The sequence below is a fragment of the Neorhizobium sp. DAR64862/K0K3 genome, assembly GCF_050500185.1.
Lineage (GTDB): Bacteria > Pseudomonadota > Alphaproteobacteria > Rhizobiales > Rhizobiaceae > Neorhizobium > Neorhizobium soli.
Window position 1 is genome coordinate 3,247,501 of sequence record NZ_CP191449.1, and the last position, 230,686, is coordinate 3,478,186.

Genomic DNA, 230,686 nt, shown 5'->3' on the forward strand with positions numbered 1-230,686 from the left:
TTTAAAGAAAGCGTAACAGCTCACTGGTCTAAATAAGGGTCTTTGCGCCGAAAATGTAACGGGGCTAAAGCCATGCACCGAAGCTGAGGATATGCACGCAAGTGTATGTGGTAGCGGAGCGTTCCGTAAGTCTGTGAAGGAGGACCCGTGAGGGCCTCTGGAGATATCGGAAGTGCGAATGTTGACATGAGTAACGATAAAGGGGGTGAGAGACCCCCTCGCCGAAAGACCAAGGGTTCCTGCTTAAAGTTAATCTGAGCAGGGTTAGCCGGCCCCTAAGGCGAGGCAGAAATGCGTAGTCGATGGGAACCACGTTAATATTCGTGGGCCTGGTGGTAGTGACGGATCGCGTAAGTTGTACCTCCTTATTGGATTGGATGTGCAGCGGGGCGGTTCCAGGAAATAGCTCCACCGTATAGACCGTACCCGAAACCGACACAGGTGGTCAGGTAGAGCATACCAAGGCGCTTGAGAGAACTATGTTGAAGGAACTCGGCAAATTGCACGCGTAACTTCGGAAGAAGCGTGACCCCTTTTTACGCAAGTGGAAAGGGGTGGCACAGACCAGGGGGTAGCGACTGTTTATCAAAAACACAGGGCTCTGCGAAGTCGAAAGACGACGTATAGGGCCTGACGCCTGCCCGGTGCTGGAAGGTTAAAGGGAGAGGTGCAAGCTTTGAACTGAAGCCCCAGTAAACGGCGGCCGTAACTATAACGGTCCTAAGGTAGCGAAATTCCTTGTCGGGTAAGTTCCGACCTGCACGAATGGCGTAACGACTTCCCCGCTGTCTCCAACATAGACTCAGTGAAATTGAATTCCCCGTGAAGATGCGGGGTTCCTGCGGTTAGACGGAAAGACCCCGTGCACCTTTACTATAGCTTTACACTGGCATTCGTGTCGGCATGTGTAGGATAGGTGGTAGGCTTTGAAGCGGGGACGCCAGTTCTCGTGGAGCCATCCTTGAAATACCACCCTTATCGTCATGGATGTCTAACCGCGGTCCGTTATCCGGATCCGGGACAGTGTATGGTGGGTAGTTTGACTGGGGCGGTCGCCTCCGAAAGAGTAACGGAGGCGCGCGATGGTGGGCTCAGACCGGTCGGAAATCGGTCGTCGAGTGCAATGGCATAAGCCCGCCTGACTGCGAGACTGACAAGTCGAGCAGAGACGAAAGTCGGTCATAGTGATCCGGTGGTCCCGCGTGGAAGGGCCATCGCTCAACGGATAAAAGGTACGCCGGGGATAACAGGCTGATGACCCCCAAGAGTCCATATCGACGGGGTTGTTTGGCACCTCGATGTCGGCTCATCGCATCCTGGGGCTGGAGCAGGTCCCAAGGGTTTGGCTGTTCGCCAATTAAAGCGGTACGTGAGCTGGGTTCAGAACGTCGTGAGACAGTTCGGTCCCTATCTGCCGTGGGTGTAGGAATATTGACAGGATCTGTCCCTAGTACGAGAGGACCGGGATGGACATATCTCTGGTGGACCTGTTGTCGTGCCAACGGCATAGCAGGGTAGCTATATATGGAAGGGATAACCGCTGAAGGCATCTAAGCGGGAAACCCACCTGAAAACGAGTATTCCCTATCAGGGCCGTGGAAGACGACCACGTTGATAGGAGGCGTGTGGACGTGCAGTAATGCATGAAGCTTAGCCTTACTAATAGCCCGATTGGCTTCATCGTTCTCATTGACTATGCTCATCAAGGTGCTGCGCACCTCGATGATGACATCTGTTTTGTCCTGACGCGTGAAAAACGCTCCGGACGGGCCGTGACACTGGTCACGACGGCCTCTGGCCTTGCGGAGCTGCGCTCCGACAAACCAGACGGCAAACAAGACGTGTTCAACTAAGACAAATGGGGGTTCGCCTCCGCCAGCTTCTCGACATAACGTTGCAATGGTCGCCCATTGCCACGCATACATTGCCCTTAATCGACCTGGTGGTCATTGCGGGGTGGCTGCACCCGTTCCCTTTCCGAACACGGCCGTGAAACACCCCTGCGCCAATGGTACTCCGTCTTAAGACGCGGGAGAGTAGGTCGCTGCCAGGTCTATTAAAGGCAATGCCATCCATAAGGATGGAACAAACAATCTTCTCATACACGAAAACAACCGGCCCCTGGCCAAACCAAGGGCCGCTCCCAAAGCGGCCTTTTGTCGTTGATGGGGTTGAAAACAATTACGGGATGTTCGGCTGAAGCCGTTGCGTCCCTTACAGGAGACAAATCCTAAGGGATTTGCTCCGGCACTACGCATCACAGCGTTGCTGTGACGCACCGCGAAATTTGGCAAAGCCAAATTCGCTTGGCGCGGGGTGGAGCAGCCCGGTAGCTCGTCAGGCTCATAACCTGAAGGCCGCAGGTTCAAATCCTGCCCCCGCAACCAAATCATCATTATCGAAAAACACCCGTAGCGAAAGCTGCGGGTGTTTTGCGTTTGTAGCCTGACCGAAGCGCATCGACGGCCGATACGCCGTGTCTGCCAAAGACGGGTGACGCCGGATGGGATCGGTTTTGCACTGCATCCGGCAGTCTCTACTGATACGTTGCAAGACAGGGGCACGGTGTGGCCGCCAGTCCCGCCCCTTAGACCGTATTGCCGGCACGTGTATCGCGTGTCTTCACCAAGCTCCAGATAACGCCCGAGGCGATGATGGCGAAGGTGATACCGAGCGAGAGTGAAGCGGGAAACTTTTCGAGACCCAGGAGGTCAGCGATGAAGATTTTCGAGCCGATGAAGATCAGCACGATTGCGAGCGCCGGCTTCAGATATCGAAAGCGATGGATCATCGCGGCGAGTGCGAAATACAGTGCGCGCAGACCGAGGATCGCGAAAACATTCGACGTGTAGACGATGAACGGATCGGTCGTGATCGCAAAGATCGCAGGGACGGAGTCGACCGCGAAGATCACGTCGGCGATTTCGACCATGACGAGCGCCATGAACAGCGGCGTCATGAACCAGACCAGTTTGCCGGTCGTGGGATGGGGCTTCTTGACGAAGAAATCCTGACCGTGATGCTCTTCCGTGACGTTAAACCTGCGCCGCATGAAGCCGACAATGGGATTGTTGCCGATCTCGGGTTCCTTGTCGCCGATCAACATCATCTTGATGCCGGTGATGACGAGGAAGGCGGCAAAGAGATAGAGGACCCATGAAAAGTTCGAAACCAGCGTCGCGCCAAGTCCGATCATGATGGCGCGCAGAACGATCACACCCAGCACGCCCCAAAAGAGGACGCGGTGCTGGTATTTGCGCGGCACTGCGAAGAAAGAGAAGATGAGCGCGATGACGAAGACGTTGTCCAGCGCCAGCGTTTTCTCGACCACGAAGCCCGTCAGGTAGTTCATCCCCTGCTCGTCGCCGAGCTGCCACCAGATCCAGCCGCCGAACGCAAGACCGAGCGCGATATACATCGAAGACAGGATCAGGCTCTCGCGGACACCAATCTCGCGGTTGTCGCGGTGAAGAACGCCGAGGTCCAAGGCCAAAAGGGAAACCACGATCGAAAGGAAACCGAGCCACATCCAGACGGGCTTTCCGAGCCAGTCTGCGAAGAAGAATGCAAAGTCCATGTGAACACTCCAGCCGGTCGTTCACGGTGGATGCGGCGTCCGACATCGCGAGAGGACCGGCAGCTCTCGCCAGAGGGGCCCGGACAGGGGCACAAGGAGTAAACCGCGGGCGCAGGACCCGCGGTAGCGGATGGAACTGCATTGTGATCAAGAGGGCTTGCGCGTTTCAGTCGGAGCGCCGCGATGGCCTTTCGAGGTCGAAGCCAGTTCCTTCTTCGACCTCCTCTTTGATCAAAGACTGAACTGGCGATCCCATCATCATTGCGCCAATTGATTGTTGAAATCGTCTCGATAGTGATCGACTATTGAGCATGCCGTTTCGCCCCAGTCTTCGCCAACTCGAATACGTCGTCGCGCTTGCTGAATGCGGTCATTTCGGAAAGGCCGCGAAGCAATGCCATGTCTCGCAACCAACACTCTCCGTCCAAGTGGGGATCGTGGAAGAAAATCTGGGCGTCCAGCTGTTCGAGCGGACGTCGACGACGGTTCTCCTCACGCCGGTCGGGGAACGTTTTGTGCATGGTGCCCGCGTGGCGCTTGCCGCAGTGGGCGATCTGCTCGAGACCGTCGCACAGCACAGCGCAGCGCTTGGCGGCGTCATCAGGCTGGGCACGCCGCCGACTTTCGGGCCGTATTTCCTGCCCAGGTTCCTACCGTCCCTGCATAAACAATACCCCGATCTGAAGATCTACATCGTCGAAGATCGTCCTGCGGCGATCGAAACCGCTGTTGCGGAAGGAACGCTCGACTGTGGCCTCGGCCCCTTGTTCGGCGAGCGGTCCCTGATGTTCGTGCCGATCGGCAGGGAGCGGCTGCTGCTGGGCGTTCCCGCTGATCATCGGCTTGCAAAACGTCGGGCTGTCTCCGTTCAAGAGCTGAAAGGCGAGCGTCTGCTGGCGCTTGGAAGCGGACACCAGTTGCTCGAGAGCGTTCAGCGACTGGCGAAGGCGTCCGGCGCGACTGTCATTGACGACTATGCCGGTACCAGCCTGGACGCGATCAGACAAATGGTGTCGATCGGCATGGGCTGCTCGCTGTTTCCCGAACTCTACGCACAGGCGGAGTTCCGCAACGCAGAGGACGTTCATCTCCTGGAAATCGAGGGCTGGAGTGAGACCCGTCAGGTCGGCATCTGTTTCAGGTCAACCAGCGGCCGGGTGGCGCATTTTCAGGAACTTGCCAGAAGGGCGACAGACGCCGCATTGGAGCTCGGGATCGGCTGACGTGCCGGCGGTCCTTTCTGCTCAGCAAGTCATTCCATTGGCCGCGAACCTTGCCGCAGGCCAGTCTGAGCTCAGGCGGAACTGCGGGCGACCAGTCGGCACTCCACCTTCAGCTGGTCGTGATTGCTGGTCAGCCCGCCAGCCATATCGGAAAGCAGCTCGACGGCCATCACGCCCATCTCGAACATCGGAAGATGGAAGGTTGTCAGCGGCGGCATCGTGAACTGGGCAATGTCTCTGTTGTCGAAGCCGACGACGGAGACATCCTCCGGGACAGACTTGCCGAGTTCGTTCAGCGCTTCGATACAGCCGAGCGCCATGAGGTCGTTCGCGCAGAATATCCCGTCCGGGGGATCCTTCAGCTTCATCAGCGCATGCGTCTTTTCGTATCCGGACGGCGGTTCCCAGTTGCCATAGTGCACGAGGTCGGGGTCGTAGGAGAGATCGTTGCTGGCAAGAGCCTGCTTGTATCCGCGCAAGCGGTCGCGCGGATTGTCGAGACCTTCCTGGCCGTTGATCAGGGCTATCCGCTTGCGCCCGGCGCTGATCAGCCGTTCCGTCGCCGCCCGGCCGCCGGCGACGTCTCCCGGCAGGATGGACGGAAGCCGACGCTCTTGATCGTAGCAGTTGACCAGCACAGAGGGGACCTTCAGAAGCGGTTCCGGCGGATCGATCTTGCGGGTCAAAATAGTGCCGAAAATGTAGCCGATAAGTGCCTGGCCGTCACAGATCGAAAAGATGCCGCCATCCGGGTCCTCGCCTTTGCGGAAGACGCCAAGTGTGACGATAATCCCGAGTTCGAGTGCCTTTTCGCGGGCACCTTCGTAGGCAAGGGCCATCCATGGATCGGTGGTCAGTTCGTCGACGGCAAAAACGATTACCTTGTTGGCGGGCGCACTGCCGGGTCCGGAACTGGCTGATGACTTGTTCGCGAGACGATAGCCCAACTGATCCGCCGCGTCGAAGACCCGCTTGCGGGTGGCTTCGGTGAACCGGGCGCCGGAACTGCCATTGAGAATGAGGGAAACGGTCGCCTGAGATACGCCTGCCAGCGCGGCCACGTCCATCATCGTCGGTTTCAAGGCATTCTCCATGTCGGACACCGTGGTTTCCGGGGTATGGTGCCGTGTCAGGATCGAAAGTGCCGGACACGGTCGAAGGCTACGGCAACCACAATGAAGGTACCTATGAACATTCCTTGCCAGAATGTCGAGATGCCGAGCAGGATCAGAGAGTTGCGAATAACTTCTATCAACAGTGCTCCAACGACCGCACCGAGCGCATTGCCTTCGCCACCGGCCAGATTGGCACCACCGATGACGGCCGCGGCAATCACCGTCAGCTCCATGCCTTGGCCGAGATTGGTGGTCACGCTGCCGAGCCATCCAGCCATCAGAACGCCGGCGAGCCCGGCGGTGAGAGCCGACACGCCATAGATACTCACCTTCATGCGCCGCACGGGGATGCCGGTCAGGATGGCGGCGTTCTCATTGCTGCCGATCGCAAGCAGATGCTGCCCCCATCGGGTCCACCTGAAGACCAGCGACATTACAAGGGCTAGTGCAGCGAGGACGTAAAGAGGGTGGGGTATGCCCAGCGTCGAGCCGCCGCCGACCCAGATCAACAGGTCGTGGTCGGGGCCGAAATTCCAGATCATCTTGTTGTCCGACAGGACCATGGCCAGGGACCGAGCGGCCGAAAGAGTGCCCAAGGTGACGACGAAGGGTGGCATTCCGGCATAGGCGACAAGCACGCCGTTCAGTACGCCCACAAGGAGGGCTGAAAGCAGCGCAAGAGGAAAGGCGAGGAGGAAGGGCATGCCACCTTCCATGGTGACGCTGATCACCATGGCACTCAACACGACGGTTGAGCCCACCGACAGATCGATGCCGCCCGAGGCGATTACGGTCGTCATTCCGATCGCGATGATGCCGACGAAGGCGAAGTTGCGCGCAACATTGAAGAGATTGCGCTCCGTTGCAAAGCTGTCCGTTAGAATGCTGAGCGCGAGGCAGGCAAGGACCGCAGCGATAAAGACCCAGAACAGCTGCCGGCTCGATACGCGTGAGATCCAGCTTCGATGCTCGCTGCGGGCAATCACGTCATCCAATGTGGTCATGGCGATCTCCTTTCAAGCGGCTTCGATGGCGCCGGTGATCAATCCTGTCACTTCTTCGGGCGACGACTGATCGGCACGTTTGCTGGCGACGAGTTCGCCGCGCCGCAAAACCGCAATCTTGTCCGAAACACCGAAGACGTCGGGCATGCGGTGGCTGATGAGAATGACACTGATGCCGTGATCACGCAGCCTGCGAATGACATCGAGAACCTCGGCCACCTGGCGGACGGAGATTGCGGCGGTCGGCTCGTCCATGATGACGATCTTGGGTTCGGACAGCAGCGTGCGGGCGATCGCAACCGCCTGGCGCTGGCCACCGGACATGCGGCGCACCAAATCGCGTGGTCTCGTTTCCGATTTCAGTTGCCGGAACAGCTCCGCTGCGACGCGGTTCATCTTGGCATAGTCGATGTAGCGCAGCGGCCCGAGGCTGCGCATGGTCTCTCGCCCCAGGAAGACATTGGAGGCAGCCGAGAGATTGTCGCACAGCGCAAGGTCCTGATAGACGACCTCGATGCCGTGTCGCTGTGCGTCGCGTGGGTTGTGAAAGGTCACCGGTTGGTCATCGACGCGGATCTCTCCTGTCGATGGTGGGAAGTTGCCGGCGATAATTTTGACAAGCGTCGTCTTGCCGGCGCCGTTGTCCCCCATCAGTCCCAGAACCTCCCCTGGTTCGACGGTGACACTGACACGCGACAGCGCGTGTATTGCGCCGTAACTCTTTGAAATTGAATGCAATGAAAGCCGTGACACGCTCCGCCCTCCCTCGGCTGATCCCACGATGGCATTCTGTTGGCACCATAGCCTGCAGGTTGCCGGCTCGTAAACCGGTATCAATAATGCTTGACTTAATATTATAACCAAATATTAATTATTCAACCTGAAAGCGAAAAGGGGGCGGTGATGCGGTTGCTCGTGACGGGCGCCACCGGAAAGGTGGGCCAAGCCTTCCTTCCCGCCTTCCTTTCCAATCCGCGCTTTGCGAAATGGAATGTCGTCGCGCTCTGCAACAACCGGGCTCTGGAACCCGGTCCCCGTGTCTCCGTCGTGAAGGGGTCCATGGCAGATCCGCAGATTGTCGGGAAGGCGCTCGAAGGTGTGACGCATGTGCTGCACCTGGCTGCCGTGAAAGAGACGCCCGATCAGGCCATCGATGTTGCTCTCAAGGGGCTCTACCTCCTGCTGGAGGGTTTCAGCCGTTCGGCTGCGAAACAGCAATTTATGCTGCTGAGCGGTGATTGTGTCGTTGGGCACATTTTTCATGGTTACAGCTCACCGATCACGGAGCAGTCGCCGAGGCGAGCCTATCGCGGTGTCTATGCCCTGACCAAGGTGCTGGAAGAGACCATGGTGGAACAGTTCGGGATCCAAGAGGGTCTCAACTGGACCACGCTTCGCGCTCCGTGGATCATGGAAAAGGACGACTTCCGCTACGCAATGGAGGTCGGTCCTGATCAGTTCGGCGGGCCGCCGTGGTCGGCTATGATGGGAGCGGATGATCTCGACGAGATTAGGAAGAGCCGGGCCGTACCTGCCATGCGGGATGGTCGCGGCGCCTATCTCAAGCGCAGCTTTCTTCATGTCGATGATCTCGTCAACGCGATGATCGCCGCGCTGGACAATCCGGCCGCGTATGGAGAGCTGTTCAACGTCGCCATGGACCAGCCGGTCGACTACGGCGCGCTGGCCGATATCCTGGAGGCTTCCGGCGATCGGCAGCGCCGCGACATCCCGACACCGTTTCACAGCAACTGGCTCGACAATTCAAAGGCCCGGATGGTTCTCGGCTGGCAACCGGAAATCGATGTTGAAGGACTTGTCGAGCGTGCCTGGAGCTACAGGCGTGCAGGAAATGATCTGCGCATCATTTGGTATCCCGGCTGAGCAGGAGGGTTTCGCCGGCGATTTAGAGGAGGAGAAAGGCAATGAAAACAAGATATTTGGCATTCACTGCAATACCTATTCTCATGTTGCTGGCCGGCGAGAGCGCTGCGGAGAGCAAAAAGACACTCGCCATCGTCGTCAAAGGGCTCGACAATCCGTTCTTCGAACAGATCAATCTGGGCTGCAAGAAGTGGCTGTCGGAAAATCCGAAGAGCGAATACGAGTGCCTCTACACCGGGCCGGCCTCTTCGGCCGACGAAGCGGGTGAGGTCCAGATTGTCGACGATCTGCTGACGCGCGGTGTTGCAGCGATTGCAATCTCGCCGTCGAACGCGCCGGCCATGGCGAACCGCGTGCGCCAGATCGCGCCGCAAATTCCCGTCATGACCGTCGATGCGGACTTCCTCGAGAAAGACCATGATCTGCGCAAGACCTATCTCGGCACCGACAATTATCTGATGGGTGTGAAGATGGCCGAGCAGACGAAGAAGCTGAAGGCGAAGGGTGGCACGGTGTGTCTGCAACTCGGCAATGTTGGTGCCGCCAACATCAATGCGCGTGCCCAGGGTTTCCGTGACACGATTGCGGGAGCCAAGGACGTGAAGCGGCTGAGCGGACAGAACGGCTGGACTGAAATCGAGGGATGCCCCGTCTATACCAACGACCAGGCGGACCTAGCCAATCAGCAGATGTCGGATGTCTTTACAGCCCATCCCAAGCTCGATGCCTTCATCCTGATCGGCGGGTGGGCACAGTTCGCGCCACAAGCCTATACCCAGGTCACCGACCAGGTCATGAGCAAGCTGAAGTCGAAGGAACTGGTGATCGTGGCGGGGGATACGCTGCCACCGCAGACCCAGGCTTTCCGCGAGGGCCGCAGCCATGCGCAGGTCGGTCAGCGGCCCTTCGAGATGGGCTACAAGGCACCCGACGTGATGATCAAGCTGATCAAAGGCGAGAAGGTGGATGATCCGCTGTTTACCGGCCTCGACATCTGCAACGCCGAAGATCCCGGTTTCTGCAAGACCAACTGACGGCGCCGTGGCGCCCTTGGCGCAGCCGCTGAAACGGACCCGATAACCGGGCTAAGGCTTTGCATTGCTCGGTTGTCGCCCTTCAACCTGGAGCAGCCCTGGTGGAGTGGGTTGCGGGAGGACAAGATGAAAAGGTTTACGATCACGGCCCTCGTGGCCATGGCGACCATGGTGGCTATGCCAGCGGTCGCCGCAGAGAAAAAGGCACTCGCCTTCGTCGTCAATGCCGCTTCCGATTTCTGGAAGCTGGCCGAGGCAGGGGTCAAGGCGGCGCAGACGGAGCTTCCGGATTTCGAGTTGCAGTTCCGTTATCCCACGCAGGGCACGGCTGCACTGCAGAACGCCCTGATGGATGACCTCGTGGCTGCGGGGACCGACGCAATCATGATCTCGTCGGCTGACCCGAAGAATTCCGTCGATGCCTTCAACCGCATCGCAGCGCAGGTTCCGCTCTTCACGACGGACAGCGATGCGCCGCAGTCGAAGCGCATCGCCTATCTGGGTTCGTCCAATACCCAAGCCGGCATCCAGGCGGGGGAAATCGCGGTCAAGGCGTTGCCCAAGGGTGGTAAATGTATGGGTTTTGTCGGCTTCCTTGGCGCTGATAACGCCAGGGAGCGGATCGACGGTTTTCGCCAGGCCGTGAAGGGCAAGTCGATCGAACTCGTCGATGTGCGGGGCGATGACGTCGATTTCGCCCGCGCGCGGTCCAATGTCGACGATGTCCTCGCGGCAAATCCGGACATCACCTGCATGGTGGGCTTTTATTCCTACAATCCACCGAAGATCTATGAAGCGTTGAAAGCGGCCGGAAAGCTCGGGAACATCACGGTCATCGCTTTCGATGAAGATCCGATCACGCTCGGAGCCGTGCGGCAAGGCCAGTTTGCAGGCACGGTCGTTCAGGACCCCTATCAATGGGGCTACCAGGGGATGAAGCTGATGGCGGCGTACCTGAAGGGCGACAAGTCGAAAGTGCCGGCAGATGGATTGATCATCGTGCCGACCAAAGTCATCGACAAGGCGAATGTCGATGCGTTCGAGAAGCAGCTCAAGGCGCGGATGGGCGGGTAATACGCGCCTTGACGCGGCCAGCGCGGATCTTTCGGGCTGCGCGCTGGCCCTCAACGCATTCGAGGTTCACGCCAGATGACAGCTGCCGTCCGCATATCTCTTGATCTCATCGGCATCACCAAGGTCTATCCAAGCGCTGTGGCGCTCAATCAGGTGTCGCTCGGCATCCGGGGCGGTGAAGTTGTCGGGTTGATCGGCGAAAACGGTGCTGGAAAATCCACGCTCATGAAGGTGCTTGGGGGCACGATCGTGCCCGATGAAGGTGAGATCGTTATCGATGGGAAGACGGCGTCCCATCTGACACCCGCCGAGGCCTTGGCCCGTGGCATCGCGTTCGTGCACCAGGAGCTGAACCCATTTTTCAATCTCGATGTCGCTGGCAACGTTCTCCTGGGCCGTGAGCCGCGCAGCCGCCGCTTCGGTTTTATCGACCATGCGGCCATGGCCGAGCGGGTGAAACCACTGCTCGACATGCTGGGCGCTCGCTTTCAGCCATCCACCCAGGCTTCGGAACTTTCGCTGGCGGACCAGCAACTGATGGAAATCGCCAAGGCGCTCTCGACCAATGTCCGCCTTCTGATCCTCGACGAACCGACATCGAGCCTCACTCTTGCGGAAACCCAACGGTTGCTCGACGTCGTGCGCCGGTTGCGGGCAGATGGAGTGGCCATCCTGTTTATTACCCATCGCCTCGCTGAAGTCGAAGCCGTCGCAGACCGGGTGGTCGGGCTCAGGGACGGTCGAAATGCCGGGGAGCTCCGAAGCGGCAGCATCAATCGAGATGCCATGGTGCGATTGATGATCGGCCGCGATGTGACGCAATTCTACACGCCCCCGCAGGTAAGGCAGGGGCCGGTGGTGCTCCGGACACGAAATCTCAGAACCGAGGCCTATCCGCAGGCCCCGGTCGATCTCGAGGTTCGAGGCGGGGAAATCCTCGGGCTTGCCGGTCTGGTGGGCGCCGGTCGGACGGAACTTGCGCGTGCGATCTTTGGCATCGATCCCGTCCAGGGCGGCCGTGTCGAGATGAACGACAAGCCGGTCGCATCCGGATCGGTGCCTGCAGCAATCGCCGCCGGCATCTGTTTGGTGCCGGAAGACCGCAAGGGTGAGGGACTGTTCCTCGACTTCTCTCTTTCTGAAAACGTGGTAATGCCGAACCTTTCGGCGATCGCGACCGCTGGCTTCGTCGATCGCGGGGCCGAAATGGAGATCGCTGATCGGTCCCGCAGCCGGCTATCGATCCGTGCGCCGCGGCTCGACCGTGCGGTCAGCGAGTTGTCGGGCGGCAACCAGCAGAAGGTCGTTCTGGCAAAGTGGCTCGGTCTCGATCCCAGGCTCATCATTCTCGACGAGCCGACGAGAGGCATCGATGTCGGAGCGAAGGCTGAGGTTTACCGCCTCATGCGCGATCTCGCGGAGGGCGGAGCCGCGGTGCTGATGATCTCGTCCGATATGGAGGAAGTCATCGGTGTCTCGACGCGCGTGGCGGTGATGCGGCGCGGGGCCATTGCCGGCATCCTGTCGCGGGCGGATCTGTCCGAAGAAGCGATCCTCAGTCTGGCGGTCGGATAGGAGATTGGCATGCACAAGAAAGACATCGGCCTTGCCGTCCTCGTTCTGACCGTGGGCGCCATCGTGACACTGGTCAATCCGCGTTTCATTTCACCGGTCAATCTTGCCAACACAGCCAATCTGATTGGACTGTTCGGGCTGTTTTCGATTGCCGAGGCCTTCGTCATCGTCACCGCAGGGATCGAGCTTTCGATCGGCTCCGTCATCGCCCTTCTCGGCGTCATCTTCATCGACCTGATCGCCTCGCATGGCGTTCCCTGGCCTGTCGCCTTTGCGATCGTGCTTGTCCTGTCGGTTGTAATCGGATTGTTGCATGGCTGGCTCATTACACGGCTCAAGCTGCAGCCCTTCGTCGTCACACTGTGCGGTCTGCTGATCTACCGAGGCATAGCGCGCTTCTATACGAGGGACGGGACGGCCGGCTTTACCTTCGGGACGGATCTTCCCATGCTCGAATATCTGTTCGTCGGACGAACAGCGGGCGTTCCCCATTCCGTCATGGCTTTTGCCGTGTTTGCGGTGCTTGCATGGTTTCTCCTGCATCGAACCGTTTTCGGACGTCATCTTCTGGCCGTCGGAAAGAACGAGGAGGCGGCTCGTTATTGCGGGATCAATACAAAGCGCGTGATCGTCACGGCTTATGTTCTCTGTTCCTTTCTGACGGGCGTCTCGGCCATTTTCTTCGCCATGTACACCAAGTCCGTCCAGCCCTCGTCGCATGGGAATTTCTACGAGCTCTATGCAATCGCGGCTGCGGTCCTCGGCGGATTTTCCCTGCGGGGTGGGGAAGGCTCGATCGTCGGGGTAGTGCTCGGGGTCGTGTTGCTTCAGGTCCTCCAGAACCTCGTCAACCTGCTCGGCATTCCCTCTTCGCTCAATTTCGCGGTCATGGGTGCGGTCATTCTGGTGGGTGTTATTGCCGATACGCAGTTCCATGCCTATCGGCAAAGGCGACATCATCAGGCGACCCGCTCTGCCTTGGCCGAGGTTTCCCGCATCCCGTCGGCAAACGGATGACGGATAGGTCGTCGACGATCGACACAGAGCTGGTCCCGGATGCTGGAAATGATCAGGATGGCAGGAGCCTGAAGTCCGCGCCTTCCGGCAGGAGCTGCCCGCCATCGACGACGATGGTGGTGCCGGTCACATAGCTCGCATCGTCGGAGGCGAGAAACAGGAAGGCATTGGCAACGTCGCGCGGCGAGCCGAGGCGGGCGAGCGGAATTGCGTCCTCCATGTTCTTGATGAAGGCGGCGCTACGATGCAGCTGGATCGCTTCCGTCAATATGTTGCCGGGCTCGACGCCATTGACATTGATGCCGTAGGACGAGAACTCCAGCGCCGCTGAGCGAATGAAGCCGTTGATGCCAGCCTTGCTCGCCGCGTAGTGGCCGTGGCCCGGGCTTGTAACATGCGGGCCGGTGATGGATGACGTAAACAGGATACGCCCCGAGCCCTGCTTTTTCATCGGCGTCAGCGCGGCGCGTGCGGCGTTGAAGCATCCGCGCAGATTGACCCCCATCACGCTGTCCCAGTCTTCCGGAGACGTATTCTCGATGAGCTGCCACGGATAGATGCCGGCGTTCTGGACGATGATGTCGAGCCGCCCGTGACGTTCGAGTGTGAACTCGACCGCGGCAACGGCGTCTTCCATCTTCGAGATGTCGGTGCGGACGAAGTCGATGCCGAGATCATCGGCTGCCGCCTTGCCGTCGTCGGCCTCGGAATCAGCCAGCACCAGCTTTGCGCCTTCCTCCTGGAAGCGGACGGCGATTGCCTTGCCGATGCCGCGCGATGCGCCGATGACCAGCGCCACCTTGTCTTTCAATCTGTCTGTCATGCGAGCCTCTGGCGGAGCCTTTGTTTGAACGTATCGAGTAGAACCGCTGCAAGCACCAGGAAGCCGTGGATGACCTGGGTATAGTTTGCCGGCAGACCCATCAGGTTGATGGCGGTGTTGATGGACGAGAGGAGCAGCACTCCGGCGTAGACGCCGGGCAGCGCACCGACACCGCCCTTGAGGCTGACACCACCGATGACGACTGCCGCAAAGGCGTTGAACAGCAGCCCAACGCCGAGGTTTGCCGTGGCGCCTGATGTGCGTATGGCAAGCAGCCATCCAGCCAGGCCGGCAATGGCGCCTGCCAGTACAAAGGCGATGATCAAGTTGCGGGTGACGCGAATGCCGGCGCGGTAAGCGGCGGTCTCGTTCCCGCCGATCATTACCAGGTGCCGGCCGAATGGCGTCTTGGCCATCAGCACCGAAAAGACCACGAAACAGGCAATCGCAATCCAGGCTGACAGCGGAATGCCAGCCACGCGCTCGATGGCGAACCAGCGGATGGCCGGATCCAGATCCTGGGCGGAGCGCCCGCCGGAAACCGCCAGCACGATGCCGCGCACCCAAATGAAGGAGGCAAGCGTGATGATGAAGGCGCTCATCTTCAGTTTCACGACAAGGAAGCCGTTGAAGAGACCGATCAACGCGCCGATCCCGCAGGCAACGAGCAGTGACGCTGGGATCATCAGCCATTGCGGTGAGAGCTTGATCCCCATGCCGATCCCTGCCGAGCAGAAAAGGATGCCGACCGCCATGGCCGCCAAAGCGGCAACGGATTCCACCGAAAGGTCCATATGGCCGGCGATGATCACCAGAGCCAGGCCGATCGACATCACGCCAAGCACGCTCGACGCTTCGATGATGTTTGTGAAAATGCCGATCTGGAAATAGTTCGGGATCAGGGCCGAGAACAGGGCAAGCACAACGATGAGCATGAACCAGACGAGGTTATCGAGTACAGATTCTAGACTTTTGCGCGTACGGGGCGTCATGCGGCAAATCCGGACTTGAGGGGAGGAGTCCGGGGTCTTTCGACCCCGGATGAAGGGTTGTTATTCGACGGATTTGATCGAGGCTGTCGGCGCTTTCATGTTGCCCCAGAAGGCCGGGTTGTCGACATTCTCCTTGGTGATCGCCGCACCCGGGATCTTGATGTTCGGCCCCCAGGCTTCCTTCGTCACGACCCCTTTCAGGCCAAGCACGTCATAGTCGCCGGCCTTGATTTCCTGCTTGCCGACGATCTTGTCCATGAACATGGCAATGGCTGCCGCCTGGGCATAAAGCGGTTGCTCGACTTCGGTATTGAGCCAGCCCTTGCGGATCAGATCGAGGCCGACGGGAGCGCCGTTCGAGCTCATCATCATGACATCACCTGGCTTCTTGCCGGCTGATTCCAAAGAGGCGACGGCTGCAACCGAAAGATGGGCTGCATGCAGGAAGATCAGGTTGATATCGGGATTGGCCAGCATCTGATCGGAGACGATCGTCCCTGCATTGCTGGCTTCCCACTGCATGGCGGGCACAGAGATGATGGTCACCTTCGGGAAGGCCTTCATCTTCTCTTCGAAGCCCTTCTGGATATCGAGCGTGTAGGGATCGCCAGGGTCGCCCAGAACCTGCAGGATCTTGCCCTTCACGTCGCCATTCTTGGCCTTGAGCATCGCTTCAGCCTGTTGCGCGGCAACATGGCCGATCTCGATCGTCCCGGCGACCGAGGTGAAGTCTGACACGGTCGAGGTGACCTGACGGTCGAACTCGACGACCGGAATACCGGCCGCACGGGCTGCCTCGATGGATGGTTTCAATGCGTTGAAGTCGACAGCGGCGAGGATGATCGCCGCCGGCTTCAAGGCGATGACATCGTTCATCTGCGACTGCTGTGCGTCTGTCTTGTTGTCGGCGTTAAGGGTTTTCATCTCGTAGCCGGTCTGCTTCAGAAACATTTCCAAGGCGCTGACCGAGCCTGTCTGGAATTCGTCGAGCAGTGTCGGCACAAGATAATAGACCGTACCCTTGGACTGTGCGGCTGCCGTTGTGAGCATTGAAAGGCCGAGCACCAAAACGCTCAGCAAGCTTAGCATTATTCGTCTCATGATCGTTCTCTCCAGTTTTACGCCGGACCCCTTGTCATTGTTTGCCCACCGGTCCGGCGCCGGTGAGGGTTTGCCCTGTGATCATTTCGATCACTGCATCCGGGCTTGTCTTGGTTCTGTCGACATCGCCGGCGACGACGCCGTGGCGGATGACGACGATGCGGTCTGCGACCTGAAAGGCCTGCTGCATGATGTGGGTGATGATGACGACACCGATGCCCTGGCTGGCGACATGGCGGATCATGTCCAATCCCCGCCGCGTCTGTTCGACCCCGAGCGCGGCGAACGGCTCGTCAAGCAAGAGGAGCTTGCCACCCCAATGGGCAAAACGGTTGAGCTCGATCGCCTGCCGCTGGCCGCCGGACAGATGCTCGACCTTGGTTCGCATGGAGGGAATGCGGGTGCCGGCACTGGTCAGTGCCTTTGTCGTGATTTCCTCCATCGCACGCTCATCGAGGAAGGGGATGCCCGCGATCTTGCGGGTGATCTCGCGGCCCATGAAGAAATTGGCGACGACGTCCACATTGGTGCAGAGAGACAGGTCTTGGTAGACCGTCTCGATGCCGGCTGCCTTGGCCTCGGCAGGCGTCTTTGCCTCGAACTCTTCGCCTTCGAAGAGCATCTGACCTGACGTGGGTTGCAGACCACCCGAGATGATCTTCACAAGCGTGGACTTGCCTGCGCCGTTGTCGCCAAGAAGGGCGACCACTTCGCCCTTTCCGATCGAGAAACTGATGCCCTTGAGCGCTTCGATCGCGCCGAAATTCTTGCGGATATCATTCAGGACAAGCAGTTTTTCGGTCATTCGACAGTCCCCTTCTCTGAAGTCTCGAACATCTGGCCGAAGCGCGGCGACAGGACGCCGAAAACGGCTAGCGCGGCTGCACCTCGGAGTGCCGAATGCTGGCAGTCACTGGCGACGACGACACGTGGATGCGGGCGGTTGGTGCGGGCGGAAACCGAATTGCTCAGGCCGTCGGCCAGTGCGGCAAGCCGCTCGATCAAAGACTGCGGCGCCAGGCCACCGAGCACGACAGTCTCTGGATCGAAAAGGTTTTCGATCGTGCGGATGGCATTGCGAAAGATCGGCGCGATCTCGCGGACCCATTCGGCCTCGGGCAGGCCGCGCCGAGTGAAGGCCTCGAGCGAAAGATAGCGCTCAAGGCAGCCATTGTTGCCGCAGGGGCAGGGCTCGCCATCCGGAACGGCGGGGATATGGCCGATTTCGCCGGCATTGCCCCAGGCGCCGCGCATCACTGTCCCGTCATGCATCATCGCGCCGCCAAGGCCTACGCCGAAGAACAGGTAATAGTAATCCGAAATCTGTTGGCCGAGACCGTAGAGCTGCTCGCCGAGCGCCGCTGCCGCCATGTCGTTTTCCATAAAGGCCGGCAGACCTGTCGCCTCTGTGAGGCGGGAATTGATGTCGACGTCTTTCCAGCCGGTCATCGTTGTCGGGCCAACGAAGCTGATGGATTCCACGTCGAACGGCCCGGGCAAAGCCAGTCCGGCGCCCAGCAGGCGGCCGCGGCATGGGCTTGCCTTGAGTTCGTCCACCATCTCGCCAATCAGAGCGAAGGCTTCGTCCGGCGTCGGGTTGGACGCGCTGCGGTGGCGGCTCTCGACGACATCACCGCGCAGATTGACCAAGGCAACGTCGATGCCAAGCGGCGTCAGGTGAACGCCGACCGCATGCCCACCCTCCGGATTGACGGTCAGCTTCGAGGGCGGAATACCGCGGCCCCGAGGCTTTTCGCGCACCGAGACGATGAGCTCTTGTTCTTCGAGTTCCCGGACAATGGTAGAGACAGTCTGTACGGTGAGGTGAACCCGTTCGGCAATTTCGCCACGCGTCGTCGGACCAGTCAGGCGGATCGCTTCCAAGACGATCCGTCTGTTGTAGGGCCTTCCGGATTCCTGGTTGGTACCGCGCAGCGCCATTTCGAATTTCTCCGAATGACGAAAGTGTGTCAGCGGTCACGTATTTAGTCAAATGGTTTTCAAAAAAGATAAATGCGCGCGCGAAGGGCCTGATCGCGCTGACGTTGCAAAGGCTGATCTGACGGTTCGCGCGCGCTTTCCGCGAAACTCTTAAAGAGTTCGCCTCACCCTCGGAGCCAGGCATCATGACCAGCGCCTGATCAACATGAGCACGAAAGCGTCATCCTCCGCCGGTAGGTCGCGCTATATCACGGGGGTCGTACCCGCAAGGTGGCCGGGTGGGCACGCCAAACGGGAGGCGTTTGGCAAAAGCCTATGCCGTCGCCTCCAACGGTTGAGCGAGGGGCGAGAATATCGCCCGGCTGCGATCGACCATGTATGACGCCGTATGCGAAGGGGCATCCCGGGCGAGTTGGATCACCGCTTCCAGGATGAACCTGACTTTTTCCTCGGAATGGAGAACGCTCAGATTGAGCCGGGTGAAACCCGGTTTCTCGATTTCGTTGCCGTTCCGGATCGATTGCCTGATCTGCTCCGAATGCTCGTCATCGATCGACAGGAGGCGGTGGACATAGGGCCCGGCGCAGGCGCAGCCGCCGCGTGCCTGTATACCGAAGCGATCGGAAAGCATGCGGGTGATCAGCTGCTGATGCACATAGCCACCCTTTCCATCCCTGATGCGAAACGAAAAGATCGGCAGTCTCGACATGCTCATCGAGCCCAACAGCTCGATCTGGGGAATGCCCTGCCAAGCCTCGAATGCGCGCGCGGTGAAATTCTCGTTCAGGCTCGCAATTCTCTCGAGGCCGATTGCGTGCTTGACCAAGAAGGCGAGTAAAGCGCGGATATCGCCGATGACGTTGGGGGTTCCGGCTTCTTCGCGCGCTTCGATATTGTCGCTGTAATCGTGGTCCGTCGGGGAGACGAATTTGACGGTGCCGCCGCCTGGCCAAGAGGGTTTTGTAGTGACGACTGCATCGCGTCTGACCACGAGGATACCGGAGGCACCGGGGCCACCGAGGAATTTATGGGGCGATACGACGATGGCGTCGATCTCGGCGCCTTCAGCCGGTGTCATCGTGATTGGGATATAGGGACCTGCGCCGGCGAAATCCCAGAGGATCTTTGCGCCTGCCGATTTTACGAGCCGGGTGACCGCTTCGATATCCGTCAGGATACCGGTGATGTTCGATGCGGCCGAAAAAGAGCAGATCGTCAGAACGTCCCTGCTGTCCTCAAGAGCCTTTTCCAGGAGGATGAGGTCAGGGCCACCACCGCAACCTTCCTGAATTTCGATGATCTCAGCGCCGCTTTCCCGCCAGGGGAGGATGTTCGAATGATGCTCGTAGGGGCCGATGATGACCCGGGCGGGTTTGCCGGTAGTGACTGCATCCTCGACGCCGAGCAACTTGACCAGGCGGTTGATGCCGGCCGTTGCGCCGGATCCGGCAAAGATCACCGCATGGCGGCTGTCGGCGCCACAGCATTCGGCGATAGTGGCACGCGCTTCACGGCGCATGCGGGTCATCATCGCTCCGCAAAAGGACGCTTCCGTATGGCTGTTGGCATAATAAGGCAGGACCTCTTCAAGAACGAAGGTTTCCACCTGCCGGAGCGCCCGTCCTGACGCCACATAATCGGCATAGACGAGATCCTTCAGGCCGTATGGCCCGTCCACCTTGGCGGACGCGCCAATCATTCCCGAGGTCAGTGCTGCAATCGGATCGGCGCCAGCCAGACTGCGACGAAATCCCTGAAGAGCAGTTTCGGGTTCGGTTCGTGGCATGCAGTCAGCCAGCTGGCGCATTGTCGATCTCCTTGACGAGTTGACTGCGATTATAAACTGAAGCAGGGTCTGAATTCTTCACCGTATTTGCGCTGATTTTGCCAGGAACTGTGTCACATGATCGATAAAGACCTGAATTTCGATGAAATCGATCTACGGATCCTCACAAGCCTGCAACGCAACTCGGCCTTGTCGCAGCGTGATTTGGCAGAGCTTGTCGGGCTTTCGCAAAATGCATGCTGGCGCAGGCTGCAGCGTCTGCAGGCCAGCGGGATCATCGGCAATTCGCGATCCGAGATCGATCTCGACCTGCTGGGGTTCGATCTGACGGTCATTGTGATGATTCGCACACGCCACCATTCCAAGGAATGGGCCGACGATTTTCGCCGTCATGTGGATCGCCTGCCGGAGGTGATCGACTTTTACAGGATCGGGGGAGATTGGGATTATCTGATCAAGGTCGTGACCCGCGGAATATCCGGGTATGACGCATTTTATCAGAAGCTCATCACGAATTTCGATCTTGCGACGGTGACGGGCTTTTTCGCGATGGAGGCGATCATTCGCAACCGTGCACTGGATCTCAGCCGAATGAACCGATGAGACTTGGTTCGGTTTCCAGCCATATTTGGCGGCACAACCGATGGATTAACCCGCAGAATGTGCCTAGCCCACCCTAAAGCAGGCTAGGCGCTTTTTATCGTCGCTTAGAGAACCGAGACGTTTTCAGCCTTCGATTTACCGGTCTTGCGATCCTGTCCGACTTCGAAGCTGACCTTGTCACCTTCGCGAAGCGAGCCGCCGCGCTGCAGAGCAGAAACGTGAACGAACACGTCCTGGCCGCCATTCTCAGGCGTGATGAAGCCGAAGCCCTTGTCGTCGTTGAAGAATTTAACCGTACCTGTCGCCATGAGAAACCTGTTTCCTATGTAATCCGCGAAATTGCGATGGGCAAACTATAGCGCCACCGCTTCACTATCAACCCCAGCACCATGAACACCGTGATGCCCGGCCCGTATCAACGCCAAATTTTCTTGCCACCGACTACGCAAAGTATCTTAAGCATTGATATCTCTGGCGAGCAAGCCTGCCGCGACACCTAACTCCGTTATCTTGATCGGATATTGGTCGCATAGCGGGCAATAAGCCGTATAAACCAGGGGGTTGCCGCCGACCCGACGCTGTAAACGATGCTAGAATTTGAGGAAGCCCATGACCAAAAGCACGACGGTTTTCACCAATGCCAGGCTGGCGGAGGGCGTTCTGCGCGATATTCACGTCGAGTCGGGGCGGATATCTGCGATTGAAGCCGCAGGTGCTGTTACTCCATCCGCCGAGGTCGTCGACATCGCCGGCGAGCTGCTGGTTCGGGGTTTTGTAGAAGGGCACATTCATCTCGATACAAGTTTCTACGGCGACAAATGGATGCCGCATCGCCCTTGCACCAATGGTTTCGACGTGCATGAGCGGGTCGCCTTCCAGGCAGAAAACATGGCGGCCGCTGCTCCGATGGACAAGCGCGCCCGCGACCAGCTCGATCTTTGCATTGCCAATGGGACGCTTTCCATGCGCAGCCACGTGATGGTCGATGGTTCGGTCGGGCTGAAGTCGCTCGAAACCATTTTGGCAGTCCGCGAAGACTACAAGGATGTGATCGATATCCAGCTGGTGGCCTTTCCCCAAAGCGGCATCCTCAAGAGCCCCGGAACGCCGGACTTGCTGGACGAAGCCATCGGGCTTGGTGCCGATCTGGTCGGCGGGCTCGATCCGGCCAGCTTCGACCGGGACGTCAACGGCCATCTCGACGTTGTCTTCGGCGTCGCCGAAAAGCATGGTGTCGATATCGACATTCATCTCCACGATGCGGGCAGCATGGGTGCGTTCACCATCGAGGAGATTTGCGCCCGCACGGTGGCGCTGGGCATGCAGGGCCATGTCGCGATCAGCCATGCCTATGGGCTTGGGGATCTCGGCGCTGACGCGGCGCGCAAAATTGCCGCAACGATTGCGAAAAGCGGCGTTTCGATCATGACCAATGCGCCGGGCAACCACAATTTCCCACCTGTTGCCCTGTTGCGGCGAGAAGGCGTCACCGTGTTCAGCGGCAGCGACAATATTCGCGACAGCTGGTGGCCCTATGGCGATGGCGACATGCTGCACCGGGCGGAAATCATCGGCTATCGCTCGGGCTTTTATACCGACGAAGACCTGAAGGCGGCTTTCGATATCGTCACGTCGGAAAGCGCCAAGGCGCTGCAGATCGAGTCCTATGGTATCGAGGTTGGAGCCAGAGCCGATTTCGTGACGCTGGCTGCCGCCAACATTCCAGAAGCGGTCGTTGCTTTCCCCGGCAACAGGTGTGTCTTCAAGGGTGGACGCCTCGTTGCCCAAGGCGGGAAGCGGGTCTGATCCGCTTCGAGATCGGTGACGGAGGGCGGCTTGAAACCGTAACTCCGCCGATCGGGACGGCGGGCATGGTGTTCTTCGTCCACATCATGATACCGGTCGAACAGCCGGAGTCGGACAGGCCTTTGCTATTACCGGAGGTCCTGGAGCGAATTACCCTGCAGCTCGTTCGATACTGAGAGGAGATATTTCATGACATTCAACGCCGATACCAAGGGCGTCTACGCCATTGCCGCGACACCGTTTCACGAGGATGGTTCGATCGATTTCGATTCCGTCGATCAGCTGACCGATTTCTATCAGGAGAGCGGCTGCACCGGCATTACCATTCTCGGCATTATGGGAGAGGCGCCGAAGCTAGAGGCGGATGAAAGCCGGGCGATCATCAAGCGGGTGGTCTCCCGTGCCAAGGTGCCGATCATCGTCGGCGTGTCGGCGCCCGGTTTCGCCGCCATGCGGTCGCTCGCTCGCTCCTCCATGGACATGGGTGCCGCAGGCGTGATGATCGCGCCGGGGCAGGGCGCCAAGACCGACGACCAGACCATAAATTATTTTGCAGGCGCCGTGGAAGCGGTTGGTGAAGACGTGCCATGGGTGCTGCAGGACTATCCGCTGACGCTCAACACGGTGATCGCAACCAGCGTGGTCGCCAAGATCATCACCAACCATCCCTCCTGCCTGATGCTGAAGCATGAGGACTGGCCGGGTCTTGAAAAGATTTCCAGGCTGCGCGCGATGCAGAAGGCCGGAGAGTTGCGGCCGTTCTCCATTCTCTGCGGCAATGGCGGCATGTTCCTCGATTTCGAGCCGGAGCGCGGCGCCGATGGGGCAATGACCGGCTACGGTTTCCCGGACATGCTGACCGAGCTGGTCGGGCTTTTTGCCGCCGGCAAACGCGACGAGGCGCATGACCTGTTCGACGCGCATCTTCCACTGATCCGCTATGAGCAGCAGCTCGGAATCGGTCTTGCCGTGCGCAAGCACGTGCTCAAGCGCCGCGGCGTGATTGCCTCCGATGCGCAGCGCAAGCCCGCCCAGATGCTGACGCCGGCCGCCAAGTCAGAGGTGGACTATCTGCTTGCACGCCTTGCCCGCCACGACAAGCGCGCAGCACTATGAGATCAGAGGGAGTGGGATACGAGGTCCCACTCCTTTCTCCGCCCATTTTTCGAGGATGAGGCTGGCTGCTGCCTATTGGCCGCATTCCGTGATAGGTCTTGAGCCCCCGAGATTCAATCAGCGACGGAAAAACAGCATGCATTGCAAACTCATCGGCGTTCCCCTTCAGGATGGAGCATCCCAGCTCGGTTGCGAGATGGGGCCGAGTGCGTTGCGCACCGCAGGCCTTGCCGGCGCGCTCGCCGATCTCGGCCATCAGGTCAGCGATCTCGGCAATCTGGCGCTGCCGCCGGTCTCTGATATCACCCATCCCAACCCGGCGGTTCGCCGACTGCCTCAGATCGTCGCCTGGGTCGAACTGCTGACCAAGATCGCCCACCGCGAAAGTGCCGAGGGCATGCCGATCTTTCTCGGCGGCGATCACGCAATGTCGGCCGGCATCGTCGCGGGCCTGGCACGCACGGCGTCCGAAAAGCAGCGACCGCTTTTCGTTCTCTGGGTCGATGCGCATACGGATTTCCACACGCTGGAAACGACCGGCAGCGGCAATCTGCACGGCGTTCCCGTTGCCTATTTCACGGGGCAACCGGGGTTTGAAGGCTATTTCCCGCCGCTGACGCATCCGGTCGATCCGGCCAATGTCTGCATGATCGGCATCCGCAGCGTCGATCCGCAGGAGCGCTCCGCGATCAACAAGAGTGACATCACGGTGCATGATATGCGGGCGATCGACGAACATGGCGTGGGCGCCGTGCTGCGCTCGTTTATCGAAAAGGTCGAGGCCGCGGGCGGTCTGCTGCATGTCAGCCTCGACGTGGATTTCCTCGATCCGTCGGTCGCTCCCGCCGTCGGAACTACGGTGCCGGGCGGCGCTACGTTCCGCGAAGCGCATCTGGTGATGGAAATGCTGCATGACAGCGGTCTCGTCACCAGCCTCGATCTGGTCGAGCTCAACCCGTTCCTCGATGAACGGGGCCGTACCGCCACGCTTCTGGTGGACCTCACCGCCAGCCTGATGGGCCGCACCGTGCTTGACCGCCCGACCCGGCGGTTCTGACCGCTCGTCAGATCAGCATGCTCGCGCCGCGGTCGAGATAGGTATCGAGGAACTGGTCGAGCCGCGGATGGCGGGGTTTGGCAAAAACCTCCGAGGGCGGGCCGGAAAACAGCAGCTTGCCATGGTCGAGGAACGAGATCTGCTGGCCGACGGTCGCGGCAAAACCGATCTCGTGGGTCACGACGACCATGGTCATGCCCTCTTCGGCCAGATCCCGCATCACTTTCAGCACTTCGCCCGTCAGTTCCGGGTCGAGCGCTGATGTCGCTTCGTCGAACAGCATGATCTTCGGCTCGAGTGCGAGGGCCCGGGCGATCGCGACGCGCTGCTGCTGGCCGCCGGACAATTGCGACGGGTAATGCCCGGCGCGGTTTTCCAGGCCGACCTTGCGCAGCTGCGCCATGGCCTTTTCCTCGGCGTCGGCTTTCGAGAGCTTCCGGACGATCTTCAGGGCTTCGCTGACATTGCCGAGCGCCGTCATGTGCGGCCAGAGATTGAACTGCTGGAAGACCATGCCGGTTTGGGCGCGGACAGTGCGGATCTGCGCCGGGGGCAGTCGTTCGCGCTTGCCGTCGGGCTTTTCGAAAAAGCCGAGCGCCTCGCCGTTGATGGTGATCATGCCGCTGGTTGATTCTTCCAGGAACGCCAGGCATCGCAAAAGCGTGCTCTTGCCGGAGCCGGAAGGGCCGATCAGGCAGGAAACCTTCCCCTCGGGTATTTCGAGATTGATATCCTGCAGAACGGTCGTCTCTCCGAACCGCTTGACCAGGTTGCGGATGGTGATGGCGGGTAGGGTCATGCTTTCAAAAACCTCAAACGGGAAAGCCGGTATTCGGCGGCGCGGCCAAGCCGGTCGGTCAGCTCGACAAGTGCCCAGTAGACGACAGCGAGAATGAAGATCGCCTCGAGATAGGCATATTGCTGCGAGCCGATGGCGCTGACGGTGGCCGTCAGTTCCGGCACGGTGATGATCGACAGAACGGCGGATTCCTTCAGCAGAATGACCGAAAGGTTGACCGCCGGCGGCAACACGATCAGCGCCATTTCCGGGATCTGGATGCGGCGGATCGTCTGCAGGCGTGTCATGCCAAGGCAGCCGGCGGCTTCCACATGGCCAACAGGAACGGCGGCAAAGCCGGCGCGGAAGATCTCGCTGTAATAGGCGGCACTATAGACCGTCAGACCGATGAGGCCGCAGGGGATCGGATCCAGCATCAGGCCGACGAACGGACCGCCGTAGTAGAGAAGAAAGATCTGGATCAGGAAGGGCGTGCCGCGCAGCACTTCGACAACGGAGCCCAGGACTGCGTTGGTGGCGAACCCACCGAAGCGGCGGGCGGTTGCCACGAGAAAGCCGATGACGACGCCACCGGCAATGCCGGCGATCCAGAGCAGAAGCGTGACGAACAGCCCGCTGCCGAGTTCGGGCAGCTTTTCGATGATGACCTGAGGATTGAACATCATGCGGAGGTCCTCGCCATGGATCTTTCCGCGTAGCGACCGAGAAGCGCGATCGTCGAGCAGATCACGAAATAGACCAGTCCGGCACTGAGGAAGATTGGGATCGGCTGGTAGGTGCTGGAGGCCAGATCCTGTGCCATCTTTGTCAGCTCGATGATCCCGACGACAGACACAAGCGACGATGCCTTCAGGATCATGATCGATTCGTTGACCAGCGTCGGGAGGGTCAACCGAAGAGCGATTGGGACCTGGATCCGCGCAAAGATCTGAAGCGGATTGAAGCCCGTCACCTCAGCTGCCTCGATCAACCCTTTCGGCACGCTGGAGAAGCCGCCGCGCAGGTTTTCCGCCTGATAGGCCGCGGTGCAGAGCGACAAGCCGATAATCGCCGCGACGATGCTTGGCACGTTGAGGCCGATCGCCGGCAGCAGCGTGTAGATCAACAGCAGTTGGACAAGCAGCGGCACGCCGCGGAAGAAGCTGACGAACAGTCTTGCAGGAGCCGAGTAGATCGTCTTGCCGGACAGGGTCGCGGCCGAAAGCAGGATCGCGATGACGAATCCGATCGCAATCGAGACCAGGCTGATGCCGATGGTCGACACCGCCGCCTGCAGGAGAAGCGTGAATAGTTTGAACGTCATCTGTCGTCACGTCTCGCCCGGGGAATGCGGCGGGCGGATGGAGCAGTGGATTGAAGCGGGCAGGACAGGAGCTGTCCTATCCTGCCCGTTCGCAAGGTGTCTTAGAACGCAGGTTCTTTCACTTCGTCCGGCGTATCGAACGTCGTGCCGAACCACTTTTCCTGCAGCTTGGCCAGGCGCCCGTCCTTCTTCATCTTGATGACTTCGGAATTGACGTATTCGACGAGGCTGGCGCTGTCGGCGTCCTTCTTGCCGATGAAGCCGAAATAGGCTTTCTTGCCGAAGGCGGGCGTGACAACTTCAAAGACGCCGGCGCGCTGCTTTGCGACGAAGGCAATGTTCGGCAGCGAATTTGCGACGGCGACGATACGGCCGGCCGCCAGATCCGCATAGGCGTCGTTGAAGGAAACGTATTCGCGGGCGGTCACCTTGGTCGGCAGCGTCTCGGAATATTGCTGCAGCTGAGCAAGCTGCGCGGTCGCCTTGCCGGCGCCGACGGCCTTGCCGGCAATGTCTTCAGGCTTGGTGATCGATGTATCGCCGGCTTTCTTCAGGATGGCGACGGTTGCCTCTGCAATCGGCGCGGTCATCTTGAAGCGTTCCAGGCGTGCCTTGGTAATGGTGGCAGGGCCCGCGACAAAATCGAACTTGCCGGCTTCCAGTGCCGGGAAGACGCCATCCCAGGGCAGCTCGACCCATTCGATCTTGACGCCGAGATCCTTGCCGAGTTCTGCGAAGAAATCGACGTTGAGGCCCGTATGCGTGCCGGCATCGATAAAGTCGAAAGGAGCAAAGGCGGTTTCCGTGCCGACCTTCATGACGCCGGCCGCCTTGATGCGGGCAAGCGCGTCATCTGCAGCATGGGCGGAAAACGCCGTGGTTACGAGAAGCGCGGCGCCGACGGCGGCCTTCAGCAGATGTCTCTTCAGCATTGGTGATGTCTCCACGTTATCGGCATACGCGTGCCGATTGCTGTTCCCGTTTTTTGGCTCGGCGGGTTGAACCGGCCAAGCATGGAACAAATAGACAGAGCTTCCCAAACAGAGTCAACGCGCTTTCGCACCGCAATATAGAACCTTGGTAAGTGTTCAGATACTTACTGATCAGCCGATCGCGAGCGCGTCTTTCAATCCGAGGCCCTGCTTCTCCTGCAGGTCGAGATCGGCCTCGATATGATCGATATGGTGCAGCATCAGGGCAGCCGCCCGTTCGCCATCGCCGTCCTTGAGGGCGTCGAGAATGGCGAAGTGCTCGCTGTGGCCGCAGCTCGACACGCCGGAGCGTCCGTAAAGCGCGATCACCAGTGAAGAGCGGGCTATCAATTCGTCCATGAAGCGCTGCAGAATGGAATTTCCGGCGACCGAAGCCAGCATCAGGTGGAAATCACCGGAAGCCTTGATCTCGGCGCGTCGTGCGGCCGGACCGCGCTCAGTCATGTAGCGCTCTTCTTCCTGAAGCTGGCGCCGGAATTCTTCGATGTCATCCTGTGTGATCCGCTCGAGCGCAGCGGCGACAATGCCGGGCTCGATAAGCCGGCGCGAAGCAAAGATCTGCCGTGCTTCGTCCGGCGACGGATTGGAGACGAAGGCGCCGCGGTTTCGCTCGGTCTTTACCAGGCCTTCGAAGGTCAGCATCTGCAGCGCGGCGCGGGCGACGGTGCGACTGACGTCGAACAGCGAGCCGACTTCGGCTTCCGAAAGCTTGGTTCCGGGCGCCAGGCGGCGGTCGATGATCGCGTTGCGCAACGCTTCGCGGATCGCCATTGACCGATCTTCCGGAATCGTCTCGCTGAGAATGATCTGCTCGCTGATACTCATCACCACATCCCGTTAATCTCCCTTACTCCAGCCACATCGAGATTGCCAGATCGGATGTCTGCGATCCACGGCAAGGATTGCATACGATTTGCGCATGGGATCGCTATCGATCGCACGATTTTTGCGCATTGCACTCAAAAGGTTCTTTCAGCGCAAACCGATGTTCCAGTGCGGTCAAAGGGTTACCGGAACTGGCACGGCGGATGCATCTCATTTCGCAAGCAGGGAGCACCGCATGAGCAAAGCCGCCGAAATCGATATCGCCTCCGTCACCAAGACCTATGGGACGACGACGGCGGTCCATGCGATCAGTCTCAAGATCCCGGCCGGCACCTATTGCTGCCTGCTCGGTCCGTCCGGCTGCGGCAAGACCTCGACGCTGAGAATGATCGCGGGCCATGAGAGCATCTCCTCGGGCGACGTGCGGCTCGGCAACACGGTGGTGACGGATCTTCCGCCGGCCAAACGCGGCACGGCAATGATGTTCCAGTCCTACGCACTGTTTCCGCATCTCGATCTGGTCGACAACGTCGCGTTTTCGCTCAAGATGAAGGGCGTTGACAAGGATGTCCGCCGTGCCAAGGCGATGGACCTGCTGCGGCTGATGCAGATGGAAGGCTATGCGACGCGCCGTCCGGCCCAGCTTTCCGGCGGTCAGCAGCAGCGCGTGGCGCTGGCGCGTGCGCTGATTACCGATCCGGAAGCACTGCTGCTCGACGAGCCGCTTTCCGCGCTCGATCCGTTCTTGAAGATCCGTATGCGGGCGGAGCTGAAGAAGCTGCAGACCTCGCTCGGCATCACTTTCGTGCATGTGACGCACAGCCAGGAAGAGGCGATGGCGCTTGCCGACATCATCGTCATCATGAATGACGGTCGCATCGAGCAGGCGGCCCATCCGCGCGTCGTGTTCGAAAAGCCGGCGACAGCCTTCGTCGCTAAGTTCATGGGCGACCACAACGTCATTTCCGGTCGCGTCACCAAAAGCGCGGGCCAGGAACTGATGTTGTCGGTGCCGGCCGGTGCCGATTTTCTGGCCGTCGGCGACAATGGCGACCTGACCGATCAGGCCGATATCGCCATCCGTACCGATCACGTCCGGATCGGCCAGCCGTCCGAAACGGGCCTCGGTTTTACCGGCTCGATCACCAATATCGAATATCGCGGTTCCTCGGTGAAGCTGTCGGTCAACGGCGCCGGCATCGAGGATTTTATGGCGATCCTCTCCGACACCGATTTCTTCGCCAATCCGGTCAAGGTCGGAGAGGCGATCCCCCTATGCTGGGGCCGTGAGGACGCGATTGTCCTCGGGCGCCTCAAGCACTGATCCCACTCACAATAATCAACTAGAGGAGAACATGGGAATGACTGAAATTCAAAAGACCGCGAAGGGACTTTCGCGCCGCTCGCTGCTGAAGACCGCATCTGCCGCTGCCGGCCTTGCTGCCGGTTCGGGGGCCATTACCGGCTTCCCGACCATCTGGGCGCAGAACCCGATCACGATCCGCCAGTTCGGTACCGGCGTTTCAAACCTCAATGCGATTGCCGAAAAGTGCAAGGCGGATCTCGGCATCACGCTCGAGATGACCGCAACCGACTCGGATGCCGCTGCCCAGCGCGCCGTCACGCAGCCGAACTCCTACGACATTGCCGACATCGAATACTGGATCCTCAAGAAGGTCTATCCGGCAGGCGTCATCCAGCCGATGGATGTGAAGAAGCTGAAATATTACGACAAAGTCGTGCCGCTGTTCAAGAACGGCAAGCTGAAGCCGGACAGCGTGATCGCCCAGGGCACGGCGCCGCATACGGTCGGCTTCGTCGAAAAGGCGGGCGACAAGAAGTTCGCCAAGGAAGAGACCCAGTGGTTCACCATGATGCCGACGATCTACAATGCCGATACGCTCGGCATTCGTCCGGATCTGGTCGGCCGTGAGATCACGACCTGGGCCGATATCATGGACCCGAAGTTCAAGGGCAAGACGTCGATCCTGAACATTCCGTCGATCGGCATCATGGATGCCGCGATGATCATGGAAGCCATGGGCAACATCAAGTATGCCGACAAGGGCAACATGACCAAGGCCGAGATCGATGCGACCATCGATTTCCTGATCAAGGCCAAGCAGGCGGGCCAGTTCCGCGCCTTCTGGAAGTCGTTCGACGAAAGCGTCAACCTGATGTCGTCGGGCGAAGTCATCATCCAGTCGATGTGGTCGCCAGCCGTTGCCGCCGTCCGCTCCAAGGGCATCGCCTGCAAATATCAGCCGCTCAAGGAAGGCTATCGCTCGTGGGGCGGCGGTCTCGGTCTTGCCGCGCATCTTTCCGGCGCCAAGCTCGATGCGGTCTATGAATATATCAACTGGTACACATCCGGTTGGGTCGGTGCCTACCTCAACCGCCAGGGTTACTATTCCGCTGCCATGGACACCGCCAAGGAACACATGTCGGCCGACGAATGGGGCTACTGGATCGAAGGCAAGGCAGCCCAGGGCGATATCGTCGCGCCCGATGGCAAGGTCATGGAAAAGGCCGGTGCCGTGCGCGATGGCGGCTCCTTCGAGGAACGCATGGGCCATGTCGCCTGCTGGAACTCCGTGATGGACGAGGACCGCTACATGGTTCGCCGCTGGAACGAATTCATCGCGGCCTAACGGCAGGTACGACATGTTCCCTCCCCCTTGTGGGGAGGGTTAGGGAGGGGCCTTTCTTCAAAACCCCTCCCGGCCTGCCGGCCACCCTCCCCACGAGGGGGAGGGGGACTTGCGGAACCGCTCCATCTTTCGACGAAGGCAGGAAACACCGATGGCGACGATCACATCCGCGGACGCGGTGAAACCGGAAATGCCCAAAGCCCGCAGCTTTCGCATCCCGCTCGGCCTCGTCTCCTACCTGCAGGCGACGCCGCTGACGCTGATCCTTGGGTTCTTCCTGGCGCTTCCGATCCTGATGATCGTGATCGTCAGTTTCTGGGATTACGACTTCGCCCAGATGTATCCCGATTTTTTGACCATGAACTATGCGGAAACGCTCGGATCCTGGGTCACCTGGAAGACCTATCTCAACACGCTGAAATTTGCGGCCATCGTCTGGGCGATCACGCTGTTCGTCGGTTTCTGGGTCGCCTATTTCCTCGCTTTCCACATTCGCACCTCGGCGATGCAGATGGTGCTGTTTCTGGTCTGCACGGTGCCGTTCCTGACATCCAACATTATCAGGATGATTTCGTGGATCCCGGTTCTCGGGCGAAACGGGTTGATCAACAGCGCGCTCGTCAGTGCCGGCATCGTGCCGGAGCCGATCCAGTGGCTGCTCTATTCGGATTTCGCCGTCGTGCTTGCCATGGTGCATCTCTACACGCTGTTCATGGTGACGCCGATCTTCAACACGCTGATGCGGATCGACAAGTCGCTGGTCGAAGCGGCGCGTGATGCCGGCGCCACGTCCTTTCAGATCCTCACCAATGTCATCATTCCGCTTGCCAAGCCCGGCATGGCGATCGGCACGATCTTCGTGGTGACGCTGGTGATGGCCGACTTTTCCACCGTGCAGGTCATGTCCGGCGGCCAGAGCGCTTCGGTGGCGCTGATGATGAAGAACCAGATGTCGTTGCTGCAATATCCGGCTGCCGCCGCCAACGCGGTGGTTCTCCTGGTCCTCGTTCTCTTGATGGTCGCGGGCATCCTGCGCATCGTCGATATCCGCAAAGAACTGTGAAGATGGGGGAGCTTTGAGATGCACAGCGACAAGCGCGGCCGCGAATTCTATTTCCTCGCCCTATTCTTCGCCATCTTCGTGCTGTTTCTATACGGGCCGCTGTCGGCGGTGCTGATCCTGTCGTTCCAGGGACCGAATGGCGGCCTGACATTTCCGTTGAACGGCGTCTCCACCCGCTGGTTCGTCAACCTGTTCGAGACCCAGGCGGTCGGCGATTTCGGCGGCTCGTTCCGCCGCTCCACAGCGCTCGGGGTGATGGTGATGATCGTCACCGTCGTCGTGGCACTTCTGGCTGGTCTTGCCTTTCGCCGGAAGTTTGCCGGTGCGACTGCCCTCTTTTATCTGGCGGTCGCAAGTCTCGTCGTTCCGTCGATCATCGTCTCCCTCGGCATTGGCGTCGTTTTCCAGCAGTTCGGGTTCGAACCGTCCTGGTACACGTCGGCCTTCGGCGCGCATCTCACCTGGACCCTGCCGTTCGGCGTGCTGATCATGTTTGCCGTGTTCAACCGCTTTTCGCCGGCCTATGAAGAGGCTGCGCGCGATCTCGGCGCCTCGTCCTGGCAGACGTTTTCCAACGTCGTGCTGCCGATGATCGCGCCCAGCCTGATCGGCGTCGGGCTGTTCGGGTTCACGCTTTCCTATGACGAGTTTGCTCGCACGCTGATGACGGCTGGCACGTACAATACGCTGCCGCTCGAGATCTACGGCATGACCACCAATGTCACGACGCCGGTGCTCTATGCGCTGGGGACGGTGACGACGGTGTTCTCGTTCCTGGTCATTGCCGGGACGCTCGGCTTGATCGTCTATATCAACCGTCGCCGCCTGCGGAGCTGATCCCACACGATGCGCATTCTGATCGTCAATCCCAATACCACCGCCAGCATGACTGCGACCGTGGCTGACAGCGCCGCCCGTGTTGCCAATTCCGATACGCAGATCCACGCCGTCACATCGTCCATGGGGCCGGTGTCGATCGAGGGGTACTACGACGAGGTGTTTGCGGTACCCGGCCTTTTGGTCGAGCTTGCCAAGGGCGAAAAGGCGGGTGCCGACGCGGCGATCATCGCCTGTTTCGATGATACGGGGCTCGATGCAGCCCGGGCTCTCGCAAATATCCCTGTTATCGGCATCTGCGAAGCGGCGGTCTCTGCGACAGCCTTTATCGCGCAACGCTTTACCATCGTGACGACCATGGAGCGCTCACGCCTGCCGCTCGAACATCTCGTCCATCGCTATGGCATGTCTGGCCGCTGCAAGGTGCGGGCCGCCGATATCCCGGTTCTGTCGCTGGAAGATCCGACATCCAACGCGCGCGAGCGCCTTCGCTTAGAAATCGCGCTAGCCTTGAAGGAAGACAAGGCCGAGGCGATCGTGCTCGGTTGCGCCGGCATGGCAGACCTCACCGCAGAGCTGCGGGCCGAATTCGGGGTGCCAGTCGTGGATGGTGTCGCGGCTGCCGTCAAACAGGCGGAAATGCTGGTGGCACTCGGCCTGTCGACAGCTAAAAACGGCGCCTATGCGACGCCGGTCAACAAGCTGTATGCGGGGCTTCTCGAGGGTTTTGCGCCTAGCAGGCTTGCGACGCGATGACAGGCTCAGCCGTCATCCGGACGCTGGCACTTTCGGAGCTTGAATGCCTTCTCGACTGGGCGAGAGCGGAAGGCTGGAACCCCGGGCTTGCCGATGCGGCGGCCTTTCATGCGGCGGATCCCGAGGGGTTCATCGGCTGTTTCGTCAATGGCGTACTAGCAGCGGGCATCTCCGCTGTGCGATACGGCCATGACTTCGGGTTTATCGGCCTCTATATCGCAAATCCCGATTTTCGCGGGCAGGGTATGGGCCGGCGTGTATGGGATGCTGGCATGGCCCATCTGGAGGGACGCACGATCGGTCTCGATGGCGTTGCGGAGCAACAGCAGAATTATCGCAGCATGGGGTTCGAGCCGTTCTACGAGAGTATACGCTGGAGTGGCCGCCTCAAAGGTACCGCCGTTGCCGGCGTGACCGATGTCAACGTTGGTAATTTGCCGGCTATCATCCACTACGATGGCAGCGTCTTCCCGCAAGTCCGCAAGGCGTTTCTTTCCGAGTGGCTGAAGCCGCCGAGGTCGACGAAGGTCCTGATCGATGATGGAGAGATCAGAGGATATGGCGTCTGCCGCAAATGTAGCGACGGGTTCAAGATCGGTCCGCTTTTCGCCGAGGGTGCGACCGAAGCCGTCACGCTACTGCAAAGCCTCGTCGCGGAAACCGGAGGCGAGACCGTGCATATCGATGTGCCGGCGCCGCAGCAGGAATTTTCGGACTATCTTTCAGAAGCCGGATTCCAAAAAGGTTTTACGACAGCCCGAATGTATCGCGGCTTGCCGCCGTCAGCGCAGACATCCGATGTCTTCGGGGTCACGACGTTGGAACTCGGGTAGAATCTGGGAAGCGCAGCTCGGCGGTCTTGTTGCCTGGCACGTTCTCCGCAGCATCCAGCGACGTGCGGATGCGGATTTTGCCGACGTCGATCACATGACGCATCGCCGACATCGCCTTTTGCGGATCGCGGGACGCGATGGCATGGGCGATGCGCAGATGGTTGGAGGCGACTTCGTCGATCATTTCCGGCGACGCGGCCGGTGACGACAGCTGGAAGGAAATCGCCAGTGCCGCCTCGATCAAAGCGCTTGCCGAACGCATGAACGGATTGCCGGACATGCGGGCGATGGCCAGATGGAATTCGAGATCCACGTTGGCGATTGATTCCGGCGTGTGGTTGAGATTGTCGAATTTGGCAGCGATCGCGTAAAGCGAAACGATGTCATCGCTCGTTGCCCTCAAAGCCGCCGCCGCCGCCGCTGCCGGCTCAAGCGCGGTGCGCATTTCGGCCAGATGCTCGATGAACTCGTAGTCGAGGCTCGTCTCGAAACGCCAACTCAAGACATCCGCGTCGAAGAAATTCCAGCTTGAACTGTCGAGGACGCGGGTACCGACCTTCGCCTTGGCTTCGACCAGCCGCTTGGCAGACAGCGTCTTCATCGCCTCGCGCAACACCGTGCGCGATACGCCGAACCGTGCGGAAAGCTCGGTGTCGCCGGGCAGGAGAGAGCCTTCGGGGAACGTGCCGGAAACGATCCCGCGGCCAAGCCCAGCGACCACCGTTGCGTGGTTGCTACGGCGCTTTCGCCCGTTAATCGTCGTTTCCAGCAAACTCAAACTAGATCTCCTTAAGCCGACTCTCGGCCAATCGCCGGTTTGAATACCAGATGATACCGCGCTGCAACACAATGAACACGAAAAGGAGGATGCCGATGACGATCTTCGTCCACCAGGACGACAGGGTTCCGTCGAATACGATGTAGGTCTGGATCAGTCCCTGGATAAGAATGCCGACGAATGTGCCGGCCACAAGTCCGACGCCGCCGGTCAAAAGCGTTCCGCCAATCACGACAGCCGCAATCGCATCGAGTTCGACGCCGACGGTCGCCAGCGAATAACCGGACGAGGTATAAAGCGTGTATGCGATGCCGGCCAAGCCCGACAGGAAGCCGGACAGAGCATAGATGCCGATCGTCGTGGAGCCAACCGGAACCCCCATCAGTTCCGCCGACTGGATATTGCCGCCGATCGCATAGACATTCGCGCCGAACCGCGTCCTTCCGGCAATGAACCCGCCAATGATGAAGACGAGCAGCATCAAGATCGCAAGCGCCGTCAGTCGCCCGCCGCCTGGAAAGCGGAAGTAGAAGCCCTGGATCGCGTCGATCATCTCGTGGCTGATCGGTACCGACGCCGTGGAAATCAGGTAGGCGGCGCCGCGTGCCAGAAACATGCCGGCCAACGTCACGACGAAAGGCGGAATGCCGAGATAGCGGATCATCGCCCCCATCAGACTGCCGAACAGGGTGGAGATGACGAGAACGGCTAAGAAGGCAGTCAGCGGGTGCAGGCCGAGCGAGCCGACGGCCACGGCCACGAACACGCTCGTGAAGGCGATCACCGAGCCGATCGAGAGATCGATGCCGCCTGACAGAATGACGAAGGTCATGCCGACAGCGGCGATGCCGAGAAACGCATTGTCTGTCAGCAGATTGCCGATCACCCTCGTCGACAGCATGTTTGGAAACTGCAGGATGCAGAGCCCGTAGGCTATAACGAAGATGGCAAGCGTCGTGACGAAGGGAAGGTTGCGGGTGTGGATCATCTTGCCGCTCCTTCAACCTTGGAAACCGGGTTCTTGCTGGCTTTCGGCTGCGACCTCAAGAAGCCAAGCATGGTGATGACGGCGGGTGATTGCAGTGTCAGCACGATGATGATGATGCCGGCCTTGATGATGAGGTTGAATTCCGGCGGGAAGCCGGAAACGAGAATGCCGGTGTTGATCGACTGGATGATCAGCGCGCCGATCAGCGACGCGGTGATCGAGAAGCGCCCGCCGTTCAGCGACGTGCCGCCGATCACAACCGCGAGGATTGCGTCGAGTTCGAGCCAGAGGCCGGCATTGTTGGCATCGGCGCCGCGGATATCGGCGGTCACGATCAGCCCGGCGACTGCGGCACACAGGCCCGAGATCGCATAGACGAAGAACAGCAGGAAGCGGGCCTTCACACCGGCAAGCGTTGCGGCACGGCGGTTGATGCCGGTCGCCTCGATCAGGAAGCCGAGCGCCGAGCGGCGGACCAGCAGGCCGACGAGAAGGCCGGTGCCGAGCCAGAGAAAGATCGGGATCGGAATGCCGGCGAAGGAACCGGATCCGAGCGCCGAAAACGTGTCGTCATTGAAGGTGAGGATGACGCCCTCTGTGATCAGCTGGGCAATCCCGCGTCCCGCCACCATCAGGATCAGCGTTGCGATGATCGGCTGGATATCGAGGAGGGCAACAAGAATGCCATTCCAGAGACCGCAGACGAGGCCGATGCCGAGCGATACGACGATGACGACGGGGATCGGATATCCATCGGCGATCAGCGTTGCGGCAACGGCGCCGCAGATGGCGATGACGGCGCCGATCGAAAGGTCGATCCCGCGGGTCGCTATGACGAGCGTCATGCCGATAGTCAGAAGGGCCACCGGTGCGGCGCGCACCAGAATGTCGATCAGGCTGCCGTAGACGCGGCCGTTCTGGACAGAGATCGTCAGGAAGCCGGGCGCGATCGCCGTGATCATGCCGAGGATGATCGCAAGCGCGATCAGCTGCGGCGCAAGTCGCTTGAGGCGACGGGTTATCGGGTTCATCAGGCGGCCTCCGTCCGGTTCGGTGCGGCAATCGCCTGCATGATACTGTCGGCATTGACGTCGCTGCCGGTGAGTTCCGCCACGTGGCGGCGGTCGGAAAGAACAATGACCCGGTGGGCGATCGCCGTCAGTTCCTCCAGTTCGGAGGAAATCACAACAAGCGACATGCCTTCGGCACATAGCCGCTCGATCATTTTCAGGATTTCCGCGTGAGCGCCGATATCGATGCCGCGGGTCGGTTCGTCGAGGATCAGAAGGCGTGGTTCCGTCGCCAGCCAGCGGGCGAGGATCGCCTTCTGCTGGTTGCCGCCGGAGAGGAATTTGATCGGCCGCTGGGCATCCGCGGGGCGAATGTCCAAGGATTTGATAAACCCTTCAGCCAGAGCCTGGCGCTCACGCGACGAAATCGGTTTTGCCCAGCCCTGACGGGCCTGCAGTGCCAAGGCGATGTTGTCGGCCACGGACAGATCGCCGATGATCCCGTCCGTCTTTCGTTCTTCCGGGCAAAAGCCAAACCCGTTGGAGATGGCCGCGACCGGCGAGGAGAGGGCAATCTCATTGCCGTCGATGCTGGCTGTACCGCTGTCGGCACGGTCGATGCCGAAAAGGAGGAAGGCCGTTTCGCTGCGGCCCGACCCAAGCAATCCGGCGATGCCGACGACTTCGCCCGGTCGGATGTCGAGATTGAAGGGGGCGACGCTGCCGCGTTTTCCGTAGCCGGCAAAGCGAATGGGTGCCTCGCCGGTCGGGGCAACGGTTTCTTCGTGGGCCTGATGTTCACGGGTAATGTCCTGCAGCTCACGGCCGAGCATCATCGAGATGAGTTCGAGACGCGGCAGGTCGGCCAGCGCGCGGCTGCCGACCAGTGTGCCATTGCGCAACACGGTGACCCGGTCGGCCACCGCATAGACCTGGTTCAGGAAGTGGGTGATGATGATGATGCCGAGACCCTGTTCGCGCAGCCGGCGCAGCACGACGAACAGCATTTCGACTTCCTGGCTGTCGAGACTTGCTGTCGGTTCGTCGAGAACAAGCACCTTGCCGGAAAGATCGACGGCACGGGCAATCGCGACGATCTGGCGGATCGCGACGGAATAGGAGGAGAGAAGCGCATCGACGTCGATATCGAGGCCGTATCTCGCTAGAAGCGCTTTCGCGCGGCGACGCATCTCGCGGCGGTCGATGAACCCGAAGCGGCTTGGCTGGCGACCGAGGAACAGGTTTTCGGCCACCGTGAGATTTTCGAGAAGATTGACTTCCTGATAGACAGTGCCGATGCCGAGCGCCTGCGCTTCCGCGACGTTGGCCGGAGTCACGTCATGGCCATCCAGCCGCATCTCGCCGCGGTCACGCGTGTAGACACCTGTCAGGATCTTGATCAACGTGGATTTGCCGGCGCCATTTTCACCAAGCAGCGCATGGATCTCGCCCCGCTGCAGCGTGAAGTCCACGCCCTCGAGCGCGGTGACGCCGAGAAAGGATTTGCCGACGCCCCTTGCTTCCATGAGCGGATCATCGAGACGTTCCCGGTTTGTGGCGGAGAACGAATTTTCTGAGGAAGTCTGTATGTCTGTCATGCTCCAGCCCGCATAAGTGGAGGCCGGGACAGCTCTTGAAGAAGCTGCCCCGGTTGAAAACTGCCCGGCTCGGTCGAGAGCTAGATCGGGCGGCGGGAGATCAGTAGCCGAGGCCCTTCTTGGCTTCGTACACCTTCATCGGGTCATCAGAAGCCGTGTACAGCTTCGATTCTGTCTGGATCCACTTTGGTGGTTCCTTCTTGTCCTTCAGGTAGGCTTCGAGTGCGTCGAGCGCGGGGCCTGCCATGTTCGGCGTGAGCTCCACAGTCGCGTTTGCTTCACCCTTCGACATAGCCTGGAAAATATCCGGAACGGCGTCGATCGAGACGACCTTGATGTCGGTGCCCGGCTTCAGCCCGGCTTCCTTGATGGCCTGGATCGCGCCGACGGCCATGTCGTCATTATGAGCGTAAACGGCGCAAATGCCCTTGCCGCCGCCTTCTGCCTTGATGAAGCTTTCCATGACTTCCTTACCCTTGGTGCGGGTAAAGTCACCGGTCTGCGAACGCGCGATCTTGATGTTCGAATGCGAGGCAATAGCCTGTTCGAAACCCTTCTTGCGGTTGATGGCAGGTGAGGAACCGGTGGTTCCCTGCAGTTCCACGACCTTGCAGTCCTTGGAGCCGACATCCTTCACCAGCCAGTCGCCTGCAACCTTGCCTTCAAAGGTCTGGTCAGAGGTGACGGCCGTCAGGTAGAGATCTTTCGGTGCATCGATTTCGCGGTCGAGAAGGATGACAGGGATCTTTTCTTCCTTGGCTTCCTTCAGGACTGCGTCCCAGCCGGTGGCAACGACAGGTGCGATCAGGATCGCATCGACGCCCTGGGCGATAAAGCCGCGGATTGCCTTGATCTGGTTTTCCTGCTTCTGCTGCGCATCGGCAAACTTGAGGGTGATGCCGCGCTTTTCGGCCTGCTGCTTCGTCACTGTCGTTTCGGCAGCGCGCCAGCCGGATTCAGATCCGATCTGCGAGAAGCCGATTGTCAGGGATTTTGCGGAAACGCTCGAAGCCAGGCATGCGGTAACAACGGCGGTAGCCGCCCATAGTGCTCTCTTCATCTTAAATCCTCCCAGAGATGATAAGAAAACTGACGGTCGAAGGTTTGGCATATAATCATACTTTTGCAAGACGCAAAATTGCGAAAAATCACGCTTTCGAAACGCGATTTTGCGAGATCCTCATTTATCTATATGATTCCACTCGCTATTTAGAATTCTCCCTTGTTTACGATGATGGCACTCTGAAGCCATCTCGTTCTTGACAGTACGTCCCGTTATCCAATAGTCGTATTAATGACGCATCGGATCGTGATCTGATGGGAGGGGTTGGCGCGGTTTCGGGAGACACTGCGCTTCAATATTATCAGACTTATCGGATGGCAGGGCATATGTTGCGAATTCTTCAGGTTGCGAGCTTGTCTGGCGATGTTCAGGTTGTCGCCTGGAGCGGAGATACTCCGCGCGTCGTCAATGGCGTTTCCTCAACCTACGAGCTTGCCCAGAAGGCCATTGCAGCAGGCCTGAGTCTGGCGCAGCAGATCGAAGCACTCGGGCTTGGTGATGAAGTCGACCTCGACGTTGCCGCGCAGAGCGGACGTTTTGGTCTGCCGGTCTCGCATCCCGATCCAGCCCATTTCATCGTTGCCGGCACCGGCCTCACGCATCTCGGTTCCGCCGATGGTCGCGACAAGATGCACAAGGCAGCGCAGTCGGAAGAAAAGCCGACCGATTCCATGCGCATGTTCCTGATGGGCGTCGAGGGCGGCAAGCCGAAGGACGGCGAAGTCGGTGCTCAGCCGGAATGGTTCTACAAGGGCAATGGAACGCAGCTGCGCGCAACCGGCGAAGATCTCGTTTCTCCCTCGTTCGCGCTTGATGGCGGCGAGGAGCCGGAACTGGCGGCGATCTATCTGATCGGCCCCGACGGCACGCCGTTCCGCCTCGGCTTCTGTCTCTCCAACGAATTTTCCGATCACGTGACCGAGAAGGGCAACTATCTCTGGCTTGCCCATTCCAAGCTGCGCCAGGCAGCGCTCGGACCGGAACTTCTGGTCGGCGAGCTGCCTGATCATGTCGAAGGCACGTCGCGCATCCGTCGTGGTGACGAGGTGATCTTCGAAAAGCCGTTCCTGTCGGGCGAAGCGAACATGTCGCACTCGATCGCCAACCTCGAATACCACAATTTCAAATACGACCTGTTCCGCCAGCCGGGCGATCTGCATGTCCATTTTTTCGGCACGGCGACGCTGTCGGTCTCGCATGGCATCAAGACCGAAGCCGGCGATGTGTTCGAGATCGATGCGGCGCCGTTCAAGCTTCCGCTCGTGAACCGTCTGGCTGTGGCAGCGGAAACGCCTGTCGCGATCAAGGCGCTCTGAGGTGGCCATGACCCCCATTCGTCTCGCTATCGTCGGACTTGGCAAGATTGCCAGGGACCAGCATCTCGGCGCAATCGAAGCGACCGACGGGATCGATCTCGTCGCAGTCGCCAGCCGCAACGCCTCGCTCGAAAATGTCGCGTGTTTTGCCGATATTCACGAGCTGCTGGCCTCCGGCGTCGAAATCGACGCCGTCTCTCTCTGTACGCCGCCCCAGGGCCGGTTCGAGCAGGCAAAGGCGGCGCTTGAAGCCGGCAAGCATGTAATGCTCGAAAAGCCGCCGGGCGCAACGCTTTCGGAAGTCTTTGCGCTGGAAACGCTGGCGAGGGAAAAAGGCCTCAGCCTGTTTGCAACATGGCATTCCCGCGCTGCCGCGGCTGTCGAGCCTGCACGGGCGCTGATGGCCGAGCGGACGCTGAAAAGCGTTTCGGTCGAGTGGAAGGAAGATGTTCGCCACTGGCATCCGGGTCAGGCGTGGATCTGGGAGCCGGGCGGTCTCGGCGTTTTCGATCCCGGCATCAATGCTCTGTCGATCGTCACGCGGATCATGCCCGAAACGTTTCATCTCGTGCGCTCCGAACTGACCTTCCCGGCCAATCGTGCCGCGCCGATCGCTGCAAGCCTTGCCTTCGAAACGAAAAGCGGCTTGCCTGTGGCGGCCGAATTCGACTGGCGTCAGACGGGGCCGCAGACCTGGGACATCCGGGTCGAGACCGAAGAGGGCACGATCGTCCTCACCCACGGCGGCAGCCGCCTGATCGTCGACGGCGAGGCGCAGATCGTCGAGGAAGATCGCGAATATCGCAATCTGTATCGGGATTTCGTGGCGCTCGTCACCAAGGGTGACAGCGATACGGATTTCTCACCGCTGGTGCATGTGGCGGATGCCTTCATGCTTGGCCGGCGCATTGAAACTGAAGCATTCGAGGACTGAAGATGAGCAATTCGGAAAACGCGCCCTCAAGTGAAATCGCCGAAACCGGAGAGCGCCGCCAGGACGCGCGCAGACTGCGGTCGCGCGCCTGGTTCGACAATCCTGACAATGTCGACATGACCGCGCTCTATCTCGAGCGCTACATGAACTTCGGTCTCAGCCAGGCCGAACTTCAGTCGGACCGGCCGATCATCGGCATCGCCCAGACCGGTTCGGACCTGTCGCCGTGCAACCGCCACCACCTCGAGCTTGCCAACCGTCTGCGCGAAGGTATTCGCGAAGCGGGCGGCATCGCCATCGAATTTCCGGTGCATCCGATCCAGGAAACCGGCAAGCGCCCGACCGCGGGCCTTGACCGCAACCTAGCCTATCTCGGCCTTGTCGAAGTTCTCTACGGTTACCCGCTCGATGGCGTCGTGCTGACGATCGGCTGCGACAAGACCACGCCAGCCTGTCTTATGGCTGCTGCCACCGTCAACATTCCAGCCATCGCCCTGTCGGTCGGCCCGATGCTGAACGGCTGGTTCCGCGGTGAACGCACCGGTTCCGGGACGATCGTCTGGAAGGCACGCGAACTTCTGGCCAAGGGCGAGATCGATTACGCGGGCTTTGTGAAGCTTGTCGCGTCTTCGGCACCATCCACCGGCTATTGCAACACAATGGGCACGGCAACGACGATGAATTCGCTGGCCGAAGCGCTGGGCATGCAGCTGCCGGGTTCGGCCGCCATCCCGGCTCCTTACCGTGACCGCCAGGAAGTCTCGTATCTCACTGGCCTTCGCATCGTCGAAATGGTCAGGGAAGACCTGAAGCCTTCCGACATCCTGACCAAGGACGCTTTCATCAACGCTATCCGCGTCAACTCGGCGATCGGCGGCTCGACCAATGCGCCGATCCACTTGAACGCGCTCGCCCGCCATACCGGCGTGGAACTGACGGTCGACGACTGGCAGACCTATGGCGAGGAAGTGCCTCTCCTGGTCAACCTGCAGCCAGCCGGCGAATATCTCGGTGAAGACTATTACCATGCCGGCGGTGTTCCGGCTGTTGTCAACCAGCTGATGACGCAGGGCCTCATCAACGAAGATGCGATGACGGTGAACGGTAAGACGATCGGCGACAACTGTCGCGGTGCGATCATCGAGGACGACAAGGTCATCAAGCGTTACGACGAACCGCTGAAGGCACGGGCCGGCTTCCGCGTTCTGCGCGGCAACCTGTTCTCCTCGGCCATCATGAAGACCAGCGTTATCTCGCCTGAGTTCCGCGAGCGTTACCTCTCCAATCCGAACGATCCGGAAGCCTTCGAAGGCCGTGCGATCGTGTTCGACGGTCCGGAAGATTATCACCACCGCATCGACGATCCATCGCTCGAGATCGACGAGCATTCGGTTCTCTTCATGCGCGGTGCCGGTCCGATCGGTTATCCGGGCGCTGCCGAAGTCGTCAACATGCGCGCTCCCGATTACCTTCTGAAGCGGGGTATCAGCTCGCTCGCCTGCATCGGTGATGGACGCCAGTCCGGCACGTCGGGCAGCCCGTCGATCCTCAACGCGTCTCCGGAAGCGGCAGCAGGTGGTGGTCTTGCACTTTTGAAGACCGGCGACCGTGTGCGCATCGATCTCGGTCGCGGCGAAGCCAACATCCTGATTTCGGATGATGAGCTTGCACAACGTCGAAGCACTCTGGACGCCGAGGGCGGCTATCGCTATCCGAAGCACCAGACGCCGTGGCAGGAAATCCAGCGCGGCATCGTCGGGCAGATGGAAACCGGCGCGGTTCTCGAACCGGCTGTCAAATACCAGCGCATTGCGCAGACCGAAGGTCTGCCGCGCGACAATCACTGACCTGAAAAAGGTCGTGAGGGGAGGCGGGGAGCCTCTCCCGGATAATACGGCAGCTTAATTGTGAGCTGCTTGAAACGGAGGAGTTACTTATGAAAATTTTGAAACTCATGACCACGGTTGCAATTTTCGCAGGTGTCGCGCTCGCGTCGCCTGTGTTTGCTGCAGACAAGGGTCTCGTCGGCGTCGCGATGCCGACCAAGTCTTCTGCCCGCTGGATCGCCGATGGCGACAACATGGTCAAGGTTCTGAAAGAACGTGGCTATGACGTGGACCTTCAGTACGCTGAAGACGATATCCCGAACCAGCTGTCGCAGATTGAAAACATGGTCACCAAGGGTGCCAAGGTTCTCGTGATTGCATCGATCGACGGCACGACACTGTCCGACGTTCTGCAGCAGGCTGCCGATCAGAAGATCAAGGTCATTGCCTATGACCGCCTGATCCGCGAAACACCGAATGTCGACTATTACGCGACCTTCGACAACTTCCAGGTCGGCGTTCAGCAGGCAACCTCGCTGGTAAAGGGTCTCAAGGCCGATACCGAAAAGGGCCCGTTCAACATCGAACTGTTCGGCGGTTCGCCGGACGACAACAACGCCTTCTTCTTCTATAACGGTGCGATGAGCGTCCTTCAGCCGCTGATCGACAAGGGCACGCTCAAGGTCGGCTCCGGCCAGACCGGCATGGACAAGGTCGCGACCCTTCGTTGGGATCCGGCAACTGCCCAGTCTCGCATGGACGCCATCCTGTCCTCGACCTATTCCGACAAGAAGCTGAACGGCGTTCTGTCTCCCTATGACGGTATCTCGCTCGGCATCATCTCGTCGCTGAAGGGCGTCGGCTACGGTTCCGGCGACATGCCGATGCCGATCGTCTCCGGTCAGGATGCGGAAGTGCCTTCGGTCAAGTCGATCATCGCCGGCGAACAGTATTCGACGATCTACAAGGACACGCGCGAACTCGCGAAGGTCACCGTAGACATGGTCGATGCTGCCATGAACGGCAAGGAACCGGTTGTCACCGACACCAAGACCTATGACAACGGCAAGAAGGTCGTTCCGTCCTACCTGCTCAAGCCAGTTGTCGTCGACAAGACGAACTGGAAGGTCCTCGTCGATACCGGCTACTACCAGGAATCGCAGCTCAAGTAAGTCTCTGGCCGCGCGGCGCAAGCGTCGCGCGGCTTCCTATTCCAGGAGTTCTCATGCTTGATCCTGTATTGTCGGCGGATAAACCGCCTATTTTGGAAATGCGCGGCATTTCAAAAAGTTTTGGCGCCGTTAAGGCGCTTTCGGACGTGAGCTTTACCGTCAAGGAAGGCGAGATTCACGCCCTTGTCGGCGAAAACGGTGCCGGCAAGTCGACGCTGATGAAGGTGCTTTCGGGCGTGTACCCGCATGGTTCCTACGAAGGCTCGATCCTGTTCGACGGCGAGGAACGCCACTTCCGCGACATCAACGATTCCGAAAAGCTCGGTATCATCATCATTCACCAGGAGCTCGCGCTCATCCCGCTGATGTCGATTGCCGAGAACATCTTTCTCGCGAACGCGCCATCCAAGTACGGAGTGATCGACCGCGATGCTCGCTACATCCGCACGAAGGCCCTGCTCGCCAAGGTCGGTCTCGTTGCCGAGGTGCCCGAAACCCTCATCACCAACCTCGGTGTCGGCAAGCAGCAGCTGGTCGAGATCGCCAAGGCACTCTCCAAGGACGTGCGCCTGCTGATCCTCGACGAGCCGACCGCTTCGCTCAACGAAACCGACAGCGCAGCCCTGCTCGAACTCCTCAAGGAATTCCGCCGCAACGGCATTACCTCGATCATGATCAGCCACAAGCTGAACGAGATCTCGGAAGTTGCTGATCGCATCACCGTGCTGCGCGACGGACGCACCGTCGGCACGCTCGACTGTCACGAAGGCCCGGTCGACGAGGACGAGATCGTCCGCCGCATGGTCGATCGCGATCTCGAAAGCCGTTACCCGAAGCGCGAGCCGAAGATCGGCGAGGTGATCTTCGAGGTCGACGACTGGTCCGTCCACCATCCGCAGCATTCGAACCGCAAGGTGGTCAAGAACGTGTCCATGAAGGTCCGGGCCGGCGAAGTCGTCGGCATTTCCGGCCTGATGGGATCCGGCCGCACCGAGTTCGCGATGAGCGTGTTCGGTCGCGCCTATGGCCGCGATATTTCCGGCACCGTGAAGATCCATGGCAAACCTGCGGATACCTCGGACGTGCACCGGGCGATCAAGGCGGGCCTCGCCTATGTCACCGAAGACCGCAAGCATCTCGGGCTGATCCTGTCTGAGGACATCCGCAAGAATGTCTCGCTCGCGCACCTGGGCGGCGTTTCGTCACGCGGCGTGATCGACGACATCCGCGAAATGAAGGTTGCCCAGGAATTCCGCGACCGTATGCGGATCCGCAGCCATAACGTCTACCAGGAAACCGGCAAGCTTTCCGGCGGCAACCAGCAAAAGGTCGTGCTGTCCAAATGGCTGTTCACCAACCCGGACATCCTGATCCTGGACGAACCCACACGCGGCATCGATGTCGGCGCCAAGTACGAAATCTATTCCATCATCAACGAACTTGCGGATGCCGGTAAGGCAGTCATCGTGATCTCGTCCGAAATGCCCGAGCTCATCGGCATCTGCGACAGGATCATGGTCATGCACGAGGGCGAATTTGTCGGCGAAGTCGCCGGCGAAGAGGCAACGCAGGAAAATATCATGCGCGCTATCATGCGCCGCAAGGGGAGATAATTATGAGCACTCCGCAGGAAGCAATTACCGCTCCCAAGGCGGCGACAGGTTTCTGGAAGGAAAATCTTCGTGACTACGGGATGCTGATCTCGCTGGTCGTGATCGTCATCTTCTTCCAGGTCGCAACGGGGGGCGTTCTGCTGAAGCCGCTCAACATCACCAACATTGTTCTCCAGAACAGCTATATCGTCATCATGGCGCTCGGCATGCTGATGGTGATCGTGACCGGCCACATCGACCTTTCGGTCGGTTCGGTCGCCGGTTTCGTCGGCGCGGTCGCGGCGATGCTGATGGTGCAGTACAGCTTCGACTTTGTCACGGCGAGCATCATCTGCCTCGTGCTCGGTGGCGTGATCGGCGCAATGCAGGGCTATTTCGTCGCCTATTTCAGGATTCCGTCCTTCATCGTGACGCTTGCCGGCATGCTGGTCTTCCGCGGGTTCATGATCGCGGTCCTTAGCGGCCGGTCGATCGGTCCCTTCGATCCGACCTTCCAGAAGCTTTCTTCCGGCTTCATCCCGGAACTGATCTCCTCGACGGGCGGCCTTTATCTGACGTCCTTCATCATCGGCCTGGTACTGGCAGCCCTGATGGTCTGGCAGAACTTCAGAAGCCGCGCACGGCGTGTCGAGCATGGCGTCGAATCCGAGCCGATGGCTTTCTTTATCGGCAAGAACATCCTTGTCATGGCTGCCATCGGCTATGTCGCCTACCTGATCTCGTCGCACCGCGGCCTGCCCAACGTGCTGATCATCATGGCCGTGCTGATCGTCGCCTACGGCTTCTTCACCAACCGCACGATCATCGGACGGCAGATCTATGCGGTCGGTGGCAATGCCCGCGCAGCCGAACTGTCGGGCATCAAGACCGTACGTCTGGTGTTCTGGACCTTCGTCAACATGGGTGTGCTGGCAGCGCTTGGCGGCCTCGTCGTTGCCGCTCGCCTCAACAGCGCGACCCCGAAGGCCGGCACGGGCTTCGAGCTCGACGTCATCGCGGCCTGCTTCATCGGCGGCGCCTCGGCTTACGGCGGCGTTGGTAAGGTCACGGGTGCCGTCATCGGCGCCTTCCTGATGGGCGTGATGAACAACGGCATGTCGATCCTCGGAATCGGCATCGACTATCAGCAGGTCATCAAGGGTCTGGTTCTGCTCGGCGCCGTCTGCGTCGACGTTTACAACCAGCGCCGTTGAGCCCTCATCACAGAGAGACAGCGAAAGGCGGGAGCTTCAGCTTCCGCCTTTTTTATTGCGACGCGGATGCGCTAAACCCTTATTGAAAGTAGGCGAGCGCCTACGTAATGAGGGCGGCAACACAGACATATTATTGCCGCGATCGGGTCGCCTTAGCTGCCCGGCTCGTTCGGGGAGAAATCCCCGGCAATGCTTCAACAACCGGCATGACCATTGATGTCCACAGATCAGCAGAAGACCGGCCTCCGCGAGACGTTTGAGAACTATCGCGGCTATCTCGTTCCCTTCATCATCCTCGTGGTCTTCGGCTTCACGACGTTTGCGATCTACGATCTGACTACCGAAGTCAGTTATGACGACGTGCTTGCAGCGCTTGCTGCCACGAAGGCATCGTCCATCCTTCTCGCGATCTTCTTCACCGCGCTGAGTTTCGTTGCGCTGACCGGTTACGACCTCAACGCACTCTCCTATATCGGCAAGAAGCTGCCACCGGTGCCGGTCGCGATGACCGCGTTCAGCGCCTATGCGGTTGGCAACACAGCCGGTTTCGGTGCCTTGAGCGGCGGCGCGATCCGATTCCGCGGTTACTCGCGGCTGGGCCTCAGCCCCGACGACATCGGCCGCGTGATCGCCTTTGTCACGCTCGCCTTCGGGATCGGCCTGCTTGGGGTGACTGCGATCGCATCGCTTGTCACGGCGCCTCGGATCGGCAGCCTGCTCGGCATCGGCGAGGGCTGGGTGCGCGGCATTGCGGTTGCGATCATCGTGGTGCTCTCAGTGCTTGTCGTTGCCGGCTGGAATGGCCGCGAAGTGGCATTGGGCAGGCTGAAGCTGCGGCTTCCCGATACGAAAACCTCGTCGCAACAGTTCCTGATCACGGCGCTCGATATCGCAGCGTCCGCGTCGGTTCTTTACGTGCTTCTGCCGCAGACGGATATCGGCTGGCCGTCGTTCCTGGCGATCTATGCCACGGCTGTCGGTGCCGGCGTTCTCAGCCACGTTCCGGCGGGGCTGGGCGTGTTCGAGACGATCATCGTTGCGGCGCTCGGAAGCACTGTCGATATCGATCAGGTTCTCGGCAGCCTTGTTCTCTACCGGGTTATCTATCACGTGCTGCCGCTTCTGGTCGCGACGCTCTTCGTGATCGGCATGGAGGTGCAGCAGCTTTCCAACCATCCGGTCGCCTCGACGCTGCGCAAACTGGAATTCCGTCTGGCGCCCCTGCTGCTTGCCGCATTCGCGATGATCGCTGGTGCAATGCTGGTGTTTTCGGGCGTTACACCGACGCCGGATTCGGATCTGGATTTCCTCTACAACTATCTGCCGCTGCCGGTCGTTGAAGGCGCGCATTTTCTGTCCAGCATTCTCGGCATCGTTCTTTTTGCTTCGGCCCGCGGTGTGAGCCAGAGGCTCGACGGGGCGTGGTGGACGGCAACGGCCTGCACCGCGCTGGCTTTGCTGCTCGCCTTCGTGCGTGCGGTCGCGGTGTTTGAAGCGATCTTTCTGGTCATTCTGCTCGCCGGCCTGTTGCTCAGCGCCCGGCAGTTCGCGCGGCCCGCGTCGCTCCTCCGGCAGGTGCTGACGCCTGCCTGGGTCGTGGCGATGCTGGTGCTGGTGGCCGCCGCGATCACGGTGCTTCTGTTTGTCTATCGCGAGGTGGAATACAGCCGGGAGCTCTGGTGGCAGTTCGAGTTTTCCGCAGAAGCGCCGCGCGGGCTTCGTGCGATCCTGGGTGTGGCCATCGTTGCCGGCACGATTGCGATTGCCAGCCTGCTTCGGCCGGCTGCGACCCGCACGGCGCAATCCACGCCGGAGGAACTGGAGCGGGCGATCTCGATCGTCCGTCAGCAGGACGTCGCCGATGCGAATGTCGTGCGCATGGCCGACAAGCGGTTGATGTTTTCCACAAACGGCAAGGCCTTCATCATGTACGGCATCCAGGGGCGTTCCTGGATTGCCTTGTTCGATCCGGTCGGCCCGGCGGGGGAAATCCCCGAACTGGTCTGGAGCTTCGTGGAAGAAGCGAGGGCTCAGGGCGGACGGGCCGTGTTCTACCAGATTTCGCCGGCACTTCTGCCTTACTGCGCCGATGCTGGCATGCGGGCCGTCAAGCTCGGAGAACTGGCGATCGTCGATCTGGAGCGCTTCGATCTCAAGGGAAGTCGTCTTGCGGGTCTGCGTCAGGCCGTCAACAAGGGGCTTCGCGAGGGGCTCGAATTCGACGTCATCGAGCAGCCGGATGTGATGAGTTCGATCGAGGATCTGCGCCGGGTGTCCGATACCTGGCTCGCCGCCCACGAGACACGCGAGAAGACGTTTTCGCTCGGTGCCTTCCAGGATGCCTATGTGGCATCCCAGCCGGTGGCGGTGCTGCGCACGCAGGGAAAGATCGTTGCCTTTGCGACGCTGTCGCTGACCGAAACGAAGCAGGAGGCAACCGTCGACCTGATGCGGTTTGCGCCGGATGCGCCCAGAGGCTCGATGGATTTCCTGTTCGTCCGCTGCATGGAATATCTGCAGGCCGCCGGCTACCGGACCTTCAACCTCGGCATGGCGCCGCTTTCCGGCATGGCACAGAGGGAAGCCGCCCCTGTCTGGGACCGGATCGGCAGCGTGATCTTCGAACACGGCGAGCGCTTCTACAATTTCAAAGGCCTGAAGGCATTCAAAACCAAGTTTCACCCGCACTGGGAACCCCGCTATCTGGCGGTGGCAAGCGTCAGTCCTGCCATTGCGATGGTCGATGCGACGCTGCTGATTGGTGGGGGCTTGAGAGGAGTGGTCGGAAAATGATGATGCTGTCCCGAATTCTCGCCGTCGGCATTCTGCTGGCCGGTGCCGGTTTCGCCTCCGCTCAGCAGCCTGCTTCCGAGCAAACCGGTTCGCAGACGGATGACTACAAGACCGGCATGATCGTCTCGCCGCATATCACTCTGCCCGCCGACAAGGATCTGAAGGCGATGGTCTTCCTGATCTCGAAGGGCGCAGGCTGGGGTGCCGAGGAAGAAAGCCAAGCCAAGGCGCTTGTCGATCAGGGGGCGGCGGTGGTCGGTATCGATTATCCCTCCTACATTGCGTCGCTCGCCAAGGATGACGGCGATTGTATCTACATGGTCTCCGATATCGAAGACCTGTCGCAGCAGGTGCAGCGCCGGATCGGCAATGCCAGTTACCGGCATCCGATCATTGCCGGAATCGGGGATGGCGCAGCACTTGCGCTCGGCATGATCGCGCAGAGCCCGTTTGCGACAGTCTCGAAAGCCATCGCAGTCGATCCGACGGCCGGCATTCCGCTCGAAAAGGTTCTCTGCACCCCCGCGACCAAGGAAAAGGCCGGAGACCGGACGATCTACGGCTTTACCGATGGAAAGCTGCCGGCCGACGTGACGATCGGCTTGACCGATGCGGCCGATGCCGCCGGCAAGGACCACGCCACCAGCCTCAAGGCCGGTTGGCCGGATCTTGAGCTCAAGGACGTATCCGGGCCTGCAACTGAAGCGCTCGCAGATCTCCTCGACACGGCGATTGAAGGTGACGGCAATAGCGATCAACTCGATCTGCCAGTAACGGTCCTGGACACGAAACCGACACTCGACACGATGGCGGTTGTCTATTCCGGCGATGGCGGATGGCGTGATATCGACAGCGAGCTCGGCGGTTATCTGCAGGCCCAGGGTGTGCCTGTGGTCGGGGTGGATTCGCTGCGGTATTTCTGGAAGGAACGCACGCCGCAGGAAACGGCGGATGATCTCGTCAAGATCATCGACACGTACCGGCGCCAGTGGAACGTGAAAAACGTGGTGCTGATCGGCTATTCATTCGGAGCCGACATCCTGCCGGCGACCTTCAACGTCCTGCCGGCTGCGACCAAAGCGAGGGTGAAACAGATTTCGCTGCTGGCGCTGTCGAAAGAGGTCGATTTCGAGATTTCCGTTACCGGTTGGCTTGGTGTTGCCGGTGAGGGCAAGAACGGCGACAGCATTTCCGATATCGCCAAGATCGATCCGCATGTCGTGCAGTGCCTTTATGGTACCGACGAAGACGACGATCCTTGCCCGACGCTCAAACCGCAGGGTATCGAGACGGTCGGCATCGAAGGCGGACACCATTTCGATGAAGATTACGAGGGGCTTGGAAAGCTCATTCTTGAGAGCCTCCACAAGCGGCTGACCAAGTAGAAGCCGTTTTCCCGCGAAGAAATCACACTCCCGTGAGCTGGTTCGTGAGTTGGGGCTTGATTTCTGCGGCTCCCAAGATAAATCTCAGCGCACCAGGACCGGGCCCCTCTGGCAGTTCGCAGGAACTGTGATGTCGGACTGGATTGTTCAACTTCAGGTGCCTGGTGTTTGTGGGGGTCGTCACTCGACCTTGACGGCAATCGAATGGATAGCGGTGAATTTCCGTCCGTAATTCGTCGCCCCTTTCCACGACATGGGTGCTCCGTATTGAAAGATCGGGTACCAAATGATGGAATTCTTTACGCCGGAGGCACTGTCCGCCCTCGCGCAAGTAATCATGATCGACCTTGTTCTGGCGGGTGACAACGCAATCGTCATCGGCCTCGCCGCCGCCGGACTGCCCAAGGATCAGCGCGCCAAGGCGATCCTGATCGGTATCATTGCCGCCACCGTGCTGCGTATCGGTTTTGCGCTTGCCACGACCCAGCTTCTGCAGATCGTCGGCCTGCTTCTTGCCGGTGGTGTCCTGCTTCTGTGGGTCTGCTGGAAGATGTGGCGCGAGCTGCGCACCCCGCACAGCCATGAGGACGATGCCGAAAATGTCGTCTCGAAGGCCGTCGAGGAAGGCGAGAACGCGTCCGTCAGCGGTGCGCCACGCAAGACCTTCGCCCAGGCTGCCTGGCAGATCGTCATCGCCGACGTTTCCATGTCGCTCGACAACGTTCTGGCCGTTGCCGGTGCCGCACACGAACATCCCGAAGTGCTGATCTTCGGCCTCATTCTTTCGATCGCCTTGATGGGTATCGCGGCAAGCTTCATCGCCCGCCTGCTCAACAAGCATCGCTGGATTGCCTATGTCGGTCTGGTCGTCATCCTCTACGTTTCGTTGGAGATGATCTACCGCGGCGTTCTGGAAGTCATGCCTTACATCAACGGCTGAGTGCACAAGACCCTGCGGCGGTTTTTCCGCCGCGGGGTCCCTCAGGCAAAGCGGGCGCGCAGTCGCGTCAGGCTGGCCTGAACGGGCTTTGAAAGCCCAATGATCGCCCGTCTCGCGGCAGGCTCAACTGTTCTTGCGATGATCATCGCGACAGCCAACAATCCCCCAATCAACAAAGCCAGAATGGCGAAGCGATTGTCCGACGTGCCGAAATTGGCAAAGGCGGCATAGCCGATATTTTGATGCAGAAGGTAAAGCGGATAGGTCAGCCCGCCGAGCGAGATCGCGAGCCCTCTCTTGATCGGCAGTGTCGGCGCGTAGATCGCGATCGTCACGGCCGCAAGCGCCAGCGGCCCCATCGCGGCCAGGCCCGCGGTATTTCTCCCGAAACCGTACAGGGAAATGAATTCCGGCTCCGTTATGAACGGTGCAGCAATGGCCCAGCCGGCTGCGAGGCTGAGCACTGCAAAGCTTGCCCGGGAGTTTTCCAGTCGCGTCCGAAACAGCGCCAATCCGAAGGCAAAATAGCCTGAATACTGGGAGATCAGCAGTTTCTGCAGCACGACGCTTTGCAGCGCTGCCTCGTTCAGCACCGAAATGGCAAGCCAGACCGTGACGATGAGACGCCAGTGCGACTTCAAGAGGCCTGTCGCGAGAGCCACGACGATCCAGCCGTAGAAGATGATTTCGTAGGCGATCGTCCAGTATGCTCCGTCGAGGAAGGGTTGGCCGAATACGCGCGACAGGATCACGAGATGTGCCAGCCATTGCTGCATCGTCGGGGCACTGAGCGCCGGGACCGGCCAGATCGACAGGACGACGGCGGTGATGGTGGCGCAGACGACGAATGTCGGCCAAAGCCTTGCAAACCGTCCAGCGGCAAAATCAAAGGCCGATCGACCTTCTGCCGACATCATGATGACGTAGCCGGAGATGGCAAAGAAGATCAGCAGGCCGATATCGAACCACTTGGCTATCGGCGCGAGCTCCGGAAAGCCGATCCCGGCGCCTTCGCCAGTGATCTGCATGCGAAAACCGTAGTGGAAGAACAGGACGAGCAGGGCCGAGACCAGCCGGAGCAGATCGAGGTTCAAGAGCCGCACAGGCTTTGCTTCCGTCATCATAGCCTCCCGGCAACCGCAACATCGCTACAGCGTATCGCGGTCGCGTTGGGAAAGCGTGAATGAGGCGGGCTGCTCTTGCCGCTTTACCGGAATGTGGGTCCCAGCCTCTATCGGGAAGTCCGTTCTCGTCTATAACCGATTGATCGCGGTTATCCGGAGCGGGGGGCTCATGACGGTTTTTCTTTGCAATGCCTGTAGCACATCCTATCCCGATCGTGCCGAACCACCCGCATCTTGCCCGATCTGCCTCGACGACCGGCAATATGTCCCGGCTTCCGGCCAGGCGTGGGTTTCCGCTGAAAAGCTTGAGCAGGGGCATGCCAATAGCTGGCTCGAACTCGAGCCTGGCGTCCTTTCCATCCGTACCGTTCCCGCGTTTGCTATCGGCCAGCGGGCGCTTCTGGTGCAGACACCGTCCGGAAACATTCTCTGGGATTGTATCGCGCTCCTCGACGACGCGACGAAGACGCTGGTCAAATCGCTGGGCGGGTTGAGCGCCATCGCGATCTCCCATCCGCACTATTACTCAACCATGCAGGATTGGGCCGAGGCCTTCGATTGCCCGATCTACATCCACGCTTTGGACAGCCAGTGGATCCAGCGTCCGTCCGATCACGTCCGCCTGTGGGACGAGGATGCGCTCGTCCTGTCTTCTTCCGCGACGCTTGTACATGCCGGCGGTCATTTCGCTGGCGGAACCGTGATGCACTGGATAGCGCGGGATGGGACAGGTGTGCTGCTCGCCGGCGATATCGTGCAGGTGACGCCGGGGGCCGACCGGGTTTCCTTCATGTGGAGCTATCCCAACATGATGCCGCTCAGCGCAGCTGAGGTGGCGGATGTCGCGGAACGGCTGGCGGCCTGGCCGTTCGAGCGGATCTACGGAGCCTTCGCCAAACAGGATATCCGCGGCAACGGCCAGGCGATCGTCGCGCGCTCGGCAAAAGACTATATCGCGCGGATTTCAGCCAGCGCAGGTTGACGCTCGTTAATCCATTCCGCGCTGGCTCTGATACCACCCAGCGGGAAGACGTGGATCTGCTCGATCAAGCTTTGCGGGTTGCGGGCCTTGTAGTCGGCGATTTCAGTCAGGAATTCGGTCGGCTCGTAGGGTACCAGGAGTTTGGAGATGTCCATGGCCCGCTTCTGGATGACGCTGATCGACGGGCCGACACCACAGGTGAGGGCGAATTTGATCAGCGTCTGAAGCTTGGTCGGTCCCGCGACGCCGAGATGGATCGGCATGCGGACGCCGGTTGCGGCGATGCGCTCCGCCCACAGGATCACCGGCCGCGAATCGAAGGCGAACTGGGTGACGATGGCAAGCTTCGCATCGGTGCTTTCGGAATAGATCTGCTTGAACTTCAAGGCTTCGTCGACAAGCTTTGTCGTGCCGTCGAGGTCGATATCCCTGTTGCCTTCGGGATGGCCGGCGACATGCAGGCGCTTGAAGTCGTGACGGTCGAAGATGCCGGTCTCGATCAGCTGCAGCGAACTGTTGAGAGCGCCAGCAGGACGCGACAGACCGCCGCCGAGGAGGAGCGCCTGGTCCACACCTGCCTCGTTGTGATATCGGCTTACCCAGTCGTCGAGCATGGCGCGGCTCTCGATGCTGCGGGCCGGAATGTGCGGCATGACCTCGAAGCCATCTTCACGCAGCCGTTTGGCCGTCTTCACCATATCGTCGATCGGTGTGCCATCGATATGGGCGATATAGACCCGGGTGTTTGCGGGAAGCAGCGTCGTGAAGTCGTCGATCTTGGCCGCGGTTCGCGGCATCACCTCGATCGAGTATCCCTCGACCAGGGACTTGAGCAAGGCGGGCTCCGGCGCTTTGTCCTGCTGCCTGCCTCTGAACAAGTTCAACAATGCCATGCCGCTACTCCCACCCTGCCACAATGACGCTCGCCGTTTTCCGGCGAGCTGGCAGAGGTTTCTTCTTGCATGACTTCTGATGCGAGAGATTTCTCTCTGCGTCAACTTCAAGCTCAATTCCGTGATAATGCCGACAGCTGCCGGCATTATCAGTGCATCTTAGGCGTTCAAGCGGCCGAGGCAGCCTTCTTCTTAGCAATACGAGCGCGGATCGATTCGACATCGGCGCGCGGCGTCGCCTTGAACAGGGTCTGGGTGTATTCGTGCTTCGGCGCGGAGAACACCTCTTCGCGGGTGCCGTATTCGACCGCCTCGCCGAAATACATTACCATCACCTCGTCGGCGATGTAGCGCACAACGGAAAGGTCGTGGCTGATAAAGACGTAGGTGAGGTTGAACTCGTCCTGCAGGTCGGCCAGCAGGTTCAGAACCTGTGCCTGAACCGAAAGATCGAGCGCCGAGACGGGTTCGTCGAGAACGAGAAGCTTCGGGTTCATCATCAGCGCACGGGCGATCGCGATGCGCTGGCGCTGGCCGCCGGAGAACATGTGCGGATAGCGGTTGTAGTGTTCAGGACCGAGGCCGACCTTGATCAGCATCTCGGTTGCGCGGTCGCGCCGCTCGGATGCCGGCATCGACGTGTTGATCGCCAGCGGTTCGCCCAGAACGTCGCCTATCTTCTGGCGCGGGTTGAGCGAACCATAGGGGTTCTGGAACACGATCTGCACCTTCTGGCGCATTTCTGATGTCAGGTGGCCCGGACGCGTATCCATCTTCTGGCCGTCGATGATCAGTTCGCCGGCCGTCGGTTCGTCGATGAAGGTGATCATGCGGGCAAGCGTGGACTTGCCGCAGCCGCTTTCGCCGACGATTGCCAGCGTCTTGCCGCGTTCCAGCTTGAAGGAGACGCCCTTGACCGCATGGACGGTCTTTTTCGGCTTCATGAAGCCAGCCGGCAGTTCGTAGTCGCGCTTGATGTCGCGCACTTCCAGCATGATGTCGGTGTTGGTCATATCGGTCATGCATTCACTCCCGAAGGCTGGTCCGGATTGCCGTCGAAAAAGGCGGAGACGGTGGTCAGGCGGTCACCGGTCGCGTTTTCCGGCAGGGCTGCGAGAAGCGCCTTGGTATAGTTGCTCTGCGGGTTCTCAAACAGCGAAAGCACGTCGGCTTCCTCCATCTTGCGGCCCTTGTACTGCACCACGACCCGGTCGGCGGTTTCGGCGACGACGCCCATGTCGTGGGTGATCATGATCAGGCCCATGCCGGTGCGGGTCTGCAGGTCCATGATCAGGTCGAGGATCTGCTTCTGGATGGTGACGTCGAGTGCTGTCGTCGGTTCGTCGGCGATCAGAAGCTTCGGGTCACAGGCGATCGCGATGGCGATCATCACGCGCTGGCACTGGCCGCCCGACATCTGGTGCGGAAAGCTGTTCAGCCGTTCCGCTGGGTCCGGCAAGCCGACCAGCTTGAACAGTTCGATGGCACGGGCGCGGCGGGCTTGTCTGTCGAGGCCGAGATGGATGCGCAGCACTTCCTCGATCTGGAAGCCGACCGTGAAGCAAGGGTTGAGGCTTGCCACCGGCTCCTGGAAGATCATCGCGATATCCTTGCCGATCAGCTTGCGACGATCGGCAGGGCTCAGTTTTTGGAAGTCCTTGCCTTCAAACAGCATGCGGTCGGCGGTGATCTTCGCCGTCCACGGCAGAAGCCCCATGACGGCCAGCATCGAAACGGACTTGCCGGAGCCGCTTTCGCCGACGATGGCGAGAACTTCGCCCTTTTCGACCGTGATCGAAACGCCGTCGACGGCCCGGAACCAGCCGGTCGCGGTTTCGAATTCAACGGTGAGATTGTCGATTTGCAGAAGCGCCATGATCAGGACCTCTTCAGTTTCGGGTCAAGCGCATCGCGCAGGCCGTCGCCCATCAGGTTGATGGCAAGAACGGTGATGAGAATTGCAAGGCCGGGGAAGGTGACAACCCACCAGGCGCGCAGGATGAACTCGCGTGCTTCGGCCAGCATCGTGCCCCATTCAGGCGCCGGCGGCTGTGCGCCCATGCCGAGAAAGCCAAGGGCCGCCGCATCGAGGATCGCGTTCGAGAAGGAGAGCGTCGCCTGGACGATGAGCGGTCCGGTGCAGTTCGGCAGGATGGTGCGAAACATCAGACGGATCGGACCGGCGCCGGCAATGCGGGCAGCGGTGACGTAATCCTTCGTCTTCTCTTCCATGACGGCGGCACGGGTCAGTCGCACGAAATGCGGCTGCAGGGTGAGCGCGATCGCGATCATGCCGTTGGTGAGGCTGGGCCCCAGGATTGCGACCAGAACCAGCGCCAGAAGCAGCGACGGAAACGCCAGGATGATGTCCATTAGGCGCATGATCACCGTATCGATCCAGCCGCGATAGTAGCCCGCGATCAGGCCGACGAGAATGCCGCCGAGCAGCGACAGCGTCGTCACGAACAAGCCGATGAACAGCGAATACTGTGCGCCGTAGATCAGGCGCGAAAGAATGTCGCGACCGACAGGGTCTGTTCCGAGAAGAAAGCTCCAGCTGCCGCCTTCGGCCCATACCGGCGGCCGCAGCACGGCGTCACGATACTGTTCGAACGGTGAATGCGGGGCAATCACCGGAGCGAGGACGGCTACGACGACGAGAGCGATGAAAACGAACAGGCCGATGACGGCACCGCGGTTTTCGGAAAAGTAGAACCAGAACTCCTTGAGCATCTGGCGGCGCATCTGCCCGGTCGTGACGATCTCTGGCGTCTTGGCGGTTATTGCATCTGCCATGGGATTTTTCTCCTTCTTATCTCGGCGGATCAGTGGCGGATACGGGGATTGATGAGGCCGTACATGAGGTCGACGATGAGGTTGACCGTCATGATGATCGCCGCGATCAGAAGCAGGCCACCCTGGATGACCGGGTAGTCGCGACGGAAGACGCTATCGACCATCCACTTGCCGATGCCCGGCCAGGAGAAGATCGTCTCGGTCAGGATCGCGCCCGCAAGCATGACGCCGATCTGCAGGCCGATGGTGGTGATGACCGGGATCATCGCGTTGCGCAGCGCATGCACGCCGACGACGCGGAACGGCGACAGGCCCTTGGCGCGGGCGGTACGCACGTAGTCTTCGGACAGCACTTCCAGCATGGCCGAGCGGGTCTGGCGGGCGATGACGGCAAGCGGGATGGTGGCAAGCACGATCGACGGCAGCGCCAGATGGCTGATGGCCGAGGAGAAGGCACCCTTTTGCCCGGACAGCAGCGAGTCGATCAGCATGAAGCCGGTGACCTGCGGGAAGTAGAACATAAGCGAGATGCGACCCGAAACCGGGAACCACTGCAACGTGCCGGAAAACAGAATGATCAGAAGCAGGCCCCACCAGAAGATCGGCATCGAATAGCCGACCAGCGCGATGCCCATCAGACCCTGGTCAAAGATCGAACCCCGCTTCATGGCGGCGATGACGCCGGCGGGAATGCCGAGCGCAACGGCGATGATCATTGCGCAGATGGACAGCTCGACGGTCGCTGGAAACAGCGCCCAGAACTGGTCGAGGATCGGCTTCTTGGAGACGATCGAGGAGCCGAAGTCACCCGTCAGCACGCCGCCGAGATAATCGAAATACTGGATGACCATCGGGCGGTCCATGCCAAGCTGGGCGCTGATCTGCGCATGCCGCTCGGGCGACATGACGCGCTCGCCGGACAACAGCATGACCGGATCGCCCGGCAGGAGCCGGATGAAGGAAAAGGCGATGATCGAGACCCCGAGGAAGGTCGGGATCAGCACGGCGAGGCGCCGCAGTAGCAAACCAAACATTGTAAGCCTTTGTGGAAGGGGCTCCGGTCGATTTCAAACCGTGTCAAGCCACGAACCGAGCCATTTCGGCGTCGCGCCGCATTTTTGGGCGTCTCATAAGAAAATGCCGCGGGAAACGCAACGCTCCCCGCGGCAAAAAGTTGTGATTAGGCTGGATTACTCAGCGATATCGACGGTCTCGAACGTAAAGTCGCCAAGCGGGCTCTGGGTAAAGCCGGTCACACCCTTTGCCATCGGGACGATAGCAAGCGAGTGATCGAGGGTTGCCCAAGGTGCTTCCTTCTTGAAGACGACCTGCGCCTGCTCATAAAGCTTGGTGCGCTCGGCCATGTCGGACGTGACCTTGGCCTTCTTCACCAGTTCGTCGAACTCCTTGTTGCACCACTGAGCGCGGTTGTTGCCGCCGACGGCGTCACAACCCAGCAGGGTGTCGAGGAAGTTGTCCGGGTCACCGTTGTCGCCGGTCCAGCCGAGCATGGCAGCACCGTCGCGGTCCTTTGCCTTCGAACGCTGCAGGTATTCTGCCCATTCGTAGGAAACGATCTCGACCTTGACGCCGATCTTGGCGAAATCGTCCTGGATGATTTCAGCGGCGCGGCGCGCGTTCAGCATGTAGGGACGCGAAACCGGCATCGCCCAGACCTTCATGGAGAGGTCCTTGACGCCAGCATCGGCCAGCATCTTCTTGGCGGCTTCGAGATCGTATGTGTCGTCCTTGACGGAGTTGTTGTAGGACCACATCGTCGGCGGGATCGGGTTGGTTGCAGGCGTTGCCATGCCCTGGAAGACGGCGTCGACGATCGCGTTCTTGTTGATCGCCTTGTTGAGCGCGATGCGCACTTCCGGCTTGTCGAACGGAGCCTGGGTCGTGTTGTAGGCGAGGTAGGCGATGTTGAGGCCTTCCTGCTCCAGAACCTGAAGGTTCGGGTCCGACTTCATCGACTGGACGTCAGCGGCGTTCGGGAAAGGCATCAGGTGGCATTCGCCGGCCTTGAGCTTCTGGTAACGAACGGCAGCGTCGCTGGTGATCGCGAAGACGAGGTCGTCGATCTTCGGAGCGGTGCCCCAGTAATCGGCGTTCTTCTTGAAGCGGATGATGGCATCCTGCTGGTAGGCGACGAAGGTGAACGGGCCGGTGCCGACCGGGTTCTGGTTGAGCTGTTCCTTCTTGCCGTCCTTGTCGAGGCTGTCTGCGTATTCCTTCGACAGGATCGAAGCGAAAGGCATGGCCAGGTTGGCGAGGAAAGGTGCTTCCGGACGGTTCAGCGTCATCTTCACGGTCAGGTCATCGACCTTTTCGATCGACTTGATCAGCTTCGGGAAGCCCATGCCGTCGGCATATTCCCAGGAAGCGCCGTTGATGTACTTGTTCCAGGCGTTCTTCTCGTCGATCTGACGACCGATGGAGAAGATCACGTCATCGGCATTCAGCGCGCGCGTGGGTGTGAAGAATTCCGTGGTCTGGAACTTCACGTTCGGGCGCAGCTTGAATGTGTAGACGGTGCCGTCGGACGAAATGTCCCAGCTTTCGGCGAGACCGGCTTCCGGCTGCGTCGTGCCAGGCTTGAATTCGAGCAGGCGGTTGTAGATCGGGTGGGCCGAAGCGTCGAACGTCGTGCCGGCGGTGTACATGCCGGGGTCGAAACCTTCCGGCGAACCTTCGGAGCAATACACGAAGGTCTTGGCGTTCGCAGCGCCTGCGAAAATTGTTGCCGACAGCAGGGCTGTGGCAATGGCGAGCTTGTATTTCATATCGGTCTCCCAATGACCTTGAGCCGGCTAACTGCCAGGCTAGGCCGTGTTTTGAATTTGATGATACGCTTACGTGCGCGTCAATCCTGCTTGTGTGTCTCACCTCCTGGTCGCAAATCTTTTGTTTGCTGACCGTATTCTTCAGTCTTCGACGGATCTCCGATACCTTTTCGGCACTCAACCCATGTTTTCTCGAATTGACGACGGATTTCCAAGTATTCGGCTTTCATGAGCATGAACTCACGGCGTCGGCCTTATTTACGCAAAATTGTTATCGTCTTCTGCGGTATCCTTGGTCTTCCTGTGACGTCGGGCGCGAGCATAGCGATTATGATGCACTTGTCGAGATACCAAGTTTCACGCGTTGCGTTGCCGAGCGCGGCATGTTGATTTTTTCAGCCGCGCTTATTTTTTAAGCTGCCGGTCCATTGTCATTGGGCGGGAAACGGTTAGGGTTTGGCGCCTTCAGGACCGAATGCTTGATCGAGGCGCATATTATGACGACCGTAAATTCCAATCTTCCCTACATCTTAACTCTTATCGACCGCAAGACTGAGGTTTTCCGGGAGCTGTCCGACCGCGTCTGGGAGACGCCGGAAACCTGCTACATGGAAACCCTGTCCGCGGCAGCGCATCGGGAAATGCTGGAAACTCAAGGGTTCCGGATCACCGATAACGTGGCCGGCATTCCGACCGCGCTGATCGGCGAGGCTGGGGAAGGTGGACCGGTGATTGCCTTTCTCGGGGAGTTCGACGCTCTTGCCGGGTTGAGCCAGAAGGCGGGCGAAACCGCTTACGATCCGATCACTGCCGGCGCAAACGGCCATGGCTGCGGCCATAATCTTCTCGGTTCCGCCTCGCTTCTTGCCGCAACGGCTCTCAAGGATTGGCTCGAAGCCAACGGAACGCCGGGACGCGTGCGCTATTACGGCTGCCCGGCGGAAGAGGGCGGGGCTGCCAAAGCATTCATGGTGCAGTCCGGCGCGTTTGAAGATGTCGATATCGCCATCAGCTGGCACCCCAGCAATTTCGCAGGCGTCCAGCGCGAGACATCGCTTGCCAACTGCCGTGTCGATTTTACCTTTACCGGGCGTGCGGCGCATGCCGCGGCGGTTCCGGAACTTGGCCGCAGTGCGCTCGATGCCGTCGAGTTGATGAGTGTCGGCGTCAACTATATGCGCGAGCACATGCCATCCGATTGCCGGATCCACTACGCGGTTCTCGACAGCGGCGGCATTTCGCCAAACGTCGTCCAGGCGCATGCCAAGGTTCGCTACGTCATTCGCGCACCCGAATTGCCGGGCCTGCTGCCTCTGATCGAGCGGGTCAAGAAGGTCGCGGAAGGTGCGGCGCTGATGACCGAAACGAAGGTGGAAAGCACGATCCTTGCCGGCGTTTCCAACCTCGTCGTCAACACACCGCTGATGGACGCGATGCAGGATGTCTGGGAAAGCCTCGGCCCGCCGCCTTTTGATGCCGCCGACCAGGAATTTGCGGCCAAGATCCGTGCAACGCTGACGCCGGAGGATATTGCGGCGAGCTGGCGCCAGGAGCGGCTTGACGAACGCGATGTTCCCCTGGCGGATTTCGTGCTTCCGGCGCATGGCGAGCTTCGTCAGATGGGCGGCTCGACCGATGTCGGCGATGTCAGCTGGGTGGTGCCGACCGTTCAGGCCTATGGCGCAACGCTTGCCATCGGAACCCAGCTTCATACCTGGCAGGTCGTCGCGCAAGGCAAGAGCGAGCTTGCCCACAAGGGCATGGTGTCCGTTGCCAAGGCAATGGCCGCCACGGGTCTTGCGGCGCTGGAAAGCGAGCAGCTGCGCGAGGCCGCCTGGGCGGATCTGAGGAAGCGGCTGAAGGGCCAGGCCTATATCAGCCCGATGCCTGCCGGTACCGAGCCGCCGGTCGCCGCAATGACGGTGAAGTGAACATGTAAGCCGTCGTGTCAACTATTTCGAACGGAGAAGTTCTTGGACAGTGTTTTGCGCTGTCCAAGATTGGCGTTTCGCCGTAAGAATGACGCCAAAATCAGTCAGGTGCAGAGGAGGCCCTTCGTGACGGTACAGCCCAATTCCATGGAAGCCCGCGACAAGGCTTATCACATGCACTCCTACACGAACGCCCGCGCTCTGGAGCGCGACGGTGCGCTGGTGATGGAACGCGGCGAAGGCATCTACGTCTACGACAACAACGGCAAGAAATACATCGAAGGCATGTCCGGCCTCTGGAGCGTCGCTGTCGGCTTTGGTGAAAACCGGCTGGTCGAGGCCGCCACGCGGCAGATGAGCAAGCTGCCCTACTACCATACGTTCACATCGCGGGCGAACGGCCCGTCGATCGAGCTTGCCGAAAAGCTGGTGCAGATGGCGCCGGTGCCGATGTCGAAGGCGTTCTTCACGAACTCGGGTTCGGAAGCCAACGATACGGCCATCAAGATGATCTGGTACCGGTCGAACGCCATGGGCAAGCCGGAGAAGAAAAAGATCATCTCCCGGATCAAGGGCTATCACGGCGTGACGGCCGTTTCCGCAAGCCTGACCGGTCTGCCGAACAACCACCGCTCTTTCGATCTTCCGCTGCCCGGCATCTTCCACACATCCTGCCCGCATTACCGCGCCTTCAAGCTCGAGGGCGAGAGCGAGGCTGCCTTCGTCGAACGGTGTGCCAAGGAACTCGAGGACCTGATCCTGCGCGAAGGCCCCGAAACCGTCGCAGCCTTTATCGGCGAGCCGGTGATGGGTGCTGGCGGCGTGATCGTGCCGCCTGCCGGTTATTGGCCGGCCATCCAGGCCATCCTCAAGAAATACGACATCCTGTTCATCGCCGACGAAGTGATTTGCGGCTTTGGCCGCACCGGCAACATGTTCGGGACGCAGACCTTCGATCTGCAGCCGGATTTCATGACGCTGTCGAAGCAGATCTCCTCGTCCTACCAGCCGATCTCGGCGCTTCTCATCAACGAGAACGTCTACGCCCCGATCGCGGACGAATCCGCGAAGATCGGCACGTTCGGACACGGCGTCACCGCCGCCGGCCACCCGGTGGCGGCGGCCGTTGCGCTGGAAAATATCGCGATCATCGAAGAGCGCGATCTGGTCGGAAACGTCCGGGCGCTTGCGCCAAAATTTCAGTCGCGTTTGAAGGAACTCGAAGGTCATCCGCTGGCGATCGAAGCGCGTGGCATCGGTCTCATCGGTGCGCTCGAACTTGCTCCGCGCGAAGGGTTTGCCACCGGTCAGCTCGGCCCGAAACTGTTTTCGATCATGGTCGAGAAGGGGCTGATCAGCCGTGCGATCGGCGACTCGCTGGCGCTTTGCCCACCTCTCATCATCAACGAGTCTCAGCTGGATGTGCTGTTCGACACATTCGAAGCGTCGCTCGACGTGCTGAAAAAGCAGCTCGACGCCTGATGTCATCAGGAGCCGGGCTAACCTTTGTCCGGCTCCGATTGCCCAAAGCGATGGGGCGCATATATTCGCCTCATGCTTGACCTCTTCCATACCTACTGGCCGCACATCCTGTTCGTCTTTTCGCTCGTTGCCGGCACGGCGGCCGCGATCCACGCGGCCATGACGAAGGAAGAGGTGCGCTCGGCGATTGGCTGGGTCGGCATCATCGTCCTGTCGCCCATCATCGGCGCGTCGCTCTATATGCTTGCCGGCGTCAATCGCATCCGCCGAACGGTCATCAGTGACCGCCGCGCGCTGCTGCAGGGCCGCGAGTGGGCGCATTTTGCCTCCTACGACGCGACAGATGCACTGATCATCAAGGATTTTGGTCACCGGTTCCGCGCGATGAAGACGCTGGGAGACCGGGTTACTTCCCATCACCTCACATCCGGAAATTCCATTCTTTCGCTGGATACCGGCGACGCCGCCTATGCCGCCATGCTGGGTGCGATCCGCAAGGCGAAGAAGAGCGTCATTCTGGAAACCTACATCTTCGATCGGGACAGGATCGGACGTCAGTTTGTCGAGGCCCTGACCGCGGCGGTAAAGCGTGGTGTGGAAGTGCGTGTGCTGATCGATGCGGTCGGCGCCCGCTACTCGGTTCCAAGCGTACTCGGCATGCTGCGCGATGGCGGCGTCGGGGTCAGCGTCTTCAACGGCAACGTCATTGTCGGCTTGCGGCTGCCTTACGCAAACCTTCGAACCCACCGCAAGATCCTGGTCGTGGATGGCCGCGTCGCGTTTACCGGCGGCATCAACATTCGCGAAAGTTTCTCGAGCGAATTCAATGGCGATGGGTTTTCGCTCGATACGCATTTCAAGGTTACCGGGCCATTGGTGGCCGACCTTTTTGCCGTTGCCGCCGCCGACTGGCAGTTCACCACGGGCGAGACATTGGAAGATGAGGCATGGGAGCTTGTCGCGCCCGCGGCGGAACCCGGCAAGGCGGTCATTGCCCGGGTCGTTTCGACCGGACCGGACCGTAGCGTCGAGACCAACCACAAGATGCTGATGGGCGCATTTTCCGTCGCCCGGTCATCGATCCGCATCGTGTCGCCCTATTTTCTGCCGGACCGGGAGCTGATTACCGCGCTGGTTACGGCGGCAAGGCGCGGTGTGCGGGTTGATATCGTCGTGCCCGGCGCGAACAACCTGACGCTTGTCGATCGTGCGATGACGGCGCAGTTCGACCAGATGCTGAAGAACTACTGCCGTATCTGGCGGGCAAGCGGCGCCTTCAATCATTCCAAGCTTCTGACCGTCGACAGCCGCTGGTCCTACGTGGGGTCTTCCAATCTCGATCCGCGTTCGCTGCGGCTGAATTTCGAGGTGGATCTGGAAGTGCTGGACGAGGCTTTTGCGCGAACTTTGGAACGAAGGATAGACTTGATGATTTCCTCTTCGACCGAGGTGACGCTTCACAGCCTGAGATCACGGCCGTTTCCCGTTCGCCTGATCGAGAAAGTTCTTTGGTTGGGATCGCCCTATCTTTAAACCGGCAAGACCGAAGCGCGATATCATGCATCAGAAACGTCCCAACCTTCCGGCCAGCATCCTGGCATCGATCAAGGCCCGCAAGAACCGCGGCGAAGGCGTTCATTCCGTGCATGACAGAGACAGCGGCATGCTGATCGCCTCCTACAACGTGCACAAATGCGTCGGCATCGACCGCAAGTTCGATCCGGCCCGTATCGCTCACGTGATCCGCGAAATCGGCGCGGACGTGATTGCTCTCCAGGAAGCCGACAGCCGGTTTGGCGAACGTCGCGGCCTACTCGATCTCGGCTGGATGGAGCGTGAAACGGGGCTGCTTCCGGTGCCGATCTCCGGCGTCGCCAAGGCGCATGGCTGGCACGGCAATGTGATCTTTTTCCGCGAAGGTCTCGTCCGCGACGTGCATCAGGTCAAACTGCCGGGGCTGGAGCCGCGCGGGGCACTAATCACCGAACTCGAGATGAAGGATGGCAGCACACTTCGCGTGATTGCGGCACATCTTGGTCTTCTCAACCGGTCGCGTCAGCAGCAGGCGCGCATGCTGCTCGAGATCATCGGCTCCCGCGACGAGCATCCGACAGTGCTGATGGGCGATCTCAACGAGTGGCGGCTGGGTGACCGCTCGGCGCTCAACACACTCGCTACCGTATTCGGCCTGCCGCCGGCGGTTCCAAGCTTTCCGTCGCGCCTGCCGGTGCTGGCACTCGATCGGATCATGGCGAACCGGCCGGGCCTGATTGAGAGGGTCGTGACCCATGACACGCCGCTTGCGCGGCTCGCGTCCGACCATCTTCCAATCAAGACGGTGGTGAAACTCGGTTCAACGGCTGAAGGATAGCGGCACTTGTCGGCCGTCGGCATCTTTACGCCTGCAGCATCGGCGAATAGGTTCGGGGTCTCGCCTGTTCGTCCCCAAGGATTTCCCGATGACCGATATTGCTATGATCGAAGCCGCGCGCGGCCGTCTTTCCGGCCATGCCCGCCGCACGCCGCTTCTGTCCTCGTCATTTCTGGATGACATCGCCGGGCGGCGCATCTTCGTGAAACCCGAATGCCTGCAGCAGACCGGCTCGTTCAAGTTCCGTGGCGCGTGGTCGGCAATTTCGTATCTTCCGGCGGACGTTCGCGCGAAGGGCGTTATCGCCTTTTCGTCCGGGAACCATGCGCAGGGCGTGGCGCTGGCGGCCAGGATGCATGGCATTCCGGCCGTCATCATCATGCCCGCCGATGCGCCGCGCATCAAAATTGAAAACACGCGGGCCTACGGCGCCGAAGTGGTGCTCTACGATCGCGCCAGCGAGGATCGTGACGAGATCGGCCGGCAGCTTTCGAGCGAAAGAGGCCTGACCCTCATCAAGCCATTCGACGAACCGCTTGTCATCGCCGGGCAGGGGACGGCAGGTCTGGAAATCGCCGAACAGGCTGCGGAAGAGGGGATCACGCAGGCCAGTGTTCTGGTGCCGACCGGCGGGGGCGGCTTCATATCCGGGATTTCGCTGGCGCTCGAAGCACGTGCACCGGGCTTTACCGTGCATCCCTGCGAACCCGAAGGCTTTGACGACGTGACCCGTTCGCTTGCGAGCGGAACGATCCAGAAGAACGCCACACAATCAGGTTCGCTCTGCGACGCGATCGTCACGCCGCAGCCTGGCACGATTACCTTTCCGATCATGTCGCGTCTCTGCGGCCCGGGCATAGTGGTGACGGAAGATGAAGCGCTGCATGCGGTGGCGCTTGCCTTCAACCGTCTGAAGATCGTCGTTGAACCGGGCGGCGCGGTTGCGCTGGCGGCGGCGCTTTTCCATGGCGAGAGCCTTGGCGAGACGGTGATTGCGGTCTGCTCAGGCGGCAATATCGACCCGGACGTGTTCCGCCTGGCGCTCGACAGGTTTGCCGCCTGAGGTCTCGTTTTAGGCCGCAGGCATAATAAACCGTTAACCGGCACGTTGGGGCGTTAAGAAAAAAGTATTTTCCAAGGAACGTGGTGCTCAGGAGAAAGTTATCTCTATCAGCTTGGTAGAGTTAAGCTAAACTACATGGGAAGAGACACAAAACCGGGAGGTTCGCATGCAGCCGATCCAGCATCATACTCGGGCATTCCCTCACCGCGCCCCGGGCGTCGTCAGCAGGTGGCAGTGGGTAGCATATGCAGGCCTTGTGACTGCCGCCTTCGTGTTCATCGGGGCAGTCACGCTCGGTATTCTCGCCTGACACGTATCCGAAATTCAAGGTTTCAATAGCAACGAAGCCTTCCGATCCGCGCCCGGATCGGAAGGCTTACTGTTTCAGCCCTGTGTCGTCGGCAGATAGGCTTCTGCCAGTTCCACCCAGAAATTTGTCCCGATCGGCAAGGCGTCGTCGTTAAAGTCGAATTTCGGATGATGGAGCGGGGGATCGTTCTTGGTTCTTGCGGTGCCTAAGAAGAAATAGGTGCCTGGCCTCTCTGCAAGGAAATAACCGAAGTCCTCGGCGCCCATCATCGGCCGTTCGATTTCGGCAAGGTTTTCCGGGCCGACAACCTTCTTCGCCAGGTCCCTGACAAAGTCCGTCTCCGCTTTGTGGTTGACGGTCGCGTCGTAGCCGCGGGTATATTCGATTGTCGCTGTCATGCCGTAGCTTGCCGCCTGGCCAACTGCTACACCGCGGATCCGTTCCTCCAGCTTGTCTCGCACGGCAGGGTCGAAGGACCGGATGGTGATAACCATTTCTGCCCGCTCCGGAATGACATTGCTGGCGATGCCGGCGTTGAACGCGCCGACCGTGACGACGGCCGGATCGAGTGGATGGATGTTGCGGGAAACGACAGTCTGCAGCGCCATGATGATGCTGGCGCCGGCGACGATCGGGTCTGCGGCATCCTGCGGTTCGGCACCATGACCGCCCCGGCCATTGACGACGATACGGCATTCGTCGACCGCCGCCATGATAGGCCCTTCTTTGACGAAGATCTTGCCGAAGGGCAGGCTCGGGTCATTGTGCAGGCCGAAGACGGCGTCGCAGGGAAAGCGATCGAACAGTCCGTCCTCCATCATCAGCCTGGCGCCGCCGAAATTTTCTTCGGCCGGCTGGAAGATCAGATTGAGTTTGCCGTCGAAGTTTTTGCGCTGTGCGAGTATCTTTGCGGCACCCAGAAGCATGGCGGTATGGCCATCGTGACCGCAGGCATGCATGACGCCCTTGTTGAGGCTTGCATAGTCCGCGCCGGTTTCTTCCTCGATCGGAAGCGCGTCGATATCGGCGCGAATGCCGACCGATCGATCGCTCGATCCGTTCTTCAGGGTCGCAACGATGCCGGTCTTGCCGAGGCCGCGGGTGACGGCGTAACCGAATTCCTCAAGCTTTGCCGCGATATAGTCCGAAGTGGTGAATTCCGAGAGGCCAAGTTCGGGATGCTGATGCAGAAAGCGGCGGGTTGCCACAACTTCGCTCATGTCGTTGGTAAACTTGATCGTCATCGTTCCATCACCCTATCTGCCTGCAAACGCGTCCAAGCTGCTCACTCGTATCGTTCACGTTTAGCAGTGCCATCATCGTTCAGGCAAATGAACAGCCTCGCATTCAGCATTTATTCAGGCTGTTGGCCCTAGAGCCGACAATGTCTTACTGCGTGAGCAGATGCGATAGCGATTGATCCACGATTTGCAATATAAGGATCGCTCTCTATCTCATGCTTCGCATCTTAGTTCGTGAAACGAAATTCATTCAGAAGTTCATCCATGTCCCCTGATATTCAGCCTTCGGCTTCTACCCGCGAAACGGAAAGCAAGCAGATCGATCATAACGATTCGATCCGCGCGACGTATTTTACGGCTGATGATCTTCGGCAATGTGGAGAAACGCTGGGTCGGCAAGGTGCAGCCGATCTGCCGGGCTTCATGAAATTCGAGTTTTTCACGCGCCACGCGGAAAACGAGAAGGAAATTCTCAGGGTCTATCGCGCCGCCGCGCAGGATGTCGATGCGGGTGCTTCAATCACGCCTGCCGCGGAATGGCTGCTCGACAACTATTACATCGTCGAGGAAGCGATCCAGGAAGTCCGCCGCGACTTCCCGAAGAAATTCTTCAAGCAGTTGCCGACCACCAAGATCGGCAGCCAGGAAATCCCGCGCGTTCTCTCGCTGGCATGGCTTTATGTGGCGCACACCCACAGCAGCATCTCGCGCGAAACGCTGGCCGAGATGGTCGAGGGTTACCAGACCGACGAGCCGCTGGAGATCGGCGAACTCTGGGCGCTGCCATCGTTCATCCGCTTCGTTCTCATTGAGAACCTGCGTCGTATCGCCAGCCGCGTTGATCGCTCGCGCAACATGCGCCGCCGCGCCAACGATGCCGCCGACGAGATCATTCGTCTGAACGACGAGACTGCCGGTGCCGAGCTCCTGAAGAGCCTCGAAGGCCTCACCGACGACAACACGTTTACCAGCCAGTTCCTCTATCGCCTGCGCAATGCCTCGCAGAATTCCGGCTTTGCCATCGAATGGCTGGAGAAGCGGCTGGTCGCGTCCGGCAAGGCTGTCGAAACCGTGATGCAGGCGGAACAGAGCCGCTTGTCGTCCGGCAACGTGACGATGGGCAACATCATCAAGAGCCTGCGCCTGATCGACGATACGGAGTGGAGCGTCTGGTTCGAAGAGGTCTCGCAGATCGACAAGATCTTCCGCGAGCACACGGATTACGAAGCGCTCGATTTCGGCTCGCGCAATGCCTTCCGCAGCCGCATCGAAAAGATCGCCCGCGTTTCCAAGCGCAGCGAAGCCGAGGTGACCCAGGCTGCCGTTGATCTTGCGATCGCGGCTAGGGCGCAAAATCCGGACGAGCGCGAAACCAATGTCGGCGCCTTCATCGTCGGGCGCCGCCGCAAGGAGCTGGAGACGGCCGTCGGCTACCAGCCGCCGCTTCTGCAGCGGGCTGTGCGCGCCTACCGCAAGCTCGGCTGGTTCGCCATCGGCGGCCCAGTCATGCTTCTCACCTTTCTGGCGCTCGCCGTTACCGGCTATTTCCTCGTGGCGGCTGCCATTCCGCTGGTGGTCGTCTTCTTCCTGCTTCTGATGTTCGCGCTGCCCGCGTCGGAAGGCGCGACCGGTCTGTTCAATACGGTCGTGACCTATTTCGTCAAACCGGCCCGGCTTGTCGGATACGAATACAAGGAAGGCATTCCCGAGGAGGCGCGCACGCTGGTCGTGGTGCCCTGCCTGATCGCCGACCGGGATACGGTCGATGAACTCGTCCGCAATCTCGAAGTCCATTATCTGGCCAACCCCAAGGGCGAGATCTATTTTGCCCTCCTCAGCGACTGGCGCGATGCCAAGTTCGAGGAACAGGAAGCTGATCTTGAAATCCTCGAATATGCCAAGCGCGAGATTGCAGCGCTGAACACCCGCTACATGGAAGAGGCGGGGACGCGCTTTTACCTCCTGCACCGCCGCCGCCTGTTCAACCCGAACGAAGGCGCCTGGATGGGTTGGGAGCGCAAGCGTGGCAAGCTGCACGAACTCAATCTTCTGCTCCGCGGCGATCGTGACACGACCTATCTCCAGGGCGCCAACATGGTGCCGGAGAATGTCCAGTATGTCATGACGCTCGATGCCGACACCCGCCTGATCCGCGATGCGGTGACCAAGCTGGTCGGCAAAATGCATCACCCGATCAACCGTCCCGTCATCGATCCTGATACGCACCAGGTCGTGCGCGGCTACGGTCTGATGCAGCCGCGCGTGACGCCGTCATTGACGACCGGCAAGGAAGCCTCTGTCTTCCAGCGCGTGTTTTCGGTCGGCCGCGGTCTCGATCCCTATGTCTTTGCGGTCTCCGATGTCTATCAGGACCTGACGGCCGAAGGCTCGTTCACGGGCAAGGGCCTCTATCACGTCGACGCGTTCGAGACGTCCCTCAAGGGCCGTATCGAAGAAAACGCCGTTCTCTCGCACGACCTTCTCGAAGGCTCGTTCTCGCGCTGCGCGCTCATCACCGATGTCGAGCTGGTCGAGGATTTCCCGGTTCGCTACGAGGTCGAGGTCTCGCGCCAGCATCGCTGGGCGCGTGGCGACTGGCAGCTCCTGCCTTACATTCTTGAAGCCAAGCGGGGCGTCAGCGCCCTTGGCCGCTGGAAGATGCTCGATAACCTGCGCCGGTCGCTCACCCCGATCGCATGGTTCTTCGCCTCCATTCTCGGCTGGTACTTCATGGATCCGCTCGGTGCGCTGATCTGGCAGATCCTGCTGATCTTCTCGCTGTTCGTGGCGCCCACCATCTCGCTTCTCACCAACCTTCTGCCGCGCTCCAGCGACAATGTCACGAGCGCCCATTTCTATTCGGTCTGGTCGGATGTGCGCTCCACCAATGCGCAGGTCGCACTGCGCATCGTGTTCATCGCCGATTCTGCCTGCATCATGACTGATGCGATCGCCCGCTCGCTCTACCGCCTGCTCGTCAGCCGCAAGCTGATGCTGGAATGGAAGACAGCCGCCTCGATCCAGTCGGGCGCCCAGGGCAGCCCTACCGATTACTACCGTGCCATGTGGCATGCTCCGGCGATTGCCGTTCTCTCGGTGATCCTCGCGGCCCTTCCGGGCGACAACGCGTTCCTGGTCGGCATTCCGTTCGCCATCCTGTGGATCTTCTCGCCGCTGGTTGCTTGGTATGTCAGCCAGTCCGCTGAAACCGAAGACAAGCTGTTCGTGCCTGAAAACGTCTCGGTCGAGCTGCGCAAGATCGCGCGGCGGACCTGGCGCTATTTCGAAACCTTTGTCACGGCGGAGCAAAACTACCTGCCGCCTGACAACTACCAGGAAAAGCCCAATCCCTCGATCGCCAAGCGGACGTCGCCGACCAATATCGGCGTCTACCTTCTGTCGATCGTCTCGGCGCGGCATTTCGGCTGGATCTCGTTTACCGAAACGATCGAACGGATCGAGCAGACGCTTGCGACCGTCGAGCGCGCGGACAAGTTCCGCGGCCACATGTACAACTGGTATCACACCGATACCCTGAAGCCTCTGATGCCGCGCTATGTGTCGTCGGTCGATAGCGGCAATTTCGCTGGCCACCTGATCGCCATCTCGTCGGCCTGCCGTGTCTGGGCGGAAGCGCCTTCTGCGCATCTGCAGGGCAATCTCGATGGTCTCGGCGATGTCGTCGGCATTCTCGAAGAAACGCTGAAGTCGCTGCCGGACGATCGCAAGACCGTCCGTCCGCTGCGGCGCCGTCTTGAGGAGCGTATCATCGGCTTCTCCAACGCGCTTGCCGCCGTCAAGCGCGAGCACGAGTTCGCCTCGATCCGCATCATCAACCTGTCGGTGCTTGCCCGCGACATCCAGAAGCTGTCGCACAATCTCGATCATGAGGTGCGTTCCGCGCAAAGCGAGGAAGTGACCAAGTGGGCAGCGTCGCTGGTTGCCGTCTGCGAAGCGCATATCGGCGACAGCACATTCGACAATGGCAATATCGAGGAACTGCGCGACCGTCTCGCCGTGTTGCGTGATCGTGCCCGCAAGATCGCCTTCGGGATGGACTTCAAGTTCCTGTTCCGCAAGGACCGCCGCCTTCTGTCGATCGGCTACCGGGTCGAAAGCAACGAGGTCGACGAGGCCTGCTACGACCTTCTCGCGTCCGAAGCGCGTCTCACCAGCCTGTTCGGGATTGCCAAGGGTGATCTGCCCACCGAGCACTGGTACAAGCTTGGCCGTCACGTCGTGCCGATCGGCGCGCGCGGTGCGCTCGTCTCCTGGTCGGGTTCGATGTTCGAATACCTGATGCCGCCGCTCGTCATGCAGGAGCGTCAAGGCGGTATCCTCAACCAGACCAACAATCTGATCGTCAAGGAACAGATGAACCACGGCCGCCGTCTCGGCACGCCATGGGGCATTTCGGAAGCCGCGTTCAACGCGCTCGATCATCAGATGCACTATCAGTACACCAACTTCGGTGTGCCGACGCTGGGTCTGAAGCGCGGTCTCGGCCAGAATGCCGTTATCGCACCCTATGCCTCGATCCTCGCCAGCCAGTACGATCCGATCGCGGCCGTCGAAAACCTCAACGAGTTGCGCAAGCTCGGCGCACTCGGCATCTACGGTTTCCACGATGCGGTCGACTTCACGCCGACCCGCGTGCCGGAAGGCAAGCGTTGCGCGGTCGTCTACAACTACTATGCCCACCACCATGGCATGTCGATCGCAGCCGTTGCCAACGTCGTCATGAACGGTTTGCTGCGCGAACTCTTCCACGCCGATCCTGTGATCGAAGCGGCGGAACTGCTTCTGCAGGAAAAGGCACCGCGCGACATTCCAGTGATGAGCGCCAAGCACGAGGAAAAGCCAGGTACCGGCGGCGGCGAGCTGCTGCGTCCGGAAATCCGCACCGTCACCAACCCGGCCACCAAGGACCGCGAACTGGTTCTGCTCTCCAACGGCCATTACTCGCTGATGCTGACGGCGACCGGTTCCGGCTATTCGCGCTGGAACAACCTTTCGGTTTCCCGCTGGAAGGCGGATCCGACCGAAGACCGCTGGGGCCAGTTCATCTTCCTGCGCGACACGACATCCGGCGAGTGGTGGTCCACCACGGCCGAACCACGCCGCGCCGAAGGCGAGCAGACCAAGACGGTGTTCGGTGACGAAAAGGCCGAATTCCACAAGACGGTCGGCGAGCTGACCAGCACGGTCGAAGTTATTGTCGGCACCGAACACGATGCCGAGGGACGTCGCGTGACGTTGCTCAACATGGGCGACGAGGACCGCTTCATCGAAGTGACCTCCTACATGGAGCCTGTGATTGCCGGCGACGATGGCGACAGTGGCCATCCCGTGTTCTCGCGCATGTTTATCCGCACCGAGATCGGCAAGCGTGGCGACGTCATCCGCGCCTGGCGCAACAAGCGCGACCTCAGCGATCCCGACATGATCGTGGCACACCTTGCCGCCGACAATGCCGGGTCTTCGCGACCGACCGAATACGAGACCGACCGTCGCAAGTTCCTCGGCCGGGGTCGCACGCTGTCGGAAGCAGCCGCTTTCGATCCGGGTGCGTCGCTGTCCAACACCGACGGCTTCACGCTCGATCCGATCCTATCGCTGCGCCGCACGGTTCGTGTGCCCGCGGGCAAGAAGGTCAGCGTTATCTTCTGGACGATCGCCGCGCCACGGCGCGAGGATCTCGACAAGGCGATCGAACATTATCGTCATGCCGAAACCTTCCAGAACGAACTGACCCAGGCCTGGACCCGCACGCAGGTGCAGATGCGCCATCTCGGCGTTACCTCGCAGGATGCCGCGGCCTTCCAGCATCTCGCCCGCTATCTGGTCTATCCGGACATGCAGCTTCGGGCCGATCAGCCGACGCTGAAGGCCGGCATGCAGGCACAGTCGGGGCTGTGGCCGTCGACGGTGTCCGGCGACCTGCCGATCTTCACGCTGCGCATCAATGACGAAAACGACATGCCGGTTGCCAAGGAAGCTATCCTTGCCCAGCAGTACCTGCGCTCGCGCGGCGTTGTGTCTGATCTCGTCATCTTCAACGAGCGGGCAACCGAGGGTGCCCAGGAAGTACAGACGTCGATCGAACACATGTCTGCCCGCATGGGTCAGGAAGGTGGACGCCAGCACGTCTTCACGCTGCGCCGCGACCTGATCGAAGGTGCCGGCGCCGATGGTCTGATTGCCGCGTCCCGCGTCGTGCTTCATGCGCGCAACGGCCGCATCAGCGATCAGTTGAACCGGACCAGCACGATCTTCGCCCCGCCGAAGGATCAGGAGATCGAGGTTGATCGCCGTCCGCTGCTAAATGGCGAGATCTATTCCGCTCCCGTCGAGACCAGCGAAGGTCCGGCCGGAGTTGAGTTCTGGAACGGTTTTGGCGGCTTCTCCGCAGATGGCAGCGAATATGTCGTGCGCCTCAACGGTGGTCAGTCGACGCCGCATCCGTGGATCAACGTCATCTCTAACGACAATTTCGGCTTCCACGTTTCCGCGGAAGGCGCAGGCTTTACCTGGGCGCAGAACTCGCGCGACTACCAGATGACGCCGTGGACCAACGATCTCGTCATCAACCGTCCCGGCGAAGGCTTCTACGTGGCCGATATCGACAAGGGCACCGTGGTCACGCCGTTCGCGGCTCTGTCGCGTCGTCCAGAAACCGTGTTCGAAACCCGTCACGGCCTCGGCTATTCGGTGTTCTCGACCGAGGAAGATGGCGTCAAGCTGTCGCTGACCCAGACGGTGGACCGCAACCGGTCCGCAAAGCTTTCGCATATGAAGCTTCGCAACACCGGTTCGGAAACGAAGAAGCTGCGCATCTACGGCTATGTCGAATGGCTGCTGGGCACCAATCCTGCCAAGACCTCGCCATTCATCCTGTCCAGCCGTGACGAGGCGACGGGCACGCTGTTTGCGACCAACCCGTTCAGCATCAACTTCTCGCGCTTTGCCTTCCTCGGCATGCACGAGACACCGTCGGGCTTTACGGCAAGCCGTCGGGAGTTTGTCGGCAAGTTCGGTTCGGTTCAGTTGCCGGCAGCGGTCGTTTCCGGTTCAAGCCTCAGCGGCTCGCTCGATCTCGACGGCGACCCGTGCGGAGCACTTGCCTACGACGTCGAACTGGCGCCGGGCGAAGAGACCGAGGTCACCTTCTTCCTCGGCGATGCTGCAACGAAGCAGGAGGCGGAAAGCCTTGCACTGGCGCTTCGCGGCGACCGGTTCGAGGATATCCTTTCGGAGAACCGCAGCTTCTGGAGCGGTTTCACCGGCCGCCTGAAGATCTCGACGCCGGACAAGTCGCTCGACAACATGGTTAATCACTGGCTGCCCTATCAGGCACTCGGTTGCCGCATCATGGCCCGTACCGCCTTCTACCAGGCATCGGGTGCCTTCGGCTTCCGCGACCAGTTGCAGGATACGCTCGCGTTCCTGCTGCACGAGCCGTCGCTTGCCCGCAAGCAGATCCTCAATGCGGCGTCGCGGCAGTTCCGCGAAGGCGATGTCATGCACTGGTGGCTTCCCAACACCGGCGCCGGTGTTCGCACGACGATCTCCGACGACGTGGTGTGGCTTGCCTACGCGATCCACCAGTATGTGTCGGTGACCGGCGATCTGTCGATGCTCGATGAGAAGCTGCCGTTCCTCACCGGACCGATGCTGGAAAAAAACAAGCACGACGCCTTTATCCAGCCGGAGATCTCCAACGAGGTAGCCGATCTGTATGAACACGCAGCACGCGCGCTCGATCTCGCTGTTGAGCGGACCGGAGACCTGGATCTTCCGCTCATTCTCGGTGGCGACTGGAACGACGGGATGAACCGTGTCGGCATGGCCGGTCGTGGTCAGAGCGTCTGGCTCGGTTGGTTCCTGGCGGCTGCGCTTCGAAACTTCCTGCCCTATGCGGAAGCCCGCAAGGATCGTTCGCGTGCCGATCGCTGGAGCAAGCATATCGATACGCTGAAGGCTGCGCTGGAATCGGATGGCTGGGACGGGGCGTATTACCGCCGCGGTTATTTCGACGACGGTTCTCCGCTCGGCTCGGCCAAGAGCGACGAATGCCGCATCGATTCGCTCGGCCAGTCCTGGAGTGTGCTGTCTGGCGAAGGCAGGCCGGATCGTTCCGAGCAGGCTATGAACGCGGTCATGGACAAGCTCGTGGACGAGGATGCGGGTATCATCCGCCTCTTCACCCCGCCGTTCCAGGACACGCGCAGGGATCCGGGCTACATCAAGGCCTACCCACCCGGTGTGCGTGAAAACGGTGGCCAGTATACCCATGGTGCAATCTGGGTCGTGCTCGCGCTCGCCCGGCTGAAGCGCGGCGACGATGCCTGGAAGTGCTTCCAGATGCTCAACCCGATCAACCATGCGCTTGACCGGAATGCCGCCGAAACCTACCGCGTCGAACCTTACGTGGTTGCAGCCGACGTCTACGGTGCCGGCGACTATCAGAGCCGCGGCGGCTGGACCTGGTATACGGGTTCCGCCGGCTGGCTCTACCGCGCCGCGGTCGAAGGCATTCTCGGCATTCGTCGTGCCGGCGACACGCTGTATGTCGATCCGGTCCTGCCAAGCGGCTGGGATGGCTTTACCGCCGAACTTACCCTCGATGGCGTCACCCACGAGATTGTGGTCAAGGACGGCAAGGCGTCGATCGGTGGCGTCGCTGTCGATCCGGTCAACGGCTTGAACCTTGCGGCGCCAGCGACCAGCGCATTGCCGGCTCCGCCCGCAGAAAGCTGATCCCACCGGACGTCGAACGTCCTGATGGTATCCCAAACAGAAACCCCGCTTCCAGCAATGGCAGCGGGGTTTTTTGTTGGTTTGTGCCCGGTGAGGAGACGTGTCGGCCGATCCGGGGGAGGGGCGATGTCCTGCTCTGATGTCCACGTATCGTGCCAGCCGATCGGGATGCCGCTCACAATGCGCGGCATGGATCCCGGCAGGAACAGGTCGGGACCCAACCCGCGCGCCGCTCACGCGCTTTGTATGGCAAGCACTTGCAAAGCCGCGTAGGCAGAAGCTCACGCGAAAAAGCGGTGCTCCCGCATTACCTCACAAAAAACCCCCGCCTCCATTTCTGGAGGCGAGGAGTCTGATGTTCGATCGGTATAAGTGGTCGAGAGCTTAGGCGTGCTCGGCGGGTACCGGGAGCTTGTGGCCTTCCTCGTCCTCGTCGATGACGATGCCGCTGGCGGTGAGGAGCGACGTAAAGCGGCCGCCGCTGCGGCTCAGCTGGTCGTAGGTGCCCATTTCGGCAATCCGCCCACCCTCGAGGAAGATGACCTTGTTGGCGTCGCGGATGGTGGAGAGCCGGTGCGCGATGATGAACGTGGTGCGGTTCTGACGCAGCTTGTCGATCGCCGCCTTCACGCGCTGTTCCGTCTCCACATCAAGCGCCGAGGTTGCTTCGTCGAGAACGAGGATCGGTGCGTTTTTGAGGATCGCACGGGCGATGGCGATACGCTGGCGCTCGCCGCCCGACAGGCGGTTGCCACGCTCGCCGACCGTCGTGTCGTAGCCATTGAGACGCGTTTCGATGAATTCAGCCGCGGCTGCGGCTTCTGCCGCCCGGACGATGTCTTCCCGCGTTGCACCTTCTCGTCCCAGCTGGATGTTGTCGCTGATCGAGCGGTTGAGCAGGCCCGCGTCTTGGAACACGGTCGCGATGGAATGGCGCAGTGACTTGCGGGTGATGGTGCCGATATCGACGCCGTCGATCAGAATCTTGCCCTGCTGCGGATCATAGACCCGCTGCAGGAGATTGATCAGCGTCGTCTTGCCGGCACCGGTCGGGCCGACGATCGCAATCGTTTCCCCCGCTTGCGCGATGAACGATACGTCGTGAACGCCCTGGCTCGTGTTGGAGAAGCCGAAGGAGACGTCGCGGAACTCCACTTCGCCCCGGACCGTATCTCCCAGATCGCGTGCATCCGTCGGTTCGGCGCGCTCCTCGACGGAATCTTCCAGAACGAAGAAATCCTCGAGCTTGGCGCGGGCTTCGAAAATCTGGGTTGCGAACTGGCGCAGAAGATCGAGGCGGCCGATCAAAAGGTTGGCGAAGCCGATAAAGGCGACGACGTCACCAACGCGGATCTTGCCCTGTTGCACCAGCATAGTGCCGATCACAAGGATCACGCCCATCGAGACCGTCGACGCCGTGCGGTTGAGGCCGCCGGCCAGCGCCCACCAGTCCAGCACCGGATACTGCGCCTTCAGCAGATCCTTGGTGTAGTTCTTGAGGGCTGAAGTTTCGGCTTCGATGCGGTTGTAGCTGTGAATCACAGAGACGTTGCTGATCGAATCGCTGACATGACTGAAAACCTGGTGGTAATGGGTTTCGACCGCGGCCTGGCCTTCCTTCGTGCGCTTCATCACGGCAACGCCAATGATCCAGTAGAAGATGCTGAGGATCAGAAGCACGATGCTGAGGCGCCAGTCCATCGAGATGGCGGTCGGGATCAGCAGCAGGATTGCAACGGCGGTCGCGAGATGGGTTCGCATAAATTCCAGCCACAGACCGAACAGGCTTTCGGAGGCACGCAGCAGCGTGTGCAGGGCGTTCGACGTGCCGCGCTGGTGGTGCCAGGACAGCGGCATGGAAATGATGCGTCCGAAGGCTTCCGTCAGCAGCGAAGCGCGGCGCCCGTGGGCCAGACGGTCGGCCTCGCGTGCAACGAGCACGAATGCGACGGTATTGAAGACCCCGAAGCCCGCCCACAGAAGCAGAACGTTGGTGACGTCACTCTTGGAGGAGATCGCGTCGATGATTCGACCGAACAGGATCGGTTCGGCAATCGTGATGATGGCCAGAATAATGTTGGCGACGACGACCGCGGCGACCCGCCATCGGTTCTTCGTCAGATATTGCAAAGCTCGGGCGTAAACTTGGAAGAGCGTCAACGGGCGCAACTCCTATTGAAGTGCAGGCATGAAACGATTGGCAGCATAGTTATGGCAAGGACAGGGCGAATCCGAGACGAACCTAGCCGGTGAACTTCTTTTCCGAAAATAATCCAGTGAGAGCAAGGGTTCGCCCGTAGTTAGGTTACCGATGCGGTATGCTGATGCCGATCCTGATCGCTGCGTCAATCACAAGATTTCGGCATGTACGTGGTATAAATGATAACTATGTTAAGCGGGCGGTCGGGTTCTATGCCGGCGTCGGTGTTTTATAAGAATAAAGCCGATCGTCGGGGAGACGGTCTGGGGGCGAATTTGAGCATCCAATTTGTTGTGCAGTTGCTTGTATTGGTTGAAGAGGCACGAACGACGAAGGAAGTGGCGAACAATCTTGCGTCACTCCTCAAAACCTACGGTTTCGAATTCTATGCAATCGTCCTGAGAAAAGGGCAAACGGATCCCGAGGGAATGACCTTGATCTCCCGCTGGCCGGACAGCTGGGTCGAGGTCTATCGCGCGCGCAAATATACCGTCATCGACCCTGTCATGCGGATGCTGAATGCGGCCCATCGCCCGTTCCGCTGGCGCGATTCGATCCTTGCCCTGAAGTCCGATCCGCATCGTTCGCGGATGGACCGGATGATGCAGGAAGCGGGCCGCCATGGTCTCGACGACGGCTACGTGTTTCCGATCCATGGACGCAACGGATTTCTCGGCAACATGATCATCGGCGGCAAACCGATCGATCTATCGCCGACCGAGATCTCACTGTTCGACACGGCCGCCAAGCGCATTTTCTGGAGACTGCTGGAGATCGCCGGCGACGCGACGGCGCTCGAGGCCTCGGCCAGACTGGATACCCAGCTCACCCGTCGCGAGATGGAAGTCATGGCGCTCCTTGCCGACGGCATGACATCGCACGAGATCGCGCGTTCGCTCGACATTTCCAACCACACGGTCGACTGGTATATCAACGGCCTCCAGGAAAAGCTGAAAGCGAAGAACCGACAGCATGTGGTGGCCATGGCATTTCGCCATGGGCTGGTGACCTGAAGCGTAAGTGACGCCGGCTATCGACTAAATAGCCCTTGCCTAATGCGGGAGATGTTGATCTCTTGCGGTGCACCATTCGAGGCACCTGGGGAGGCTTGTCTTGCCGATATCGAAAATTCTCGTCGCCAATCGCTCCGAAATCGCCATCCGCGTCTTTCGTGCTGCCAATGAGCTCGGCATCAAGACGGTGGCGATCTGGGCGGAAGAAGACAAGCTCTCGCTGCACCGGTTCAAGGCGGACGAAAGCTATCAGGTCGGTCGCGGTCCGCATCTCGAAAAAGACCTCGGCCCGATCGAGAGCTACCTGTCGATCCCGGAAGTGATCCGGGTTGCCAAGCTCTCGGGCGCCGATGCGATCCATCCAGGCTACGGCCTTCTGTCGGAAAGCCCTGAATTCGTCGATGCCTGCGACGAGGCCGGCATCATCTTCATCGGCCCGCGTCCAGATACGATGCGCCAGCTCGGCAACAAGGTTGCGGCGCGCAATCTTGCGATTTCGGTCGGCGTGCCGGTGGTACCCGCAACCGAACCACTGCCTGACGACATGGATGTCGTGGCGAAGATGGCCGAGGAGATCGGCTATCCGGTCATGCTCAAGGCATCCTGGGGCGGCGGCGGCCGCGGCATGCGCGCCATCCGCGATCCGAAGGACCTCGCCAAGGAAGTGGTCGAGGCCAAGCGCGAAGCGAAAGCGGCCTTCGGCAAGGACGAGGTCTATCTCGAAAAGCTGGTCGAACGCGCCCGCCATGTGGAAAGCCAGATCCTTGGCGATACTTACGGCAATGTGGTGCATCTGTTCGAGCGCGACTGCTCGATCCAACGGCGCAACCAGAAGGTCGTGGAACGCGCTCCTGCGCCTTATCTTTCCGAGGAGCAGCGGGCCGAACTTGCCGCCTATTCGCTGAAGATCGCGGGCGCCACCAACTATGTCGGCGCCGGCACGGTCGAATATCTGATGGATAGCGACACCGGCAAATTCTACTTCATCGAGGTCAATCCGCGCATCCAGGTGGAGCACACGGTGACCGAAGTCGTCACCGGCATCGATATCGTCAAGGCGCAGATCCACATCCTCGACGGCTTTGCCATCGGCACGCCGGAATCGGGTGTTCCGGCGCAGGAGAACATCCGGCTGAACGGCCATGCGCTGCAGTGCCGCATCACCACTGAGGATCCGGAGCACAATTTCATACCCGATTACGGCCGCATCACCGCCTATCGCTCGGCGTCGGGGTTCGGCATCCGTCTCGATGGCGGAACGTCCTATACGGGCGCGATCATCACCCGCTTCTACGATCCGCTGCTGGTCAAGGTCACGGCCTGGGCGCCGCAGCCGCTGGAAGCGATCGCCCGCATGGACCGGGCGCTGCGCGAGTTCCGCATCCGCGGCGTGGCCACAAACCTCACCTTCCTCGAAGCGATCATCACCCACCCGAAATTCCGCGACAATTCCTATACGACGCGGTTTATCGACACGACGCCCGAACTGTTCGAACAGGTCAAGCGCGCCGACCGCGCCACCAAGCTTCTGACCTATCTGGCCGACGTCACCGTCAACGGCCACCCGGAAACCAAGGGTCGTCCGGCGCCGTCGCAAAAGGCGGCAAAGCCTGTTCTGCCGTATATCAATGGCGATATTCCTGCTGGTACCAAGCAGAAACTGGATGAGCTCGGCCCGAAGAAATTCGCCGAGTGGATGCGGGGCGAAAGCCGGGCGCTGATCACCGACACGACGATGCGCGACGGCCACCAGTCGTTGCTCGCCACGCGCATGCGGACCTACGACATTGCCCGTGTGGCCGGGGTTTATGCACGCGCGCTGCCGAACCTGTTTTCGCTGGAATGCTGGGGCGGTGCGACCTTTGACGTGTCGATGCGGTTCCTGACCGAGGACCCGTGGGAGCGGCTGGCGCTGATCCGCGAGGCGGCGCCGAACATCTTGCTGCAGATGCTGCTGCGCGGCGCAAACGGCGTCGGCTACAAGAACTATCCCGACAATGTCGTGAAATACTTCGTCCAACAGGCGGCGAAGGGCGGCATCGATGTCTTCCGCGTGTTCGACTGCCTGAACTGGGTCGACAACATGCGCGTCTCGATGGATGCGGTGAACGAGGAGAACCGGCTCTGCGAAGCCGCGATCTGCTATACCGGCGATCTCTTGAATTCGGCGCGCCCGAAATACGATCTCAAATATTACGTCGCACTGGCGGAAGAACTCGAAAAGGCCGGCGCTCATATCATCGCGCTGAAGGATATGGCGGGCCTGCTGAAACCCGCGGCTGCCCGCGTCCTTTTCAAGGCACTACGCGAAGCGACCTCGCTGCCGATCCACTTCCACACGCATGACACGTCGGGCATCTCGGCTGCGACCGTGCTTGCGGCTGTCGATGCCGGCGTCGACGTCGTCGATGCGGCGATGGATGCGCTGTCGGGCAACACGTCGCAGCCCTGCCTCGGTTCGATCGTCGAAGCGCTGTCGCGAACAGACCGCGATACCGGGCTTGATCCGGAATGGATCCGCAAGATCTCGTTCTACTGGGAAGCGGTGCGCGGCCAGTATGCGGCGTTCGAGAGCGATCTCAAGGGTCCGGCCTCGGAAGTCTACCTGCATGAAATGCCGGGTGGCCAGTTTACCAACCTCAAGGAACAGGCCCGTTCGCTCGGTCTCGAGAGCAAGTGGCACAAGGTCGCGCAGACCTATGCCGATGTGAACCGGATGTTCGGCGATATCGTCAAGGTCACGCCGTCGTCCAAGGTGGTGGGCGACATGGCGCTGATGATGGTCAGCCAGGATCTGAACGTGGCCGATGTCGAAAACCCGGCCAAGGACATCGCCTTCCCGGATTCGGTCGTGTCGATGCTGAAGGGCGATCTCGGCCAGCCTCCGGGCGGATGGCCGCAGGCGCTCCAGAAAAAAGCGCTGAAGGGCGATCAGCCCTATACGGACGTTCCCGGTTCGCTGCTGGCGCCGGCTGATCTCGATGCCGAGCGCAAGACGATCGAGGACAAGCTGGAGCGCAAGGTCGACGACTTCGAGTTCGCCTCGTATCTGATGTACCCGAAAGTGTTCACCGACTTCGCCCTGGCGTCGGAGACCTACGGTCCGGTCTCCGTGTTGCCGACGCATGCCTATTTCTACGGGATCGCGGATGGCGAAGAGCTGTTTGCCGATATCGAACGCGGCAAGACGCTTGTTATCGTCAACCAGGCGACGAGTGCGCCGGATGCGCAGGGCATGGTCACCGCCTTTTTCGAACTGAACGGCCAGCCGCGCCGCATCAAGGTGCCGGACCGGGCCCATGGCGGAAGCGGTTCGGCTGTGCGGGCCAAAGCGGATATCGCCAATCCCCTGCATTTGGGCGCGCCGATGCCGGGCGTGATTTCCCGCGTCTTCGTGGCGGCGGGTCAGGCGGTCAAGGCCGGCGACGTGCTGGTGTCCATCGAAGCGATGAAGATGGAAACCGCGCTGCACGCCGAAAAAGACGGCACGCTTGCCGAAGTGCTGGTCAAGGCCGGCGACCAGATCGACGCCAAGGATCTGCTCGTCGTCTACGGGGCCTGACGGGTCAAACTGTTGACGGCTCAGGCGCCCGCCGGTCCGTCCGATCCGTCCGCAGGTTGAGCGAGGCGATAGCGCCTCGCCGCCAGCCGCTCGCTGGCGACGATCAGCAGTCCGGCGCAGAAGATCAGTGCGGCACCGGCGGCGACATTGCTTGCGGGAATGTCCTGCCAGATGGCGTAGCCCAGCACGAACGCCCATATCAGCGAGGAATATTCGAACGGGGCAAGCACCGAGACCGGCGCCCGTCGCATCGCCTCGAACAGCGTCGCCTGGGCGGTGCCGCCGAGAATGCCGACGAGCGCCAGAAGCGCACCGCTTTTCAGATCGACCGGCTGCCATGTCAGCACGGCCATGACGAAGGTCATCACCACGAAGAAGAAGTTGGTGAGCGTCATCTGGACAAGGGTCTTCTCGTTCATCGCCGTCTTGCGCAAGAGAACGCTGCCGATGGCCCAGAGGATTGCCGCGAGGAGCGCGAGACCGACCGGGAGCGAAAGTGTCAACCCGGCCGGATTTGCGGCAATCACCACGCCGACGAAGCCGAGGATGATCGCCACCCAGCGGACCGCGGGCACCTTTTCGCGCAGAACCGGAATAGCAAGCAGGGTGGCGACGATCGGATTGGCGTAATAGATCGTCGTCAGTTCGGCCAATTGCAGGGACTTGGCTGCGGTGTAGAAAGAAACCCATGCGGCGAGAAGGATAACGCTGCGCACCATCATCGGCCGCACGATCGGCGAGCGGACAACGCGCGGGATGAAACCGCGTCCCCCGATGACGAGGCAGGCGATCAGAACCGTCAGGCTTCGGAAGAAAATGATCTGCCAGACGCCGACATCGACCACCAGCAGCTTGATCACCGCATCATGAAGCGTGAACACGAAGTAGGAGGTACTGACGAGAAGAATGCCGCTGCCGATGCTGGATTTCAAGAAAGTCACACGCCGGATACCGACGCCTCATATCATTGCATATCCGAATGCTTAAGGCGTTCTGCAGCGATTGCAATCAGCTTCGTCGCGCTCCATCCGTCGTTGCTAAGGGGTGACAAGCGTGAACCGGAGACATAAATCGTGAAACTCATGCTGAGCGCGGAAGATTGCAATCTAAATCGATTTAATTAAATCTCAGCGCCTGGAGGAAGCAATCTGATGAACGATTTGTCTTCGCCGGCGGAAGCCAAGACCCGACGTGCTTTCATCACACCGCAGCGTATCGGCGTATCGCTGCTGTTTCTGATGAACGGCTTCATGATCGGTGCCTGGGCGCCAAAGATCCCGGAATTTGCGGCACGTCTGGAGCTGAGCGAAAAGTCGCTCGGCGTGATGATCCTGATCTTCGGGCTAGGCTCCATCGTGATGATGCCGATCGCCGGCAGCCAGATCGCGAGGTTCGGCTCCAGCATCGTCTCAAAGGTCACCGCAGTCCTTTTGACGCCGACGCTTCTTCTCCTGTCGCTGATCGGCAGCGTCTGGAGCGGAGCGGTTGCGTTGTTTCTGTTCGGCGGCCTGATCGGCGCGATGGATGTGGCAATGAATGCCAATGCCGTTGCGACTGAGAAAGGCATGCGCCGCGCGATCATGTCATCCTGCCACGCGTTCTGGAGCCTCGGCGGCCTGCTCGGCGCCTCGACCGGTGGCTTTCTTCTCGAACGGATCGGCGTTCTTCCGCATGCGCTTTTCGTAACCGTCGTCGCCGCCGTCATGATCGCCGTCGCCTGGAAAATGGTGCTTCAGGATGCGCCGCATCCGGAGGAGAGGGCGGCCGGGGCCGGACGCCGCCTGCCGTCGTCACCGCTTCCCTGGCTGCTCGGAATCATGGCGCTGTTCTGCATGATCCCCGAGGGATCCATTCTTGATTGGGGCGCGCTTTACATGCGCAACGAGCTGTCGGCCTCGCTGACGCTGTCCGGCTTCGCCTTTGCGGCTTTCTCCTTCACGATGGCGGCGATGCGTTTTGCCGGCGATCTCATCCGCGACCGGTTCGGTGCCGTCAATACGCTTAGGGTCTGCGGCGTCATCGCCATGCTGGGCATGCTGACGATCGGTTTTGCGACCAGTTCGACGATGGCCATTGCAGGCTTTGCTATCGCCGGCATCGGCATTTCGAACATCGTGCCGATCCTGTTTTCCGCGACCGGCAATCTGCCGGGCATGGCAGCGGGCGTCAGTTTGTCCGTGGTCACCACGATGGGCTATTCCGGAATTCTCGTTGCACCTTCGGCAATCGGCTTCATCGCTGAGCATACGGGACTTGGCAGCATTTTCGCGGGATTGTCGGTGCTGATCCTGGTGACGCTGCTTCTCTCGAACCTTGCAAGGCATGCGGACGGCGCGCATCACTGACCCAACTATTCATGGCCGCTGGTTGACAAGCCGGCGGTCATACGCCACCTGAAAGACGGTTTATGCCCCCAGTTAGCCCCAGGGCAAAGGCAACGAGACGATCCCATGAACGCACCGATTGACTATAATCCGAAGCCCCGCCGCGCCACGGTTGCCGTCGATGTCGGCGGTGTGATCGTCGGTGGTGGAGCGCCCGTCGTCGTCCAGTCGATGACCAATACAGATACGGCGGATGTGGATGCGACCGTCGCCCAGGTCGCCGCTCTCTACAAGGCAGGCTCCGAGATCGTCCGCATTACCGTCGATCGCGACGAAAGCGCTGCCGCCGTGCCGAAGGTGCGCGAGCGTCTGCTGCGCCTCGGCCTCGACGTGCCGCTGATCGGCGATTTCCACTATATCGGCCACAAGCTTCTGGCCGATCATCCGGCCTGCGCCGAAGCGCTCGCAAAATACCGCATCAACCCGGGCAATGTCGGTTTCAAGGACAAGAAGGACAAGCAGTTCGGCGACATCATCGAGATGGCGATCCGTTACGACAAGCCTGTTCGCATCGGCGTCAACTGGGGTTCGCTCGACCAGGATCTTCTGACGACGCTGATGGACCGCAATTCCGAAGCCGGTTCGCCGCTGTCTGCCCGCCAGGTCATGCATGAGGCGATCGTCCAGTCGGCGCTGATTTCGGCCGAGCTTGCTGAAAGCATCGGCCTGCCGCGCAACCGGATCATTCTGTCCGCAAAAGTCAGCCAGGTGCAGGATCTGATCGCCTGCTATTCGATGCTGGCCGAGCGCTCCAACCATGCGCTGCATCTGGGCCTGACAGAGGCCGGCATGGGCACCAAGGGCATCGTCGCCTCGTCGGCCGCCATGGGCTATGTCCTGCAGCACGGCATCGGCGATACGATCCGGGTGTCGCTGACGCCGGAACCGAATGGTGACCGCACCCGCGAAGTGCAGGTTGCGCAGGAAATCCTGCAGGTCATGGGGTTCCGCCAGTTCATTCCGGTGGTTGCCGCTTGTCCCGGCTGCGGGCGCACCACGTCGACGGTGTTCCAGGAGCTGGCCCAGAACATCCAGAACGATATCCGCAAGAACATGCCGATCTGGCGCGAAAAGTATCCGGGCGTCGAAGCCCTGAACGTCGCCGTCATGGGCTGCATCGTCAACGGCCCCGGCGAAAGCAAGCATGCCGATATCGGCATCTCGCTGCCCGGCACTGGCGAGACGCCTGCCGCCCCGATCTTTATCGACGGTCAGAAGGCGATGACGCTGCGCGGTCCCAATATCGCTCAGGATTTCGAAAAGCTTGTCATCGACTACATCGAGAACCGCTTCGGCCAGAAAACCGCCGCTGAGTAGTCTCTATCCCGACTAGGGATAAAATGCTTATTCCCCGGTCTTTGCCTCTCCTCGCTATTGCCGCATTTCGTGGTAAATGAGGGATACTACGGACGACGGGGAAACTGATTCACATGCTCAAGAAAATTGCTATCGTCGCAGCCTGCGCGACGTATCTCTCTGCCTGCACGACGACCGATCCCTATACGGGTCAGCAGAAAATGTCGAACACGGCTGGTGGCGCTGCCATCGGTGCCGGTCTCGGCGCAGTCGGCGGTCTTTTGATCGGCGGCGGCAACAAGGGCCGCAATGCGCTGATCGGTGCTGCGATCGGTGGTCTCGCCGGTGGCGCCATCGGCAATTACATGGACCGCCAGGAAGCCGAACTGCGCCAGCAGTTGCAGGGAACCGGCGTTTCGGTGACGCGCAACGGCGACCGCATCATTCTCAACATGCCGTCGAACATCACCTTTGCCACCGATCAGGACCAGGTGATCCCGCCGTTCTATGCCACGCTCGATTCGGTTGCGATCGTGCTCAACAAGTTCGGCAAGACCTATATCGACGTCAACGGTCACACGGATTCGACCGGCAGCCTGCAGCACAACCAGGCGCTTTCGGAACGCCGTGCCGTCTCGGTCGCGAACTATCTCGGTGGTCGCGGCGTCGATCAGCGCCGTGTCTCGACCATGGGCTACGGCCCGTCGCAGCCGGTCGCTTCCAACGCCTCGCCGGATGGTCGCGCCCAGAACCGCCGCGTCGAAGTCTCGATCGCGCCGATCGAACAGGGCTGAGTTGTCTTGAAAGTCGACGAGCCGGTCAGATCCGGCTCGTCAGCAATTTCACGCCGGCAATGCTGTAGAAAACCGCCATCGTGCCTTCGATCCAGCGCCGCGCGGCCTTGTAGCCGCGAAGCGCGTGGCGGGTCGAAAACAGAACCGCATATCCTGTGAAGATGATCAGGCTCGAGGTCGAGCAGATGCCGACGATCAGCATGATCGCCGAAGGTGGTGCATCCGCGGGCAGGCCGAGCGAGATGATCGCCAGCCAGCCGAAGATCGCCTTCGGATTGGTGACGTGGATGGCATAGCCCCGCAGCCACAATTGTCTTGCCGTGTATGACGTCCTGGTCTCGCTCGATGCCGTCTCGATATCCGGCGTCCGCGCCGAGCGGTATGCCTTCCAGGCCAGATAGATCAGATAGAGACCGCCCAGAATTTTCAGGATCTCGAGCGCGATCGCGTAGGTGCGCAGGACCGCGGCGAGCCCGAGTGCTGCAGCGCAGGCCCAGGTCAGCGAGCCGCAGAAGACGCCGAGCGCCAGGATCACCCCGTTTCGACGGCCATGCGAAATCGCCATCCCGATAATGGCGAAATTCGCAGGCCCGGGGCTGAGGACGGCGATGAGATAGGCGAGATAGGCCGGCCAGATATAGGGCAGGTAGGCGAAAACATCCGGCATGCTTTACTCCTCGGGTCTGATCCGGGAGGCTTGCCGTTGTCCCGTCTCGTCAGTTCTGGCGGCTGGCGATAAAGCGCGCCGTCTGCTGCAGGATAAATGCCTTTTCGCCGTAGGGCGCAAGCAGGTCGACAGCCTCGGCTGTCAGCGCATCGAGCTTCTCTTCCGCCCAGCCTGTGCCATGCATGGCAACCAGCGTGCCCTTGCCTCGGGCAGCGTCCTTGCCGGTCGCCTTGCCCATGGTCTCGGCATCGGAGGTGATGTCGAGAAGATCGTCGGCAAGCTGGAAAGCAAGCCCGATGACCTGGCCGAATTTTCTGAGGCGCTGACGATGTTCCTGATCCGCGCCCGCGATGATGGCGCCTGCCTCGCAGGCGAAGCGGATCAGCGCACCGGTCTTCATCGCCTGCAGCGTGGTGATGCCTGCCTCGTCCGGTGCCGATTTCTCCGCAGCCAGATCGAGCGCCTGGCCACCCACCATGCCGCCGGAACCGGCGGCGCGGGCAAGGGCCAGAACAAGCTCCGTCTTTGCCCTGTCCGGAAGTTCCGTCTCCGGTGCCGCGATGATGTCGAAGGCGTAGGTCAGCAGGCTGTCGCCGGCCAAGATCGCGGTCGCCTCGTCGAATGCCCTGTGGACCGTCGGCTGACCACGGCGAAGGTCGTCGTCGTCCATGGCGGGCAGGTCGTCGTGGATCAGCGAATAACAGTGCAGACATTCGAGTGCGGCACCGATGCGCTTGGCGGCCTGTTCGTTCCCACCAAGCAGAAGCGCGCTTTCGCGCAGCAGGAACGGTCGCAGGCGCTTTCCGCCATTCAGCGAACCATGACGCATCGCCGCCATCAGATGGGCCGGGCGCGTGACTTCGTCGGGCAACGTTTGATCCGAAAGAAGCGACACAAGCAGCGCCTCGGTGGCGACTGCGCTGTCTTTCAACCGGCTTTCGAATGCAGGATCGGTCGTGTTCATGCCGGGCTGTTTGGCATGAGGCGACGATACAGGCAATGTCGATTTACCAGCATTGCCGAAGTTTCAGCCGGTGGACTGGCCTTCGAAAGCGCCACCGGCTATGAAACTTTAAACGGGCGGGTAGAAGCACCTTGGATATCGCACCTGAACAGCATGCCGAAGAAGACGAACCCGTGAGGCCCGCACGACGGTTTCGCCTGCCTAACACCACGTGGCTCCGGCGCGTCATCCTGTTCGTCATTGCGCTGGTGGTGCTGCCCTATCTTCTCATCCCGGTCTATGCGCTGCCATTCACGCGGCCGGTGTCCACCCTCATGCTGTCGGAACTGTTTCTTCTGCGCGGGTATGACCGCCAGTGGGTTGATATCGAGGACATCTCGCCCAATCTCGTGCGGGCCGTGATGATGTCGGAGGACGGCCAGTTCTGTTTCCACGGCGGCGTCGACTGGCGCCAGATGCGCGGCGTCGTGCAGGATGCACTGGACGGCGAGGCAACGCGTGGCGCGAGCACCATTCCGATGCAGACGGCCAAAAACCTGTTTCTATGGAACGGCCGCTCCTTCATCCGTAAAGGGCTGGAACTGCCGCTGGCGCTGGCTGAGGATTTCATTTGGCCGAAATGGCGGTTGATGGAAATCTATCTCAACGTCGCAGAATGGGGACCTGGCATCTATGGTGCGGAAGCGGCCGCGCAGTATCATTTCAAGGTGCCAGCTGCCAAGCTCAGTGCCCGGCAGGCCGCGTTGCTTGCCGTCGCACTTCCCAATCCGCACACGCGGGTCGCCAGCAAGCCCGGCCGCGGAATGCAGCGGCTGGCCGGTGTCGTGGAACGGCGCGCGCGCGCATCCAGCGATTACATCAAATGCATTTATAGGTGACGTCAAAACTAAGCGTTAAACGTCCCTCATGTCATCTGTCAGTATCGACGCTGGCTTAAGAGCGCATCGAGCACGCTTTGTGAGTGCGTTTACGCAGAAAGTGGACCGCCGATGGATGCCAGACTGATTTCGCAAGATCTCCTCAGATACTCGGCGACGCACAATCCAAAACCGCCGCCGCGGCTTGGAACGCGTTACGCACGGCGAGGCGGCTTTCTGCCCGAGCCCGGAAACACGATCGTCTGCCATCTGGAAAAAGGATCGGCAACGCAGGCGCTGCTTGTCGCGGCACGTGCGCGCTATCTCGAGATGCCGGAAGCCGAGCGTTTTCTCTTCACGCCGATCACCAGCCTGCACATGACGCTGTTCCAGGGTGTTATCGAGCATCGCCGCAAGCCTCGCTTCTGGCCGGACGATATGCCGCTCGAGACGCCAATCGAGGATATGACGGAAATCATGGCCGCGCGGCTTGAAGGTTTCTCGACGCTCGATCCGTTCCAGGTCGCCGTGAAAAGCGCCAAGCCGTCCGGTCTTGTGGTCGAGGGGAAGTCCGAGAATGACCGCAGGGCGATGAAGGCCTGGCGCGATGCGCTGGCGCGGCTCCTCGGGTATCGCCATCCGGATCACGACGACTATGCCTTCCACATTACCTTTGCCTATGTGATCGAGCGCCTGTCGGATGCAGCGCTGCCGGCCTGGCAGTTGATGCTCGACGAGGTGACCGCTGAGATCCAGCGCGCGGCCCCGGTGCTTCAATTGCGTCCGCCGGCATTCTGCTCGTTCGAGGACATGAACCATTTCCACGAACTGATGATTTTCGATTCCGAGACCTGATGGAAACCGCGCCGATGGAAAAACTCGTCCTCTATATTGCAAATAAGAACTATTCGTCCTGGTCCTTCCGGCCGTGGATTGCGCTCACAGCTGCCGGCGTTCCTTTCGAGGAAGTGCTGATCCCGTTCGATTATCCGGCAGGCAATCCACGCTACAAGACGATCTCGCCCAATGCCCAGGTGCCGGTGCTGCATCATGGCGACGTGCGCGTCTGGCAGTCGCTGTCGATCATCGAATACGCAGCCGAGCTGTTTCCGGAGAGCGGGCTCTGGCCGACATCCTCTGCGGATCGTGCCGTCGCCCGTTCCATCTCGATGGAGATGCTCTCGGGCTTTCGCGCGCTGCGCAATGCCTGCCCGATGAATTTTCGCCGGCCGAAGCGGCGTATCGAGCTTGCCGATGGGGTGATGGAAGACGTCGCGCGCATCTCCACGATCTGGCGGGAACTGCGGGCAAAATCCGGCGGTCCGTTCCTGTTTGGCGAGTTTACCGCAGCGGACGCGATGTTCGCACCGGTCGTCAATCGCTTTGCGGTCTATGATCTGGTAGACGACGCCGACACGCTTGCGTATATGGAGGCAATGACGTCGCATCCGGCCTGGGTTTCATGGCGGGAAGCGGCCCTTCAGGAGACAGCAATCGTCGAAGAAGACGAGGCCTGAGGTGTTTCGGCGTGGTTTGCGAAAAAATCCCGCCAATATCCCTGCAGGGACTGGTCAAGTACCCGGTTGGCATGTATAAGCGCGCCAAATTTCCGAGATCGAGACATGGAATGTTCGGCCTCAGTTCCGGCCGGAAATCCCTGTTTTGCACGAAGTGGAGTAACGAAAATGGCTGTACCTAAAAGAAAAACGAGCCCGTCGAAGCGCGGTATGCGCCGCTCTGCTGACGCTCTCAAGACCCCGACATTTGTCGAGGACAAGAACTCCGGCGAACTGCGCCGTCCGCACCATATCGATCTCAAGACCGGTATGTACCGCGGCCGTCAGGTTCTGACGCCGAAGGAAAGCGCATAAGCTTTTCTGATGATTGCTTGAAAGGCCGGCTTTGCCGGCCTTTTTTGTTGTGCGCTCGGTAAGGCGCGTTTCTTCCCGCAGCAGGTGCCGTTCAGGTGCTCATGCTGTCGAGACGACCCTGAAGCGCGCGGAGCTGCTCCTTCAGTTCGTCGATGTCCTTGGCTTCCGCCTTCTTGCCCGATGGTGGGGCGGACTGGTGCTGAGGCGGCGTCGCGGCACCGGCAAAGGGCGTGAACATCTGCATGGCCTGACGGAACAGGTCCGTATTGCGCCGCACCTGTTCTTCCATCATCTGCATCGGAAGGTGCAGGTTCTTGGCGATCGGCGTGTCGCCAAACGCACTGGTCATCTGCTCGCGCATCTGCACCTGCTGGTCCGAAAACGTCTTCATCGAATGTTCGAGGAAGGTCGGCACCACCATCTGCATCTGGTCGCCGTAGTAGGAAATCAGCTGTCGCAAGAAGGACACCGGCAGAAGCGTGTTTCCCGTCTTGGACTCCTGCTCGAAAATGATCTGGGTCAGAACCGAGTGCGTGATGTCCTCGCCCGTCTTGGCATCCTGAACCGTAAATACCTCGCCCTTCTTGACCATTTTCGCCAAGTCCTCGAGCGTCACGTATGTGCTTGTTCCGGTGTTGTAGAGACGCCGGTTAGCGTATTTCTTGATCGTCACGTCACCTTCGGTCTTTGCCATGATTTCCCTCCACTTCGCCATTCGCGCGATTATTAGTGCTTGGCATCTTCTCCCGCCTCGAATGTAAGCTTAAATTGGCGCAACTGACAATCGATTTGTGCGCCGCGATGGATCACCATGCTGCGCAGCAAATCGATGAAAAACCGGGTGTTTCGGGCGAAAACCGGGCGTTTGACAGGGCGCTCAGGCTTTGCCAGTCTCGGTGCCAAGAAACGGAAAGAGGAGACATCATGTCCAATCCATCCATCGTTATCGCAGCCGCAGCAAGAACGGCCGTCGGCTCCTTCAACGGCGCATTTGCAAACGTGCCCGCACACGAACTTGGCGGCGCGGTAATCAAGGAGGTGCTGGCGCGCGGTGGCGTGGAGGCGGGGGAAGTGGACGAAGTCATCATGGGGCAGGTCCTGCCTGCCGGCGAGGGACAGAACCCCGCCCGCCAGGCGGCGATGAAGGCCGGGGTGCCGCAGGAGGCGACGGCCTGGGGCGTCAACCAGCTCTGCGGTTCCGGTCTTCGTGCGGTCGCACTGGGCATGCAGCAGATCGCGCTCGGCGACGCCAAAATCATCGTCGCGGGAGGCCAGGAATCCATGTCGATGGCCCCGCATTGCGCACATCTGCGCGGCGGCGTGAAGATGGGTGATTTCAAGATGATCGATACGATGATCAAGGATGGCCTGACCGACGCGTTCTACGGCTATCACATGGGCATCACCGCTGAAAACATCGCCCGACAGTGGCAGTTGTCGCGCGAGGAACAGGATCAGTTCGCGGTGTCCTCGCAAAACAAAGCGGAGGCAGCGCAGGTTGCTGGCCGCTTCAGGGACGAGATCGTTCCGTTCCTGATCCAAACCCGAAAGGGCGATGTTCGCGTCGAGAACGACGAATACATCCGTGCCGGTGCGACTTTGGAGGGGATGGCGACGCTTCGGCCGGCCTTCGACAAGGAAGGCACAGTGACTGCCGCCAACGCATCCGGCCTTAACGATGGCGCCGCCGCAGCGTTGCTGATGACGGAGGAAGAAGCCGGTCGTCGTGGCATTGCGCCGCTCGCGCGCATCGTCTCCTGGGCCACCGCCGGCGTCGATCCGCAGATCATGGGAACCGGCCCCATCCCGGCTTCGCGTCGCGCGCTGGAAAAAGCCGGTTGGAAAATCGGCGATGTGGATCTGATCGAAGCGAATGAGGCGTTTGCCGCACAGTCCTGCGCGGTCACGCGGGATCTGGGCCTCGATCCGTCGCTCGTCAACGTCAACGGCGGAGCGATCGCCATCGGTCACCCGATCGGTGCGTCGGGTGCGCGAATTCTCAATACGCTGCTGTTCGAAATGAAGCGCCGTGGCGCGAAAAAGGGGCTTGCGACGCTCTGCATCGGGGGCGGTATGGGCGTCGCCATGTGTCTGGAAGCGCTCTAGCACTGGGTGGCAGCTGCCCACGTTATCGGCGTGAGCAGCTCCGTTACGCTGACGGCGGCGACGGTATGAAAGGAAGTTTACATGGCGCGTATCGCGTTGATTTCAGGAGGCACGCGCGGCATCGGGGCTGCGATCAGCACTGCCATGAAAGCGGCAGGCTATTCGGTCGCCGCAAATTTTGCGGGCAATACCGAAAAGGCCGCTGAGTTTCACGCGGCGACGGGCATTCCGGTGTTCCAGTGGGACGTGTCGGATTACGATGCCTGCGTGAAGGGCATCTTTGAAGTCGAAACGCAGCTCGGGCCTGTCGACGTCCTCGTCAACAATGCCGGCATCACCCGCGACGGCATGTTTCACAAGATCACGCCGCAGCAGTGGAAGGAGGTCATTGATACCAACCTTTCCGGCCTGTTCAACATGACCCATCCGGTGTGGCCCGGCATGCGCGAGCGCGGCTTCGGCCGCATCATCAACATCTCCTCGATCAATGGCCAGAGGGGCCAGATGGGGCAGGTGAACTATTCTGCCGCCAAGGCTGGCGATCTCGGCTTCACCAAGGCACTGGCTCAAGAGGGGGCCTCGAAGAACATCACCGTCAATGCGATCTGCCCCGGCTATATCGGAACCGACATGGTGCGTGCCATCCCGCAAAAGGTGATGGATGAAAAGATCATCCCGCAGATACCTGTCGGACGGTTGGGCGAACCGGAAGAAATCGCCCGCTGCGTGCTGTTTCTGGCCTCTGAAGAAGCCGGATTCATTACCGGGTCTACGCTCAGCGCAAATGGCGGTCAGTATTTCGCCGGGTAAGCGGATACAAAAAAACCGGCGCCCATGGGACGCCGGTTTCTATTCTGCGACTAAACGCAGGACTTAGCGGCAACGCGCTTCGTATGTACGGCCATAACGGTCGCGATAGACGCAGTAACCGTTGCGCTTCTGCGATTCGCCGATAGCAGCGCCAACCAGACCGCCGCCGACAGCGCCGACTGCAGCGCCACCCCAGCTGTTGGTCACAGCGCCACCGATAACGGCGCCCGAAGCAGCACCGATTGCAGTGCCCTTTTCAGTGGATGTGCAGGATGCCAGCATTCCGACGAGAGCGCCGACGAGCAAAACTTTTTTCATGTCACTTTCCTTCCCTTGGTAACGTGCGGCTTCGCCGCTTTTAGATCCTGCCCATCAGCAGGAGGATGATGATGATCAGCACAACGAGGCCGAGACCGCCGGACGGACCATAACCCCAGTTCCGGCTGTGCCCCCAATTCGGCAGCGCGCCGATCAAAAGCAAAATCAGTACGATAAGTAGGATGGTTCCGAGCATAGGCTTGTACTCCGCTGACCTACCGGCTCGACATGTCCGGTTGGGATTGCCGAGAAAACGTAGCATGGGAACTTTTGTTCCACTCACCACTTGCTTGCCCGTGGGGTGTGGTTAACGGGTTACACTTTCGCCATGCGTCGGAAAGCCGGGTAATGTTCGAAACAGATCGGGAACGCTCCGGAATCCGCAATCGTCGCCGATTCGTTCACGTTTGTTCGAACGAAACTGGCTTGCGTATCGTACGCATGTTGATCCTGGAAATCGTGGTCTCGCCTTGTCGAGGACAACATATCGGCTTGCGTTTATCGTCGAGCATGGCCATCTGATACTGCGATTGCGTTTCCGTGGAGGATCGCATCGGCGGATAAGCAGGAACTGGCTTTGCATTCTCAGCCCATGATTCTCAGCGGCCGCGGCGTCACGGCCGTGCTAGGCCCCACCAATACCGGCAAGACCCATTATGCCATCGAGCGCATGGTTGCGCACGGTTCCGGCGTCATCGGTCTGCCCCTTCGCCTGCTTGCACGCGAGGTCTATACGCGTGTCGTGGAGAAGGTGGGCTATCACAATGTCGCGCTGATCACGGGTGAGGAAAAGATAACGCCGCATATGGCGCGCTTTTCCGTCTGCACCGTCGAAGCGATGCCGCGCGAGACAAAGGCCGCCTTCGTCGCCATCGACGAGGTACAGCTGGCCGGCGATCTCGAGCGCGGGCACATCTTCACCGACCGCATCCTGCATCTTCGCGGACGCGAGGAGACGTTGCTGCTGGGCGCCGGCACCATGCGGCCGATCCTCGAACGGCTGCTTCCCGGGATCACCGTGGTCGAACGGCCGCGTCTGTCGCAGTTGTTTTATGCCGGCCAGAAAAAGATCACCCGCCTGCCGCAGCGTTCCGCCATTGTCGCCTTCTCCGCTGAAGAGGTCTATGCGATCGCCGAACTGATCCGCCGCCAGCGCGGTGGTGCGGCCGTGGTGCTTGGCGCCTTGAGCCCGCGGACACGCAATGCACAGGTCGCTCTCTATCAGGAAGGCGATGTGGAATATCTGGTCGCAACCGATGCGATCGGCATGGGCCTCAATCTCGATGTGGATCACGTTGCCTTCGCTCAGGATCGCAAGTTCGACGGCTATCAGTTCCGCAACCTTAATCCGTCCGAACTGGCGCAGATTGCCGGGCGTGCCGGCCGCCATGTGCGCGACGGAACCTTCGGCGTGACCGGACAGGTCCAGCCTTTCGACGACGAACTGGTCGAGCGGATCGAGGGTCATCATTTCGAGCCGGTGAAAGTGCTGCAGTGGCGCACGAAAAGCGTCGACTATTCCTCGCTTGCCGCTTTGCGTGCCAGTCTCGACCGACCGCCGACCGTGGCAGGCCTTGCCCGCGCGCTTCCGGCAATCGATATCCAGGCGCTCGACTATCTTTCGCGCTACGCAGAAATCCGCGATACGGCGACAACGCCGGAGCGGGTCGAAAAACTGTGGGAGGCCTGCGCTCTGCCGGACTATCGGCGGATTGCCCCTGCGCAACACGCAGACCTCATTTCGACTCTTTTCTCGGATCTTGTGCGCTTCGGCACGGTGAACGAGCAATTCATGGCAGAACAGGTTCGCCGCGCCGACCGGACCGACGGAGAAATCGACACCCTGTCGGCCCGAATCGCGCAGATTCGTACCTGGACCTATGTTTCGAACCGCCCTGGCTGGCTTGCCGATCCGACACACTGGCAAGAAAAGACACGGGAAATCGAGGATAGGTTGTCGGACGCGTTACATGAACGGTTGACGAAACGCTTTGTTGATCGCAGGACATCTGTGCTCATGAAGCGCCTAAGAGAGAATGCGATGCTGGAAGCTGAAATCAGTGTGAATGGGGATGTCTTCGTCGAAGGCCATCATGTGGGGCAATTGGCTGGATTCCGATTCACGCCTATAGCCGGTACGGAGGGTCCAGATGCAAAGGCCGTCCAGGGTGCCGCGCAAAAGGCGCTTGCGCTGGAGTTCGAGGCACGCGCCGCGCGGCTTTATGCATCCGGCAACAACGACCTTGCTGTCGGCTCGGACGGTTCCGTGCGCTGGCTCGGCGAACCTGTCGGCCGGCTTGCGTCAAGCGACCATATCATGCGCCCGCGCCTGATCCTGCTTGCCGACGAGCAGTTGACCGGCAATGCCCGCGAACACGTCGTTGCGCGCATCGAGCGTTTCGTGAACCACCATATCGCGACCGTGCTGAAGCCGCTGGACGATCTGTCGCGCGCTGAAGACCTGCAGGGTCTCGCCAAGGGCCTGGCCTTCCAGCTGGTCGAAAACCTCGGCGTCATGTTCCGGCGCGATGTTGCCGAAGACGTGAAGACGCTCGATCAGGATGCGCGCGCTTCGATGCGCCGCTACGGCATCCGCTTCGGCGCCTACCATGTGTTCATGCCGGCGCTGCTGAAGCCTGCTCCGGCCGAGCTTATCACGCTTCTCTGGGCGCTGAAGAACGACGGCATCGACAAGCCGGGTTACGGCGATCTCATTCCGGCGCTTGCTGCCGGCCGCACATCGGTCGTCGCGGATCCTGCTTTCGAGCGTACCTTCTACAAGCTCGCCGGTTTCCGCTTCCTCGGCAAGCGTGCCGTTCGTATCGACATTCTCGAGCGTCTGGCCGATCTCATCCGTCCGCTGCTGCAGTGGAAGCCGGGCTCCAGCCCGCGTCCAGAAGGCGCCTATGACGGTCGCCGCTTCGTGACGACGACAGCCATGCTGTCGATCCTCGGCGCAACGCCTGACGATATGGAAGAAATTCTGAAAGGCCTCGGCTATCGCGCCGATGCCGTGAAGCCTGAAGAGGCGCAGGCATTCCTGGCTGGCCAGGAGCCAGCTGCGGCTACCCCTGCCACGCCAACGGCTGCAGCAGACGAGGCCGCACCGACTGCCGAAGGCGATCAGGGCGAAGAAACTGAAGCAACCGAAGCTTCCGCTGAGGTTGTGGCGCCTGCTGAGGCTGCTGCTCCTGCAGAAGACGCTGCGAGTGAAGAAGCTGCAGCGCCTGACGTCGCCGCTTCCATGGAAGCTGAAACCGTTGAGGCACCTGCAACGGCCGAGCCGGACGCTCAGGCCGAGACAGCCGCCTCGACTGAAGCTGCCGCTGCCGTCGAACCCGAAGAAGCAAAGCCTGTTCTCCTGTGGCGCCCGGGTGGCGGTCGCGAGAACAGCCAGCGCCAGGGTGGTCGGCCACAGCAGGGTGATCGCCGTGGTAACGGCCAGGGTCAGCGCAATGCCGGTGCTGCCTCAGCAGGCCGCACCCAGGAAGCCCGCCCCCAGGGCGAAGCCGCTCCCAAGGAAGGCCGCCGCGATGGTCGTCGGGATGGCGAGCGCCGTGACGGTGGTCGTCCGAACCGCGACAACAACAACCGTCGTCCTGAAAACCGGGGCGATCGTCCCGAGCGCGGAGATCGTAACGATCGTCCGGACCGTAACAAGGGACCACAGCCCGCTCGCTTTGAGGCCAAGCCACCGCGCAAGGAAAAGCCGATCGATCCGGATTCGCCCTTTGCCAAGCTTGCTGCTCTCAAGGAGCAGATGAAGAAGTAGGCGCATGGTTGAAAAAGAGCTGCATGCAGGTTCGCGACAGCGCATCGACAAGTGGCTCTTTTTCGCGCGAATGGCAAAGTCACGCTCCATCGCGCAGTCGCTGATCCAGTCCAACTGCATCCGGATCAACGGCGCGCTGGTGTCTCAGCCAAGCTATCAGGTCAAGACCGGGGACCGCCTCGACATCAAGCTGGAACGGCGCGATGTCGTTCTGGTCGTCAAGTCCGGGGGTGATCGGCGCGGACCGTTCGAAGAGGCGCGGCTTCTCTACGAAGATCTGACGCCGCCTCCGGAGGAACGCCAGAAGTTGACGGCGTTCGAGCAGGCGCAACGCCTGCCGGGCTCCGGGCGTCCGACGAAGAAGGAAAGGCGGGAGACCGAACGCCTGTTTCCCGAAGCGGGCGAAAACTAGGTTTAGAAAATCCGCCCTCAAGACCCGGTTTTTACGCACGGTTTATTCTTGCGCAGTTGCAGCAAAGGCATTAGGTGACACTCGAAAAGCATGACTTCCTTGAGTGCTGAAGCCTGCCGGCTTTTCGCCTGCCACACCTTTCGTCGGCAGCGTGCCGCAATCTGCGATATTCGGAGTTTCGCATGACATTCGTCGTGACAGACAATTGCATCCGCTGCAAATACACAGACTGTGTCGAAGTATGCCCGGTCGATTGCTTCTACGAAGGTGAGAACTTTCTGGTCATTCACCCGGACGAATGCATCGATTGTGGCGTCTGCGAGCCTGAATGTCCGGCTGAGGCCATCAAGCCTGACACGGAACCAGGTCTCGACAAGTGGCTGAAGGTGAACTCCGACTTCGCGCAGATCTGGCCGAACATCACCGTGAAGCGGGATCCGCTTCCGGAGGCCAAGGAAATGGACGGCGAAGAAGGCAAGTATGAAAAGTATTTCTCGGCAGAGCCAGGTTCCGGCGATTAAACCCGGATGGTGACGGTGCGCCCGTCACCCGCTCGAATCAGCTGTCTTTTGGTTGGGCACTGTCCGACTGTCACGCGGCTTGCAAGAATAAAAGCAAATTATTGATTTCCGCACTTTTTTGTGGTAGAGCTTACTCACTGTTCCACAAGGTGGCACTCGCGTGCCCGAAAAACATCACGAAAGAAACAGATCGCTCCCCGCGTTCCCCGTGACATTGCAACACTTTGATGTTGTCGTCGCCGTTTCGCGAGTTGGTCTGTTTTTGCGCGCGTTGTCGGATCAGTATGGAGTGACCCGACGGTTTCCCCCGTCTCATCCGGGCCTGACAGACCCGGTTTCCCCAGACCCGATAAAACGGGTGAGTCAAAGGGAGTTTGTGAATCGAATGACGACCCAACTGAAAAAGAATTCTCCCGCACGCCAGGGCTTTAGAACTGGTGAATCGATTGTTTATCCTGCGCATGGCGTCGGCACGATCACCTCTATCGAAGAACAGGAAGTCGCGGGCATGAAGCTCGAGCTTTTCGTGATCGATTTTGAAAAGGACAAAATGCGCCTGAAGGTTCCGGTCGCCAAGGCCTTGAGCATCGGCATGCGCAAGCTCTCCGAGACGGATTTCGTCGAACGTGCACTGAAGGTGGTCCAGGGCAAGGCCCGCGTGAAGCGCACGATGTGGTCGCGTCGCGCACAGGAATATGATGCCAAGATCAATTCCGGTGATCTGATTTCCATTGCAGAAGTGGTGCGCGATCTTTTCCGCGCCGAGAACCAGCCCGAGCAGTCTTATTCCGAGCGTCAGCTGTATGAAGCGGCGCTGGATCGCATGGCGCGCGAAATTGCCGCCGTCAACAAGATGTCCGATACGGAAGCTGTTCGCCTGATCGAGGTCAACCTTGCCAAGGGTCCCAAGCGCGGCAAGACAGTCGAGGAAGATGAAGCTCAGGAAGAAGAAGCAGCCTGATTTTGTCTCTGAAAGACAACACCAAAAACCCGGCCTAGTGCCGGGTTTTTTGTTGGAACCTTTACAACACAAGCGCGTTAACCCGCCGGAACGGCGAATTTAATGCTGCATCGTGCTGCGTGTTCTCCGTCCTAACCAATAGCGGGGCGATTGCCTAACCGGTCCAAGACCTCCGCGAGACACTTGAGGGACATCGGCAGAAATTCGCAAAAATCAAGGCTGGAATATCGGTAATCCCGCAATTCAGCGTTTTTTTTGGTTCTGCCCTTTGTCGATCACGGCACCACGGAGAACACTATGACAGCCATGTCCGCAGACCGCACAATGATCAAGATAGCGATGTCGGCTCCGTATCTCGCCCGCGAGGAAGAGCGTGATCTGGCAATCCGTTGGAAAGACCGCCAGGATCAGGGCGCTCGAAACCAGATTGCACTCGCCCACATGCGTCTCGTCATCGCGATGGCGTCGAAATTCCGTGGGTTCGGTCTACCCATGAGCGATCTCGTTCAGGAAGGTTATGTGGGATTGCTCGAGGCTGCGGCAAGGTTCGAACCGGCCCGCGATGTCCGCTTTTCCACATACGCCAGCTGGTGGATCCGTGCCTCCATGCAGGACTATATCCTGCGCAACTGGTCGATCGTTCGCGGTGGTACGAGTTCAGCCCAGAAGGCGCTGTTCTTCAATCTGCGCCGCCTGCGCGCAAAACTTGCCCGCGGCGACTCCAACCTCACGGCTCAGGCCATCCATGAGGAAATTGCCGTCGCACTCGGCGTTAGCGTTTCCGACGTGCAGACCATGGATGCCCGCCTCTCCGGCAATGACTCGTCGCTTCAGGCTCCAACGATTTCCGGTGATGCCGACAGTGGCGAACGCCTCGACATGCTGGCCAGCGGCGAACCACTGCCGGACGAACAGGTCTCCGGCATGATCGATGGCGAGCGTCGGCTGAAATGGCTGCAGGGTGCCCTCACAAAGCTCAACGACCGCGAAAAGATGATCATCCGCGCCCGCAGGCTGACGGATGACGGTGCGACGCTGGAAGCGCTTGGCGCCAAGCTCGGCATTTCCAAGGAGCGTGTGCGCCAGATCGAAAGCCGCGCGATCGAGAAGCTGAAGTCGGCACTCGTCACCGCAAATCCGCAGATGGCGCTTGTGTCCTAAACACACTGTGCCCGCGCCGCTCTGGCGGTCGCGACATCTCGACACGATGCTTCAAAGCGCGCAGGCCCTTGAAACGGCCTTCGCGCTTTGAAGCTTTTATACAAGCCTCATTCGGAAATGATTTTGACTTTTTGGCCCGGCGACAATGTCGCGCCGACCGGAATGGCGTTGATCAGCTTGAACAGGTCCAGCTTGCGGTCTGTGCCCATCATCCGGCTTGACAGCGATGCCATCGTATCCTGCGGCCCAACGCTTACGACGCGGACGCGGAGCGGCTTCAGCGACGCGATTTCAGGCTGTGTCATGCGGCGGAAGCTGTTGCGCAGGATTTGTGCGGTCGTGTCGAGTGCGGGACTGCCCTTCGGAACTGCCGTCAGGAACCGGAAGATCTGGTCGTTGACCTTGATCACGGTCACATCGAAATCCCAGCGTTCGGCGGAGGCGCGTGCGGTCGCGGCCGGCAGGCCGTTGACGGTTGTCTCGCGCACGGTTTCCGGCTGAAGCCCTGCCACCCAGCCGCTGGTCAGATAGTTGGGCAAGCTGCTGGTGTCGCCAGCGGCGACGCCGTCGAAACGGATCGCGGTTTCGCCCGGTCCCGTCGCGAGAACCGCTTCCACCTTGTTGTCGATGCGGAAGTCCGGCGGAACGTCGAAGCGTATTCCAAGGCCCCCGTGCAGGAAGGTCTGGCCGCGGACATAACCCTCCTGGGGGCTGTCGCCATAGAGAAGCCCGTCGATGCCGGCGAGGAAATAGTCGCGACCCTTGTCGCCGACGCCTTCCTGGCCGAAATTGCGGGCATGCCGGCGGGCCAGATCGACGCGTTGGGCGGAATTCGGGTGGCTGGACAGGAAGTCCAGGCTCTGGTCGCTGTCGGGATCGACCGCCGAGTAGCGCGCATAGGCTGCCATCGAATCGAGGAAGCGGGCCGCGGCATAGGGGTCGTAGCCGGCTTCGCCGAGCATTCGCACGCCGATCACGTCTGCCTGCAGTTCCTGCTGGCGCGAAAACGCTGCCAGCCGCAGCTTGCCGCGGGCAAGCGCCTGCTTGCCCGCGATGTCGCTCGAGAGAACTTCGGCGACCACCCGGCTGGCGATCACTTCGGCTTCTTCGCGCCGCTGGCGTTCGATGCCGTGGTTGGCGGTCACGTGGCCCATCTCGTGCGACAGCACGGCTGCGACTTCAGAAGCGTCGTTGGCGAGCGCCAGAAGCCCACGCGTGACATAGAGATAGCCGCCGGGCAGGGCGAAGGCATTGATCGCCGGGGAATTGAGAATGGTGATCCGGAAGGACTGCGTCGGATTTTCCGAAACGGCGGTCAGCGCACCGGCAATTCGGGCAACCAGCCGTTCGGTCTTGGCGTCACGATATTCGCCGCCGTAGCTTGCCACGATGCGGGGATGCTCGCGTGCACCCATCTGCGCCCGCGGATCGTTCTTTTGAACTTCGTCGACGATCTGAGGCGAGTCTGATGGAGAAACGTTCGGCGTATAGGCCTGGTCGAACACGGACTGACAGCCTGCGAGTGCTGCACCTGCGAGCAACACGACGGCAAAGCGTCTCCAACTGCGCGGTGCGCTGGTCTGCCCGGTCCTGCCGGGTGTCGCGTCCTCGCGTGTTTTGATCCGTGTCTTCTGCACCGTCAGTCCTGTTCACCTTCGCTTCGTACCGATTTTCGCATCGCATGCACAGATAAAAGAGATAGGTTCAGCCGGCGCGTTTGCAATTGACTTCTGATAAACCAAGGCGATGACATCGCCGCAAGACCAAATTGTGGCACTGCGATAACGTTGGTTTTCGCCTGTCTCTATTCGTGACGACGCTCCGTCGACTGGCCTCTAGCGGGCGTAAGGAATAGCCGTGTTTGCGGCGGAGTTCACGATCGTGCCATCGTCGACGGCGACCACCACATCGGCAAGCTTTTGAACCTCGGCGCGGTCGTGGCTGACGATCACCACCGTATTGCCGGTTTCGCGGTGCAGGTCCAGAAGCAGCGATGCCATCGAAGCCCTGAGTTCGGGATCAAGCGCCGCAAACGGCTCGTCCATCAGCAAAACGGGCCTCTTTCGCACCAGTACCCGCGCGAAGGCCGCGCGTTGCCGCTCGCCGCCGGACAGCGTTCCCGGTTTGCGCGTCTCGAAGCCGGCAAGCCCGACGCGGTCGAGTGAGTGCGATATTCTCATCCTGTCCTCACGCGAAAGCTTCAGGGACGGATCGACGCCGAGACCGATATTGGTGAGGAGGTCGAGATGGGCGAACAGATTGTTGTCCTGGAACACCAGCGAAATCGGCCGCTGAGACGGGTGCGCGTGGGTCACGTCCTCGCCCGCGATCAGGACGCGGCCGGACTCAGGTATCTCGAAGCCCGCGATGAGGTTCAGCAGTGTCGACTTGCCCGAACCCGAGGGGCCGGTCACGGCAGTAATCGCGCCGCCGGTCATGGCAATATCGAAGCTGAACCGTTTGCTGCCGAGTTGCAGCGCGATCTTTTCCAGGCGGATGCTGTCAGCCATCGTATTCCCTTCGGCGGCTCAGACTTCCGAGGATCGTCAGCGCCAGACATATCACGCCTAAAAGCAGGGCAAGCCCGTCGGCGTCGTTGGTCCGGTAGCTGGATAGTCTGCTGTAGACGAGCCAAGGCAGGGTCGTTAGTTCCGAGGATCCGAACAGTGCCACAGCACCAAGGTCGCCGAGCGAGAGCGCCATGGCAAACGACAGTGCCGTAAGGATTGGACCGATCAGGAAGGGCAGGTCGATCCGCCGCAGTCTCGAAAAACCTGAAACGCCGAGGCTCGCTGTCAGCCGTGCCGTCTGACGCCGATGATCCTCGATTGCCGGTTCCAGCACCCGCATCACGAAGGGCAGCGCCATCAGCATGTTGATGGCAGCGACCAGTGCCGGGGCGAAGCGCGAGACATCCCCGAAAGGTCGAAGCAGCAGGAACCATCCTGTCCCGATCACCACCGGCGGCACCAGCAGCACCAGCGACGACGTCGCGCCGAGCATCGCCGCCAGTCCACGCGCCGGGATGCCGGGATGGCGGAGGTCTCTTATGGCAATGCGCGCATGGATGATCGCCAATGCAACGCTGACGGCCAGCAGCCCGGACAAGAGCGCGATCGACAGGCTTGTATAGGCCGCGTTGAGGAAGGCGGGGCTTGAGGCCAGCCGCCAGAGATCGGCCTTGATGCCAGCAATGACGATCGAGGCGAGCGGCAGGATGAGGAACAGGGTCGCAGCGAGGATGGTTGAGCCGTCCCACAGCCTTGCGCCCCATGTGCGTCCATCGAAGCGGCGGGTGGCGCGGCCGGCAGTTACATGTGTGCCGTCGGGGGCGGGGAGAAACGCGAGAGCGGCGAGGATCAGGCCCGTCACGGCGATCTGTAGCACCGCCAGTCCGATGGCACGCGGCGGATCGAAATCGAAGCGCAGCGACTGGTAGATCGCCACTTCCAGCGTCGTCGCCGCCGGCCCGCCGCCCAGAATCAGGACCAGCGTGAAACTGGTGGCGCAGAGCATGAAGATCAGCCCGGCAATGCCCGGCACGACCCGGATGAGAGCGGGCCCCTCGATGAAACGGAAGATCGACAACGGCTTCATGCCGAGGCTGGTGGAGAGCAGCCAGTATTCCGCAGGCTGCCGCTCGAGCGCCACGAGAAACAGGCGGGCGGCCAGCGGCAGGTTGAAGAAGACATGGGCGAGGAGAATACCGGTCAGGCCGTAAATGCTGATCGGCTGCTCAAGCCCCAATGTCGAGAGGAAACTATTGACCGCGCCCTGGCGCCCCCAGATGCCGATCAGACCCAGCGCACCGATCAGAACCGGCAGACCCATCGGCAACGCCATCAGCCGCACGATCCAGATACGGCCGATGAAATGCGGCCGTCTTGCCAGTGACAGCGCTACGGGAAGCGCCAGACACACAGAGAACAGGGTCGAGAGCACCGCCTGCCACAGCGTGAACTGCAGGATGCGGCCGGTATAGGCCGTGAACAATTGCCCCTGCGTTTCAGGGGCATCCCAGAGCAGCAGGGCCGAGACCGCGATGCCGACGAAAAGCGCGATCGCGACGAGGCTCAGCACCCCTCCGGAAATCCCCCGTCTTCGCTCGGCAGCGGTCAGCAGCATGCCCGGTTCAGCCGATCAGTTCATGCTCATGGCGTTCAGCCATTCGTCGATCCATGCCTGGCGGTTCTTCGCGACTTCGTCGGATCCCATCAGGAGTGTCTTTTCCGGCATGACCAGCTTGCCGAAAGCGTCGGGCAGCGGCTGCGACGTCTTCGTCACCGGCATCATCCAGTTGGTAGTGGGGATCACGTCCTGAAAACCCTGCGACACCATGAATTTGAGGAAGTCACGGGCGAGATCCTTGTCACGGGCGCCCTTCAGCATGCCGGCCACTTCGATCTGCACGTAATGGCCCTCGGAAAACGCGGCCGCCTGGTAACGGTTCTCGTTCTCCTCCACCATGTGATAGGCAGGCGAGGTCGTATAGGACAGCACCATCGGCACTTCGCCTTTGGTAAACAGGCCGTAGGCTTCCGACCAACCGGGCGTGACGGTCAGGATGCGGCCCTTCAGCTTTGCCCAGGCTTCCGGCGCCTTGTCGCCATAGACTGATTTCATCCACAAAAGCAGGCCGAGGCCGGGTGTCGAGGTGCGCGGATCTTCGATCGCGATCTTCTGCGAAGGATCGCCCTCCACCAGTTCCTTCAGGCTCTTCGGCGGGTTCTTGATGGTTTTCGTGTCGTAGACGACGGCGAAATGACCGTAGTCATAGGGCAGGAACGTATCGTCGGCGTAATTGCCGGGAACGCTGATCCCGCCATTGCCGGAGGATGCCTGCAGTCCATGCGGTTCGAATAGGCCGGTCGCCTTCGCCTCCGAAATCAGGTTGGTGTCGAGCCCGAGCGCGATATCGGCCTTGGTCGTCTCACCCTCCAGCTTCAGCCGGGTCAGAAGTGCGACGCCATCGGCGACAGCCACGAATTCGACCTTGCAGGCGCAGGTCTTTTCGAAAGCCGCCTTCACCTTGGGGCCGGGGCCCCAGTCGGCGGTGAAGCTTTCATAGGTGTAGATGGTCAGCACCTTGTCCTCGGCCCTTGCGGCCGGCGACAGGATGATGGTGGCCGCAGCCACGGTGAGCGATAGCAAGAGTTTGCGCATCAACGCCTCCTTCAAAATCAATCTACAAGGGGAATAGGCGCTGAGCGTGAGCCGTCTAATCCCTCCGCCGGTGTTAGCCGGATCAGGTTCCGCGGGTTGGCTGAAAGCCTCTCAGCCGCACTTTACCGCGCAGCACCCCGTTAGAGCGGGACTAGATGTACCGGTGAAGGAATTGTCTGGCAAGTGGTGTCGAACCGCTGCCGTCTTGCGTTCATGGCCAAGGACCGAGGGGCATCGTGCGATAGCAGTCGCGATAGCAAGAAAGCCGCCCGGGGTGCCGGACGGCTTTCTTGCTAGTAGTTCTTTGGCAACAAGGTTCACGCGTTGAGCGCGTAGCCTGACTGGGAGTCGTTGCGGAATATCTTGAGGTCACGCGGCACGATCGCCATGCCGCCGAGACGGTTGGCGATCGCATAGTCGATCGTCTGCTCTACCACATGCGGCATGACGGGCTTGGTCAGAACGCCGAGCGATCCCTCGACGCCGTCTTTCACGTCTTCCGGATTGGCCGTCATGAAGATGACCGTCAGGCCGTATTCGGCAGCGAGTTCGCGTCCGATTTCCGGACCGGTCCGGCCGTCGGAGAGATTGACGTCGACCAGCGCGATATCGGCGTATGCACCGAGCGACAGGGCGTGCTTGCGGGCGCTGGCAAAGCCTGCAACCTTGAGACCCATGCTCTCGACAGTCTCGGCAACATCAAGCGCGATCAGGAATTCGTCCTCGACGATCAGAACGCGCTGTTCCATTGCATCACTCGCCAGCCGACGACGCATCACATTAGTCAGCATTGGACATTCCTAACCGTTTTGTTTCCATCTGGTCGGCATGTCGGCATTCATACCGCACTACGCATTTCGACCACTTGATGGATGCCGAACGTCACCGGGGAATGTTTGTTCCGGCTCGCGACAAATAAAACGGTGGATATTTATTTGTTAAGTATAGGAATTCTTTAACTATCCTTCAATCTGTTCTCGGAGCATCTCGAGCTCCAGCCATTCTTCTTCCATTTTGGCGACACGATCGCGTAGTTTTGCCGTCTCTGCGGCGAGCTTTGAAAACGCCGACGGGTCTTTGGCGAAGAGTTTGGGATCGGCCATCTTCCGTTCGGATGTAGCGATCTCGTCCTGCGCCTTGGCCATGTCCTTGGGGAGGTTTTCCAGCGCGAACTTCTGCTTGAAGGAGAGCTTGCCCTTTGTCTTGGTCGCAGCCGGAGCAGTGCTGTCCGTTTTCGCCTTTTCCGCCTTATCGGCGCGGCGCTTTTCGTCGGCCATGCCTTTGCGCTGCTGCAGCATGTCGGTATAGCCGCCTGCATATTCGATCCAGCGTCCGTCCGGCGCATCCGGGTCTACCGGAGCGATCGTCGAGGTCACGGTGCGGTCGAGAAAGTCGCGGTCATGGCTGACGAGAATGACGGTGCCGGCATAGCCCGCGACGATTTCCTGCAGCAGGTCGAGCGTCTCGATGTCGAGGTCGTTGGTCGGTTCGTCGAGGATCAGAAGGTTCGACGGCTTTGCCAGCATGCGGGCCAGCATCAGGCGCGCGCGCTCGCCACCGGAGAGGTTCTTGATCGGCGTGCGGATCTGTTCCGGCTGGAACAGGAAGTCTTTCATGTAGCCCGCCACATGCCGCTGTTCGCCGTTGACCAGCAGCGTTTCGCCGCGGCCGTCTGTCAAGTAATGGGACAGCGTGTCGGCGGGATCGAGGTCCTCGCGCTTCTGGTCGAGCGTGGCAATCTCGAGATTGGTGCCGAGCTTGATCCAGCCGCCGTCGGGGGCGAGCTGGCCCGTCAGCATCTTCAGCAGCGTCGTCTTGCCAGCACCATTCGGGCCGACCAGGCCGATCCGGTCGCCGCGATGGATGCGGATCGAGAATGGCGCGACGATCGGCTTGTCAAAGGTCTTGGTGATGTTTTCCGCTTCCACCACCAACTTGCCGGACTCGCGACCTTCGGCGACGGAGGCCTGGACGGAGCCCTGCGGTCCCTTGTGGCCACGGTAGTCGGCACGCATGGCCTGCAGTTCGCCGACGCGGCGCATGTTGCGCTTGCGCCTTGCGGTCACGCCGTAGCGCATCCAGTGTTCTTCGCGTTCGATCGCCTTGCCGAGCTTGTGCTGCTCGATCTCTTCCTCTTCGAGAACCTGATCGCGCCAGGCTTCGAAATGGCCGAAACCGCGCGACAGGCGGCGGGACGTACCGCGGTCGAGCCAGACGGTGGCGTTGGAGACCTTTTCGAGAAAGCGACGGTCATGGCTGATGACGACGAGCGCGCTGCGGGTCTTGCGCAGCTCGTCTTCCAGCCATTCGATGGTCGGAAGATCGAGATGGTTGGTCGGCTCGTCCAGCATCAGGATATCCGGTTCCGGTGCCATGACGCGGACAAGTGCTGCACGTCGGGCTTCTCCGCCCGAAAGCCTGACCGGATCTTCCTCTCCTGTCAGGCCGAGATGCTCCAGGAGATAGGTGACGCGATAGGGGTCGTCGCCCGGTCCAAGCCCCGCTTCCGCATAGGCCTGCACGGTTTTGTAACCAGCGAAATCCGGCGCCTGTTCGAGATAGCGGATCGTCGCATTGGGGTGCCGGAAAACCTCGCCCGACTGCGCTTCCACCATGCCGGCGGCGATCTTCATCAGCGTCGATTTGCCCGACCCGTTGCGGCCGACAAGAGAGATGCGGTCGCCGGGCTCCACCTGCAGGGCAGCTCCGTTGAGAAGCGGCGTGCCGCCGAAGGTTAGAACGATATCGTCGAGTTTCAGAATAGGCGGTGCCATGCGGCGTCTATGCTCCGGAAAAATCGTTTGGACGGGCAAGGATCATCGCCCTGCCGTCACGTAAATGGAATTGGACCGGCCCTTCTGCAACGTTGGACACGGTGCGGGAGGAACCGAAGGGCAGCGCGTAATCCTTGAGAGGATAGCGCGCGCCGTGAATGTCGAGGCCTGCGAGGGCTGTGAAACCGATAACGGAAAACAACGCGCCCTTGGGCAGGTCGAGCGTCATCGTGCCGGTGAGAAAGGGCACAGCCTCTTCCTCGCCGGATGTCAGGAAAACGTCATGGCCGCGTTCGGCAAGGCTCATCGCATGCAAAAAATGCTGGAGCGCGTGGTCGGAGCGTTCTCCGCCCAGCGCGCCGATCAGGATCAGCCGCGTCGCGCCGCGTTCGATCGCTTCAGCCGTCGCAATCTCGCCGTCCGTCTCGTTCTTTTCCGGCGGATAGGTCCGGCGCTCGACATCGGGATAGCGCTCGATCAGGTCTGCGTCGGAGGAATCGAAATCGCCCACCCAGAGCTCCGGCATCACACCCAGCGCCTGCGCATGCCGCATGCCGCTGTCGGCCGCGATGAAGCGGCTTGCGGCAACTGCCTTTTGCAGTCGGTCTGTTACGGTGAGGTCACCGCCGAGCAGGATCGTGAAGGTCGAGTTGGCCATTGCCCATGCCCATATCCTAAAGCGGCTGGCAAGGGAAAGGCGCGTGTCGCACTGTTCGTGCGAAAGCGGTCATTTTTGCTCCCATTGACGGCGGGCGTGGCAAGGATTATTTGAAAAGTCGAAATTCCGTGGTGATTTGGCCGGCCGGCTTGCAGCCACGTAAAAAAAGTCGCTAAAGGGCCGCGAGAAGAGTTTCAAAAACTTCCCACGGGCCGGCTGCGATTCTTCGTGCCGGCTTTTTGTTTTTGGGTTGAAGAGATGCCGATCAAGATCCCCGATACGCTGCCTGCCTTCAACACGCTCGTTTCCGAGGGCGTGCGCGTGATGACCGAAACGATGGCGGTCAGGCAGGACATCCGGCCACTGCAGATCGGGCTTCTCAATCTCATGCCCAACAAGATCAAGACCGAGGTGCAGATGGCGCGCCTTGTCGGCGCCTCGCCGCTGCAGGTCGAATTCTCCCTGGTTCGCATCGGCGGCCACAAGGCCAAGAACACGTCGGAAGACCATCTCCTGTCGTTCTACGAAACGTGGGAAGAGGTGAAGCACCGCAAGTTCGATGGTTTCATCATCACCGGCGCGCCGGTGGAAACCCTGCCATACGAGGATGTCACCTACTGGCAGGAGATGAAGGAAATCTTCGACTGGACCACCACCAACGTGCATTCCACCATGAATGTCTGCTGGGGAGCGATGGCCGCCATCTATCATTTCCACGGCGTTCCAAAGCACGGGCTGAAGGAAAAGGCATTCGGGGTCTATCGCCACCGCAACCTGTCGCCGGCCTCCGTCTACCTCAACGGCTTCTCCGACGATTTCCAGGTGCCGGTGTCGCGCTGGACGGAAGTTCGTCGGGAGGATGTTGAAAAGGCCGGCAACGATCTCGAGATCCTGATGGAATCCGACGAGATGGGCCTCTGCCTCGTGCATGAGCGGGCCGGCCGGCGGTTGTTCATGTTCAATCACGTGGAATACGATTCCACCTCGCTCGCCGACGAGTATTTCCGCGATGTCGATGCCGGCATACCGATCAAGATGCCGCACGACTATTTTCCGCACAACGACGATACGCTGGCTCCGCTCAACCGCTGGCGCGGTCATGCGCATCTGCTGTTTGGAAACTGGATTAACGAGATCTACCAGACGACGCCTTACGACGTCGAAAAAATCGGCACCGAGTGATGGAGGCCGGTTTCTGCCCCGTCATCCTTGCTGGATGATAGCCTGACGGATTTTTCCGCTGGCCTCGTTGCAGCTTTGACCGAAATCACGCAGTTTGCCGCAAACATTCGGGAGATGGGTTATGACGGGTCATGAATTCGAGATTTTCGGCACGACGAAGAGCGGCGAGGCGGTGCATCGGATCACGCTGTCGGGCGGCGGGCTGACAGCCCAGGTTCTCACCTGGGGCTCGGTTATTCAGGATCTGCGGCTTGCCGGCCACGAGCCGCCTTTGGTGCTGGGGTTCGACAATTTTGCGGACTATGAGGCCTATTCTCCCTATTTCGGCGCCACGCCGGGTCGCTGTGCCAATCGCATTGGCGATGGCCGCTTCGCGATCGACGGCACCGAGTATGAGCTGGAGCTCAACGAAGACGGCATTACCCATCTGCACGGCGGATCCGACGGTATCGCCCGGCGCATCTGGTCGATCGTCGATCACGCGGAAGACCGAGTCGTGCTGCAGATCACCGACCCGGATGGACGCGCCGGATATCCCGGCAATTGCACCGTCACTGCGACCTACCAGCTGATGGAAGACGGGGTGCTTTCGGTGATCTACGACACGGTGACCGACCAGCCAACGCCCGCCAACGTCTGCCAGCACTCCTATTTCAATCTCGACGGTCGTCCCGACATTTTCGGCCACGACATGATGATCGCCGCGGCTGAGCTGACGGCGGTGGATGAAAGGATGGTGCCGACCAGCGTCCTGATGCCGCTTGCCGGCACCACGTTCGACCTGAGCGAGATGGGTCCGATCCAGCGGACCGGTGCCGATGGCGAGCAGGTGCCGTTCGATCACAACTACTGCCTTTCGGAGGAGAGGACCGCCAAGCGCTCGGTCGCACTTGCCCGCAGCCTGTATTCGGGCGTCTCTCTCGAGGTTCGCACGACGGAGCCTGGGGTCCAGTTCTACGCCGGCGTCAAGCTCGCCGTGCCGGTGCCGGGCATGGACGGCCGCCACTACGCGCCTTACTCCGGCTTCTGCCTGGAAACCCAGGTCTGGCCGGACGCCATCAACCACGAGACCTTCCCCAATGCGGTGCTTCGCCCAGGCGAAACCCTGCGCCAGGAAACCGACTACGTTTTTTCGAAGAGCTGAGGCCGTGAGAGCGGAGGCTGCCACAAGGTGGCCTCTGTCCCGCTACTGGTGGCGGACATACGACCGACAATGCTGAGCCTTGGCCCATCCGCGCCGTCGTCATTACTTTTTGTTTGTTGGGAAAATTTGGAGCGGGCGAAGGGATTCGAACCCTCGACCCCAACCTTGGCAAGGTTGTGCTCTACCACTGAGCTACACCCGCTCATAAACCGTCGACCCGGTGGTAGTCTGGATCGTCGGTGCCGCTCGTTGCCGGCGACGGGCGGTATATGGCCCAGACTTTTTTTAAATGCAACAGGGAAATGACGATCTCGATGAAGAATTTTTCAGGCGCTTTGAAAGTCCCTGCGAAACAAGGGTTTGCGCCCAGGCGTGCATCTTGGCCGGTCGGAACAATCTGTCTATAGTCCGCCATCCTTACCCCGCCGGCCGGGGCCAACACCTCAAGAGCAGCCAAGATCGATCATGCCAAAAACTGCAGAAGACCTGTTCGCCTTTCTCGATAGCCTCGATATTGCCCACAAGACGAAAGCGCATGCACCGGTGTTTACGGTATCGGAATCAGCCAGTCTGCGTGACGAGATCCCGGGCGGGCATACCAAGAACCTGTTCGTCAAAGACAAGAAGGACCAGTTCTTCGTCATCACGGTCGAAGAAAACGCCAGCGTCGATCTAAAGACCGTCCACAAGGTGATCGGTGCGTCCAGTCGCGTCTCGTTCGGCAATCCTGAAAAGATGCTGGAATTTCTCGGCGTCGTGCCGGGCTCCGTCACCGTGTTCGGCGCGCTGAACGACACGGATAACAACGTCACCTTCGTGCTCGACGAAGACCTCATGCGCGAAGAGGTGATCAATGGCCATCCACTCTCAAACGATGCGACGACGTCGATCGGTCGCGACGATCTTATCCGCTTTCTGGAGGCGACGGGCCATACGCCGCTTGTCTTGAAAGTGACGGGCTGACATACGATCTTTGCAATTCAGAGTAAGACATAATGCGCATCGGCCGTGTGCCGATTGGACTTTTTCCGGGAGAACACTTTCATGAGCGGCACGAACAATCCTTATGGTGGCTCCTATGGCGCCGGTAACTACGGCGGCCAAAACGCGACGGTGAACTTCGGTTCGACGCCTGCAGCGGCCCCAGCGCCCGCGGCTTCCTCTGCCCCTGCTGCTGCCGGTAGCTATATCTCGGACACGACAACCGCAGGCTTCGGCAAGGACGTGATCGAGGCATCGCGCAGCCAGCCGGTTCTCGTCGATTTCTGGGCGCCCTGGTGCGGTCCGTGCAAGCAGCTGACGCCCGTCATCGAAAAGGTCGTCAACGAAGCCCAGGGTCGCGTCAGGCTCGTCAAGATGAACATTGACGACCATCCCTCGATCGCGGGACAGCTCGGGATCCAGTCGATCCCGGCCGTGATCGCCTTTGCCGATGGCCGTCCGGTCGACGGGTTCATGGGCGCCATTCCGGAAAGCCAGATCCGCGAATTCATTGAAAAGGTCGCAGGTCCCGAGGGCATGGACCAGGCGGCCGAGATCGAGGCGGTGCTCGGCGATGCCGAAACCCTGCTCGGACAGGACGATATACAGGGCGCTGCCCAGCTCTACGGCGCCGTGCTGCAGGCCGACCCGGAAAACCCCAAGGCTGCGGCCGGCATGATGCAGTGCCTGATCGGCATGGGCGAAACGGCCCGCGCCGGCGAGATGCTCGCCTCCCTGCCCGAAGAGATGGCTGCCGATCCCGCAATACAGGCGGTCGCCAAGAAGCTGGAGCAAATCGAGGAAGCACGCAAACTGGGTGACCCTGTCGCACTCGAGCAGCAGCTTGCCGCCAACCCCGACGATCACGAGGCCCGCGTGAGCCTCGCCAAGATCCTCAACGTCCAGGGCGAACGCGAAAAGGCGGCCGATCACCTGCTGACCATCATGCGCAAGGACCGCACCTTCGACGACGATGGCGCGCGCCGGCAGCTGCTGCAATTCTTCGAGGTCTGGGGGCCGAAAGATCCGGCTACGATTTCCGGGCGCCGCCGCCTTTCGTCGATCCTGTTCTCCTGATTGTGTTGCCGATTGATCGCTAAGCCGGATCGCAGCCTTGCGTTCCGGCGACGATGCCCCACATTAGTTTTATAGGTTTGGCTGAACGGCCAGGTTTGGACAACGGCCAGATTCGGACAGACATTTTTGTCCGGTGAATGTGGTCTGGGAGGTATCGGACCAATGCATGTGGGAAACGCGCGCTATCTGAAGCGGGAGGATCTTCCGGAAACGATCCCGGTCTTTCCGCTGACTGGGGCTTTGCTCCTGCCGGGAGGCCAGCTTCCTCTCAATATCTTCGAGCCGCGTTATCTGTCCCTGTTCGATGCAGCGCTTGCGGGCGACAGGTTGATCGGCATCGTGCAGCCATCATTGATGGAACCGGACGAGCCGCTCGGCGGCGGGCGCTCGGCGCTGTCGTCGATCGGTTGCGCCGGCCGGATCACGTCCTTTGCCGAAACCGGCGATGGCCGCTACATCATTTCGCTCAGCGGGATCTGCCGCTTCAGGCTGCTCGATGAGATCGGTGGCGGCCATCCGTTCCGCAAATTCAGACACGCGCCTTTCCTGTCCGATCTGACCGACGAGGATGACGAAAAAGCCGTCAACCGGCCGGAATTGCTCCGCGTCTTCAAAGCCTATCTCGACGCCAACAAGCTGGAGGCGGACTGGGAAAGCATCGAGCGGGCCGGAAACCGGACGCTGGTGAATTCGCTGTCGATGATGTCGCCCTTTGGCCCTGCCGAGAAGCAGGCGCTTCTGGAGGCACCGGATCTGAAGAGCCGGGCTGATACGTTGATCGCAATCACCGAGATCCTGCTTGCGCAGGGATCCGGGACAGCGAACGTGCTGCAGTAGGGCAAAGGCCGGTCATGGACGAAAAACTCAGCAAGGTGGACCCGAAACTGCTCGATCTTCTCGTCTGCCCGATGACCAAGGGCAGGCTGTCACTCGATCGCGAAAACAACGAGCTCGTGTCGCAAGGCGCGCGCCTTGCCTATCCGATCCGCGACGGGATCCCGATCATGCTCATGTCGGAAGCCCGCAAGCTCGAGGACTAGCCTTCAGATCGAGCTGTGAGCAACCTTCAGATCGATCGGCCGCTCAGCAGTTTCGGGTTGTCCTTCACCGTCGTTCCGGCGGCCTGGCCGATGAAGAAATCCTTGATCTTCGGAAGCCGCTCCACGACGCCCAAGCCGAAATCGCGGGCGATACGGATTGGCGTGACGTCGTTGGAAAACAGCCGGTTCAGCACATCCGTCGTCACGCCCATCCGGAACGTATCGAAACGCCGCCACGACTGGTAGCGCTCGAGCACATTGAGCGAGCCGATGTCGAGGCCGAGGCGATCCGCCTCGACGATCGTCTCGGCAAGCGCTGCGACATCCTTGAAGCCGAGGTTGAGACCCTGGCCGGAGATCGGATGAATGCCGTGGGCGGCATCGCCGGCAAGCGCGAAGCGCGGTGCGACAAAGGCACGCGACAGGGTGAGGCTGAGCGGATAGGCCTTGCGACCGCCGACCAGCCGGATCTCGCCCAGCTTGTGGCCGAAGCGCCGCTGCAGCTCTTCCTCGAAGATCAAGTCGTCCGATGCCATCAGGCGCTCGGCGGCATCGGTGCGCTCCGTCCAGACCAGCGACGAGCGATTGTTGGTGAGCGGCAGGATGGCGAACGGGCCGGACGGCAGGAAATGCTCTTCCGCCACGCCTTCGTGGTCGCGTTCATGGGCAACCGTCGCGACGATGCCGGACTGGTCGTATGTCCAGTTGACAGTGCGGATACCGGCCATGTCGCGCAGCTTCGAGCGCACGCCGTCGCAGGCAACGAGAAGGCGGGTTTCCTCGGTCGAGCCATCGGAAAATTTCACGGTCGTATGCGTTGCGGTCGTCTCGAAGCCGGTGGCGGAAAGGCTGTGACGGATCGATACGCCGAGCCGTTCGGCGGCGCCGCGCAGGGCCCGCACCATCGCGACGTTCGGTACCATGTGGGCGAAGGGCTTGCCTGCCTGGATCGTGCCGTCGAAGGTGAGAAAGACCGGGCGGACCGGATCGGATGTCCGGCTGTCGGTGACGATCATCCGGTTGATCGGCTGGGCGTGCGGCAATATTTCGTCCCAGGTGCCGAGGATGTCGAGCATCTGGCTGGCGGCCGCGATGATCGCGGAGGCTCGCTCGTCCTTTTCCCAGACACCGGCCGGTGCGGCCTCGACGACCTGGACCTCCAGATGCGGCGCCGCCTGCTTGACCGCGACCGCCGCCGCAAGGCCCACATAACCACCACCCACAACCAGCATGTCCAGCATTGAAAAACTCCCGAGCACGTCAAAGACTTCGTGGCGTTTCCATTTGAGCTCGAAACGCTTAGCCTTAGATATAGATCATCAAGTGCCCGCTTCCTACCGCCGGAGTCCGTCTTAATGTCGAGTTCTTCTACCCCGATCGATCCCATCAGCGCACTGCTGACCGTACTCGACCTCGAAAAGCTGGAGGAGAACCTGTTTCGCGGCAGGACCGGCCCCGACACGGGATGGCAGAGAGTGTTCGGGGGACAGGTGATCGGCCAGGCGCTGGTTGCGGCACAGCGGACGGTGGCCAGCGATCGCTTCGTGCACTCGCTGCATGCCTATTTCCTGCGGCCTGGAGATCCGCTGGTGCCGATCATATACCAAGTGGAGCGTATCAGGGACGGGTCGAGCTTCACCACGAGACGGATTGTCGCCATCCAGCATGGTCATGCCATCTTTTCGATGTCCGCTTCGTTCCAGATCGACGAAGGCGGTTACGACCATCAGATGTCGATGCCGCCCGTCGCCATGCCGGAAGAGCTGATGCCGGAAAGCGAATTCAAGCAGATGTTCCTGAAGCACGGCTCGGATGCCGTCCGACGCTACTGGTCGCGCGAGCGTCCGATCGAGATGCGGCCGACGTCGCTTGCGCATTATCTGTCCAAGGAGAAGCTGGAGCCGCGCCAGGATATCTGGGTGAGGACCACCGGCCCGGTGCCGGACGACCGGACGATCCAGGCGGCGTTGCTTGCCTATCTCTCCGACATGACGCTTCTCGATGCATCTCTCTATCCGCACGGCACCTCGATCTTCGATCCAACCATCCAGGCCGCGAGTATCGACCATGCGATGTGGTTCCACCGTCCGATCCGTTTCGACGACTGGCTGCTCTATTCGCAGGACAGTCCCAGCGCATCCGGCGCGCGCGGCATGACCCGCGGCGCAATCTACAGTCGATCCGGCGAGCTCGTCGCATCCGTCGCGCAAGAAGGTTTGATTCGTAAAAGAGCAAATGAATAATATTTGGGCATTTTGAGAAAACTGCACAAGTTTTCGCCGCAATTTGGCCGGCGCGTTGCCCGTTATTTGGCGACGTTCTGAAAGGGTCATTCTTATCAATAACTTAATCTGGCTTCTCAAACTGGCATGACCCTTGAATGTGTCATGTCAGTCGCTGCTCTTGATCAGGCAGTGATCCAGGAGAATCGGCCCCGAGCCGAGCAACAAAGGATGGGAAGCCAGATGAAAATTGTAATGGCCATTATCAAGCCATTCAAGCTGGATGAGGTGCGCGAAGCCCTCACCGCTGTCGGTATCCAGGGCCTTACCGTGACCGAAGTAAAGGGCTACGGACGCCAGAAGGGACACACGGAAATCTACCGTGGGACGGAATATGCGGTCAGCTTCCTGCCGAAGCTGAAAATCGAGATCGCGGTTCCGACCGACCTCGTCGAAAAAGCCGTTGAAGCAATCGCCTCTTCCGCCAAGACCGGCCAGATCGGCGACGGCAAGATCTTTGTCTATTCGATCGAGCAGGCCGTGCGCATTCGCACCGGCGAAACCAATACTGAAGCGCTGTAAGAACGGCTGACAGGGGAGTCTTCAAGCTATGCAATTCACTAAATTTTCCACTCTCGGGCGCCTCGGTGCCGCGGCTGCGGCCTTCGCCGCGCCCGCCGTCGCCTTTGCGCAGGACGCTGCCGCACCGGCAGTCGCTGCCGCGGCTGCGGCCCCGGTTGCCGACAAGGGCGACACCGCGTTCATGTTCATCTGCACGCTTCTCGTGCTGTTCATGCTGATGCCGGGCATCGCCCTGTTTTACGGCGGCCTCGTCCGCACCAAGAACATGCTGTCGGTCCTGATGCAGTGCACCGTTGCCGGCGCCGCCATCATGATCATCTGGGTCACCTACGGCTATTCCTTCGCCTTCGGTGGCAGCACCTCCGCCTTCTGGGGTGGTACGGCGAAAATGTTCCTGTCGGGTGTCAACATGGACTCGACGGCTGCAACCTTCTCCGACGGCGTGGTCATTCCGGAATTCATCTTCGTGATGTTCCAGATGACCTTTGCGGCTCTGACGCCTGCACTGATCATTGGCGCCTTCGCCGAGCGCATCAAGTTCTCGGCTTCGATCCTGTTCTGCATCCTGTGGGTTACCTTCGTCTACTTCCCGATCGCCCACATGGTCTGGGACGCAAACGGCCTGATCTTCGGCTGGGGCGCGCTTGACTTTGCCGGCGGCACCGTCGTTCACATCAATGCAGGTCTTGCAGGTCTGATCGGTGCGATCATGGTCGGCAAGCGTACCGGCTACGGCAAGGACATGATGGCCCCGCATTCGATGACGCTGACGCTGGTCGGCGCTGCAATGCTCTGGGTCGGCTGGTTCGGCTTCAACGCAGGCTCCAACCTCGAAGCTTCGGGCGGCGCAATGCTCGCAACGGTCAACACCTTTGTTGCAACCGCTGCAGCCGTTCTCTCGTGGTGCGTTGTCGAAACCTTCACCCGCGGCAAGGCTTCGCTGCTCGGTGCTGTCTCGGGCATGATCGCCGGTCTCGTCGCCATCACGCCGGCTGCCGGCATTGCCGGTCCGATGGGCGCCATCGTCATGGGCCTGATCGTCTCGCCTCTGTGCTACTTCTTCGTTGCCGTCATCAAGAACAAGTTCGGCTATGACGACACGGCAGACGTGTTCGGCGTCCACGGCATCGGCGGCCTGTTCGGCGCTCTTGCCACGGGCATCTTCGCATCCGCCTCGCTCGGCGGTATCGGCTATGCCGAAGGCGTCACGATGGGCGGTCAGTTCATGACCCAGGTCTATGCCGTTCTCGTCACCATCGCGTGGTGCGGTATCGGCTCGCTGGTCATCTACAAGATCGTCGATCTCGTCGTCGGCCTGCGCGTCACCGTGGAAGCAGAACGCGAAGGTCTCGATCTCGCCTCGCACGGCGAAGCTGCCTACCACTCGTAAGAGGCTGCAACTGCCTCTCGAAGGCAGCGTCAATCTCTGATGGCCATCACTCAAGCCCGGGCCTTTGGTCCGGGCTTTTGCGTTTTGCCAAGCGAATTCCAGCCGATCAATCTTGGTTAAAGTCGCGTTAACCATCGCGGGGGTATTCTGCCTGGAATTGCGTGACCGGCCGAAACCTGCCGGTTCATGAAACAGGCGGTTTTTCAGGACGGCGGGCAGACAAGATGGGCAGAAGCAGTTCGGCGGCTATGGCAAATCGATCCACCCGCTTGGTACTCACAGCCTTTGTCTGGCGACAGGCGCTTGCGCTGACAGGCTTTGGCATTTTCACGCTGCTGGCGCTGGCGGTGGCAGCCCTTGCCACGTGGAATGTCGCAGATCCGAGTTTCTCCTACGCCACCGACAACCCGCCTGCCAATATCCTCGGCTTTTCGGGCGCAGCCTTCGCCGACCTGATGATGCAGTTCCTCGGACTTGCGAGCATCTTTGCGCTGCTTCCAATCCTTGCCCTGGCGCTCGCTCTGATTTCCGGGCGTCGTTACGATCGCATTCCGGCGCGGCTTGCAGCATGGGGCGGCGGTACGCTTCTGGCATCGGCAACGCTCGGCTGCTTTCCGGCGCCGGCGACCTGGCCGATCCCGAACGGCATCGGCGGCGTCATTGGCGACATGATCCTGCGCTTCCCGGCTCTCTTCGTCGGCGCCTATCCGACCGGCATGGTCGCAACCGTGCTCGGCTGCATCTTTACCATTCCCTGCATCTGGCTGATGCTGTTTGCCTCAGGCTTTGTCGGCGAGGCCGTCGAGACGGAAAGCGATGACGACGATGCGCCCGTGGCTGCCGTCTCCGCGCGCAACCGTCAGGATGAGGACGATGACGGCGACGACAATGGCCTCTTCGGGGGCTTCCTGGCGTTCGGCGCACTGGCCCATTACTGGTATATCGCTCAGGCGCGCCTGCGGCGGCTGACTGGCGCAAAGCCCCGCGCCCGTGTCGGTTTCGACCAGCCCTATGATTTCAACGACGACGAATTCGGCACCCTGAACGAGCCGGTCCGTGCCAAACAGGCCTCTGCCGGTGGCAGAAGCCGGATGGAGCCGTCGCTCGATGGCGCACCGGAGCGGGTCCTGTCGCCACGCCGGATCGTATCTGCACCGCCGATGCCCTCCAATGACGCGGATGACGACGATGATTCGTCGCTCGATACGGCAGACAATCCACGTCGCCCGGCCGGGATCCTTGCCGACCACGATGAGGATTTCGCGGCCGCGCGCGGGTCGAAATCTGCTGGCAACGGCTCTCCGCGCGTCGTCCCGGCGGCACCGCCTCCCAAGCCCAGCGCCCGCGTCGGTCGCGATGCGCAGGGCTCGTTCATCTCTGCCGACGGGTTCCAACTGCCCTCCGTGCACCTGCTTGCCGAACCAAAGGCGATTGCCCGCGATGCTTCGCTGTCGGCTGACGCGCTGGAGCAGAACGCCCGCATGCTGGAAGGCGTGCTGGAGGATTTCGGCGTCAAGGGCGAGATCATCCACGTCCGCCCGGGCCCTGTCGTGACACTCTACGAACTGGAACCTGCGCCGGGCATCAAGTCGTCCCGCGTGATCGGACTTGCCGACGATATCGCCCGCTCGATGAGCGCCATCGCCGCCCGTGTCGCGGTCGTTCCCGGCCGCAACGCGATCGGGATCGAGCTGCCGAACCGAATTCGCGAAACCGTCTATCTGCGCGAAATGATCGGCTCGAAGGATTTCGAAACCAGCAAGGCAAAGCTTGCCATGGCACTCGGCAAGACGATCGGGGGCGAGCCTGTTGTCGCCGATCTCGCCAAGATGCCGCATCTTCTCGTGGCCGGTACCACCGGTTCGGGTAAGTCGGTTGCGATCAACACGATGATCCTCTCGCTTCTCTACCGCTACACGCCGGAGAAGTGCCGCCTGATCATGATCGACCCCAAGATGCTTGAGCTTTCCGTCTATGACGGGATCCCACATCTTCTGTCTCCCGTCGTCACCGATCCGAAGAAGGCCGTTGTCGCGCTCAAATGGACCGTCCGCGAGATGGAAGAGCGCTACAAGAAGATGTCGAAGATCGGCGTGCGCAATATCGACGGGTTCAATTCGCGCGTCGAGCAGGCGATGGAACGCGGCGAGGTTCTGACCCGTACCGTCCAGACCGGTTTCGATCGCCAGACCGGCGAGGCGGTTTACGAGACGGAAGAGTTCGACCTGCAGCCGATCCCCTATATCGTCGTCATCATCGACGAAATGGCCGACCTGATGATGGTGGCCGGCAAGGATATCGAAGGCGCTGTCCAGCGTCTGGCGCAGATGGCGCGTGCGGCCGGCATCCATGTGATCATGGCGACGCAGCGCCCCTCGGTCGACGTCATTACCGGCACGATCAAGGCCAACTTCCCGACCCGTATCTCGTTCCAGGTCACGTCGAAGATCGACAGCCGTACCATTCTCGGCGAACAGGGTGCCGAACAGCTGCTGGGTCAGGGCGATATGCTCTATATGGCGGGCGGCGGTCGGATTCAGCGTGTCCACGGGCCTTTCGTCTCCGATACCGAGGTCGAAGAGATCGTCGCCTACTTGAAAACTCAAGGGTCGCCCCAATATCTCGAAGCTATCACGGCTGATGACGACGAGGATGGCGAGGGCGCAGGACCTGCCGGCACTTCCAACCTCTCCGACTCGGACGATCCTTACGACCAGGCGGTGGCGGTTGTGCTCAAAGACGGCAAGGCCTCCACATCCTACATCCAGCGCCGTCTCGGCATCGGCTACAACCGTGCGGCATCGCTGATCGAGCGGATGGAGCAGGAGGGCCTGATCGGCCCGGCCAACCATGCCGGAAAGCGCGAGATCCTCGTGCCGACCGAAGCGGATGTGCTGGATCGGTAAGGCCGGTAAAGCGGTCTTCAGGGGTTCGTGATCCGGCGCAAGCGGCCATCAAGACGCCGTGTTTCCACAACAGAAACACGGAAGGAGACCAGAATGACAGAACAAAAGACCACTCTTTCCAAAAGCATGACCGGACTTCTCGGCCGTCGCCAGTTCTCGCTCGGCCTTGCCGGCGGTGTTGCCGGGCTGCTGGTTGCGGGAGCGGCCAAGCCCGTTCTGGCGCAGGCCGCAGCCGGTGCCTCGGCTCAGCGGATCGCCGACCATTTCTCGTCGGTGAAGACGATGATGGGCGAGTTCGTTCAGTTCGGGCCACGCGGCGAACAGACCGGCGGCAAGTTCTTTATCGAGCGCCCCGGCAAGCTGCGCTTCAACTTCGAGGATCCGTCGCCGCTGCGCGTGATTGCCGATGGCCGCAACGTGGTCGTGGGCAACGTCAAGCTCAAGACCTGGGATATCTACCCGCTGTCGAAGACGCCGCTCAGCCTGCTCTTGTCCGAGCGCATCGATTTGACATCCGCGACCGTGCGCAGCGTGCGTGAAGAGACCGACCTGACGACGATCGTGCTCGGCAACAAGTCGATCTTCGGCGATTCGACCATCACCATGATGTTCGACACCAAGACCTTCGACCTTCGCCAGTGGACGATCACCGACGCCCAGAACAAGGATACGTCCGTGATGGTCTATAACGTCCGCAACGGCGTGGCGATGGACGAGAGAGTGTTCACCATCCCCTACGATCAGGTGAAATAAGACCCATCCGCCGAGACGGATCGCTTTTGGAGGGCTGCGGAAACGCGGCCCTTTTTGCTTTTCCTGCTATGCGAAATTGCCTAGAGGTGATGCCCATCAGCGAGGGCAGGCATGACATTCTCCATCACCACCTGGAACATCAACTCGGTCCGGCTTCGGATGCCGATCGTGCAGCAGTTCATTACCCGCAACCAGCCGGACATTCTCTGCCTGCAGGAGATCAAGTGCCAGGAGCCTGAGTTCCCCTACCAGCCGCTGAGAGACCTCGGTTACGAGCATATCATCGTGCATGGCCAGAAGGGCTATCACGGCGTCGCGATCGCCTCGAGGATCCCGCTGTCGGAAGATCACCGCCAGAACTACTGCAATGTCGGCGATGCCCGGCACATCTCGGCGCTTTTCGGGATGGGTTCCCGGCGTATCCGGGTGCATAATTTCTACGTGCCTGCGGGAGGCGACGAGCCGGACCGGACGATCAATTCGAAATTCGGCCACAAGCTGGATTTTGTCGAAGAGATGAAGGTTTTGCAGGCCGATGCGACCCCCGGCATTTCGTCGATCCTCGTCGGCGATCTGAATATCGCACCGCTGGAGCACGATGTCTGGTCGCACAAGCAGCTTCTGAAGATCGTCAGTCACACGCCGGTCGAAACTGAGGGCATGAAGGAGATCATCTCCAAGGGCGGCTGGCTCGATCTGATGCGCCAGTACACGCCGGAGCCGGAAAAGATTTACACCTGGTGGAGCTACCGCGCCAAGGACTGGGAAGCCGCCAACAAGGGTCGCCGTCTCGATCATATCTGGTCATCGCCGGACCTTGGCCCGTTTCTCGACCGGATCGAGGTGCTGAAGGAAGCCCGAGGCTGGACCCAGCCATCGGACCACGTTCCGGTAACGGCGGTGTTCAAGTTCTAAGCGGCGGGTGCCGTCTATCGGCTGTGCTTATGTTCCGATGGATCGTCGCTTAGAGCATTGAAATAGGTTTGGTTTTCCGGCGTCATTCGCGATTGGAACCGGGCGCGTTGATCGATCAGACGATTCATCTCACGGTTTGATTTCCAAGACCAGATCAGCAAACCCAAGAGATAGACACCGCCCAAACCAGCGAAGATTTTGGTTGCCCAGAACGCGAACTCACCAGCTGGAGCTGGAAGCTCCTCCCAGGAAATAAGCGATGCAATTATTCCGGCGAGGGCTCCGACAATGATTGCCGCTTTACCGATACTGCTTTTTTTTGCCTTGCATGGCCACCCCTAAGCTTGTCCGCGCAAATTAACACGCAGAAACTGCCATGCGGTGTCGCTGCAATTTCTCGGTTAATCAAGCATTTAGGGTGAGGGATGGTCGACTAGGGAAGCAGCTAGCAGCCAAACTTCAGCGGAACCGGTGCTGCATGGCGAGCGCCGCCTTGGCAAGGTTGACGATGTTGTCGCGGATGCGGTTTTCGATGAGACGACCGACCTGCGGATATTCCTCCAGCAGGCGCTCGAACAGGGATCGGCCGATCCTCAGCGTTTCGGAATCTTCGGCGGCGATTGCCGTGAACTTGCGCTCGACCATGGTCACCAGCGCGAGCTCGGATAGAAGCGTGCCGGCCCCGACCGTCTTGTCGAGACGAACGGTGCCGTCGCGGGTGGTCGAGTAAAGGTCGAAACTGCCTTTGCAGACGATGAAGGCGGATTCGGCGGGGGAACGCTCGCGAAACAGCTCCTGGCCGCCGGATGTTGAGCGTCGTTCCGCCCCGAACGCAATCAGCCGCAGCTGGTCGGCATCCAGTTCCCTGAAAAGCGGCACTTGCGACAGAAGCCGGATATCGTCGGACAGTGCCATTTTACGGGTTTGCAGTCTTCGGGGTTAAGGAACGATCTTGTATCCACCGTTTTCCGTCACCAGAATCTCAGCATTCGAGGGGTCGCGCTCGATCTTCTGTCGCAGACGGTAGACATGGGTTTCCAGTGTATGCGTTGTAACGCCGGAATTATAGCCCCATACTTCTTCCAGAAGAATATCGCGGGTGACAACTTTCAGGCCGGCGCGATAGAGATAGCGGATGATTGCCGCTTCCTTTTCCGTCAGACGGATCTTCTTACCATCGTCCGTGGTCAGAAGCTTCTGGCTCGGCTTGAACAGATAGGGGCCGACGGTAAACGTGGCGTCCTCGCTCTGTTCGTACTGGCGAAGCTGGGCGCGGATACGCGCCAGCAGAACCGCAAAGCGGAACGGCTTCGTCACATAATCGTTGGCGCCGGCTTCGAGGCCGAGGATCGTGTCGGAATCGGTATCGTGGCCGGTCAGCATGATGATCGGGGCCTTGAAGCCGTTCTTGCGCAGGACCTTGACCGCCTCGCGGCCGTCCATATCCGGCAAGCCGACATCCATGATCAGCAGATCGACCTGGGTCGCCTTGGCGGTGTTGACCGCCTTGGTTGCATTGGCTTCCTGCAGGATCGAGAATTCGTCGTAGAAGCCGAGCTGCTCCACAAGGGTCTCGCGCAGATCATCGTCGTCATCGACCAGCAGTATCGTTCTCGCCATGCAGTTCTTGCCTTCCGTAGCGCCTATTGCGTTTGTAAGACGTATCTAGGGATCTTCGATGTAAAACCCAACCCGCTATGAATTCAAACGAAATCATATTCAAAGCAAAACCTTGTGAGTGAAATGCATCGTTTTCGCGAGAAAGATCACAAATTGGGGCCTGTCGTCACGGTTCGCACCGCGCCGAGAGACCGGCGGCGCGCCATCGTGACATGCGGCGGGATCACCGTCCAGGCGGCACTGGGGCGCTCCGGGACGACCGCCTTCAAGCGCGAAGGCGACGGAGGAACACCGATTGCCGACATGCGGATCATCAGCGGCTTTATCCGCGGCGACCGTCTTTCCGTGCCCAAAACGCTCCTGCCGCTTCGCCGCATCGGCCAAGACATGCTCTGGTGCGACGAGCCGAAGCACCCGGCCTACAACCGTCTGGTAAAGGCCCCGTTCAAACCCAGTCATGAGGAGATGCAGCGGGCCGACGAACTCTACGATATCTGCCTCGTGCTCGACTGGAACATCACATCGCGCAAGCGCCACGGCGGCTCGGCAATCTTCTTCCACCTGATCCGCCCGGGCTACCAGCCAACCGCCGGCTGCGTCGCGGTTCATCCGCGCGACATGAAACGGCTGCTGCCGTTTCTGCGCAAGGGGACGATTGTGAGGGTGCTGGGGTGAGGGTGCTGGGATAGGCTACCGGCCGATGGCAATCGCACCGGCTGCCACGATGAGGCCGGCCACGATGCGCTTTGGTGTGAGTGTCTCGCCGAGGAACAGCCGGCCGATGATCATCGCGAACACCACGCTCGTTTCGCGGATGGCGGTGATGGGGCCGGCAGGTCCCATGGAGTAGGCGATGATGACGACGCCATAGGCGATCAGCACGAAGATGCCGGCCAGCAGGGCCTTGCGGGTTTCCCGCTCGCGGATGTCCAGGCGCAAGCGGCCCCGCATCAGCGTATACGCGACAATCAGAAGCACGCCATAGGTGAACAGCACCCAGGCGGCATAGGCACCCGGATCGGCCAGATAGCGTACGCCGATGGAATCAACCGTCGCGTAGGTGGCGATGATTAGGCCGGTCAGCAACGCCCACAAAATGGACGTGGTCGGCGCGCGCTGGCTGCCGGTCGAGAGGCTCATGATGCCAGCCGCTACCAGGATGACGCCGAGAATCTGGGAAGAGGTGAGCGTTTGTCCCATCATCAGGAAGCCGCCGAGTGACACCAGAAGCGGCACGGAGCCGCGCACGATCGGGTAGACCTGTCCGAGGTCGCCCAGCCGGTAGGCGAAGACGAGGAAGATGCTGTAGGCCACCTGCAGCATCGATGAGGCGAGGATAAACCCGAGGCCTGCGGCCGTCGGCCATGGAAACCACAGCATGACCGGGAGAGCGGCGAGAATGCCCGTGATGCCCATCACGGTGATCGACCATAGCCTGTCGGCGCCCGAGCGCAGGAATGCATTCCAGCTGGCATGCATGACGGCGGCGGTGAGCGCCAGCGCGATGACGGTCGGGCTCATTGCTTGGCGATCCTTCAGGCCCGCGGCAAAAGACGGAGCGGGCAGACAGGCATTGCCGTACCGTTCTCCTTAAAAAGTCTACCGTATTGGCGCGTCCCGAAAGGTCAAACGTGTTTTCCTGAACCGGCTGTGAGCGCTGTTCATCGCAACAAAAAGCCGCCGGATGCTTTCACATCCAGCGGCTTAGCTTATCGGGTGTGAAAAGCTTCAGCCTATTTCCAGTCGCGGATATCCACGAAGCGACCGGCGACGGCGGCAGCTGCTGCCATGGCCGGTGAGACCAGGTGGGTGCGGCCCTTGGAGCCCTGACGGCCCTCGAAATTGCGGTTCGAGGTCGACGCGCAACGTTCATAAGGGTTCAGGCGGTCGTCGTTCATGGCAAGGCACATGGAGCAGCCAGGCTCGCGCCAATCGAAACCGGCAGCCTTGAAGATCCGGTCGAGACCTTCGGCTTCCGCCTGTTCCTTGACGAGGCCGGAGCCCGGAACGACCATGGCCGACACCGTCGACGCAACGGTCTTGCCTTCGACCATCTTTGCCGCAGCGCGCAGATCCTCGATGCGGCCGTTGGTGCAGGAGCCGATAAAGACGCGATCGATGGTGATGTCGGTCATCTTCGTGCCCGGCGTCAGGCCCATATACTCGAGCGCGCGCCATTTGGAGGTGCGCTTGTTTTCGTCCTTGATCTGGTCGGGATCGGGAACCGTGCCTTCGATCGTGGTCACGTCCTCGGGCGAGGAGCCCCAGGAAACGATCGGGGGCAGGGCGGCTGCGTCCAGCACCACGACCTTGTCGTAATGAGCGCCTTCGTCCGTATGCAGCGTCTTCCAGTAGTCGACGGCCATATCCCACGCCGTGCCCTTCGGCGCGCGCGGCTTACCCTTGATATACTCGAACGTCGTCTCGTCAGGCGCGATCAGGCCGGCACGGGCGCCGCCTTCGATCGTCATGTTGCAGACGGTCATGCGGCCTTCCATGGAGAGCGACCGGATCGCCTCGCCGGCGAACTCGATGACGTGTCCGGTGCCGCCGGCCGTGCCGATCTCGCCGATAATCGACAGGATGACGTCCTTTGCCGTGACGCCGGCGGGCAGTTTGCCGTCGACGCGGACCAGCATGTTCTTTGCTTTTGTCTGCAGCAGCGTCTGGGTGGCCAGAACGTGCTCCACTTCCGATGTGCCGATCCCGTGCGCCAGCGAACCGAAGGCGCCGTGCGTCGAGGTATGGCTGTCACCGCAGACGATCGTCATGCCCGGCAGGGTAAAACCCTGTTCCGGCCCGACGATATGGACGATACCCTGGCGGACATCGCTTTCGGAAAAGTATTCGACGCCGAAATCCCTGGCGTTTTCCGCCAGCGCCTCGACCTGGATGCGGCTCTCCTCGTTCTTGATGCCGAGGTGACGGTCAGGCGAGGTGGGCACGTTGTGGTCGACGACGGCAAGCGTGCGCTGCGGCGAGCGCACCTTGCGTCCGGCCAGGCGCAGGCCCTCGAAGGCCTGCGGGCTCGTCACCTCATGCACCAGGTGACGGTCGATATAGAGAAGACAGGTATCGTTTTCATCACGGGAGACGACGTGGTCGTCCCAGATCTTGTCATACAAAGTACGAGGTGCGCTCATGGCTGCGGTCCAATAAGATTGAGAATGGGTGGGGAAATAGAGGCGGCATCTTAGGCCGCGCCGGACATCTCTGCCCGGTCAGCTAAGTCGGCTGCATAGAGCGCCGGATACGCGCGCAAAAAAGCGTGACGGCAGACGCTTGTGGTCCTGCAGCACGATCATGCGGTTCGCGAGACATCCGAATTTCGATCCCATGGCAAAGGGTGTAGCAGTTTTTTGAATTCTCGGCAATTGCCTCCAGAAAACGTACATGCGAGAACGCTACTAAAGGAACCCCCTCATGGGGGGCCGGTCTGCAGCGCCTCCCGGGCCTGAAAGAGGAGACGAGAATGGCTTTGCCAGCGCAGCTTCCCGACAACGAGGCTGAACGCCTGCTCTCTGTGCGGGCCCTGATTTCCGCCGACGGACCCTCCACGCCGGAGCTCGAGGCGCTGGTGAAGCTTGCCAAGGATGTGTTCACGACGCCTTATGCGGCCGTCAACATCGTCGACGCCGATTGGCATCGGGTGGCCTGCCAAGTTGGCATTCGAACGAGCGAATGCCCGCGCGACATCTCGATCTGCTCCCGTGTCGTGTTCGACAACGAGGTCGTGGTGGTTCCCGATCTTGCCCGCCATCCGGAACTGCGCGATCTTCCTTATGTGCTGGGCGAGCCGGGTTTCAGGTCCTATGCTGGTGCGCCGGTCGCGCTGGAGCCAGGTCTTCCCGTTGGTGCCTTCTGCCTTCTCGATACGGAGCCGCGCGAATTCAGCGACCGGGAGATCGCCAATCTCATGCATTTCGCCGAGGTGGCGAGCGGTCTTTTGCGGCTTCAGAAGGCAAATCATGTGATGGGCTTTGCCGAGGAAAAGCTGCGGCTGGCCGCGATCACCGATCCGATGACCGGTTTCTACAATCGCGCGGCGCTGGTCTCTATCGTCGACGGCATGCTGGCCGATGCGTTTTCGGCGCACCAGACTGTCGGCGTTCTCTACATGGATATGGACGGGTTCAAGACGATCAACGACACGCTCGGCCATCCCGCGGGCGATGACGTGCTGAAGCAGGCGGCGCAACGCATTACCGAATGCCTCGGTGTCCAGGAAATTGCCGTCAGGATGGGTGGCGACGAGTTCGCCGTCTTTGTTCCGAACCTTGCCAATGCCGATGCGCTGGCCGGTCTTTCGGAACGCCTCGTGAAACGGTTCCGCAGCCCGTTTGCCGTGGGCAGGCATATCGTCAATGCACGTCTGAGCGTGGGTGCTGCCCTTGCGCCGCATGCAGGGTCGGATCGCCTCAGCCTGTTGCAGGCCGTGGACGAAGCGCTGTACGAGGCGAAGGCATCCGGCCGCGACAGGTTCGTCCTCAGGTCCTCCTGACGGCTCGCAAAGGAAACGTCCTGCGCCGCACTATCGGCGGCTTGCCTTTCTGATCCCCTGTTCCCGCATCTTCTTTTCGACCTGCCGCAAGGCGATCGACAGGCCGATCGTCAGGATCAGGTAGATATAGGCGACGATCGAATAGGTCTCGAAAAACCGGAACGAGCCGGACGCATAGATCTTGCCGGCCTGGCTGATATCGGCGACGCCGAGAACCGAGACGAGGGAACTGTCCTTCACCATGGCAACGAAGTCGTTCGAGAGCGGCGGGAAGATCACCCGTATCGCTTGCGGAAACACGACAAGGCGAAAGCGCTGACCCCGCGTCAGCCCGAGCGCCATGGCCGCTTCGACCTGGCCGCGATCGATGGACTGGAAACCGGCGCGAAAGATCTCGGCGATAAAGGCGGAATAGCCGATCGTCAGCGCAATGATCGCTCGCCACATCAGCGACAGATCGCGGACCTGCATCGGCTCCAGCCAGCCGCCGTCGACCAATGGCGTGATCAGGACATTGTAAAAACCGACGATCGCCGGTGCGCCGGCAAAGGCAATGTAGAATAAAAGCACCAGGATCGGGATGCCGCGCACGACTTCCACATAGAAGCGCGCCGCCTGCCGGAGCGCGAGACGATCGGAAAGGCCTGCAAGCGCGATTGCCAGGCCCAGCGCGGTGGCAAGCACGAAGGCCGTAACCGTCACGAACACCGTCACCCAGATGCCGCGCGAGACTGTTGCAAACACCTGGGCGTAGAGATCGTTGACGACGATTACGGCTGCGATCGCGAGGCCTATCACAACGACAGCTGCGAGCCACCACGGACGATCACCATCGCCGCCCGATGTCGGCAGGGTCTGAAAGGTCATCAGGTTTCGACCCTGTCCGCTGGACCTGCCGGCGTGGCTGCCGCGCTGGTAGTCACTGGCCCATCTTGTAGTCGAGGAACCACTTCTTGTTGAGGGCATCCAGCGTGCCGTCTGATTTCAGCGCGGCGATCGCGGCGTTGACGGGGGCTGCGAGATCCGATCCCTTCTTGAAGATGAAACCGAAATCTTCGGCGCCGAGCGGGCCGCCAATCACCTTCAGCCCGCCGTTCGACGCGTCGACATAGCCTTTGGCCGCGACGCTGTCGGTCAGCACGAGATTGACATCGCCGCCCTTCAAAGCCTCGACGGTTGCGCCGAAGGTTTCGAACAGCTTGATGCGCGGGTTCTGCTCGTTGCCGTCGAGGATGCTGTAGACCGACGTGTAAAACGGCGATGTGCCCGGCTGGGCGCCGATCAGCGCGCCGTCCACGGCCGCAAAGGCCTTTTCGTCCGCAAAGCGGGTCTCGTCGCCGCGCACCAGCATGAACTGTTCGGAGCGCAGGTAGGGATCGGAGAAATCGACCTGCGCCTTGCGTTCATCCTTGATGGTGATCCCGGTCATGCCGATGTCGTACTGGCCATCGGACACGGCCTGGATCATCGCGTCCCAGCTGACGTTCTGGTACTCGATCTTGAAATTCAGCCGCTTGGCGATCTCGTTCATCGCATCATACTCCCAGCCGATCGCCTGGCCCGTCTTCGGATCGACGAACTGCAGGGGCGGATAGGCGTTTTCGGTGACGACGACGACGGATCGGGCCTTCAGGTCCGGCAGGTTTTGCGCAAAAGCAGTGACCGGTGCCAGGCTTGCAACTGCGAGGGCGGCAATGACAAAACGTCTTTTCAGCATGGGGCGATCCTCAAGAGAAATATCTCAGCCAAATCTCACCAATTTCTGCGGGAAGACAAGCACAACCATTCCCTCAGACGAAGATCGCTGGGTTTGCCTTTGCAGACGCAACTGCAGTGGGGTCGATATCAATGCCCGAGGGCAATCGCAGGCAATAAAAAAGGCGGCCAAACGGCCGCCTTTTCGCATCCCATGAAGGGAAATCTTATTCAGCAGATGCTGCTTCTGCAGCCTTTGCTTCTTCCGCAGCCTTCGCTTCAGCGGCTTCTGCTGCTGCCTTGTCGGCGGCCAGAGCCTGTGCTGCTGCGATCTTTTCAGCTTCGATGCGTGCCTTTTCTTCGACAACTGCAGCGCGCTCGGCTTCGTTCAGCTTGCGTGCGCGCGTGCCGGTGTTCTCGACGATACGAGCCGACTTGCCGCGACGATCGCGCAGGTAGTACAGCTTGGCGCGACGGACGCGACCGCGGCGAACGATTTCGACGCCTTCGACGAGCGGCGAGTAGACCGGGAATACGCGCTCGACGCCTTCGCCGTAGGAGATCTTGCGAACGGTGAAGCTTTCGTTGATGCCGCCGCCGGAACGGGCAATGCAAACGCCTTCATAGGCCTGTACGCGGGTACGGGTGCCTTCCGTCACGCGGACGTTGACGCGGACGGTGTCGCCCGGGGAAAATTCTGGAAGCGAGCGCTTGGCTTCGATCTTGGCGACCTGTTCGGCCTCAAGCTGCTGGATGATGTTCATGTGTCAAACCTCAGGTTTTTCTGAAACAGCCAGAGCGCTCTTAGGATCCGTTGGTCAAAGCCTCTGGATCTGCCTTGCGGCAGAGCGTTTCGCCATTCTTTGTTGCTGGCAGACGGGACAGTTTTCCCATTTCCGTTCGCGCCATTACACGAAAGGCATGCGCTTGTCATCGGGCATGCCGCAATTTTGTGGCGATCGGTGGCGTTTTCGCCGCTTGCTGCCTCTCTATAGCAGGTCTAAAGGCTGAGCGAAAAGAATTCGGGAGGATTCATGTCGATCACCATGGTGGTGCTGCTGGCCGCTGCCGGCTTTTTCTCGGGTGCCGCCAACGCGATTGCCGGCGGCGGAACGTTTCTCGTTTTCGGCGCCTTGACGCTTGCCGGCGTGCCGCCGATCGCGGCCAACGCAACATCGTCGATCGTGCAGTTTCCGGGCTATGTCACCTCGACGCTTGCCTATCGCCGCGAGATTGCCAGGCACTGGCGAAGTGCTTTGGCGCTCGCAATCGTCTCCGTCATCGGCTCGATTTTGGGAGCGTTGATCCTGCTGGCGCTCGACAATGACGCGTTTCGCCAGGTCGTGCCGTGGCTCCTGGGCGCTGCGACCGCCGTGTTTGCGGCAGGCCCGTGGCTGAAGCCGAAAGCCTCGTCCGAGCGCCCTGCCAACTCGCCGCTTTCGGTCATCGGTCAGTTCCTGACATCGATCTATGGTGGGTTCTTCGGGGCCGGAATGGGGATCATGATGTTGGCGGTGCTGGGGCTGACGACCGGCGGCAGCTATCACCATCTCAATGCGCTGAAGAACATGCTGGCGGCGCTGATTGCCGGCGTCGCGATCGTCGTCTTCGTCGGCGGCGGCGTGATTGCCTGGCCGGAAACGATCATCATGATGCCGGCCGGCGCGCTCGGCGGCTATTGCGGCGTGTGGCTCGCACGACGCGTTCCGCAGGCAGTGCTGCGCTGGTGCGTGGTGGCGGTCGGCGCAGGCCTGACCGTCTACTATTTCGTCACCGGCTAGCTTTCGTTCAGCAGGTCCGGGCGGCGTTCCCGAGTAAGCCGCAGCGACTGTTCGAGCCGCCATTTCTCGATCGCGGCATGGTTGCCGGAGGTCAGAATAGCGGGGATTTCCCGGTCTTCGAAGACCTGTGGACGCGTATAGTGCGGGTGTTCGAGCAGGCCGTGCTCGAAGCTTTCGTGGGTGCCGGACAGCGCATTGCCCATCACGCCCGGCAGAATGCGCACGACGCTGTCGAGCAGCGTCAGCGCGGCCGGCTCGCCGCCCGAAAGGATATAGTCGCCGATCGACACTTCCTCGAGCTGGCGTGCATCGATCACCCGCTGGTCGACGCCTTCGAAACGTCCGCAGACGATCACCACGCCCTCGCCCTCGCCAAGCTCGCGAACTCGCTTCTGGCTGAGCGGCTTTCCGCGCGGGCTCATCAGCAGGCGGGGACGGCTGTCGTCCGCGAGGGAATCGATCGCCTTTGCCAGAATATCCGCCCTCAGCACCATGCCGGCGCCGCCGCCGGCCGGCGTGTCATCGACGGTGCGATGCTTGTCCTCGGCGAAATCACGGATCTGCATCGCTTCCAGCGACCACTGCCCGCGTTCCATTGCCTTGCCGGAGAGGGAAAAGCCGAGATGGCCGGGAAACATTTCCGGATAGAGGGTGAGCACCGTGGCGCGAAACGGCATCGCGGTCACTTGTCCTTGCGCGGAAAATTCGAGTTCGCGCCGTCTTCGTCCGGGTTTTCGATCAGGCCCGCAGCTTCGGGATCGATCAGGATCTTGCCGCCTTCGAGATCGATCTCCAGAACGGCTGCCTCGGTAAACGGAATGAGCGACGGCCGACGGCCGGGGCCTTTCAGCTCCAGAAGGTCGCCGGCGCCGAAATCGAAAACGGCGCTGACCGTGCCGAAGCTCTTGCCGTCCTTGTCGACCGCTTCCAGGCCCTCTAGGTCGGCGTAGTAAAATTCGTCGTCGTCCAGTTCCTCGTCCGGCAGGTTGTCACGGTCGACGAACAGCTCGATGCCGTTCAGCGCTTCTGCATCCTCGCGGCTGTTGATGCCGCGGAAGCGGACGATGACGACGGTTTTCGCCTCGCGGATATCGAGGATCTCGAAGACCCGGCCGTCCGCGGTGTAAAGATTGCCGTAGTCGCCGAGCGCCATCGGATCCTCGGTAAAGGATTTCACCCGCACCTCGCCCCGCAGGCCCTGGGCAGCGCCGATCGTTGCCATCAGAACTGGGTTTTCGAGCTTGGTCATGCGGGAAGGCTCCGGTTTCTTCGCGCCCATTTAAGCGCAACACAGTGAAATGAAAACAGTCTCGGCTGAATGAAAACAGCAAAACGGGCGGTGCGTTGCCGCACCACCCGTTGATTGAGAAGAGGCAGATCTTATTCCGCGGCAGCAGCTGCCTTGGCGTCTTCGATCTTCTTTGCGCGCTCGGCAGTGCGTTCCTGAGCCTTCTTGCCCGGCTTTGCCTTTTCCGGGTTGCTCTTGGCATCGCGCTGGCCAACGCCGGCTTCTGCCAGGAAGCGCAGAACGCGGTCGGTCGGCTGTGCGCCGTTGTCGAGCCAATGCTGAACGCGCTCTACGTTGACTTCAACGCGCTTTGCGTCGTCCTTGGCAAGCATCGGGTTCCACGAACCGACCTTTTCCAGGAAGCGGCCGTCACGCGGCGAACGGGCGTCAGCGACGACGATCGTGTAGTAAGGACGCTTCTTCGAGCCACCACGGGCAAGACGGATCTTCAAGGGCATTGTATTCACTCCTAGGTTTGTCTGGGCCGCCGTCCCGGCGGGCCGTGTCGTTATTGGTTTAAGCTGTTTCCTTACCGCCGTGTTCGGCGGCGATGGCTTCATGATGCCGGATGACTTCCTTGATGACGAAGTTCAGGAACTTCTCGGCGAAATCCGGGTCCAGATGAGCGTCGTCGGCCAGGCGGCGAAGGCGTTCGATCTGGTATTCCTCGCGCGCCGGGTCTGCCGGCGGCAAATCGTATTGGGCTTTGAGGACGCCCACTTCCTTGGTGCAGCGAAAGCGTTCCGCCAGCATATGCACCAGTGCCGCATCGATATTGTCGATCGACTGGCGGTAGCTTGAAAGCTTTGCCTTGATCTCAGGGTCAACCATCGCGTCCTCCCCTCACTTCTTCTTGCCAGGCAGGCCGGGAAGACCCGGGAAGCCGCCAAGGCCGGGGAGCTTTCCTCCACCGAGGCCAGGCATTCCGCCACCGAGACCCGGCATCGAGCCAGGCTTCATGCCGGCAGCTTCGGCCTGCTTCTGCAGGGCTTCCAGCTGCTTCGGATCGAGCTTGGAAAGATCGGGCATGCCGCCCATTCCACCCATTCCGCCACCCATGCCACCAAGACCCATCTTGCCGGCAAGGCCGCCCATCATCTGCTTCATCATGCCGCCCTTGCCCTTGCCGCCCATCATTTTCATCATGTCGGCCATCTGGCGGTGCATTTTCAGCAGCTTGTTGATTTCGGATGCGTCCGTGCCGGAGCCGGCTGCGATGCGTTTCTTGCGGGAGTGCTTCAGCATATCCGGGTTGGCGCGTTCGGCCTTCGTCATCGAGCCGATGATGGCGATCTGGCGGTCGAACATCTTGTCGCTCATGCCGGATGCGGCAAGCTTGTCCTTCATGCCGGCCATGCCGGGCATCATTCCCATGATGCCGCCCATGCCGCCGAGCGATTTCATCTGGCGCAGCTGGTCGGCAAGGTCGTTCAGGTCGAACTTGCCCGACTGCATCTTCTTGGCCATCGCCGCGGCTTTTTCCGCGTCGATGTTTTCCGCTGCCTTTTCGACGAGGCTGACGATGTCGCCCATGCCGAGAATACGGTCGGCGATACGGCGGGGATGGAACTCTTCGAGTTCGTTCATCCGTTCGCCGACACCGATCAGCTTGATCGGCTTGCCGGTGACGGCGCGCATCGAAAGTGCTGCACCGCCGCGGCCATCGCCATCCATGCGGGTCAGCACGAGGCCGGTAATGCCGACGCGTTCGTCGAAATTGCGCGCCAGGTTGACGGCGTCCTGGCCGGTCAGGCTATCGGCCACCAGCAGGATTTCATGCGGATTGGACTTCCGCTTGATTTCCGCCATTTCGGCCATCAGCGGTTCGTCGATATGCGTGCGGCCAGCGGTGTCGAGGATGACGACGTCATGGCCGCCGAGCTTGGCTGCCTGGACGGCGCGCGCGGCGATATCGGTCGGCGACTGGCCGGCAATCACAGGCAGCGTATCGACACCGGTCTGGACGCCCAGCTGGCGCAACTGTTCCTGAGCTGCCGGACGTCGCGTATCGAGCGACGCCATCAGCACCTTTTTCTTTTCGCGGTCGGTCAACCGCTTGGCGATCTTGCCTGTGGTCGTGGTCTTACCCGAACCCTGCAGACCGACCATCATGATCACGACCGGGGCCGCGGCATGCAGGCTGATGCCGACGCCTTCGGTCCCGAGCATTTCGACCAGCTCGTCATGGACGATCTTGACGACCATCTGGCCGGGCTTGATCGATTTCAGAACCTCGGCGCCGACCGCCTTTTCGCGAACCTTGTCGGTAAAGGCGCGCACCACTTCCAGCGCCACGTCGGCTTCCAGAAGCGCACGGCGAACCTCGCGCAGGGCGGCGGATACATCCGCTTCGCTCAATGCGCCACGGCCGGTCAGTCCATTCAGAATGGAGCCAAGACGGTCCTGGAGGTTTTCGAACATCGTGTATTCCTTCTTCGTTTCCGGGTGCCCAAAAACGTCGGTTCTTTCGCCGGCAAATACAAGGCACCAAGGAGTACGCAAAGCCAAATAGCACCCGAGGGCGCCACGCGCTGTCGGGTGTTGACCTCCGGGTTTCCGAATAGTTCGGCTCCCGGTCGGCGGCTCCAAGTTCTCGGACTTGTCAGCAGATTAGCGGGCTTAAACAGGAAATGGGGTTGGAAGTCAAGGCGCGCCGGGGTTTTGCCGCGGGCGAGGGCGTCCGCTGACGAGATGCCGGAGATCTGATGTTGCCGCAAGCTTCCGCCCGTGCGCGATTTGCCGTATTCTATAGGGGATATATGCGAACCTAGATAGAGGTGGCCTTGATGGCGCAGCTCTTGCAAACCCTGGTGATCGAACAGACCTCATGAAACGTCGCAATTTTCTCAAATGGTCCGGGATCGGCGCAGTGGTGGCCCTTGCCGGCGGGTTGACCGCACGAGGTGCCATGGCAGCCAACAGCTATTATTCCGGGCCGGTGTCCGATCACTTCGACGGAACGCATTTCTTCAATCCCGGCGGAGAGGAGCCGCGCGGAACTCTCGATCTGCTGCGCTGGAAGTTCGGCAACGGCAATATTCCCTGGCCGGACACGTTTGCCAGCCCGTTTCCGCAGGCCGTGCCGGAGACGCGCGTGACCGGCAATCGTCTTGTCGTCACCATGGTCGGCCATGCGTCGCTGCTGATCCAGGTTGCCGGCGTCAATATTCTGACCGATCCGGTCTGGTCGGAGCGTGCCAGTCCGGTCTCCTTCGCCGGGCCCAAGCGGGTCAATCCGCCGGGTATCCGCATCGGTGATCTGCCGCCGATTGATATCGTGCTCGTTACCCACAATCACTACGACCACATGGATCTCGAGACGCTGTGGGTGCTTGAGGGCCGCGACAAGCCGCATTTCATCACACCGCTCGGCAATGATGCGATCATCCGCTCCAAGGTGCCGGATGCGAAGATCACGGTCATGGACTGGGGCGGCAGCGAGACCGTCGCGCCCGGCGTCGTGTTTCACTGCGAGCCCTGCCATCACTGGTCGGCGCGGGGTCTCGGTGACCGGCGCAAGGCGTTGTGGGCGGCCTTCGTGTTTGAAACGCCGGCCGGCAAGGTCTATCATGTGGGCGATACCGGATTTCACGAGGGCGTCAACTATCGCGCCGCGGGCAGTAAGCATGGTCCTTTCCGCCTCGCGAACCTGCCGTTCGGCGCCTATGAGCCGCGCTGGTTCATGAAGGCGCAGCATCAGGATCCGCAGGAAGCCGTCGAAGGTATGCAGCTTTGCGGAGCCTCCTTTGTTGCCGGGCATCATTGGGGCACGGTCAAGCTGACGGACGAGGGCATCGACCAGCCGGTCGAGGCGCTGTTTGCGGCGCTCGACAGTCGTGGTATTGCGCGTGAACGATTCCGGCCGATGCGGGCAGGTGAGGTTTTCGACGTTCCGGCGTGACGGAGCTTGACGAGCCGCTCCACAGTTTGCTTGATGCGGAAACATGAGTGAATGGGGCAAGATATGCAGATCGAACTGGACCGCCTGACGGACGCTACTCGCATCCAGCGCCTCAAGGCGCAGACAGCGGGTACGCATGATACGCTCGACAAGCGGATCATGCGGGCGGAGCCATTCGCCAATCGCGAGCGCTATGCCTTGTTTCTCGACGTCCAGCATCGGTTTCACGCCGATGTCGCGCCGCTCTACGCGGCCGCCGAACTCAACCGGCTGCTGCCTGGCCTTGCCGAACGTTGCCGGCTGGAAGCGCTTCGCCACGACATTGCGGATCTCGGCGGCGTGCCGGAACAGCTGGGATCGACGACCGGCCCCCTGAACCCGGCGACCGCGCTCGGCTGGCTCTATGTCGCCGAAGGCTCCAATCTCGGCGCAGCTTTCCTGCGCAAGGAAGCGGCCAAGCTCGGGTTGTCGGACGATTTCGGTGCGCGGCATCTGGCCGGCCACACGGACGGCCGCGGCCTGCACTGGCGCAACTTCGTTTCGGCCTATAACGAGCTGATGTTGACCGAGGCAGAGGAACTCGAGGCGGCCGAGGGTGCCAGGGCGGCGTTCCGCCGGGTGCATGCGCTGGTCGACCAGATCTTCGGATGACACCATCGGAGAATGGCGCTCGCCGTACAAGTTGCGCGCGCTACTGGCAATTCGTGGCGATTTCCGCCATATAAGGCCGATGACCGGTAATTTACCGCACGGGTTGGCAATCATGGCAGAACAGGTCGAATTTGCGCGCATGAACGGGCTTGGCAACAAGATCCTGGTCATCGACATGCGCGGTCGCGCCGACAAGGTCACGCCGGAAGCAGCCGTTGCGCTCAACGCTGATGCTGCGACCCAGTTCGACCAGATCATGGCGATCCACGATCCGAAGATTGCGGGTACCGACGCGTTTATCGACATCCTGAACTGCGACGGCAGCAAGGCCCAGGCCTGCGGCAACGGCACCCGCTGCGTCGTCCAGGCCTTGAGCTCCGAGACCGGCCGCAAGGTTTTCACCTTCCAGACGGTTGCCGGCATTCTCAATGCACGTGAGCACGAGGATGGCACGATTTCGGTCGATATGGGCAAGCCGGCCTTTGCCTGGGACAAGATCCCGTTGTCTGAAGAATTCTACGATACCAGCCGGATCGAGCTGCAGATCGGCCCGATCGATGCGCCGATCCTGCATTCGCCGTCCGCAATGGCGATCGGCAATCCGCATGCGATCTTCTGGGTCGACCGCGACCCGATGGATTTCGATCTGGAACGGTTCGGACCGCTTCTCGAAAACCATCCGATCTTTCCTGAAAAGGCGAATATCACGCTGGCGCAGGTGACATCGGAAACATCGCTGCGCACCCGCACATGGGAACGCGGCGCGGGGCTGACGCTTGCCTGCGGCTCCGCCGCCTGTGCCGCCGGCGTGTCCGCTGCGCGCACCGGCCGCACAGGCCGCACGGTCACCATTGATGTTGCCTCAGCGCCCACCCGGCAGCCGCTCGTCATCGAGTGGCGTGAAGACGATCACGTGGTGATGACCGGCCCTGCGGAATGGGAATGGTCCGGCAAGGTCGATCCGGTCACCGGTGAATTTTCGCGTGACGAGGACGGCGGGCAGGGCGCTCACCAAGGGGCGCAGGTCCATTGAGTGGCGTCGAAGTCATCACCTTTGGCTGTCGGCTGAACACCTACGAATCGGAAGTGATGCGGGCGGAGGCCGAAAAGGCCGGGCTCAACAATGCCGTGCTGGTCAATACTTGTGCTGTAACCTCGGAAGCGGTGCGGCAGGCCCGCCAGACGATCCGCCGCGTGCGTCGTGACAATCCCCATGCCCGTATCGTCGTCACGGGCTGCGCCGCCCAGACCGAGAAGCAGACGTTTGCCGAGATGCCCGAAGTGGACATGGTGCTCGGCAACGAGGAAAAGCTGAACAGCCAATCCTACCGCGCGCTTCCAGATTTCGGCGTTTCGTCGGAAGAAAAGCTGCGCGTCAACGATATGATGAGCATCAAGGCGACCGCGCCGCAGATGATCCGCCATATCGATGGTCATGTGCGCGCCTTCATCCAGGTCCAGAACGGTTGCGACCATCGCTGCACCTTCTGCATCATTCCCTATGGTCGCGGCAATTCCCGCTCGGTGCCGATGGGTGCCGTCGTCGAACAGGCGCGCAGGCTTGTCGAAGGCGGGTATCGCGAGATCGTGCTGACTGGCGTCGATGCCACCAGCTACGGCGGCGACCTTCCCGGCCAGCCGACCCTCGGTCTTCTTGCCAAGACGCTTCTAAGGCAGGTGCCTGAAATCCTGCGGCTGCGGCTGTCGTCGATCGACAGTATCGAGGCGGACAATCATCTCTGGGATCTGATCGCCGATGAGCCGCGCTTCATGCCGCATCTGCATCTGTCGCTGCAGCATGGCGACGACATGATCCTCAAGCGGATGAAACGCCGCCACAGCCGCCGCGAAGCCTTGGACTTTGTCGAACAGGCACGGCGGCTGCGGCCCGAGATCGCGTTTGGTGCTGACATGATCGCCGGATTTCCGACCGAGACGGAAGAGATGTTTGAGAATTCGGCGGCGCTTGCGCAGGACGCCGGCATTTCCTTTCTGCATGTTTTCCCCTATAGCCCGCGTCCCGGAACGCCGGCCGCGCGGATGCCGCAGCTCGACCGGGCACTGGTCAAGGACCGCGCCGCGAGGCTTCGCGCAACGGGTGAGGCGTTGCATAAAGCCCATCTCGACCGCATGGTGGGGTCACAACAGATCGTCATCGTTGAAAACAACGGCCTGGCGCATACCGAAAACTTTTCGCTGGTCGCCGTGCCGGGGCTGGTTCCCCGGGACATCCAGCGCATTATGATAACTGGCCATAACGGCAAACATCTCGACATGCGGGTCATGGCCGCTCCCGCCACAGAGCGGGCGGCCTGACCGGAACGGATTTCTTATGGCACTGAGTTTCATCAAACGCGTCTTCACCTTCGGCGACGTCCCCCCCGAACAGCAGGTCGAAGATCGCGCTAAGGAACCGATAACAGAAGCGGAAGCCGTCCGGGCGGAGCTGGAACCAAAGACGCGCGCGGAAGACCTGCCTGTCGCCGCCATCGATCCGGTGGCTGCGATCGAGATGGAGACTGCCGGCGGACCGGCGTCGGATGCGCCTGCCGATATGGCTGGCGTCGAAGAGCCCCTTTCTGAGCCCGCCGCAGAGGACGACATTGCCATTCTCCCGGGTGTCGAGGAAACCTCCGAACTAGGCATCGTGCCGCTGTCGCTGCTCGAAGCCGAAGCGGCGGCAGATGTTGATTCCGCCCCGCTGCCGGCGCCCGTTCTTCCCAGGGGCTTTTCCACTGCCAGTGCGGCACCGGAAACCGTCACCATCGTACCGCCGGCCAAACTCACCTGGTTCCAGCGTCTGCGCGAAGGTCTGTCAAGGACCTCGTCGCAGCTCACCGGCCAGATCGCGGCGCTGTTTACCAAGCGCAAGCTGGACGACCAGACGCTCGAGGATCTCGAGGACCTGTTGATCCAGGCCGATCTCGGCGTCGAGACTGCAATGCGGATCACCGGCACGCTGTCTTCCGAGCGCTACGGCAAGGACGTGACCGGCGAGGATGTGTCGCGCATCATGTCGGCGGAGATCACCAAGGTGCTGACGCCGGTCGCCAAGCCGTTGCAGCTCGATCTCAGTCACAAGCCGCATGTCATTCTCGTCGTCGGCGTCAACGGCACCGGCAAGACGACGACGATCGGCAAGCTTGCGGCGAAACTTTCGGGCTCGGGGCTGAAGGTGATGCTGGCCGCCGGCGATACGTTCCGTGCCGCTGCCATCGAGCAGCTGAAAATCTGGGCCGACCGGACGGGATCGCAGTTCATCGGCACCAAGCTTGGCGCTGATGCGGCAGGCCTTGCCTATGACGCTTTCGAGCAGGCGCGCGCCAACAAGTCGGACGTGCTGATCATCGACACCGCCGGCCGGTTGCAGAACAAGACAGAGCTGATGGCGGAACTCGAAAAGATCGTTCGCGTGCTGAACAAGCTCGATCCGGACGCGCCGCATACGGTGCTGCAGACGCTCGATGCGACGACGGGCCAGAACGCGATGAACCAGGTCGAGATCTTCCGCAATATCGCAGGCGTCAGCGGTCTGATCATGACCAAGCTCGACGGCACCGCGCGCGGCGGTATCCTTGTCGCGATTGCCGCCAAGCACAAGCTGCCGGTCTATTTCGTCGGCGTCGGCGAAGGGGTCGACGATCTCGAGCCTTTCGAGGCCAAGGATTTCGCCGAAGCGATTGCCGGGCTGGCGCCCGCGCCGCATTGATGGCACACAGAAACGAATTTGCTCCAGGCAATCACTGGCTTTGATGTTGGACCCCATGCAGACGATTGAAAGCGACACCAAGCCGACCAAGGAAGAAAAGCAGCATCCGGGCCTGAAAATGGCGCTGGAGCTCGGGCCGCTCCTGGTGTTCTTCTTCGGCAACCTGCGCGGCGAATGGCTGGTGCAGAAATTCCCGGCGCTTTCGGCCGTCGGCGGCCCGCTTCTGGTGGCAACCGCGCTGTTCATGGTCGCCACGGTGATCTCGCTGGTGATCTCCAAGATCGTCTTCAAGCACCTGCCGGTCATGCCCTTCGTCTCGGGCGTGGTGGTCATGGTGTTCGGATCGCTGTCGATCTGGCTGCAGGACGAGACCTTCATCAAGATGAAGCCGACCATCGTCAACACGCTGTTCGGCGTGGTGCTGCTCGGCGGGCTTTTCTTCGGCAAGTCGCTGCTCGGCTATGTCTTCAATGCCGCCTTCAGCCTGAATGAAGAGGGCTGGAGAAAGCTCACCCTGCGTTGGGGAATCTTCTTCCTGTTTCTCGCCGTGCTCAACGAAGTGGTCTGGCGCAATTTCTCCGACGAGGCCTGGGTCAACTTCAAGGTCTGGGGCACGATGCCGATCACCATCCTGTTCACCCTTTCGCAGATGCCGCTGATCATGCGCCACTCCGTCGAAGAGCCGAAATCAGGTTCCGAGGTGTGACTGCCGGGGTGCTGCCCTCCAGCGGTTCATCCGGACGGCGCTGGCTTGTCGCAGCGCTGGCGCTGTTTGTGGCGCAGATCGTCATTCTCTACGCGATGGGCCGCATTCCGATCTGCGAATGCGGCTACATCAAGCTGTTCGAGCCCGATGTGAATTCGTCAGGCAATTCCCAACATTTGGGGGACTGGTATGTGCCGTCCCACATCATCCACGGATTTTTGTTCTACGGGCTCGGCTGGCTGATCCTGCGCCGCGCGCCTATTCCTGCTCGGTTCTCGCTTGCCGTCCTCATCGAGGCCGCATGGGAGATCGCCGAAAATTCTCCTGTCATCATCGACCGCTACCGGACCGCAACGATGGCGCTAGGATACTCAGGCGACAGCATCATCAACTCGGCGATGGATACGGTCTTCATGGCCCTCGGCTTCCTGTTTGCCGCACGCGCGCCAGTCTGGCTCACGGTGTGCATCGCACTGGTCTTCGAACTCTTCACCGTCTGGCTGATCCGCGACAACCTGACACTCAATGTGCTGATGCTGGTCTGGCCCGTGGATGCGATCAAGGTCTGGCAAAACGCGCTGTGAGGCGTTGAGCAAGGTTCAGGATCCGCAAGCGCTCATTCAGCCTTTGCCTGCTGCCGCTTTTTCGATGGCCGGTAGCAGATCCTGGGTAACGCTGCGGGTGTCGAAGGGGCCGACCTTTTTGTAGAGGATCGTGCCGTCGGGGCCGACCAGATAGCTTTCCGGAATGCCGTAGACGCCCCAGTCGATCGCGGACTTGCCGTTCGGATCGATGCCGATCGCCTTGTAAGGGTTGCCGAGCTCGCCGAGGAAGCGCAGCGCGTTGTCGTTGCGGTCCTTGTAGTTGATGCCGACGATGGTGAGCCGGCTGTCTTCTGCCAGTTGCTTGAGGATCGGGTGTTCCTGCCGGCAGGGGACGCACCAGGAGGCAAAGACATTGACCAGCGTCAGCTTGCCGAAAATGGCCGATGAGGTGAGTGCCGCGGTCCTGGACCCTTCGAGGGGCGGGAGCGCAAGGGATGGGGCTTTCCTGCCAATGAGGGCTGACGGAATGGACGAGATGTCGCGGCCGTTGACATCCTGGTCGTAGAGCATCTTGCCGGCGACTGCGGCAAAGCCTGCGAAAGCAAGAAGCGGAATGAGCGCGAGGGCATAACGGGCAAGACCGCGGCGTTTCGGCTGGATGCCCTGCGAGGACGAGGGTTCGGCGCTCATGCCTGGCCGCCTTCCGGCGCCTTGGCCGGCGCCGTTGCCGAGCGGCGGCGGATGCCGGTGGCCTCGAGCTGCGCAAGTTCCCTTCGGCGGGCGCGGCCATCGAGCCAGACCCAGCCGATCAGACAGAGCGAGATGAGGCCGGCAATTCCATAGGACATGGCGATATAGAATGTGTGGCTCATGTCAGGTGCTCTTCTCGATGGTCATGCCGGGCTTGTCGCCGGCCATTCTTGCGGCCATCCGGCGCTGCGCGGAGACGCGGCGGCGCCAGATCTCGTTGCGCATGGCGGCGATATGCAGGGTGAAGAACAGCATCGTGAAGGCCAGTGCCATCACAAGCAGCGGCCGCAGGAAAGACCCGTCGATGCTCGATCCGCCCATGCGGATGACGCTTGCCGGCTGATGCAGCGTGTTCCACCAGTCAACCGAGAACTTGATGATCGGAATATTGACGAAGCCGACCAGAATGAGGATGGCGCAAAGGCGGGCGGCCTTGCCCGGATCATCCATGGCGCGGTTGAGCGCGATCAGGCCGAGATACATCAGGAACAGCACGAAGACGGAGGTGAGCCGCGCGTCCCAGACCCACCAGGTTCCCCACATCGGCTTGCCCCAGAGAGAGCCTGTGGCAAGTGCGATCAGCGTGAAGGCGGCGCCGAGCGGGGCGGCGGTCTTGTGGGCAACGTCTGCCAGCGGATGGCGCCAGACCAGCGTGCCGATCGCCGAAAGCGCCATCACCGTGTAGCACATCATCGACAGCCATGCCGCGGGCACGTGCACATACATGATGCGAACCGTCAGCCCCTGCTGATAGTCGCCTTCGCCGGCAAAGCTCAGATAGAGGCCTGCTGCAAATAGAATCGCGGTCACCGCCGACAGCCAGGGCAGGACGCGCGACGCCAGGCCGAGAAACCGGGTCGGGTTGGCGAGATCGCTGAGTTTGGTGATGGCAAGGCTTTCGGACATCTGGGTTTTCTATTTCAGGACGAGAAGAGGTTCCATCTAATCAATCGCCGGCGTTTCGCAAAGCGAGTGCCGCGCCAAGCGGTCCAAGCACTGCAAAAAACATCGTGATTGCCACCAGTATCAGAAAAGGTGGCAGGAATGGAGCGGGATCCTCCACCGCCGCATAGGAGGCGCTGACCCCGAAGATCAGCACCGGCACGGCAAGCGGAAGGACGAGGATCGAGACAAGCAGCCCGCCGCGGGGAAGGGTCACCGCAACAGCTGCGCCGACGGCGCCGATGAAGGTGAGGGCCGGCGTGCCGACCAGAAGCGTCAGCATGGTGGCGCCGATCGCCACTTCGTCCATGTTCATGAAAAGGCCAAGCAGCGGCGAGGCGATGACCAGCGGCAGGCCGTTGCCGATCCAGTGGGCGAGGCATTTGACAAGCACGGTCAGAACCAGCGGATGTTCCTGCATTAGCATCACGTCCAGCGATCCATCCTCGCGGTCGGTCTGGAACATCCGGTCGAGGCCGAGCAGGGCGGAGAGAAGCGCTCCGATCCAGACGATCGCCGGACCGATTCGAGACAGCAGGTTGAGATCGGGACCAACACCGAAGGGAATGACGGCGACAACGGTGATGAAGAACAGGACGCCGATCAGCGCGCCACCGCCGGCACGGACGGAAAGCTTCAGGTCGCGCAGGAGGAGAGCGGTCATCACCAGACCTCCTCGGCGATACCGGTAAAGCCGGCCATCTTCAGTTCCTGCGCGTTCTCCAGTCCGAGCGGTTGGTGGGTGGCGCCGATCAGGATGCCGCCGTTTCGGAGATGTGATTCGATCAGCCCGGTGAACACGCGTTCCGCACTCACGTCGAGGGCTGCGGTCGGTTCGTCGAGGATCCAGACCGGCCGGAAGGAGACGAGAAGCTTGGCAAATGCCATGCGGCGCTGCTGGCCGGCGGAAAGATATCCGAACGGCAGATGGGTGATGTCGCCAAGCCCGACCGCATCGGCCGCTTCGTCGACAGAAAGAGACTCGCCCTGCGGCGAATGGCCGAAAAACTGCTGCCAGAATGTCAGGTTTTCATACACTGAAAGTTCGGCTTTCATGGCATTGCGGTGGCCGAGGTAATGGCAGGCTTCTGCTGCCCGCATGCCCTTGTCAGCAGTCTCTGCCTGCCATGTGACGGTGCCGCTTTCGGGGCGCAGGAGGCCTGCCACGACGCGCAGGAGCGTGGATTTGCCCGATCCGTTTTTCCCCGTCAGAACAAGGCTTTCGCCGCGAGACAATGCGAAGGACACGCCCTGGAAGATCAGATCTTCGCCGCGCCGGGCGCTCAGATTTTCGGCAATCAGCCGCATATGGTCTATGCCTTTTCGGGCCGGATTAAGCCTTCGATCACATCGCTGCCAAAAAATGTTTGGCGACCTGCGTCAAAGTGTCTGGAACGCTTCTTAGAAATTATCTATAAGCATCGCAACACGCCAGCGGCCGGCGTGATTTTCATCTAGCGCCGAACTTGAGGATCTTCAAAAGTCCTTTCGTGCGGACAGCGGAAATGGTCGTACCCGCATCCTGATGTGCATGAAGTGCATAGGCGTCCGCACGCGCGTGTTGGCTCTTACATCAGCGGGGTTTATCCGTGGCTAAATCTGTCGACAGTTTCAATTGTCGCTCCGTCCTTACCGTAGGCGGTAAGGACTATGTCTATTACAGCCTTCCGAAAGCCGAGCAGAATGGTCTGCCGGACGTTTCCAAGCTGCCCTTCTCGATGAAGGTTCTGCTTGAAAACCTGTTGCGCTTCGAAGACGGAAAGTCCGTTACCAAGGACCAGATCCTGTCGGTTGCCGAATGGCTCAACAACAAGGGTCTGGCCGAGGCTGAGATCGCTTATCGTCCAGCCCGCGTGCTGATGCAGGACTTCACCGGCGTTCCGGCAGTCGTCGATCTCGCAGCCATGCGCGACGGCATCAAGGCACTCGGCGGCGATCCTGAAAAGATCAACCCGCTGGTTCCGGTCGATCTCGTCATCGACCACTCGGTCATCGTCGACGAATTCGGCACGCCGACCGCTTTTGCCCGCAACGTCGAGCTCGAATACGAGCGCAACGGCGAGCGCTACCGCTTCCTCAAGTGGGGCCAGCAGGCGTTCAAGAATTTCCGCGTCGTTCCGCCCGGCACCGGCATCTGCCACCAGGTGAACTTCGAATATCTCGGTCAGACGGTCTGGACCAGTGAAGAAGACGGCGAAACCGTCGCGTATCCGGACACCTGCGTCGGCACCGATTCGCACACGACCATGATCAACGGTCTCGGCGTTCTCGGTTGGGGCGTCGGCGGTATTGAAGCGGAAGCCTCGATGCTCGGCCAGCCGGTCTCGATGCTTCTGCCTGAAGTCATCGGCTTCAAGCTGACCGGCAAGCTCAAGGAAGGCGTTACCGCGACCGACCTCGTGCTGACAGTCGTGCAGATGCTGCGCAAGAAGGGCGTGGTTTCCAAGTTCGTCGAATTCTTCGGCCCAGGCATGGACAACATGCCGGTCGCAGACCGCGCGACGATCGGCAACATGGGTCCGGAATACGGCGCAACCTGCGGCTTCTTCCCGGTCGATGCCGAAACCGTCAGCTACCTCCACATGTCCGGCCGCACCAAGGAGCGCATCGCGCTCGTTGAAGCCTATTCGAAGGCTCAAGGCATGTGGCGCGACACCGATGGTGCCGAGCTGGTCTTCACCGACACGCTGGAACTCGACCTCAACGACGTCGTGCCTTCGATGGCCGGCCCGAAGCGTCCGGAAGGTCGCATCTCGCTCGAGAACATCGCCTCCGGTTTTGCCGGTTCGATGGACACCGACTACAAGAAGCCCGGCCAGCTTGAAAACCGCTACCCAGTTGAAGGCACGGATTACGATCTCGGCCATGGCGATGTGGCGATTGCCGCCATCACGTCCTGCACCAACACGTCCAACCCGTCGGTGCTCATCGCTGCTGGCCTTCTCGCCCGCAACGCAGTCGCCAAGGGTCTGACGTCCAAGCCTTGGGTCAAGACGTCGCTTGCACCGGGATCTCAGGTTGTTGGCGAATATCTCGCCAAGTCCGGCCTGCAGGATTCGCTCGATGCGATCGGCTTCAACCTCGTCGGCTTCGGCTGCACGACCTGCATCGGCAATTCCGGTCCTCTGCCGGCGCCGATCTCCAAGACGATCAACGACAAGGGCCTGATTGCCGCCGGCGTTCTCTCCGGCAACCGCAATTTCGAAGGCCGTATCTCGCCTGACGTCCAGGCCAACTACCTGGCTTCGCCGCCGCTCGTCGTCGCTTACGCGCTGGCCGGCTCGGTACGCAAGGACCTGACCACGGAACCGCTCGGCATCGGCAGCGATGGCCAGCCGGTATTCCTCAAGGACGTCTGGCCGACCTCCAAGGAAGTCCAGGAGTTCATCCAGAAATACGTCACCCGCGAACTGTTCGAGAGCAAGTATGCGGACGTGTTCAAGGGCGACGAGAACTGGCAGGCAGTCCAGATCCCTGACGGCGACACCTATGCATGGGACGACAAGTCGACCTATGTGCAGAACCCGCCGTATTTCGTCGGCATGGGCAAGACGGGAACCGGTCTCAAGAACATCCACGGCGCACGCGTGCTTGGCCTGTTCGGCGACAAGATCACCACCGACCACATCTCGCCGGCCGGTTCGATCAAGGCTGCTTCGCCAGCTGGTGCCTACCTCTCGGAAAACGGCGTCGCCGTTGCCGACTTCAACCAGTACGGCACGCGTCGCGGCAATCACGAAGTCATGATGCGCGGCACGTTCGCAAACATCCGCATCCGCAACCACATGCTCGGCCCGAACGGCAAGGAAGGTGGCTACACCATCCACTATCCGTCCAAGGAAGAGATGTCGATTTACGATGCGGCCATGAAGTACAAGGATGAAGGCACGCCGCTGGTCATCTTCGCCGGCGTCGAATACGGCAACGGCTCCTCGCGTGACTGGGCTGCAAAGGGCACCAATCTGCTCGGCGTCAAGGCGGTCATCGCGCAGTCGTTCGAGCGTATCCACCGCTCCAACCTGGTCGGCATGGGCGTCGTTCCCTTCGTCTTCGAAGAGGGCGTGACCTGGGCCTCGCTCGACCTCAAGGGTGACGAGACGGTCGAGATCGTCGGTCTCGAAGGCGATATCAAGCCGCGCGAGTGGAAGATCGCAAAGATCACCTATGGCGACGGTTCGGTGAAGGAAATCAACATCCTCTGCCGCATCGATACGCTGGACGAGGTGATCTACATGAACAACGGCGGCATTCTGCAGACCGTTCTTCGCGATCTGGTCGCTTAATAAAAATCCTCCACCCGCCGGTCAGACCGGCGGGTGGACATTCTTTGACGGCGATCGGCTCACCCGCCTGGATGTGCTTTTCGCAAGACTTCGTCAGCCCAAATTCCTGGGCTGGAGAACCGGTTTTCCGACCCTGCATGTGCCGGGTCGCTCAATTCCCCTGACCAGCACGGGGATGCGGTGGTGAGCATTTTGCCTTGGCCACCGACGTTAAGGTCTTCATTCCTTGTCCCTCATCATTTTTATCGGCATGGCCGTTACGGTTTTCCTGACGTCGCTTCTGTCTGGGATTTTCGGCATGGCGGGCGGGCTGATCCTCTTGTGGGTCCTGCTGTTTCTCTATCCGGTCGGCACCGCCATCGCGATCCAGGGCGTCATCCAGATGGTCTCCAACGGATCCCGCGCCTGGTTCTCCCGTGCCTATATCGACTGGAAGATCCTCTCGATCCTGTGCTCTGGTGTGGCGGTTTCGGCCCTCATCCTGTTTCTGACGAGCTATACGCCAAGCCTGATCGTGGTCCTGATCGGTGTCGGCCTGATGCCTGTTCTCGTCTGGATACCGGTCAACAGGCTGCAGCTCGATGCGTCGCGTCCCTCGCATGCGTTTTTGGCTGGACTGCTGTCGGGTGGGATGACGATCAGCGTCGGCGTGGCAGGTCCGACGGTCGATATCTTCTTCATTCGCACCGAGATGGACCGGCGCAAGGTCATCGCCACCAAGGCGTCGATTCAAACGATCTCGCATCTGGCAAAGATCGCCTTCTACTGGGATGCCGCTTCGAACCTTCCGACCGTCGACATGGTGGCGGTGCTGATCGCCGCGCCGATCGCCATCCTGGGCGCTCGGGCGGGCAATGGTATCCTGCAAAAGATGACGGACGCCAATTTTCGGAGCTGGACCCGATGGGTGGTGACCGGCGTCGGCGCGGTCTACCTGACCCAGGGATTGCTGAGCTTTTTCTAACAGGCGGAACGGGCCGGACACGCGATCGCAGAGAGCGATCACATGTCGGATCCTCACCCGTTCGTGACTTCCTCTTGAACCGGTGCCGCGGTTACTTATCCGGCGTCCCACCGTTATGGCCTTGATTGCCCCTCGCAATCGTGGATAACAAACAACCTATCAAAGGGTTTGCCATTCATGCTGCTTCGTTTTCGCTCCATGGTCCTCGTTGCCGGTCTGCTGATAGCAGGCTCGGCTTCGGCAGGGGAATCGAAGGCCCCGAAGGGCGTCGTGGAACTGTTCACCTCGCAGGGCTGTGCCTCCTGTCCGCCTGCGGACACCACGTTCAGCCAGCTTGTGGCCCAGGGCGACGTCGTGGCGCTGTCCTATCACGTCGACTACTGGAACTATCTCGGCTGGACCGATACGCTTGCCTCCAAAGAGAATACCGAGCGTCAGTACGGCTATGCCAAGACGATGGGCCGCAGCGGCGTGTACACGCCGCAGGCCATCATCAACGGTCGCGACCATGTCAAAGGTACGGACCTGGTCGGCATCAACTCCAAGGTCGATGGTATGCGCAGCAAGGGAGAGGGGCTGGTTGTTCCCGTCTCGGCTGCCATGCACGGAGACGAGATCGAGATCGAGATCGGCGCCGGCAATGCACAGATACCGGCCGAGGCCGAAGTCGTCGTCGCCTACTTCACGAAGAAGCAGCAGGTCGAGGTGACGAAGGGCGAAAACAGCGGCAAGAACATGGATTACTGGCATAGCGTCTACGACGTGCAGTCCGTTGGCATGTGGAACGGCCAGACCATGTCGCTGAAGCTGCCAGGCAAGCTGATGGGCAAGTCCAAGAAGGACGGTTGCGCAATCCTGCTTCAGGCATCGGGCCCGAATGGCGAGCCGGCCGAGATCATCGGCGCAACAATCCTGATGGCCGGGCGCAAGAAGCTGGACGACTGACAGGGCATACCAACACCGCTCACCAGCAAGCTGGTCGCGGAGCGCCGCGCGCTCATTCTTTTCGACGGGAAGTTTGTTGGCGGCCCGGTCCAAATCCACTGGGGGGCTGGGGGTAAGGGTCAGCGAACCGAACCGGGCCAAATGGCGCTAAAGAACGCGCCAAACCAACATCTGCAATCTCGCTTGCAATTCGGGCGCTGTTTTGACCGAAATACGGCTTTCTCAGAAAACATCGCGGCAGCCGGTAACCTGGTATGGCAGCGTTGCAATTTCTAAAATGTCGGGGCACACTGTCACTGCTTTGACATCTATGATTGGGAGTCTTGATGACCGATCAGCCTGAATTTCCGAGGGGCCACCGGCCTCACGATGCTGCCGTCGTCGTCAATCTCAGCGAATACCGACAGAGCCTCGATCCTGCGCCCGTGACGTTTCACCGTCGAGAGCTCGACTCCATCCTGTGGATCTATGGTCGGATGGTGGGCGAGGGCGAGTGGAAGGATTACGCGATCGACCACCTGAAGGACAAGGCCGTCTTTTCGATCTTCAAGCGATCGGGCGAGATGCCGCTGTTCAGGATCGAGAAGAACCCCAAGCTTGCCAACAAGCAGGGTGCCTATTCCGTCATCAACACGAACGGCGTGATCCTGAAGCGTGGTCACGAGCTGCCACAGGTGTTGAAAGTGTTCGACAAGGCGCTGAAGCTCATCGACTGAACTGGTTCACTCGGTGAACAGCGAACCGGGATAGACCGTCGGGTCAGGCGGTGTATCCTTAGCCTCTCCGAGTGCGATCTGCATCAGGACCGTGTCCAGCCACTGACCGTGCTTGAAGCCGGTGCCTTTCAGCGTACCGGTCATTTCGAAGCCTAGGCTCTTGTGGACCGCGACGGATGCGGGGCTTGCGCCACCGATCACGGCCACCATCTGGCGAAAGCCGAGCGCTGTGCAGCGGCTGAGCAGTTCCTGCAGCAGTGCCTTCCCGGCACCCTTTCCACGCGCCCCCGGAGAGAGATAGATCGAATCCTCTACCAGCCAGCGATAGGCCGGCCGCGTGCGGAAGGCGGATGCATAGGCATAGCCGATGAGGACGCCGGCGTCGTCGATGGCGGCGATGTAAGGATAGCCCTTCTCGCGGATGGCGTGGAAGCGCGCGGTCATCTCTTTCAGATCAGGCGGGGTGATCTCGTAGCTTGCGGTGCCGTTCAGCACACTGTCCCGGTAGATGGCCGTGATGGCGGGCAGGTCGTCGGTTGTGACGTCGCGAAGGTGCTGGGGCATGGCAGGACTTGGGGCTTGAGGTGAGGCAGCAAGCCTATGACGCAGCCTCCCGGCGGGCAACAAAAAAGGCGACCTTGCGGCCGCCTTCTTGTTTGTCGTCTGGTCTGTCTTCCACTTCGTGGATCAGTTGTTACGGTTGCCCATGAACTGAAGCAGGAAGGTGAACAGGTTGATGAAGTCGAGGTAGAGCGTCAGGGCGCCCATGATCGCCTTGCGGCCCATGACCGTCGCATCATCCGCGTCGTAGTACATTTCCTTGATCTTCTGCGTGTCGTAGGCGGTAAGGCCTGCGAAGATCAGCACGCCAATCGCGGAGATCGCGAAGCCGAGTGCCGAAGACGCCAGGAAGATGTTGACGATCGAGGCGATGATCAGGCCGAACAGGCCCATGATCAGGAACGAGCCCATTGCCGACAGGCTTCTCTTCGTCGTGTAGCCGTAGAGCGACAGAGCGCCGAACGAAGCTGCGGTCACGAAGAACGTCTGCACGATGCTCTGGCCGGTAAAGACCAGGAATATCGACGACAGCGAAAGACCCATCAGGGCAGCGTAGCCCCAGAAGGTTGCCTGGGCGGCGCTTACGCTCATCTTGTTGATCCTGAAGCTCAGGAAGAACACGACGGCGAGCGGCGACAGCATCACGACCCAGCGCAGCGGGCTTGCAAACAGCAGCTGGCCGAAGGGGGTCAGCTGGCCATCGGCGACGGCCATCTGCCAGGTCGCGAATGCCGCGATGCCGGTGATTGCCAGGCCGAGTGCCATCAGGTTGTAGACCTTGAGCATATAGGCGCGCAGGCCTTCATCGATCATCGCACCGGACTGCGCACCCGTCTGGGCGGCTCGGTTTTGATAGTTGTTGAAGTCAGCCATAGTATCCTCTTCAAGCTCCGGAATTTGTCACGGTGTCGGGCCCTAACGGTCAGACCCAGGCGCCGCTGCGGAGCCCAGCAAGCCTACCATCAAATATGAGGCGATAACCACGCCTATACAAGGGGGAAGAGACGCAATGGATCCCAAAGCTCCCGATCACAATTCCCGGAGGACCGGCGCCGCCTTCTGGCCGAGCACCCGCCATGTGCCGATAAGCCCGATGCCGACGGTCAGCACCAGCGAGGCCACAACCGTTATGATCGCCACATCCGGCAGGAAGGTCGAGGGAAGGCGCATGATGCGCGACACGATGAACCAGGCGGATACGCCGCCGGCCAGAAGCGCAAACACGGCGGTGGCGAAGCCGAGGATCATGTATTCGTAGCTAAAGGCACGAATGAGCATGGATCTCGTTCCGCCCAGCGTCTTCAGGATCACGGCATCGTGGGTACGGGCGCGGTTTCCGGCCGCAAGCGCCCCGGCAAGCACCAGCACCGAAGCGATCAGCGCCACGGCGGCAGCTGCCCGGATCGCGGTTGCCAGCTGGCCGATCAACTGATCGACGATATCGATCGCATCCTTGACCCTAACACTCGTGATGGTCGGATAGGCATTGCTGACGGAGCGCAGGATTGTCGCTTCCTGCTGCGCCGTTGCCGATGGATCGGTGAGGGTCGCAAGCCAGGCATGCGGCGCGCCGCGGAACGTGTTGGGCGAGAAGACCATGACGAAGTTGATGGACAGCGATTCCCATTCGACGTTGCGGAAACTGGAGATCTTGGCGGTGATGTTGCGGCCGAGCACGTTGACGGTGACGGTATCGCCGAGTTTCAGTCCGAGTTCGCCTGCCTCTTCCGCCGAAAACGAAACGAGAGGCTCGCCGTCATAGTCGGCCGGCCACCATTCACCCTGCGTTAGGGTCGAGCTTTCCGGCTTGTTCTTGGCGTAAGTGATGCCGCGATCGCCGCGCAGGACCCAACGGCCCTTTGCCGGAACATTCATCTGACTGACATCCTGACCGTTGAAGGCGAGGATGCGACCCCGCAGCATCGGCACCTCGAACAGCTTGGCGCCGGGCGCCTGCTCCTGCAGCAGCTTGCGGAAACCATCGACTTCGGCACTTTGGACGTCGACGAAGAAGAAGTTCGGCGCGTTGCGGGCGATGTTGCCGGTCAGCTGGCTGCGCAGGTTGCCGTCGATCAGCGCCAGCGTCACCAGGAGTGCCAGACCGAGGCCGAGCGAGAGCACGACCGAGGGCGTCAGGGCGCCGGGACGGTGGATATTGCCGAGCGCCAGCCTCAAGGCCGGCGAACTGACGCGCGGAGCCCGACGGGCAAGCCACGAGATGAGCGCTGCAACCAGCCGCAGCAACACGAAGGCGCAGGCGACTGCGCCGAGGAAGACCGAGGCGACGAAGTGATTTTCGGACGAGAAGATCGCAAGGACCGCAAGGGCGGCGAGTGCTGCGCCTGCGGCTGCCAGATACGGCCAGGATGGAAGCCGGCCCGTGTCGAAACTCTGTTCTCTGAACAAAGCTGTGGCAGGGACCTCTCGCGCGTGTCCAAGCGGCAGAATGGCGAAGGCAAAGGTGATCAGCAGACCGAACAGGGCGGCAAGCCCAAGCGCAGACGGATAGATGTTGATGCCATCCGGTACCGGAAGCACGCCTTCGAGAAAGCGCAGTGCCACGATGGGCGAAACGGCGCCGATGACGAGGCCGGCCAGAATGCCGATCACTGCCAGAACCATGATCTGGAACAGGTAGATCAGCGTGACAACAGTTGCGGGTGCGCCGAGGCATTTGAACGTGGCGATCGTTGTGCGTTTCGCATCGAGGAAGGCCCGCACGGCGTTCGCCACGCCGACACCACCGACGATCAGCGCGGTGAGGCCGACCAGCGTCAGAAACTGCGAGAAGCGCTCGACGTTTTCGGTAAGCGACGGGGCTGCGCGGTCGCTGCTTCGGATCGACCAGCCGGCGGCCGGGAACTCTCGGTTGGCGCGATCGGCCAACCCGGCCCGGCTGGCAGGATCACGCAGCTTGATCTTGTAGGCGTGTTCGACAAGGCTGCCGTTTGCCATCAGGCCCGACGCCTGCAGCGCTTCCCGGCTGACCATCAGGCGGGGCGCAAAGCCGAAGCCATCGGACACCGCGTCCGGTTCCGACGCGATCGTGCCGCGCAGGACGAGCCTGATATTGCCGAGCAACAGTTCGTCGCCGGTCTTTATGCCGAGGCGCTCGAGCAGAAGCGGTGCGGCCAGCGCGCCGAAGGTCTCGCCCTGTTTGGCGACGAGTTCCTGCAGGGGCGCGGCTGGCTCGGCCTTAAACTCTCCGTAGAGTGGATAGGCGCCGTCGACGGCCTTGACCTCGACCAGCGCCTGTTCGGATCCATCCGGCTTGCGGGCCATGGAGCGAAGGCCGGTTGAGACAGACATCTCGCCGAGCCCGCTCAAGAAGGCGCGTTCCTGTTCGGTCGCTTCGCGGTTGTTCAGCTCAAAACGAATATCGCCTGCAAGCAGTTGCTGGCCCTGGCCGGCAATCGCCTCGGTAATGGCGCGCGAAACGGAATTGACGGCGGCGATGGAGCCGGTGCCAAGGGCGATGCAGGCGAGGAAGATGTAGAAGCCGCTGAGGCCGCCGCGCATTTCCCGCAATGCCAGGCGCAGTGCAATTTTCAGCCGGGGGACCGCGACCATCATACGGATGCGACCTGAACGGCCGGAGCGCCTGCTCCGTCGTCGATGATTTCGCCGGAGCGGACGCGGATCTGGCGCGAGCAGCGGGCAGCGAGCGAAATGTCATGGGTGACGAGGATCATCGTCATGCCGCGCTCGGCCTGCTTGGAAAACAGAAGGTCGGCGATCTGGCGCCCGGTCTCGGTATCGAGATTGCCGGTCGGTTCGTCCGCGATCAGCACGGCGGGCGAGGGGGCGAGTGCGCGGGCGATCGCCACGCGCTGCTGCTCGCCGCCCGAGAGCTGGCCGGGATAATGGTGCAGGCGTTCACCCAGGCCAACGGCTGCCAGCTCGCGGCGGGCGATCTCGAACGGATCTTTCGCATTCGCAAGCTCCAGCGGGACTGCGACGTTTTCGAGCGCGGTCATGTTGGCGATCAGATGGAAGGACTGGAAGACGATGCCGATATTACGGCCGCGGAAATCCGCCAGCGCATCTTCGGAAAGGTTGTGAAGCGCCTGGCCGTTAATGACGATCTCGCCGCTGTCGAGGCGTTCGAGGCCGGCCAGCACCATCAGCAGTGTCGATTTGCCGGAACCGGAGGGACCAACGATGCCGACCGCTTCTCCTGTGTCGACGTCAAGATCCATGCTCTTCAAAACGTGAACGGATGCCGCCGCGCTGCCGAGGGTGAGATCGGCTTTTCGCAGCGTGATGATGGTTTTAGTCAATGCAGACCGTCCTATATAGGCTTCAAGAGCAATTCATGCCGCGCTGCGGTTAAGCCCAAATCTAGGAGACCGATCGTGCGTTTTAAAGCAAGACCGCTTCAATTCCTCGTCATGATACTGGCAGCACTGACCGCAGCCCCGGCTTTTGCCCAGGACAAGACCCTCCAGATCGTCGGTTTTGGAGACAGTCTGATGGCCGGTTACCAACTGGCGCCGGCAGAATCCTACACCGCCCAGCTCGAGGCAGCGCTGAAGGCGAAGGGCCTCAATGTGGCGATCAACAATGCCGGCGTGTCCGGCGATACCAGTTCCGGCGGGCTTGGACGCATCGACTGGTCGGTTCCAGATGGCACTGATGGCGTGATCCTTGAGCTTGGCGCCAACGATGCGCTGCGCGGCATCGCACCCGAGCAGACGGAAAAGAACCTCGATGCGATGATCACGCGGCTGAAGGCGCGCAACATCGCGATCTATCTGGTCGGCATCATGGCGCCGCCGAACATGGGCAGCGACTATGCGCAGAAGTTCAACCCGATCTACGAAAGGCTCGCCAAGAAACACGCGCTGCCGCTCTACCCGTTCTTCCTTGATGGCGTGACCAGGGTTGCCGGAATGCAGCTCGAAGACGGCATGCATCCGAACGCAAAGGGTGTCGCGGCCATGGTCGAAAAGAGCCTTCCTTCGGTCGAAGCCTTCCTTGGGGACATCGGTAGTCAGCAAAAATAATATCTTGCGCGGAAGCGAGTTGCATGTTCCGCTGTTAGCATCTGCAAAAGATTCGAGGAGGTCCCTATGCCGAGACTTTTCATCGCCCTCGAAGTTCCACGCAATGTCGCCATGAGCCTGTCGCTGCTCCGTGGCGGCATCCCCGGCGCACGGTGGATCGATGTGGAGAACTATCACATCACCCTTCGCTTCATCGGCGACATCGACGGACGGACCGCAGACGAGATCGTCGACCGGCTGGACCGGATCGACCGTCCGGAATTCCAGCTAAAGCTGACAGGTATCGGTTCGTTCGGGTCCAAGAAGCCGCATTCGATCTTTGCCGGTGTCTCCCCGTCGCCCGAACTTCACGCGCTGCAGGGGGAAACCGAGCGGATCTGCCAGCGTCTCGGACTGGCGCCGGATCCGCGGAAATTCACGCCGCATGTCACTCTGGCACGTCTCAAACACTGCCGACTCGATGAAGTCGTACATTACCTTTCAGGGCGCGGGAATTTTCACACCGCGCCCTTTGTCGTTCCGCGTTTCGTGCTGATGTCTTCCAAGGAATCCTGCGGTGGCGGGCCCTACCTGACGGAGGAAATCTTCCCGCTGCGCGAGCTCAGCTACGGCTATGCCCAGGACGAGATGGAAACGGCCGAGCACCGTTTCTAGTCTATGGCGAAGGTATGCTGATGGCTTATGAGGTGCTGGACAGAGAAGCCATCGAGCGCGAGATTTCCACTCTCGATGGCTGGACGATCGGCCCTGATGGCGACGCGATCACGAGGAGCTTTGTCTTTGCGTCGTTTCGCCAAGCCTTCGGGTTCATGGCGGAATGCGCGTTGGTGGCTGAAAAACTCGACCATCATCCGGACTGGTCCAACAGCTATTCGCGAGTCGAGGTGCAGCTCACCACGCATGCGAAGAAGGGACTGACAGATCGTGATTTCAAGCTGGCGCGAGCCATGGACGAGGCATTTCGCGCACGGATCGTCACGCCCCGGAATTGAACTTCATACCGGCATTCCCATATGCTGATGCATTGAAGCGAGCATCTGGAGTGACGGAATGAGCGTGGATGACGTCAAGATCGGCGAGATCCTTCTGCCCGGCGACGAAAAAACGCAGGATCGCCGGGAAAAGCAGGTGCGTGCCAGGTTCTGGCCGACGATGCGGCGAGCCGCGCGGCAAATTCCATTCAGCCGCGATCTGGTCGCCGCCTATTACTGCGCCGTGGACCGAAAAACACCCTTGCGCGTTCGCGGGACCTTGCTGGCAGCGCTTGCCTATTTCATTCTCCCCATCGACATCGTCCCGGATTTCTTTGCGGTCGTCGGGTTCAGCGATGATATCGCGGTTCTTGCTGCGGCCCTGCGCATGATCCAGGGCCATATCAACGACGGACATTACGACGCAGCAGACAGCGCGCTTGCCGATCACCCCGATATTGCAGCCGGAATGAAGACGAGCGGCTGATCCGGCCGCCCCGCCGCTTCAGTTCGGTGAAGTCTCTTCCAGTGCTCGCCGCAGGCGCTCGAACGCCAGCCTGATGCGCGACTTTACGGTGCCCAGCGGAAGCCCGGTCGAAGCGGCGATTTCGGAATGGGACTGACCCAGGAAAAAGGCGGCCCGCACCAGCTTCATTTGCTCGTCCGGAATCTGAGAAAGGGCATCACGGACCCGCTCGTCGCGCTCCTTGCTTTCAAACAGGGTGTCGACGCCCGGTACCTCCGCCAAGGCAAGAAATGTCTCCTGGCCGTCAAACTTGCGGTTTCGGGCGCGGCGCTTGGCATCGATGTGGCGGTTTCGTGCGACCCGGAACAGCCAGGTCGACAGGCTTGATCTTGCGGGATCATAGAGGCTGGCACGATGCCAAAGGATGGTCATGACATCCTGGACGAGTTCTTCTGCCTCGTCCGAATTCATGCCGCGCTTCATCAGCCAGGATTTCAGGCGTGGCGCGAAATGATCAAAAAGCGCAGTGAACGCGTCTTGATCACGCGTTGCAGCCACTGCCCTGACCAGGCGGGCGAAGCGGTCTCTCTCGTCCCCTAGCATCTAACCGGCAGTAGGCTTTCTTTGTGAGTAGGCGTCAGCTTTGCGACTATCCTACCGTATCGGTAGAAAAACGGGTAGCGGTTTTAAGCAGGATTTATACGTAGTTTCAAAGTGCTGCGGCCTGCGTCATCGGACGGACAAACTCTTGCCCAAATCGTTGTTGAGTGATGCGCCCAGAAAACCCGACGTCTGGAACGGGCATCATCAAACTCAACCCTGCGCCGCATTCGACCACATCCCGGTTCACTACATATTCAGCATCCAACCGATAGTGTTGACTCTTTGGTAACCGGAATGAAGTCAAAATGGGACCCGACCGTTGGGACGCCGCATATGACGCCCAGACATGACGCCGAGAAGGCATGTCCGTACTGGCCCGGCTCGGGCCCTTGAAATTACGAAAATTGGCAGGAGATCATGGCCGCTAGAACCGTCGCAATCGCATTGGCGCTTACTCTCGCCGGAATTGGCGCAGGACTTGGCGCCGGCACGGGTACCGCTTCCGCCCAGACGCCGAACCGCATCCAGCAGTTCAAGGCGTGGGGTGCGTATTCCTACAAGCAGGGCGCGGCTACGGTCTGCTACGTCTTGTCCGTCCCGACGACCAAGGAGCCTGCAAGCGTCGATCACGGCGATATCTTCTTCATCGTGTCGCAGCGCCCGGGCCAGAACATCTCCTACGAACCGCAGGCGATGATGGGCTACACGATGCAGACCAATTCCAAGGTCACCGTGACGATCGACAACAAGAACTTCACGATGTTCACCAAGGACAAGGCCGCTTGGGTCGAGAACGCCGCCGAAGAACCGGCTCTCGTTGCAGCGATGCGCACCGGTCAGAAGATGAGCGTCAGCGCCGTATCCGGTCGCGGCACCAAGACGTCCTACGCCTATTCGCTGCAGGGCATTTCAGCGGCTCTGAAGCAGGTCGAATCCTGCAAGTAAGCAGAGATTGCCACTACCGCATTGGAAGGCCGGTCATCGACCGGCCTTTTGCGTTTGACGAAGAATAGTGACGTGGCGTCGTTTTGATGATAAAGCGCCCGTCAAGATTAGTCCTGCGCGACCGTTCCTCGAAAAGTCGCTTACCCGGGACGCCATGATTTCACAGAAAGACATGCCACGGCGATGCGCGAAACCTGCGCTGGGCGAAGGCATGTTATTCGAACGGGATATGAAGAAATGTCGGTCTCCGAGGCCTTTGCGCCTGTCGCCATCAAGAAGCCGCTCGTCGCCAATCCGGACCTCTATAGCGAAAAGCCGTCGCTGATCGGTATGTCGCGCGAGGATATGGGCGCGGCGCTGCGAGAAAAGGGCATACCGGAAAAGCAGGCGAGGATGCGCGTCAGCCAGCTCTGGCACTGGCTCTACATTCGCGGCGTGTCGGATTTCGACGCGATGACGAATGTCGCCAAGGACATGCGCGAAATGCTGAAGACGCATTTCACGATTGCGCGTCCCGAAGTGGTGGAAGAGCAGATCTCCAATGACGGCACGCGCAAGTGGCTGCTGCGCTTTCCGCCGCGCGGTGCCGGCCGTCCGGTCGAGGTCGAAACGGTCTACATTCCCGAAGAGGGCCGCGGCACGCTCTGCATATCCAGCCAGGTCGGCTGTTCGCTGACCTGTTCCTTCTGCCATACCGGCACCCAGCGCCTCGTGCGCAACCTGACGGCCGAGGAAATTCTGAGCCAGTTGCTTCTGGCGCGCGACCGGCTGGGCGATTTTCCCGGTGCCGATACGCCGCCTGGCGCTTTCGTGCCGACTGGCGACCGCAAGGTCACGAACGTCGTCATGATGGGCATGGGCGAGCCGCTCTACAATTTCGAAAGCGTCAAGACGGCGCTGCTGATCGCGACCGACGGCGACGGACTTTCGCTCTCGAAGCGTCGTGTCACGCTGTCGACGTCGGGCGTCGTGCCGGAAATCTATCGGACCGGCACGGAGATCGGCGTGATGCTGGCGATCTCGCTGCATGCGGTGCGCGACGAACTGCGCGACATGCTGGTGCCGATCAACAAGAAGTATCCGCTGAAGGAATTGCTGGAAGCCTGCCGCCAGTATCCGAGCCTGTCCAACGCCCGTCGCATCACATTCGAATATGTGATGCTGAAGGACGTCAACGACAGCCTGGAGGATGCCAAGCTGCTGACCCAGATGCTGAAGGGCATTCCGGCGAAGATCAATCTCATCCCGTTCAACCCGTGGCCCGGTACCAATTACCAGTGCTCGGACTGGGAGACGATCACCAAGTTTGCCGACTTCATCAACCAGGCAGGCTATGCCTCGCCGATCCGCACGCCACGCGGCCGCGACATTCTCGCCGCCTGTGGCCAGCTGAAGTCGGAATCGGAGCGCATGCGCAAGACCGATCGCCTCGCCTTCGAAGCGATGATGATCGCCGGCCATGGCGAAGACGACTGACGCCGGGAGGGCTTCGATTGCTGGCTGAACCGGCTCGAAGCCTGGAAACTCTCATCAGTCCTTTCGTTTCTGACACCGAGCGCTCGAGGGGCGGCAAAAATGCCGCCTGGCGCGCCGCAAATGCGCTTGATTCCGTTGTAGGGGTCACATGCAGACTGCAATAATCTGATATCGATGTGGCTCATCCAGGTGCAACCGGAAGATGCCGCCATGTTTCAGCATCCCATTAGGAAGTCTGCATTTTATGTCTCACTAACAGGCGGAGCGATAGTTGCTGCCTTAATTTCCACAACCGCAGAAGCGCATGTGAAATGGTTCGCACCCTACATCGTGGGTGCGCCTCTCCAGCCGGTCGAAACTGTTCTGCGCGATATCTGGTTCTGGGTGGCGATCGTACTCGTTCTCGTTTGTTTCGCCGCAGCCCGGGCGATCGAAACCAGCCGTTTTGGACCGTTGATCTTCGAAGCGCTTGATCGCTTTACCTCGCCGCTCTGGTCGAGGATCGACGATTATGTCCGCGTCGTCATTGGCTCGTTCTTCGTCGCGATCTTTGCCACGGGTGGCGTTTACCTGACGCCGGACCTGAAGACGCCTGCCGAATGGGTGTCCTGGCTGCAGTTGCTGATCGCTGCCCTGATCTTCTCGCGGCGGACCATGCCTTTCGCCGGCCTTGGAATTGTTGCCCTATGGCTGCTCGCGGCGCGGGACTACGATCTCTTCCACTTGTTCGACTATTTGGCGCTCGGGCTCGGCGTTGCCGCCTACCTGATCATCGAGCCGATGAAAGACGACTGGCGTATCCACCGTTTTGAAGTGCTGCGCTGGGGGCTAGCCATCGCGCTCATGTGGTCGAGCCTCGAAAAATTCGCCTATCCCGAATGGTTCTATCCGCTGGTGCTGGAAAAGCCCTTTCTCACGATGGGCATGCCCCGCGATGTCTTTATTCCCATGGCCGGTATCGCCGAATTCACCATGGGCTTCGGTCTTCTCTGGACCGCGCTTATCCGCCGCCTTTCGGCCATCGCAATGATCGTCATCTTCACCTCGGCCGTCTTGCCGTTTGGGCGTATCGACCTGATCGGCCACGGATTGATCACCGCCATCCTGGTGGCGGTTGCCTGCGACCAGAACCGGGCAGACGGGCTGCTGCCCGGACTGAAGCAGAAGCTTTCGGCCATCCCTGCCGGGCTGGCTGTCGCCATCGTGGTTTTCATGAGTGGCTATTGGGGCCTGCATCTCGCCTTCTATGGTGCCGGAGGCTTTTCCGGGCCGGTGGCGGCCGAAAAGACCACCCATTCCCACAGCGTCGAATACCCGCATGGCCCGCAGTCCGAGATCGGAATTGGTGCCCCGCCCACCCGCGGCCAGGGGGAGTAACAGAAGAGTCGTCCTTCGACGCGAAGCGAAGGTAGTTTGAAACGAAGGGGCGACCTTATCTCGACTGCGTCATGAAGATCTTCACGGCGAAGACCGAGAACACGCCGGCGAAGGTGTAGTCGAGGCCGCGCAGGACTTTCGGATTTCTTTGCAGCCAGTTCGCAAGCCGATCGGCGGCAAGCACGACGATCAGGTTCACCGGCATGCCGATGGCGATGAAGAAGATCCCGAAGAAGACCAGCTTGCCCGTCACATGCGGATCTGTCGCCGTCACGAACTGCGGAAGAAAGGTCATGAAGAAGATGATCACCTTCGGATTGAGGATATTCACCCAGAAGCCGATCGAGATATTTGCGAGCGGGCTTGGCGTTGCGCGCTCCACGGTTTCGACGGAGAAGCTGGAGCCGAAGCGGATCGCCTGGATCGCCAGCCACAGCAGATAGGCGGCGCCGCCTGTTTTCAGGATGAAGAAGGCGGTGGGCGACGCGGTAATCAGCGCCGAGATGCCGAAGGCGACCAGAAGCGTGTGGCAGACGACGCCGAGACTGGTGCCGAGCACCACGAACAGTGCCGATCTGCGCCCCTGCGCAAGCGCCCGGCTGATCGACAGCGTCATATCAGGCCCAGGCGTCAGAGCCAGAAGCAAGCCGGCTGCGGTGAAGGCCAGAAGCGATGCAAGGCTTGGCAGGAATTCCATTAAGTGTCCTCGAAAGCCGGATGACGGTTGTCGCTTTTTATCCGGCTTTCGAAGTCCTGCCAAACCTGTTGATCAACTGCCGCTGATGAATTTTTTTGATGCATCCGTGAAGTCCGGATGCCAGCGCGACAGAGGCGGACGGTTTTCGATGATGTCGCCGATTGCCCATGCCATGCGTCGTTCGTCCGTCTTGCGGTCGACGTCGTTGTCCGGGCAGAGAATGTAGAAATCACCGCGTTCGAGACTTTCCAGCATGAACTGCACTGTCTGTTCGGACGTCCAGGCGGCATCGGGCTTTTCGGTTCGGTCCCCCTTTGTCAGGCCGGTATAGACGAAGCCCGGAATGAGAAGGTGAGCGCTGACCTTGCACTCGGGCATGTTGCGCAATTCGTGCTGCAGGGCTTCGGTGAAGGCCTTCACGCCGGCCTTGGAGACATTGTAGGCGGGATCGCCGGGCGGCGTGGTGATGCCCTGTTTCGACCCGGTGTTGATGATGAGGCCAGGTTCGCCATGGGCGATCATGCGGGGGCCGAATGTCCTGCTGCCATTGACGACACCCATCAGGTTGACGGCGAGAACGTTCTCCCAGTTGACCTGCGGGCCGAACAGGCTGCTGCCGGGCTGGATGCCGGCATTGTTCATCAGCACGTGAACCCGGCCGAAGCGCTGCAGAACGGCGCGTTCCAGAGCTTCGATCTCCGTCGGTTTCGAGACGTCGGTGCCGATTGCCACGACATCGGCCTCGCCATCGCCGGAAAGGGTAGCAACCTCGCGGCACGCCTCTGAAAGCCGGTCGCCCTCTAAATCCGCCAGGACGACGCACATGCCGAGTTTCGCAAATTCCTTGGCAGCGGCAAGGCCGATACCGGAGGCGGCGCCGGTGACGACGGCGACATTGTCTTTCTTCAGAGCAGGGTGAGTGATGGACATGGGAAGTCTCCTCTTTGACGCTTCTGTTGAAAGGTTTTGGCGTTCGAAGGTTTGGGCTGTTCTGAGACCAAAGGTGTTCAACGGCTCGGCGCGATATGGTATCCTCCACGGGATCCGTCAACATGACGCGAGATCGAACCGGAGCCGGCATGATGGGCGAACTTGGATCTATCAGAGTTGACGAAAAACTGGCCGCCTTTGTTGAAAAGCAGGTCGAGGACGGACGTTATGGCTCCGCCAGCGAAGTGATCGAGGACGCGCTGCGGATGCTGCAGGAAAGCGACGCCGCTTCGCTCGAGGCCATCCGCGCGGCGATCCAAGAAGGCGAAGACTCTGGTGAGCCAGAGCCGTTCGATTCCGATGAGTTTCTGGAAGAAATGCATCGCAAACATGTCCGGTGAAGCCAAGGGTTACAAGCTTGCGCCGCGCGCGAGACGTGACCTCGCTGAGATCTGGCGATACACGTTCGAAACCTGGTCTCTTGCCCAAGCGGACGCCTATTACGGCGACATCGTCTCTACTGTGCAAGCCATTGCGAGTGGTCGCAAGCGGGGCAAGCCGATCGACCAAATTCACCAAGGCTATCTGACGTGCTCGTGTGGCTCCCACTGGATCGTCTACCGACAGAGAGGCGCCCAGGTCGTCATCATCCGTATCCTCCACCAACGCATGAACCTGTCGCGCCATCTCTGACGCGATCCCTTCCGGGTTTTTCTTGCGCGGCTTTTGAAACTCGCTAAAAGTGCGCCATCCCAGACACAACGGTTGATCCAACCGCCACCACCCGCAGACGGACAATTCGACATGGCACTTCCGAAAGACGTAAAAAAGGTCGTCCTCGCCTATTCCGGCGGTCTCGACACCTCGATCATCCTGAAATGGCTGCAGACCGAACTCAATGCTGAAGTGGTGACCTTCACCGCCGATCTCGGTCAGGGCGAAGAGCTGGAACCGGCGCGCAAGAAGGCTGAGATGCTCGGGATCAAGGAGATCTATATCGAGGACGTCCGCGAGGAATTCGTCCGCGACTTCGTCTTCCCGATGTTCCGTGCCAATGCCGTCTATGAAGGCGTCTATCTGCTCGGCACGTCGATCGCACGGCCGCTGATCTCCAAGCACCTGATCGAGATTGCCCGCAAGACCGGTGCCGATGCGATCGCGCACGGCGCGACCGGCAAGGGCAACGACCAGGTCCGCTTCGAGCTGTCGGCCTACGCGCTCAATCCCGATATCAAGGTCATCGCGCCTTGGCGCGACTGGGCTTTCAAGAGCCGTACGGACCTTTTGAACTTCGCCGAACAGAACCAGATCCCGGTTGCCAAGGACAAGAAGGGCGAAGCGCCGTTCTCGGTCGATGCCAACCTGCTGCACTCGTCTTCCGAGGGCAAGGTGCTGGAGGATCCGGCGGTCGAGGCTCCCGAATACGTGCATATGCGCACGATTTCGCCGGAAGCTGCACCGGATCAGGCGACAACCATCAAGGTCGGCTTCCGCAAGGGCGATGCCTGCTCGATCAACGGCGTCGAGATGTCTCCGGCAACGCTGCTTGCCGCGCTCAACACCTATGGTCGCGACAACGGTATCGGCCGTCTCGATCTGGTCGAGAACCGGTTCGTCGGCATGAAGTCGCGCGGCATCTACGAAACCCCCGGCGGCACGATCCTGCTCACCGCTCACCGTGCCATCGAATCGATCACGCTCGATCGGGGTGCAGCTCACCTCAAGGATGAGCTGATGCCGAGATATGCCGAGCTCATCTATTACGGCTTCTGGTACTCGCCAGAGCGCGAAATGCTGCAGGCCATGATCGACAAGAGCCAGGAGCATGTCGAAGGTGAAGTGACGCTGAAGCTCTACAAGGGCAACGTCATGGTCATCGGTCGCGAGAGTGCAAAGTCGCTCTACTCCGACCAGCTGGTCACGTTCGAGGACGACCAGGGCGCCTACGACCAGAAGGATGCAGCCGGCTTTATCAAGCTCAATGCACTGCGCCTGCGCACGCTCGCCAAGCGCAACCAACTCGGCTAAGCGCCTTCGCGCCAAACGATATCAAGGCCTGTTTCCGGAAACGGAGGCGGGCTTTTTTATTGGCGACGGCTGATGATCCGGTAGGCGATGTAACTGCCGACGGCGACATATTCCATGGCGGGAATGATAGTGCCGATAGCCGTTAAAGGGTCGCCGAAGACAGCGGCGAGTAGGCCGCCGACAAAGCCGCCGCCCATCTGGATGAAACCCATCAGTGCGGAAGCGGAGCCTGCCGTCTTCGGGAATGGGGCGAGGCCGACCGTCACTGTGTAGGGCGAGATGAACGCGATGCCGAAGGTGGAGACGCCGACCGGTAGCATGATCGACAGGAAGGACGGTGGCAGCAGATGGACGGAGAGGGCCATCATCGTGCCCCCGATACCGCTGAACATGAGCCCGATCACCACCGTCGTCGGCCCGCTGATGCGCCCGGACACAAGCCGCAGTGCAATCGACCCGCTGAGAAAAGCGCCGGTCTGGATGAGCATGCCGAGGCCGAACTGCGTCGGGGTCAGCCCCACTTCACCGATCAGCACGAAGGGAAGCATCGTTCCCTGGGCGTAGAGCGCGCCGATCGCGCCGCCGAGGACAAGAGATGGAAGAAGGAAGCGCAGGTCGGTGAGAAGGGAGAAGTAGGTCGAAACCAGGATCGAGGGTCTGAGCCGGCTGCGGTCGGGAACCGTTGTTTCCTTGAGGAACAGCAGGCAGCTTGTCAGCACGATAACGCCGAAGATGACCATCAGTACGAAGACGGATTTCCAGCCGAATACCGACAGCGACAGGCCGCCGATGGTGGGGCCGATTGCTGGACCCACCGCCAGCATGATGCCGATCATGTTCATGATGCGGGTGGCTTCGAAACCGACGAACTGGTCGCGAACCGCGGCACGGGCAACGGTCATGCCGACGGAAGCGCCGATCCCCTGCACCAGCCGTCCGGCCAGGATCCAGTCGACCGAGGGCGCAAAGACCGCCATCAGCGAGCCGACGAGATAGATCAGCAGGAATGCGATGCTCGCGGACCGGCGACCGAATGCGTCTGAGGCCGGTCCTGCCAGAAGCTGTGCGACGGCAAAGCCGCCGAAGTAAAGTGTCAGACTGAGCTTGATTGCCGCTTCCGACGTGCCGAAGGCCTTCACGAGTTCCGGCATCGCAGGCGTGTAGATCGCCATCGAGACCGGGCCGATTGCCGTCAGGAGGGCGCCGAGCAGCGTGGTTCGCAGCGCGGTCATTCGATTGGGAGGTGTCGTTGCGGAGGCGGCCTGCGTATCAGCTGTCATCAATTGCGGCCTGAGACGAATTGAAGCTCTGCAGGTTGCCGTTGAACAGTTTCATGGCGTGTCCGAGGAGGTTCGCGGTTTCGGCATCCAACCCTTCGGTGGCGCAGGTGATGATGGCGCGCAGTTCCTGCTGGATTGACGCCAGCATGTCGGCGGAGGTCGGTGTCAGCATGATGCGCTTTGCCCGTCGGTCGGCGCAGCATTGTTGCCGTTCGATGAGACCAAGCGCCTGCAGCCCGTCGAGATAAGCGCAAAGCGTCATCGGTTCGACGCCCATGCGCGACGCGATGTCGAGCTGGCGGCTGCCATCGACTTGGGCGATATGGATCAGTGCTCGTGCTTCGCCGGCGGTAAGGCCGAGGCCCGCCTGGGCGATGCGCCGCTCGAAAGCCGTGCGCAGAAGCCTCGCGGCATCGGCGATCAGGAAGCCGAGGGTTTCACCCTGGGCGACCAAGCCTGGCGTTTCCGGGCGATGTTCGTTCGCGAGCTTCATAAGGCAGCCTTACTATCTTTCCCCGACGACGCAAATCGAAATGCCTGGAAACCGTGTGCCGGGCGATTTCGCAACGATGTGCGTTCCAAAAATCTGCATCAGCGGATGAAGCTCTTGCCGTGCCTGCCTATATGTGGTCGCTCTACGCAATTAGACGGTATCGAAGCAGCACAGTGAAGGACGACCCAATGGCAACTTTCTCAGCGAATTCCGCGCTTGTCGACTGGAACGGGCATCATGGCCTGCCGCGCTTCGATCAGGTGAAGGACGAGGATTTCGCGCCGGCCTTCGATGCCGCCATCGCCTTGCACGAGGCGGAAATCGCTGAGATCGCGGGAAATTCCGCTGAGCCTACATTCGAAAACACGATCGTTGCACTGGAAATCGCCGGTGACGAGCTGTCGCGCGTTTCGTCGCTCTTCTGGGGCAAGGCGGGCGCGCATACCAACGATACGATCCAGACGCTGGAGCGCGAAATCGCGCCGAAAATGTCGCGCCACTATTCGAAGATCGGCACCAATGCCGAACTGTTCGCACGCATCGATGCACTCTGGCAGAAGCGGGACGACCTTGATCTGACGGTCGAGCAGCAGCGGGTGCTGGAACGTCACTGGAAGGGGTTCGTCAAATCAGGCGCCAATCTGCCTGAGGACCAGCAGAAGCGGCTGTCGAGCATCAACGAGACGCTTGCCGGTCTCGGCGCCAGTTTCGGCCAGAATGTTCTCGGCGACGAGAAAGGCTGGTCGTTGAAACTGACCGAAGAAGCCGATCTCGAGGGTCTGCCGGTTTTTGTGAAAGAAGCGATGGCGGAAGCTGCCAAGGAGCGCGGCGAGGGCTCAGGCTATCTCGTCACGCTGTCGCGCTCGATCATCGAGCCTTTTTTGACCTTCTCGACCCGCCGGGATCTGCGCGAACAGGCGTTCAAGGCCTGGGTGGCGCGCGGCGAAAATGGCGGCGAGCGGGACAATGTCGCGATCGTTCGCGAAACGCTGGCGCTGAGGGCCGAAAAGGCCAAGCTGCTCGGCTATGAGAATTACGCCGCGTTGAAGCTCGACAACACGATGGCGAAGACACCGAAGGCGGTGAACGGTCTGCTCGGCCAGGTCTGGCAGAAGGCCCGCACCAAAGCGCTGGAGGAAGAGGCAAGTCTTTCAGGTCTGATCTCGGAAGCGGGCGGCAATCATCCGGTCATGCCCTGGGACTGGCGCCACTACGCCGAAAAGCTGCGCGAGCGGACCTTCTCTTTCTCCGAGAGTGAGCTGAAGCCCTATCTCCAGATCGAGAAGATCATCGAGGCGTCCTTCGATGTGGCCGAGCGGCTGTTCGGCATCAAGGCTGTCGAGGTGAAGGGCTTGCCGGTCTATCATCCTGATGTCCGCGTGTTCGAGATCCATGACGAGGACGGCAATCTGAAAGCGCTTTTCCTCGGCGATTATTTTGCCCGCTCCTCGAAGCGCTCCGGCGCTTGGATGAGTTCGTTCCAGTCGCAGCACAAGCTGACGCTGAAGAACGGCACTGAGGGTGAGCTGCCGATCATCTACAATGTCTGCAATTTCGCGAAGCCTGCCGAAGGCAAGCCGGCGCTTCTCTCGCTCGACGATGCGCGCACGCTGTTTCATGAATTCGGCCATGCGCTGCACGGCATGCTGTCGAACGTGACCTATCCTTCGGTTTCGGGAACCGGGGTCTCGCGCGATTTTGTCGAGTTGCCGTCGCAGCTTTACGAACACTGGCTGACGGTGCCGGAAATCTTCGAGAAATATGCGGTCCATTACAAGACGGGCGAGCCGATGCCGAAGGAACTGCTCGACAAGGTTCTTGCCGCACAGACGTTCAACGCCGGTTTCTCGACGGTCGAATTCACCTCGTCGGCACTGGTGGACATGGCTTTCCACACCCAGGAAAGCGCGGTCGATGATCCGATGGCGGTGCAGGCCAAGGTGCTGGCCGAGCTCGACATGCCGGCTTCGATCGTCATGCGCCATGCCACGCCGCATTTCCAGCACGTGTTTGCCGGTGACGGATATTCGGCCGGCTACTATTCCTACATGTGGTCGGAAGTCCTTGATGCGGATGCCTTTGCCGCGTTCGAGGAGGTCGGCAACCCGTTCGATCCGGTGACGGCGCGCAAGCTCAAGAACAATATCTACTCGGTCGGCGGCTCGATCGATCCGGAGGAAGCCTATGCAGCCTTCCGCGGCAAGCTGCCGGATCCGACTGCGATGCTGAAGAAGCGTGGGCTCTCCATCATGGCCGAGCTTTCGGGCGGAGACGGCTGACAAAAGCCATCCACGCGGAAAGATGAAGAGCGGGCGTTGATCGCAGATCGCGCTCGCCCCCTTTCGCATTTGCGAAAAACAGGGTATGAGCGCGCCAACGAAATAGGTGCGGTCCGTCGATCTGCGCCCCGAAACATCCGAGATCTAAAAATGGCTATGCGGAATATCGCGATTATCGCGCACGTCGACCACGGCAAAACGACCCTTGTCGATGAACTTCTGAAGCAGTCCGGCTCGTTCCGCGACAATCAGCGCACCGTCGAGCGCATGATGGACTCGAACGACCTCGAAAAAGAACGCGGCATCACCATTCTCGCCAAGGCAACTTCGGTCGAGTGGAAGGGTGTTCGCATCAACATCGTCGACACCCCCGGCCACGCCGACTTCGGTGGCGAAGTCGAGCGCATCCTGTCGATGGTGGATGGCGCCATCGTTCTGGTCGATAGCTCGGAAGGCCCGATGCCGCAGACCAAGTTCGTGGTCGGTAAGGCGCTGAAGGTCGGTCTTCGCCCGATCGTCGCGATCAACAAGATCGACCGTCCGGACGGTCGCCACGAAGAAGTCATCAACGAAGTCTTCGACCTGTTCGCGAACCTCGACGCCACCGACGAGCAGCTCGACTTCCCGATCCTCTACGGTTCGGGTCGCGATGGCTGGATGAACGTCAACCCAGAAGGTCCGAAGGATGAAGGTCTTGCACCACTGCTCGATCTGGTCCTGAAGCACGTTCCGGAGCCGAATGTCGGCGAAGGCCCGTTCCGCATGATCGGTACGCTTCTCGAAGCCAACCCCTTCCTCGGTCGTCTCATCACGGGCCGCATCGCATCCGGCTCGATCAAGCCGAACCAGGCCGTCAAGGTTCTGTCGCAGGACGGCAAGACCGTCGAAACCGGCCGTATCTCCAAGATCCTCGCATTCCGCGGCATCGAGCGTCAGCCGATCGAAGAAGCCCATGCAGGTGACATCGTCGCGATCGCCGGCCTTTCCAAGGGTACGGTTGCCGACACGTTCTGCGATCCTGCGGTCACCGAAGCGATGACGGCTCAGCCGATCGATCCGCCGACCGTCACCATGTCCTTCCTCGTCAACGACAGCCCGCTTGCTGGCACCGAAGGCGACAAGGTCACCAGCCGCGTCATTCGTGACCGCCTGTTCAAGGAAGCCGAAGGCAACGTTGCGCTGAAGATCGAAGAGTCGGACGGCAAGGATTCGTTCTTCGTTTCCGGCCGCGGCGAATTGCAGCTCGCCGTTCTGATCGAGACCATGCGTCGCGAAGGCTTCGAGCTTGCCGTTTCGCGTCCGCGCGTCGTCATGCACAAGGATGAAGCAACCGGCCAGACGCTGGAGCCGATCGAAGAAGTCGTGATCGACGTTGACGAAGAGCATTCCGGTATCGTCGTGCAGAAGATGTCCGAGCGCAAGGCCGAGATGGTCGAGCTTCGTCCGTCCGGCGGCAGCCGCGTTCGCCTGGTATTCTACGCGCCAACCCGCGGCCTGATCGGCTACCAGTCGGAACTTCTGACCGACACGCGCGGCACGGCGATCATGAACCGTCTGTTCCACGACTATCAGCCTTACAAGGGTGCGATCGTCGGTCGCGTCAACGGCGTTCTCCTGTCGAACCAGTCCGGTGAAGCCGTCGCCTACGCGATGTTCAACCTGGAAGACCGTGGCCCGATGATCATCGAGCCAGGCGAAAAGGTCTATGCCGGCATGATCATCGGCATCCATACCCGCGACAACGACCTCGAAGTCAACGTTCTCAAGGGCAAGCAGCTGACCAACATCCGCTCGGCCGGCAAGGACGAAGCCGTTCGCCTGACGCCGCCGATCCGCATGACGCTCGACCGCGCGCTGTCCTGGATCCAGGACGACGAGCTGATGGAAGTCACGCCGAAGTCGATCCGCCTGCGCAAGATCTATCTCGACGCAAACGACCGCAAGCGCTTCGACAAGTCGAAGGCCGCTCTCTAACATCGCGCTTCTGAGACCATCCAAGACCCCGGCAGAAATGCCGGGGTTTTTTTGTGGCTTGGTCTGGGCCACGCTTGTGGCGAAGGTAAAAAATGCGTTAACCTCCTTGCCATCGTCCACATGAGAAGCTTGTGGGCAATCCACTTTACCCCGGTCTCGGGAATGGCGGAGAGCCCATGGCAGGACCTAGAATCGCGTTATGAAAACGTTATCGATCGATGTCAGGCGTGCGGAGCCGCAAGACGCCCCGGCTATCTCCGAGGTGCACCGCCAGGCATGGTCGCAAGCCTATGCCGGCCTCATTCCGCACAAGCCGCTGATCCAGATGCTGGAGCGCCGCGGCGAGGGGTGGTGGCGCAAGGCCGTCCGCGGGCCGGCGACGCTTCTGGTTCTGGATATCGGTGGCGTTATCGCGGGTTATGCGACGATTGGCCTCAACCGCGCCCGTGCGCTTCCCTATGACGGCGAGATCTACGAGATTTACCTGCGCCCGGAATATCAGGGCGTCGGCCTTGGCCGCCGCCTGTTCGGCGAAAGCCGCAGGCTTTTGAAATCGCTTGGCTGCAAGGGCTTGGTCGTCTGGTGCCTGGAAGACAGCGAGCATGCCGTCCGCTTTCTGCGATCCCATGGCGGGGCGGATTTGGCAGAGGGCATGGAGGACTTCGACGGAAAGTCCCTGAAGAAGATTGGTTTCGTCTGGCACTGACTTCGGGGCCGAAAGGTGCGCCACGACTTAACCTTGGCGGCAAACCTGTGTTGCCTTGCCAGCCAATTCCCGCTATCGACGGTTCACAAGTTCGTAAACCTCATCGGGGAAGACTATGCGCATCGATGCAATTTCTGTTGGCAAGAATCCGCCTGAAGACGTCAACGTAATCGTTGAAGTACCTGTCGGCGGCCAGCCCATCAAGTACGAGATGGACAAGGAAGCCGGCGCGCTGATCGTCGACCGTTTCCTGTACACACCGATGACCTATCCGGGCAATTACGGCTTCGTGCCGCATACGCTGTCCGAGGATGGTGATCCGATCGACGTTCTGATCTGCAACACCCGCCCGCTGGTTCCCGGTTGCGTCATCAATGTCCGCCCGATCGGCGTGATGGTGATGGAAGACGACGGCGGCAAGGACGAGAAGATCATTGCCGTGCCGGTTCCGAAGCTGACCCAGCGCTACGACAAGATCAAGAACTACACCGATATGCCAGAGATCACGCTGAAGCAGATCGAGCACTTCTTCACGCATTACAAGGATCTGGAGCCCGGCAAGTGGGTGAAGATCGAAGGCTGGAAGGACGTTGACGTCGCCAAGAAAATGATCGTCGCGGCGATCGAACGCTTCAACGCCCAGAAGTAATCTTTACCGCTGACCGCTTCCAAAATCCTCCGGTTCGTCTCGAGTCGGAGGATTTTTTGTTTCAGCTCGTAAGCCCAAAACAAAAACGGCCCGCGCGGGAAATTTCCCACCGCGGGCCGACCGTGTCCGTGCTGAAAGTCTTTGGCTTCAGCCTGCGAGAGCAGGATAGATCGAGGTCCACATCAGCGAGCGGATGAAGAAGATGATCAGAAGCACGATGATCGGGGAGATGTCGATACCACCGAGGTTCGGCATGACCCGGCGGATCGGCGCGAGAACGGGCTCGGTGACATTGAAGAGAAACCGGCCGATCGCATCGACAAACTGGTTGCTCGAATTGATCACGTTGAAGGCGAACAGCCATGAAAAGATGGCGCTGGCGATCAGGATCCAGGTGTAAAGGTTCAAGGCCAAGTCAATGGTCTGAAACAGGGCGAGCATTCACGTCTCCATTTCTTTGTTGACAGACATGTAGACATTGGCGAACTAACGGGCAAGTGCCGTCTATGGCCCGCGTCGCAGGATGTTTAACGGCGGCGTGTGCATATCGTGGGTTTCCGGCTTCGCTGAAAGTACAGGTTCCATGTCCATACCCACATCGGGTGATCGCTTCGCCGCCTTTCGTCACGCAGCTTATACGCGTTTCTTTCTCAGCCGGTTCTTCGCAGCCTTCGCGATCCAGATCGTCAGCGTCTCCGTCGGCTGGCAGATGTATGACGAGACGCGCAATCCGCTCTATCTCGGTCTGATCGGGCTTTTCCAGTTTCTTCCGTCGCTGCTTTTGATCCTGGTGACGGGTTCGGTCGCCGATCGCTACAACCGACGCATGATCATGGCGATCTGCATGGTCGTCGGCGGACTGTGTTCGGCGGCGCTTCTGGCCCTCACCATCACCGACTCATTCACGCCGTGGCTGGTGTTTTCGATCCTTGTCGTCTTCGGCATCGAGCGCGCTTTCATGGGGCCGGCGGTGCAGTCGCTCGGACCGAACCTCGTGCCGGAAGAAGACCTTCCCAATGCGATCGCCTGGAATTCGTCCTCCTGGCAGACGGCATCGATCCTCGGACCGGTTTTCGGCGGGCTTCTCTATGGCGCGAGTTCGATCGCGGCCTATTCGGTCGCCTGTTTTCTCATGACGGTTGCCGCCATCCTCGTCTTCCTCATTCCGAAGCCCGCGCAGCGCACGCCGTCCTCCAAAGTCAGCTGGAACGAGATGCTGGCCGGTTTCCGCTTCATCGCCGGCGAGAAGATCGTGCTCGGTGCGATCTCGCTCGATCTGTTTGCGGTGCTGCTCGGTGGCGCCGTGGCGCTGATGCCGATCTTTGCCCGCGACGTGCTGGAGCTTGGCCCCTGGGGTCTCGGCCTGTTGCGCGCAGCGCCCGGCATCGGCGCGATCGGCGTTGCGGTCTGGCTTGCCATCCATCCGATCCGCCACCATGCGGGCACGGCGATGTTCATCGGCGTAGCGCTGTTCGGGTTGGGCACGCTGATCTTCGGCCTGTCGGCCACTCCGTGGATCTCGATTGCGGCCTTGATGCTGATGGGTGCGGCCGACATGATCTCCGTCTATGTGCGTGAGACGCTGATCGCGCTCTGGACGCCTGATGAGGTGCGCGGCCGGGTGAATGCCGTCAACATGGTGTTTGTCGGCGCATCGAACGAGCTGGGCGAGTTCCGGGCCGGAACCATGGCGCACGCGATCGGCGCGGTCCCTGCCGTCGTCATCGGCGGCATCGGCACACTCGCGGTCGCCGTGATCTGGTCGATCGGCTTTCCAAAACTTCGCAAGATCGATAATCTGGAAGCGCCGCAGCGCTGAGTTATCCGTTGCCCTGGGCGGGATAGGTGGGCAGGGCCGGGCGGCTTGCCTCGGCGGCGGGTCGATCGAAGACGATGTCGAGGAAGGTCCACAGCCAGTCCTTCAACGCATGGTCGAAGATCATCCGTCCTTCCAAATGCTGGTTTCCCTGCTGCGCATTCGGCATGCCGAAACGTTCGGCGCCGTGCACCACCCATCGATGCATCATGGCGCGGGTGAGTTCCGCATGGAACTGTACGCCCCAGGCATTCTCGCCGTAGCGGATCGCCTGATGCGGATAGGCGTCGCCCTCTGCGAGCAATTTTGCGCCCCGCGGCACATCGAAGCCTTCGCGATGAAAGTGGTAGACCATTTTCGGCCAGTGCATCAGAAGCCTGCCGTGCTCCGTGGCGCGTAGCGGATACCAGCCGATTTCGGTTACCTCGCCTTTCTGCGGCCCAACGCGGCCGCCGAGATTGCGCACCAGCATCTGGGCACCGAGGCAGATGCCAAGATACGGCTTGTTCTCCTTCAACGGCACGTCGATCCAGTCGATTTCCGTCTTGATGAACGGGTCCGGGTCGTTGGCACTCATCGGACCGCCGAAGACGACGGCGCCTGCGTGGCCGGACATCGTGTCGGGGAGGGGATCGCCGAGAGCGGGCCTGCGGATATCCAGCGCAAAGCCCTTGTCGACGAGCATCTGGCCGACGCGTCCGGCGGAGGAGGTTTCCTGATGCAGGATCGCGAGGATCGGGAGTTTAGAGGATGGGCGGGAAGGGGTTCTCATGACGTCACGTCCTGGAGCGTTCCGGGCTAAACCTTTTCTTCCTCTTCCCCTGCGACCGGATGAGACGAGGTGCGCGCGGCCGCCTCCTGCCGCTGCAGAACCCGATCACGGGCAGAGACGCCCAAGAGATCGGCGATCCGCCAGATCACATGATCCTCGATCTCGCTGCGCTGCCCGTCCGCATAGACGATATCCCAGAGAATGCCGAGAAGCTCGATCCGGTCCTCTTCGTCAACCAGATGCTTTCTGAGATCCGATGTGAACCGGTAATAGTCGACGGCTTCGCTTCCAGCCTGCCGGCCCGCCTCGATCAGCGACTGCAACCCTTCCGGGCTCAGATCGTAACGATCGCGCATCAGATCGCGGAATTTCTGCTGCTCTTCCTCGGACATGTTGCCATCGGCTTCCATGACCTGGAAACAGAGCGCCACGAACGCAACGCGCGGGTCGTCTGGCGCAAATTCATCCGTATGGTGCGGGGCTGTCAGCGTGTGGAGGAAGGCCTGGATGCGATCGAGCATATGTAATCTAGGCCTTCTCCGGTTTTTCTAATAAAGCCTCAGCCTCGTGGGAGACTTCTCGGCACTTGCGTCCTTGACACCGGGATCATCGGGCGGACGACCGAAAAAGGGAACGGTCTCGTCCTGCTTTTCTGCCTCCGGAGGCTGCTCCGCTGTCACATTCGTGGCCGTAGGTGTTTTTGCTGCAACAGCTAAGTCTTCCTGAGGCACTACAACGGGCTGCATGTCGGCAGCAACCTGATTGGTGCTCTCGTTTTCCGGTGTTTCGACAGCCGGCGTGACGTCTTCGCGAATCGTGATTGCCGGAAGCGTTGCGATCGCCTCGTCTGCGGCCAGGGTGCCGTCTTCCACGGGTCCTTCGATCTGGCCGAACGGGACTTTCCATTCGAAGGCATCAAGACGTCCTGTGACCGGCGAGAGCGGCAGCCATTTGTCCGAAACGATACCGTCGGCAACCCAGGCAGGGTCACGGCCGGCGCGCAGAGCCTGCGCCATCCAGTGACGGACGCGGCCCTGATCGCCGGTTTCCGCTTCCTCGATATCGGCCAGCAGGAGATAGGCGGCCTCACGCGACTGCATGCGGGCTGCAGCTTCCGCCTTGGCGCGCGCCTTGGGGAACTGCTGGGCATCGAGAGCTGCCTGCGCGACGACCAGCAGCGATTCGATGTTGTTGGGACGCAGCGCTTCGAGCTTTTCGGCACGCTTCAGACGGTCAAGCGTGCTATCGCCGCTGCGGGCGCGAACGTAGGTACGACCGACGTCCGGATGCGGCTCGATCTTCCAGGCGCTTTCGAGGATGCTTGCTGCCTTGCGGATATTGTCTTCGCGCAGATAGGCCTTGGCTGCAATGATCGCGGCCGGCACGAGGCCCTTGGCGAGCTTCAGAGCGGCCTTTGCATCTTCGCGGGCACCGTTCGGGTCGCCTTCCAGGCGTTCGCTCGCCTTGGCGGTCAGAAGAACGGCTTTCAAGCGCTCGGCTTCGCCGCGTTCGAGCACACTTGCCGCCCGCTGTTGATCGAGTAGCTGGATGGCCTCGTCCCAACGGCCGGACTGGCTGCGCGATTCGAGCGTCGCCTGGGCTGCCCAGGGCAGGTAGGGCGCATGTTCGACGGCTTTTTCGGCATACTGGCGAGCAGCTTCGTTGGCGCCGAGACGGCGTGCTTCCATGTAAAGGCCGCGAAGACCGAGTTCACGGGTTTCCGGGTCTTCGGACATCTGTTCGAACTTGGCCCGTGCGTCCGCATGGCGGCCTTCGATCAGGGCCGCCTGCGCTTCCAAAAGGTGAATGAGCGGTTCCTGATCGGCGCTGAGCAGGCCGCGGGTGCGGATGCTCATCTTGCGGGCAAGAACGGCATTGCCGGCACCGGCTGCGATCAGGCCGGTCGAGAGCGCCTGATAGCCGCGGTCACGCTTGCGGGTACGGAAATAGCGACGTACCGATAGCGGCGATGTCCAGATGACGCCGATGACCCACCAGACGATCATGACAGCCGCAATCAGCGCAACGACCATCGTGGCGGCCACCATGATGCTGGTCTCGATCAGATGGTCCTGCCAGGTGATGGAAATCAGCCCGGGGCGATCCGCAATCCAGGAAAAGCCCCAGCCGAGGCCCAGAACCACGAGAAGAAAAATGAAGAGCCTGATGATCATCCGTTTCTTTCTTCTTCAGCCTTAAGAGCCTGATTTCGTGCCAGCAAGCGCGCGCGAAAGAGTTCCGCTCACGAGATTTTCAACCTGTACCCGCGCATCCAGCTTGCGCTTGAAGTCGGTAGACGCCGATTTTGCGGCGTCTGGCAGCGTATCCCATTGCTGGGCAGCCGCCTGAAGGTCGCCGCTCCGCAACCGGTCCTCGATGCGTGAGACGATCGCGTCGACCGTCTCACCCTCGACATCGCCGACGCGGCGAACCTTGACCACCGACATGGCGGAGGACAGAAGCCGGCTGGCAATGCCCTGGTTCGGATCCGCTGGCACGGACGCCTGGATGATCGTATCGGCAACGGCCGGAAACTCGCTCTGCAGCTGCTCACGCGACGGCGCGCCGTCTGCGGCGAATGTCTTGAGCTCGGCGATCGCGGGATCGTCGCCGGCAATGTTCGTGTACGCCTGAAGCTCGGCCTCGAACGAGCCGCCACGATCGATGGCGGCCTTGAGGCCAGCGGCAGCCACCGCGCGGGCAACCTGCTGTTCCGGGCCGCGATCGTTGATCTGGGCCTCTGCCGCTTCGAGGCGGCGGGAAAGCTCGGCCGTCTGCGTGGCTGCCGCAGCTTTGGTATCTGCCAGCTGCTGCTGGAGGGCATTCAAGCTTTCTTCGGTCGGACCGCCGGAATTCTGCGCGACAGAACTTTCCAGCGCCTGAACGCGGCTTGCGAGTTCCGTATCGGGAGACGCCGGCTGGCTGCGCAGCGTCTGGATATCCTGGCGAAGAGCTTCGATTTCGTCCGACAGTTCGGTCGAGCCGGATGCTGCGGGGGTCGATGATGGAAGATAACCGGCATACTGCATGCTGCCCGCCAGCAGAAGCGCGACGATGCCGCCGAAAATGCCGGCAGCAATCAGCGTGGACGCCGAGGTCCCACCGGAGCGGGTGGCTGGCTGGGCGTCCGATGCCTTGTCAAAGGTTTCATGCTTAGCGGCAGGTTCGTCAAAACCGGGCGTGGGCGACGGGGTGAATTCCTCGGTCGGCGAGGGGGCAGCGTCACGAGCAGCGTCTGTCGCAATCGGCGCGTCCGGCTCGGTCACAACCGGATCGGCTGTTCCCGTCACACCTGGCTCGTCTCGCCCATGGGAGCTATCCGGCTGGCCGATCACGTGGGACGTGTCGGTCTCTTCAGGCACGGTCGATGTCACCGGCTCGCCGGCCAGCGGGATGGCATCCGTCGTCTCAGAAGCTTCGACTTTTTCCGAAGCGGTTTCCGGGATGTCGCTGTCATTGCTGCGCACAGGCTCGGCCACCACGCCAGCGCCATCGGCCGTCAGGTCGATCGTGACCGGTTCTTTCTCCGCCATCGATCGGCGGGGTGGTTTTTCCGTTACCATCTCGACCTCTTTTCGCATCTGCTCAGGGAAAGTAGTTGGTGGGGCAGGGTAAGGAAAGGGGAGCGAGAGAATTTGGCTTGGCACTATGGTGAAAGAAACGCGAAAAGTGCGTCTTCGTCGGGTGTTTCAGCGACGAAGATAGCAGGATGAAATTTTTCAGGCACCGCGGTAGCGACGTTTTTGCTGAGGCAGATGACCTGCAAATGTTCGATCGAGGCTGCAAACGGCTGCACGAGTTCGAAGAACAGCGCGGCGTTGTGGCGCGAATAGAGAAGGACTGCGTCGGCCGCCGGGCGGGTCAGAAGCGGTTCGATGATCTCGGTCCGGTAGCCGACCTTGACCATCCGGTAGATCTCTATCGTTTTGCAGGCGATGCCGCGGGCGCGTAATCCGTCCTCCAAATCCGGCGAACGCGGATTGCCGGCAAGATAGAGGAGACTGGATGTTTCGCCGACATCCTGGGCGATCCTCTCCACCAGATCATGCCCGGTGCCATCGCCGCAGCGGATATCGGTAAAGCCGAGGGCGCGTGCTGCCTCGCCGGTCGCTTCGCCGACGGCGTATATCTGCGTGGACAGGCGAGGGCGGATTTCATGTCCAAGTTCGCCAAGCGCGCGAACGGCTTCGGCGCTGGTCACGACAAGCGCGGAATGGGGTTCGGACAGCGCTTCTCGGGCGATCTCCAGGTTATGCTCAACGCGAGTGAGCGGCAGGAAGACAGGCTGATGGCCGAGGGTTTCGAGCCGTGCTGCGGTTCGCCGGGCGGAATGGTCAGGGCGGGTAACGATGACCCGCATGGCGTCAGACCCAGCCTTCGAAGAAGCCCGGTCCGGCAGCGGCGCGGACGGTTTCTCCGGCCTGGCGACCAAGCGTTTCAGCATCCGCCCGTCGGCCGCTGATGTCGACCGCATGTTCGGTCGATCCGTCCGGCGTCAGGATCAGGCCTGAAAATTTCAGGTGATCTCCGTCGCAGATCGCGTACCCGCCGATCGGTGTCCGACATGAGCCATCGAGGGCTGCCAGAAATGCGCGCTCGCAACTGACCGCGTCATAGGTGGGACAGTCGTTGACGGCTTTCAGCAGGTCATCGATGGCCGTGTCGCCGATGCGGCTCTCGAGGCAGATCGCGCCCTGCGCAGGGGCTGGCGGAAAATCGACGGGGTCGAGCAGTTCGGTCGCAACTTCCTCGCGGGCCAGCCGCTTCAGCCCGGCATAGGCCAAAAGTGTCGCATCCACATGGCCTTCGTTGAGCTTGCGCAGGCGCGTGCCGACCGATCCGCGAAAAATCGCAACCTGGATGTCGGGACGGAGACGGCGCACCAGCGCCTGGCGCCGAAGCGACGCGGTTCCGACGGTCGCACCATCTGGCAGAGCTTTGAGGCTCGGCGCCGTGCGGCCGATGACGGCGTCGCGGATATCCTCGCGTGGCAAGTAGGCGGAGATGTAAAGGTCCTCCGGAAGCTTGGTCGGCATGTCCTTTGAGGAATGGACCGCAAAGTCGAGATCTCCCGAGGAGAGCTTTTCTTCCAGTTCCAGCGTGAACATGCCCTTGCCACCGATCTCGCTCAGGGCACGATCGGTGATGCGGTCGCCGGTCGTGGACAGGACGACAATTTCGAACATTTCCTCCGGAAGGGCATGGGCTGCCATCAACCGTGCACGGGTTTCGGCCGCCTGGGCGAGCGCCAGCGGGCTGCCCCGCGTTCCTATCCGGAAAGGTTTTGTTTGCATCCGCGTCATTCCATTGTTACCGGAAGCCCTCGTAAACCTGTTTTCCTCTTCAATCAACGATAGGTCATGGCGGCATTTCTTCGCATCCTCGGCATTGAAACAAGCTGCGACGAAACCGCGGCCGCGATCGTCGTGCGCCACGAGGACGGCCGTGGCGAAATCCTGTCCGATGTCGTCTTCTCGCAGCTCGACGAGCACAGCGCCTATGGCGGCGTCGTGCCCGAGATTGCGGCGCGCGCCCATGTGGAGGCGCTGGACGGTCTGATCGAGGAGGCACTGTCGCGCGCTGGCGTATCGCTCAATGAGATCGATGCCGTTGCAGCAACCTCCGGCCCCGGCCTGATCGGCGGATTGATCGTCGGGCTGATGACGGCGAAGGCGATTGCACGCGCCACCGGCAAGCCGCTGATGGCGATCAACCATCTCGAGGGACATGCGCTGACGGCGCGGCTGACGGACGGATTGTCGTTCCCTTATCTTATGCTGCTGGTCTCCGGCGGGCATACGCAGCTGGTTCTGGTGCGTGGCGTCGGCGATTATGAGCGCTGGGGCACCACGATCGACGACGCTCTGGGCGAAGCCTTCGACAAGACGGCAAAGCTGCTCGGCCTGCCATACCCGGGCGGTCCCGCCGTCGAGAAGGCGGCGCTGACGGGCGATCCCGATCGTTTTCAATTGCCGCGGCCGCTGGTTGGCGAAGCCCGGCTGGACTTCTCGTTCTCCGGTCTCAAGACCGCCGTGCGTCAGGCTGCGACCGAGATCGCGCCGCTGTCCGAGCAGGATATCGCCGATATCTGCGCCTCGTTCCAGAAGGCGATCTCGCGAACGCTGCGCGACCGGATCGGGCGTGGACTTGCGCGGTTTGCCAAGGAATTCGGCCATCTGGATGTCGGTCCTGCGCTGGTGGTTGCCGGCGGCGTTGCCGCCAACCAGGAGATACGCCGAACGCTGCAGGCGCTCTGCATCGAACACGGATTTCGCTTTATCGCGCCGCCGATGAAGCTGTGCACCGACAATGCAGCGATGATTGCCTGGGCAGGGCTTGAACGGCTGGCCGAAGACATGCCGTTTGACGGCATGGATGTCGCGCCGCGCTCGCGCTGGCCGCTGGATGCCAATGCGCAGACGCTGCTTGGCTCCGGCAAACGGGGTGCCAAGGCATGAACGGGGCAGAGATGCCGCAAGAACGGATCGTCGTGATCGGGGCCGGGGCCTTCGGTACGGCACTCGCAGCCGTCATCGCGCTCGAAGGTCGTCACCCGGTAACGCTGATCGGCCGCAATACCGGCCTGATGGCCGATCTCAGAAACGACCGTGTGCATGACGCGGCACTTCCCGGCGTGACGTTGCCGGATGCGCTCGAATTCTCCGCTGAACCCGACGCCATCTCGGATGCGAGCATTGTGCTGTTTGCCATGCCTTCGCAGGCGCAGAGCGATGCGGCGCGGTATTACGGTCCGTATCTCGCAAAGGATGCGGCGGTCGTTACCTGTGCCAAAGGCATAGACCGCGTGTCAGGGCTTTTGCTGACGGACGTTCTGGAGGCATCGCTTCCGAGCCACCCGATCGCGGTTCTCTCCGGCCCCGGTTTTGCATTCGACATTGCGCGCGGGCTTCCGACGGCGATGGCGCTTGCGGCGGAGGACCAACTGCTCGCGGAGCGTCTGGCGACCGTGCTGTCCAGCCGGACCTTCCGGCTTTACGCCTCGTCCGACCGGATCGGCGTGCAGCTCGGCGGGGCGATGAAGAACGTGCTGGCGATTGCCTGCGGCATCGTCGAGGGCGCAGGCCTTGGTGATTCGGCCCGTGCCGCGCTCATTTCGCGCGGACTTGCGGAAATGTCGCGCCTCGTCGAAGCAATGGGCGGCAAGGCGGATACGGTGCGGGGCCTGTCCGGTCTCGGCGATCTGGTGCTCACCGGAACCAGCCACCAGTCCCGCAATCTGCGCTTCGGCATTTCGCTCGGGCGAGGGGAGCCGGCATCGGCCTCCGGCGGACCGCTGGTCGAAGGCGCCTTTGCCGCATCGGTCGCAGCCCAGCTCGCGCAGACCCATTCCGTCGATCTGCCGGTGACCGAGGCCGTTGCCGCGATCATCGATGGACAGCTTGGCGTGGCCGACGCGATGGAACGCCTGATGACCCGCCCGATCACCACGGAATAGATCAACCCCAGGAGAGAACGATGCTGTTTGCCTTCCTCTGCACCGACAAGCCCGGCCATCTCAACGTCCGGATGGAAACCCGTCCGGTCCATCTCGAACATCTCAACAAGCTGAATGCCGACGGCACGCTGAAGTTTGCCGGTCCTTTCCTGGACGATGAAGACAAGCCGAATGGCAGCCTGGTCGTGGTTGAAGCCGCCGATATGGCGGCTGCCCGCACGCTTGCCGAGGCCGATCCCTATTACCTCGCCGGCCTGTTCGAGACGGTCGATGTGAAGCCGTGGAACTGGACGATCAACAAGCCTGCGGAGTGAGATAACCATGGCCTATTGGCTCTATAAATCCGAACCGGATGTCTGGTCCTGGGAGCAGCAGAAGGCCAAGGGAAAAGCCGGCGAGGAATGGACCGGCGTGCGCAACTATCAGGCCCGCAACAACATGCGGGCCATGAAGATCGGCGACAAGGGGTTCTTCTACCACTCCAACGAGGGGCTGGAGATCGTCGGCATCGTCGAGGTCTGCGCGCTGTCGCATCCGGATTCCTCGGCCAAGGGCGATCCGAAGTGGGACTGCGTCGATATTCGCGCCGTCGAGGATGTGCCGAAGCCGATCACGCTGAAGGACATCAAGGCCAATCCGCAGTTCGAAAAGATGGCGCTGGTCACCTCGATGCGGCTTTCCGTACAGCCGGTGACGGAAGAGGAATATCTCGAGATCTGCCGCTTGGGTGGTGTCAAGAACCCGCCCCGCTCGCCGGACTGACGCGTCCTTGAAAACCGACCCTGCGACCTTCATCCTCGCCAACACGGATGTCACCGCGCCGCCGCATGTTCCGGAGATCCGGCTTCATCTGGCGACCGAGGCGCATGACCTCTGGCTGAAGACGGAGGAAGAGTTGCAGGCGATCGGTCTGCCGCCGCCGTTCTGGGCCTTCGCCTGGGCCGGCGGGCAGGGGCTCGCCCGCTATATCCTCGATCATCCGGGTACAGTAGCCGGCAAGCGGGTGCTGGATTTCGCATCGGGATCCGGGCTGGTGGCGATCGCGGCAAAACAGGCTGCTGCAGCCCAAGTGCTCGCCGCCGATATCGATCCCTGGACGGAAACTGCGGTGCGGCTCAACGCCGCGGAGAACGACGTAGAGATATCCTTCACGTCGCAAGATCTGATCGGGCGAGAGATCGAGGCGGAGGTGCTGCTCGCCGGCGACGTATTCTACGATCGCGTCATGGCCGATCTGTTGATACCGTGGTTTACCCGGTTATCGGAAGCGGGAAAGGTCGTTCTGGTCGGTGATCCCGGCAGGAGCTACTGCCCCAAGGATCGGCTTACCGAGATGGCCGTCTACCAGGTACCCGTCACCCGGGCACTTGAAGACAGCGAGGTCAAAAAGACGACCGTGTGGCAGTTCGCCTGAGACGACTATCGGCCGCCTCGAATGACGCAGACGCCGGCTTCAAACGAGCAGGATTTGTTCGAGGCCACCGCGTTGCCACCCATCTCCTGCGCCACATCGATCACCTTGGCTTTCGGGGCGAGTACCAGACTGCGGCCTTCCTGCTGCGGCCAGTAGATATCGTCGCGCACAAGATAGGTCCCATTGCCAGGGACCGAGTAGGCCTGGATCGAACCTGTATAGGTATCAATCCCGCGCGTGAAGGATGACGAGCCCCGATCAAAGCTACCCGATGCATAAGTACGGGTCATCCGGTTGATCTCGGCAGGACGGTTGCGTCGTCCGTCACCCTGGCGATCCCAGCGATTGTTTTCGACGAACTGGTGGCGATGGCCTCTGTCGTATCCACGGTCGGCATAGCCCTGATGATGATGCCTGCGATCTGCCGCGGAAGCGACTGATGCGAAGGCTGCAAGCACTGCTGCGGCGATGACAAGGGGCTTGATCCGGTGACTGATCATGACGAACTCCGCGACACACAGGTTAACGAAACATTAACATGGAGCGAAAGCGGGTTTCTGGCAAGAAACCAATTGTTCGGGTTTGCCAGATATCGTGCCGCGATCTGGCAAACCCGAGACCTTGAGAAAAACACAATCGATTAAATTCTCGATCGTTTAGAATTGTTCTTGTCGTTGGGGAATTCCAAGATTAAACCACGCGAATGATGCAATGCACATTTTCTCGGCAGCGTGCATTGCCAAGGGCTCCCGCTCTTTGACGCATTACGACGCCGCGAGGTTCTGATGGCGAATGTGACTAACAACCGGCCTCTGTCGCCGCATCTCTCAATCTACAAGCCAATCCCCACAATGGTCATGTCGATCGTTCACCGTATCACCGGTGGCGCTCTGTATTTCGGCACGATCCTTGTCGCGTGGTGGCTGATCGCTGCAGCAAGCGGCCCGGCTTACTACGACTGGGCCAACTGGGCGCTTGGCAGCATTCCCGGCAAGCTGGTTCTTCTCGGCTATACATGGGCGCTGATCCACCACATGCTCGGCGGCTTCCGCCACTTCATGTGGGACTTGGGCCGTGGCTTCGAGAAGGAATTTTCGACCAAGCTCGCCATCGCCAACATCATCGCATCGCTCTGTCTGACCGTGCTGGTCTGGGTGGTCGGCTTCATCGTTCGCTAAGGAACAGCTTCCATGGATATGCGCACCCCGCTCGGTAAGGTCCGCGGACTGGGCTCCGCCAAAGACGGCACCGAACATTTCTGGCGCCAGCGGATGACCGCCGTCGCCAACGTGCCGTTGATGACCTTTTTCGTGATCTTCATGATCATCTATGCCGGCAAGCCGTTTGCCGAAGTGGTCGAGGCGCTGTCGAACCCGTTCGTCGCTGTTGTCATGGGCCTTGTCGTGATCTCGGGCATCATCCACATGAAGCTCGGCATGCAGGTCATCATCGAGGACTACGTGCACAGCGAGTTCGCGAAGGTCCTGTTCGTCATGCTCAACACATTCTTCTCGATCCTGATCGCCGGGCTCTGTCTGTTCGCCGTTCTGAAGATCGCTTTCGTAGGATAATCCGTCATGGCATCCGTCACCCCCATCGCTTCAGGCGCCTCTCAGACCGGCAAGGCCTATACCTATGTCGACCATTCCTACGACGTGATCGTCGTGGGTGCCGGCGGTGCAGGATTGCGCGCCACGCTCGGCATGGCCGAACAGGGCTTCAAGACGGCCTGCATCACCAAGGTCTTCCCGACCCGTTCGCACACCGTCGCCGCACAGGGCGGCATTGCCGCCTCGCTGCAGAACATGACGCCCGATTCGTGGCAGTGGCACCTCTATGACACGGTCAAGGGTTCCGACTGGCTCGGCGATGTCGATGCCATGCAGTACATGGTCATGGAAGCGCCGAAGGCCGTCTACGAACTCGAGCACTACGGCGTGCCTTTCTCGCGTAACGAAGAAGGCAAGATCTACCAGCGCCCGTTCGGCGGCCACATGCAGAATTTCGGTGCCGGCCCGCCGGTGCAGCGCACCTGCGCCGCCGCCGACCGCACCGGCCACGCCATCCTGCACACGCTCTACGGCCAGTCGCTGAAGCACAACGCGGAATTCTTCATCGAGTATTTCGCGCTCGACCTGATAATGTCGGATGACGGTCGCTGCACCGGCGTCGTTGCCTGGAACCTCGACGATGGCACGATCCATCGCTTTACCGCCAAGATGGTGGTTCTCGCGACCGGCGGTTACGGCCGCGCCTATTTCTCGGCAACCTCTGCCCATACCTGCACCGGCGACGGCGGCGGCATGGTGGCGCGTGCCGGCATGCCTCTTCAGGACATGGAATTCGTCCAGTTCCACCCGACCGGCATCTATGGTTCGGGATGTCTCATCACCGAGGGTGCACGCGGCGAAGGCGGCTACCTCGTGAATTCCGAGGGTGAACGCTTCATGGAGCGCTATGCGCCCTCCGCGAAGGACCTTGCTTCGCGTGACGTGGTCTCGCGTTGCATGACGCTGGAAATCCGCGAAGGCCGCGGCGTCGGCAAGAACAAGGACCACATCTTCCTGCATCTCGACCATCTCGATCCGGCCGTCCTGCACGAACGTCTTCCCGGCATTTCCGAAAGCGCCAAGATCTTTGCGGGCGTCGACGTGACGCGAGAGCCGATCCCGGTTCTGCCGACCGTGCATTACAACATGGGCGGCATTCCCACCAATTACTGGGGCGAGGTGCTCAACGCAGACGCCAACAATCCGGAACGCATCCTGCCCGGCCTTATGGCCGTCGGTGAAGCGGGTTGCGCCTCGGTGCACGGTGCCAACCGTCTCGGCTCCAACTCGCTGATCGATCTCGTCGTGTTCGGCCGTGCTGCCGCCATCCGCGCCGGCCAGGTGATCGACCGCGAAGGACCGATCCCGGCACTGAACACGGCCGCCTGCGACAAGATCATGGACCGCTTCGACAGCCTTCGCCACGCCAGCGGCTCGACGCCGACGGCGATCCTGCGCGACAAGATGCAGCGCACCATGCAGGATGATGCCGCCGTGTTCCGCACACAGGAGTCGCTGGAATCCGGTTGCAAGCGCATGTCGGCAATCTGGGGCGAAATGCGCGACGTGAAGGTGACCGACCATTCGATGATCTGGAACTCGGATCTCGTCGAAACGCTCGAACTGCATAACCTGATGGCGAACGCGATCACCACGGTCTACGGTGCCGAAGCGCGCAAGGAGAGCCGCGGCTCTCATGCACGCGAGGACTATACGGACGGCGCGTTTTCCGGCCGCGACGATGTGACCTGGCGCAAGCACACGCTTGCCTGGGTCAACGACGCTGGCGACGTGAAGCTCGACTATCGCCCGGTCCACACGGACCTGATCGCCGACGGCATCGATCCTTACAAGATCGAGCCGAAAGCGCGCGTGTATTGATCTGAGGAAACTGGAACATGGTTGAACTCGCTCTGCCCAAGAATTCCCAGATGACCGAAGGCAAGGTCTGGCCGAAGCCGGATGGTGCCACGAACGTCCGGGAATACCGCGTCTACCGCTGGAGCCCGGATGACGGCCAGAACCCGCGCATCGATACGTTCTACATCGATATCGACGACTGCGGCCCGATGGTTCTCGATGGTCTTCTCTACATCAAGAACAATATCGACCCGACGCTGACACTGCGCCGTTCGTGCCGCGAAGGCATTTGCGGTTCCTGCGCCATGAACATCGACGGCACCAACACGCTTGCCTGCACCAAGGGCATGGACGACGTGAAGGGGACGGTCAAAGTCTATCCGCTGCCGCATATGCCCGTGGTCAAGGATCTGGTTCCGGATCTGACGAACTTCTACGCCCAGCACCGCTCCATCGAGCCCTGGCTGAAGACCGTCTCGCCGACACCTGCCAAGGAATGGAAGCAGAGCCACGACGACCGCCAGAAACTCGATGGCCTCTACGAGTGCATTCTCTGCGCCTGCTGCTCGGCATCCTGTCCCAGCTACTGGTGGAACGGCGACCGCTATCTCGGTCCAGCTGTTCTGCTGCAGGCCTATCGCTGGCTGATCGACTCCAGAGACGAAGCCAAGGGCGAACGCCTCGACAATCTCGAGGATCCGTTCCGGCTCTATCGCTGCCACACGATCATGAACTGTGCGCAGACCTGCCCGAAGGGTCTGAACCCTGCCAAGGCGATTGCCGAAATCAAGAAAATGATGGTCGAGCGCCGCGTCTAGTAAAACCTTACAGTATCCCGACCCTGCAGACGCACGGTCGGGATTTTTCGATTAAAACAGCTCGCGTAATCGTGACAGTTGTCGTGCCTTCGCCAAATAGCGCCGGTATGACTTGATTAACTAAGTCCTTTTACGGTAATTCCGTCTCAATTGAATGGATCAGTTCCATGCAGAGATGCGGCTGAAAGCAGGAGTTTTGTGATGCAGTTCAGATATGTGGCGACAGGCGTTGTTCTTGCGCTGGCTCTTGCCGGTTGCCAGCGGACGTCCAATACCTCCTCTTATGCTGATCTGCCAGCACAGCCCTCCCGGCCCGCGCCGCTTCAGGCACAGCCTGTTCAGGGTGTGCAGGGCGGCCAGCTTCCACCTCCGGGTGGTGCAGCCCAATATCCGACGGCGCCTCAGGGTGGCCAGCAGATGGCATCCGTCGATCCGAATGCTGCGGCACCTGCCAATGCTCTCGATATTACCAAGCAGCAGATGGTCGGCAACTGGCGCGTTGCCAATGGCGGCTCGTCCTGCGACATGTTCCTGACGCTCACCAATCTCGGCAGCGGATCGCGCGGCGGCACCCGTGGCTGCTCCGGCGAACTGACGACGATGGGTTCGTGGGAAGTGTCGGGCAAGATGGTTCAGTTCAAGAACCGCGCCGGCGACGTCATCGGCCGCGTCTACAAGAGCGGCGATACCCGTTTCGACGGCACCACCAATTCGGGCCAGCCTCTCGGTCTCAGCCGGTAAACGGTCTGCGGAGGCGGCAGGGTGGAGCCGATCCCGGACTACACATCGAGCGTCGGTGAAGAGCTGAAGGCACTGGCGGCGTCCGGGGTGCTGACGCCGGACACTGCGCAGATGCAGGTGGCCGCCAAGCTCGACCACATACTCAAATGCTTCAGAGACACGAAGCCAGCCAAGAAGACGAGTGCTCTCGGCTGGCTGTTTGCCCGCGGTGGCGGCAAGCCGCGGGAAATCCGCGGGCTTTATGTGCATGGCAGCGTCGGTCGCGGCAAGACCATGCTGATGGACATGTTCTTCAAGAAGGCATCCATCGCAAAAAAGCGGCGTCTGCACTTTCACGAATTCATGGCCGACGTGCATGGACGTATCCACGAGCACCGTCAAAAGCTGAAACGCGGCGAGACGAAACAGGCAGATCCGGTGCCGCCGATCGCTGCGGCCCTGTTCGCAGAAGCGGAGCTTCTCTGCTTCGACGAATTCTCGGTGACCGATATCACCGATGCGATGATCCTTGCACGTCTGTTCACGGAATTGTTCGGCCTTGGATGCGTTCTCGTCGCGACCTCGAACGTAGCCCCCGACGATCTCTACAGGGATGGCCTCAACCGTGGTCTGTTCACGCCGTTCATCGCGCTGCTCGGCCGCTACGTGGATGTCGTCACGCTGGACTCGCCAACCGACTACCGGATGCAGAAGCTGGCGAGCCTGCCCGTCTATGTGACGCCTCTCAGCCCCCAGGCGGATCTCGCGATCGAAAACACCTGGCATCAGGTGATCGACGGCGAGAAGGCGAGCCCTGTCGAGTTGCCGATGAAAGGTCGCACCATCAAGGTGCCGCTGGCGTCCGGCCGGGCTGCACGGTTCAGCTTCTCGGACTTGTGTGAACAACCGCTAGGCGCGTCGGACTATCTGGCGATCGCCGATCGCTTTGACGCTGTCTTCATTGAGCACGTCCCGCAGCTCGGACCCGAAAAGCGCAACGCAACCAAGCGCTTCATCAATCTCGTCGATGCGTTCTACGACCATTCGGTCAGACTCTACGTCTCCGCCGCGAGCGAACCGGATCAGCTTTTGTTGGAGAAGCGCGGCACCGAGGGGTTCGAGTTCGATCGAACAATCTCCCGTCTCTGGGAGATGCGGAGCGCCGATTACCTCGCTCTGCACAACGCAAAGCGTCAAGAAGCCTGACACTTTCATGACAGAAGTTCTTACGTTTACGTAAGGTAATTGATATCTAACCGATTGAAAAATATCACTCCGAAATAATCGATTGCGATTTTTCCGATATGGCGCTATCGGTGGCGCCGCACGTGAACCTGCTATGACTTGACGCAGGTAAAGTCTTGAGAGGAAGCTTTTCGATGGCGCGCAAGAAAATTGCACTTATTGGTTCGGGCATGATCGGTGGCACGCTGGCACATCTTGCCAGCCTGAAGGAGCTGGGCGACATCGTCCTCTTCGACATTGCCGACGGCATCCCGCAGGGCAAGGGCCTCGATATTGCCCAGTCCGGTCCCGTCGAAGGCTTCAACGCCAAGCTTTCCGGTGCCAGCGACTATTCCGCCATCGAAGGCGCTGATGTCTGCATCGTCACTGCCGGTGTTGCCCGCAAGCCCGGCATGAGCCGCGACGATCTGCTCGGCATCAACCTGAAGGTGATGGAACAGGTCGGCGCCGGCATCAAAAAATACGCCCCGAACGCTTTCGTCATCTGCATCACCAACCCGCTCGACGCGATGGTCTGGGCTCTGCAGAAGTTCTCCGGCCTGCCGAAGAACATGGTCGTCGGCATGGCTGGCGTGCTCGACTCGGCTCGCTTCCGCCTGTTCCTGTCGGAAGAGTTCAACGTTTCCGTCCAGGACGTCACGGCTTTCGTTCTCGGCGGCCACGGCGACACGATGGTGCCGCTCGCTCGCTACTCGACCGTCGGCGGCGTTCCGCTGACCGATCTCGTCAAGATGGGTTGGGTCACTGCCGAGCGTCTTGAAGAAATCATCCAGCGCACCCGTGACGGTGGCGCAGAAATCGTCGGCCTGCTGAAGACCGGTTCTGCCTATTACGCACCGGCCGCTTCGGCGATCGAAATGGCCGAATCCTTCCTCAAGGACAAGAAGCGCGTTCTGCCTGCTGCTGCTTACCTGTCCGGCCAGTACGGCGTGAAGGACATGTATGTCGGCGTTCCCACGATCATCGGTGCCGGCGGCATCGAGCGGATCATCGAAGTCGAATTCAACAAGGACGAAGAAGCTGCCTTCGCAAAGTCGGTCGGCGCTGTTTCGGCTCTCTGCGAAGCCTGCATCAATATCGCGCCTGCGCTGAAGTAATCGCCTTCGGGCGCACGGATTTAAGGATACGTCGATGAACATTCATGAATATCAGGCCAAGGCCCTCCTGAAGGGTTATGGCGCACCGGTTGCGGAAGGTGTTGCAATCTTCTCCGCAGAAGAAGCCGAAGCTGCTGCAAAGCAGCTGCCGGGTCCGCTTTACGTGGTCAAGAGCCAGATCCACGCAGGTGGCCGCGGCAAGGGCAAGTTCAAGGAACTCGGACCGGAAGCCAAGGGCGGCGTTCGCCTGGCTTTCTCGATCGATGAAGCCAAGAGCCATGCCAAGGAAATGTTCGGCAACACGCTGGTAACCGCGCAGACCGGTGATGCCGGCAAGCAGGTCAACCGCCTCTACATCGAAGACGGTGCCGACATTGCCCGCGAACTCTATTGCTCGCTGCTCGTCGACCGTTCGGTCGGTCGCGTTGCCTTCGTCGTTTCGACCGAAGGCGGTATGGACATCGAAGCTGTCGCTCACGACACGCCCGAGAAGATCCACACGATCGCGATCGATCCGGAAGCCGGCGTGACGGAAGCAGACATCGCTGCGATCTCTTCGGCGCTCGAACTTTCGGGTGCTGCCGCAGAAGACGCAAAGTCGCTGTTCCCGCTGCTCTACAAGGCCTTCAACGAGAAGGACATGGCGCTCCTCGAGATCAACCCGCTGATCGTCATGAAGGACGATCACCTGCGCGTTCTCGATGCCAAGATGTCCTTCGACGGCAACGCGATCTTCCGCCATGACGACGTCAAGGCGCTGCGCGACGAGTCGGAAGAAGACGCCAAGGAAATCGAAGCCTCCAAGTGGGACCTCGCTTACGTAGCGCTCGACGGCAACATCGGCTGCATGGTCAACGGCGCCGGTCTCGCCATGGCGACGATGGACATCATCAAGCTGTACGGCAAAGAGCCTGCAAACTTCTGCGACGTCGGCGGTGGCGCCGGCAAGGAGAAGGTCGCTGCAGCCTTCAAGATCATCACGGCTGACCCGAAGGTCGAGGGCATCCTCGTCAACATCTTCGGCGGCATCATGAAGTGCGACGTCATCGCCGAAGGCGTTGTCGCAGCGGTTCAGGAAGTCGGCCTTACGGTTCCGCTCGTCGTGCGCCTCGAAGGCACCAATGTCGAGCTGGGCAAGAAGATCCTCAACGAATCGGGTCTCGCGATCACGGCTGCTGACGATCTCGACGACGCTGCAAAGAAGATCGTCGCGGCGATCAAAGCCTAATCTGGGGACCTGATAATGTCTATTCTCGTTAACAAGAATACCAAGGTCCTGGTTCAGGGCCTGACCGGCAAGACCGGCACATTCCACACCGAACAGGCGCTTGCTTACTACGGCACGCAGATGGTCGGCGGTATCCATCCGAAGAAGGGTGGCGAAACCTGGACCGGTTCGAAGGGCGAAAGCCTGCCGATCTATGCGACTGTCGCCGAAGCCAAGGAAAAGACCGGCGCCGATGCGTCCGTGATCTACGTTCCGCCGGCAGGGGCTGCTGACGCGATCATCGAGGCGATCGAAGCCGAGATCCCGTTCATCACCTGCATCACCGAAGGCATTCCGGTCATGGACATGGTTCGCGTCAAGGCTCGCCTCGACCGTTCCAACTCGCGCCTGCTCGGCCCGAACTGCCCGGGCGTTCTGACGCCGGAAGAATGCAAGATCGGCATCATGCCGGGCTCGATCTTCCGCAAGGGTTCGGTCGGTATCGTGTCGCGCTCCGGCACGCTGACCTATGAAGCCGTGTTCCAGACGTCCAACGAAGGCCTCGGCCAGACGACGGCTGTCGGCATCGGCGGCGATCCGGTCAAGGGCACCGAGTTCATCGACATCCTGGAAATGTTCCTCGCAGACGAAGCCACGCAGTCGATCATCATGATCGGCGAAATCGGCGGCTCGGCTGAAGAAGAAGCGGCACAGTTCCTGATCGACGAAGCCAAGAAGGGCCGCAAGAAGCCGATGGCAGGCTTCATCGCCGGCCGGACCGCTCCGAAGGGCCGCACCATGGGCCATGCCGGCGCTGTCGTTTCCGGCGGCAAGGGCGATGCGGAATCCAAGATCGCTGCCATGGAAGCAGCGGGCATCAAGGTTTCGCCTTCGCCAGCACGTCTCGGCACGACGCTGGTTGAAGTCCTCAAGGGCTAACGCCACATAAAGGTCACCCATCGCCGATAGATAGACGGCGATGGACCAGACATCAAATGACCCGCGGGTTGCTGCATGCGACCTGCGGGTAAGTCGCTCAAGGGTAGGTCTACCCGAGGTAGGTCTACTAAAGAGCGGCGCCGCTCGCAGCGGTATCGAGCCATACGTCAGAGAATGCGGTTTCCGGTCAATTCATCCGGTGCCGATCAGGTCAGGAGGCGGGCGCGGCGCCCGCGGGAAGCAATGGCACGGCAAGAAGCCAACGAACAGTTCCTCATCACGTCTTTCCTCGATGGTGCGAACGCTGCCTATATCGAGCAGCTCTATGGGCGCTACGAAAGTGATCCAACGTCGCTTTCCGAGGAATGGCAGGCCTTCTTCAAGGCGCTGGCAGACAGCCCCGAAGATGTCAGGAAGGCCGCGCAGGGCGCCTCCTGGAAACGTTCGAACTGGCCGATCCCCGCCAATGGCGATCTGATCTCGGCACTCGACGGCAACTGGCCGATCGTCGAAAAGGCGATCGAGACCAAGGTCAAGGCGAAGGCGGAAGCATCCGCTGCAGTGACCGGCCAGCCGGTGCAGCAGACCGACGTTCTGCAGGCGACCCGCGACAGCGTTCGCGCCATCATGATGATCCGCGCCTACCGCATGCGCGGCCACCTTCATGCCAAGCTCGATCCGCTCGGGATCGCGAGCCCGGTCGACGATTACAACGAGCTGTCGCCGAAGTCCTACGGCTTCGAAGAGAGCGATTACGATCGCAAGATCTTCATCGACAACGTTCTCGGCCTTGAATACGCGTCCGTTCGCGAAATGATCGAGATCCTCGAGCGCACCTATTGCTCGACCATCGGCGTCGAATTCATGCACATGTCCAACCCCGAGGAAAAGGGCTGGATCCAGGAGCGTATCGAAGGTCCCGCCAAGGGCGTCACGTTCACGCCTGAAGGCAAGAAGGCAATCCTTTCGAAGCTGGTCGAAGCCGAAGGCTACGAGCAGTTCCTCGACGTGCGCTTCAAGGGCACCAAGCGTTTCGGCCTGGATGGCGGTGAATCGCTTATCCCGGCGCTGGAGCAGATCATCAAGCGCGGCGGTCAGGAAGGCCTCGAGGAAGTCATCCTCGGCATGGCCCACCGCGGTCGTCTGAACGTCTTGACCAACGTCCTCGGTAAGCCACATCGCGCCGTGTTCCACGAGTTCAAGGGCGGTTCGTTCAAGCCCGACGAAGTCGAGGGTTCGGGCGACGTGAAGTACCATCTGGGTGCCTCGTCGGACCGTGAATTTGACGGCAACAAGGTTCACCTGTCGCTGACCGCCAACCCGTCTCACCTGGAAATCGTTAACCCTGTCGTCATGGGCAAGGCTCGCGCCAAGCAGGACATGCTGACCAAGGTCTGGGACAAGGACAACATCATTCCGCTGTCCGAGCGCGCCAAGGTTCTGCCGCTGCTGCTGCACGGCGATGCGGCCTTTGCCGGCCAGGGCGTGACGGCTGAAATTCTCGGCCTGTCGGGTCTGCGCGGCCACCGCGTGGCCGGCACGATGCATGTCATCATCAACAACCAGATCGGCTTCACCACCAATCCTGGCTTCTCGCGTTCGTCGCCTTATCCGTCGGACGTTGCTAAGATGATCGAGGCGCCGATCTTCCACGTCAACGGTGACGATCCGGAAGCGGTCGTTTACGCGGCCAAGATCGCCATCGAATACCGGATGAAGTTCCACAAGCCGGTCGTGGTCGACATGTTCTGCTACCGCCGCTTCGGCCATAACGAAGGCGACGAGCCTGCGTTCACGCAGCCGAAGATGTACAAGGTCATCCGCGCGCACAAGGCCGTGGCGGAGATCTATGCCGAACGTCTGATCGGCGAAGGTGTCATCACCGAAGGCGAATTCGAGAAGATGAAGGCCGACTGGCGAGCCAATCTCGAAACCGAATTCGAGGCCGGCCAGAGCTACAAGCCCAACAAGGCCGACTGGCTTGACGGCCAGTGGTCCGGCCTGCGTTCCGCCGACAATGCCGACGAGCAGCGTCGTGGCAAGACCGCGATGCCGATCAAGGATCTGAGAGAGATCGGTCGCAAGCTTTCGACCATTCCGGAAGGTTTTAACGCCCACCGCACGATCAAGCGTTTCATGGATAACCGTGCGCAGATGATCGAGACCGGTGAGGGGATCGACTGGGCCATGGCGGAAGCGCTGGCGTTCGGTTCGCTGACCGTCGAAGGCACGAAGATCCGTCTTTCGGGTCAGGATTGCGAACGCGGCACGTTCTCCCAGCGTCACTCGGTTCTCTACGATCAGGAAACCGAAGAGCGCTACATCCCGCTTTCCAACCTGCAGGCTGGCCAGGGCAAGTACGAAGTCATCAACTCGATGCTGTCGGAAGAGGCAGTGCTCGGGTTCGAATATGGCTACTCGCTGGCGCGTCCAAACGCGCTGACGCTCTGGGAAGCCCAGTTCGGCGACTTCGCCAACGGTGCGCAGGTCGTGTTCGACCAGTTCATCTCATCGGGCGAACGCAAGTGGCTGCGCATGTCCGGCCTCGTCTGCCTTCTGCCGCATGGCTATGAAGGGCAGGGTCCGGAGCACTCCTCCGCCCGCCTGGAACGCTGGCTCCAGATGTGCGCCGAAGACAACATGCAGGTCGCAAACGTCACGACGCCATCAAACTACTTCCACATCCTGCGCCGTCAGGTGAAGCGCGACTTCCGCAAGCCGCTGATCCTGATGACGCCGAAGTCGCTGCTGCGCCACAAGCGCGCGACCTCGACGCTGGCGGAAATGGCGGGCGAAAGCTCGTTCCACCGTCTGCTGTGGGACGACGCGGAGATGATCAAGGACGGTCCGATTAAGCTGCAGAAGGATGCGAAGATCCGTCGCGTCGTGATGTGCTCGGGCAAGGTCTATTACGATCTGCTGGAAGAGCGCGAAAAGCGCGGCATCGACGACATCTACCTGCTGCGCATCGAACAGCTCTATCCGTTCCCGGCCAAGGCGCTCATCAACGAGCTCAGCCGCTTCCGCAATGCGGAAATGGTCTGGTGCCAGGAAGAGCCGAAGAACATGGGTTCGTGGTCGTTCATCGATCCGTATCTGGAATGGGTTCTGGCGCATATCGATGCCAAGTATCAGCGCGTCCGTTACACGGGCCGTCCGGCAGCAGCATCGCCTGCAACCGGCCTGATGTCCAAGCATCTGGCACAGCTGGAAGCCTTCCTCGAAGACGCTCTCGGCGGCTGATTTTTCAGCCGTCTCCACCAATTGCTCCGAAACGATATCTGACAAACACGGAAAATAGATCATGGCCACCGAAATCCGCGTCCCTACCCTCGGCGAGTCCGTCAGCGAGGCAACCGTCGGCACCTGGTTCAAGAAGGTCGGCGACACGGTCAAGGCCGATGAGCCGCTGGTCGAACTGGAAACCGACAAGGTTACCGTCGAAGTCCCAGCTCCAGCCTCCGGCGTTCTGACAGAGATCGTCGCCCAGAACGGCGAGACCGTCGGCCTCGACGCGCTGCTCGGCCAGATCTCGGCCGGCGGTGCAGGTGCCGGCACTGCCGCACCGGCTGCACAGCCGGCGGAAGCTGCTCCGGCGAAGGCTGCCGAACCCGCAGCTGCTGCCCCGGCACCTGCTGCAGCGCCTGCCGGCGGATCGTCCATGCCGCCAGCACCGGCTGCCGCCAAGGTTGCTGCCGACAACAACATCTCCACTTCGGATGTCGACGGTTCCGGCAAGCGCGGTCAGGTGCTGAAGGGCGATGTGATCGCTGCCATTTCCAAGGGCCCGGCGGCTCCTGCCGCACCGGCTTCGGTTCCGGCTGCTCCCCGCCCGGTCTCGTCGGCTGACGATGCATCGCGCGAAGAGCGCGTGAAGATGACGCGTCTGCGCCAGACGATCGCCAAGCGCCTCAAGGATGCGCAGAACACCGCCGCCATGCTCACCACCTATAACGAGGTGGACATGAAGGCTGTGATGGACCTTCGCAACCGATACAAGGACGTGTTCGAGAAGAAGCATGGCGTGAAGCTTGGCTTCATGGGCTTCTTCACCAAGGCGGTCACGCACGCGCTGAAGGAACTGCCGGCCGTTAACGCGGAGATCGATGGCACGGACCTTATCTACAAGAACTACTGCCACGTCGGCATGGCCGTCGGCACCGACAAGGGTCTCGTCGTTCCTGTCATCCGCGATGCCGACCAGCGCTCGATCGCTGGCGTCGAAAAGGAACTCGGTCGTCTCGCCAAGGCTGCCCGCGATGGTACGCTGTCGATGGCAGACATGCAGGGCGGTACGTTCACCATCACCAATGGTGGCGTTTACGGTTCGCTGATGTCGTCGCCGATCCTCAACGCGCCGCAGTCGGGCATTCTCGGCATGCACAAGATCCAGGAGCGTCCGGTTGCGATCGGCGGCCAGGTCGTGATCCGTCCGATGATGTATTTGGCACTGTCCTACGATCACCGCATCGTCGACGGCAAGGAAGCGGTCACCTTCCTCGTGCGCGTCAAGGAAAGCCTGGAAGATCCGGAACGTCTGGTTCTCGATCTGTAATTTGCGGAGAGCAAAATGGACGCCGCTTCAGCCAATGCGACTTACCTCCTGGTACTTCTGTGCCTGAGCGTCGTCCTGCTTCTCGTGCATATTCTGCTGCAGGGGAATTTCGCCACCAAGGATCGCGGCACGGCATGGAATGCCGGTCCGCGGGACGGCGACAACGAACCCAAGAGCGTGATGGCCGGTCGTGCGGCCCGCGCTTCGCGAAACTACCAGGAAACCTATCCTGCCTTTATCGGCCTTCTCCTGGCGATGATCCTCACGGGTGACTCGTCGGGCTTCGGGCTGTTCGGGGCTGCGGTCTGGCTGGTGGCGCGGATCGTCTACATTCCACTTTATCTCAAGGGCATTCCCTATGTCCGCTCGCTTGTATGGCTGGTCAGCCTCGTCGGCCTCGCGCTGATGATGATCGCACTGTTCGTGTGACCGCCTCCTGCTCAATCAAAAGGATAGTCTGATGGCTTATGATGTTGTCGTAATCGGATCTGGCCCGGGCGGCTATGTCTGCGCAATCAAGGCGGCCCAGCTCGGCCTCAAGGTCGCTGTCGTCGAAAAGCGGTCCACCTATGGCGGTACCTGCCTCAACATCGGCTGCATTCCGTCCAAGGCGCTGCTGCATGCTTCGGAAATGTTTGCGCATGTGGCGCATGGCGTGGAAGAACTGGGTGTCGAGGTTCCGGCACCGACGTTGAACCTTTCGAAAATGATGGCTCACAAGGATGCGACGGTAAAGTCGAACACCGACGGCGTCGCCTTCCTGTTCAAGAAGAACAAGATCGACGGCTTCATCGGCACCGGCAAGATCGTTTCGGCCGGCAAGGTTTCGGTCACCGGCGAAGACGGCAAGGTCCAGGAAATCGAGACGAAGAACATCGTCATCGCCACCGGCTCCGACGTTGCGGGCATCCCGGGCGTCAATGTCGACATCGACGAGAAGGTCATCGTCTCCTCGACGGGCGGTCTCACGCTAGACAAGGTCCCGGCCAACATGATCGTCGTCGGCGGCGGTGTCATCGGCATGGAGCTCGGTTCGGTCTGGTCGCGTCTCGGCGCCAAGGTTACCGTGATCGAATATCTCGACAAGCTGCTCGGCTCGATGGATGCGGACGTTTCCAAGCAGTTCCAGCGCATGATGGCCAAGCAGGGCATGGACATCCGTACCGAAGCCAAGGTTACCGGCGTCGAGAAGACTGCTTCAGGCGCCAAGGTCACCTATGAGCCGGTGAAGGGTGGCGAAGCCGTCAGCCTCGAAGCCGATGTCGTGCTGATCTCCACCGGCCGCAAGCCATACACAGCAGGCCTTGGCCTCGAAGAAGCAGGCGTTGCGCTCGACAATCGCGGTCGCGTCGAAATCGACGGCGGCTACAAGACCAATGTTGCCGGCATCTACGCGATCGGCGACGTGGTGAAGGGTCCGATGCTGGCGCACAAGGCCGAAGACGAGGGCGTCGCTCTCGCAGAAATCCTCTCCGGCCAGCACGGTCACGTGAATTACGACGTCATTCCGTCTGTCGTTTACACCCAGCCGGAAGTGGCATCGGTCGGCCGCACGGAAGAAGAGTTGAAGGCTGCAGGCATCGCCTACAAGGTCGGCAAGTTCCCGTTCACGGCGAACGGTCGCGCCCGCGCAATGCTCGCCACCGACGGCTTCGTCAAGATCCTCGCCGACAAGGAAACCGATCGCGTTCTCGGCGGCCATATCGTCAGCTTCGGCGCCGGCGACATGATCCACGAGATTGCCGTGTTGATGGAATTCAGCGGTTCGTCCGAAGATCTCGGCCGGACCTGCCACGCTCACCCGACCCTGTCGGAAGCCGTGAAGGAAGCCGCACTCGCGACCTTTGCCAAGCCGATCCATATGTGATCGGCGACAATATCGCATCGGAAAACCGGCCCCGTAACAGGGCCGGTTTTTTTGTGTCCGGTTGACGGGTGTACGTCCCTCGCCAGAGGGCTCAGTTCACAGCGGTGACTGTAAAACCCTGCTTGCGCAACAGCTCGACGAGACCGTCAACGCCCGGCAGGTGCAGTGCGCCGACGGCGATGAAGGTGCTGCCTTCGTTAAGGATAGGGGATGCGCGCTCGGCCATCAGCAGGTTGCGCTTGCGCACCACCAGTTCCTCGAATTCGGCATAGCCGCTATCATCGTCCTCGCCCTCAGGCACGACGGTCTTCAGGAAGGGGATGGTCATGCCCATGTCGCCGGACAGATAGAGCCCGGTCATCGTCTCGAACACGTCGTCCAGCTTGGGACCGAGCTTGATCGCCTCGATCAGCGACTTCATGTGGATATCGACCGGAATGGCAGCCAACGTCGAAAGCTGCTCGGCAAAGGTCTCAAGCCCCTTCACCGACTTGCCGGCTTTCGCCGCATCCAGCGCCAGCTGCTTGTCGAGGAAAGGGGTGTTCTGGGTCTTGCGGGCCATCTCGCAGGCGGGCATCGAGACGAGGCCCATCAGCAGCCAGGGCTTCATTCTTGAGACGGCAGCGAGCGGCACGCCGCGCTGTTTCAGGGCATCGCTGAGAAGTGCGAGATCATCCTTCGTCAGCAGGCTCTCGATCGAGGTGCCATCGGTAAACATCGTCAGCTCCGGCTTGGACAGCATGCCGGCCATTGCCTTCTGCTCGTCGAGCACTTCGTCTGACTCGACGACGATAGTCTTTGCTTCCTCGCGCGCGGCATCTGCGCCCTCAGGCATTTTCAGAACGCGTGGATCGGTCACATGCATGGTGCCGAGAAGGTAGGACGGGGGGAGGCCGGCTTTCTCGATTTTCCAGAAGATGCCGCGGCCGTTGGGGATTTTTTCGCCCTCTGCGACAACCTGCCGATAGGCGGCCGGATCGTTGGCCTTCATCTCCGCGATCAGGTCCCGCCCGGTGCAGGCCGGCGTCTCCGCGCGTGCGGCAAGCGAGGTGATCACGAGGCAGACCGAGGCCAGCAGCAGAACGTGCAGGGCGGCAAGCAACCAAAGCGCAGCCGTCTGGGCGCGTTGAAGGATTGTGCCGGCGAAAATGCTGCGGATCATGTCATCAGTCCCAATTGTAGGGCTCACCCTAGCGGGACTGCTCGAACAGCGGCTTAACCGATGTGGTTAAGGATGGGTTCATGCCCTTGGATGGGCGCGATCGTAGACTTCGAGCAGTCTCGACGTATCGACGCCCGTATAGACCTGCGTGGTGGAAAGGCTGGCATGTCCCAGCAGTTCCTGGATCGTGCGCAGATCGCCGCCTCCGGCCAGAAGATGGGTCGCGAAGGAATGGCGCAGCGCATGCGGGGTGGCGCTGTCGGGCAGGTTGAACGCGCTTCTGAGCTTCTGCATCTCGCGCTGGATGATCGCCGGCTGCAGAGTCTTGCCGCGCGCACCACGGAACATCGGGGCATCGGCGGACAGATGGTAGGGGCAGAGTTTCCTATAGGTTTCGACAGCTTCGAGAATGACGGGAAGCAGCGGCACGATCCGCGTCTTGCCGCCTTTGCCAAGAATGCGAAGCGAGGTGGCGCCTGCATCGATATCGGCGGGCGTCAGGCCAAGCGCTTCCGAAATGCGAAGTCCGCAGCCATAGAGCAGCGTCAGGATGGCCGCGTCGCGTGCCGCGATCCACGGCTCCTCGTGCAGTTGCGCCTCTGAGGTAACGATGTTGAGGGCTTGGGCGTCGGTCAGCGGCTTCGGCAGCGATTTCGGTTGACGCGGGGCACGGATAGCGCCGGCGGCTGCCGCATTCACCAGTCCCTTGCGCTCCAGGTACCGCAGGAACGAGCGCAGCCCCGCGAGATGACGGCCGAGAGAACGCGCACCGGAGCCTTCGCGCCGCCGTGCTGCCAGAAAACTTCTCAAGTCTGCCGGACGCAGCGTATGGATATCCGAAATCGTCGGCGGTCCGGCGAGGTGCGTGGTCAGAAAAGTCAGGAATTGCCGGGTGTCGCGCTCATAGGCATCGAGCGTGTTGGGCGAGAGCCGGCGCTCGCCACTCAGGCTTTCCAGCCATTCGCGGCGCCTCTCGAGAAGATCGGGGGCGGCGATAATGAGCAGTTCGTTCATGAGGGCGACGTTGATTTCCGTGGCATGCCGCCCCAGATTGCTCCCAGCATCGTTACGGAATCCCTAAAGGCACGGTAACCCTGCCATCGTAATATCATGCGGGCCTGCTCCAGTTGGGACCCGCTTCAAGGAGTTTTAATGGACCGCCGTGATTCCATGACGAGCTTCGGCCAGGTCGCCGAAGCCATCGCACGCGTATCTCAAGGGCGTCCGGGCCACATCGTCGATACCCTCATCGCCGAGCGGGGCAAGCGGATCGTCGGCAGTCCGTTCTGGCCGGTCATGCGTCCGTTTCTCTATACGCTGCTGCGCTACGGCCGAGCGATCGAGTTCGCCGACGACATCGCGCCGAAATCCGGTTACCAGTGTTTCGAATATCTGAGCGAGCATCTGAAGCTGAAACTTTCGGTCAAAAACGAGGAGCGGATCCCCGAAAATGGCGGTTTCATCCTCGTCAGCAACCACCCAACCGGCATTGCCGACGGCGTCGCCGTGTTCGACCTGTTGAAATCTCGCCGGCCCGACCTGATGGTGTTTGCCAACCGCGATGCGGTGCGGGTCAATCCGCGTTTTGCCGAGATGATCATTCCCGTCGAATGGCGAGACGATCACAAGAGCAAACTCAAGACCCGCGAGACGCTGGTTCTCACCAACAAGGCGGTCGAGGAGGGCAAGGTGATGATCCTGTTCCCATCCGGCCGCATCGCCTACTGGGAAAATGGCCGGCTGAACGAGCGTCCCTGGAAGACCTCCGCCGTCGGACTTGCCCGCAAATACAATCTGCCGATCCTGCCTGTCCACATGACGGCGCGCAATTCCGGGCTGTTCTACTGGCTTGCCAAATGGTCGACCGAGCTGCGCGACATGACGGTGTTCCATGAACTCCTGAACAAGAAGGGCAACCAGTTCGATTTCACCATCGGACACATGATCCAACCGGACCAGCTGGAGGGTGACGTCGTCGAGGTCACCAAGGCGCTGGAGCGGCATACGGTGTTCGGACTTGCCGCCGATGGCGACGCGCAGTTTGCGCCACAATCAGTAGTCCTCGAGGAAGCGCTCCAGGCCCCGGTTCAGGCGTAGATACTGCTGGCGATCGAGCTCTTTGATTGCCCGCTCTTCGGTCGCAGACACTGCCGATGTCGCAGGCTGTTGCCTCGGCCGCGCGGGCGCCGTCGGCGTCATCTTCTGCGGCTTCGGTTTTTGTCTCAATTTCTCTTTCTCTTCCGTCAGCGTCGGCATGGAGAGTGCAAACAGCAGCCGGTGCTTGTGGATGCGCGACGCGGAATTCGTCATGCCGAGGCTCGATATCGTGACACCTGAGGTCACCGGGTTGAGCTCGATCTTCGGATCGATATTTCCCTTCAGCGTGGTCGAGAATTCCAGCGTATCGGCCATGGTGATCACGTCGGTGCCGCTTGGGGCTTTGAGATTGCCTTTCTCGTTAAGCCACACGAATGTCTCGAGCGTTTCCTTCAAGCCGATCCGTCCGACGATCGGGTAGATGAGGTTGCCGCTTCTCGCTTTCGGCGCACAGTATAAATCGTTGACCTCGGTCGCCAGCTTCGCAAATTCATCGGTGACGCGGAAGCTGCGGTTGTTTTGGCGGGACAGATCGACGCTGCTGCCCAGTCCGAGACTGCGGGTGCCGTTCGAGAACGGGTTGAGCAGGCCCAACGAAAACCCGTGGCTGTCCATTTCTGTCATGTTGAGCTGAAAGTCGTAAGCGATGAACGACTTGGCATAGCGGTCGAAATAGAGACTGATGTCCGGGCTGTAGCGGCGTGTGAAAGCATCGGCATAGGTTACCGTCCCGGCTAGAAGCTCTGCAGAGAGCTGCTTCTCCGCCGGGGATCCGTATTCGCGCAGTAGCCCCGTGGCGATCTCGCGGATGGCATCGCGCGCCTCGCAGCGCACCTTGGCGACAATCTGGTAGGTCGTATCCGGCTTGGAGAAATCCTCTGGCAGAGGATGAATATTGCAGCCGGCCAGCAGAATAGCAGGCACGACAAGCGTCGTCATCGACTTGCAGAACATCCGTAGCCCCCACTCCGGTTAGGGCTCTACCTATAGTTAATATTTATTTATGATACAACCTAAATTTCACGCCGCGATGTGTGTCGTCAACGGCGGGGAGCGCCAAACAGCGGTTCCCTTTCGTTCCGGTTTTGGGCATGGTCCCGCCATGGACACAGATTCGTCCGACCTGTTCGGTCCGCTCCTCGATAAGCCCGTCGCGGCCGTCGTGCCGGTCCTGGTGCCTTTGCCGGTGCCGGGTCCGTATAGCTATGCCGTGCCCGAGGGACTGACTGTTGTGCCCGGTTCGGTCGTGCAGGTGCCGGTCGGCCCACGCCAGATGATCGGCGTCGTGTGGGATGGCGCAGACGACAGCACGCTCGACCCGAAGAAGCTTCGACCGATCACGCTCGCTTTCGATTGCCCGCCGCTCTCCAAGGAGATGCGCGATTTCGTCGACTGGGTCTCGGCCTACACGCTGTCGCCGCCGGGTTTCGTGGCCCGCATGGCGATCCGGGCGCCGGCAGCGCTCGATCCGGAACCAATGGTGGAGGGTCTGCGCTTTGTGGGCGGCGAGCCGGCGCGATTGACACCGGCCAGAACCCGGGTGCTGGACCTTGCGAAAGAGCAGGAAGCGCCCTGGACCCGCAGCGGCCTTGCGCATGCGGCCGGCGTTTCCCTGAGCGTCGTTGACGGATTGATCAAGCAGGGTGTGTTCGACACGATTTTCCTGCCGCCGCCGCCTGTCGTGGCACGGCCTGACCCGGATTATACTGCGCCCCGCATCGAGGGACCTCAAAAGGGAGCGGCCGAAGAGATCGTCGCTTCGGTTAGCGCCGGCGGGTTTGCCGCCTCGCTGATCGATGGCGTCACCGGGTCCGGCAAGACGGAAGTCTATTTCGAGGCGATTGCCCAGGCGCTCCGACAAGACAAGCAGGTTCTGATCCTGTTGCCGGAAATCGCACTCACGTCGAGCTTTCTCGATCGGTTCGAGCAGCGGTTCGGGGCAAAGCCTGCCGAATGGCATTCGGATCTATCCCCCCGTATCCGTGAGAAAGTCTGGCGCGGCGTCGTGACGGGGGAGGTGAGGGTGGTTGCCGGGGCCCGTTCGGCTCTGTTCCTGCCGTTCGAGGATCTGGGGCTGATCGTCATCGACGAAGAGCACGACCCTGCCTACAAGCAGGAGGACCGCGTCTTCTACAATGCCCGCGACATGGCGGTGGTGCGGGCCCGCATCGGCGATTTTCCGATCGTGCTGGTGTCGGCGACGCCTTCAGTGGAAAGCCAGGTCAACGGGCTCTCCGGGCGCTACACGACGGTCCACCTGCCGACCCGCTTTGGTGATGCAGCACTGCCGGACCTGCATCTCGTCGACATGCGCCGCCATCCGCCGGAACGCGGTGGGTTCCTCTCGCCCATTCTCCTGCGCGGCATGAAGAAGGCGCTGGAGCGCGGCGAGCAGTCGCTGCTGTTTCTGAACCGTCGCGGCTATGCGCCGCTGACGCTCTGCCGTGTCTGCGGCCACCGCTTCCAGTGCCCGCAATGTTCGAGCTGGCTGGTGGAGCATCGCTTCAGAAACCAGATCCAGTGCCATCAGTGCGGCTATCACGAACATACGCCGGAAGCCTGCCCGGAATGCGGGACGTTCGACCACCTCGTCGCCTGCGGGCCGGGCGTGGAGCGGATCGCGGAAGAGGTGGAGAAGCATTTCCCGGAGGCGCGCACGATCGTCATGTCGTCGGACCTGCTCGGCGGCGTCAAGCGGCTTCGTATGGAGCTCGATGCGATCGCCAAGGGCGATGTGGATATCGTGATCGGTACGCAGCTGGTGGCCAAGGGCCATAACTTTCCGCTGATGACGCTGGTCGGCATCGTCGATGCGGATCTCGGTCTGTCGAACGGAGACCCGCGGGCGGCCGAGAGGACGTTCCAGCTGCTCAGCCAGGTGACGGGCCGCGCCGGGCGAACAGGGTTGAAGAGCCACGGCCTGATCCAGACCTTCCAGCCGCAGCATCCCGTCATGCAGGCGATCGTCTCCGGCGATGCGGGCGCCTTCTACGAGCGTGAGATCGCTGAGCGCGAGAAGGCGATCCTGCCGCCGTTCGGGCGGCTTGCGTCGCTGATCGTTTCGGCCGATACGCGGGCCGATGCGGAAACCCACGCCCGCGGATTGCGGGCGGCCGCACCAAGGGTGACCGGCATTTCCGTGCTCGGACCGGCGGAAGCGCCGCTCGCACTGGTGCGCGGTCGCCACCGCTTCCGGCTTCTGGTGCATGGACGGCGCAATTCCGACATGCAGGCTTTCCTGAAGGCGATGATGTCGGCCGGCCCGAAGGTGCGTGGTACGGTGCAGATCCAGCTCGATATCGATCCGCAGAGCTTTCTCTGACCTGATCTTTGCGAGTTGTTTACTGCTTTCGATAAAATCGCCGCACAAGAACGATTCGAGGATTTCATGGAACTGTATTTCCCCACCGAGACCGGCGAGCAGCTGGCTTTTGTCTGCGCTGCCGCAACGGCTCTCATCGGGCTCCTCATCCTTTTGTTCCCCGGACCCTCTCTGCGGTTTTCAGCGTTCAGGATCGGCGATGTCCGGCCGGAGGGATACGGATCGGTGCGGGCCGCCGGCGCTCAGTATGTCGGCCTCGGTGTCGTGCCGATCATCTTTGCCCAGGATTGGTTCTATATGGTGCTCGGCATCGTGCTTGGTCTGGGGGCATTCGGAAGGCTGGTCTCGTTTGCTTTCGATCGTGGCGCAACTGTGAAAAACACGCTGATTTTCCTACTACAAGTTGTCCTTTCAGCCGGCCCGCTCGCCTATGTCTTCGGCTATCTCTGAGCTTTCCAATCAAGAGTGTTCATCTCAGACGCGGTCAATTCCAGCGGTGTCCGACATAAAAACGACTCAAGCTCTAGTCCCAGGGGCGTTTTCCCGCCTCTCCCGTGTTGCGAGTCCCTACATCCTATGCTAGACGGACCGCGAAAGTCGGAAAGGGTGGGGTGGAGGCCTCGCTGGTTCTGATTAAAAATCAAATATTTTCAAGGTCTTGCTGATCCTCTAAAGAAGGGCACAGCGCTTGGATGGCAATTCAGGGAAACTGTGCCCGTGGCTGACACGTCCCCGCTTATTTCCGGTGTCGCAGAGCGTTACGCTTCTTCGCTTTTTGAGCTCGCGCTCGAAACCGGTTCCATCGATAAAGTCAGCGCCGATCTCGATCGGTTTCAGGCGTTGCTGGATGAGAGCGAAGACCTTCGGCGTCTGGTTGCAAGCCCGGTGTTTTCCGCCCACGATCAGCAGAACGCGGTGACAGCCGTTGCCGAAAAGGCTGGCATCACCGGTGCCGTTCTCAACTTCATCAAGGTCGTTGCCGGAAATCGCCGTCTGTTTGCGCTTCCGGGCATGATCCGCAGCTTCCGCCAAATCGCTGCCGAGCATCGTGGCGAGGTTACCGCAGAGGTAACGTCTGCCCACGCGCTCACCCCAGCGCAGGAAACTGAACTTAAGTCGGCGCTGAAGGGCGTCACCGGCAAGGATGTGACAATCGCCGTTACGATCGATCCGTCGATCCTCGGTGGCCTGATCGTCAAGGTCGGGTCGCGTCAGATCGATACGTCCCTTCGCACCAAACTTTCCACCCTTAAGCTTGCATTGAAAGAGGTCGGCTGATGGATATCCGTGCAGCGGAAATTTCCGCAATTCTCAAGGACCAGATCAAGAACTTCGGCCAGGAAGCCGAAGTTTCTGAAGTCGGCCAGGTTCTGTCCGTCGGTGACGGTATCGCTCGCGTTTACGGCCTCGACAATGTCCAGGCTGGTGAAATGGTCGAGTTCCCGGGCGGTGTCCGCGGTATGGCGCTGAACCTCGAATCCGACAATGTCGGCGTGGTTATCTTCGGCTCCGACCGTAACATCAAGGAAGGCGACACCGTCAAGCGGACCGGCGCCATCGTTGACGTTCCTGTCGGTCCGGAACTGCTCGGCCGCGTCGTTGACGCGCTCGGCAACCCGATCGACGGCAAGGGCCCGATCAACGCGACCCGCCGTTCGCGCGTCGACGTCAAGGCTCCTGGCATCATCCCGCGCAAGTCGGTTCATGAACCGATGTCGACCGGCCTCAAGGCCATCGATGCTCTGATCCCGGTTGGCCGCGGCCAGCGCGAGCTCGTCATCGGCGACCGTCAGACCGGCAAGACCGCGATCATTCTCGACGCGTTCCTGAACCAGAAGGCGATCCACGAGACCGGCCCGGAAAACGACAAGCTGTTCTGCGTGTACGTGGCCATCGGCCAGAAGCGCTCGACGGTTGCCCAGTTCGTCAAGGTTCTCGAAGAACGCGGCGCCCTGCCTTACTCGATCATCGTTGCTGCGACAGCATCCGACGCTGCACCGATGCAGTATCTTGCTCCGTTCGCCGGTTGCGCGATGGGCGAATACTTCCGCGACAACGGTCAGCACGCGCTGATCGCTTATGACGACCTTTCGAAGCAGGCCGTCGCTTATCGTCAGATGTCCCTGCTGCTGCGTCGTCCTCCGGGCCGCGAAGCTTATCCGGGCGACGTCTTCTACCTGCATTCGCGTCTTCTTGAGCGCGCTGCAAAGCTCTCCGACGAGCGTGGCTCCGGTTCGCTGACGGCTCTGCCTGTTATCGAAACCCAGGGTAACGACGTTTCGGCGTTTATTCCGACCAACGTGATCTCGATCACCGATGGCCAGATCTTCCTTGAAACCGACCTGTTCTACCAGGGTATCCGTCCGGCCGTTAACGTCGGTCTGTCGGTGTCCCGCGTTGGCTCGGCCGCGCAGATCAAGGCGATGAAGCAGGTTGCCGGTTCGATCAAGGGCGAGCTTGCCCAGTATCGTGAAATGGCTGCGTTCGCGCAGTTCGGCTCCGACCTCGACGCCTCGACCCAGCGCCTGCTTAACCGCGGTGCACGCCTGACCGAACTTCTGAAGCAGCCGCAGTTCTCGCCGCTGAAGACCGAAGAACAGGTTGCGGTGATCTTTGCGGGCGTCAACGGCTACCTCGACAAGATCGCGGTTTCCGATGTCGGCAAGTTCGAGCAGGGTCTGCTTTCCTACCTTCGTTCCGAAGGCAAGGCGGTTCTCGAAACGATCCGCAGCGAGAAGCAGGTTTCCGACGACACGAAGGCAAAGCTCAAGGCAGCTCTCGACAGCTACGCCAAGTCTTTCGCCTAAAACGGATCTAGATCGAGGACCGATAACGGATGCCTTCACTTAAGGATCTGAAAAACCGGATCGCCTCCGTCAAGGCGACGCAGAAGATCACCAGGGCGATGAAAATGGTCGCCGCTGCGAAACTGCGCCGTGCACAGGAGGCGGCCGAGGCTGCCCGTCCTTATGCGGAGCGTATGACCAAGGTATTGGCCAGCCTCACGGCTGCCAATGCCGGCAATGCCGAAGCACCGCTTCTCTTGTCCGGGACAGGCAAGGATCAGGTTCATCTCCTGATCGTTGCGACCGGCGAGCGTGGTCTGGCGGGGGGCTTCAACTCCTCGATCGTCCGTCTGGCACGCGAGCATGCACTGAAGCTGATTGCACTGGGCAAGACGGTCAAGATCCTGACCGTCGGCCGCAAGGGCAACGACGTGCTTCGCCGTACGTTCAAGGACAACATCGTCCACTACGTGACCTTCCGCGAAGTCAAGCAGCTTGGTTTCGTCCAGGCCGACGAAGTGGCCCACAAGGTGCTCGAGCTGTTCAACGCCGGCGAATTCGACGTTGCGACGCTTTTCTTTGCGCGCTTCCAGTCGGTTATCGCACAGGTGGCAACTGCCCAGCAGATCATCCCCGCAAAGTTCGACGTCAGGGATGCAGCACAGCCGGATGCCGGTTCTGCCGCACTCTACGAATACGAGCCGAGCGAACAGGAAATCCTGGAAGACCTGCTGCCGAAGAACATCGCAGTGCAGATCTTCCGTGCACTTCTTGAAAACAACGCTTCCTTCTATGGCGCGCAGATGTCTGCAATGGACAACGCGACGCGCAATGCCGGTGACATGATCAACAAGCTGACGCTCTCCTACAACCGTCAGCGCCAGGCACAGATCACCAAGGAACTCATCGAAATCATTTCGGGCGCGGAAGCGCTCTGAGGTAAAGAAAGAGGGTAATAATCATGGCTACCGCAACGGGCACGTCCCTCGGCAAAGTGACCCAGGTTATCGGCGCTGTCGTCGACGTGGCGTTCGACGGCGAACTGCCGGCGATCCTCAACGCGCTTGAAACAGAGAACAACGGCAACCGCCTCGTTCTTGAAGTCGCGCAGCATCTTGGTGAAAACCAGGTTCGCACCATCGCCATGGACTCGACCGAAGGTCTTGTTCGCGGTCAGCGCGTTACCGATACCGGCGCTCCGATCACCGTTCCGGTTGGTCCTGAGACGCTCGGCCGCATCATGAACGTCATCGGCGAGCCGGTCGACGAAGCTGGTCCGCTGATCACGTCGGGCAAGCGCTCGATCCACCAGGAAGCACCGTCCTACGTCGAGCAGTCGACCGAAGGCCAGATCCTGGTAACCGGCATCAAGGTTGTCGATCTGCTGGCTCCCTATTCCAAGGGCGGTAAGGTCGGCCTGTTCGGCGGCGCCGGCGTTGGCAAGACCGTTCTCATCATGGAACTGATCAACAACGTCGCCAAGGCGCACGGTGGTTACTCGGTATTTGCTGGCGTGGGTGAACGTACCCGCGAAGGCAACGACCTTTACCACGAAATGATCGAATCCGGCGTGAACAAGCATGGCGGCGGCGAAGGCTCGAAGGCAGCTCTCGTTTACGGCCAGATGAACGAACCGCCGGGCGCCCGCGCTCGCGTCGCTCTGACGGGTCTGACGATCGCTGAAGACTTCCGCGACAAGGGCCAGGACGTTCTGTTCTTCGTCGACAACATCTTCCGCTTTACCCAGGCAGGTTCCGAAGTGTCGGCTCTTCTCGGCCGTATTCCTTCGGCCGTTGGTTATCAGCCGACGCTTGCGACCGACATGGGTCAGATGCAGGAACGCATCACCACCACGACCAAGGGTTCGATCACCTCGGTTCAGGCCATCTACGTTCCCGCCGACGACTTGACCGACCCGGCTCCTGCAACCTCGTTCGCCCACTTGGACGCAACGACGGTTCTGTCGCGCTCGATCGCTGAAAAGGGTATCTACCCGGCTGTGGATCCGCTCGACTCGACCTCGCGCATGCTCGACCCGCTGGTTGTCGGCGAAGAGCACTACGAGATCGCTCGTAAGGTTCAGACGACGCTTCAGCGCTACAAGGCTCTGCAGGACATCATCGCCATCCTCGGCATGGACGAACTGTCCGAAGAGGACAAGATGACCGTTCAGCGCGCCCGCAAGATCGAGCGCTTCCTGTCGCAGCCATTCTTCGTCGCCGAAGTCTTCACCGGTGCGCCGGGCAAGCTGGTCGCTCTCGAAGACACGATCAAGGGCTTCAAGGGCCTCGTTGCCGGCGAATACGATCACCTGCCGGAAGCTGCCTTCTACATGGTCGGCTCGATCGAAGAAGCGATTGAAAAGGCCAAGAAGCTTTCCGAAGCTGCTTGATCCTATAAGACGGCGCGCGGGACATGATCCGGCGCGCCATTCCTGCTTGAAACACTCGAGGGAAGTGGACCTTGATGGCCGACGCTTTCAAATTTGAACTGGTATCGCCCGAGCGCCTGCTCGTTTCGGAGAATGTCTCCGAAGTGGTGATCCCGGCAACGCTTGGCGAAATGACGGTGCTTGCCAACCATGCGCCGACGATGACGACGATCAAGCCGGGCGTCGTGTCCGTGAAGCTTGCCTCGGGTCAGGTCACCAAATACGTCGTTTTCGGTGGCTTTGCCGATATCGTTCAGGACAGCTGTACGCTGCTCGCGGAATCCGCTGTGCCGGTCACCGAACTGAACCAGGACACGCTGCAGAAGCGCATCGATGCCACGCAGGCTGCCATCGACAACGCCAACAGCGACGAGCACAAGACCAAGCTCGAACAGTTCCTCTCCGAACTGACGCATCTGAACGGTATCGTCGTTCCGGCCTGATTTTTCAGAGTTCGCTATAATTTACGAAGGGCGGTCCATCGGGCCGCCTTTTTCGTTTTTGCGCTGTCGGTGCCTATGGGTTTCCAAGCAGGTGCTGGTGGAGACGTGCGGCGCCGGGGGTGAGTGAGCGGTAGCGCGGCATGCCGAGATAGTAGCCATAGCCCGTATCCAGCTGCGCCGTACCAAGCTCCACCAGTGTTCCGGACGCGAGCTCCTCGGCGATCAATCCCCTGCTGCCAAGCGTCACGCCCTCGCCACGCAAGGCTGCATCGATCGCCAGTGAATAGGTCGAGAATGACAGGCGCGGCTTGATCGCTGCCTTGGGTGGCTTCGGCAGGCGCGCGAACCATTGCCTGAGCGAAATCCAGTGGGCGTTGGCTCGCTCGTAATCGATCAGGTCCAGCTGGGTCATGGCGTCTGCGGTGAGCGAGGCTGCATCGAGCCCCCGTCTTTCCACATAGGCGGGGGAGGCGACGGGCACGAGGCTTTCCCGGATCAACAAAGTGAGGTTCCACCGCGGGTGTTCGCCGGCGGCATAGAGGATGACGAGGTCGTTGGCTTCCGAGGCCAGTTCCGACGGCACGTCGGTTGTCAGCAAACGCACGGAGACAGACGGGCTCTCATTGTCGAAATCCTTCAAGCGCTTGCCGAGCCACAGATGCGAGACCGAGCTGCTGGCGGCGATCGAGATGGTTTCCCTTCCGCCGCCCCGGAACGGCTCCAGACTTTCCTCCAGATATTCCAGCGTTGCGCGCACCCTTTGGGCAAGCCGGTCTCCCTCCGATGTCAGGCTGAGATTGCGGCCGCGCCGCGTGAAGAGTTTTGCGCCGAGTTGGTCTTCCAGCCCCTGGATACGCCGGCTGACGGCGGCCTGGGTGATATGAAGCTCACGACCGGCGCGGGAGAAATTCATGAGCCGGCAGGCGGCATCGAAGACGCGGAAGGCTTCCAGCGGAATTCTGTCCAGCATCGACGTCTCCATGATCTGAAGTCATCATTAAGCCTGAAAAACCGATGGATTTGAAGATGTGAAATTGTGTTGCACACTCACGGCTAGCGATCCTGTCAGGGTGTTTCCGTCATGCAGTTTCAGACGTCATCAGTTCCAGATATCCGCTTCGGCTCCGGCCTGTTCGGCGATCTCGCATCCGCGGCCAAGGGCTTCGAGAACGTCGCGATCGCAACCGTGGTCATGGATGGGTTTCTGGCATCGAGCGGTCTCGCCGCAGCGCTTGCGGCCGAGCTTGCCGCCGCGGGCATCGATGCGCGGTTCTATTCGAATTTTTCGGGCGAACCCAAACTCGCGCATCTTCGCGCCGCAAGTGAACTCGCCCGCGGTTCCGATCTCGTCATCGGTATTGGCGGCGGGTCGGCGCTGGATATCGCCAAGATCGCTGCCTGCTGCGCCGCGTCCGACGAGGATCCGATGCATTATGCACTGGCGGCCAATCCGCTTCCGCGTAACCCCTTGAAGAAGATCATGGTGCCGACGACGGCGGGCACCGGATCGGAAACGTCTGCGACCAATATCTTCGCTGGGCCGGAAGGCAAGAAGCTGTGGATCTGGGGAGCGGAGACCAAGGCGGATCTCGTGATCCTCGACCCGGAGCTCACCATTTCGCTTCCGCCGCACCTCACGGCATGGTGCGGCCTCGATGCCTTTATTCACGCGTTCGAGGCGGCGACCAACCGCAACTCGCATGCCGGCGCGAAACTCTATGCCCATGAGGCCATGCGGCTGGTGGCAGGTTCGCTGGAGACAGCCGCCAAGGCTCCAGGCGATCTCGATGCCCGCGGGAAGGTTCTACTCGGCTCCTGCTATGCCGGTATCGCGATCGACAATTGCGGCACGGCTATCGCCCACAATATCAGTCATGCGCTGGCCGGGCTTGCGCCGGTTCATCACGGGCTTACCACAGCGCTCGGCTTCGAGGCGACGCTTTCTTGGCTGTGCGATGCCGACACGCGGGATCTGAACGACGCGTCCCGTGTGCTGGGTCTTGCCGATGCGCAGGCGCTGCCCGGGTTCGTTTCCGACCTCATGGATCGCTGCGGAGTGCAGCGCTCGCTGCCGAAGGCGTTCGAGGCCTTTTCGGGTGCAGACCTTGCCGCCGAAATGCGGGCGCCGGAAAACCAGCCGATGCGGCGCTCGACCGTTCGCGAAGTTTCGGACGCCGATATCGATGCCATCGCGAACACGATCATGGCGCTGCCGAAGACGCTTTAGGAACAGGGACACTCCGATGACCACGACCTATACCCGCGACTATTGGGAAAGCGCGCTTTCCACGCTCAAGCTCGAAGGCCGTCTTTTCATAGAAGGCGACTACCGCCCGGCGCAGTCAGGCGAGACCTTCACCCGTCCACGCCCGATGGACGGCAAGCCGGGTGTGGCACTCGCGCGCGGGGTCGGCGTAGATATCGACGCCGCCGTCGCGTCTGCCCGCGCAGCCTTCGAAAGCGGTGTGTGGCGCAAGAAGGAGCCGCTCGAGAAAAAGAAGATCATGCTCCGATGGGCCGAACTCATTCGTGCCCATGCGGAAGAGCTGGCGATGCTGGAAACGCTCGATGTCGGCAAGCCGGTTCTGGCCTCGCTCAATGTCGATGTCCGCCTCTGCGCCGATGGCATCCAGTATTACGGCGAAATGATCGACAAGCAGTATGACGAGGTCGCACCGACCGGGCCAAATGCCCGGGCCCTGGTGCGAAAAGTGCCGCTTGGCGTGATCGGTGTCATCACGCCCTGGAACTACCCGATGATCATTGATGCCTGGAAGCTCGGTCCCGCAATCGCGGCCGGCAATAGCGTCGTCCTCAAACCGGCCGAACAATCGTCTCTCTCGGCGCTCCGGCTTGCGGCACTGGCGGTGGAGGCCGGTCTTCCCCCCGGCGTGTTCAACGTCGTCACCGGCTACGGCGAAGAGGCGGGTAAGCCGCTGGCGCTGCATATGGATGTGGACATGATCGCGTTCACCGGTTCGACCGAAGTCGGCAAGCTGATCATGGGGTATGCAGCCCAATCCAACGTCAAGCGAGTGGCACTGGAGCTCGGCGGCAAGTCGCCCATCGTCGTGTTCGAGGATGCGGACCTTGATACCGCCGCCTCGGCTGCCGCCTGGGGATGCTTCTACAATGCCGGCGAAACCTGCCATGCCTCGACCCGGCTTCTGGTGCAGCGCTCGGTTCAGGAGAAGCTCATCGCAAAGATCGAGGCGGTGACCGCAAGCGATATCGCGCTTGCCCATCCGTTCGAACCGTCCTCCCAGATTGGTGCCCTGATCGACGAATCGCATATGGAGAAGGTGCTCGGCATGATCGCGGCCGGCGAGACGGAGGGTGCAAAACGCGTCTTCGGGGCCGAGCGGGTGCTTTCCGAGACGGGTGGCTTCTACATCTCGCCGGGCGTGTTCGTCGACATGACCAACGACATGAGCCTGGCGCGGCAGGAAATCTTCGGCCCGGTGCTTGCCGTCATCCCGTTCGATACGGAGGAGGAGGCGCTGCGGCTCGCCAACGATACGATCTATGGCCTGGCCGGCGCGGTCTTCACCAAAGACATGGACCGCGCTCACCGCGTTTCGGAAGCGATCCATGCGGGCACCGTGTGGATCAACACCTACGACATGGCGAATTTCTCGACGCCCTTTGGCGGGTTCAAACAATCCGGGTTCGGACGTGACCGGTCGGTGCATGCGATCGACAAATACTGCGACTACAAAACCATCTGGCAGCAGTTTGGGTAGGAAGGCCCTCTCTGGCCTGCCGGCCATCTCCCCCACAAGGGGGAGAAGACTCGTGGCGGTCTCTCGTCTGGAATTGATCTCCGGCGTTGCGGCGGGTTAAAGCCCTCCCCCTCGTGGGGAGGGTGGGGAGGGGTCTTCGTCAGTCCGGCAACATCAGCGGAGGAAAGAACATGAGCCGTATCGCATCGATCGAGATCACCCATCATCGCCTGCCGCTCGATCCGCCGTTCAAGGCGAGCTGGGATGGCAGGCCGCGGCGGCATTTCGACGCCACCATCGTGCGCGTCAAGGACGACGAGGGCCGGGAGGGGATCGGGTCGGGCGACCTGATGAAGGGTTTCGAGGGTCACGAGGACCTGTTCATCGGCCAGGACCCACGTCATCTGGAGCGGCACTACGAGGTGCTCTCACATATCAACTTTCACTATGGCCGCTGCTGGCCGCTGGATCTGGCGCTTTGGGATCTGTCGGGCAAGATCAATGGAGAGCCCGTCTGGCGCATGCTCGGAGGGCGGTCGGACAAGGTGCGCCTCTACGCATCCTCGGGCGTGCTGCGCGATCCACAGGCGATGGCGGATCAGGCGGAGCGTTACGTCGAGGAAGGCTTCCCGGCCATGAAGGTGCGCTTCTCGTCCTCTGCCGGCGGACGGTCGAGCTGGCGGGATGACATCAAGGCGCTGGGGGCGATCCGTGCCCGCGTCGGCGATCGCATGGAGCTGATGGTCGACTGCAATCAGGGCTGGCGCATGCCCTGGGATACGACACTGCCATGGACGTTCAAGGATGCACTTGCGGTTGCGAAGGAACTGGAAAGGCTCGATATCTACTGGATGGAAGAACCGCTGTTCCGGTCCGATCGCAAGGGCATGCGGGCGCTGAAGGAAGCGACATCGGTCAGGATCGCCGGCGGCGAGATGACCCGCGAGCTCTCGGAATTCCGCGATATCATCGAGGAGCGCGCGTTCGATGTGATCCAGCCGGATGTGGCGCTGGTCGGCGGCATTACCGGTTGCCGGCGCCTCGTCTATCAGGCGCGCGAGGCGGGCGTGACGTTCACGCCGCACAGCTGGACCAATGGCATCGGCGTGCTTGCGAACGCCCATCTGACCGCTGGCGTGGGGGATGCGCCTTTCCTCGAATACCCATATGACAATCCGGAATGGAGCGAGGCGCGGCGGGATTATCCGATGGCTTCGCCTCTGAAGCACAGTCACGGCTGGCTGGAACTGGGCGATGCGCCGGGTCTCGGCATCGTGCTGGAAGAGGATCGTCTCGCGTCAACCCGGATTGCCTGATCCCGGGCCGTCTGCACCCTGAGTTCGCAGAGCCTGCGGTCTACCAGCGTCGACCAACGAAGAGGTGATTGACGACGCCGAAATCTCCTGCGCATTCGATTTCTTTTGCCGCTATAAGTTGCCGGCAGAGTGATTTGATGGGATGTGGCGCCGGAAGTTCCGGCAATTCAGAGCCATATCGTGTGGGAGCGGGCTTTGATCGACAAGCTGGAATTCTTCATTGCGCTGGCACGGGAAGGCCATTTCGGTCGCGCGGCCGAGGAATGCGGCATTGCCCAACCTTCCCTGTCGGCGGCGATCCGGCACCTCGAAGACAGTCTCGGCGTCCAGCTCGTGGTGCGCGGTTCGCGCTATCAGGGCCTGACGCCAGAGGGACAGCGCGTGCTGGAATGGGCAAAACGCATTGTAGGCGACGCCCGCACGATGCGCGAGGAAATGCGCGCCGCCCGCAAGGGGCTAGCAGGCCACATCCGTCTTGCCGTCATCCCGACGGCGCTTGCCATGGTGCCGAGCCTGACGGGGCCTTTCCAGACCCGGTATCCGGATGTGACGTTCTCGGTCGTGTCCCGCACATCGCTGCAGATCCTGACGCAGCTCGACAATTTCGAGATCGATGCGGGCATTACCTATCTCGACAACGAGCCGCTCGGTCGTGTCGTCAGCATTCCGCTCTATTCAGAAAGCTACAATCTCGTCACGGCCGACGGCACGCCGCTTTCCGACCGTAAACAGGTGACCTGGACCGAGATGGCCGGGTTGCAGCTCTGCCTTTTGACGCCGGATATGCAGAACCGCCGGATTATAAGCCAGCACCTCGCGGAAGCCGGCGTGACGGCGAGGCCGATGCTTGAATCCAATTCGATGGTGACGCTGCTGGCGCATGTCGGTACCGGCCGCTGGGCCAGCATCATGCCGCAGAACGTGGCCGAGTCCTTCGGCTTCTCGCAGAATATACGCACCATTCCGATCGTGGAGCCGCATGTCAGCCATACGGTTGGTCTTGTCGCTCCACATCGCGAACCCAATACGCCACTGGTTTCAGCGCTGCTCCACGAGGCGCGCCTGCTCGGAAAGTCCTGATGTCCACGTTGAATGATGAACACAAGGGCGGCATCGCGCCGACCGTTTCGCTGGCTGAAACGTCCTATCGCGATGGGCTCGTCAAGGAAACGAGCCGGTTCGTACCCGAAGAGGTGCCGATCGCCTTTTCCTACGGTGGCTCAACCCAGGCGGTGATGATGGGCACGCCTGCCGATCTCGAGGACTTCGCGGCCGGTTTCACGCTGACGGAAGGCATCATTGCTTCCATCGCCGAGATTGAAGGGATCGAGGTGCTCCAGGAGGGCGACGGTCTCGATGTTCAGGTCACGCTTGCCGAAGACAAGGAAGATGCTCTGCGCGCCAGACGACGCCATATGGCAGGACCCGTCGGCTGCGGTCTTTGCGGCATCGAATCGATCGAGCAGGCCATGCGTCCGGTGCCTGATGTCTCCGGTGTCGACATGCTTCTGTCAGCCGCCGACATTGCGCGTGCCAGCAACGCGCTCAACTCCGCCCAGCCGTTGCATGCCCAGACTCGCGCGGTTCACGGAGCCGGTTTCTATGTCCTCGGCGAGGGACTGGTTGCGGTGCGCGAGGATGTCGGCCGGCACAATGCGCTCGACAAGCTTGCGGGCGCCGTGATGCGCGCAGGCCGCACGGGCGCCGAAGGCGTCGTCGTCGTTACCAGCCGCATCTCGGTAGAAATGGTGCAGAAGGCCGCCATTCTCGGTGCCCCAGTCTTGATCGCCATATCGGCGCCGACCGCACTGGCCATCCGCACGGCGGACGCCGCAGGCATGACCCTTGTCGCACTCTCACGCGGCGAGGATTTCGAGATCTTCACGCATCCGCACCGGATCCGTTTCGAGCCAGCCGAGGTTGCCTGAACGCCGCCCCGGCTGCTCTTGAGGGTGTCTCAGAAATCTTCCCAGCCACCGGCGGTTTTCAGATTGCCTTGGACCATGCGCAGCGGCGCCACGTTGGCTGCTGCCGGCGTATAGTTCGATTCCGGCCTGCGGACCTGTGAGGTGACGGAGCCGATATCGAATTGGCTGAGCAGAGCCTTCAGGCTATCGGCCTCGTTGGCCAGTGAATAGCTGGCAGCGGTGGTTTCTTCCACCATCGCGGCGTTCTTCTGGGTCGCCTGGTCCATGTGATTGACCGCGCTGCTGATCTCTCGCAGGCTGGTTGCCTGTTCGCGGGATGCCTCGACGATCGCGCCGACATTTTCATGGATGCTTGCCACCTGCACGAGGATTTCCTGCAGTGATCGGCCGGTACGCCCGACCAGTTCGACACCGCTGGAGACCTGATGCGCCGAGGTGTTGATCAGAGTCTTGATTTCCTTGGCGGCCTTGGCCGAACGCTGAGCGAGTTCGCGCACTTCCTGAGCAACCACGGCAAATCCCTTGCCCGCTTCACCAGCGCGCGCCGCCTCGACACCGGCGTTCAGGGCCAGGAGGTTGGTCTGGAAGGCGATGTCGTCGATTACACCGATAATGTTGTTGATCTCGTTCGACGAGGCGGCGATCTCGTCCATCGCCGAAATGGCACTGCGGACGACAAGGCCGGATTGTTCGGCATTTTCCTTGGTGGCCCTGACCTGCTTGCCGGCCTCGTCGGCGCGGCTGCTGGAATCGGTGACGGTGCGCGTCACTTCCTCAAGGGCTGCTGCGGCCTGCTCAAGCGCGGCTGCCGCCTGCTCGGTGCGCTTTGCGAGCTCTCCAGATGCGTCACGGACTTCGGTTGAAGCCGCGGCAATACCGGCTGCATTCTGCGCCACGGTACGCATCGCATCGGTCAGCTTGGCGGCGACCTCGTTGAAGTCGCTTCGGGTGGTTTCCATGCTCGGCACGAAGGGCGTATCGAGTGACTGGTCAAGCTTGCCGTCCGCGAGATTGCGCAGGCCTTTGCTCAGCATGCCGATTGCGTTCATGCGCGGCGTCACGTCGGTTGCAAACTTCACGACCTTCGTGACCTTGCCGTTGAGATCGCGGATCGGGTTATAGGCGGCCTGGATCCAGATCTCGCGGCCACCCCTTCCGTAGCGGACAAACTCGTCGGCGATGAACTCGCCTTCCGACAGCTTCTTCCAGAATTCCGCATAGGCAGGTGACGCCGCATAGCCGGGCTCGCAGAACATCCGGTGGTGGCGTCCCTTGATCTCGGCCAGATCGTAGCCGACAGCGTTGCAGAGGTTTTCGTTGGCGTCGAGGATTTCGCCCTGTGGTGTGAATTCGATGACGGCCTGCGACCGGCTGATTGCCGAAAGCTTGCTCGCGTCGTCGGCTGCCTTCAGCTTCGTGGCCGTGATGTCGGTCGCGAACTTGATGACCTTGTATGGTTTGCCGTTGCGCATGACCGGGTTGTAGGAGGCCTGGATCCAGATTTCCCCGCCTGATTTGGTGATCCGCTTGTACTCCCGCGCCTCGAACTTGCCGGCAGCGAGGTCTTTCCAGAAAGAGCGGTATTCGTCGGACGCAACGAAAGCGGGCTCGCAGAACATGCGGTGATGCTTGCCTTTTATTTCTGCGAGCGTGTACCCCAGCGCCTGGCAGAAATTCTCGTTGGCATCCAGGATGGTGCCGGTCAGATCAAATTCAATAACGGCCTGCGAACGCGATATGGCGTCGAAGATCCGCGCCACATCCCCGGCTTTACCCAATCCCAGCATGATGATCCCCTTGCCGCGCCGCGTCGGACACTTGGCTGCGTACTTTTGACGCCTTTTCCCAACAGCGGGATGGTCGTCGCCCCGGGATAATATTAGAAAGCATAAATATTAAAAAGTGATGGATGAAAACGGATTGTGAGCAAGTATTACGAAGCAAACGACAAAGGCCGCATGACTTAGTCATGCGGCCTTTGTTCAAATCGCGGGGATGGTTTAGGCAGCGAGTTCTTCTACTTCGGTGCCCTTGAACATCTTTGACAGGTTGAGGAAGCAGATCATGCCGTTTTCGTTGGCGATGATGCCTTCAGAGAATGACTTGTCGAACGAAGCGGAGACTTCCGGAACCGGCTGAACCGTGTTTGCGGGAATGGTCAGGATGTCGGACACGCGATCGACCAGCATGCCGATGACCATGTTATGCACCTCGGCGACGACGATCGCGCTCCGCTCGTTGGCGACAGTGCTCTTCATGCCCAGCTTGAAGGCCAGATCGATGATCGGGATGACGGATCCGCGCAGGTTCATGACGCCGATGACGTCGGCCGGTGCATGCGGGAGCGGTGTCGACGGGGCCCAACCGCGGATTTCGCGGATGGTGGTGGTCTTCACGCAGAACTCCTGATCGTGAAGGCGGAAGGCGATGATCTCAAGCGTATCGCCACTGTAAGTCTTCGAGTTGATCGTCGCGGACATCAAAGTTCTTCCCGGTTCGTGCAGGCCTTTCCGGCGACAGCGGCAGGTCCGGTTCAAGGCTTTCAGCTGGCGCTGCTAACCTTTCCGCAACGGTGCTGCAAACCGTATGGCAAGTTTCAATTCGCTAACTGTATGCGAAGAGTATTTCGCAATTCTAAACTTGCTCACCAGTTCGCTAATGTTCTGGCATGTCTCCGCAGGCAGGGCAGCTCTTGCTGCGCCCGGTTGCCGGCCACGTTCAGGGCAGTCGGATGTTTCCCGTCTGGTGGGCTGTGGGTGGCTCTACGTCACCTGGTCAGTATTCTTTTTCGTAGAATACGCCTGCGGTGCCGCCTTCGCTGCCGGCGCCGGCCTTCAGCTTGACGCCACGCCCGACATCCAGATTGATGGTGGCCTGAGCGCCGTTCTGGCCGCCCTGCTCGACCTGGAAGTAGGTGCGCTTGTTGATGTAGCGCCCCACCGATACCGTCGTCTGGCCCGTATCGTCTGTGCTGATGTCGAGGTCATCGACGCCGAGGTTGCTGCGCAGCTTTTCGAGCAGCGACGTCGAGCCCCCGCCGGCAAGCTGGGTCACGGCATCGGCCAGCTGTGCAATCTGCAGCGGCGACAGACGCGACATCGACTGGTTGAAGATCAGTCGTGCCAGAACCTCGTCCTGCGGCAGGGCAGGGGCGGAGGAGAAGGAAATCGTCGGATCGTTGGCAACGCCGGTAATGTTCACCGTGATCGTCGTCTGGCCGGAGCTCGTGTTTGCTTCCATGTCGAGGATCGGTACCAGACCGCCGCCGAAGGTGATCTTGCCTTCGGTAAAGTCCAGCCGCTTTGACAGGATGACAATACGGCCTCTACGCATGTCAAAGCCACCGGAAATGACAGGGGTGACTGCGTCGCCCCTGATCGTCAGGTCGCCGCCGAGCTCGGCGTCGATACCGCGGCCTCGCACGAAGATACCGTTTGGTGCCAGGATCTGCAGGTCGAGTGCGATCGGCTCGCTGGCACCCTTTGCGCTTTTCGGCCGGATTTCCTCCATCTGGCGCACAACGTCGCGTGGGGCGTTGCGGTGGCGGATATCGATCGATGACAGTGATGACGGAAGCCGGGCCGGCACGGTGATCGCAGCCTTGGTCAGCGACACCTTGCCCTTCAGCGCCGGGCCCGACAGCAGCGGGCCGTTGATCGTGAGGTCTCCGTCAGCGGTGACCGCAAACAGGTTTCCGTCCGCATAGCTCGCCTTGTTGAGGACGATGCGCAGATCGGCCGGAAAGCCCTCGGTCGTCTCTACGGAGCCTGTCACGGCGACGGTGCCGCCGCTTGCAAGCGTTCCGCCCAGCCGCTCGATCGTGGCGCGGGTGCCGTCGAGCCGAACGTTGAGAGCGAGATTGTTGATGGCGAGATTGCGCCTGGCATCGACGAACTTCGCCCCTGAGGAGGTGACGCTGCCCGAGAGAAGCGGTGCCTTGGCCGTTCCGCGAATGCCGAGATCGACATTGCCGGTGCCTGTCAGCACGAAGCCCTGGGCGGCAAGTTGGCCCGCGAGTATGGAAAACGGAAAGCGCCCATCGAATTTAAGGTTCAGCGCCTTATCGCCTTCGAGCGAGACAGCGCCGCCACCGGTGAGCGAAATACCGCCGCCGCCGGTGAGACCGAGGTCAACGGTTACGCGCTTACCCTCATAGGTACCCTTGGCAGTCACATCCACCGAAGCAACGCCTGCGGATGTCGACTGGCTGACGGAGGCGTTCGCCCAACGCAGATCGTAACGAACGGCCGGCGCCTGGGGACTTCCGGTTGCCACCACGGTCCCGGAGATCGCGCCTTTTGCGCCGAGGCCCGGTACGAAGGCATTTGCGAGACTGGCCGGGACAGATCTGGCCCTGGCATTGATGTCGAGCGCCGGCGCGCCGTCGGCGTTGAGGATCACGCGTCCGTCGGCGGTCAGTTCCAGACCATCGGATCCCGTGAGACGGGTGCGGTCTAGTGTGACTGTACGGTCGGCGAAGCTTCCGGCAGCCTGGAGTCGAAAGGGTGCGATGCCAGCGTCGCGCATCTGGCGAAGCTGTGCATCACTCCATTCCAAATCATATTTGATCGCCGGGGCAGAGGTCGTGCCCGTTGCATTGATCGTGCCGGAAATGACGCCGGCTGCATTGATCGAAGGTACGAACGTGTTGATCAGGCTGGCCGGCAGGGACGTGATCTTGGCGGAAAGATCAAGCGCCGTGCCGGCGGTCCCGTTCAGAGACAGACGGCCGTTGCCGGTGGCAATGGTAAAGTCGGTAAACCGCGCGTTGCCGTTCTCGACAACGATCCGGGTTGGGGCAGCGAGGCGCACGGGGATCTTGCGTGGCGTCGCATTGAAGCTGTTGATCTCGACAGCAAGCCCGTCCGCGGTCTGGATCGCGCCGGCACCCTCGAGTGGCGCATTGTCGTAGGTCGCGGACAGCTTGAAGTCCGTCGTCGTACCACCGTGGGTGATACCCAACTGCATGTTATCGATGACGTTGGTGCCGCTGCCGATGCGCGCCGCACTGATCGAACCGGCAGCCGCAATCGCCTTCAGGTCCGGGATCGTCAGGTCGACCTTGGGTTGGGCGATCTCGATAGCACCTCGCTTCAGCAAGGAACCTTCGGCCTTCACGACAGCGCTCGCCTTG

The 230,686-nt window shown here is 60.7% G+C and carries 206 protein-coding genes, 2 tRNA genes, 2 rRNA genes and 2 riboswitches (2 of these 212 running past the window's edge); of the genes, 123 read left to right on the forward strand and 87 right to left on the reverse strand.

The window, feature by feature from the left end:
• The 3 genes from ACQY1L_RS15720 to ACQY1L_RS15730 all read left to right on the forward strand — a co-directional run.
• Positions 1–1,684 (forward strand): 23S ribosomal RNA (locus tag ACQY1L_RS15720) (it extends 1,281 nt beyond the left edge of the window).
• A gap of 254 nt (positions 1,685–1,938) precedes the next feature.
• Positions 1,939–2,053 (forward strand): 5S ribosomal RNA (rrf, locus tag ACQY1L_RS15725).
• A gap of 257 nt (positions 2,054–2,310) precedes the next feature.
• A tRNA-Met gene (locus ACQY1L_RS15730) sits at positions 2,311–2,387 on the forward strand.
• A 200-nt stretch (positions 2,388–2,587) separates the two neighbouring features.
• On the opposite strand, the gene ACQY1L_RS15735 is transcribed toward ACQY1L_RS15730, so the two are convergent.
• Positions 2,588–3,577, reverse strand: coding sequence for a TerC family protein (locus ACQY1L_RS15735; protein WP_430241680.1), 990 nt, complete (start codon positions 3,575–3,577; stop codon positions 2,588–2,590).
• Between the two features lie 311 nt (positions 3,578–3,888).
• On the opposite strand from ACQY1L_RS15735, the gene ACQY1L_RS15740 reads away from it, so the two are divergent.
• A complete protein-coding gene (locus ACQY1L_RS15740) occupies positions 3,889–4,800 on the forward strand; it encodes a LysR substrate-binding domain-containing protein (RefSeq protein WP_430241682.1) in 912 nt (303 codons plus the stop codon).
• Positions 4,801–4,871: 71 nt separating this feature from the next.
• Here ACQY1L_RS15740 and ACQY1L_RS15745 read toward each other — a convergent pair whose 3' ends face one another.
• The 3 genes from ACQY1L_RS15745 to ACQY1L_RS15755 are packed head-to-tail and all read right to left on the reverse strand — an operon-like array spanning position 4,872 to position 7,627.
• Positions 4,872–5,894, reverse strand: coding sequence for a LacI family DNA-binding transcriptional regulator (locus ACQY1L_RS15745; RefSeq protein ID WP_244474108.1), 1,023 nt, complete (start codon positions 5,892–5,894; stop codon positions 4,872–4,874).
• Between the two features lie 35 nt (positions 5,895–5,929).
• The gene (locus tag ACQY1L_RS15750; protein ID WP_113111643.1) at positions 5,930–6,919 is read right to left on the reverse strand and encodes an ABC transporter permease; all 990 of its coding nucleotides are present in this window, start codon (positions 6,917–6,919) and stop codon (positions 5,930–5,932) included.
• Positions 6,920–6,931: 12 nt separating this feature from the next.
• Positions 6,932–7,627 (reverse strand): ATP-binding cassette domain-containing protein, encoded by a 696-nt coding sequence (locus ACQY1L_RS15755; RefSeq protein ID WP_430244005.1) that lies wholly within the window; start codon positions 7,625–7,627, stop codon positions 6,932–6,934.
• A 195-nt stretch (positions 7,628–7,822) separates the two neighbouring features.
• On the opposite strand from ACQY1L_RS15755, the gene ACQY1L_RS15760 reads away from it, so the two are divergent.
• The 5 genes from ACQY1L_RS15760 (at position 7,823) to ACQY1L_RS15780 (ending at position 13,503) form a co-directional block, all read left to right on the forward strand.
• The gene (locus ACQY1L_RS15760; protein ID WP_430241686.1) at positions 7,823–8,803 is read left to right on the forward strand and encodes an NAD-dependent epimerase/dehydratase family protein; all 981 of its coding nucleotides are present in this window, start codon (positions 7,823–7,825) and stop codon (positions 8,801–8,803) included.
• A gap of 41 nt (positions 8,804–8,844) precedes the next feature.
• On the forward strand, positions 8,845–9,837 hold the full coding sequence (locus tag ACQY1L_RS15765) for a sugar-binding protein (RefSeq protein ID WP_092659140.1): 993 nt from the start codon (positions 8,845–8,847) through the stop codon (positions 9,835–9,837).
• A 126-nt stretch (positions 9,838–9,963) separates the two neighbouring features.
• Positions 9,964–10,911, forward strand: a complete 948-nt coding sequence (locus tag ACQY1L_RS15770; protein ID WP_430241688.1) for a sugar-binding protein — start codon at positions 9,964–9,966, stop codon at positions 10,909–10,911.
• Between the two features lie 75 nt (positions 10,912–10,986).
• Positions 10,987–12,486 carry a sugar ABC transporter ATP-binding protein gene (locus tag ACQY1L_RS15775; RefSeq protein WP_430241690.1) on the forward strand — a complete coding sequence of 500 codons (1,500 nt, stop codon included), beginning with the start codon at positions 10,987–10,989 and terminating at the stop codon, positions 12,484–12,486.
• 9 nt (positions 12,487–12,495) lie between these two features.
• On the forward strand, positions 12,496–13,503 hold the full coding sequence (locus tag ACQY1L_RS15780; protein ID WP_092659144.1) for an ABC transporter permease: 1,008 nt from the start codon (positions 12,496–12,498) through the stop codon (positions 13,501–13,503).
• 52 nt (positions 13,504–13,555) lie between these two features.
• Here ACQY1L_RS15780 and ACQY1L_RS15785 read toward each other — a convergent pair whose 3' ends face one another.
• The 6 genes from ACQY1L_RS15785 to ACQY1L_RS15810 all read right to left on the reverse strand — a co-directional run bounded on the left by ACQY1L_RS15785 (position 13,556) and on the right by ACQY1L_RS15810 (position 20,167).
• Positions 13,556–14,326: an SDR family oxidoreductase gene (locus ACQY1L_RS15785; RefSeq protein WP_430241692.1), complete on the reverse strand. Its 771-nt coding sequence runs from the start codon at positions 14,324–14,326 to the stop codon at positions 13,556–13,558.
• Entirely contained in the window at positions 14,323–15,318 is a 996-nt protein-coding gene (locus ACQY1L_RS15790) for an ABC transporter permease (RefSeq protein WP_062462043.1), read from the reverse strand. Before ACQY1L_RS15790 ends, ACQY1L_RS15785 begins: the two co-directional genes overlap by 4 nt.
• A 60-nt stretch (positions 15,319–15,378) precedes the next feature.
• Complete coding sequence (locus ACQY1L_RS15795; RefSeq protein WP_062581491.1) at positions 15,379–16,419, reverse strand: sugar ABC transporter substrate-binding protein; 1,041 nt, start codon at positions 16,417–16,419, stop codon at positions 15,379–15,381.
• Positions 16,420–16,453: 34 nt separating this feature from the next.
• Positions 16,454–17,224: an ATP-binding cassette domain-containing protein gene (locus tag ACQY1L_RS15800; protein ID WP_062462050.1), complete on the reverse strand. Its 771-nt coding sequence runs from the start codon at positions 17,222–17,224 to the stop codon at positions 16,454–16,456.
• Positions 17,221–18,360, reverse strand: a complete 1,140-nt coding sequence (locus ACQY1L_RS15805) for an ROK family transcriptional regulator (RefSeq protein WP_062581493.1) — start codon at positions 18,358–18,360, stop codon at positions 17,221–17,223. The genes ACQY1L_RS15800 and ACQY1L_RS15805 overlap by 4 nt, the downstream gene beginning before the upstream one ends.
• A gap of 313 nt (positions 18,361–18,673) precedes the next feature.
• A complete protein-coding gene (locus tag ACQY1L_RS15810) occupies positions 18,674–20,167 on the reverse strand; it encodes an aminotransferase class V-fold PLP-dependent enzyme (protein WP_430241695.1) in 1,494 nt (497 codons plus the stop codon).
• Positions 20,168–20,263: 96 nt separating this feature from the next.
• Between ACQY1L_RS15810 and ACQY1L_RS15815 the strand changes: the two genes are divergently transcribed.
• A complete protein-coding gene (locus ACQY1L_RS15815) occupies positions 20,264–20,749 on the forward strand; it encodes an Lrp/AsnC family transcriptional regulator (protein ID WP_192077907.1) in 486 nt (161 codons plus the stop codon).
• A gap of 104 nt (positions 20,750–20,853) precedes the next feature.
• Here the strand turns inward: ACQY1L_RS15815 and ACQY1L_RS15820 are convergent, their stop codons facing one another.
• Positions 20,854–21,057, reverse strand: coding sequence for a cold-shock protein (locus ACQY1L_RS15820; RefSeq protein WP_012760580.1), 204 nt, complete (start codon positions 21,055–21,057; stop codon positions 20,854–20,856).
• Positions 21,058–21,358: 301 nt separating this feature from the next.
• Between ACQY1L_RS15820 and ACQY1L_RS15825 the strand changes: the two genes are divergently transcribed.
• From ACQY1L_RS15825 to rocF, 3 genes are all read left to right on the forward strand, one after another.
• Entirely contained in the window at positions 21,359–22,555 is a 1,197-nt protein-coding gene (locus tag ACQY1L_RS15825; protein WP_430241698.1) for an amidohydrolase family protein, read from the forward strand.
• A gap of 189 nt (positions 22,556–22,744) precedes the next feature.
• On the forward strand, positions 22,745–23,671 hold the full coding sequence (locus ACQY1L_RS15830; protein ID WP_430241700.1) for a dihydrodipicolinate synthase family protein: 927 nt from the start codon (positions 22,745–22,747) through the stop codon (positions 23,669–23,671).
• Positions 23,672–23,807: 136 nt separating this feature from the next.
• Positions 23,808–24,728, forward strand: coding sequence for an arginase (gene rocF / locus ACQY1L_RS15835; protein WP_430241702.1), 921 nt, complete (start codon positions 23,808–23,810; stop codon positions 24,726–24,728).
• A 7-nt stretch (positions 24,729–24,735) separates the two neighbouring features.
• Here the strand turns inward: rocF and ACQY1L_RS15840 are convergent, their stop codons facing one another.
• The 5 genes from ACQY1L_RS15840 to ACQY1L_RS15860 all read right to left on the reverse strand — a co-directional run bounded on the left by ACQY1L_RS15840 (position 24,736) and on the right by ACQY1L_RS15860 (position 28,647).
• Positions 24,736–25,527 (reverse strand): amino acid ABC transporter ATP-binding protein, encoded by a 792-nt coding sequence (locus ACQY1L_RS15840; RefSeq protein WP_113165627.1) that lies wholly within the window; start codon positions 25,525–25,527, stop codon positions 24,736–24,738.
• On the reverse strand, positions 25,524–26,192 hold the full coding sequence (locus ACQY1L_RS15845) for an amino acid ABC transporter permease (RefSeq protein WP_209902446.1): 669 nt from the start codon (positions 26,190–26,192) through the stop codon (positions 25,524–25,526). Before ACQY1L_RS15845 ends, ACQY1L_RS15840 begins: the two co-directional genes overlap by 4 nt.
• On the reverse strand, positions 26,189–26,830 hold the full coding sequence (locus ACQY1L_RS15850; RefSeq protein ID WP_062462075.1) for an amino acid ABC transporter permease: 642 nt from the start codon (positions 26,828–26,830) through the stop codon (positions 26,189–26,191). Before ACQY1L_RS15850 ends, ACQY1L_RS15845 begins: the two co-directional genes overlap by 4 nt.
• Before the next feature lie 101 nt (positions 26,831–26,931).
• The gene (locus ACQY1L_RS15855; protein ID WP_062581505.1) at positions 26,932–27,762 is read right to left on the reverse strand and encodes a transporter substrate-binding domain-containing protein; all 831 of its coding nucleotides are present in this window, start codon (positions 27,760–27,762) and stop codon (positions 26,932–26,934) included.
• A 171-nt stretch (positions 27,763–27,933) separates the two neighbouring features.
• Positions 27,934–28,647 (reverse strand): GntR family transcriptional regulator, encoded by a 714-nt coding sequence (locus tag ACQY1L_RS15860; protein ID WP_430241705.1) that lies wholly within the window; start codon positions 28,645–28,647, stop codon positions 27,934–27,936.
• A 235-nt stretch (positions 28,648–28,882) separates the two neighbouring features.
• Here ACQY1L_RS15860 and ACQY1L_RS15865 point away from each other — a divergent pair, with 235 nt between their 5' ends.
• From ACQY1L_RS15865 to ACQY1L_RS15890, 6 genes are all read left to right on the forward strand, one after another.
• Positions 28,883–29,971 (forward strand): ABC transporter ATP-binding protein, encoded by a 1,089-nt coding sequence (locus tag ACQY1L_RS15865; protein WP_430241707.1) that lies wholly within the window; start codon positions 28,883–28,885, stop codon positions 29,969–29,971.
• A gap of 37 nt (positions 29,972–30,008) precedes the next feature.
• Positions 30,009–31,298 (forward strand): ABC transporter substrate-binding protein, encoded by a 1,290-nt coding sequence (locus ACQY1L_RS15870; protein ID WP_062581511.1) that lies wholly within the window; start codon positions 30,009–30,011, stop codon positions 31,296–31,298.
• Between the two features lie 151 nt (positions 31,299–31,449).
• Positions 31,450–32,361, forward strand: a complete 912-nt coding sequence (locus tag ACQY1L_RS15875; protein ID WP_430241710.1) for an ABC transporter permease — start codon at positions 31,450–31,452, stop codon at positions 32,359–32,361.
• Between the two features lie 18 nt (positions 32,362–32,379).
• Complete coding sequence (locus tag ACQY1L_RS15880) at positions 32,380–33,198, forward strand: ABC transporter permease (protein WP_113165633.1); 819 nt, start codon at positions 32,380–32,382, stop codon at positions 33,196–33,198.
• Positions 33,199–33,207: 9 nt separating this feature from the next.
• Entirely contained in the window at positions 33,208–33,954 is a 747-nt protein-coding gene (locus ACQY1L_RS15885; protein WP_430241713.1) for an aspartate/glutamate racemase family protein, read from the forward strand.
• A complete protein-coding gene (locus tag ACQY1L_RS15890; protein ID WP_209902437.1) occupies positions 33,951–34,787 on the forward strand; it encodes a GNAT family N-acetyltransferase in 837 nt (278 codons plus the stop codon). Before ACQY1L_RS15885 ends, ACQY1L_RS15890 begins: the two co-directional genes overlap by 4 nt.
• Here ACQY1L_RS15890 and ACQY1L_RS15895 read toward each other — a convergent pair.
• From ACQY1L_RS15895 to ytfQ, 5 genes are all read right to left on the reverse strand, one after another.
• Positions 34,765–35,565: a FadR/GntR family transcriptional regulator gene (locus tag ACQY1L_RS15895; RefSeq protein ID WP_082471960.1), complete on the reverse strand. Its 801-nt coding sequence runs from the start codon at positions 35,563–35,565 to the stop codon at positions 34,765–34,767. The genes ACQY1L_RS15890 and ACQY1L_RS15895 overlap by 23 nt on opposite strands.
• 1 nt (position 35,566) lies before the next feature.
• Positions 35,567–36,553, reverse strand: a complete 987-nt coding sequence (yjfF, locus tag ACQY1L_RS15900) for a galactofuranose ABC transporter, permease protein YjfF (RefSeq protein WP_082471961.1) — start codon at positions 36,551–36,553, stop codon at positions 35,567–35,569.
• On the reverse strand, positions 36,550–37,584 hold the full coding sequence (locus ACQY1L_RS15905; RefSeq protein WP_062462101.1) for an ABC transporter permease: 1,035 nt from the start codon (positions 37,582–37,584) through the stop codon (positions 36,550–36,552). The genes yjfF and ACQY1L_RS15905 overlap by 4 nt, the downstream gene beginning before the upstream one ends.
• Entirely contained in the window at positions 37,584–39,089 is a 1,506-nt protein-coding gene (locus ACQY1L_RS15910; RefSeq protein WP_430244007.1) for a sugar ABC transporter ATP-binding protein, read from the reverse strand. The genes ACQY1L_RS15905 and ACQY1L_RS15910 overlap by 1 nt, the downstream gene beginning before the upstream one ends.
• Before the next feature lie 172 nt (positions 39,090–39,261).
• A complete protein-coding gene (ytfQ, locus tag ACQY1L_RS15915; protein WP_062581523.1) occupies positions 39,262–40,221 on the reverse strand; it encodes a galactofuranose ABC transporter, galactofuranose-binding protein YtfQ in 960 nt (319 codons plus the stop codon).
• A 329-nt stretch (positions 40,222–40,550) separates the two neighbouring features.
• Here ytfQ and araD1 point away from each other — a divergent pair, with 329 nt between their 5' ends.
• From araD1 to ACQY1L_RS15960, 9 genes are all read left to right on the forward strand, one after another.
• Positions 40,551–41,540, forward strand: a complete 990-nt coding sequence (gene araD1 / locus ACQY1L_RS15920; protein ID WP_430241717.1) for an AraD1 family protein — start codon at positions 40,551–40,553, stop codon at positions 41,538–41,540.
• Between the two features lies 1 nt (position 41,541).
• A complete protein-coding gene (locus ACQY1L_RS15925; RefSeq protein ID WP_156461874.1) occupies positions 41,542–42,474 on the forward strand; it encodes a Gfo/Idh/MocA family protein in 933 nt (310 codons plus the stop codon).
• Between the two features lie 2 nt (positions 42,475–42,476).
• Positions 42,477–44,321, forward strand: a complete 1,845-nt coding sequence (locus ACQY1L_RS15930; protein ID WP_430241719.1) for an IlvD/Edd family dehydratase — start codon at positions 42,477–42,479, stop codon at positions 44,319–44,321.
• Positions 44,322–44,410: 89 nt separating this feature from the next.
• Entirely contained in the window at positions 44,411–45,472 is a 1,062-nt protein-coding gene (chvE, locus tag ACQY1L_RS15935; protein ID WP_062462113.1) for a multiple monosaccharide ABC transporter substrate-binding protein, read from the forward strand.
• 53 nt (positions 45,473–45,525) lie between these two features.
• Positions 45,526–47,085 (forward strand): multiple monosaccharide ABC transporter ATP-binding protein, encoded by a 1,560-nt coding sequence (gene mmsA, locus ACQY1L_RS15940; protein ID WP_113165639.1) that lies wholly within the window; start codon positions 45,526–45,528, stop codon positions 47,083–47,085.
• A 2-nt stretch (positions 47,086–47,087) separates the two neighbouring features.
• A complete protein-coding gene (gene mmsB, locus ACQY1L_RS15945) occupies positions 47,088–48,278 on the forward strand; it encodes a multiple monosaccharide ABC transporter permease (protein ID WP_062462120.1) in 1,191 nt (396 codons plus the stop codon).
• A gap of 216 nt (positions 48,279–48,494) precedes the next feature.
• Complete coding sequence (mprF, locus tag ACQY1L_RS15950) at positions 48,495–51,071, forward strand: bifunctional lysylphosphatidylglycerol flippase/synthetase MprF (RefSeq protein WP_430261896.1); 2,577 nt, start codon at positions 48,495–48,497, stop codon at positions 51,069–51,071.
• On the forward strand, positions 51,068–52,456 hold the full coding sequence (locus ACQY1L_RS15955; RefSeq protein WP_274598242.1) for a virulence factor family protein: 1,389 nt from the start codon (positions 51,068–51,070) through the stop codon (positions 52,454–52,456). The genes mprF and ACQY1L_RS15955 overlap by 4 nt, the downstream gene beginning before the upstream one ends.
• Positions 52,457–52,742: 286 nt before the next feature.
• Positions 52,743–53,396: a TerC family protein gene (locus ACQY1L_RS15960; protein ID WP_062462125.1), complete on the forward strand. Its 654-nt coding sequence runs from the start codon at positions 52,743–52,745 to the stop codon at positions 53,394–53,396.
• Positions 53,397–53,437: 41 nt separating this feature from the next.
• Here the strand turns inward: ACQY1L_RS15960 and ACQY1L_RS15965 are convergent, their stop codons facing one another.
• Entirely contained in the window at positions 53,438–54,520 is a 1,083-nt protein-coding gene (locus ACQY1L_RS15965; protein ID WP_430261898.1) for an acyltransferase family protein, read from the reverse strand.
• A 169-nt stretch (positions 54,521–54,689) separates the two neighbouring features.
• Here ACQY1L_RS15965 and ACQY1L_RS15970 point away from each other — a divergent pair, with 169 nt between their 5' ends.
• On the forward strand, positions 54,690–55,502 hold the full coding sequence (locus ACQY1L_RS15970; RefSeq protein WP_430241726.1) for an MBL fold metallo-hydrolase: 813 nt from the start codon (positions 54,690–54,692) through the stop codon (positions 55,500–55,502).
• Here the strand turns inward: ACQY1L_RS15970 and ACQY1L_RS15975 are convergent.
• From ACQY1L_RS15975 to ACQY1L_RS16000, 6 genes are all read right to left on the reverse strand, one after another.
• Entirely contained in the window at positions 55,469–56,395 is a 927-nt protein-coding gene (locus ACQY1L_RS15975; RefSeq protein ID WP_430241728.1) for a methylenetetrahydrofolate reductase, read from the reverse strand. The genes ACQY1L_RS15970 and ACQY1L_RS15975 overlap by 34 nt on opposite strands.
• Before the next feature lie 167 nt (positions 56,396–56,562).
• Entirely contained in the window at positions 56,563–57,408 is an 846-nt protein-coding gene (locus ACQY1L_RS15980) for a dipeptide ABC transporter ATP-binding protein (RefSeq protein WP_062462611.1), read from the reverse strand.
• A 5-nt stretch (positions 57,409–57,413) separates the two neighbouring features.
• The gene (locus tag ACQY1L_RS15985; RefSeq protein WP_082471963.1) at positions 57,414–58,271 is read right to left on the reverse strand and encodes an ABC transporter ATP-binding protein; all 858 of its coding nucleotides are present in this window, start codon (positions 58,269–58,271) and stop codon (positions 57,414–57,416) included.
• 2 nt (positions 58,272–58,273) lie between these two features.
• Positions 58,274–59,191 carry an ABC transporter permease subunit gene (locus ACQY1L_RS15990; protein ID WP_062462138.1) on the reverse strand — a complete coding sequence of 306 codons (918 nt, stop codon included), beginning with the start codon at positions 59,189–59,191 and terminating at the stop codon, positions 58,274–58,276.
• 29 nt (positions 59,192–59,220) lie between these two features.
• The gene (locus tag ACQY1L_RS15995; protein ID WP_062462141.1) at positions 59,221–60,225 is read right to left on the reverse strand and encodes an ABC transporter permease subunit; all 1,005 of its coding nucleotides are present in this window, start codon (positions 60,223–60,225) and stop codon (positions 59,221–59,223) included.
• Positions 60,226–60,381: 156 nt separating this feature from the next.
• Positions 60,382–61,977 (reverse strand): ABC transporter substrate-binding protein, encoded by a 1,596-nt coding sequence (locus ACQY1L_RS16000; protein WP_430241731.1) that lies wholly within the window; start codon positions 61,975–61,977, stop codon positions 60,382–60,384.
• Positions 61,978–62,474: 497 nt separating this feature from the next.
• On the opposite strand from ACQY1L_RS16000, the gene ACQY1L_RS16005 reads away from it, so the two are divergent.
• The 5 genes from ACQY1L_RS16005 (at position 62,475) to ACQY1L_RS16025 (ending at position 68,824) form a co-directional block, all read left to right on the forward strand.
• Positions 62,475–63,908 (forward strand): M20 family metallopeptidase, encoded by a 1,434-nt coding sequence (locus tag ACQY1L_RS16005; protein WP_430241733.1) that lies wholly within the window; start codon positions 62,475–62,477, stop codon positions 63,906–63,908.
• Between the two features lie 126 nt (positions 63,909–64,034).
• Positions 64,035–65,390 carry an aspartate aminotransferase family protein gene (locus tag ACQY1L_RS16010; RefSeq protein ID WP_092659196.1) on the forward strand — a complete coding sequence of 452 codons (1,356 nt, stop codon included), beginning with the start codon at positions 64,035–64,037 and terminating at the stop codon, positions 65,388–65,390.
• Between the two features lie 72 nt (positions 65,391–65,462).
• The gene (locus ACQY1L_RS16015; RefSeq protein WP_174197195.1) at positions 65,463–66,923 is read left to right on the forward strand and encodes a phospholipase D-like domain-containing protein; all 1,461 of its coding nucleotides are present in this window, start codon (positions 65,463–65,465) and stop codon (positions 66,921–66,923) included.
• A 25-nt stretch (positions 66,924–66,948) separates the two neighbouring features.
• On the forward strand, positions 66,949–67,761 hold the full coding sequence (locus ACQY1L_RS16020; RefSeq protein WP_062462152.1) for an endonuclease/exonuclease/phosphatase family protein: 813 nt from the start codon (positions 66,949–66,951) through the stop codon (positions 67,759–67,761).
• A gap of 88 nt (positions 67,762–67,849) precedes the next feature.
• On the forward strand, positions 67,850–68,824 hold the full coding sequence (locus tag ACQY1L_RS16025) for a threonine ammonia-lyase (RefSeq protein ID WP_113111672.1): 975 nt from the start codon (positions 67,850–67,852) through the stop codon (positions 68,822–68,824).
• 384 nt (positions 68,825–69,208) lie between these two features.
• Here the strand turns inward: ACQY1L_RS16025 and ACQY1L_RS16030 are convergent, their stop codons facing one another.
• Positions 69,209–70,378, reverse strand: coding sequence for a M20 aminoacylase family protein (locus tag ACQY1L_RS16030; protein WP_430241736.1), 1,170 nt, complete (start codon positions 70,376–70,378; stop codon positions 69,209–69,211).
• 261 nt (positions 70,379–70,639) lie between these two features.
• Here ACQY1L_RS16030 and ACQY1L_RS16035 point away from each other — a divergent pair, with 261 nt between their 5' ends.
• Positions 70,640–79,135 carry a GH36-type glycosyl hydrolase domain-containing protein gene (locus tag ACQY1L_RS16035; protein ID WP_430241738.1) on the forward strand — a complete coding sequence of 2,832 codons (8,496 nt, stop codon included), beginning with the start codon at positions 70,640–70,642 and terminating at the stop codon, positions 79,133–79,135.
• 384 nt (positions 79,136–79,519) lie between these two features.
• Here the strand turns inward: ACQY1L_RS16035 and ACQY1L_RS16040 are convergent, their stop codons facing one another.
• Complete coding sequence (locus ACQY1L_RS16040) at positions 79,520–81,295, reverse strand: glucan ABC transporter ATP-binding protein/ permease (protein WP_062581549.1); 1,776 nt, start codon at positions 81,293–81,295, stop codon at positions 79,520–79,522.
• A 315-nt stretch (positions 81,296–81,610) separates the two neighbouring features.
• Here ACQY1L_RS16040 and ACQY1L_RS16045 point away from each other — a divergent pair, with 315 nt between their 5' ends.
• Together ACQY1L_RS16045 and pyc are read left to right on the forward strand one after the other, a co-directional pair.
• Complete coding sequence (locus ACQY1L_RS16045; RefSeq protein WP_062462620.1) at positions 81,611–82,348, forward strand: helix-turn-helix transcriptional regulator; 738 nt, start codon at positions 81,611–81,613, stop codon at positions 82,346–82,348.
• A gap of 100 nt (positions 82,349–82,448) precedes the next feature.
• Positions 82,449–85,910, forward strand: coding sequence for a pyruvate carboxylase (gene pyc / locus ACQY1L_RS16050; RefSeq protein ID WP_430241741.1), 3,462 nt, complete (start codon positions 82,449–82,451; stop codon positions 85,908–85,910).
• A 20-nt stretch (positions 85,911–85,930) separates the two neighbouring features.
• Here pyc and ACQY1L_RS16055 read toward each other — a convergent pair whose 3' ends face one another.
• Entirely contained in the window at positions 85,931–86,842 is a 912-nt protein-coding gene (locus tag ACQY1L_RS16055) for a DMT family transporter (protein ID WP_062462167.1), read from the reverse strand.
• Positions 86,843–87,061: 219 nt separating this feature from the next.
• Here ACQY1L_RS16055 and ACQY1L_RS16060 point away from each other — a divergent pair, with 219 nt between their 5' ends.
• The 3 genes from ACQY1L_RS16060 (at position 87,062) to ACQY1L_RS16070 (ending at position 90,384) form a co-directional block, all read left to right on the forward strand.
• Positions 87,062–88,255, forward strand: coding sequence for an MFS transporter (locus ACQY1L_RS16060; protein ID WP_430241743.1), 1,194 nt, complete (start codon positions 87,062–87,064; stop codon positions 88,253–88,255).
• Positions 88,256–88,360: 105 nt separating this feature from the next.
• Complete coding sequence (ispG, locus tag ACQY1L_RS16065; protein ID WP_325265459.1) at positions 88,361–89,611, forward strand: flavodoxin-dependent (E)-4-hydroxy-3-methylbut-2-enyl-diphosphate synthase; 1,251 nt, start codon at positions 88,361–88,363, stop codon at positions 89,609–89,611.
• 113 nt (positions 89,612–89,724) lie between these two features.
• Entirely contained in the window at positions 89,725–90,384 is a 660-nt protein-coding gene (locus tag ACQY1L_RS16070) for an OmpA family protein (protein ID WP_113111677.1), read from the forward strand.
• Positions 90,385–90,409: 25 nt separating this feature from the next.
• Here the strand turns inward: ACQY1L_RS16070 and ACQY1L_RS16075 are convergent, their stop codons facing one another.
• Together ACQY1L_RS16075 and ACQY1L_RS16080 are read right to left on the reverse strand one after the other, a co-directional pair.
• Positions 90,410–91,051, reverse strand: a complete 642-nt coding sequence (locus ACQY1L_RS16075) for a LysE family translocator (protein ID WP_430241746.1) — start codon at positions 91,049–91,051, stop codon at positions 90,410–90,412.
• Between the two features lie 49 nt (positions 91,052–91,100).
• Positions 91,101–92,015 (reverse strand): polyprenyl synthetase family protein, encoded by a 915-nt coding sequence (locus ACQY1L_RS16080; protein ID WP_430241748.1) that lies wholly within the window; start codon positions 92,013–92,015, stop codon positions 91,101–91,103.
• 131 nt (positions 92,016–92,146) lie between these two features.
• Here ACQY1L_RS16080 and mtgA point away from each other — a divergent pair, with 131 nt between their 5' ends.
• The 4 genes from mtgA to rpmF all read left to right on the forward strand — a co-directional run bounded on the left by mtgA (position 92,147) and on the right by rpmF (position 94,743).
• Positions 92,147–92,893, forward strand: a complete 747-nt coding sequence (gene mtgA, locus ACQY1L_RS16085) for a monofunctional biosynthetic peptidoglycan transglycosylase (RefSeq protein ID WP_430241750.1) — start codon at positions 92,147–92,149, stop codon at positions 92,891–92,893.
• 111 nt (positions 92,894–93,004) lie between these two features.
• Positions 93,005–93,727 carry a DUF1868 domain-containing protein gene (locus ACQY1L_RS16090; RefSeq protein ID WP_430241752.1) on the forward strand — a complete coding sequence of 241 codons (723 nt, stop codon included), beginning with the start codon at positions 93,005–93,007 and terminating at the stop codon, positions 93,725–93,727.
• 14 nt (positions 93,728–93,741) lie between these two features.
• Positions 93,742–94,389: a glutathione S-transferase family protein gene (locus ACQY1L_RS16095; protein WP_430241754.1), complete on the forward strand. Its 648-nt coding sequence runs from the start codon at positions 93,742–93,744 to the stop codon at positions 94,387–94,389.
• A gap of 168 nt (positions 94,390–94,557) precedes the next feature.
• A complete protein-coding gene (rpmF, locus tag ACQY1L_RS16100; RefSeq protein ID WP_062462189.1) occupies positions 94,558–94,743 on the forward strand; it encodes a 50S ribosomal protein L32 in 186 nt (61 codons plus the stop codon).
• A gap of 91 nt (positions 94,744–94,834) precedes the next feature.
• Here the strand turns inward: rpmF and phaR are convergent, their stop codons facing one another.
• Entirely contained in the window at positions 94,835–95,437 is a 603-nt protein-coding gene (gene phaR, locus ACQY1L_RS16105; protein WP_430241756.1) for a polyhydroxyalkanoate synthesis repressor PhaR, read from the reverse strand.
• A 230-nt stretch (positions 95,438–95,667) separates the two neighbouring features.
• On the opposite strand from phaR, the gene ACQY1L_RS16110 reads away from it, so the two are divergent.
• Positions 95,668–96,849, forward strand: a complete 1,182-nt coding sequence (locus ACQY1L_RS16110; protein WP_430241758.1) for an acetyl-CoA C-acetyltransferase — start codon at positions 95,668–95,670, stop codon at positions 96,847–96,849.
• An 81-nt stretch (positions 96,850–96,930) separates the two neighbouring features.
• Positions 96,931–97,659, forward strand: coding sequence for a beta-ketoacyl-ACP reductase (locus ACQY1L_RS16115; protein WP_430241762.1), 729 nt, complete (start codon positions 96,931–96,933; stop codon positions 97,657–97,659).
• A 63-nt stretch (positions 97,660–97,722) separates the two neighbouring features.
• Here ACQY1L_RS16115 and ACQY1L_RS16120 read toward each other — a convergent pair whose 3' ends face one another.
• Together ACQY1L_RS16120 and ACQY1L_RS16125 are read right to left on the reverse strand one after the other, a co-directional pair.
• Positions 97,723–97,977, reverse strand: a complete 255-nt coding sequence (locus ACQY1L_RS16120; protein WP_062462199.1) for a glycine zipper domain-containing protein — start codon at positions 97,975–97,977, stop codon at positions 97,723–97,725.
• A 40-nt stretch (positions 97,978–98,017) separates the two neighbouring features.
• Entirely contained in the window at positions 98,018–98,173 is a 156-nt protein-coding gene (locus ACQY1L_RS16125) for a DUF3309 family protein (RefSeq protein ID WP_082471964.1), read from the reverse strand.
• Between the two features lie 375 nt (positions 98,174–98,548).
• Here ACQY1L_RS16125 and ACQY1L_RS16130 point away from each other — a divergent pair, with 375 nt between their 5' ends.
• The 5 genes from ACQY1L_RS16130 to ACQY1L_RS16150 all read left to right on the forward strand — a co-directional run bounded on the left by ACQY1L_RS16130 (position 98,549) and on the right by ACQY1L_RS16150 (position 104,804).
• Positions 98,549–101,749: a helicase-related protein gene (locus ACQY1L_RS16130; RefSeq protein WP_430244009.1), complete on the forward strand. Its 3,201-nt coding sequence runs from the start codon at positions 98,549–98,551 to the stop codon at positions 101,747–101,749.
• A gap of 4 nt (positions 101,750–101,753) precedes the next feature.
• Positions 101,754–102,161, forward strand: coding sequence for an RNA-binding S4 domain-containing protein (locus tag ACQY1L_RS16135; RefSeq protein WP_062462206.1), 408 nt, complete (start codon positions 101,754–101,756; stop codon positions 102,159–102,161).
• 182 nt (positions 102,162–102,343) lie between these two features.
• Positions 102,344–102,682: a ferredoxin FdxA gene (gene fdxA, locus ACQY1L_RS16140; RefSeq protein WP_062462209.1), complete on the forward strand. Its 339-nt coding sequence runs from the start codon at positions 102,344–102,346 to the stop codon at positions 102,680–102,682.
• Positions 102,683–103,067: 385 nt separating this feature from the next.
• Positions 103,068–103,643, forward strand: a complete 576-nt coding sequence (locus ACQY1L_RS16145; RefSeq protein ID WP_062462212.1) for a CarD family transcriptional regulator — start codon at positions 103,068–103,070, stop codon at positions 103,641–103,643.
• Positions 103,644–103,940: 297 nt separating this feature from the next.
• Entirely contained in the window at positions 103,941–104,804 is an 864-nt protein-coding gene (locus ACQY1L_RS16150) for an RNA polymerase factor sigma-32 (protein ID WP_062462213.1), read from the forward strand.
• A 107-nt stretch (positions 104,805–104,911) separates the two neighbouring features.
• Here ACQY1L_RS16150 and ACQY1L_RS16155 read toward each other — a convergent pair whose 3' ends face one another.
• The 7 genes from ACQY1L_RS16155 to ACQY1L_RS16185 all read right to left on the reverse strand — a co-directional run bounded on the left by ACQY1L_RS16155 (position 104,912) and on the right by ACQY1L_RS16185 (position 113,399).
• Entirely contained in the window at positions 104,912–106,441 is a 1,530-nt protein-coding gene (locus tag ACQY1L_RS16155) for a M48 family metalloprotease (protein WP_430241765.1), read from the reverse strand.
• A gap of 198 nt (positions 106,442–106,639) precedes the next feature.
• Positions 106,640–107,314 (reverse strand): ATP-binding cassette domain-containing protein, encoded by a 675-nt coding sequence (locus ACQY1L_RS16160; protein WP_174197182.1) that lies wholly within the window; start codon positions 107,312–107,314, stop codon positions 106,640–106,642.
• Positions 107,307–108,929: a thiamine/thiamine pyrophosphate ABC transporter permease ThiP gene (thiP, locus tag ACQY1L_RS16165; RefSeq protein ID WP_430241767.1), complete on the reverse strand. Its 1,623-nt coding sequence runs from the start codon at positions 108,927–108,929 to the stop codon at positions 107,307–107,309. Before thiP ends, ACQY1L_RS16160 begins: the two co-directional genes overlap by 8 nt.
• 15 nt (positions 108,930–108,944) lie before the next feature.
• Positions 108,945–109,982, reverse strand: a complete 1,038-nt coding sequence (gene thiB, locus ACQY1L_RS16170; RefSeq protein ID WP_430241769.1) for a thiamine ABC transporter substrate binding subunit — start codon at positions 109,980–109,982, stop codon at positions 108,945–108,947.
• 27 nt (positions 109,983–110,009) lie between these two features.
• A riboswitch (TPP riboswitch) is annotated at positions 110,010–110,117 on the reverse strand.
• Between the two features lie 167 nt (positions 110,118–110,284).
• The gene (locus ACQY1L_RS16175) at positions 110,285–110,758 is read right to left on the reverse strand and encodes a response regulator (RefSeq protein ID WP_062462225.1); all 474 of its coding nucleotides are present in this window, start codon (positions 110,756–110,758) and stop codon (positions 110,285–110,287) included.
• Positions 110,759–110,926: 168 nt separating this feature from the next.
• Complete coding sequence (locus ACQY1L_RS16180; RefSeq protein WP_430241771.1) at positions 110,927–112,741, reverse strand: ABC-F family ATP-binding cassette domain-containing protein; 1,815 nt, start codon at positions 112,739–112,741, stop codon at positions 110,927–110,929.
• Between the two features lie 7 nt (positions 112,742–112,748).
• Complete coding sequence (locus ACQY1L_RS16185) at positions 112,749–113,399, reverse strand: thiamine diphosphokinase (RefSeq protein ID WP_430241774.1); 651 nt, start codon at positions 113,397–113,399, stop codon at positions 112,749–112,751.
• A gap of 118 nt (positions 113,400–113,517) precedes the next feature.
• Positions 113,518–113,595: riboswitch (SAM riboswitch) on the forward strand.
• Between the two features lie 62 nt (positions 113,596–113,657).
• Between ACQY1L_RS16185 and metA the strand changes: the two genes are divergently transcribed.
• Positions 113,658–114,581, forward strand: a complete 924-nt coding sequence (metA, locus tag ACQY1L_RS16190; RefSeq protein WP_062581576.1) for a homoserine O-acetyltransferase MetA — start codon at positions 113,658–113,660, stop codon at positions 114,579–114,581.
• A gap of 121 nt (positions 114,582–114,702) precedes the next feature.
• Positions 114,703–115,725 (forward strand): aldose epimerase family protein, encoded by a 1,023-nt coding sequence (locus ACQY1L_RS16195; protein ID WP_430241776.1) that lies wholly within the window; start codon positions 114,703–114,705, stop codon positions 115,723–115,725.
• Between the two features lie 127 nt (positions 115,726–115,852).
• On the opposite strand, the gene ACQY1L_RS16200 is transcribed toward ACQY1L_RS16195, so the two are convergent.
• Positions 115,853–115,927: transfer RNA gene (locus tag ACQY1L_RS16200), tRNA-Gly, on the reverse strand.
• Positions 115,928–116,140: a hypothetical protein gene (locus ACQY1L_RS16205; protein ID WP_162734794.1), complete on the reverse strand. Its 213-nt coding sequence runs from the start codon at positions 116,138–116,140 to the stop codon at positions 115,928–115,930.
• Between the two features lie 50 nt (positions 116,141–116,190).
• Here ACQY1L_RS16205 and ACQY1L_RS16210 point away from each other — a divergent pair, with 50 nt between their 5' ends.
• From ACQY1L_RS16210 to ACQY1L_RS16225, 4 genes are all read left to right on the forward strand, one after another.
• Positions 116,191–116,688: a prolyl-tRNA synthetase associated domain-containing protein gene (locus tag ACQY1L_RS16210; RefSeq protein WP_062462247.1), complete on the forward strand. Its 498-nt coding sequence runs from the start codon at positions 116,191–116,193 to the stop codon at positions 116,686–116,688.
• An 81-nt stretch (positions 116,689–116,769) separates the two neighbouring features.
• Positions 116,770–117,783 carry a thioredoxin gene (gene trxA / locus ACQY1L_RS16215; RefSeq protein ID WP_062462250.1) on the forward strand — a complete coding sequence of 338 codons (1,014 nt, stop codon included), beginning with the start codon at positions 116,770–116,772 and terminating at the stop codon, positions 117,781–117,783.
• 162 nt (positions 117,784–117,945) lie between these two features.
• Positions 117,946–118,620, forward strand: a complete 675-nt coding sequence (locus ACQY1L_RS16220; RefSeq protein ID WP_062462253.1) for an LON peptidase substrate-binding domain-containing protein — start codon at positions 117,946–117,948, stop codon at positions 118,618–118,620.
• 14 nt (positions 118,621–118,634) lie between these two features.
• Entirely contained in the window at positions 118,635–118,823 is a 189-nt protein-coding gene (locus tag ACQY1L_RS16225) for a Trm112 family protein (RefSeq protein WP_062462256.1), read from the forward strand.
• A gap of 26 nt (positions 118,824–118,849) precedes the next feature.
• Here ACQY1L_RS16225 and ACQY1L_RS16230 read toward each other — a convergent pair whose 3' ends face one another.
• A complete protein-coding gene (locus ACQY1L_RS16230; protein ID WP_430241780.1) occupies positions 118,850–120,064 on the reverse strand; it encodes a ubiquinone biosynthesis hydroxylase in 1,215 nt (404 codons plus the stop codon).
• A 114-nt stretch (positions 120,065–120,178) separates the two neighbouring features.
• Between ACQY1L_RS16230 and tesB the strand changes: the two genes are divergently transcribed.
• From tesB to ACQY1L_RS16260, 6 genes are all read left to right on the forward strand, one after another.
• The gene (gene tesB / locus ACQY1L_RS16235) at positions 120,179–121,066 is read left to right on the forward strand and encodes an acyl-CoA thioesterase II (protein ID WP_430241782.1); all 888 of its coding nucleotides are present in this window, start codon (positions 120,179–120,181) and stop codon (positions 121,064–121,066) included.
• A gap of 210 nt (positions 121,067–121,276) precedes the next feature.
• Positions 121,277–121,627, forward strand: a complete 351-nt coding sequence (locus ACQY1L_RS16240; RefSeq protein ID WP_062462263.1) for a P-II family nitrogen regulator — start codon at positions 121,277–121,279, stop codon at positions 121,625–121,627.
• Between the two features lie 28 nt (positions 121,628–121,655).
• A complete protein-coding gene (locus tag ACQY1L_RS16245) occupies positions 121,656–123,017 on the forward strand; it encodes an ammonium transporter (RefSeq protein WP_062462266.1) in 1,362 nt (453 codons plus the stop codon).
• A gap of 224 nt (positions 123,018–123,241) precedes the next feature.
• Positions 123,242–125,923, forward strand: coding sequence for an FtsK/SpoIIIE family DNA translocase (locus tag ACQY1L_RS16250; protein ID WP_174197173.1), 2,682 nt, complete (start codon positions 123,242–123,244; stop codon positions 125,921–125,923).
• A gap of 93 nt (positions 125,924–126,016) precedes the next feature.
• Positions 126,017–126,676 (forward strand): outer membrane lipoprotein carrier protein LolA, encoded by a 660-nt coding sequence (locus tag ACQY1L_RS16255; protein WP_062581593.1) that lies wholly within the window; start codon positions 126,017–126,019, stop codon positions 126,674–126,676.
• 111 nt (positions 126,677–126,787) lie between these two features.
• The gene (locus ACQY1L_RS16260) at positions 126,788–127,591 is read left to right on the forward strand and encodes an exodeoxyribonuclease III (protein WP_430241784.1); all 804 of its coding nucleotides are present in this window, start codon (positions 126,788–126,790) and stop codon (positions 127,589–127,591) included.
• Between the two features lie 459 nt (positions 127,592–128,050).
• Here the strand turns inward: ACQY1L_RS16260 and ACQY1L_RS16265 are convergent, their stop codons facing one another.
• Positions 128,051–128,506: a cyclic nucleotide-binding domain-containing protein gene (locus ACQY1L_RS16265; protein ID WP_430241786.1), complete on the reverse strand. Its 456-nt coding sequence runs from the start codon at positions 128,504–128,506 to the stop codon at positions 128,051–128,053.
• 24 nt (positions 128,507–128,530) lie between these two features.
• Positions 128,531–129,211: a response regulator transcription factor gene (locus tag ACQY1L_RS16270; protein ID WP_062462280.1), complete on the reverse strand. Its 681-nt coding sequence runs from the start codon at positions 129,209–129,211 to the stop codon at positions 128,531–128,533.
• Positions 129,212–129,334: 123 nt separating this feature from the next.
• Here ACQY1L_RS16270 and ACQY1L_RS16275 point away from each other — a divergent pair, with 123 nt between their 5' ends.
• Entirely contained in the window at positions 129,335–129,886 is a 552-nt protein-coding gene (locus ACQY1L_RS16275) for a L,D-transpeptidase family protein (protein ID WP_430244012.1), read from the forward strand.
• 15 nt (positions 129,887–129,901) lie between these two features.
• Here ACQY1L_RS16275 and ACQY1L_RS16280 read toward each other — a convergent pair whose 3' ends face one another.
• Both ACQY1L_RS16280 and leuC read right to left on the reverse strand, forming a co-directional pair.
• The gene (locus ACQY1L_RS16280; protein ID WP_092659253.1) at positions 129,902–130,732 is read right to left on the reverse strand and encodes an EamA family transporter; all 831 of its coding nucleotides are present in this window, start codon (positions 130,730–130,732) and stop codon (positions 129,902–129,904) included.
• 212 nt (positions 130,733–130,944) lie between these two features.
• Positions 130,945–132,354 carry a 3-isopropylmalate dehydratase large subunit gene (gene leuC / locus ACQY1L_RS16285; protein ID WP_062462289.1) on the reverse strand — a complete coding sequence of 470 codons (1,410 nt, stop codon included), beginning with the start codon at positions 132,352–132,354 and terminating at the stop codon, positions 130,945–130,947.
• 329 nt (positions 132,355–132,683) lie between these two features.
• Between leuC and ACQY1L_RS16290 the strand changes: the two genes are divergently transcribed.
• Positions 132,684–133,712 (forward strand): sensor domain-containing diguanylate cyclase, encoded by a 1,029-nt coding sequence (locus ACQY1L_RS16290; RefSeq protein WP_209902368.1) that lies wholly within the window; start codon positions 132,684–132,686, stop codon positions 133,710–133,712.
• 30 nt (positions 133,713–133,742) lie between these two features.
• Here ACQY1L_RS16290 and ACQY1L_RS16295 read toward each other — a convergent pair whose 3' ends face one another.
• From ACQY1L_RS16295 to rplS, 3 genes are all read right to left on the reverse strand, one after another.
• Positions 133,743–134,579: an amino acid ABC transporter permease gene (locus ACQY1L_RS16295; RefSeq protein ID WP_430241789.1), complete on the reverse strand. Its 837-nt coding sequence runs from the start codon at positions 134,577–134,579 to the stop codon at positions 133,743–133,745.
• Positions 134,580–134,631: 52 nt separating this feature from the next.
• Positions 134,632–135,429, reverse strand: a complete 798-nt coding sequence (locus tag ACQY1L_RS16300; RefSeq protein WP_430241791.1) for a transporter substrate-binding domain-containing protein — start codon at positions 135,427–135,429, stop codon at positions 134,632–134,634.
• Between the two features lie 205 nt (positions 135,430–135,634).
• The gene (gene rplS, locus ACQY1L_RS16305; RefSeq protein WP_062462300.1) at positions 135,635–136,171 is read right to left on the reverse strand and encodes a 50S ribosomal protein L19; all 537 of its coding nucleotides are present in this window, start codon (positions 136,169–136,171) and stop codon (positions 135,635–135,637) included.
• A 270-nt stretch (positions 136,172–136,441) separates the two neighbouring features.
• On the opposite strand from rplS, the gene ACQY1L_RS16310 reads away from it, so the two are divergent.
• The gene (locus ACQY1L_RS16310; protein WP_430241793.1) at positions 136,442–137,188 is read left to right on the forward strand and encodes a sulfite exporter TauE/SafE family protein; all 747 of its coding nucleotides are present in this window, start codon (positions 136,442–136,444) and stop codon (positions 137,186–137,188) included.
• On the opposite strand, the gene trmD is transcribed toward ACQY1L_RS16310, so the two are convergent.
• From trmD to ffh, 5 genes are all read right to left on the reverse strand, one after another.
• Positions 137,185–137,865, reverse strand: coding sequence for a tRNA (guanosine(37)-N1)-methyltransferase TrmD (gene trmD, locus ACQY1L_RS16315; protein WP_430241795.1), 681 nt, complete (start codon positions 137,863–137,865; stop codon positions 137,185–137,187). The genes ACQY1L_RS16310 and trmD overlap by 4 nt on opposite strands.
• Before the next feature lie 5 nt (positions 137,866–137,870).
• Positions 137,871–138,437, reverse strand: coding sequence for a ribosome maturation factor RimM (gene rimM, locus ACQY1L_RS16320; RefSeq protein ID WP_325265485.1), 567 nt, complete (start codon positions 138,435–138,437; stop codon positions 137,871–137,873).
• A gap of 131 nt (positions 138,438–138,568) precedes the next feature.
• The gene (gene rpsP / locus ACQY1L_RS16325; RefSeq protein WP_062462306.1) at positions 138,569–138,934 is read right to left on the reverse strand and encodes a 30S ribosomal protein S16; all 366 of its coding nucleotides are present in this window, start codon (positions 138,932–138,934) and stop codon (positions 138,569–138,571) included.
• 58 nt (positions 138,935–138,992) lie between these two features.
• The gene (locus ACQY1L_RS16330) at positions 138,993–139,307 is read right to left on the reverse strand and encodes a chorismate mutase (RefSeq protein ID WP_062462309.1); all 315 of its coding nucleotides are present in this window, start codon (positions 139,305–139,307) and stop codon (positions 138,993–138,995) included.
• Positions 139,308–139,319: 12 nt separating this feature from the next.
• Complete coding sequence (gene ffh, locus ACQY1L_RS16335; RefSeq protein WP_113165678.1) at positions 139,320–140,897, reverse strand: signal recognition particle protein; 1,578 nt, start codon at positions 140,895–140,897, stop codon at positions 139,320–139,322.
• 406 nt (positions 140,898–141,303) lie between these two features.
• Here ffh and ACQY1L_RS16340 point away from each other — a divergent pair, with 406 nt between their 5' ends.
• The 7 genes from ACQY1L_RS16340 to ACQY1L_RS16370 all read left to right on the forward strand — a co-directional run bounded on the left by ACQY1L_RS16340 (position 141,304) and on the right by ACQY1L_RS16370 (position 148,027).
• The gene (locus ACQY1L_RS16340; protein WP_062462318.1) at positions 141,304–142,377 is read left to right on the forward strand and encodes an MBL fold metallo-hydrolase; all 1,074 of its coding nucleotides are present in this window, start codon (positions 141,304–141,306) and stop codon (positions 142,375–142,377) included.
• 63 nt (positions 142,378–142,440) lie between these two features.
• Complete coding sequence (locus ACQY1L_RS16345; RefSeq protein ID WP_113165679.1) at positions 142,441–143,028, forward strand: biliverdin-producing heme oxygenase; 588 nt, start codon at positions 142,441–142,443, stop codon at positions 143,026–143,028.
• Between the two features lie 112 nt (positions 143,029–143,140).
• On the forward strand, positions 143,141–144,061 hold the full coding sequence (gene dapF, locus ACQY1L_RS16350; RefSeq protein WP_430241797.1) for a diaminopimelate epimerase: 921 nt from the start codon (positions 143,141–143,143) through the stop codon (positions 144,059–144,061).
• Positions 144,058–145,344 (forward strand): tRNA (N(6)-L-threonylcarbamoyladenosine(37)-C(2))-methylthiotransferase MtaB, encoded by a 1,287-nt coding sequence (gene mtaB / locus ACQY1L_RS16355; RefSeq protein WP_430241799.1) that lies wholly within the window; start codon positions 144,058–144,060, stop codon positions 145,342–145,344. Before dapF ends, mtaB begins: the two co-directional genes overlap by 4 nt.
• Positions 145,345–145,360: 16 nt before the next feature.
• Positions 145,361–146,737, forward strand: a complete 1,377-nt coding sequence (gene ftsY / locus ACQY1L_RS16360; RefSeq protein WP_430241801.1) for a signal recognition particle-docking protein FtsY — start codon at positions 145,361–145,363, stop codon at positions 146,735–146,737.
• A gap of 55 nt (positions 146,738–146,792) precedes the next feature.
• Positions 146,793–147,443, forward strand: coding sequence for a septation protein A (locus ACQY1L_RS16365; RefSeq protein ID WP_062462334.1), 651 nt, complete (start codon positions 146,793–146,795; stop codon positions 147,441–147,443).
• A gap of 8 nt (positions 147,444–147,451) precedes the next feature.
• Positions 147,452–148,027 carry a DUF2585 domain-containing protein gene (locus ACQY1L_RS16370; RefSeq protein WP_430244014.1) on the forward strand — a complete coding sequence of 192 codons (576 nt, stop codon included), beginning with the start codon at positions 147,452–147,454 and terminating at the stop codon, positions 148,025–148,027.
• A 36-nt stretch (positions 148,028–148,063) separates the two neighbouring features.
• On the opposite strand, the gene ACQY1L_RS16375 is transcribed toward ACQY1L_RS16370, so the two are convergent.
• Genes ACQY1L_RS16375 through ccmA form a run of 5 tightly spaced genes read right to left on the reverse strand, consistent with a single transcriptional unit; the run spans position 148,064 to position 150,988 of the window.
• Positions 148,064–148,678 carry a DsbE family thiol:disulfide interchange protein gene (locus ACQY1L_RS16375; protein WP_430241803.1) on the reverse strand — a complete coding sequence of 205 codons (615 nt, stop codon included), beginning with the start codon at positions 148,676–148,678 and terminating at the stop codon, positions 148,064–148,066.
• Complete coding sequence (gene ccmD, locus ACQY1L_RS16380; RefSeq protein ID WP_113165685.1) at positions 148,675–148,860, reverse strand: heme exporter protein CcmD; 186 nt, start codon at positions 148,858–148,860, stop codon at positions 148,675–148,677. Before ccmD ends, ACQY1L_RS16375 begins: the two co-directional genes overlap by 4 nt.
• A gap of 1 nt (position 148,861) precedes the next feature.
• Positions 148,862–149,644: a heme ABC transporter permease gene (locus ACQY1L_RS16385; RefSeq protein ID WP_430241806.1), complete on the reverse strand. Its 783-nt coding sequence runs from the start codon at positions 149,642–149,644 to the stop codon at positions 148,862–148,864.
• Between the two features lie 40 nt (positions 149,645–149,684).
• Complete coding sequence (gene ccmB, locus ACQY1L_RS16390; protein ID WP_430241808.1) at positions 149,685–150,344, reverse strand: heme exporter protein CcmB; 660 nt, start codon at positions 150,342–150,344, stop codon at positions 149,685–149,687.
• The gene (gene ccmA, locus ACQY1L_RS16395) at positions 150,344–150,988 is read right to left on the reverse strand and encodes a heme ABC exporter ATP-binding protein CcmA (protein WP_430241810.1); all 645 of its coding nucleotides are present in this window, start codon (positions 150,986–150,988) and stop codon (positions 150,344–150,346) included. Before ccmA ends, ccmB begins: the two co-directional genes overlap by 1 nt.
• 281 nt (positions 150,989–151,269) lie before the next feature.
• On the opposite strand from ccmA, the gene acnA reads away from it, so the two are divergent.
• The 4 genes from acnA to ACQY1L_RS16415 all read left to right on the forward strand — a co-directional run bounded on the left by acnA (position 151,270) and on the right by ACQY1L_RS16415 (position 156,588).
• A complete protein-coding gene (gene acnA, locus ACQY1L_RS16400) occupies positions 151,270–153,963 on the forward strand; it encodes an aconitate hydratase AcnA (protein ID WP_062462356.1) in 2,694 nt (897 codons plus the stop codon).
• A 226-nt stretch (positions 153,964–154,189) separates the two neighbouring features.
• Positions 154,190–154,927, forward strand: coding sequence for a sulfite exporter TauE/SafE family protein (locus tag ACQY1L_RS16405; protein ID WP_209902338.1), 738 nt, complete (start codon positions 154,190–154,192; stop codon positions 154,925–154,927).
• Between the two features lie 177 nt (positions 154,928–155,104).
• The gene (locus ACQY1L_RS16410) at positions 155,105–155,872 is read left to right on the forward strand and encodes a DUF1223 domain-containing protein (RefSeq protein WP_062462362.1); all 768 of its coding nucleotides are present in this window, start codon (positions 155,105–155,107) and stop codon (positions 155,870–155,872) included.
• Positions 155,873–156,198: 326 nt separating this feature from the next.
• Entirely contained in the window at positions 156,199–156,588 is a 390-nt protein-coding gene (locus tag ACQY1L_RS16415) for a DUF2794 domain-containing protein (RefSeq protein ID WP_192085694.1), read from the forward strand.
• 6 nt (positions 156,589–156,594) lie between these two features.
• Here ACQY1L_RS16415 and ACQY1L_RS16420 read toward each other — a convergent pair whose 3' ends face one another.
• From ACQY1L_RS16420 to ACQY1L_RS16435, 4 genes are all read right to left on the reverse strand, one after another.
• Entirely contained in the window at positions 156,595–157,152 is a 558-nt protein-coding gene (locus ACQY1L_RS16420; RefSeq protein WP_430241813.1) for an N-acetyltransferase family protein, read from the reverse strand.
• 123 nt (positions 157,153–157,275) lie between these two features.
• The gene (locus ACQY1L_RS16425; RefSeq protein WP_062581634.1) at positions 157,276–158,022 is read right to left on the reverse strand and encodes a Bax inhibitor-1/YccA family protein; all 747 of its coding nucleotides are present in this window, start codon (positions 158,020–158,022) and stop codon (positions 157,276–157,278) included.
• A gap of 156 nt (positions 158,023–158,178) precedes the next feature.
• Positions 158,179–160,722 (reverse strand): ABC transporter permease, encoded by a 2,544-nt coding sequence (locus ACQY1L_RS16430; protein WP_430241815.1) that lies wholly within the window; start codon positions 160,720–160,722, stop codon positions 158,179–158,181.
• Entirely contained in the window at positions 160,719–161,429 is a 711-nt protein-coding gene (locus ACQY1L_RS16435; RefSeq protein WP_430241817.1) for an ABC transporter ATP-binding protein, read from the reverse strand. Before ACQY1L_RS16435 ends, ACQY1L_RS16430 begins: the two co-directional genes overlap by 4 nt.
• A 75-nt stretch (positions 161,430–161,504) precedes the next feature.
• On the opposite strand from ACQY1L_RS16435, the gene ACQY1L_RS16440 reads away from it, so the two are divergent.
• From ACQY1L_RS16440 to ACQY1L_RS16455, 4 genes are all read left to right on the forward strand, one after another.
• On the forward strand, positions 161,505–162,155 hold the full coding sequence (locus tag ACQY1L_RS16440; RefSeq protein ID WP_430241819.1) for an arylesterase: 651 nt from the start codon (positions 161,505–161,507) through the stop codon (positions 162,153–162,155).
• 66 nt (positions 162,156–162,221) lie between these two features.
• Positions 162,222–162,809, forward strand: coding sequence for an RNA 2',3'-cyclic phosphodiesterase (thpR, locus tag ACQY1L_RS16445; RefSeq protein WP_092659293.1), 588 nt, complete (start codon positions 162,222–162,224; stop codon positions 162,807–162,809).
• A gap of 14 nt (positions 162,810–162,823) precedes the next feature.
• Positions 162,824–163,147, forward strand: a complete 324-nt coding sequence (locus ACQY1L_RS16450) for a 4a-hydroxytetrahydrobiopterin dehydratase (protein ID WP_430241821.1) — start codon at positions 162,824–162,826, stop codon at positions 163,145–163,147.
• A 64-nt stretch (positions 163,148–163,211) separates the two neighbouring features.
• A complete protein-coding gene (locus ACQY1L_RS16455) occupies positions 163,212–163,613 on the forward strand; it encodes a YkvA family protein (protein WP_062462639.1) in 402 nt (133 codons plus the stop codon).
• Positions 163,614–163,631: 18 nt separating this feature from the next.
• On the opposite strand, the gene ACQY1L_RS16460 is transcribed toward ACQY1L_RS16455, so the two are convergent.
• Positions 163,632–164,195, reverse strand: a complete 564-nt coding sequence (locus ACQY1L_RS16460; protein WP_062462388.1) for a sigma-70 family RNA polymerase sigma factor — start codon at positions 164,193–164,195, stop codon at positions 163,632–163,634.
• A gap of 417 nt (positions 164,196–164,612) precedes the next feature.
• On the opposite strand from ACQY1L_RS16460, the gene ACQY1L_RS16465 reads away from it, so the two are divergent.
• The 3 genes from ACQY1L_RS16465 (at position 164,613) to ACQY1L_RS16475 (ending at position 167,993) form a co-directional block, all read left to right on the forward strand.
• Positions 164,613–165,140 (forward strand): invasion associated locus B family protein, encoded by a 528-nt coding sequence (locus ACQY1L_RS16465; RefSeq protein ID WP_062462391.1) that lies wholly within the window; start codon positions 164,613–164,615, stop codon positions 165,138–165,140.
• A gap of 237 nt (positions 165,141–165,377) precedes the next feature.
• Positions 165,378–166,616 (forward strand): 23S rRNA (adenine(2503)-C(2))-methyltransferase RlmN, encoded by a 1,239-nt coding sequence (gene rlmN / locus ACQY1L_RS16470; RefSeq protein ID WP_430241824.1) that lies wholly within the window; start codon positions 165,378–165,380, stop codon positions 166,614–166,616.
• A gap of 306 nt (positions 166,617–166,922) precedes the next feature.
• Positions 166,923–167,993: a hypothetical protein gene (locus ACQY1L_RS16475; RefSeq protein ID WP_430241827.1), complete on the forward strand. Its 1,071-nt coding sequence runs from the start codon at positions 166,923–166,925 to the stop codon at positions 167,991–167,993.
• A 55-nt stretch (positions 167,994–168,048) separates the two neighbouring features.
• Here ACQY1L_RS16475 and ACQY1L_RS16480 read toward each other — a convergent pair whose 3' ends face one another.
• Together ACQY1L_RS16480 and ACQY1L_RS16485 are read right to left on the reverse strand one after the other, a co-directional pair.
• The gene (locus ACQY1L_RS16480) at positions 168,049–168,690 is read right to left on the reverse strand and encodes a LysE family translocator (RefSeq protein WP_430261900.1); all 642 of its coding nucleotides are present in this window, start codon (positions 168,688–168,690) and stop codon (positions 168,049–168,051) included.
• A gap of 72 nt (positions 168,691–168,762) precedes the next feature.
• Positions 168,763–169,620, reverse strand: coding sequence for an SDR family NAD(P)-dependent oxidoreductase (locus ACQY1L_RS16485; protein WP_430241829.1), 858 nt, complete (start codon positions 169,618–169,620; stop codon positions 168,763–168,765).
• Positions 169,621–169,769: 149 nt separating this feature from the next.
• Here ACQY1L_RS16485 and ACQY1L_RS16490 point away from each other — a divergent pair, with 149 nt between their 5' ends.
• From ACQY1L_RS16490 to ACQY1L_RS16500, 3 genes are all read left to right on the forward strand, one after another.
• Positions 169,770–170,021: a type II toxin-antitoxin system ParD family antitoxin gene (locus ACQY1L_RS16490; protein WP_430241831.1), complete on the forward strand. Its 252-nt coding sequence runs from the start codon at positions 169,770–169,772 to the stop codon at positions 170,019–170,021.
• Positions 170,011–170,313: a type II toxin-antitoxin system RelE/ParE family toxin gene (locus ACQY1L_RS16495; RefSeq protein ID WP_430241833.1), complete on the forward strand. Its 303-nt coding sequence runs from the start codon at positions 170,011–170,013 to the stop codon at positions 170,311–170,313. Before ACQY1L_RS16490 ends, ACQY1L_RS16495 begins: the two co-directional genes overlap by 11 nt.
• Before the next feature lie 111 nt (positions 170,314–170,424).
• On the forward strand, positions 170,425–171,648 hold the full coding sequence (locus tag ACQY1L_RS16500) for an argininosuccinate synthase (RefSeq protein WP_430241835.1): 1,224 nt from the start codon (positions 170,425–170,427) through the stop codon (positions 171,646–171,648).
• 56 nt (positions 171,649–171,704) lie between these two features.
• On the opposite strand, the gene ACQY1L_RS16505 is transcribed toward ACQY1L_RS16500, so the two are convergent.
• Positions 171,705–172,880, reverse strand: a complete 1,176-nt coding sequence (locus tag ACQY1L_RS16505; RefSeq protein WP_430244016.1) for a multidrug effflux MFS transporter — start codon at positions 172,878–172,880, stop codon at positions 171,705–171,707.
• Positions 172,881–172,917: 37 nt separating this feature from the next.
• The gene (locus ACQY1L_RS16510) at positions 172,918–173,421 is read right to left on the reverse strand and encodes a MarR family winged helix-turn-helix transcriptional regulator (RefSeq protein ID WP_184654605.1); all 504 of its coding nucleotides are present in this window, start codon (positions 173,419–173,421) and stop codon (positions 172,918–172,920) included.
• A gap of 188 nt (positions 173,422–173,609) precedes the next feature.
• On the opposite strand from ACQY1L_RS16510, the gene ACQY1L_RS16515 reads away from it, so the two are divergent.
• From ACQY1L_RS16515 to ppa, 4 genes are all read left to right on the forward strand, one after another.
• A complete protein-coding gene (locus ACQY1L_RS16515) occupies positions 173,610–175,700 on the forward strand; it encodes a M3 family metallopeptidase (protein WP_430241837.1) in 2,091 nt (696 codons plus the stop codon).
• 150 nt (positions 175,701–175,850) lie between these two features.
• Positions 175,851–177,674 (forward strand): translational GTPase TypA, encoded by a 1,824-nt coding sequence (gene typA / locus ACQY1L_RS16520; RefSeq protein ID WP_062581654.1) that lies wholly within the window; start codon positions 175,851–175,853, stop codon positions 177,672–177,674.
• A gap of 199 nt (positions 177,675–177,873) precedes the next feature.
• Complete coding sequence (locus ACQY1L_RS16525; RefSeq protein WP_062462422.1) at positions 177,874–178,380, forward strand: GNAT family N-acetyltransferase; 507 nt, start codon at positions 177,874–177,876, stop codon at positions 178,378–178,380.
• 115 nt (positions 178,381–178,495) lie between these two features.
• Positions 178,496–179,029 carry an inorganic diphosphatase gene (ppa, locus tag ACQY1L_RS16530; RefSeq protein WP_062462425.1) on the forward strand — a complete coding sequence of 178 codons (534 nt, stop codon included), beginning with the start codon at positions 178,496–178,498 and terminating at the stop codon, positions 179,027–179,029.
• A 147-nt stretch (positions 179,030–179,176) separates the two neighbouring features.
• Here ppa and ACQY1L_RS16535 read toward each other — a convergent pair whose 3' ends face one another.
• Positions 179,177–179,470 (reverse strand): YggT family protein, encoded by a 294-nt coding sequence (locus ACQY1L_RS16535; protein ID WP_062462428.1) that lies wholly within the window; start codon positions 179,468–179,470, stop codon positions 179,177–179,179.
• A gap of 142 nt (positions 179,471–179,612) precedes the next feature.
• On the opposite strand from ACQY1L_RS16535, the gene ACQY1L_RS16540 reads away from it, so the two are divergent.
• Entirely contained in the window at positions 179,613–180,848 is a 1,236-nt protein-coding gene (locus ACQY1L_RS16540; protein WP_174197148.1) for an MFS transporter, read from the forward strand.
• Between the two features lies 1 nt (position 180,849).
• Here ACQY1L_RS16540 and ACQY1L_RS16545 read toward each other — a convergent pair whose 3' ends face one another.
• The 6 genes from ACQY1L_RS16545 to hemC form a co-directional block, all read right to left on the reverse strand.
• Positions 180,850–181,617 carry a glutamine amidotransferase gene (locus ACQY1L_RS16545; protein ID WP_430241840.1) on the reverse strand — a complete coding sequence of 256 codons (768 nt, stop codon included), beginning with the start codon at positions 181,615–181,617 and terminating at the stop codon, positions 180,850–180,852.
• A 26-nt stretch (positions 181,618–181,643) separates the two neighbouring features.
• On the reverse strand, positions 181,644–182,138 hold the full coding sequence (locus ACQY1L_RS16550; protein WP_092659306.1) for a TerB family tellurite resistance protein: 495 nt from the start codon (positions 182,136–182,138) through the stop codon (positions 181,644–181,646).
• A gap of 27 nt (positions 182,139–182,165) precedes the next feature.
• Positions 182,166–183,791, reverse strand: a complete 1,626-nt coding sequence (locus ACQY1L_RS16555; protein ID WP_430241843.1) for a heme biosynthesis protein HemY — start codon at positions 183,789–183,791, stop codon at positions 182,166–182,168.
• 21 nt (positions 183,792–183,812) lie between these two features.
• Positions 183,813–185,180 (reverse strand): COG4223 family protein, encoded by a 1,368-nt coding sequence (locus ACQY1L_RS16560; protein WP_430241845.1) that lies wholly within the window; start codon positions 185,178–185,180, stop codon positions 183,813–183,815.
• Positions 185,181–185,263: 83 nt separating this feature from the next.
• Entirely contained in the window at positions 185,264–185,977 is a 714-nt protein-coding gene (locus ACQY1L_RS16565; protein WP_430241847.1) for a uroporphyrinogen-III synthase, read from the reverse strand.
• Positions 185,978–185,981: 4 nt separating this feature from the next.
• Positions 185,982–186,911 carry a hydroxymethylbilane synthase gene (gene hemC, locus ACQY1L_RS16570; protein WP_430241850.1) on the reverse strand — a complete coding sequence of 310 codons (930 nt, stop codon included), beginning with the start codon at positions 186,909–186,911 and terminating at the stop codon, positions 185,982–185,984.
• 66 nt (positions 186,912–186,977) lie between these two features.
• On the opposite strand from hemC, the gene tsaD reads away from it, so the two are divergent.
• From tsaD to ACQY1L_RS16595, 5 genes are read left to right on the forward strand one after another with little or no spacing between them, the layout of a single operon-like run.
• Positions 186,978–188,075: a tRNA (adenosine(37)-N6)-threonylcarbamoyltransferase complex transferase subunit TsaD gene (gene tsaD, locus ACQY1L_RS16575; RefSeq protein WP_192077836.1), complete on the forward strand. Its 1,098-nt coding sequence runs from the start codon at positions 186,978–186,980 to the stop codon at positions 188,073–188,075.
• Positions 188,072–189,073 (forward strand): NAD(P)H-dependent glycerol-3-phosphate dehydrogenase, encoded by a 1,002-nt coding sequence (locus tag ACQY1L_RS16580; RefSeq protein WP_430241852.1) that lies wholly within the window; start codon positions 188,072–188,074, stop codon positions 189,071–189,073. Before tsaD ends, ACQY1L_RS16580 begins: the two co-directional genes overlap by 4 nt.
• Before the next feature lie 20 nt (positions 189,074–189,093).
• Positions 189,094–189,387 carry a YciI-like protein gene (locus ACQY1L_RS16585; RefSeq protein WP_430241854.1) on the forward strand — a complete coding sequence of 98 codons (294 nt, stop codon included), beginning with the start codon at positions 189,094–189,096 and terminating at the stop codon, positions 189,385–189,387.
• A gap of 7 nt (positions 189,388–189,394) precedes the next feature.
• A complete protein-coding gene (locus ACQY1L_RS16590; protein ID WP_062462467.1) occupies positions 189,395–189,835 on the forward strand; it encodes an EVE domain-containing protein in 441 nt (146 codons plus the stop codon).
• 7 nt (positions 189,836–189,842) lie between these two features.
• Positions 189,843–190,487, forward strand: coding sequence for a class I SAM-dependent methyltransferase (locus ACQY1L_RS16595; protein ID WP_062581672.1), 645 nt, complete (start codon positions 189,843–189,845; stop codon positions 190,485–190,487).
• A 5-nt stretch (positions 190,488–190,492) separates the two neighbouring features.
• Here the strand turns inward: ACQY1L_RS16595 and ACQY1L_RS16600 are convergent, their stop codons facing one another.
• Entirely contained in the window at positions 190,493–190,987 is a 495-nt protein-coding gene (locus tag ACQY1L_RS16600) for a hypothetical protein (RefSeq protein WP_430241856.1), read from the reverse strand.
• 285 nt (positions 190,988–191,272) lie between these two features.
• Between ACQY1L_RS16600 and sdhC the strand changes: the two genes are divergently transcribed.
• The 13 genes from sdhC to lpdA all read left to right on the forward strand — a co-directional run bounded on the left by sdhC (position 191,273) and on the right by lpdA (position 206,345).
• Positions 191,273–191,665 (forward strand): succinate dehydrogenase, cytochrome b556 subunit, encoded by a 393-nt coding sequence (sdhC, locus tag ACQY1L_RS16605; protein WP_062462475.1) that lies wholly within the window; start codon positions 191,273–191,275, stop codon positions 191,663–191,665.
• A gap of 12 nt (positions 191,666–191,677) precedes the next feature.
• Entirely contained in the window at positions 191,678–192,058 is a 381-nt protein-coding gene (gene sdhD / locus ACQY1L_RS16610) for a succinate dehydrogenase, hydrophobic membrane anchor protein (protein ID WP_062462477.1), read from the forward strand.
• Between the two features lie 6 nt (positions 192,059–192,064).
• Positions 192,065–193,918 carry a succinate dehydrogenase flavoprotein subunit gene (gene sdhA / locus ACQY1L_RS16615; protein ID WP_092659318.1) on the forward strand — a complete coding sequence of 618 codons (1,854 nt, stop codon included), beginning with the start codon at positions 192,065–192,067 and terminating at the stop codon, positions 193,916–193,918.
• A gap of 17 nt (positions 193,919–193,935) precedes the next feature.
• On the forward strand, positions 193,936–194,715 hold the full coding sequence (locus ACQY1L_RS16620; protein WP_062462483.1) for a succinate dehydrogenase iron-sulfur subunit: 780 nt from the start codon (positions 193,936–193,938) through the stop codon (positions 194,713–194,715).
• Positions 194,716–194,916: 201 nt separating this feature from the next.
• Positions 194,917–195,456: a protease inhibitor Inh/omp19 family protein gene (locus ACQY1L_RS16625; protein ID WP_062581681.1), complete on the forward strand. Its 540-nt coding sequence runs from the start codon at positions 194,917–194,919 to the stop codon at positions 195,454–195,456.
• A gap of 21 nt (positions 195,457–195,477) precedes the next feature.
• The gene (gene zapE / locus ACQY1L_RS16630) at positions 195,478–196,641 is read left to right on the forward strand and encodes a cell division protein ZapE (RefSeq protein WP_430241860.1); all 1,164 of its coding nucleotides are present in this window, start codon (positions 195,478–195,480) and stop codon (positions 196,639–196,641) included.
• A 173-nt stretch (positions 196,642–196,814) separates the two neighbouring features.
• Entirely contained in the window at positions 196,815–197,777 is a 963-nt protein-coding gene (gene mdh, locus ACQY1L_RS16635) for a malate dehydrogenase (RefSeq protein ID WP_092659322.1), read from the forward strand.
• 34 nt (positions 197,778–197,811) lie between these two features.
• Positions 197,812–199,005: an ADP-forming succinate--CoA ligase subunit beta gene (sucC, locus tag ACQY1L_RS16640; protein ID WP_430241862.1), complete on the forward strand. Its 1,194-nt coding sequence runs from the start codon at positions 197,812–197,814 to the stop codon at positions 199,003–199,005.
• Between the two features lie 15 nt (positions 199,006–199,020).
• Positions 199,021–199,923, forward strand: coding sequence for a succinate--CoA ligase subunit alpha (gene sucD / locus ACQY1L_RS16645; protein ID WP_174197137.1), 903 nt, complete (start codon positions 199,021–199,023; stop codon positions 199,921–199,923).
• A 243-nt stretch (positions 199,924–200,166) separates the two neighbouring features.
• Entirely contained in the window at positions 200,167–203,166 is a 3,000-nt protein-coding gene (locus ACQY1L_RS16650) for a 2-oxoglutarate dehydrogenase E1 component (RefSeq protein ID WP_062581691.1), read from the forward strand.
• A gap of 61 nt (positions 203,167–203,227) precedes the next feature.
• On the forward strand, positions 203,228–204,478 hold the full coding sequence (gene odhB, locus ACQY1L_RS16655) for a 2-oxoglutarate dehydrogenase complex dihydrolipoyllysine-residue succinyltransferase (RefSeq protein ID WP_430241864.1): 1,251 nt from the start codon (positions 203,228–203,230) through the stop codon (positions 204,476–204,478).
• A gap of 15 nt (positions 204,479–204,493) precedes the next feature.
• Positions 204,494–204,907: an MAPEG family protein gene (locus ACQY1L_RS16660; RefSeq protein WP_062462506.1), complete on the forward strand. Its 414-nt coding sequence runs from the start codon at positions 204,494–204,496 to the stop codon at positions 204,905–204,907.
• A gap of 31 nt (positions 204,908–204,938) precedes the next feature.
• Positions 204,939–206,345, forward strand: coding sequence for a dihydrolipoyl dehydrogenase (gene lpdA / locus ACQY1L_RS16665; protein WP_430241867.1), 1,407 nt, complete (start codon positions 204,939–204,941; stop codon positions 206,343–206,345).
• A 91-nt stretch (positions 206,346–206,436) separates the two neighbouring features.
• Here lpdA and ACQY1L_RS16670 read toward each other — a convergent pair whose 3' ends face one another.
• Complete coding sequence (locus ACQY1L_RS16670) at positions 206,437–207,507, reverse strand: TraB/GumN family protein (protein ID WP_430261902.1); 1,071 nt, start codon at positions 207,505–207,507, stop codon at positions 206,437–206,439.
• Between the two features lie 78 nt (positions 207,508–207,585).
• A complete protein-coding gene (locus ACQY1L_RS16675) occupies positions 207,586–208,521 on the reverse strand; it encodes a tyrosine recombinase XerC (protein WP_062581699.1) in 936 nt (311 codons plus the stop codon).
• A 138-nt stretch (positions 208,522–208,659) separates the two neighbouring features.
• On the opposite strand from ACQY1L_RS16675, the gene ACQY1L_RS16680 reads away from it, so the two are divergent.
• Positions 208,660–209,604 carry a GNAT family N-acetyltransferase gene (locus ACQY1L_RS16680; protein WP_430241869.1) on the forward strand — a complete coding sequence of 315 codons (945 nt, stop codon included), beginning with the start codon at positions 208,660–208,662 and terminating at the stop codon, positions 209,602–209,604.
• Here ACQY1L_RS16680 and ACQY1L_RS16685 read toward each other — a convergent pair.
• Positions 209,560–210,558 (reverse strand): hypothetical protein, encoded by a 999-nt coding sequence (locus tag ACQY1L_RS16685; protein WP_062462522.1) that lies wholly within the window; start codon positions 210,556–210,558, stop codon positions 209,560–209,562. The genes ACQY1L_RS16680 and ACQY1L_RS16685 overlap by 45 nt on opposite strands.
• A gap of 148 nt (positions 210,559–210,706) precedes the next feature.
• Here ACQY1L_RS16685 and ACQY1L_RS16690 point away from each other — a divergent pair, with 148 nt between their 5' ends.
• From ACQY1L_RS16690 to ACQY1L_RS16720, 7 genes are all read left to right on the forward strand, one after another.
• Positions 210,707–212,926 (forward strand): primosomal protein N', encoded by a 2,220-nt coding sequence (locus ACQY1L_RS16690; RefSeq protein WP_174197131.1) that lies wholly within the window; start codon positions 210,707–210,709, stop codon positions 212,924–212,926.
• Between the two features lie 66 nt (positions 212,927–212,992).
• Positions 212,993–213,376, forward strand: coding sequence for a DUF4345 domain-containing protein (locus ACQY1L_RS16695; RefSeq protein WP_184654586.1), 384 nt, complete (start codon positions 212,993–212,995; stop codon positions 213,374–213,376).
• Between the two features lie 261 nt (positions 213,377–213,637).
• A complete protein-coding gene (locus tag ACQY1L_RS16700; RefSeq protein WP_062581709.1) occupies positions 213,638–214,204 on the forward strand; it encodes a F0F1 ATP synthase subunit delta in 567 nt (188 codons plus the stop codon).
• Positions 214,204–215,733: a F0F1 ATP synthase subunit alpha gene (atpA, locus tag ACQY1L_RS16705; protein WP_430241872.1), complete on the forward strand. Its 1,530-nt coding sequence runs from the start codon at positions 214,204–214,206 to the stop codon at positions 215,731–215,733. The genes ACQY1L_RS16700 and atpA overlap by 1 nt, the downstream gene beginning before the upstream one ends.
• 29 nt (positions 215,734–215,762) lie before the next feature.
• On the forward strand, positions 215,763–216,650 hold the full coding sequence (locus ACQY1L_RS16710) for a F0F1 ATP synthase subunit gamma (RefSeq protein WP_430241874.1): 888 nt from the start codon (positions 215,763–215,765) through the stop codon (positions 216,648–216,650).
• A gap of 23 nt (positions 216,651–216,673) precedes the next feature.
• Complete coding sequence (gene atpD, locus ACQY1L_RS16715; protein ID WP_062581713.1) at positions 216,674–218,104, forward strand: F0F1 ATP synthase subunit beta; 1,431 nt, start codon at positions 216,674–216,676, stop codon at positions 218,102–218,104.
• Positions 218,105–218,178: 74 nt separating this feature from the next.
• Entirely contained in the window at positions 218,179–218,586 is a 408-nt protein-coding gene (locus tag ACQY1L_RS16720; protein WP_062462547.1) for a F0F1 ATP synthase subunit epsilon, read from the forward strand.
• A 73-nt stretch (positions 218,587–218,659) separates the two neighbouring features.
• Here ACQY1L_RS16720 and ACQY1L_RS16725 read toward each other — a convergent pair whose 3' ends face one another.
• On the reverse strand, positions 218,660–219,556 hold the full coding sequence (locus ACQY1L_RS16725; protein ID WP_174197128.1) for a LysR substrate-binding domain-containing protein: 897 nt from the start codon (positions 219,554–219,556) through the stop codon (positions 218,660–218,662).
• Positions 219,557–219,667: 111 nt separating this feature from the next.
• Here ACQY1L_RS16725 and ACQY1L_RS16730 point away from each other — a divergent pair, with 111 nt between their 5' ends.
• From ACQY1L_RS16730 to fdhD, 5 genes are all read left to right on the forward strand, one after another.
• On the forward strand, positions 219,668–220,813 hold the full coding sequence (locus ACQY1L_RS16730) for an iron-containing alcohol dehydrogenase (RefSeq protein ID WP_430241877.1): 1,146 nt from the start codon (positions 219,668–219,670) through the stop codon (positions 220,811–220,813).
• A 16-nt stretch (positions 220,814–220,829) separates the two neighbouring features.
• Positions 220,830–222,329: an aldehyde dehydrogenase family protein gene (locus ACQY1L_RS16735; protein WP_430241879.1), complete on the forward strand. Its 1,500-nt coding sequence runs from the start codon at positions 220,830–220,832 to the stop codon at positions 222,327–222,329.
• 170 nt (positions 222,330–222,499) lie between these two features.
• Complete coding sequence (locus ACQY1L_RS16740) at positions 222,500–223,624, forward strand: mandelate racemase/muconate lactonizing enzyme family protein (RefSeq protein WP_430241881.1); 1,125 nt, start codon at positions 222,500–222,502, stop codon at positions 223,622–223,624.
• A 195-nt stretch (positions 223,625–223,819) separates the two neighbouring features.
• Positions 223,820–224,704: a LysR family transcriptional regulator gene (locus ACQY1L_RS16745; protein WP_062462554.1), complete on the forward strand. Its 885-nt coding sequence runs from the start codon at positions 223,820–223,822 to the stop codon at positions 224,702–224,704.
• Positions 224,704–225,552 carry a formate dehydrogenase accessory sulfurtransferase FdhD gene (fdhD, locus tag ACQY1L_RS16750; RefSeq protein WP_092659348.1) on the forward strand — a complete coding sequence of 283 codons (849 nt, stop codon included), beginning with the start codon at positions 224,704–224,706 and terminating at the stop codon, positions 225,550–225,552. The genes ACQY1L_RS16745 and fdhD overlap by 1 nt, the downstream gene beginning before the upstream one ends.
• A gap of 29 nt (positions 225,553–225,581) precedes the next feature.
• On the opposite strand, the gene ACQY1L_RS16755 is transcribed toward fdhD, so the two are convergent.
• The 3 genes from ACQY1L_RS16755 to ACQY1L_RS16765 all read right to left on the reverse strand — a co-directional run.
• On the reverse strand, positions 225,582–227,339 hold the full coding sequence (locus ACQY1L_RS16755; protein ID WP_062581725.1) for a methyl-accepting chemotaxis protein: 1,758 nt from the start codon (positions 227,337–227,339) through the stop codon (positions 225,582–225,584).
• 213 nt (positions 227,340–227,552) lie between these two features.
• Positions 227,553–228,032, reverse strand: a complete 480-nt coding sequence (locus ACQY1L_RS16760) for a chemotaxis protein CheW (RefSeq protein WP_062462566.1) — start codon at positions 228,030–228,032, stop codon at positions 227,553–227,555.
• Positions 228,033–228,327: 295 nt separating this feature from the next.
• On the reverse strand, positions 228,328–230,686 hold the 3' portion of the coding sequence (locus ACQY1L_RS16765; RefSeq protein ID WP_430261904.1) for a translocation/assembly module TamB domain-containing protein. It continues 2,132 nt past the right edge of the window; only the last 2,359 of its 4,491 coding nucleotides appear in the window; its start codon lies beyond the right edge, outside the window — the gene reads right to left on this strand; the stop codon is at positions 228,328–228,330.

Coding starts and splice junctions, on each gene's coding strand:
- ACQY1L_RS16430 (WP_430241815.1), bottom strand. CDS start 160,722: ATGATGGTCGCGGTCCCCCGGCTGAAAATTGCACTGCGCCTGGCATTG.
- ACQY1L_RS16730 (WP_430241877.1), top strand. CDS start 219,668: ATGCAGTTTCAGACGTCATCAGTTCCAGATATCCGCTTCGGCTCCGGC.
- ACQY1L_RS16330 (WP_062462309.1), bottom strand. CDS start 139,307: ATGGTTGACCCTGAGATCAAGGCAAAGCTTTCAAGCTACCGCCAGTCG.
- ACQY1L_RS15870 (WP_062581511.1), top strand. CDS start 30,009: ATGACTGAAATTCAAAAGACCGCGAAGGGACTTTCGCGCCGCTCGCTG.
- odhB (WP_430241864.1), top strand. CDS start 203,228: ATGGCCACCGAAATCCGCGTCCCTACCCTCGGCGAGTCCGTCAGCGAG.
- ACQY1L_RS16265 (WP_430241786.1), bottom strand. CDS start 128,506: ATGGCACTGTCCGACGATATCCGGCTTCTGTCGCAAGTGCCGCTTTTC.
- sdhC (WP_062462475.1), top strand. CDS start 191,273: ATGGCGAATGTGACTAACAACCGGCCTCTGTCGCCGCATCTCTCAATC.
- ACQY1L_RS16220 (WP_062462253.1), top strand. CDS start 117,946: ATGCATGTGGGAAACGCGCGCTATCTGAAGCGGGAGGATCTTCCGGAA.
- ACQY1L_RS16620 (WP_062462483.1), top strand. CDS start 193,936: ATGGTTGAACTCGCTCTGCCCAAGAATTCCCAGATGACCGAAGGCAAG.
- ACQY1L_RS15910 (WP_430244007.1), bottom strand. CDS start 39,089: ATGGAAGCAAGGGGCGTCGGCAAATCCTTTCTCGGCGTCACCGCGCTC.
- ACQY1L_RS16590 (WP_062462467.1), top strand. CDS start 189,395: ATGGCCTATTGGCTCTATAAATCCGAACCGGATGTCTGGTCCTGGGAG.
- ACQY1L_RS16150 (WP_062462213.1), top strand. CDS start 103,941: ATGACAGCCATGTCCGCAGACCGCACAATGATCAAGATAGCGATGTCG.
- yjfF (WP_082471961.1), bottom strand. CDS start 36,553: ATGATCCACACCCGCAACCTTCCCTTCGTCACGACGCTTGCCATCTTC.
- ACQY1L_RS16760 (WP_062462566.1), bottom strand. CDS start 228,032: ATGTCCGCGACGATCAACTCGAAGACTTACAGTGGCGATACGCTTGAG.
- ACQY1L_RS16460 (WP_062462388.1), bottom strand. CDS start 164,195: ATGCTAGGGGACGAGAGAGACCGCTTCGCCCGCCTGGTCAGGGCAGTG.
- atpD (WP_062581713.1), top strand. CDS start 216,674: ATGGCTACCGCAACGGGCACGTCCCTCGGCAAAGTGACCCAGGTTATC.
- ACQY1L_RS15795 (WP_062581491.1), bottom strand. CDS start 16,419: ATGAGACGAATAATGCTAAGCTTGCTGAGCGTTTTGGTGCTCGGCCTT.
- ACQY1L_RS15785 (WP_430241692.1), bottom strand. CDS start 14,326: ATGACAGACAGATTGAAAGACAAGGTGGCGCTGGTCATCGGCGCATCG.
- ACQY1L_RS16685 (WP_062462522.1), bottom strand. CDS start 210,558: ATGTTCTGCAAGTCGATGACGACGCTTGTCGTGCCTGCTATTCTGCTG.
- ACQY1L_RS15855 (WP_062581505.1), bottom strand. CDS start 27,762: ATGCTGAAGAGACATCTGCTGAAGGCCGCCGTCGGCGCCGCGCTTCTC.
- ACQY1L_RS16195 (WP_430241776.1), top strand. CDS start 114,703: ATGACGGGTCATGAATTCGAGATTTTCGGCACGACGAAGAGCGGCGAG.
- typA (WP_062581654.1), top strand. CDS start 175,851: ATGGCTATGCGGAATATCGCGATTATCGCGCACGTCGACCACGGCAAA.
- ACQY1L_RS16070 (WP_113111677.1), top strand. CDS start 89,725: ATGCTCAAGAAAATTGCTATCGTCGCAGCCTGCGCGACGTATCTCTCT.
- rpsP (WP_062462306.1), bottom strand. CDS start 138,934: ATGCCCTTGAAGATCCGTCTTGCCCGTGGTGGCTCGAAGAAGCGTCCT.
- dapF (WP_430241797.1), top strand. CDS start 143,141: ATGGCAGAACAGGTCGAATTTGCGCGCATGAACGGGCTTGGCAACAAG.
- ACQY1L_RS15850 (WP_062462075.1), bottom strand. CDS start 26,830: ATGACGTTCAAACTATTCACGCTTCTCCTGCAGGCGGCGGTGTCGACC.
- ACQY1L_RS16675 (WP_062581699.1), bottom strand. CDS start 208,521: ATGAACGAACTGCTCATTATCGCCGCCCCCGATCTTCTCGAGAGGCGC.
- ACQY1L_RS16275 (WP_430244012.1), top strand. CDS start 129,335: ATGCATCGTTTTCGCGAGAAAGATCACAAATTGGGGCCTGTCGTCACG.
- ACQY1L_RS16110 (WP_430241758.1), top strand. CDS start 95,668: ATGTCCAATCCATCCATCGTTATCGCAGCCGCAGCAAGAACGGCCGTC.
- ACQY1L_RS16230 (WP_430241780.1), bottom strand. CDS start 120,064: ATGCTGGACATGCTGGTTGTGGGTGGTGGTTATGTGGGCCTTGCGGCG.
- ACQY1L_RS16690 (WP_174197131.1), top strand. CDS start 210,707: ATGGACACAGATTCGTCCGACCTGTTCGGTCCGCTCCTCGATAAGCCC.
- ACQY1L_RS16135 (WP_062462206.1), top strand. CDS start 101,754: ATGGTTGAAAAAGAGCTGCATGCAGGTTCGCGACAGCGCATCGACAAG.
- ACQY1L_RS16580 (WP_430241852.1), top strand. CDS start 188,072: ATGAACGGGGCAGAGATGCCGCAAGAACGGATCGTCGTGATCGGGGCC.
- ACQY1L_RS16075 (WP_430241746.1), bottom strand. CDS start 91,051: ATGCCGGATGTTTTCGCCTACCTGCCCTATATCTGGCCGGCCTATCTC.
- atpA (WP_430241872.1), top strand. CDS start 214,204: ATGGATATCCGTGCAGCGGAAATTTCCGCAATTCTCAAGGACCAGATC.
- phaR (WP_430241756.1), bottom strand. CDS start 95,437: ATGGCAAAGACCGAAGGTGACGTGACGATCAAGAAATACGCTAACCGG.
- ACQY1L_RS16295 (WP_430241789.1), bottom strand. CDS start 134,579: ATGACCTTTCAGACCCTGCCGACATCGGGCGGCGATGGTGATCGTCCG.
- sucC (WP_430241862.1), top strand. CDS start 197,812: ATGAACATTCATGAATATCAGGCCAAGGCCCTCCTGAAGGGTTATGGC.
- ACQY1L_RS16205 (WP_162734794.1), bottom strand. CDS start 116,140: ATGGCGGACTATAGACAGATTGTTCCGACCGGCCAAGATGCACGCCTG.
- tesB (WP_430241782.1), top strand. CDS start 120,179: ATGTCGAGTTCTTCTACCCCGATCGATCCCATCAGCGCACTGCTGACC.
- ACQY1L_RS15995 (WP_062462141.1), bottom strand. CDS start 60,225: ATGTTTGGTTTGCTACTGCGGCGCCTCGCCGTGCTGATCCCGACCTTC.
- ACQY1L_RS16175 (WP_062462225.1), bottom strand. CDS start 110,758: ATGCTGACTAATGTGATGCGTCGTCGGCTGGCGAGTGATGCAATGGAA.
- mprF (WP_430261896.1), top strand. CDS start 48,495: ATGTCCACAGATCAGCAGAAGACCGGCCTCCGCGAGACGTTTGAGAAC.
- ccmD (WP_113165685.1), bottom strand. CDS start 148,860: ATGAGCCACACATTCTATATCGCCATGTCCTATGGAATTGCCGGCCTC.
- ACQY1L_RS16255 (WP_062581593.1), top strand. CDS start 126,017: ATGACAGAACAAAAGACCACTCTTTCCAAAAGCATGACCGGACTTCTC.
- thpR (WP_092659293.1), top strand. CDS start 162,222: ATGCCGAGACTTTTCATCGCCCTCGAAGTTCCACGCAATGTCGCCATG.
- ACQY1L_RS16480 (WP_430261900.1), bottom strand. CDS start 168,690: ATGGAATTCCTGCCAAGCCTTGCATCGCTTCTGGCCTTCACCGCAGCC.
- ACQY1L_RS15985 (WP_082471963.1), bottom strand. CDS start 58,271: ATGGCGCTTCTGCAAATCGACAATCTCACCGTTGAATTCGAAACCGCG.
- ACQY1L_RS16260 (WP_430241784.1), top strand. CDS start 126,788: ATGACATTCTCCATCACCACCTGGAACATCAACTCGGTCCGGCTTCGG.
- ACQY1L_RS15905 (WP_062462101.1), bottom strand. CDS start 37,584: ATGAACCCGATAACCCGTCGCCTCAAGCGACTTGCGCCGCAGCTGATC.
- ACQY1L_RS16310 (WP_430241793.1), top strand. CDS start 136,442: ATGTCGATCACCATGGTGGTGCTGCTGGCCGCTGCCGGCTTTTTCTCG.
- ACQY1L_RS16060 (WP_430241743.1), top strand. CDS start 87,062: ATGAACGATTTGTCTTCGCCGGCGGAAGCCAAGACCCGACGTGCTTTC.
- ACQY1L_RS16505 (WP_430244016.1), bottom strand. CDS start 172,880: ATGACCGCGCTGCGAACCACGCTGCTCGGCGCCCTCCTGACGGCAATC.
- ACQY1L_RS15830 (WP_430241700.1), top strand. CDS start 22,745: ATGACATTCAACGCCGATACCAAGGGCGTCTACGCCATTGCCGCGACA.
- ispG (WP_325265459.1), top strand. CDS start 88,361: ATGAACGCACCGATTGACTATAATCCGAAGCCCCGCCGCGCCACGGTT.
- ACQY1L_RS16120 (WP_062462199.1), bottom strand. CDS start 97,977: ATGAAAAAAGTTTTGCTCGTCGGCGCTCTCGTCGGAATGCTGGCATCC.
- ACQY1L_RS15820 (WP_012760580.1), bottom strand. CDS start 21,057: ATGGCGACAGGTACGGTTAAATTCTTCAACGACGACAAGGGCTTCGGC.
- ACQY1L_RS16680 (WP_430241869.1), top strand. CDS start 208,660: ATGGACCGCCGTGATTCCATGACGAGCTTCGGCCAGGTCGCCGAAGCC.
- ACQY1L_RS16270 (WP_062462280.1), bottom strand. CDS start 129,211: ATGGCGAGAACGATACTGCTGGTCGATGACGACGATGATCTGCGCGAG.
- ACQY1L_RS15975 (WP_430241728.1), bottom strand. CDS start 56,395: ATGGCATTGTTGAACTTGTTCAGAGGCAGGCAGCAGGACAAAGCGCCG.
- fdhD (WP_092659348.1), top strand. CDS start 224,704: ATGTCCACGTTGAATGATGAACACAAGGGCGGCATCGCGCCGACCGTT.
- ACQY1L_RS16450 (WP_430241821.1), top strand. CDS start 162,824: ATGCTGATGGCTTATGAGGTGCTGGACAGAGAAGCCATCGAGCGCGAG.
- mmsA (WP_113165639.1), top strand. CDS start 45,526: ATGCTTGATCCTGTATTGTCGGCGGATAAACCGCCTATTTTGGAAATG.
- ccmB (WP_430241808.1), bottom strand. CDS start 150,344: ATGACCGCTCTCCTCCTGCGCGACCTGAAGCTTTCCGTCCGTGCCGGC.
- ACQY1L_RS16710 (WP_430241874.1), top strand. CDS start 215,763: ATGCCTTCACTTAAGGATCTGAAAAACCGGATCGCCTCCGTCAAGGCG.
- ACQY1L_RS15765 (WP_092659140.1), top strand. CDS start 8,845: ATGAAAACAAGATATTTGGCATTCACTGCAATACCTATTCTCATGTTG.
- ACQY1L_RS16740 (WP_430241881.1), top strand. CDS start 222,500: ATGAGCCGTATCGCATCGATCGAGATCACCCATCATCGCCTGCCGCTC.
- thiP (WP_430241767.1), bottom strand. CDS start 108,929: ATGCTGCTGACCGCTGCCGAGCGAAGACGGGGGATTTCCGGAGGGGTG.
- ACQY1L_RS16600 (WP_430241856.1), bottom strand. CDS start 190,987: ATGATCAGTCACCGGATCAAGCCCCTTGTCATCGCCGCAGCAGTGCTT.
- ACQY1L_RS15780 (WP_092659144.1), top strand. CDS start 12,496: ATGCACAAGAAAGACATCGGCCTTGCCGTCCTCGTTCTGACCGTGGGC.
- ACQY1L_RS16030 (WP_430241736.1), bottom strand. CDS start 70,378: ATGACGATCAAGTTTACCAACGACATGAGCGAAGTTGTGGCAACCCGC.
- ACQY1L_RS16535 (WP_062462428.1), bottom strand. CDS start 179,470: ATGCTCGCCCTGTTTCAGACCATTGACTTGGCCTTGAACCTTTACACC.
- ACQY1L_RS16625 (WP_062581681.1), top strand. CDS start 194,917: ATGCAGTTCAGATATGTGGCGACAGGCGTTGTTCTTGCGCTGGCTCTT.
- ACQY1L_RS16560 (WP_430241845.1), bottom strand. CDS start 185,180: ATGGTAACGGAAAAACCACCCCGCCGATCGATGGCGGAGAAAGAACCG.
- ACQY1L_RS15840 (WP_113165627.1), bottom strand. CDS start 25,527: ATGACCCTACCCGCCATCACCATCCGCAACCTGGTCAAGCGGTTCGGA.
- ACQY1L_RS15885 (WP_430241713.1), top strand. CDS start 33,208: ATGCGCATTCTGATCGTCAATCCCAATACCACCGCCAGCATGACTGCG.
- chvE (WP_062462113.1), top strand. CDS start 44,411: ATGAAAATTTTGAAACTCATGACCACGGTTGCAATTTTCGCAGGTGTC.
- ACQY1L_RS16515 (WP_430241837.1), top strand. CDS start 173,610: ATGGCAACTTTCTCAGCGAATTCCGCGCTTGTCGACTGGAACGGGCAT.
- hemC (WP_430241850.1), bottom strand. CDS start 186,911: ATGCAAACAAAACCTTTCCGGATAGGAACGCGGGGCAGCCCGCTGGCG.
- ACQY1L_RS16250 (WP_174197173.1), top strand. CDS start 123,242: ATGGGCAGAAGCAGTTCGGCGGCTATGGCAAATCGATCCACCCGCTTG.
- ACQY1L_RS15970 (WP_430241726.1), top strand. CDS start 54,690: ATGACGGTTTTTCTTTGCAATGCCTGTAGCACATCCTATCCCGATCGT.
- rpmF (WP_062462189.1), top strand. CDS start 94,558: ATGGCTGTACCTAAAAGAAAAACGAGCCCGTCGAAGCGCGGTATGCGC.
- ACQY1L_RS16660 (WP_062462506.1), top strand. CDS start 204,494: ATGGACGCCGCTTCAGCCAATGCGACTTACCTCCTGGTACTTCTGTGC.
- ACQY1L_RS15790 (WP_062462043.1), bottom strand. CDS start 15,318: ATGACGCCCCGTACGCGCAAAAGTCTAGAATCTGTACTCGATAACCTC.
- rimM (WP_325265485.1), bottom strand. CDS start 138,437: ATGACCAAGCTCGAAAACCCAGTTCTGATGGCAACGATCGGCGCTGCC.
- ccmA (WP_430241810.1), bottom strand. CDS start 150,988: ATGCGGCTGATTGCCGAAAATCTGAGCGCCCGGCGCGGCGAAGATCTG.
- ppa (WP_062462425.1), top strand. CDS start 178,496: ATGCGCATCGATGCAATTTCTGTTGGCAAGAATCCGCCTGAAGACGTC.
- ACQY1L_RS16225 (WP_062462256.1), top strand. CDS start 118,635: ATGGACGAAAAACTCAGCAAGGTGGACCCGAAACTGCTCGATCTTCTC.
- ACQY1L_RS16300 (WP_430241791.1), bottom strand. CDS start 135,429: ATGCTGAAAAGACGTTTTGTCATTGCCGCCCTCGCAGTTGCAAGCCTG.
- ACQY1L_RS16245 (WP_062462266.1), top strand. CDS start 121,656: ATGCAATTCACTAAATTTTCCACTCTCGGGCGCCTCGGTGCCGCGGCT.
- lpdA (WP_430241867.1), top strand. CDS start 204,939: ATGGCTTATGATGTTGTCGTAATCGGATCTGGCCCGGGCGGCTATGTC.
- ACQY1L_RS16720 (WP_062462547.1), top strand. CDS start 218,179: ATGGCCGACGCTTTCAAATTTGAACTGGTATCGCCCGAGCGCCTGCTC.
- ACQY1L_RS16005 (WP_430241733.1), top strand. CDS start 62,475: ATGACGACCGTAAATTCCAATCTTCCCTACATCTTAACTCTTATCGAC.
- ACQY1L_RS16240 (WP_062462263.1), top strand. CDS start 121,277: ATGGGAAGCCAGATGAAAATTGTAATGGCCATTATCAAGCCATTCAAG.
- ACQY1L_RS16410 (WP_062462362.1), top strand. CDS start 155,105: ATGCTGCTTCGTTTTCGCTCCATGGTCCTCGTTGCCGGTCTGCTGATA.
- ACQY1L_RS16545 (WP_430241840.1), bottom strand. CDS start 181,617: ATGAGAACCCCTTCCCGCCCATCCTCTAAACTCCCGATCCTCGCGATC.
- ACQY1L_RS16525 (WP_062462422.1), top strand. CDS start 177,874: ATGAAAACGTTATCGATCGATGTCAGGCGTGCGGAGCCGCAAGACGCC.
- fdxA (WP_062462209.1), top strand. CDS start 102,344: ATGACATTCGTCGTGACAGACAATTGCATCCGCTGCAAATACACAGAC.
- ACQY1L_RS16015 (WP_174197195.1), top strand. CDS start 65,463: ATGCTTGACCTCTTCCATACCTACTGGCCGCACATCCTGTTCGTCTTT.
- ACQY1L_RS15745 (WP_244474108.1), bottom strand. CDS start 5,894: ATGGAGAATGCCTTGAAACCGACGATGATGGACGTGGCCGCGCTGGCA.
- ACQY1L_RS16385 (WP_430241806.1), bottom strand. CDS start 149,644: ATGTCCGAAAGCCTTGCCATCACCAAACTCAGCGATCTCGCCAACCCG.
- ACQY1L_RS16365 (WP_062462334.1), top strand. CDS start 146,793: ATGCAGACGATTGAAAGCGACACCAAGCCGACCAAGGAAGAAAAGCAG.
- ACQY1L_RS15865 (WP_430241707.1), top strand. CDS start 28,883: ATGAGCAAAGCCGCCGAAATCGATATCGCCTCCGTCACCAAGACCTAT.
- mdh (WP_092659322.1), top strand. CDS start 196,815: ATGGCGCGCAAGAAAATTGCACTTATTGGTTCGGGCATGATCGGTGGC.
- ACQY1L_RS16500 (WP_430241835.1), top strand. CDS start 170,425: ATGGCACTTCCGAAAGACGTAAAAAAGGTCGTCCTCGCCTATTCCGGC.
- ACQY1L_RS16725 (WP_174197128.1), bottom strand. CDS start 219,556: ATGCTGGACAGAATTCCGCTGGAAGCCTTCCGCGTCTTCGATGCCGCC.
- ACQY1L_RS16375 (WP_430241803.1), bottom strand. CDS start 148,678: ATGAGCGCCGAACCCTCGTCCTCGCAGGGCATCCAGCCGAAACGCCGC.
- ACQY1L_RS16555 (WP_430241843.1), bottom strand. CDS start 183,791: ATGATCATCAGGCTCTTCATTTTTCTTCTCGTGGTTCTGGGCCTCGGC.
- ACQY1L_RS16095 (WP_430241754.1), top strand. CDS start 93,742: ATGGAAAAACTCGTCCTCTATATTGCAAATAAGAACTATTCGTCCTGG.
- ACQY1L_RS15825 (WP_430241698.1), top strand. CDS start 21,359: ATGACCAAAAGCACGACGGTTTTCACCAATGCCAGGCTGGCGGAGGGC.
- ACQY1L_RS15740 (WP_430241682.1), top strand. CDS start 3,889: ATGCCGTTTCGCCCCAGTCTTCGCCAACTCGAATACGTCGTCGCGCTT.
- ACQY1L_RS16510 (WP_184654605.1), bottom strand. CDS start 173,421: ATGAAGCTCGCGAACGAACATCGCCCGGAAACGCCAGGCTTGGTCGCC.
- ACQY1L_RS15860 (WP_430241705.1), bottom strand. CDS start 28,647: ATGAGTATCAGCGAGCAGATCATTCTCAGCGAGACGATTCCGGAAGAT.
- ACQY1L_RS16755 (WP_062581725.1), bottom strand. CDS start 227,339: ATGCTGGGATTGGGTAAAGCCGGGGATGTGGCGCGGATCTTCGACGCC.
- ACQY1L_RS15800 (WP_062462050.1), bottom strand. CDS start 17,224: ATGACCGAAAAACTGCTTGTCCTGAATGATATCCGCAAGAATTTCGGC.
- ACQY1L_RS16025 (WP_113111672.1), top strand. CDS start 67,850: ATGACCGATATTGCTATGATCGAAGCCGCGCGCGGCCGTCTTTCCGGC.
- ACQY1L_RS15760 (WP_430241686.1), top strand. CDS start 7,823: ATGCGGTTGCTCGTGACGGGCGCCACCGGAAAGGTGGGCCAAGCCTTC.
- ACQY1L_RS15955 (WP_274598242.1), top strand. CDS start 51,068: ATGATGATGCTGTCCCGAATTCTCGCCGTCGGCATTCTGCTGGCCGGT.
- rlmN (WP_430241824.1), top strand. CDS start 165,378: ATGTCGGTCTCCGAGGCCTTTGCGCCTGTCGCCATCAAGAAGCCGCTC.
- leuC (WP_062462289.1), bottom strand. CDS start 132,354: ATGAGCGCACCTCGTACTTTGTATGACAAGATCTGGGACGACCACGTC.
- ACQY1L_RS15875 (WP_430241710.1), top strand. CDS start 31,450: ATGGCGACGATCACATCCGCGGACGCGGTGAAACCGGAAATGCCCAAA.
- ACQY1L_RS16735 (WP_430241879.1), top strand. CDS start 220,830: ATGACCACGACCTATACCCGCGACTATTGGGAAAGCGCGCTTTCCACG.
- ACQY1L_RS15930 (WP_430241719.1), top strand. CDS start 42,477: ATGAGCAATTCGGAAAACGCGCCCTCAAGTGAAATCGCCGAAACCGGA.
- ACQY1L_RS16425 (WP_062581634.1), bottom strand. CDS start 158,022: ATGGCTGACTTCAACAACTATCAAAACCGAGCCGCCCAGACGGGTGCG.
- ACQY1L_RS16415 (WP_192085694.1), top strand. CDS start 156,199: ATGACCGATCAGCCTGAATTTCCGAGGGGCCACCGGCCTCACGATGCT.
- ACQY1L_RS16125 (WP_082471964.1), bottom strand. CDS start 98,173: ATGCTCGGAACCATCCTACTTATCGTACTGATTTTGCTTTTGATCGGC.
- ACQY1L_RS16020 (WP_062462152.1), top strand. CDS start 66,949: ATGCATCAGAAACGTCCCAACCTTCCGGCCAGCATCCTGGCATCGATC.
- ACQY1L_RS15750 (WP_113111643.1), bottom strand. CDS start 6,919: ATGACCACATTGGATGACGTGATTGCCCGCAGCGAGCATCGAAGCTGG.
- ACQY1L_RS16035 (WP_430241738.1), top strand. CDS start 70,640: ATGTCCCCTGATATTCAGCCTTCGGCTTCTACCCGCGAAACGGAAAGC.
- ACQY1L_RS15890 (WP_209902437.1), top strand. CDS start 33,951: ATGACAGGCTCAGCCGTCATCCGGACGCTGGCACTTTCGGAGCTTGAA.
- ACQY1L_RS16420 (WP_430241813.1), bottom strand. CDS start 157,152: ATGCCCCAGCACCTTCGCGACGTCACAACCGACGACCTGCCCGCCATC.
- ACQY1L_RS15775 (WP_430241690.1), top strand. CDS start 10,987: ATGACAGCTGCCGTCCGCATATCTCTTGATCTCATCGGCATCACCAAG.
- ACQY1L_RS16485 (WP_430241829.1), bottom strand. CDS start 169,620: ATGTCCATCACTCACCCTGCTCTGAAGAAAGACAATGTCGCCGTCGTC.
- sucD (WP_174197137.1), top strand. CDS start 199,021: ATGTCTATTCTCGTTAACAAGAATACCAAGGTCCTGGTTCAGGGCCTG.
- ACQY1L_RS16490 (WP_430241831.1), top strand. CDS start 169,770: ATGATGGGCGAACTTGGATCTATCAGAGTTGACGAAAAACTGGCCGCC.
- ACQY1L_RS16180 (WP_430241771.1), bottom strand. CDS start 112,741: ATGGCACCGCCTATTCTGAAACTCGACGATATCGTTCTAACCTTCGGC.
- ACQY1L_RS16185 (WP_430241774.1), bottom strand. CDS start 113,399: ATGGCCAACTCGACCTTCACGATCCTGCTCGGCGGTGACCTCACCGTA.
- mmsB (WP_062462120.1), top strand. CDS start 47,088: ATGAGCACTCCGCAGGAAGCAATTACCGCTCCCAAGGCGGCGACAGGT.
- ACQY1L_RS15805 (WP_062581493.1), bottom strand. CDS start 18,360: ATGGCGCTGCGCGGTACCAACCAGGAATCCGGAAGGCCCTACAACAGA.
- ACQY1L_RS15815 (WP_192077907.1), top strand. CDS start 20,264: ATGATCGATAAAGACCTGAATTTCGATGAAATCGATCTACGGATCCTC.
- ACQY1L_RS15770 (WP_430241688.1), top strand. CDS start 9,964: ATGAAAAGGTTTACGATCACGGCCCTCGTGGCCATGGCGACCATGGTG.
- ACQY1L_RS16585 (WP_430241854.1), top strand. CDS start 189,094: ATGCTGTTTGCCTTCCTCTGCACCGACAAGCCCGGCCATCTCAACGTC.
- araD1 (WP_430241717.1), top strand. CDS start 40,551: ATGTTGCGAATTCTTCAGGTTGCGAGCTTGTCTGGCGATGTTCAGGTT.
- ACQY1L_RS16695 (WP_184654586.1), top strand. CDS start 212,993: ATGGAACTGTATTTCCCCACCGAGACCGGCGAGCAGCTGGCTTTTGTC.
- ACQY1L_RS16670 (WP_430261902.1), bottom strand. CDS start 207,507: ATGATCCGCAGCATTTTCGCCGGCACAATCCTTCAACGCGCCCAGACG.
- ACQY1L_RS16540 (WP_174197148.1), top strand. CDS start 179,613: ATGTCCATACCCACATCGGGTGATCGCTTCGCCGCCTTTCGTCACGCA.
- ACQY1L_RS16000 (WP_430241731.1), bottom strand. CDS start 61,977: ATGAAATACAAGCTCGCCATTGCCACAGCCCTGCTGTCGGCAACAATT.
- ACQY1L_RS15965 (WP_430261898.1), bottom strand. CDS start 54,520: ATGATGACGGAAGCAAAGCCTGTGCGGCTCTTGAACCTCGATCTGCTC.
- ACQY1L_RS16080 (WP_430241748.1), bottom strand. CDS start 92,015: ATGAACACGACCGATCCTGCATTCGAAAGCCGGTTGAAAGACAGCGCA.
- ACQY1L_RS15960 (WP_062462125.1), top strand. CDS start 52,743: ATGATGGAATTCTTTACGCCGGAGGCACTGTCCGCCCTCGCGCAAGTA.
- ACQY1L_RS16280 (WP_092659253.1), bottom strand. CDS start 130,732: ATGAGCCCGACCGTCATCGCGCTGGCGCTCACCGCCGCCGTCATGCAT.
- ACQY1L_RS16115 (WP_430241762.1), top strand. CDS start 96,931: ATGGCGCGTATCGCGTTGATTTCAGGAGGCACGCGCGGCATCGGGGCT.
- trxA (WP_062462250.1), top strand. CDS start 116,770: ATGAGCGGCACGAACAATCCTTATGGTGGCTCCTATGGCGCCGGTAAC.
- ytfQ (WP_062581523.1), bottom strand. CDS start 40,221: ATGAAGAGAGCACTATGGGCGGCTACCGCCGTTGTTACCGCATGCCTG.
- sdhD (WP_062462477.1), top strand. CDS start 191,678: ATGGATATGCGCACCCCGCTCGGTAAGGTCCGCGGACTGGGCTCCGCC.
- ACQY1L_RS15810 (WP_430241695.1), bottom strand. CDS start 20,167: ATGCGCCAGCTGGCTGACTGCATGCCACGAACCGAACCCGAAACTGCT.
- ftsY (WP_430241801.1), top strand. CDS start 145,361: ATGGCACTGAGTTTCATCAAACGCGTCTTCACCTTCGGCGACGTCCCC.
- ffh (WP_113165678.1), bottom strand. CDS start 140,897: ATGTTCGAAAACCTCCAGGACCGTCTTGGCTCCATTCTGAATGGACTG.
- ACQY1L_RS16145 (WP_062462212.1), top strand. CDS start 103,068: ATGACGACCCAACTGAAAAAGAATTCTCCCGCACGCCAGGGCTTTAGA.
- ACQY1L_RS16210 (WP_062462247.1), top strand. CDS start 116,191: ATGCCAAAAACTGCAGAAGACCTGTTCGCCTTTCTCGATAGCCTCGAT.
- ACQY1L_RS15880 (WP_113165633.1), top strand. CDS start 32,380: ATGCACAGCGACAAGCGCGGCCGCGAATTCTATTTCCTCGCCCTATTC.
- ACQY1L_RS16565 (WP_430241847.1), bottom strand. CDS start 185,977: ATGCGGGTCATCGTTACCCGCCCTGACCATTCCGCCCGGCGAACCGCA.
- ACQY1L_RS16495 (WP_430241833.1), top strand. CDS start 170,011: ATGTCCGGTGAAGCCAAGGGTTACAAGCTTGCGCCGCGCGCGAGACGT.
- ACQY1L_RS16465 (WP_062462391.1), top strand. CDS start 164,613: ATGGCCGCTAGAACCGTCGCAATCGCATTGGCGCTTACTCTCGCCGGA.
- sdhA (WP_092659318.1), top strand. CDS start 192,065: ATGGCATCCGTCACCCCCATCGCTTCAGGCGCCTCTCAGACCGGCAAG.
- ACQY1L_RS15845 (WP_209902446.1), bottom strand. CDS start 26,192: ATGATGTTCAATCCTCAGGTCATCATCGAAAAGCTGCCCGAACTCGGC.
- ACQY1L_RS16345 (WP_113165679.1), top strand. CDS start 142,441: ATGCAGATCGAACTGGACCGCCTGACGGACGCTACTCGCATCCAGCGC.
- ACQY1L_RS16650 (WP_062581691.1), top strand. CDS start 200,167: ATGGCACGGCAAGAAGCCAACGAACAGTTCCTCATCACGTCTTTCCTC.
- ACQY1L_RS16290 (WP_209902368.1), top strand. CDS start 132,684: ATGGCTTTGCCAGCGCAGCTTCCCGACAACGAGGCTGAACGCCTGCTC.
- trmD (WP_430241795.1), bottom strand. CDS start 137,865: ATGCCGTTTCGCGCCACGGTGCTCACCCTCTATCCGGAAATGTTTCCC.
- ACQY1L_RS16550 (WP_092659306.1), bottom strand. CDS start 182,138: ATGCTCGATCGCATCCAGGCCTTCCTCCACACGCTGACAGCCCCGCAC.
- ACQY1L_RS15980 (WP_062462611.1), bottom strand. CDS start 57,408: ATGACCAACACCGACATCATGCTGGAAGTGCGCGACATCAAGCGCGAC.
- ACQY1L_RS15735 (WP_430241680.1), bottom strand. CDS start 3,577: ATGGACTTTGCATTCTTCTTCGCAGACTGGCTCGGAAAGCCCGTCTGG.
- ACQY1L_RS16340 (WP_062462318.1), top strand. CDS start 141,304: ATGAAACGTCGCAATTTTCTCAAATGGTCCGGGATCGGCGCAGTGGTG.
- metA (WP_062581576.1), top strand. CDS start 113,658: ATGCCGATCAAGATCCCCGATACGCTGCCTGCCTTCAACACGCTCGTT.
- rplS (WP_062462300.1), bottom strand. CDS start 136,171: ATGAACATCATCCAGCAGCTTGAGGCCGAACAGGTCGCCAAGATCGAA.
- ACQY1L_RS16090 (WP_430241752.1), top strand. CDS start 93,005: ATGGATGCCAGACTGATTTCGCAAGATCTCCTCAGATACTCGGCGACG.
- rocF (WP_430241702.1), top strand. CDS start 23,808: ATGCATTGCAAACTCATCGGCGTTCCCCTTCAGGATGGAGCATCCCAG.
- tsaD (WP_192077836.1), top strand. CDS start 186,978: ATGGCGGCATTTCTTCGCATCCTCGGCATTGAAACAAGCTGCGACGAA.
- ACQY1L_RS15990 (WP_062462138.1), bottom strand. CDS start 59,191: ATGGCAGATGCAATAACCGCCAAGACGCCAGAGATCGTCACGACCGGG.
- ACQY1L_RS16160 (WP_174197182.1), bottom strand. CDS start 107,314: ATGGCTGACAGCATCCGCCTGGAAAAGATCGCGCTGCAACTCGGCAGC.